Below are 230,686 nucleotides of genomic sequence, written 5' to 3'. Positions count from 1 at the left end.
CAGCAAAACCATTAATCCAATGGAACGATTGAACGGAACCACTATGTGAGCCAATAAACCCAGCTAAAGCTTTAAAAGCTGTATTAGTTAAATAGTTCCATTCTACGATTTCAAAGGTGCCAGCAGCTATCCGATAAATCACATAGCCTTCTGCTTTCCCTTCTGACGAATAATAAATCGCTTGATTATTTGGTTTACTTGCACGATTCAGCGTATAATCCAGCCACCAAGTTTCACGGATCACACCACCAGAGTGCGCTCTTTGATTTTCAAGGTATACGTCTTTAATGACCTCTTTACCGTCAGCCCAAGAAACTCGTTTAATGGTACCCGGAACTCGTTTAACACGTGGCCAATCTTCCGTTTTAATTGTATACTCCGCTTGTTCAAATGTTTGTTCATAGCCATATTGACGATAAAATGGATATGAAAACGGTGCTAAGTAAGAAAGGGCAACCTTTTGTTTCGCTAAATCAGCCAACATTTCTTTCATAATAGCAGAGATGCCGCCTTCACCACGATATTCTGGATAAGAAGCCACATAGCCAATTCCAGCCATGGGATAGCGGACACCATGGAAATTCACTTGAAAAGGTGTCGCCATCACTTGACTTGTTAATTGCTCATCAATTAGGAAGCCATAGCTTTGCGTATGTGACAACAATTTTTCAAAACGTTCTTGGCGTTCCGCCGTGGGTTCCTGATTAAAAGCATAGATGACAAGATTAAACATCTCTTTCATTTCTTCTTTGCCCATTTTTTTGACTCTTTTAGTTGTCATTTTCTTTCCTCCTCGCACATTGTATCAATTCATTTTATCACAGAAACGGTTCTCTTTCTAAAAGCCGTTATTTGCTGTCATTTCTTTGAACCAACGACCGCTTTTCTTAATGGTCCGTTTCGCATCATCATCTAAATCCACAGCGATGAAGCCATAACGATTTTTATAGGCATTAAGCCAAGACCAGTTATCCATACACGTCCACATATGATATCCTTGAACATTACTACCTTCTTGAATCGCTTGATGCACCCATTTCAAGTGATCCTGCACGAATTCAATCCGATAATCATCTTCAATGACTCCTTGTTCATTGACAAAGCGTTCTTCTCCTTCTACGCCCATGCCATTTTCTGAAATGTAGCAGCGAATGTTGCCATAATTTTCTTTTAAATTCATTAATGTATCATAAATACCTTTTTCGTAGATTTCCCAGCCACGGTAAGGATTCATTTTTTTGCCAGGCATATCGTAGACATCATAAAAATCTTCTGGAAGTAAGCCTTCTGGTCGTGTTTCAACAGGTGTTTCTTTTGCTTTGGCACGACGTGGTTGATAGTAGTTTACTCCTAATAAGTCCACAGTATTTTCAGCAATTATTGCTAAATCTTCTGGCGTTGTTTCTGGCAATAAGTCATTTGCTTTCGCCCAAGCAACCATATCTTCTGGAAAATGACCTTTAACAGCCGGGTCTAAAAACGAACGGTTAAAGAAACCATCGACAAATTTAGCCGCATTTACATCGGCTTCGTTGTGCTCATCACGAGGATAAGTCGGCGTTAAGTTTAAAATAATGCCAATTTCACCTGATAAGTTCATAGAATGATAGACGGCAATCGCTTTGGCACTAGCTAAAGCTTCATGATAGAGTACTTGAATCCCTTCTTTTAGATTCACTTTATCAGGATAATGCCAGCCATAGAGATAACCACCTTCAACTGGTACAATTGGTTCATTGTGCGTAAACCATTTTTTCACGCGATCGCCAAACAATTCAAAACAGGTTTTGGCAAAGTCAACATACAAATCAACCACTTCACGGCTTTCCCAACCGCCTTTTTCTTGAAGTACCATCGGCATATCAAAATGATACAAGTTCATAAAGGGCTCAATCCCGTGTTCTAATAAATCATCAATCACTTGATTATAAAAATCAACTGCTGTTTGATTGACTTTTCCTGTTGTAGGATCTGGAATTAAACGGCTCCATTGAATGGATGTTCGAAAAGAGTTATGTCCCGTTTCTTTCATTAACTGAATATCTTCTTGGTATTTTTTATAAAATTGTGAGGTCTTATCTGGACCGACTTGTTGAAAGAATTTTTCTGGCGCTTCTTGATACCAAAAATCCCAAATGTTTTGACCTTTACCATCACCTTCAAAAACGCCTTCTGTTTGAGGACCGCTGGCTGCAGAACCCCACCAAAAATTTTCTGGAAATTGATATTTCATGTTATTTGCTCCTTTACGATTTAATCATTAAAAAAAGGATTGAACCCTCCGTAAGAGTCCGGACGATTCAATCCTTCGATTTTTTACTCAGCTGCTTCTGCGGCTGCTTCTTGTTTCAAGTATTGATCTGTTGCTACTTTTACGAAAGGCATGTAGATCAAAATAGAAATCAATAAGTTAACAGCTGCTAAAACTCCGCCGGCGATACTCTTCGTTGCTAAAAATCCGCCAATAATTGGTGGTGTTACCCAAGGTGGCATAAAGGTTGCAGCTGGTACTAAACCAGTTGCTGTCGCCACATACGCAACAGTTACAAGAACCATTGGGACTAAAATGAATGGGATAAACATAATTGGGTTTAAAACAATTGGTAAACCGAACATAACTGGTTCATTAATATTAAATAGTCCTGGTGCTAAACTTAAGTTTGTAATGACTTTGTATGGTTTGTTACGACGACCAACGATAAAGATAGCAATTAACAGACCTAATGTTGCCCCTGTTCCACCTAAGTTTACAAATGAATCAAAGAAAGGTTTGTTTACAATATAAGGAATTGCTTTACCTGCTTCTAAAGCTTTAATGTTCGCATCAATCGCTGGTACGTTGATTGTTTGCATTAATGGGTCAACCATGTTGGCACCATGTAAACCAAAGAACCATAAGAATGGTGTAATGAAAGCTAACAATAATGCTGATGGGTAGCTGTTTGCAAGTCCCATAAATGGTTGTTGAACTGCTTCATAGAATGAAATAACGATATTGTCAATTCCTAAAGCAAATAGAATTGATGTGATTAAACTAAATAAACTGATTGTAATCATTGCTGGTAATAATGCCGCAAATGATTTTGCTACTGCTGGTGGTACACCATCAGGCATTTTGATAACTAATTTAGGATTGCCAGATAAACGTTGGAATAGTTCTCCTGAAATAAGTGCAATAATCAAAGCAATAAATAATCCAGTTGCGCCCATACCTTCTAAGCCGCCAACTGCGAAGAATGAAGCTACAGAAACTGTACCGGCTGCAATGCCGTCTTTTCCATAAGATTTAACTAAATTGTGTGCTACTAAAAAGGCTACTAAAACGGCAAAGATTGCGAATGTACCGTTCCAAATGTTACCACCAAAGCTTTTCCAAATTGGTGCATCGTTATACATCATTGGGAAAATTTTGTTTAAAAAGTCCTCATATCCTGGAATTGGAATATTATTAATTAATACCGCCAAAGCCCCTAAAATCATTAATGGCATCGTTACGACAAACGCGTCACGAATTGCTACCAAGTGCCGTTGCGCTGCGATTACTGACGCTTTCGGCATAAAGTGTTTCTCCATCCATTGAACAAATCCGTCCATTGTTATTCCTCCTAATTAACGCTTTCTCAAGCGCGTTTTTCTTATAAGACGCATTGACAACGAGATTACTCGTTATCAATACGGCGATAAAGATCAATAATTTCTTTTGCTAAATCTGTAAATGCAATCGCAGTCATTAAATGATCTTGACTGTGCACTGTTAACAATGTTACTTGCATGTTATTGCCTTTTGCTTCTTCTGTTAACATTCCTGTTTGCGAATGATGTGCATGTACAAGTGATTCTTCTGCATCTGCAATTTTTTTGTCTGCTAATTCAAAATCCCCCGATTTTGCTGCGGCAATCGCTTCCATTGCATCGCTTTTAGCATTTCCGCCATACATGATTAAACCCATGATTGCTTCTAAGTTCTGTTGTCCGTCCATTACCTCTACCCCATTTTCTGCTCTAGTTTGATGATCCCATTAATGAAATTGCTTGATCTAAAACTTTTTCGCCATTCATCATGCCATAGTCCGCCATGTTAATGACATCTAAAGGAATCCCTTTTGGTTGTAATTTTTGTTCAAATTGCCCTTTCATGAAACGAACTTGTGGACCTAAAAGTAAAACATTCACCTCTTTATTTTCCAAGTTTGTATCTGCTTCAGAAGCCGATACTGCAAAGATGTCTGCTTCCATGCCACGATCTTCTGCTGCTTTTTGCATTTTTGTTACTAATAAACTTGTGCTCATTCCTGCGGAACAAACTAACATAATTGTTTTTTTTGCCATTTTCCTTCATCTCCTAAATTCTCTTTGTTTTACTTTACACCTTTATATAAGCAAGAAGCGTGCCAAGTTTTAACACATTGAAAACATTGATATGACAACGTTTTTCAACATAGAAAGCGTGTACACACTAAAAATAAAACGATTACACACAGCTTTTTTGTGTGCGTTTCCAAAATAATAGGGCAACAAAAGAAAGTGAGCGATAAGCCGAAACGACTCATCGCTCACTTTCTAAAGCTGAAGAGAATCAACTGGACAAAAGCCGCTTTTTCCCTTTAAGCAGTTTCCATCATTTTAAGCATTTTATAAAACTGTTTCTTTTTAAAATAACTTAAAAAGATACCTAATACTGCGTCATTCAGTTTTTGTAACGTCCCATAAGAAACCATTGTTTCTGTATAACGCAGTTCACAGCTTTTTTCATCAATTGGCTGGAGCTCATACCGCACCGAGAAATCATTTTTAGTTGTGGATGTTCGAAATTGATAGGTCTTATTTTCTACAGCTTCTTCAATAACTATTTTCGCGCGACTATTTTTACTATATTCTTTGATATATTCAAACTTACGTAACTGCTTTCTTGTAAGAGTTTTGCCTGTTTGCTTACGGATATCAAAAATAACAGAATTCATTAATTGCGTGTAAAATTCATCTGCTGAAATAGTTAATGTTTTCGTAATTTCCATTACCGTTTCACCTCATCCTTTGTCGCCTCTTCTTCAGCAACTTTTTTTCCTTTAAAAAACAGGTAACCACCAAGTCCAATGAAAAAAATCCCCGTTGTCAGACTTAATAAATCATAGTTTAAGGAGCTGGGATTCAACGAATACAAAACAATCAAGAAGCCAATACTACATAAAAATAATCCATTTCTAATCATTTTCATCCATCCTATCTTTTTAGACTACCGTTGCTTGGAAGTATAAAACGCCACCCCAAGGTTGTTCCTTAATCAGCTGTTTTGCAACTTGTGCAGCAGTTTCAGGGTCTCCTTCAACTTCAAAAAATAACTTAATACCATTCTTTTCTTTAAAAGTAAATGTTTCATTTTCCCCTTGATATGCCTCTAGTAAAGTAATAATTTCCTCTTGCTTCATTGCACTTGCAATCGAAATCATGCCGCTCGCTCCTTTCTATACAAGTAATTACTGTTTTTATTGCCTATTGCTCACTTTCGCCTAATGCAGGATCCATTTTGTTAGCAGCGATAACAAACGGTGTCCAAATCAAGAAAGTGACTACCATACATACCAACGCTACGATTGGTGCGCGCCAGTCGGCACCTGTCGCTAAGAAAGATAATAGCAACGGCGGTGTCACCCATGCGACTTGTTGAGAAACTGGTGCGACTAGCCCAAGATACGTTGCAACCCAGCCAATTGTAGTAGCAACTAATGGCGCAATTACAAATGGAATAAACATAATTGGATTCAGAACAACTGGTAAACCAAACATAATCGGTTCATTGATATTAAAGATCCCAGGTCCTAATGATAATTTACCGACTGTTAAATAATCTGCTCGTTTGGAGAATAACAAGATTGCAATAATTAGGACGATTGTACCGCCTGAACCACCAAACCAAGCGAAAGCATCAAACGAACCACGGACCCACATGTAGGCTTTACCGTCGTCAATAGCGGCTAAAACCGCAGCTGTTCCTGTTTTTCCTTCATAACCTTTTTGGAAAATATCAATATTGATTAATTGTGCTTGTCCCCAAATGCCTTCAAGAACTGGTGCCAAAACGTTTGGCCCGTGAATACCAAAGAACCAGAAAATTTGAACAAAAACTGTTACGATTAACACAGCGCCTAGTCCTTGTGATAACCCAAGGAACGGTTCCGCGATATATTTTTGAATTAAGTCAATTAATAATTGACCGCCTGAAAGTTTTGACACCGTAAAGTTAATAATTGCTACGACATACAATGCGATTGTTGCTGGTAAAATTGCCGCAAACGCTTTTGAAACTGCTGGCGGAACAGAATCAGGCATTTTTATTGTTAAATCCGCTTGCATTAATTTACAAAAAATAATGGTTGATAAAGCGCCCATAATCATCACTGTAAAGAAAGCGTTACCATTTAGATGGTTGAGATTTAACCAACCCCATGGATTGACAGTCAATTGATTATTAGCAATTGACGCACCAATTTCTGCCCCATTAATTGCGTTGGCAATCTTTTCTGGCACTTTCACAGCTAATTCAGCTGTGTTATTTGGTGCAAAAGCAACACCTGAAATTAAGGTAGCTAAACTGACAATCCCACCAGCTAGCTCATTCACATTGTATGCTTTCGCTAAGTTATAGCCCCAAGAAAAAGCGAAAATCAAACCAGCGATAGCCAATGTACCATTCCAAACAAAACCATTAATCCCAATGATGACATTCAATACTGCAAAAATACCTTTGTCTGCTTCCAAACTTGCCGCATAAGTTGAGACAAACTCTTGGGGAAGATCTCGAATAATTGCGTTAATCATTACGGCGACTGATCCAGCCATTGTCGCAGGTAATGTACCAATAAAAGCATCCCTTAGTGCCACCAGATGTTTCTGTGCACCAATTTTTGCGGCAGTTGGTAAGATATATTTTTCCATCCATGCCATTAATCCGTTCATTTTTATTCCTCCTGTATCCATTTATATTTATTAAAAAGGCAGTAGCCTCATTAAACGAATGAATCGAGCGTACAAAATAAAACCTTTGGTAACATGCACTATCCTTATTTGCTATTCACTTTTCTTGAACGTTTTAATTCCTTATCCCATTAATGAGATTGCTTGATCTAAAACTTTTTCGCCATTCATCATGCCATAGTCTGCCATGTTAATTACATCTAAAGGAATCCCTTTTGGCTGTAATTTTTGTTCAAATTGCCCTTTCATGAAACGAACTTGTGGACCTAAAAGTAAAACATTCACCTCTTTATTTTCCAAGTTTGTATCTGCTTCAGAAGCCGATACTGCAAAGATGTCTGCTTCCATGCCACGATCTTCTGCTGCTTTTTGCATTTTTGTTACTAATAAACTTGTGCTCATTCCTGCGGAACAAACTAACATAATTGTTTTTTTTGCCATTTTTTCTTCATCTCCTTAAAAGTTATGACGTTATACACTTTATTTATAGCAATAATTGTGCCAAGTTTTTTCCTTATTAAAATGCTGATATAACAGCTTTCACCATCAAAAAAAGCGTGCACACACTAAAAGAAAACGCTTACACACATGAAATTGTGTGTAACTTACAAAAAGAAAACATCAAGAAAAAAGAGAGCGTTTTCTCATTTCTTGATGTTTTTTTATTTATTATTGTTTACTTTTAATTTCATTTTCTAAAAACATTTGGGTAACATGCGCAACTTCCGCTTCTGGAATCGTCACACGATACGCCCGTTCAATTAACATAAAATTCGTGCGTACGACATCGATTTCTAAACGATGTGTTTTAACATATTCCGCTAAGTTTGGAAAAGTTCTTGCTTCTTCTCCTTTAATTAAAGCATCTACCAGAAAAGCCAAATGAATCATGATTCCGGCATCCACCCCTGGTTCAACAATAATATGCATGTCTGTTTGTATTTGATGAACTGTTTTTTGTAACATGAGAATTAATTTTTGTAAGGAGTCCACAGAAGTAATGACGCCACTTAGTGAATGAACAATTGTATCAATCGCCACTTCATCACTAGCAATCCGTTTCAGTACATTTAATTTTTCATCATCAAAAATATCATAGACGGAAAAGAAAGGAATATTTTGATATTCAACATCCACAGTTCCCGCAATGGCCTTAATTTCATATTCTTCCATCAAGTTGTCGATATGCTTTTTAAATGTTTCTCGTTCAATAAATTGCATTTGAATCAGTTCCACTTTTGTTTCATCAATAACTGGTAAGATTCGTTGGTATAGTTTTGCGGCAACCCCTTCTCCTGTAAAGCACGTCACGATTACTGCTTTTTTTACGTTTTGACGTTTTTGCAGACTAGAGCGAAATTGTTCTCTCACAACGCTTTCAAAAGAAAGTTGAATATTTTGGTAAATGTCCTCTAAACTTCGTCCCACGCTTGCCATTCGAATAGCTTCTAAGACAATCATTGTGCTCGTCATTGTAATCGCCTTTGTTCGGATACCTGTTTCTTCAAACAACATATTTCCAAACGAATTTAATGAACCCATATCAGTCAGTAATAAAATCCCATTATTTAACGATTCTTTTTGCGTAATTACTTGGTTTCGTAATTGTTCATACATTGTTTGAACTTCCATCGTTAACGGCATATTCATCGCTGTTCCGATTGACGTTCCTAAAAGTTCTTGGGCGGTTTTCAACATACTTGAGGCAGTAGAATCCCCATGCATTAAGACGAACACACCAACATTATTTTCTGGAGTTCTTTCTTCTTTACCGACATTAATAGATAAAAACATACTAATAAAGCCAATTTCATCGAAAGGAATCTCTATGTTGTTCTCTTCTTCAATAATAGAAGATAAATCTAAGGCTACTTGAAATTCTTTTTTCATGTTTTTACGGACATTATTTAAATCAGGATGGACAATCACATGACCTTCTTTGACACGTTCAATCGTACTTTGTAAATGAAGCGCAAAGGCAAAGCGCGCAGTTTCGTTGTACGTGTGTTCCAAACGCTCTTCTGCGATATCATAAAGACGATTCGTTAAGTCCCAAATAGCTTCTGGTAATAACTCCTTATGTAAAGAATGTTGGGTTAATTCTTCGACATAATTTTTAAAATACGCATTCATATCTTTAGAAATCAATTCTTCTAAATCAACATTTTCTAAGTCAGCTTCAGACAAGTCAGCGACTTTTTCTTCGATTTCATTGTAAACTTGCATGTCTCTAGCTGGATCTTGCGACCAAACAATTTTGTTGGTACCTGGTTGGAAAGATAAATAATTACTTTTACTGTCGACAAATTGATCCAAGCGCTCAGGTACTTCTTTAATTTTTAATAATCCTTTTTGGACAGGTAACGACAAATCCCGTTTACGGATAACCAAATGTTCTAAATTGTGCGTCCGATAATAAAGGAATGACTTAGCACAAACTAATTTTAAGTCCCGCTTCACCTGACCAATATTTCCTTCTGCATCGTATAACATAAAAGCCAAAACTGCTTCGCGTTCGATATCAATTTGTTGGCCCAAACGTGTTGCCTCTTGCTGAATAAATAACGAAATGATGGCATAACGCTCATCTAGCGTCCGTGCATCTAAAGATGGTAATGTAATCGACATCGGAATCCGCCGATTAAAAGTGGTTAAAAAGTTTTCTGAGGATTCCGTTGTCGCACCAATAATTTGAACAGAGGCTTCATAGGTTTGACCACTTTCTCCTAATGGACGGTACACGCCTTTATCAATAAACGTAAAGAGCATTTCTTGACCTTCTGGCGGTAAGCGATGAATTTCATCTAAAAAGAGAATCCCGCCATCTGCTTTTGCCATTAAGCCTGGACTATCTTCATTCGCACCAGTATAGGCACCTTTTTTTACGCCAAAGATATGACCAAATAATAATTGTGGGTTTTGTGCATAATCAGCACAATTAAAAGAGACAAAAGGGGCATCTTCATCTAAGGTTTTTGAATCAATGGCAAAACGGTACATACATTCAGCAAAAAGAGATTTCCCTGTTCCTGTTTTCCCAAAAATAATCGTATGCAAACCTCTTGGTGGATATAAAATAGCCGCCTTGGCCTGCTGAATACTCACTTTTAAAGAATCATTGGCACCTACTAATGTGTCAAAACTAACAGAGGTGGACTCATCTACATGGACTTGTTCTCCTTCATTGATTGTTGGCACTGAATAGATAACAGGACGTCCAGTACTTCTAGTAATTTTCTTTTCTTTGAATAATTCATTTAAATAACGGCTGGCATTACTGCGATCAATCATTAACTGTTCTGCTACCGCTCCTGCCGTTAAGCCAGTTTCATTTTTTTGAAGTAACGCTAAGATTTCTTCCTTCCGAGATTTCATGGAATCCTCCTCGATACAACGTTCTGCTTGAAGCTCGTAAAGCGTTATTTCTTCGCTTTACGAGCTCCTTTGTTTTTCGTGTTTTTCTTTTTGTTTTTCTTCTTTTTGCGTGTTTCTTGTGGTTCTTTGACAACAGAATTTACTGTTTCTGGTTTTCTTTCTTTCGTACTCTTTTTTTCTGAATACGTATCTTTGGCTACATTCTTTTTTTCTAGTTCATCTTTGGCTTTTGGCTGCTCATGAAGTGCACCATCATATAAAAAGATTTCCTGATAAGGAATGGCCAATTGTTTCATCAAACGTTGATAATCTCTTTTGGTGCCGTCGTTGATAAACGTAATCACTGCCCCTTGTGCACCCATCCGGCCAACGCGACCAGAACGATGAATATAGCTCTCTTCGGTTAAAGGAACATCTACGTTTACGACGTAAGGGACCCCTGTGAAATCTAAGCCCCGTGCCGCAATATCCGTGGTTAATAACAACTTCACTCGTTCTGCTTTAAATTGATCGATCGCCAATTTACGCAACTGTTTACTTTGATCTGAAGCCAGACCAATAGCTGGCACATTCTCATAAACTAATTTTTCTTCTGCTGCACCTAAATCAGCAACTTGATTGAAAAAGACCATGCTTCTGAATGCTTCTGTATGGGCCAAACGACGTAAGTAATCAGCTTTTTTTCTTGGTGCTAACCGAATAAAGTAGTGGGCGACTTGACCTGCTGAAGTATCTTCTTCCGTCACATCAATCACCTGTAATTTTTGGCTTAAAGATTGCGCTTGATTCACGACACGATCAGCAGTCGCTGAATAAAAAACAAGTTGGTATTCGGTTGGTGTGTGTGTCAAAATTTGTTTGGTTAAACTTAGCTCTTCCTCTTGGAAAAGTTGATCAACTTCATCCATTACAATTGTTTTTACCAACTGAGCTTTGACTTTTTTATTCTTCATTAACTCTAAAATCCGACCTGGTGTTCCGATTAACACTTCAGGACGTTTTTTTAACTTGTCAATCTGGCGTGAAACATTTGCCCCACCGATTAACGTTTGAACCGTTAATTGAAGTGGCTTAGCCCAAGTCCGAGCAACTTCAGCAATTTGCATAGCTAATTCTTGAGACGGAGCAATAATCAACAATTGATTTCCCTGTCCTTTTTCAACAGTTAAGAGTAAAGGCAGCATGTAAGCAAGTGTTTTTCCAGTTCCTGTCGGCGAAATTCCTAAAACATTTTCTCCTTCGCGAAGGGGCGTAAAACTTTTTTCTTGAATTGTTGATGGTTCGTTAAAGCCAGAAGCTTGCCACTGTTCTTGCCAAGCCTCTGGAAGTTGTTCTAAAAATCTCATATTGTTCCTTTCCTATCGCTTAATTCTTATTTATCAGCATCAAAAATAATGCCGGCACTATGACGTAAATCAGTGACTACTTTATTGACATTTCGAGCAAGCTCAACCCATTCTTCATACTTGGTGCCCCAATACTTATCTGTTGGGTTATTTAAAACTGCTGCAAAATCACGGGCTTCTTCAATCATTGGATTATCGGCTACTTGAATATCTAAGACATCACGTTCTTCATGTGCGCGATCATGGTACTCAGCCGAAGAAATAGCATTGACACTATCTAAAATCAAGGTCCCGTTTTCAAAGTAAATTTCGGATGGCGCAAAAGAATCACTAATTTTCCCAGTGTTTAACGTCACGTCAAACTGATCATATCGTAAAATAATTGTTCCTAAGCCATCGACACCTGTCGCAATTTTACTAGCAAAATAATGGCTTTCGTTTGGTACGCCAAACCAGCCCAAGGCTGCATAAACTAAATAAACGCCTAAATCCGCTAAGGCTCCCCCAGAAAAATGAGGAGAAAAAATATTTGGCTCTTTGCCTTCTAATACTTGATCATAGCGAGAAGAATATTTCATATACGTAAAATTCGCACCTAAAATTTGGTTTTTTAATGGCAATAATTCAGCAATTTTTTGGAAACTTTGCTCATGAATATTACGGGCCGCTTCAAAGAAATACACACGATTTTTATTCGCTAATTCAATAATTTCTGCCATCTCATCAGGTGTTGAAAAAGCTGGTTTTTCAACAATTACATTTTTTTTCGCTAAAATTGCTTGTTTCGCTTGTTCAAAATGTAATGAATTTGGTGAGGCAATATAAACCGTATCCATATGTGCAATACCAAAAAACGTCTCTAAATCAATTGCATATTCCACATCCCCATAGCGAGAACCAAATTCTTGTGCCGTTGCTAGTTTCCGAGAATAAACAGCCGTTAAATCATACGCACCCGTTTCTAAAGCTGCTGCAACAAATTGATGACTAATCCAATTGGTACCAATTACGCCTAAATGTATCATAATCAAAAACCTCCATTTTTTGTTTATTTACTCTCTTTATAATAGTAATCTCTCGTACAAAAGTCACGTAATTACCCTGCCTTAAAGCGCTAGGAGTTCTTCAAGTTATTTATTAGGATCATCAAATGCCTGTAATAAATCAAAGGTTACCTGTGACTTAAGTTCAATCGTTGCTGGTGTTACGTGGCAATTGTAAGCAAGGACTTGCACACCTTGATCAATTGCAGCACCCAGATTTTCAGCAAAGGCAGGTTGCATCTCTTGGTGAATCGTTGCTTGCTTAATTTCTTCAAATTGGACCACAAACAAAACGTAACAGCGGTAACCAGCTTTAGTTGCAGCCATTAGTTCAGTGACATGCTTCAAGCCACGAAGTGTTGGCGCGTCAGGAAAAGCACCGATGCCTTTATTTTCTAAAGTCATGCCTTTCACTTCGACAAAAGCTTGTTCGTCCGCATCCGTTTCCACTAGAAAATCAAATTTTGAATGTGCGAATCGTTGCTCACGTTTAACAGTTTGGATCGTACCAACTAAACCAGGAAGCACAATTTGACCATTTTTTAACGCTTCATTGACTAATGTATTCGGTACTTGGCTATCAATATTAATCCAAAAAGAACCTTTTTTTACTGCAATCAAATCGTAATCTGTTTTTCTTTTAGGCGATGGTTGATAACTAAGCGCCACAACAGCACCTGGTAAAAAAACTTCTTTCCCTCTGCCAGTATTTTTGACATGTGTGACCACTTCTTCATTCGTTTCCATTAAACGACAGTGTGCAATAAACCGATTGGGTCGTTCGATAAAATAAGCAAGTTGGACATTCGGGTACTTCATACACAGACTTCCTTTCTTACACACTATACCATAAAAAAACAAGGAAAAGTATAGACCAAAACCAACAATTTTACTATCTTGTGTCAATCATTAAATATTTGTCAATTCTCAGCGATTTAGTCGAATATTTTAGACAAGTTCTATATAATAAAGGTAACGAAGACGAATAAATGAAAATGAAGGTTAGGAGGAATTTCTTTGAAAAAACATTGGACTTTCTTGGTTGGTGCATCTTTACTTACTGGATTAGCAGGCTCTATCCTCTGGAAAAAAAATAAACAGCTCCCTTCCCCACAGGAGCTTCAACACAACTATACTGGACATTGGTGGTTTGTAGACGTGAAGAAAGCCACGCAACACACCTTGGAAATCACCTCATCTTTCAATGTTTTCATTGATGGCAAACAAATGCATGCCTTGCTTGTTGAATTAACCCCTAAACGCTTAGTTATCTTAGACAAGTTAGGTTACCATTTAATCATTCAATGTGAAAATGGTGTCCCTGCGACGCTTTACGATGAAGCCGACGACGAAACCTACACACTAGAACGGGCTATTTACAATTAATAAATCACCCACGACACATAAAATGAAGTATGTGCGGTGGGTGATTTATTTTTTTACATCCCTTGCAAAAGCATTCAGAAAGTTTTCTTACAACTTGAATATTATTAAATAGTCAAATGCGCCTTTTTCTGATAAACTTAGGATGATGTTTTTTTGAAAGGATGAGCCCCTATGACACCAAATCGCGAAGACTATCTAAAATTAATTTTTGAATTAGGTGGCGACGAAGTTAAAGTGAATAATAAACAAATTGTTTCTGGACTCGATGTTTCGGCAGCTTCGGTTAGTGAGATGATTTCAAAGTTAGTAAAAGAAGATTTGGTTGAGCATTCTCCTTATCAAGGGGTACAATTAACTGAAAAAGGCTTAAAAAAAGCGAGTACGTTAATTCGCAAACACCGAATCTGGGAAGTCTTTTTAGTAGAGCACTTAAATTACACTTGGAATGATGTGCACGAAGAAGCAGAAGTTTTAGAACATGTTACTTCACAGACGCTTGTGAACCGTTTAGCGGATTATTTAAATCATCCAGAATTTTGTCCACACGGTGGTGTTATTCCCGAAGATAATCAACCCATTCATGAGGAGAAACGCCAAACGTTAACAGACTACCCTGTTGGCACAAAAATTCGGATTGCACGTGTCTTAGACGAAAAAGAATTACTGGATTATTTAGTTTCCATTGATTTAAATATTCAAGAAGAATATACGATTAAAGAAATTGCTGCATATGAAGGACCGATCACCATTTATAATGAAAACAAAGAATTATCCGTCAGCTTTAAAGCAGCAAACACAATTTTTGTTGAGCCGTTGATTAGAGAAAGTGAGGAAAACTAATGAATGAAAAAGTAGCATTATTTACTATTTTCGGGGGGACAGGTGATCTTGCCAAACGCAAATTGTATCCTTCCCTGTTCCGCTTATATAAAAAAGGATTATTAGCTGAGCGTTTTGCGGTGATTGGTACCGCACGTCGGGAATGGACAGACGAATACTATCGTGAAATCGTTCGTGAAACCATTCAAGACTTAAATCCTACGGCCGAAGAGGCAACTGAATTTTCTAGTCATTTCTATTACCAATCACATAATGTGAATGATACGGAACATTATAATACCTTAAAAGAATTATCTGATCGCCTAAATGAACAATACCACTTAGAAGGCAATCACGTTTACTATTTAGCTATGGCCCCTCAATTCTTTGGAACCATTGTTAATCACTTGAAATCACAACATATTATTTCGGAAGAAGGCTTTGATCGTCTAATTATCGAAAAGCCATTTGGTTCTGATTATGAATCTGCCTACGAATTAAATGAAGAAATTCGTGCTGCATTTCCTGAACAAGATATTTTCCGAATTGACCATTACTTAGGCAAAGAAATGATCCAAAATATTTCAGCCATTCGTTTTGCCAATAATATTTTTGAATCACAATGGAACAATCGTTACATTGATAATGTCCAAATCACCTTCGCTGAAAGCTTAGGTGTCGAGGATCGTGGCGGCTATTATGACCACAGTGGCGCACTAAAAGATATGGTTCAAAATCATATTTTACAAGTCGTTGCTTTGCTTTCTATGGAGCCTCCTGTTGCCTTTTCTGAAAAAGAAATTCGGACTGAAAAAGTAAAAGCTTTACGTGCCATCCGCCTTTATTCTGAAGAAGAAGCCCTTCAAAATTTCGTGCGTGGCCAATACGGCGAAGGTCAGCTAGCTGATCAAACATTTGCAGCCTATCGTGATGAACCAAATGTGGCAGAAACTTCATCCACTGAAACTTTTGTTGCTGGTAAATTTTTAATTGATAATTTCCGTTGGTCTGGCGTCCCTTTCTATGTTCGCACAGGTAAACGATTAACTGAAAAAGGCACACGTATTAACATCGTCTTTAAACAAGTACCTATTAATGTCTTCAAAGATGATACGTGTGAAGAATGCGATAAAACCGATTTACCACCGAATGTTTTAACTATCTATATCCAACCAACTGAAGGATTTTCATTAACCTTAAATGGAAAAGAAATCGGTCAAGGGTTCAATACAACTCCAGTGAAACTTGATTTCCGTCAAAGTGCTGAAATGACTGAAAATAGTCCAGAAGCATACGAAAAACTTCTATTAGACTGCCTAAATGGCGATAGTACAAACTTCTCTCATTGGGACGAAGTTGCCCAATCTTGGCGCATTGTTGACATTATTCGACATGCTTGGGATAAAACAGACGTTTCTTTCCCTAATTATGCCGCTGGCACAATGGGCCCGCAAGCTGCCTTCGACTTATTAGAAAAAGATGGCTTTACTTGGGAATGGCAACCAGATAACTGGTACCGTGACCGCGGTCAACTTGATCAATAAATAAGCCAAAAAAGATCCGCTAGTTAACGACTAGCGGATCTTTTTTCTTGTTTATTCGAATCCTTCAGCAACCGCTTCTGGATAATTTTCTTCAACAATGTGTGCACAACGGCCACAAAGTGTTGGTAATTTTTCATCTGAGCCGACATCTTGACGAACGGAACGACAACGGTCGCACGTTTCGCCTTCTGCTTTTTCAACTAAAATAGCCATGTCTTCAAATTGAACAGCTTCACTAGGTGCTACTTCTTTTGATACTTCAAAGTCGGAAACAATTAGTAATTGAGCAATATCTGCATCAACAGCTGTCATTAATTGACGAATTTGTTCATTTGGATAAACAGTTACTTTAGCTTCTAACGATTTACCGATTAATTTAGAATGACGAGCTTCTTCCAACGCTTTTAAGACATTGTCACGGAAATCCATAAAGGCTGCCCATGTATCCATCAATTCTTCTTCATTAGTAAACGTTTCGTAACCTGGGAATTCAGCTAATTGCACATACTCTTCTTCTTCTTGTAAGAAACTCCAAATTTCTTCCGCTGTATGTGGAATAATTGGTGTCAATAATTTTGTTAATGAAACCAATGTTTGATAGAAAACAGTCTGCATACAACGACGTTGATAATCATTTTCTGCTTCAATATAAACGACATCTTTCGCAAAGTCTAAATAGAAAGAAGATAGATCCACAGTTAAGAAGTTCATAACTGTCCGATAAATATGCATGAAATTATATTTTTCATAACCATTTTCACGGATTTCTTGAATGACTTGATTTAAACGAACCGTCATGTATTTATCTACAGAACGTAAATCAGCATAAGCTACAGTATGCTCAGCTGGATTAAAATCACTCGTATTCGCTAACAAGAAACGCATAGTATTACGGATTTTCCGGTACACTTCAGATACTTGGTTTAAGATATCCATTGAGACACGCACATCGGCTTCCGCGTCAACACTACTTACCCACAAGCGTAAGATATCTGCACCCATTTGATTGATAACTTTTTCAGGTAAGATAGTATTGCCTAACGATTTACTCATCTTACGGCCTTCGCCATCGAGAACCATCCCTTGAGAAATAATTGATTTATAAGGCGCTACTCCATTGATAGCGACACTTGTTGTAATACTTGAGTTAAACCAACCACGATATTGGTCAGAACCTTCTAAATACATATCTGCTGGGAAAGTTAACTCTTCTCTTTCTCGTAAAACTCCTTCATGTGAAGAACCTGAGTCAAACCAAACGTCCATGATATCTGTTTCTTTGGTAAACTCGCCATTTGGTGAACCTGGATGTGTAAAGCCTGCTGGTAGTAACTCTTTTGCTTCACGCATAAACCAGATATTTGATCCATGTTCTGCAAATAAATTCGCTACATGTTCAATTGTTTCTGGCGTAATGATGGCTTCCCCATTTTCAGCATAGAAGATCGGTAATGGTACACCCCACGCTCTTTGGCGAGAAATTACCCAATCACCACGGTCACGAATCATATTATACAAACGTGTTTTTCCCCAAGGAATTAGCCAGTCAACTTTCTCAACTTCATCTAAAATATCTTGACGGAATTTAGAGATTGAAGCAAACCATTGTGGCGTTGCACGGTAGATAACTGGTTTTTTGGTACGCCAGTCATGTGGATAACTATGCGTAAAGAAATCTAATTTTAATAACGCGCCTTTTTCTTCTAATAACTCAGTAATCATTGGATTCGCTTTGTCATAGAAAATTCCTTCAAAACCAGGTGCTTCATCTGTAAAGACCCCACGGCTGTCAACAGGAGAAATAACAGGTAAATCATATTTACGGCTAACGATATAGTCATCTTCACCATGCCCTGGTGCGGTATGAACTAAGCCAGTCCCAGCATCTAGCGTCACGTGGTCGCCTAGCATAACAAGTGATGTTCGATCATAGAATGGATGTTGAGCTGTCATACGATCTAATTTTTCACCAGAAAATTCTCGCAAGACTTCTACTTCTTCCCAACCAACCGCTTCTTTAACTGTTGCTAATAAATCTTTAGCAATTACAAATTTACGACCGTCTGCCTTCACTTCAACATACGTAAAATCAGGATTAACTGAAATACCTAAGTTGGCTGGTAATGTCCAAGGGGTTGTCGTCCAGATGACGAAGGCTGTCTCGTTATCTAAAAGACCTTTACCATCGGCCACATTAAAAGCTACGTAAATAGAAGGTGATTTTACATCTTTGTATTCAATTTCTGCTTCTGCTAAAGAAGATTCACTTGAAGGAGACCAATAAATTGGTTTTAAGCCTTTATAAATATAGCCTTTTTCTGCCATCTTACCAAAAACACGAATTTCTGCTGCTTCATACTCTGGATCTAACGTAATGTATGGATGTTCCCAATCGCCTGACACACCTAAACGTTTAAAATCGTTACGTTGTTTATCGACTTGTGATAAGGCATACTCTTTACATTTTTCGCGATACTCAGCGACAGTCATTTCTTTACGTTTAACCCCTTTATTGGTTAACACTTGCTCAATTGGTAAACCATGAGTATCCCAACCAGGCACATAAGGAGAACGGAAACCAGACATTGATTTTGAACGAATAATAATATCTTTACTGATTTTATTCAAAGAATGTCCTAAATGAATATTTCCGTTTGCATACGGAGGGCCATCATGTAAAACAAAGGTTGGTTTTCCTTCGTTTAATTTTTGACGTTGTTCATATAAGCCTTTTTCTTCCCAATCTTTTTGCCATTCTGCTTCACGGTTTGGCAAGTTCCCACGCATTGGAAAAGCTGTTTTTCCTAATTGCAATGTTTCTTTCATTTTCATATGCATTTGCCTCGCTTTCATTTTATCGATTTAATTGTGTTAGTTCATACTAAAGATGAACGATAGCTGATAAAAGTAGATAAAAAAAGAGTACTCCATCCCAAGGGACGAAGTACTCGTGTTACCACCCAAATTCAAAGTAGAGTTGCCCCTACTTTCTCTGAAATTGATAACGGTAATTATCCGGCAGTTCCTACTCAAGTGTTCAGAACTGCATCTAGGATAGAGGATCTGTTTAATGCCAGTGTCTGTCAAACTTTCACTATCATTGACTCGCTGCTAAGAATAAACATTAAACGTTCTGTTCTATCTATTTTGATTCTTCTTCAATTGTTTCTTCAGTGACTTCAATTACAGGCTTTTTTTCTACTACAGCATCTGTGTTCTCTTCAGAGTTTACAACAGTTTCATTTTCGTTGTCAAGGTCTTGTTCATCAAGAATTTCCTTAACTGCTGTATGTTTGTCTCCGACATAACTAGAAAAAGGCTTTAAAATCTCTTCCCACTCTTCACTCTTCACTTGCTCTAATTGAGTTTCAAGCATTAAGCTTAAGCGTTGATGGAAGACACGTGTTTTCTTCTTCAAGTCTTCTGTTTCCCCAGCTAATTGACGGGCACGTTCAATTGCTTCTGCTAAGATTTGTGTTGATTTCGCTTCAGCATCTGCAATCATTGCATTTGATTTACGTTCAGCTTCTACCAAGGTTTCTTTGGCTTGGTTATCTGCCGAAGTGATAATCATTTCTGATTCTTTATTGGCACTTGATTTCACTTTATCAGCGGTATCTTGTGCAACAATAATTGATTGATTCAATGCATCTTTCAATTCATTGAAGTATTGTAATTTTTCTTCTGCGTGTTTTAATGATTTCTCAAGTTCACGATTTTTTTGTAATGCATCTTCATAATCACGTGTGACTTGATCTAAAAAGTCATCTACATCGTCTTGGTTATAGCCTCTCATTTTTGTTGAGAAGTCTTTGTTTTGAATATCTAATGGAGTTAATGCCATATTCCTTCACCTCTTTGGATTATTTTTGTAAAACCCCTTATGAACACATTCTCATACTAATCCTGAAATAGCAAATATCTTACTTTTTTTATTATACACAACTTCGTCTGAATGAACAGCCAAAATGGTTTTCTTAAACAAAAGTTCGAGATTATTTTCTCAATACCCCTAAGAGGACACGAAATTTTTCTTTCTTTGTTTTTCCTTCTAATTCTTGAATCTGAAGGCGCCCAAATCCTCGTATCGAAACAATATCTAATAAGTCTAAGGCAAAATCTGGTCGTGTCGTTTCTGTCCAATTGACTTTTACTTTACCAGATTCGATCAATTGTTTTGATCGCTGCCTTGAAATATTAAATACGGCGGAAATCACACTATCCAGCCGCAAAGAGCTCATAGTCGTTCGCTCTTCTTGCCAACCATCCTTCGGTATCAAAATTTGTGTATAATCCCGTTCTTCTAAGCGAACAGTAATTTTACCAATTTTGTCGACTTGGTTAACAACGAAGCCAGCTACTTCTTGTGCTATAAAAACCTGCCACTTATCACCATCGGAAATAATATCTCCAAAGGCTTCCCTACGAACCCCAACATTCATCAAGGTGCCTAAAATTTTCCCATGAGATAATGTCGCAAATTTAGATGGATAAATAATTTCAAATAATACAACACCAAAATCTGTCTCTTCTGGTATGTAATACGCTGGATAAATCAAGCAGCGTTTTCGTTCTGCTTGCTCATAACCACCATAAAAAGTAAACGATAAATCACTGTTTTGTCGAATCAACGTTTCCAAAATATACGCCTGTCTAGGATCAAGAAAGTCTGTCAAATAAGGCGCGTATTGCATCTCCACTTGCTCTAGCCAATCCCCGACAGTGTCAATAAAAGGATGTTCATCTTTGCGGAAATGTTGATACACATTTGCGTTCATAGATAAATCATCCTTTCTAAAAGTTATTAATAAACAATAGCTCGTAAAATGACTGCTAAGCCACCCGCTGCTAGGTTAAGGACAATAATCCCTACCATTACGTTAAATCCAACCATTCCAATCCTTAAATTCAAACGGTCAAACAAACTTAAGTATGGTTCACAAATTCTAGAGAGCAAACGCCCGAAAGCAGAATCATATGCTCCTGGAAACCATGAAAGTAGCGCGTAAATCACTAGTAATCCTGAATAGATTTGAACGCCTTTGTATAATAGAGTAATCAGTGTTGCGATAATAACACCTCCCTAAGGCTTAGAAATCAAAGAATTGTTTGTTGGCTAAAGATTGTGCTGTCGCACTATCAATTTCCATATTCGCTGGTGTGCATAAGAAGATTTCATTGCCAACGCGCTGAATATCTCCGTCTAAAGCATACACAGTACCAGTTAAGAAATCAACGATGCGTCGTGCTTGGTCTTCTTCTACTAATGTAAAATTAACTAGCACAGCTTCTTCAGCAAATAAATGTTTCGCAATGCTCATTGCTTCTGAATACACACGTGGTTCAATAATAGTAATTTTATGTGTTTTTGCATTGGCGGTGCTTTCTTGTGCTCGTCTTGTATTCGTAGTCGCTGATTGATTAGAACTACGCATAGAAACCACTTTTTTCTCTGTGTAAGCAGCTTGTTGTGTGTCTCTTTCTTGATGCGCTTCAGCAGAACGATAGCGTGCAGAAGGTTTTTCAACTACAGGCTCACTTTGTTGTGTATAAGCTGGCTGACTGTAACTTTCCTGTTGTTGAACAGGGCGTTGTGGTTTAGGCCGAGCTGCACGACGCAGTGGTTCATTAACTGCTTTGCGCTCTTCATATTCTTCGTAGTTATCATAATAATCATCTTCTTCGCCAGATAAGCCAAAAAAGCTCGATAACGCATCCTTGTTAAAAATTGACATAAATTCCTCTCCTTTACGCATCTCTGAATAACGCTGTTCCGATTCGTATAAAAGTTGCACCTTCTTCAACTGCGATTGGGAAATCGTTACTCATTCCCATGCTAAGTTCTGTACAAGGAGCAAAAGATAAATGTTTCTCATTTACGGTCATTTGCAGCTCTTTTAATTCTCTAAATGTTGCATGTAATACTTCTTCGCTTGCCCCAAAAGGTGCCATAGTCATTAGACCGACGATTTGAATTTTGTCCAAATCAGCAAGTTCTTGAATGAAAGGTAAGACGTCTTCTTTACGAAAGCCGTGCTTGCTTTCTTCCCCAGTTATATTCACTTCAACAAAACAACGAATAACTTTCGTTGCTCTTTTTTGAATTTCTTTGGCTAGACTCAGACTATCTAATGCATGAAAATAATCTATCTCATTAATAATTAATTTTACCTTCCTACGTTGTAAATTACCAATTAAATGCCACTGAATATCATTAAATTTTTCCAATCCAGCTTTCTTTTCTAGTAACTTATCTACTCGGTTTTCAGCTAAATTCTGGACACCAAGCTGAACAAGCTCTGCTGCTTCCTCAATTCCTACTGATTTAGTGACGCCAATCATTGTCACATCAGCAACAGAGCGCTGTGAGCTTTTGCATGCTAGCTGAAGTTGATTATTAATATTTGTTAAGTTTTCAGCTATCATTTCTAATCGATGCTCCTTATCGTTTTCTGCGGAAAAATGGTGGCGTACTTAATTCGTCATCATTGTGATTTGGTTCTTCACGGTGGAATGTGTCAAATTCTTTTTTGTCTACTTGTTCTAATGAAGATTCATCAACTTTTGGACGTGTATTTTGTTCTCTGCGAATATCCCAATCGCCAAAAGCACTTGCTTCTTCTTGTGATTTTGGTTGATCCATTTCCACAGATTGAGTTGTTTGTTGCATTGGTTGAACCGCTTGTCTTGTTTGACGGTGCGGTTTTCTATCCTTTTTTGATTCATCAATACCTGTAGCGATTACTGTTACACGAATTTCGTCGCCTAAATCTTCATTGATTGATGTACCTAGGATGATGTTCACATCACCTGAAGCAGCATTTGTAACGATATCTGAAGCATCTTGTGCTTCAAACAATGTCATGTCTAAGCCACCAGTAATGTTTAATAAGACTTGTTCCGCACCATCAATTGATGTTTCTAACAATGGTGAAGAAATAGCTTTTTTCGTTGCTTCAATTACACGTTCTTCGCCGCTCGCTACACCAATTCCCATTAAAGCTGTTCCTTGGTTTTCCATCACTGTTTTCACGTCAGCAAAGTCCAAGTTTACGTAACCTGGTGCAGTGATTAAATCTGAAATCCCTTGAACACCTTGACGTAATACATTATCAGCTTCTCTAAATGCTTCAAGCATTGGCGTTTTCTTGTCAACGACTTCTAATAAGCGGTTGTTTGAGATAATTAATAGTGTATCAACGTTTTCTTTTAATAAGGCAATTCCTTCAGCGGCAAAACGACCACGTTTTGGACCTTCAAAACTAAATGGACGAGTTACTACACCAACTGTTAAAGCGCCTAATTCTTTAGCGATTTTTGCAACTACTGGGGCAGCACCTGTACCAGTTCCGCCACCCATACCAGCAGTAATGAAAATCATATCCGCGCCTTGTAATGATTCTGAAATCACTTGTTCACTTTCTTCTGCAGCTTTTTGGCCAACTTCAGGTTGTGAACCAGCACCTAAACCACGAGTGTATTTAGGGCCTAATTGAATCACTGTTTCTGCTTTTGAATGTTTTAATGCTTGAACGTCTGTATTGGCTGTGATAAATTCCACGCCTTTAACGTTTTCTTCGATCATACGGTTTACAGCGTTTCCGCCGCCGCCACCTACACCGATAACTTTAATGACTGCACCGTTGTTAATGTTATTGTCTAATGAAAATTCCATGATATCGTATCCTCCTGTTTGTGTGATTAGTCGAAAATGTTCGAGAAGAAGTCTTTGATTTTGCCTGTCACTTTTTCACCAGACTCACGTTCGTTGAATTCTTCATATTCTTCTTGAGGCTGTTCAGCATATGTGTCATAGCGAACTTCTTGTTGGACAGCGACTGATTGTGCTGGTTTCGATTTTTCACCAGGGATTGCATATTTGGCAATGTGATAAATATCGTTTAGTTGCGCTGAATATTCCACAATGCTAATGACATTAGCAAAGACTGGGTTACGTAAGCCCATGTGATTTGGTACGTATAGTTTTACGTTGGCTTCAAAAATCTCTTGCGCCAAATCGACAATACCTGGCATACTAGCGGCGCCACCAGTTAATACAACGCCTCCAGGTAATTCAAACGCATCAATTTCATCCAGAACTTCTTTTGATTTTCTCAAAATTTGTTCCACACGCGCTTCAATAATTTCTGAAAGGTAACGTTCGTCCACTCTTACAGGCTCTGACTTACCGATAACATCAACAGGAAACTCTTCGTTTGCTGAAGTTCTTTCTGGATAAGCATCTCCATAATTAATTTTTAAGGCTTCGGCGTTGTTAAAAGAAGTATTCAATACGATTGAGATATCTTTCGTGATGAACTCGCCGCCTTCTTGGTTAACATGAGTAAATTTCAATTGTTTGTCGTGGATAACAGATGTCGTTGTTTGACCGCCACCCATATCAATGACAATTGTTCCAAAGTCTTTTTCGCCATCTGTTAAAATTGTTTCTGTTAAAGCAAGCGGTGTAATCACTAATTCGTTAATTCCTAAGCCAGCTTTTTCAACACATTTACGGATGTTATGGATGATTGTTTTTGGTCCAGTATAGACAACGCCAAACATCTCCATGCGAACGCCAAGCATTCCACGTGGGTCTTTGATGCCTTCAAAGCCGTCGACGGTAAAGTCTTGCGGTAAGATTGCAACAATTTGACGTTCAGGAGGAGTTGAACGAACCAAAGCTGCAGATGCGACGTTGCGCACATCCTCATCTGTAATTTCTTTTGATTCACTGCTAACAGCTATCATTCCTTGACAGCTTTCTACTTCTAATAAATTCGCTGGTAATCCAACATTTACGCTTTTAATTTGAATGCCGGCTTTTTCTTCGGCTTGTCGAACGGCCCGTTGGATCGCTTGAACTGTTTGATCAATATCGACGACAATCCCTCGATTCAAACCGTCTGATTTTGCATTTCCAACGCCGATGATGTTCATTTGACCTTCAATATATTCAGCGACAACTACTTTGACAGAAGTTGTACCAATATCGAGGCCTACATACATTCCTGTTTTTGCCATGAACGGAATTCCTCCTCCTATTAATTCCAATATCTAAGCGGACAAAGGCGTCCGTTTAACTATCTCTTTTTTAGTATTATTCACTTCTTCCAATTTTACCATAAAAATGGGGGTTTTAGAAAGCAGATTATACGAATTTGTTCGTTAATTTTTGAAACATTTTTGTAAAAAACTTATTCTGCTTGTTGCACTTCTTGATTTTCTCCATTTGTCGGCGTACCGTTATTCGCTTCATCCGTTGCTACGCCTGCATTTGGGTCCGCAACTTCTTGATTTCCAACCGCTGAATCTTCGGAAACTTCACTACCCGTTTCTTCACTTTCTTTTTCATACGGATAAGAAAAAATGCCGACTTCCATATCAACGATTCCAGGTTTGTCCATTTGCTCGGCTACTTGTGAATAATAAGCCATTTTTTCACTTAAATCAGAAATATTAACAATCACTCGATTTCCATCATTCATATAGACATTAATCAAGTCTTTATTGGTTTTGGATGGTGCATATTTAATTTCTGAAATTCCTTGTTTAATTTCTTGAGGTAATTTGTTGTAAGAGGCCATTAATTCAGGGATTAATTTATCCTCTTTGAAATTCTCAAAAATTGGTTTGCCACTTTCAGCAGCTTTGGTGGTTTCCGCCAAAGTTTTACCATTCTCTAAAATCGGATGATAGCCGCCTTTAGTCGCAGCAAGAGCGACAATTTGATACTCTTGAATATCAATTTTAAATGAATTAATACCATTTAACTTAATGTTCGCCTTTTTTATAATTGGAAACTTTTTCTGAATATTTGCAGAAAAATAATTTCTATTTGAATACTGCTCCCATAAGCCACTGCCCGTTTCAAGTTTTGACTGCTGAATAATCGCTTGACTCTCCACACTTTTGTTACCTGAAACTGTTACTTCACTCAATCGACTAAGAGGCGAAACAAAATACAATGCCACTAAAATGGCTGTCCCTAAACAAGTTAAAATAAAGGCTAAACGCCTATATAAGCGCTTGTTCCGTGTTTTCTTAACGTTCGGTAAACGATCTGCAAAATGCTCCTCTTCTTCCACTGTTTCTTGTGGAAGATGTTGTTGAGGCTCTTCTTGATTTTGTTCTTGTAAAGTGATGGTGACTTCTGCTTGTTCGTTTTCACCTTTTGAAGCAGCTTCTTCCGCTTGCTTCTTCAAATATTCTTGGTTTTGTTTTTGCCAAGGTGTCAGTTCAGGTTGAGACTCTTCCGATTTTTTTGGAGGTAATGGTTTTCTTTTTTTGAATATATCGTTCTCGTTACTAATCTTCCACACCTCCTATCTCAGACTAACGTTTTCACAACTTGATACAAACGATCACTTGCATCTGGGATGCCTTCCCCTTTGGACGCCGTTGCCATCTGTTGTCTTTTTTCATTGTTTAATAAAATATCATCAATTGCCGCAACTAAACGAGCGCCGGTCAATTCTGCATCTGGAATCATTTCAACAGCACCAACTTTTACTAAGCTTTGCGCGTTTTTCGTTTGATGATCATTCGTGACGTAAGGACTCGGAATTAAAATTGCTGGTAATCCTAATGCGGTGAACTCCGCAATTGAGGTTGCTCCTGCACGTCCCACCATTAAATCGGTATTAGCCATCACTTCAACCATTTTATCAATATACGGTTGCACACTTATGTTTGTCAATTTCTTTTCAGAAAGCTTTAGACTTTCTTGAAGTTCCTGATAATATCTTTCTCCTGAAGCGTATAAAACTTGATACTCTCTCTCTTCAAACAAAGGAAAGGCCTGTTCAAACGCTTGATTGATTTTCAAGGCGCCACGACTTCCGCCAAATAAAACCACCGTTTTCTTTGCTGGATCCAAGCCAAACTCTGATAAAATAGCTGACTTTTCCACCGTTACGACTTCTTGTCCCCGCGGGTTCCCTGTTAAAATTGTTTTTTCTTTCGGGAAAAAACTAGCGACATCTGGAAAACAAATCGCAATTTTATCCACATAACGACTTAAAAATTTATTTGTCATTCCAGGGATACTATTTTGTTCATGAATAATTGTCGGTATTTTTAATTGGCGGGCCGCATAAACTACTGCACCAGAAACATAACCGCCTGTACCAATGACCACATCTGGTTGAAATTCACGAATAATTTTTTTTGCTTTATTAATGCTTGTTAAAAATAAATAAATTGTTTTAAAATTTTGAGGACTTAGCGAACGCTTAAATCCTTGAATTTTAATCGTTTTAAATGGAATTTTCGCCTTTGGCACAATTTGACTTTCTAGACCATTTTCTGTTCCCACATACAAGAATTCTGTTGCAAGTGCTTCTTTTTTGACGTGTTCGACGAAGGATAACGCAGGATAGATATGCCCACCTGTGCCACCACCAGTTACTAGTATCTTCATTTTCTCACATTTCACTTTCTTTTAATTGTTGAACAGCTTGCATAAAGGCTTCCCCGCGTACTTCAAAATTCGGGTATTGGTCCCAACTTGCGCAAGCAGGTGATAGTAAAATAGTATCATCTTTTTCCGAATAATCAAAGGCAATGGTAACCGCCGTTTGAACATTTTCAGCAAATAAAATTGTTTCAATGTTCGCTTTTTTAGCAGCTTCCGCCAATTTTTCTTTAGTTTCTCCAAATAAAACAATTGCTTTGAGTCCCAGCAGAGCAGGAACCAATTCATCAAATGAGTTACCGCGATCCAAGCCACCCGCAAGTAAAAGTAGCTTTTGGTTGTCAAACCCACTTAACGCCATCTCTGTAGCTAAAATATTGGTTGCTTTTGAATCGTTATAAAAACGTCTTTGCTGAACTTCGCCAACAAATTGCGTTCGATGGGGAACGCCCGAAAAGTTTTTCAAAGTTTGTCTAATCTGAACATTCGATACATTTTTTAATTTAGCTACACAAATCGCTGCGAGTGCATTTTCAATATTGTGACTGCCAGGAATACCTAACTCATCGGCGGGCATAATATATTCTTCATTAAAATATAATTTCCCATCTAAAAGATAAGCCCCTTCTACTGCTTCTTTCGTTGAAAAAGGCAATACGTTGGCCGCTGTGGTTTTGGCTAACGTTTGAAGCTCTACTTGATTCCAATTTAAAATCAAGGTGTCATCTGCGGTCATGTTTTTTTGAATGGCCCATTTTGCAGCAACATATTCTTTCCGCGAACCATGATAATCCAAGTGTGCTTCAAAAATATTTGTAATTACTGCAATTTGTGGGTGAAACGTCTCAATTCCCATTAACTGAAAACTAGAAAGTTCCATCACAAGATCATCCTTGGCCGTTGCTTCTTGAGCCACCGTACTCGCTGGAAAACCAATATTTCCCGCCAAACGTGCCTCACCAGCCGTTCTGTCAGCGTTTAGCAATAAACCAATCATCGTGGTCGTGGTTGTTTTGCCATTGGTGCCCGTAATGCCGACAATTGGACATTCGGCAATTTGACCTGCTAATTCCACCTCAGTTATGATAGGAATTTTCCGAGTTAGTGCTTCTGCCACAAGTGGATTTGTATAAGGAATACCAGGATTTTTAACGATTAGTTCAAATTCTTCATCCAACAATTCAATTGGATGCCCCCCTGTAACAACACGAATACCCAAGGTTAATAAATCTTGGGCGTCAGGGTTTTGATCAAATTGTTTTGCGTCATTAACGGTAACGAGCGCACCTAACTCATGTAAGAGTTTCGCTGCGCTGACACCACTTTTAGCTAGTCCTAAAACCAACACTTTTTTGTTTTGATAGGTTGTTATTTTTTTCATTGTCAATTTCCCCTTTGATAGATTAGAAAAGAATCCATAATGTGATTCCTGAACAGATTAAACCGACAGACCAAAAGACAAAATCAATTTTCCATTCAGACCAACCACACATTTCAAAATGGTGATGAATTGGTGACATTTTAAAAATCCGTCGACCAAATAATTTAAATGAAGCAACTTGTAAAATAACACTTGCTGTTTCACAAACGTAGACAAGTCCAATTAAAAGTAGCGTCCATTCTTGATGCAAAATAATTGAAATTGCTGCTAACAATCCACCTAATGCTAATGAACCAACATCACCCATGAAGATTTTTGCTGGTTTTCTATTATAAGGGAAAAAGCCAATCAGCCCACCAATCACACTTAGGCAGATAATCACAACATCAAATTGTTGTTGTTTCCAGGCAATAATTGCATAAGTACCAAATGAAATTGTTCCTAAACCAGCAACTAAGCCGTCAATCCCATCTGTCAAATTCACGGCATTAGAAAAACCGACTAACCAAAAAATAATAAACACGCCATAAAAAATACCTAACGGAACTTCTGCTAATCCAAACAAATCTAAGGTGTCTGAAAAGCCTTCACTTCGATAAACAAAGTAGAAAACCAACCCACCAAAAATTTGACCAATTAATTTTTGACGAGAATTCAAGCCCATGTTCCGTTTTTTAAAGACTTTAATGAAATCATCTAAATAACCTAGCAAACCGTATAATACTAAAATAAATAGAATAATTAGTAGAGACGGTGTAAATTGGTGGAAGAACAACCCCATTGCTAGCGAAGTAATCAAGCTGGCTACAAGGAAAACGACTCCCCCCATTGTAGGGGTACCTGTTTTCACGCTATGCCAAGTTGGGCCATCTTCACGAGTAACCTGCCCTTGTTTTTTCATTTGAAAATAGCCAATGAATAGTGGCATTACGCTCACTGTAATGGCAAAACTCACCACTATGGGAATAAAAATCTGTGTCCACTCCATGTTATCTCTCCTAATTATTCTACGTTATTATTCTGTGCCTTCTAAAGTCACGGTTAATTTTTTCTCCGTAATTTCAGTTTCAGCAGCGATACTTTGTTTCGTCACATAGCCTTCACCTTTAAACTCGACAGTCAAACCTAATAGATCGCCAAACTTGGTAACATCGCTCTTCGACCAGCCGGTTAAATCAGGCATATAGTTCGTTCCATTTGTGATCAAAATCAATTTCTGATTAGGCATTAATGTTTGACCAGACGGTGTTGATTGTTTCTTGATTTTTTCACCATCACCGATAATCACAGGATCCACCCCGTTCACTTTGGCATTGGCCAACGCTTCCGCTGGTGTCATGTTTTTATAATCAGCAACTGTGACTTTATCAGAAGCTACTTTCGTTGTTTCCGGATCTGTCTCTTTAATGTCTAACGCTAATTTCATTAATGGGTTTGCAATTGCCGCCATTGCTTCTGAAGGCGAACCTGATTTTGCTTGTCTAAGTGTAATATACAAAACATATTCAGGATTATCCGCTGGGACCATTTCCACTACAGAAGACAAGACTTGACTTGCTCCATCAACGTACCCTTTACCATCTGAAATCTGGGCAGTTCCTGTTTTGGCAGCAACATGATAGCCTGGTACTTTATAAATATCATACGCAATCCCGTAAGTCGGGTCTTCAACAGTATCAATCATGTACGTACGAATCTGTTGAGCTGTTTGCGCTTTGATTGGGGTTCCTACGATTTGTGGTTCCGTAATCGTTTCTTTTCCTGTATTTTTGTCAACAATTTTGCTGATGTAATGAGGTTGCAACATTGAACCGTCATTTGCAATAGCTGAGAAACCTTTCATCATTTGGAAATTAGTAACCGTAATCCCTTGACCAAAAGCTGAATTGGCCCGATCAACAATATTATTATCTGGAAGTTTCCCAGTGTGTTCTGAAGTTAAACCTGAATGTGTGCTTGAACCAAACCCAAATTTTTTCAAATATTCGACCCACTTGTCGCCACCCATTCGTTGTTCCAAGTTCACCATTCCGATATTACTAGACCAAGAAATAGCTTGACGATAAGTTAAAGACGTTTTGTCTTTTAAATTGCCGACATCATGGTCGTTAATCGTGGTGTCACCAACAGTGATACCACCTATACGGTTAAATGATTCATTTGGATTAAACAATCCTTGCTCAATGGCAGCCGCCGACGTAAATAATTTAAGCGTTGAACCAGGTTCATACGGACTTTCAACCAATAGGTTCTGCCACGTGCCATTATTGTCTAATCCTTGTTTCGTTTCAGGATTAAATGTTGGCCGTTGAGACATGGCAACAATTTCGCCTGTTTTTGCTTCCATTAACATGGCAGTCATGGAAACTGGTTCATATTTTTCATTAACTTGCGTCATCAAATCTTCTAAGGTATTTTGCAAGCGACTATCTAGCGTTGTGTAAATATCTTGACCATCCACTGCTTTTTTCTCTTCCGCCACAGTTCCTGGTAAGGCATTACCGTAAATATCTTTTTCAAAATACACACGGCCATCGGTTCCGCTTAAAATATCATTATAGGCCTGTTCTAGTCCCATCGCGCCTACTAAGCCTTCTTTATCATCATCTGGATTGGCTGCTTTTGTATAGCCAATAAAGTGAGAAGCAAACTGCCCATTGGGATATAATCTGGCTGGATGTTCATTGAAATAAACACCTGAGGTTTTTTTCTTTTTCAAATCTGCTTCAATTTTTTGGCGTGTTTCCAAGGTGATGTTTTGACCACCCGTACCAAATTCCACTTGATATTGTGTTGACCCATCTTCATGGATCCCATTATTCAAGTATTTCAATGCTGTTTTTTTGTCTAGTTTGGTATATTTCGCTAAAATTTCAGCAATATCATCGAAGTCTTTTTTCTCCGCATATAGCTTTTCATTATTTTGTCCCGTATATTTTTTTGATAATACGACATATAACGAATAGGAAGTAGCATCTTCTGCGATTGGATTACCATATCGATCTAAAATTGATCCTCGCTTAGCTTTTACCACTTGGCTTCCTTCATATAGAGAAGCTGTTTTTTCCTTTAGTGATACACCGGCTACTTTGCCTGTTGCCACAATGTATGTCGTTCTAAAGGCAAATAAAAAGAACAATCCAATACTCGTAGCGAATAAAATGATGCCTACTTTTTTACGATTGTTCATCGGATTTAAGTTTTTCTTTTTCATGAATTGTTTAAATTTATGTCTTTTACTCATTATTTAACAGTCCTAACATTGTCGCCGTTATTTTCTAGTCCTTGTTTTTTAGCGACATCTTTGATTCGATCTGATTTAGAAAGTTCGCTTCTTTCTTGTTCCAATTTCAAAGCGTTATCTTCCTTTTCTTTAATGACTGCTTGTGTTTCTGTAATATCGTTCATGGTTTGGACAATTGTCGTTCTTACTTGAATTGTCGCAATTGCAATACCAATCGTTGCACAAACTAATACAACACCGATTAATTTTTCTAGTAAAGAGACATTTTTTAGTTTCTTTTTGGGTAATAGAGTGGGGACAGGTAGTGTTTCCTCTTGCATTTTTCTGTCTTGCTCTGTTGCCACAGTTGGCTGATCCATTTCTGGTGCTTCATAATGGAAATCATTTACTTTCTTCAATTCAGCCATGTGTCTACCCCTCTCTCTATCTAGATTTTATTTTTTTCGGCAATGCGTAACTTCGCACTTCGTGAACGATTATTCTCAGATAACTCACTGTCACTTGGTAAAATTGGTTTTCTAGTAATTACTTTTAATTCTGGTTGAAATTCTTCTGGTACCACTGGAATGCCTGGTGGCAAATCTTGTACCGTACTGTATTCTTTAAACATTGTTTTAACTATACGATCTTCTAACGAATGGAACGTAATCACACTGATTCTGCCATTTTTCGCTAGCAAATCAATTGCTTGTTCTAGCGACTCTTCAACTGCCCCTAATTCATCATTAACGGCAATGCGAATTGCTTGGAAAATTCGTTTTGCAGGATGTCCACCTTTGCGTCTTGCTGGAGCTGGAATCGCCGTCTTAATAATCTCAACGAGTTCACCTGTTGTTTCAATTGGTTGCTTTTCGCGAACACGTTCAATTTCTCGAGCAATCTGTTTCGAAAATTTCTCTTCCCCATAACGAAAGAAAATTTTTACTAACTCACCATAGCTATACGTATTCACCACTTCGCGAGCCGTCAAGGATGCATCTTGATCCATGCGCATATCTAAGGGCGCGTCTTGATGATAGCTAAAACCACGTTCTGCTTCATCTAATTGTGGTGAAGAAACACCTAAATCGTATAGAATTCCATCAACATGGAACACCCCGTGTTCTGCCAATTCTTCTTTAATATTTCTAAAATTTGATTTGATGAAGGTCACTTGACCTTTGTCTACATATTTCTGCAAACGAGTCTTAGCATGTGCCAACGCTTTTTGATCTTGATCAAAGGCATATAAATGACCGTGCTCATTCAATTGTGTCAGTAAGTATTCACTATGTCCGGCACCACCGAGTGTGCAATCTACGTATACGCCATCCGGCTTCACTTGTAATCCATCCACTGTTTCTTTTAAAAGAACAGTGTAATGGCGAAATTCTTCAGTCATCATTTGCCTCATTCCTAAAATCCAAAATCAATCATTGTTTCTGCTAATTCATCAAAGTTTTCTTCAGCTTCATCAGAGAATGCATGCCAACGTTCGTCACTCCAAATTTCAATTCGGTTAGAGACGCCGATAACAACACAGCCTTTTTCTAAACTGGCATGTGTTCGTAAATTCGCTGGAATATTGATACGACCTTGCTTATCAATCTCACATTCTGTTGCAGCGGAATAAAAGAATCGTACAAAGGTACGTGCATCTTTCTTAGCTAAGGGCATTTCTTGAAGTTTTGCTTCAAGTTGTGACCATTCATTTAAAGGATAACCAAATAAACAGCCATCCATCCCTCTCGTTACCACAAATTTTTCACCAAGTTCCTCACGAAACTTTGATGGAACGATTAGGCGGCCTTTGGCATCGATATTATGTTGGTATTCACCCATAAGCATAGCCAATACACCCGCTTTTCCACTTGATAGAACAAGTCTACCACATCCCACCACTTTCTACCACTATAAATCTAAAAACTTCTATTTTTTAACTGTTATTTAAAATTTCTGTAATATTTACAGGGTTTTATGTAACAAGCATCACCCAACAAAAAATGTTATTATAACAAGGTTTTTACTATGTTTTTTATCAAATACCCCCAAAATAACAAAAAAACCCCACGAAGTGGGGAGTTGTGGGGGACATTTTCCCACAGCGTATTTCCCCTATTGTCTCCACGCTTTATTACAGTAGATAATGACTGATATTTAGCAAGATAAGCAACACATACAACACAAACGTTAGTAAAAACGTCAACCGCCAAAACATCTTGAAATATCGTCTATATAAAATCTCTCCATAATAATAAGCTTGAAACAGGGCAACAGCGACTCCTAATAACAAAATAGAAATCACAAAATACGGCATAATCGATTCATCATAACTATCTTTGGATAACTCATGGATCCCTATGAATAAAAACGGAATGGCCAAATCCGGTGCTTTTATTTTCCAACGTTCCGTTAGGGAAAAAGTGGACACGAGAAAATTGCACGCAAAGAGCACAATTACCGGAAAAATATACCAAAATAACATTATTGCCGAAAACGACACCATTCTCTCAACAAATCCTTTCATTCCACCTGCTATAACTATACTTCATCAACGTTACACAGATGTTTCATTTCGTTTAAATATATGTGCTAAAAGCCCTTTTTGCTTGCTTTTTCATATAAAAAACGGATTACTTATCAAACCATTTTCAAAACGAGGCCTCACCTATCGCGGCCACTTATTTTTGAATGTTTTTTATAAGCTTTTCTTCTCGTATTGTGTCATACTTCTATTATAATGGATTTAGAACAAAAAATGTTGATTCGGGGTGAATCTTTTGATTAATTATTTATTATTGAAAAATGACTATTTTGAACCTTGTTCACCAGACGATGAATCCCTAAGTTGGATTTCGGTAGAATCTCCTACAGAAGAAGAAATCGAGCGTCTCGTCAATCAATACCACTTACCAACAGATTATCTTACCGGCGTTTTAGATGATGAAGAAAATGCTCGAGTGGAAGGTTTCCGCCACGAAAAATTACAAACGCCTACGTTACTTTTATTTCGTTATCCCAAAGCGAGTATCAGTCCTAGTGGCTATCTGCAAGTAGAAACGGTGCCGATTGCTTTAATCGCAACCGTCGATAACAAACTAATTACTGTTAGCAATGGGCCTAACGACATCGTTCATGGGATTCAAAAAGAGGCGTTCACGCATCAAGATCTTTCTATTGAGAAGGCCTTAATTTTAGCCCTTTCATGGAAGATGGCCCTTTCCTTCAATAAAAACTTACAAGCACTTATCCAACAAACCAACAAACTTGAAGGAGAGCTCCAAGTAGCCACAGAAAATAGTCAATTGTATCAGATTATGGACATTCAAAAAAGTCTAGTTTATTTCGAAGCAGCTTTAACGGATAATTTAAAAGTATTAAAACGTTTATATAGCGCTGAAATTTTTAATCATCCAGAAAAACATTTGCCATTTTTAAGGGATATTCTGATTGAACTAGAACAAGGACTGAATACGACTAAAATACAACTAAAATTAGTTGATAACATTAGTAATACTTTTTCAGCAATCGTTTCAAATAACTTAAATAATGTCATGAAAATTTTAACATCCTTAACAATTGTCCTGACCATTCCAACCATCATCGGAGGAATTTACGGCATGAATGTGAAACTCCCTTTTGCAGAGCATGAATATTCTTTTTGGATTATTTTTGCTATCACTACCTTAATCTGCGTAATTAGTATTCGAATTTTAAAGAAAAAGAATCTCTTATAACTTTAGGTTGCTGTTTTCAGGAAAAGGTTGTACACTATTAGCAGAAATTAAAAAGGACGTGTCATTTATGAACGACAAAGAACAAAGTCGCTTTTCAAAAATCACGAAAGTCGTGGTTTGGCTAATGCTGATCGCAATTGTAGGTTCAACTGTTTTAACAGCGATTCTTAGTCTTTAAACTGGAGAACTTTTTCACACATTAAAAGTAAAAAAACAGCCCCTTCAATTGATAGAAGGGGCTGTTTTTTTACTTGCTCAAATAGAGCGGCTATTTTTTCGCCATCGCCAACAGCTCTTGTGCATGTTCAATGGTTAATTTCGTAATTTCACTTCCTGCGAGCATACGCGCAATTTCGTTTACTCGCTCTTTTTCAGATAAAATTCGGACGCTTGTTTCTGTCCGACCCGCCACAATTTCTTTTTCAATAAAATAATGTTCATCGGCAACGGCCGCCACTTGGGGCAAGTGCGTGATACACAACACCTGCGAATTTTCTGAAATTTGATAAATTTTATCGGCAATCGCCTGTGCTACTCGGCCACTGACTCCTGTATCCACTTCATCAAAAACAATACTAGTGATCCCTTGTGTTTGAGAAAAGATTGTTTTCATAGCCAGCATCACTCGCGAAAGTTCTCCGCCAGAAGCCACCCGAACTAACGGTTTTAATGGTTCCCCTGGGTTAGTAGTAATATAAAATTCTACTCCGTCTAAGCCATTTTCTTGTAAATGCTCAAGTTCTGTAAAGCGGACTTCAAATTCAGTTCGCTCCAAATATAGTTCTTTTAATTCGGTTAAAATTTGTTGTTCAAGCTCTTTGGCTAGGCGCTTTCGTTCTTTTCGTAAAGCTAACGCTTGTTGATGAGCCGCTTGTTGTTTCTCTGCAAGCAACGCTTCTAAGTCACCTGTACCACCTTCCAAAAAATCAGCCTCTGCTAACTCTTTGGTGATTTCTTCATAGTAAGATAAAATCGTTTCGATCGAATCACCATATTTACGTTTCATTTGACGGATTAATTCCAAACGATTTTCTACTTCATTCAAGCGGCCTTCATCTAGTTCTAAGCCATCAATCAACCTAGAAAGATCTCCACTAGCTTCTTGTAGTAAGTAGTAGGCATTTTGAACAGTATCTGACAATGATTTATATTCTGGATCAAGGGATTCAATCGAAGCGAGTTCATTCATACTTGTTCCGATTTTATCCAAACTACTATCGTCTTCACCATTTAGCGCGGCATAACTAATCGTCAGTGCATCAGCAATTTTTTGAAAATTGTTCAGTTTATTGCGTTCTTCTAGCAATTGTTCTTCTTCGCCAGCGACTAACTGTGCACTAGCAATTTCATCACTTTGAAAATGAAGCATGTCCATTCTTTGGGCAAACTCTTTTTCATTTTTTTGTCGCTTTCTGACTTTGGCTTCGAGTGCGCGATACTCTTGATATGCCCGTGTATATTTTTCTTTGACTGCTAAAAGTTTTTTCCCACCAAATTCATCTAACATATCAATATGGCGTTCACTTTGCATCAATTCTTGATGTTCATTTTGGCCATGAATATCTACTAAATATTCCCCAATTCTTTTTAAATTAGTAATGTTGACAATTCGTCCGTTGACACGGCAAACATTTTTACCAGAAGCGGAAATATCTCGTTGAATCACTAAAGAATCTTCTTCTGTTTCAATACCTAATTCTTCTAATAATTGCTTTAATTCTTGACTTTTCGGCATTGAAAAAAGTCCTTCCAAGGTGCATTTATTTGCTCCTTGACGAATATAGTCACTGGAGCCACGTCCGCCTGTGAGTAATCCCATTGCATCAATAATGATGGATTTCCCCGCACCCGTTTCTCCCGTTAAAACGGTCATACCCATTTGAAACTCTAATTGTAACGAAGAGATAATCGCAAAATTTTTCACGGAAAGTTCTTGTAACATCTTGTTCACCTCATTCTTTATAGATAGCTTAACAGCTCTTTATGAAGTTTTTCTGCCGCCTCCTCAGTTCGTGCAATCATGAGAACACTATCATCATCGTTGATGACGGCAAAAAGTTTCTCTTGGTAATTCTTTTCGATTAAACTACCACACGCCGCCGCATTGCCAGGAATGGTTCGTAATACGACATATTTTTCCATTTGTTCTGCAGCTACAAAGGCATCTTTTAAAAGCTTTGCAAGTTTAGCACTCGTATTAGCTTGTGTTTCTAATGGAAGACTATATCGATAACCCCCTTCTGCAGATGGAACTTTGATCAGTTTCATATCTTTAATGTCGCGAGAAATTGTTGCTTGTGTTACAGCTACGCCCTTTTCTTGTAAGTAGTTGACAAAATCTTCTTGCTTTTGAATATTTTTTTCAGTCAATAAACGTGTAATTAAACGGTGTCTATCTTGCTTTCTCATGGCGCCGCTCTCCTTTTCAGTTTACTCTTGCCCTCATCATAGCTTATTTTTATGCATTTTAAAAGATGAATTACTAGATTTATACAAAAAAGAAGCTTTCACCCGTAGGCGTCCACTTCTTTCTTCTAACTTTTCTCATCATTCCGCTAATTTTTGATGCGCATGCGCGACAACTTCTTCAATGGATTCTGTCGCTTGATAGGATCCTTCTCCCTCAACAGAAACTAAATGTGCCAAAAATTCAATGTTTCCTTCACCACCAGTTATTGGTGAAAAATCCAAGTTTTTCACATCATAACCATTATTCATGGCAAAGCGTGTAATTTCCCCCACAACCATTTGATGGGTTTCTGGATCACGAACGATTCCTTTTTTCCCAACAAACTCTTTGCCAGCTTCGAATTGTGGCTTAATTAACGCCACCACACTACCGCCTTTTTTCAAAATATCATGAAGAGGTGGCAAAATTAAGCGTAACGAAATAAAGGAAACATCAATCGTTGCAATATCCGGCACCCCTTCAGTGAAATCTTCAGGTTTACTATAGCGAAAATTGGTACGTTCCATTACCACCACGCGTTCATCTTGCCGAATTTTCCATGCTAGTTGGTTATAGCCAACATCTAAAGCGTAACTCAAACGAGCCCCATTTTGTAAAGCAACATCGGTAAAACCACCTGTGGAGGAACCAATATCTAGCATTGTTTTGCCTTGAACGTTGATTGCAAAAACATTTAGTGCCTTCTCTAGTTTTAAGCCCCCACGAGAAACATAAGGCATTACTTGGCCCTTAGTATGTAAGGGTGTCTCCACAGAAATTTTTTCCCCTGGTTTATCTAAACGTTCGTTTTTATCATTGTAAACCAAACCAGCCATCACACTACGTTTGGCTTTTTCTCGTGTTTCAAATAGTCCTTGATTAAACGCCAAGACATCGATGCGTTCTTTTTTCATAAGTACCTTCTTTCTATCTCAATTGTAACTGAGTTAACAAGTTTGCTAAATGTTCTTCTGAAAAGTTGGGAACATTTGCTTTGATTTTTTCTAAAACAGCGCTGCCTTCTGCTAATTGATGTGTTAGCGCATCTTTCGCACCGGCAATCCCTAAAAGAGCTGGATACGTACTTTTATTCAACGCTTCATCTCGGCCTACTTTTTTACCTAAATCTGCTTCTGTACTTGTGGCATCTAATAAGTCATCACGAATTTGAAAAGCCAAGCCATAGTGATGCGCAAACTGTGTCAGTAAACCAATGACTTCTTCTGTTTGATTGGCTAATACGCCCCCAGCAATTAAGGCGAATTCAATTAGCGCTCCGGTTTTCTTTTCATGAACAGCCGCTAACTCTTCTAAAGTCAAGCTAACCTTTTCTCCTTCAATATCACCCATTTGGCCGGCAACCATGCCTTGATTCCCCGCTGCCTTTGCCAGTTGTTGCATAAGTAAAACTTTTTCACTTAAGCCTAATTGACTCAAAGAAAGTAACTGAAATGCACCTGTTAATAAGCCGTCCCCTGCTAAAATGGCAGTCGCTTCACCAAACACTTTATGATTGGTTGGTTTGCCACGACGTAAATCATCATCATCCATTGCTGGTAAATCATCATGAATTAATGAATACGTATGAATCATCTCTAAAGAGGCAGCCACTTGATAGTCTTGCGTTTCCATCTCTTTTTGAAAAGCGGCCACTGTTGTTAACACTAATAGCGGGCGTAATCGTTTGCCACCTGCGTGTATTGAGTAGAGCATTGCTTCTTTCAAACGCTCATTTTCAGTATATTCTGCGATAAAATCGACCATGACTTTTTCAACCAACGGTAAATGCTGTTGACTAAAATTCGTCATTACACTTCCTCGCTCTCTTCAAAAACAATTTCTTCATTGTTTTCTGTCATCATTTTCGTTAAAGTTTTTTCCGCTTTTTCCAATGTATCTTGACATTGTTTACTTAATGCCATGCCCTCTTGAAAGGCAGCTAAGGCTTCTTCCAAAGGAACATCTCCTCGTTCTAAGCGCTGAACGATTTCTTCTAAGGCATTTAATGATTCTTCAAACGTTTTTTCTTTTGCTGGCATGTTAAAACTCCTCTTTTTTCGCTGTTATTGTTTCGACGTTTGCTTGAACTGTACCGTCAGCATAATGAATCGTTAATTGATCTGCTGGCTGTAACTCGGTAACAGTTTTAACGACACGGTCCTCTTTTGTAGTATAACTATATCCTCGACCCATAATTTTGAGTGGGCTGAGTAAGTCTAATTGTTGAACAGCAGACGTGAATTGCTTTTGTTTGTTTAGGAACAATTGTGTCATTTGTGTTTGCAAGTTTCGTTGTAAAAATGCCAATTGTTGCTGACTTTCTCTTAATTGTCCCTTTGGTGTCTGTTGTTGCAATTGAGCGATAATTCCTTGGGCTTGACGTTGTTTTTGGTGATGAATTGTTGTCATTGCTTGGAAAAGACGTTGCGTCATTCGATCTAATTTAATCGTTTGACCTTCATAAAGCCGCTCAGGTTGCTTAAACACATAAGAGTTTTGTAGTCGTTGGAAACGTTCTGTTCGTTGTTGTAAGAGATATAAAAAGCTTTGTTCTAAACGACTACGCCGTTCACTAATTCTTAATAGTTCTTCATTTAAAACTGGTACCGCTAGTTCCGCTGCTGCCGTTGGGGTTGCTGCACGAACATCTGCTACCATATCGGCAATTGTCACATCTGTTTCGTGACCAACCGATGAAATAATCGGTGTGGTGGCAGCATGAATGGCTCGAGCCACTTTTTCTTCATTAAATGGCCATAAATCCTCGATTGAACCACCGCCACGGCCGATGATCATCGTATCAAAATCGCCTTGCGCATCGGCTCGCTGAATGTTCCGCACAATGTCATCCGCCGCCTGCTCGCCTTGGACCAAGGTTGGAAAAAGGACCAGTTGTGCAATCGGATACCGTCTTTTGACTGTCGTAATGATATCCCGAATGACAGCACCACTAGGACTTGTAACCACAGCGATTCGTTTGGGATAACGAGGCAACTGTTGTTTAGGCCCTTCAAAAAGTCCTTCTTTTCCTAGTTTTTCTCTTAATTCTGCCAATGCTTGATAAAGTGCACCTACACCATCTGGTTCCATATGTTCAATATAAATTTGATAGGAGCCGCTGTTTTCATAAAGCGAAATCCGCCCCACCACCATGACTTTCATGCCTTCTTTTGGTTGAAACTTCAATTTTTGAAAGGCTGATTTAAACATAATTGCAGAAATCTTCGCATGGTCATCTTTTAAACTGAAGTACTGATGCGCGTTCGCTCGGAAACGAAAGTTCGAAATTTCACCTGTTAAATAGACACGTCCTAAGTAAGGGTCTGCATCAAATTTACGTTTTAAATACTTCGTTAAGGCTGTTACTGTTAAATACTGTTGCGTCATTTTTTCACCTTACTTTTGTTTTTTTGCTGCCTCGACTGTTTGATACATTAACATGGTAATCGTCATTGGGCCAACACCTTTGGGAACTGGTGTGATATAGCTTGCAATTTCAGAAACTTCATCGAATGCTACATCACCAATCAGTTTTCCTTCTTGATTGCGATTCATACCCACATCAATCACTACCGCACCTGGTTTCACGAACTCTTTGGTGACAAAATGCCCGCGTCCAATTGCTACAACTAAAATATCCGCTTCTTTTGCAACTTCTGCTAAATGTTCAGTTTTAGAATGGGCAATCGTCACGGTCGCATTTTTCATTAACAATAATTGTGCCATTGGCTTGCCAACAATATTACTTCGACCAATAACCACCGCACGTTTTCCTGTTAAATCAATATCATAGGCTTCAAACATCTTCATAATTCCATACGGCGTGCAAGGAATCATTTCAGGTTTACCTACAAACAAACGGCCTAAATTCATTGGATGGAACCCATCTACATCTTTTTTGGGATCAATCGCTAATAAAATCTTTTCTTCATCAATATGTTTTGGCAAAGGTAATTGTACAAGAATGCCATGAAAGCGTGAATCTTGATTATATTTGTCAATCTCAGCCAATAATTCTTCTTCTGAAATAGTTTCTGGTAGTTTTTCGACCTTTGACAGAATGCCAATTTTGGCTGCTGCACGTTCTTTATTTCTCACATACGTTTGGCTGGCAGGATTTTCCCCAACTAATAAAACAACTAATCCTGGTTGGATGCCTTGTTGTGTCATCTTTTCTACATCTTTTTGAATCTCTGCTTGCATTTGATCTGCTAATTCACGACCGTTAATTACTGTACTCATTCCTTCGCTCCCTCTATTGTTTCTTTACTTCCTTAATAGTATTTATTTTAGCATATAACCCAGTATCTTAACACCAGTTAGATAGTAAAAAAAGATTCAGAGCTTACGCCTCTGAATCAATTTCTTTCATTACATTTGATAACACACCATTAACAAATTTACGTGAACGGTCGTCGCTGTATTTTTTACTTAACTCAACGGCTTCATTTAATGCCACAATGTTTGGCACATCTGAAACGTATAGCATTTCAAAAATAGCTAAGCGTAAAATAACAATATCTATTTTTGCTAAGCGTTGCATAGACCAGTTATTACCTAAATGGTTCGTAATCACTTCATCTAATTCTGCTTTGCGGCTACACACACCACCGACAAGTAAATCTAAATACGTAGGGACTAGGTCTTCGCCATCTTCACTAACGATTTCCCGATTATCATAAGCCAATGCATAATCAATGGCATCTTGTTTGGTTAAATCAGCATTAAAATCTAAAGGAAAAAGGGCTTGGAGCGCTTTTTCACGAATCTCGTGACGGGTTAATTCTGTTTTACTCATTCTCTTCTCCATCTTCATCTTCTGGGAATAATTCATTTAAGTCTGGTTGAGGGATTTTTTCAGGTACTACCGCCACAACATGAATATTCACTTCAACTAAATCAATATCTGTCATAAATAAGACTTGTTGTTTCACACGGTCTTGCATTTCTAACGCAACTTTTGGCACAGAAACACCGTAGTTCAAGTAACAATAGATATCGACTTTTAAGCCTTCTTCTTCTGCTCGTAAATATACACCTTTGCCGTGTGCTGCACGGCCTAATAATTCATTCACATTATTGGCGAACGTGCCACGCATCCCATAAACGCCCTCTACTTTTGAAGCAGCGATTCCGATAATTACTTCAATGACTTCAGGAGCGATCACGATTTCTCCTAAAGAATCGTTTGCATTGATTACAAGATTTTTTTCTTCTGACATTTGGTTGTCCTCCTTATCTATTACGCACAAAATCGTTAAATAAACGATTTATTTGATGAATCACTAAGTCTCTTAAGGATTCTCTTTTAAGCAACGGATGATTCTTAAAAATTAAAACAACACTGGTTTCTTCAGTTAGTTGTGAAAGAACGTCCAAATTTTGCTTATCAATACTCGTTCTTAGTTTATCATTAATTAGCCTATTTCGCTACCAGAAAAGCTAAGTTCTGACTAAAAGAACAGATAATTTCTTGTCATAAATTTCTAATTCAAGGCTTTAGACGTAAAAATAAGAAAGACCAAGTAATTTTGGCTTTCTTATTTTTACGTCTTTATTCTTCAGGATAACGTTCCATTAGTTTCGTCCGATGCTTTTGCATAATCATTTCTAAAGAGATGTCATATTTATCGGCTAAAATAAATAAATTATCCAACACATCGCCTAACTCTTCCGTTAAATTTTCCAGATTCTCTTCATCCGCCAAAACTGTTTCATCCGGTCGATCACGGCCAATTTCAATTGTCCGAATGGCCCGACAAACTTCGCCGACTTCTTCTGTTAAAAAGTTGGAACGAATAAACGGATCATATTGATACCAGTTACGTTTTTTATAAAACGCACTAATAAACCGCTGATACTCTTGGATATCCATGTTCTCCCAACCTTTATAAAATGATTAATTCTTTTGGCGCATGTGTTAATACACGATTACCTTCAGCAGTAATCAATAAATCGTCCTCAATACGCACGCCACCAATTCCTGGCAAATAAATTCCAGGTTCGTCCGTAATCACATTCCCTGGTACAAACTGTTTATCTGCTCGGAATGAAACATTTGGTCCTTCATGAATTTCTAACCCAACGCCATGACCAGTGCTGTGACCAAACGCATCACCATAGCCATAGGAAGCAATATGATCCCGTGCAATCGCATCTAATTGAATGCCCGTCAACCCAGGTTTAGCTTCTGCTAACACTTTTAATTGTGCTTCTAAAACAATATCATAAATTTCTTTTAGTTTTGGCTGAATACTACCAATAGCGAATGTCCGTGTCATATCAGAAACATAGCCTTCATAATAACAACCGAAATCTAAAGTGATTAACTCACCTTTTTCGATGACTTTATGGCTAGCAACGCCATGTGGCATCGCTGAACGTAGACCGCTGGCCACAATTGTCTCAAAAGAAACACCACTGGCTCCTTTTGAACGCATGAAGAAATCTAATTGATTAGCCACTTCAATCTCTGTCATTCCAGGTTTAATCATCTCTAAGACAAAGGCAAATCCTTGATCCGCGATGGCACACGCTTTTTCAATAATCGCTACTTCTTCTTCATCTTTCACTTCTCTTAATTCTTCAATCAAACCCATTACAGGAACTAATTCACATGGTAAAATTTCTTCCAATAAGCTATAATCAGCGAAACTAACTTGCGTTTCTTCAAAAGCTAAATTATCTAATTGCAAACGTTCAGCTAAATCTGCTACTTCGTCAAAAATATGTCCTGTGTTTTTAACGATAGTAAAACCAGTTGCTTGTTCCGCAGCTTGTTCCGTATAACGAAAATCCGTTACAAAAAAAGCTTTATCTAATGTAATCATTGCCAAGCCTGTTGTCCCAGTAAAATTGGTTAAATAACGTAAATTATACGGACTTGTCACTAAAAATCCTTGTAAATTATTTTCTTTCATTAACTCCCGTAACTTTTCGACTCTTGCCATCATTGGTTCGACCTTCTTTCTTTTTTCTCATTTTTCATTATAGCAAATTTGCTTCAGAAAAGCATGAATCACCAAAAAACTTCATCGAGAAAGTTTACTGAAAATTTTACCTTTCCTTATTTTTTGCTTAACACTTTTGTAGTAAACTAATTTAGCGACTTCAAGGAGGAAATTATGAACGTTTATTTATTTCTGGCACTATTTTTCATTATTATCGGCATTTTAAGCTATAGTTTTTTTATTGAACCTAACTGCTTAGTCATACACAAAAATCAAATTAAAGTAACAGAATCAGGGAAAACCTTACGGATTGTTCAACTCTCTGATATTCATTTAAAAAAGAATTATTCTGTGAAGGCCTTAAAACAGATTGTTGAAAAAACAAATACATTACAACCAGACATAGTCGTTTTTACAGGAGACTTATTTGATGATTATGCCCGTTTCGGTATCGAAATTCAGGATGAAGTGAGTCAACTTTTCCGTAAAATTAATGCCCCTTATGGCAAATTCGCTATTTATGGCAACCACGAGTATAGCGGGTTAGATACCAATTTTTACGAAACAATCTTAGAAGCTGCCGACTTTACCGTACTAAAAAACACGGGCAAATTACTGCCTGTCTCACACCGCATCTCCTTGTACGTCGCTGGTTTAGAAGATTCGTTATATGGACAAACCGACTTAGCTGCAGCTTTAGTCAACCGCCCTACTGGAACGCCCACTCTGCTACTAACCCATGAGCCAGATGTCGCAGACTCAGCAGTCAACAAAAACATTGACCTCATTTTAGCAGGACATAGTCACGGCGGACAGATTCGCTTGCCTTTTTTCACTTACAAAAATCAGCTTGCTAAAAAATATACACATGGGCTTTATCATTTAGAAGATGAAACGCCGCTAATTGTTCACCCAGGAATCGGAACCACTAAAATCAGCGCACGCTTTGGTGTCTTACCAACGATTGAACTGATTGAGTTAACTATTTAACTATGCATTAAAAAGACCGCCCCACGTTAGAGAAAAATTCTCACGTTGGACGGTCTTTGATTATGTTCGATTAATGATGAAAATCTTGCTCGTGATCTTCTTCTATTTTCGCTTTTCCTAGCGTATAAAATTTGCTGCCATTTAACCCGAGAATAAATAGCACCACCACTAGTAAAAGAATTGATAAAGATAACAATAAAGTCTGCAAGCCATCGCCATGTGCAACCATTAATTGACGTAAAATTGCGGTTAAACAAATTAAAATCAAATAACGAATCGGAATATGGTGTCCTTCTTGAATATAGCGAAGAATCATCATAATAAACTCAAATAACATAAAGAATGAAATAATTTCTTGCATGATAACTGAAAAATTATCCGGCGTCATTGGCTTCATGAGATATGTAGCGAGGTCAACTAAATAACTAGCCATAAATACTAATAAGAAAACTCCTAAAATCCCTAATACAATATCCAAAATCAAATTCACGTACTTCTTTACTACACTAAAATTCTTCTGCATAATACCCTTCTTTCTTTTGACTCAATTATTTTATAACATGCTTGTTATTACATTAAATATATCATCAATTAACCTTGTCAGACAAGCAGTTAAACCCAATGTGAGATTTTTTTTATTTTGAGATGTTTCTTTATTTTCCGGCTAACCCTTTATGCAAGACAAAAAAAGCTGAATCCGCAGATTCAGCTTTTTAATCGTATTAGTTAGCTACTGGATAAACTGATACTTGTTTTTTGTCGCGGCCTTTACGTTCGAAACGTACCACACCGTCAACTTTTGCAAATAACGTATCGTCGCCACCGATTCCAACGTTCACACCTGGATAAATTTTAGTTCCGCGTTGACGGTATAAAATTGAACCACCTGTAACTGTTTGGCCATCAGCACTTTTAGCGCCTAATCGTTTAGATTCAGAGTCACGGCCGTTTGATGTAGAACCGCCACCTTTTTTATGGGCAAATAATTGTAAATTCATAGTCAATAACATAGTCTGCACCTCCTATTTCTCAGTGATTGTTTTTATTTGAATAAATTCAGTATTTTCGTTCTCTATTGATTGTAAACCTAATAAAAGATTTTCTAATAGAATTTGGGCAATATTTTTTTGTTCCTGATTGACAGTTGTTAACATCTCGACATAAAGGTAGCCACCTTCTACATCGTCAACTTCCACAATCGGTTCAAAACCTGCTAAGGCATCAATCCCATTGACTGTGCTAATTGCTAAGGCAGAAACTGCCGCGCAAACCACATCGCTGCCATAAGGACCTGCTTCAGCATGCCCGGTTAATTCGAATGAAACGATTCGGCCGGAGCCTGTTCGTTTAAAAGAACCTTTAATCATTGATAGGCCTTCTTTCCTGTCAACAAGAGAGATTAAGCGTTGATTGCTTCGATCATAACTTTTGTATACGGTTGACGGTGACCTTGTTTACGGTGAGAGTGTTTTTTAGGTTTGTATTGGAAAGTCACGACTTTCTTTTGTTTGCCGTGTTTTTCAACAGTTCCTTCAACAGTTGCGCCTGCAACAGTTGGCGCACCAACTTTTGTAGATTCGCCACCTACTAAGATAACTTCGTCAAAAACAACTTTCTCGCCAGCCTCAACGTTTAATTTTTCAACGTAGATTGCTTGACCTACTTCAACTTTCACTTGTTTACCACCAGTTTTGATAATTGCGTACATGCTATACAGCACCTCCTTCTTCTAGACTTAGACTCGCCATCCCAAGTGATGATTGCTCATGCTTAAAAACTTGTTCTGTGCGGTTGTAGCTGTGGAGACCACAATTACAACACTAACTATAATAACAGAACCAGAAAACCTCGTCAATATAAACTCTATATTTTCTTCACTTTCTCTCTCCAAAAAAACTTCTTCTGTTATTTAAATTTCCGATTGACTTTCTAACACTACTTCCATTATAATTAGCTTTGTTGTGTTACAACTATTGTCATAGTAGCTCAGCAGGATAGAGCATCCGCCTTCTAAGCGGACGGTCGGGGGTTCGAATCCCTCCTGTGACGTAACGATAACAAAAGCGCCTCTTAGAAACAAGGGTTTCTAAGAGGCGCTTTTGTTATTCCAAGTTCATCCTAACCTAGTTTAACTTTCTACCAACTTGAAGTACCTCCACCTCCACCAAAACTACCACCTCCGAAACTGTCACTGGAGCCATCATCAGAAGAACCCTCGTTGCTTGTAACCCACCAATCATGACGATTCGCATACATACTAGTCTTTTTTAGTTGCCTGTCAGAACGTGAACTTGCTAGAAATTTAGCAATAGACACATTTCCATAAGCAAAACGCATATCATAGTATTCAGGATGCGTAGTCTTAATAAATCTTATCGGGTAGAAGGATTTTGAAGCTTTTTTGTTGGTAATCTTTTTTTCTCTAATTTTTTTCCGCAATAATTTTTTTCAATTTTATATTGCTGGTTGTCTAAATCGTTTGCTAATTGTTTTAATGATTTTGATTTTTCTGAACTTACTTGCTGGATATCTTTTAAAAACCTACGGATTATAGAATCCAGGTGCAATCTATTTTGTAAGCCAACACCTATTGATTTTATATAACCAAATAAGAAAAAGACCGGAATCAAAAAATAGACCAGACTAACCATGGGTACTAAAGAGTCTTCGTCTTCTAAAAATGTCAGAATCTCTGTGATTAGTGTGAAAACTGTCGAAGGAAACGACTGCTCTGATAAACTAACTTGAACATAAATAATCAGAGTCACGGATACCAAAAAAGGATGTTTTAATAAAATCGAAAGAGGAAACAAAATAATTTTTAGGTAAGCAGATATTAAGTTATCATTAATTCCACTAATCCGACACGCAGGCAGTTTCGTTTCTGGAACTTTTTCCCAATATACTTCACCTATCCAAAAACACGGTAAGTAGATCCATGGTTGATTCACCTTCCAAAAACAAGCACACATAGAAGAGCTTCTTAAATCTTTCCACTGTGCAACATAATTATAAATAAATTTCTTTGGTGTCACCTCGCCAAATGCAAAATCCATATCATAGTATGCGGGAATTATTATCTCTTTTTTCGAATTTTCAGGATATAAAATATTTTTCTCCAAACGCGCCTTGGCAGCTTTAAATTCAACTGATTGTTCTCCTAAAACAATTGCCTTAGAGGAAATACCGCCATTATAAAACATAGCTACATCTTCCTTATAGCGATTTGCCATGTCAACTAGAGCCAAGCGGGCACTAAGTTCTTTCCCCGCATTACGTAATTCCCATAAAAAATACAACATAACAATAATAAAAACTATAATTAGCCAAGGCTTTAACGACCTTCCTATTCCTAATAAATATAACCAAATTTTCTGCAAAAAACTAATCTTAGGTAGCGAGGTCGTTTTAGACATAGTATCAGTAGTAAGTAGTTCCTTAATTCGAGTGGTGACAATATGTATTCCTGCATTAAAATCCTTTAATTTATAAAAATCTTTCACGGTACTATCTGTTATTTCGTCGGTTAAACTATCTGGGATTATCTCTTCAAGCCCATAGCCTACTTCAAGTCTTGCTTGCCTGTCTTTCACAGATACTAAGTAAATCACTCCATTATTATAAAGTTTATTTCCGATACCTAATTTATTACCTATTTGATTAGTAAAACTTTCAATCGTTTCATTTTCAGGAACTTGCTCAACTGTGATAACCATTAGTTGTGGTTTCGTTTCCGTCTTACTAAGTTCTTGATTAATTTTTTGTACATTATTAATGACTTCTTCGTTCAAAATTTGTGCATTATCTGAAACAAAAAGATGATTTTGATTAATTTTTACTACGACATCGTCTGTTGGAGCTGAATAAGTCCTTTCAAATCGTTTTAAGAAACTCATACCCAAATAGATCCCTATTAAAAGAACAGCTAGATAAACTAAATTCTTCATTACAATACTTTTTACTTTTATTTTTCGATACTCCCCCACGCTAATTTGTAATTCTATCCCTACTTTGTTTTTCCCATACACTGATTTTTTCTCCCTTCCACTCCTACCGAATGTTCTAGCTCTGATTTTCCACAGAGCTAAATAAATTTTTTTGTATTAAAAATTTATTTTCTTAATAGTTAGTATACCGAATATAGACGTTCAAATCTCTATCTTTTTAACTAATTTCTGTTAACACGCATAAAAAAGAACGTAACGCTTAGTTGACAAACGTTACGTTCTTTTCAGATAACTAGTTAAACAAATACAAGAATATTGATTTTTACAGCTCGTTTTCTAAAATCTCAATCCGCTCATCAAAACTCAACTCTTGATAGATTTGGTGGAGCATCCACATGTACCCATACGGATCAATAAACAATGAATTTTTGAGCGCTCCTTCCATCATTTCAGTAATAGGCTGTACTTCTTGACAACCGTTTTCCATTGCCAGTTGATGTGTCTCTTCAATATTTTCTACTGTTATATTAAACCAGATAGTATTGGGATGTTCTTGGGTTGGTGATTTTAAACCATATTCTTCATTGGCATCTAACATGTGAAACCTCGTGCCATAAAGTTGAAAAACCGCTTCATTCATTCCGACAGGGTACTCAGTTGCTTCTACTACCTCTATTTCAAACACCTTTTTATATAAGGCAAGCGCCTTAAGGCTATCACTAACAATAAAATCGATTTCTGTCCCTTTAATCATTTGTTTTTCCTCCTTCAAAGCTACTAACTGTTGATTAATTTTTTTAATCTTTTGCTCCTCCATTTGAATTAAATGTCGCGATTGATCTCGTTTTCTTAACAAAATAGTTTCCAAAAAAGAAGCATCCTTAAGTTTTCTCAAAGTTTCCGCCATCTCTTCAACTTTAAACCCTGAATCTCTTAACAGTAAAATTTGTTTCAATAAAGGAATTTGATGTGCGCTATAATAGCGATATCCTGTTTTTTTATCAATTTCATTTGGAACAAAAATTCCTGCTTTTTCATAATGACGCAGCATCCGTGGGGAAATATCCATTAACTTGGCAAATTGCCCAATTTGATACATAGAGTCTCCTTTTCATTCAATTGATATTCTTATCATAAACCTTGACACCATGTGAAAGTCAATGAAAAAGTTTCTATTCATACATTTCTATTTTATTTGGATATTCCCGTGATCTTTCTCTTGTTATTTTCTAAAAATCTCCTTTACATTTACCAAAACAGTTGATACGATTAGTATACCTTCTTAAAATTAGAGTTTTATAATCTTTAATTTACTAAAAGGCAATCGAAATGAAATCATCTAACCATTAACTTTATTCAGGTCATCAATCTCTTATTTTTAAAAAATAAAATACTCGACAGTTCATTCATTTTTTTTTCATATGCGTTGTTATGGAATCTAGTTCCTGTGTTAAACTCTGATGGTTATAAAGTTTTAATCACGTTATTCAGTGTAGATGAATTAGAAAATAAAAGAAAAAATCACTTGATTGTAAAGCTAATACAAGCAATTAGTTTGTTATTGGTCATTGAAACAGTCATTAGTTGGTTTGTGTGAGGTGACTAAGTTGTTAGAACTAAATGATTACACATTGAAAATAAATAATAAATTACTTTTAGAACATACAAAAGTTTCATTTAGAAAAGGGGTGATTAATCATATCTTAGGGAAAAACGGTGTAGGGAAATCACAATTTGCTAAGGATTTATTGTTAAACCGAAGTGGTTTAATCCCTTCTGAAATAAGTAAAAATGTTACGATTATTTCAAGCTTTTCTAATGTCCCTAACGATTTAAAAGTCTGCGAATTATTTATTCTTCTAGAGAAAAGATTTGGTTTAGATTCAGTCGCACACTTGGCTCATTCTTTGCACGCTACAAATATTTCTAAAACTTCCTTAATTGGACAATTAAGTGATGGACAAAAACAAAAACTAAAATTACTTTCTTTTTTTCTGGAAGATAAATCAATTATTGTATTAGATGAAATTACCAACGCCTTAGATAAACAGACAATTAATGAAATCTATCTATTTCTACTTGCATATATAAAAAATCATCCTAAAAAAATTATTCTAAACATCACACACAATTTATCAGATTTAAAAAATTTAAAAGGCAACTATTACTTAATTGAAGATTTCAAAATGATTCGTTTTACTAATCAAACTGAAGTTATTCAGAAGTATATTGAGGGGTGAAATTTTGGAATTAAAAAAAACGATTTCCAACAAAATAATGATTATTTTAATTGCAATTATCGTTGCAATCTTTGCAATGGGATGGATTCTACCTATTGGCATCGATAAAGTAACTAGGTTAAGTTACCGAGAATACTTATTTAGTACATATACTGTATTTACACAATTTGGCTTTCTAATGTTTTCGTTTCTAGTCTCTTTCTTTATTAATAAAGAGTACTCAGGAAAAACAATTTTATTTTATCGTATGATGAATACCAATAGCCTTACTTTTTATATAAAAAAAGTTTTGACACTTACGGTAGAGACCCTAGGCAGTATTCTAGTTCTGTTATTTATCGTTTCCTTTATTTTTATGGATTTTTCTGTAATTCTACAAATGTTTTTTTTATTATCGATGATTTCAATTCAGTATATTTTAATTGTTGCGTTGATCAGTTTTTTATCTGCTAACGTTCTTTTATCTATCGGTTTTAGCATACTCTATTGGATTACAACAGTACTTTTTGTTGCAGTTGGTGGATTTTTACGTTTTTTTGCAATATTTGATGCTTCAAACGAATTATATCTAAACGTCCAGAATTTTTTAGAAGGCTCAGAAAACTCAATTAGTTTTGACCACAATTTATTGATTATCTTGTATATTATAGTTCTAACAATCATCGCGCTGGCTATTGCAAGGGTAAATAATAAACGTTGGCTAAGACTAGGAATATAAACGACACCCACTTCGCAGATAGGATTCATCTACTTATTCGAGACAATAGATTAAATCAAATAAAATACAACTAGTTGAAACTAAAAAAGCATCAATTTTGATACGCCCCAAACTGATATTTTTCTAAACTTTGGGGCGTGTAATCAAAATACAAGCTTCTTAGTGTGGCACTGGATATTTCACCGCATTTTTCTTCAACTTTTCTTCGATAATTTCGTCCAAATCAAACCCTAAATTATCAGCCATCATGTAGGAGTAAATGAGAACATCAGCCAATTCTTCTTTGATTCGTTCTTCTTGTTTGATGCCTTCTTCTGCTGTTTTCCATTGAAAAAGTTCTAACAATTCTGCTGCTTCTAAACAAATTGAGAGCGCCAAATCTTTTTCATTATGGTGGGGGCGCCAATTTCTTTCATCACGAAATTGATTAATTTTTGCCATTGTATCCATTTGTTCCCCTGCTTTCTTATTCATTTGATGGCAACTGAAACCCATCGAACGTTTCACCATCATAGTATTTTAATAACTGTTCTGTAGACAATAATGAGGAGGTTATTTCTTCCTCTTCAACAACTGCTTGATTCTCTTCTCTATACAACAAATAAGCCTGTAAAAGCTGTTGGTAAAGTTTTTTTCGTGAAGAGGCTTCCGCTGAAAGAAACGTTAATTCTTTTAAGTGTCCGCGATAGACAGGCAAATCATCAACGAATTCGATTGGTAATTCTACTACAGTTAACTGAAATTCTTCAAAGACTTCTTCGTACATCTGCCATTCCTTCTTTCTGTCGATATTGTTTTGGGGTCATGCCCATTTCTTCTTTAAAACGTTTATAAAAAAAGGCTTTGTCTTGATAGCCGATTCGTTCAACAATCGTTTGAATCGATAAATCTGTTTGCTTCAAGTAGTTTTTCGCCAATTGGATTCTGTAGGCTAAGACAATTTCCGTAAACGTTTTGTTTGTTTTGTCTTTTAAAAAATTCGATAAGTAATTCGGATGAAAATGAAATTTAGCGGCGACTTCTGCTAAAGTGACATGCGCAATCTGTTGCTCAATATACGCTAAAATCACCTCAACACGTTGATGATTCGACAAATAATTATCTTGCATCTTTAAAGCTTCTCTAGGCAGTTGACCTAGTTCCACCACTAGCAAAACAAAGGCCGCTTTGGTCACTTTATTATTAAAATAGGCCATTTTCACAATTTGTTTCAGTAATAATAGCGAATAGACGTGGACATCCGAATTTGGCTGGCTGGCAAAAACGAAATATCGAGGAATGTTTTCAAATTCACTGCTAGCAATTTCTGTAAAAAAACGATACATGACTGGTTCTTCCGCCAGCTGATTTAAGAGCGTATCAAGAAAATAGTGCTTTTTAAAATAAAATATAATCATAGACATTCCTTGCCCCTGATAGCTAACCGAGGTGGCCTCATTGACAATCATGACTTGACCAGCCGAAAACGAACACCTTTGTTGATCCAAATAAGCATAGCCGTCTTGCTCTAAACAATAGAGCATCCGAATAAATCCTTTCGGAACGTCAATGGTTTCCGAAGATGCCAACATAAAGCCCGCAATTTCTCGATGCGGATTTTCCTTAAATTGCGCTACTTCATTCTCAAGAGCATTGGTAGTGGTTAAATAACAATCTAAGGTCTCTAAAAACTGATAAAATGCTGCATATTGCTCTTCTTTGCTTGCCAATTAATCACCTCATAATCCAACACTTTTTACTTTACTCCCTCTATTTTTTTCTTTGGCGTTTCCTTCTATACTAGATACATGGTAACACGAAAAAAGAGATTCAACAGTTTTTAGGAGGAATTTTTTATGAAAATTAGTTTTATCGGTGCTGGAAATATGGCATCCGCTATTGCCAAAGGTGCGCTAAAAAAGCAATTTATTGCCGCAGAAAACCTTTATTTTTATGATATTCAAGTCGAAAAAACCGCCGCTTTTGCACAAGAAATTGGTGCACACGCGGTTGCTTTGCCTCAAGAAGCTATTGCAGTAGCTGACTTAGTTATTTTAGCAGTGAAACCGCAATTCGTTCAAGCGGCTTTACTTGAAGCAAAAGAAGCAATTTTAGACAAGCAACCGTTAATTGTTTCCATTGCAGCAGGTACGACTATTGCAGAATTGTATCAACTGTTTGAGACTACCCAACCGCTTCGTCTTGTTCGTGTGATGCCCAATATGAATGCATTGATTGGCGCGGGTGCAGCAGCTGTCTGTGGTAACGCTTTTGCATCCCCTGAAGACATCCAGACTGTTTTATCGTTGTTTCGAGCAGTTGGCCAAGCCTGGGAATTAGAGGAACAGTATTTTTCGATTTTTACTGCTATTGCAGGTAGCACTCCTGCGTATGCTTTCTTATTTATTGATTCGATTGCCCGAGCAGCCGTTAAAAATGGTATGAACAAAGAGTTGGCCTTAGAAATTGCCACACAAGCTGTACTAGGCAGCGCTCAAACTTTGGCAAATAGCACAGAGAATCCTTGGACTTTAATCGACCAAGTCAGTTCTCCTGGTGGAACCACGGTTGCTGGGATTGTCGAATTAGAAAACAATGCGTTTATTTCAACAGTCATCAAAGGGATTGAGGCCACCATCCTTCGGGATCAAGAATTAGCCAAACAAGACTGATAAGAATAATTACATGAGCGAATAAATAAGAAAAAGCGCTGAAAATTCAGCGCTTTTTCTTATTTTAGTTGAATGAGTAAGCCAAAATGATCACTGACTATCGGTGTTTTCCTACCATCAAAAATTACTTCATATTTTCGTACGTGCCACTGTTTTGGAACAAATGCGTAGTCAATCCGCAAGGCTGCTTCATTTTCTTCCCAGCCATCTATTTTTTTCTCTACTGTCGCTTCACCGCTTGTCTCTTCCGCTACAACAAATGCATCTTGAATCGGCAAGTAACTATTTTCCACTAATTGATAGCCAGTTGTACCAGCTGGGTTGTTTAAATCGCCTAAAATGACTAACGGTTGTTGCCCCGTCGCTAAGTATTTCTCTAATTGTAGCCATTCATAGGCAAAACCTGTACAGGGTGTTTCCCACCAAGAAAAGTGGCCAGAGACAACAGTAAGCGTACCTTTTGAACTCTCTGTCTCCGCTACTAAGATTTTTCTTGTTCGATAATTCGTTGGTTCTTGGCTTTCTGAAATAAGGAGAGCTTCACTAGTCAACGGACATTTCGAAAGTAGTGCGTTCCCTTCTTCATAAATAGCATAACCAATGTGGCTCATTTCCCAACTCCAATAATAGTTTTGGCCTTTTTCAGCTAGATATTGAACGATTAGATATGCAAAATTATCTTCATGGATCGGCGTTTGGGTCGCTATGGGACAAAAAGTAGTTAACTGTTCTAACGGCACTTTCTTGGAAGCGACTTTCTGATTCACTTCTTGTAAGGCAATTATTTCACTTTCAGAAGATAAAATCACCTTGGCAATCTCCTCTAATTTTTTTAATGGTTCTTCTTCTAACCAGCTATGAGTATTGATTGTTAAAAGATTCATCTTTTCCCCTTCTCTTACATGTTATTAGGTCTGTGAGTGGGACAAAAATCACTTTGGATTTTTGCTTCACGCGCAAAACCTGATAAACGGCGGGAACAGAACCAACTCCTTCGGAAATAAGCCGAAATTATCCAAAAATTAAAAAGCAATTTCCGGAAATTCCTTCTTATTTCTCGGAGTTAAACGGTTCTGTCCCGACCTCATACCTAATCATTTAAATTTCAATCTGTCCGATCACAGTTCCCGCAGTGGTGGTTCCTAGTTGATGAATAACTACTTGTTCCACTTTGTCGCTGTTTGTAAAAGCGACAATAATCGTTGTTTCTTTGCCAGCTTGTTCAATCACATCCAAGTTCATTTTAGCTAGTTTCGTCCCAGCTTCCAATGATTGTCCTTCTTTAACAAAAGATTCAAAAGCAGGTGTTGCCATTTCAACTGTATCAATTCCCATATGGACAAGTACTTCAATACCTTCTTCTGTTTGTAGCCCAATCGCATGTTTGCTTGGGAAAACACTTAGAACTTTCCCCGAAATTGGTGCCACCACCTCTCCTTCTAGAGGCTTAACTGCAAATCCATCCCCCATCATTTTTTGTGAAAAGACAGGATCATTGACTTGCGCCATTGGAATAACTTCCCCTGTCGCCACAGCCACGAAATCTTTTTTCTTGCCTAAAAAATTCGTTGTTGGCGTTCCTGCTGTACTTTCTGCTATAACCGGTTCTGGAATGTCAACGCCGGAAGCTAGTAAATCTTCAATATCGGATTTTAAAACATCGGCTTTTGGTCCATAAACGGCTTGAACGCCATTATCTTTCACAATCAAGCCCATTGCACCTGCCCCTTTCCACGCCTCTTCCGAACCGACTTTTTCTCGATCCTTTACACTGACACGTAAGCGTGTCATACACGCATCAACTTCTTTGATATTTTGTTTACCACCAAGTAAGTAGACAATTTGCGCGATTTGCTGATCGACGACGCCTGAACCAGCCGCGCCAGATGCGATTTCTTCGCCGTTATCATTGTCATAGTTTCCATTTCTTCCAGGTGTTGCGTAATTAAATTTTTTAATTAAGAAATTCGCTAAGAAATAAGTGACAACACCAAAAATGATGACCATTAAAACAAAATTGATTAAATCGCCACCTAAACCAGCTTTTATTGCTAGCGGTGTTCTTGTTAACAATTCAATATTTCCAAACGAATGCACACGCAATGGTAAAATATCAGCCATTGCAAAAGCAGCACCTTGGATTACGGCATAAATCACATAAAGCGGCACTGCAGCAAACATAAACATGAATTCTAACGGCTCTGTCACACCAGTTAAGAAAACAGCTAAAGCAGCAGAAAAATACATTGATTTATATTTAGCTTTTTTATCTGCATCGACATTACGATACATCGCCAAAGCCATCCCCATTAAAATCCCTGAAGAACCAATCATTTGGCCTACTTTGAATCGAGCTGGTGTCCAATTTTCTAAGACAAACTGATACTTGCTCATATCACCAGCACCTTTAAGATTCACTAAGTCTGTTGCCCAAGCCAACCATAAAGGGTCTTGACCAAAGACTTGGGTTCCAGCTTGTGCGCCAGATAAAATTTCATACGTTCCACCTAATTGTGTATAGTTGATTGGAATCGTCAACATATGATGTAACCCAAAAGGTAATAACAAACGTTCCAACGTTCCATATAAGAATGGCGCTAAAATAGGTGCACTGTCTTGAGATTGCGCAATCCATAACCCAAAATTATTAATTCCCGCTTGAATATTTGGCCAAATAAGTGCTAATGCAATTGAGACAATTGTTGACCACAAAATAACGACAAATGGGACAAACCGTTTACCATTAAAAAATGATAGCGCATCTGGTAATTTCCGATAATTGTAATACTTGTTGTAAGCCATCGCACCGACAAAACCAGCAATAATCCCTACAAAAACACCCATATTTAATGCCGGAGCTTCTAAGACACTTGTAAAGAATCCCTTCACCATAATCTTGGTGCCAAATAAGGTATGCGTGAAAGCTTGTTCATCTGCCAACATTTCATTTGTTACACCAAAAATGGCTCCAGTAATACGGTTGATTAAAACAAAAGAAATCCCCGCTGCAAATGCGCCACCTGCACGATCTTTGGCCCAACTGCCACCTATTGCTAACGCAAATAGTAAATGTAAGTTGCCAATAATTGCCCAACCGATACTCTCTAGAACTCCGCCTGTTGTTACTAACAAGCCTAAATTAGGATCGATTAAAGGAAGCGATTTCCCAATACTAATCATTAAACCCGCTGCGGGCATTACTGCCACAACGACCATTAAAGCTTTCCCGAATTTTTGCCAAAACTCAAAACTAAACATTTTTTTCATTCTTGCCACTCCTTACGCAATCGGTTTCGTTATGTTGCCATTATATACTCCTGTTTCCTTTTTGTAAATGCTTTAATTTCAAAAATATTGTGGAAAACAACTCCCTACTACTTAATCCTTTTTTATTTTGTCTTTTAATAAAGCAAATAAAGCTCCTTCTATCCTACCTTTGTTTCAGCTTTTATTCATAAGATTACACTTTTTAAGCATTGACTATTGACTAATGCAATCGGTTGCGTTTATGATAGACCTATCAATAAAATCACTGAGGGGGATTCTCATGAAACAAATCAAACGTTTATTCCAAATTGATCCTTGGAAAATCCGTACTACACACTTAGATAAAGAAAATTTACGTTTACAAGAATCATTAACAAGCATTGGCAACGGCTATATGGGGATGCGGGGAAATTTTGAAGAACACTATTCTGGCGACCACCATCAAGGAACCTATTTAGCAGGTGTTTGGTATCCAGACAAAACACGTGTTGGTTGGTGGAAAAATGGTTATCCTGAATATTTTGGTAAAGTGATTAACGCAATTAATTTCATCGCAATGGACTTACAAATTGATGGACAAACAATTGATTTAGCCACTACACCTTACGAAGATTTTTCTTTAGAATTAGACATGCAAAACGGGGTCCTTTCTCGGCAATTCACCATCCAAACACCGAAGAACAAAGTGCGCTTCTCTTTTGAACGTTTTTTAAGCTTAGAAAAAAAAGAAGCAGCTTACATCCACTTAACAATTGAAATGCTGGAAGGTACAGGCACAATCACTCTTCACTCAAAATTGGATGGCGATGTTCAAAATGAAGACAGCAATTATGAAGAACATTTTTGGGAAGAAATAGCTATTGAAACACAAGAAACACTTGGCTTTGTCACGACTAAGACCATTCCTAACAACTTTGAAATAGAGCGTTTTACAGTGACTGCAGGCATGCGCCATTTCATCGATGGAGCCTCTGTTGTGCCTACATATACACAACAGCCCTTGGCTTTAACCGCAGAATTGACAGTGTCTTTAAACGAAGGCGAAACGACCGCCATCACAAAAGAAGTGCTTGTCGTTACCAGTCGTGATGTGCCAGAAACGCAACAAATCACACGAGTAAACGAATTATTTGCAGAAATGACTACCTTGTACCCTGAAGCAAAAGCTGGGCAAGCTGCCGCTTGGGCAAAACGTTGGCAATTAGCTGATGTTGTTATTGAAGGAGATGACGAAGCCCAACAAGGCATCCGTTTTAATCTTTTCCAACTTTTCTCAACATATTATGGTGAAGACGATCGTTTAAATATCGGACCAAAAGGCTTTACTGGCGAAAAATATGGTGGTGCCACATATTGGGATACTGAAGCATATGCTGTCCCACTTTACTTGGCGTTGGCTAAGCCCGAAGTTACTAAAAATCTACTGAAATATCGCCACAATCAATTGCCTCAAGCCATTCATAATGCCCAACAACAAGGGTTAAAGGGTGCGCTTTACCCAATGGTTACTTTTACTGGTGTCGAATGTCATAATGAGTGGGAAATCACTTTTGAAGAGATTCACAGAAATGGTGCGATTGCTTATGCGATTTATAATTATGTCAACTATACAGGAGACGAAGACTATCTCAAAGATGCTGGTCTAGAAGTGCTTGTGGCAATTGCTCGTTTTTGGGCAGATCGGGTCCACTTTTCCCAACGTCATAAACAATATATGATTCATGGCGTAACGGGGCCAAATGAATATGAAAATAATATCAACAATAACTGGTATACCAATACCATCGCTGCGTGGGTTCTACGTTACACCCGTGAGTCTTATTTAAAATTCCAAGAAGAAACAACGCTCAAAATTGCAGACGACGAATTAGCTAAATGGGCAGACATTGTAGAAAATATGTACTTCCCAGTGGATAATGAATTAGGCATTTTTGTACAACATGACACTTTCTTAGATAAAGATTTAATGCCTGTTTCTGATTTACCACTTAGTGAGCTGCCTTTAAATCAACATTGGTCATGGGATAAAATTTTGCGGTCTTGTTTCATTAAACAAGCCGATGTTCTTCAAGGAATTTATTTCTTCAATGACGCCTTTTCTTTAGAAGAAAAACGCCGGAACTTTAACTTTTACGAACCAATGACTGTCCATGAATCTTCTCTTTCACCAAGCATTCATGCTGTGTTAGCTGCTGAATTAGGCATGGAAGAAAAAGCAGTGGAAATGTATCAACGAACAGCGCGCCTTGACTTAGATAATTACAATAATGATACAGAAGATGGCTTACACATTACCTCAATGACTGGTAGTTGGCTAGCGATTGTTCAAGGTTTTGCCCAAATGAAAACGGACCATCAGCAACTAAAATTTGCCCCCTTTTTACCAGCGACATGGACAGCCTACTCATTCCACATTAATTATCGGAATCGTTTACTATTTGTTGAAGTTGCAGCAGACCAAGTGGCCTTCACTTTACTCGACGGACCTGCAATTCCATTAACTGTTTACAATCAAGAATACACATTAAAAGATCGATTAGTTTTACCGATCAGAAAGGAAGAAGTTCATGTTTAAAGGCGTTTTGTTTGATTTAGATGGCGTTATTACTGATACAGCAGAATTTCATTACCACGCTTGGAAAAAATTAGGGAACGAAATTGGAATTTCCATTGACCGTGTTTTCAACGAACAATTGAAAGGTGTAAGCCGTGAAGATTCTCTGCAGTTACTGTTAAAATACGGAAAAAAAGAAGGCACGTTTTCTTCTGAAGAATTTGCCCAGTTAGCGCAACGGAAAAACGATTATTACTTGGAAATGATCCAAGCAATTACGCCTGAAGATGTCTATCCAGGAATTCTTTCTTTATTAACGGAATTACGTGAAGCCAATATTAAAATCGCCTTGGCTTCTGCAAGTAAAAATGGGCCTTTCCTTTTAGAAAAAATGCAATTGACGCCCCTTTTTGATGCCATTGCTAATCCAGCAGACGTTCAGGCAGGCAAACCCGCTCCAGATATTTTCATTTTAGCTGCGAAAGAAATTGATTTGACACCAGCAGAATGTCTTGGCATTGAAGATGCCAAAGCTGGGATTCAAGCGATTCTTGCTAGTGGTGCGCAGCCTGTTGGCGTTGGCCGCAAAGAAGAGTTAGGCGAAGGGTTGCCCATCGTGCCAGAGACGAGCGCTTTAACGTTTGATTACTTAAAAAAAGTGTGGCTTGATCATGAAGGATAATCGTATCACCGTAACCGATATTCCAAACACAAACTTAAAAAAAATTACTTTGAAGAACGACTTTTTAGAAGTCGTTCTTCTCAATTATGGCGCGCGCCTCCATCAACTTTTGATGCCAAACAAAAATAATCATTGGGAAAATATCCTTTTATCGTATGATTCGTATCAAGATGTATTAAAGGATCAAAGCTTTTTTGGCGCCACTGTTGGACCAGTTGCTGGACGCATACGTAATGGCCATTGGCAAAATGGAATATTAGAACAAAATAGCGACGGTCACCATATCCATGGTGGCTCAAAGGGGTGGTCTTTTCAATATTGGACAGTCGAGCCCTTTGAAAAAAAAGATATCATTGGCGTTGCTTTTCATTTAACCGACACCATTTCTGGCTATCCTGGACCAATTGAGGCCACCATCACCTACCAGCTAGAGGATAATCATTTACGAATGATCAGTACTGGACGGAGTAAACAGGAAACACTTTTTAATCCTACGAACCACGCCTACTTTAATTTATCTGGCGATGGAAAGTTAGACATTCTGTCACATTTGCTATCTTTGAACTGTCAAGGTATGTTAGAATTAGACGATAATAAGCTGCCTACTGGACAGATTTTACCAGCTTCTGAACTATCCATACGTTTTAATGAACTGACACCTATCGAAACAATCCTCCAACGCTATCCAACTGGGTTAGATGATGTTTTCTCCTTAGTTGGCTCTGACTTAAGACAGCCACAATTATGCTTACAAGAACCTACTTCTGGAAGAAAAATGACGATAGCAACAACGAACCAAAGTATGGTATTATTTTCTACGACTGGTTTTGAGGCTCCATTTTCTATTAATGGACAAGCGATGCATTCAAACTATGGCTTAGCAATTGAACCACAAGAGTATCCAGACATTGTTCATCATCCTCAGTGGGGCTCTATTTTATTACCAGCTAATAAAAAGCAAACCTACCAAACGGTTTATCAATTTAACCTTCTATAATCACTAAGAAAGGCGTGGCAAAAATGGCAATTACAGTAAAAGATGTCGCTAAGAAAGCGGGGGTTGCAACCTCAACCGTTTCGCGTGTCATTAACGATCATCCAAGTATTTCTGAATCGACAAAAAAGAAAGTGCGAAAAGTCATGGATGACTTAGGCTATGTGCCAAATATGACGGCACGGAATTTGGGTAAACGAATTTCAAGTGCCATTGGCGTAATTTTACCTCCTTTAGATTCGAAAGAACGGTTAGGGAATCCATTTTATTTAGAAATTATGGAAGCCATCAACGAGGAAGCCCGTCTTTATGATATGACTACTGCTATTGCAACTGCCAAAAGTTTTGATGTACTATTGGAAAACGTTAAAAGAATGCATCTTCAAAAACAAGTGGACGGTTTTATTCTTGTGTATTCAGATAGTAAGGACCCCGTCATTGATTACTTATATGAAAACAACATTCCCTTTACTTTAATTGGTCAACCTTACCAACATGAAACGGAAATAGTTTACGTGGATAATGATAATCAATTATTAGGGAAACAAGCGACGGAATTTTTAATTGAAAACGGCCATAAAAATATTTTATTTGTGACCAATACAACGCATGAAAGTTTGTACTTTGAACGTTACTTTGGTTATCAAAAAGCAATGATGATGCAAGGATTAACTGTTTTACCAAGCGTTGCGTTAGAAAAACCTGAAGATTACATGGCTTTTGATGACATTCTTCATCAAAATAATGCCACGGCGTTGGTGGTGATTGATGATATCTTTGCTTTGCGGACGATGCAACTTGCGCAAATCTATGGTTATCAAGTTCCTGAAACGTTATCCATTATTAGTTTTAACAACTCAATCTTTTCAACATTGACACATCCTTATCTAACAAGTATTGACATCGACACGTCAGAATTAGGTCGAATGGCGATGAAAAAATTATATGAATTAATCCACGAAGAATTGACGAATGGTGTCCGTCTCGTTATTCCTCACAAATTAATTAAGCGTGAAACAGTTATTCCTATTCATTAAAAAAGAAGCATAAGCAGTTTGACACTGCTTATGCTTCTTTCTATGTGTACGCTCTTATTCGTATGTATTACTTTTATAAAATAACTTTTTGCGAAATTTTTTTCCAAAACGTTTCTTCTTTTGCATCAAATTGAGCTGGTTCCCCGTCAGACAATTTTTCATTTAATAATGATAATTTTTCTTGATGTTTTGCATACTCATCTTTTTTTATTAGCTCTAAACGATACGCACGATCCAAGATCGACTCTCGATAGTTAACATTCATCTTCGTTGCCTTCGCCATTTCTTACATTCCTTCCCAAAATAAATTTTCATTTTTTCGTTAAATTCTTCTATAATTATAACAAAAATATCAGAAAAATAAATATGAAACAAACGATAATTGCGAAAATTTTGTTTTTTCATGCAATTATCGTTCGATTATTTAAGAAATTAAAATTATTAACCAATAATTAATCAATCAGCAAACGCATTAAATGAACATCTAAAAATTCACCTTGGTCTGTTTTGGCGCCCCGAGGCATAATTGCCTCTGTTTCAAAACCTAATTTTTTATAGACATGAATCGCTCGTTGATTACGATCCTGTACCGTTAATTCCAAGCGACGAATAACATGACTTTCATGCGCCCAGCGAATAAGTTCTTCCATCAGGATACTGCCCAGTCCATAGCCCCAGTACTGTTTTAAAATACTAATGCCAATTTCACCAATATGCTCCATCCGCTTTTTAGAAGAAGCAGACACAGATGCGGTCCCAATGATCGCTTCTCCCACTAATGCCACCAATAAAACATTATTTGGCGATTCATAGAGTGTTGCTAGATTTTCAGCCAATTCTGCTGTCGACATAGCCATTCCTCGCTCATCCATTACCAAATAGGGCGTTTCACTCCCAATTTTTGACATCACAGATAGTAATTGATCCGCATCAGTAGGCACTGCTTCTCGAATAGAAAATGTTTGTTCAGTCATATTCGCGAGCCTCCCACGCTTGTAAAATCTCTGCTATTCTTTCTTCTGCCAATGGACCAGTTCCACGGAATTCAAGAACTCTCTTGTCAGCTTCTTGAGAATCTTTATTTAAAATAATTTCTAAATAATCTTCTGGCAATTCTTCTTCAATCAATCTACCCCATTCTACAACGGATAGCCCATCTCCTTCAAAATACTCATCTAACCCTAATTCATCCGCACCCTCTTCAACACGATAGACATCCATATGGTATAACGGAAGTCGTCCTTGTGGATATTCTCGGATAATCGTATAGGTGGGACTTTTAATCATTTGGGAAATGCCTAATCCTAAAGCAATCCCTTTCGTCATTGTCGTCTTACCGGCCCCTAAATCACCAGTCAGGACAATTACATCACCAGCTTGTGCCTTTTGTCCAATGATTTTAGCAATTGCTTCTGTTTCCAATGGATTGTTCAGGACAATGTTCATTTTTTTGCCTCCCATCTGCAAGAATCTATGTATGAAAGTATACCGAAAATTCAATAAGTTGACTAGTGGCAGCTTCAAAAAAATAAAGTTGAGGCCCAAGTGTCCTGGGAACCTCAACTTCTACTTTGCTTATTTATCATGCTTCGACATAGTTAATTAGTCGTTCATTAATGTTTGAGCAGCTGTAATGATTGATAATTTATAAACATCTTCTTCGTTTGCACCACGTGATAAATCAGAAACTGGTTTGTTCAATCCTTGTAAGATTGGGCCAATTGCTTCAAAGTTACCTAAACGTTGAGCAATTTTGTAGCCAATATTTCCTGATTGTAAATCTGGGAATACAAAGACTGTTGCTTCTCCAGCAACTTTTGAGTTAGGCGCTTTTAATTGTGCGACAGAAGATACATAAGAAGCATCAAATTGTAATTCACCATCAATCGCATATTCAGGTGCTAATTCTTGCGCAATTTTTGTAGCTTCAGCAACTTTTGTTACTTCTGGTGCTTTTGCAGAACCTTTTGTTGAAAAACTTAACAATGAAACTTTTGGTTCAATGTCAAATAATTCAGCTGTTTTGGCACTATCAACAGCAATTTCAGCTAATTCTTGTGCAGTTGGGTTCACGTTAATCGCGCAGTCTGAGAATAAATATCTTTCTTGGTCACGACCACGAATCATTAAGAAGGCACCACTTGTACGGCTTACGCCTGGTTTTGTTTTAATGATTTGTAACGCAGGACGAACTGTATCACCTGTTGAGTGGATAGCACCACTAACCATACCATCAGCAATACCCATGTAAGTTAACATAGTACCGAAATAGTTGACATCTTTTAAGATTTTTTCAGCATCTTCTTTAGTAGCTTTTCCATTACGGCGTTCAACAAATGCTTCGACCATTTCATCCCATTTTTCATAATCATTTGGGTTGATAATAATAAAGTTTGATGTGTTGATTCCACGAGCCATAGCAGCATTTGCGATATCTGTTGGATCACCAATTAAGATTGGTTCTACTAATTCATCAGATTTTAAGCGGGCAGCAGCACCTAAGATTCTAGGATCTGTTGCTTCAGGGAAAACAATTTTGATATTACGGCGTACAACTTTAAATTTTAAGCTATCGAATAATTCCACGATAAACCCTCCAGTTTTATATTTACAAAATCCATCATACACTATTCTCAAAGAAAATAACAGTTTTTTCTAGCTGTATTAGTCAAAAAAACCAATAATCCGATAAACTTTTCACAAACTAACTTTTCTACACTATAACAGCTTGCACTGTTACATTACACTGTTTCAGGAAGTTGCCAATCAATCGGCGTTTCCCCTAAACGTTCTAGAGCGGCATTCGCTTGAGAAAACGGACGTGAGCCAAAAAAACCACGATGTGCTGACAATGGACTTGGGTGTGGCGATTTGATAATCACATGCCGAGTCATATCAATCATTTTAATTTTTTCTTGAGCAGGACGTCCCCATAAAATGAAAACAACGGGTTTTTCACGCTCATTCAACTTTTCGATAATGACATCTGTCAGTTGCTCCCACCCTTTACCTCGATGGGAATAGGCTTGACCTGCCCGAACGGTCAACACAGTATTTAATAATAACACGCCTTGTTTGGCCCAGCTTTCTAAAAAGCCATGGTTGACGGGTTGGTACCCTAAATCAGCTTGTAATTCTTTGTAAATATTCGCAAGAGATGGCGGCACTTTCACACCTGGCTGGACAGAGAAACTTAGTCCGTGTGCTTGATTGGGTCCATGATATGGGTCTTGTCCCAAAATTACTACTTTTACTTCTTCAAAAGGGGTTAGTTCTAACGCTGAAAATAAATGATACATATCTGGATAAATCGTTTGTGTCTGATATTCTTTTTTCAAAAATTCCCGCAATTCTTGATAATACGGTTTTTCAAATTCAGCAGATAAAACGGTTTGCCAACTATTGTGAATAATTTCTTTCATAATGCTCACTCCTTCGCTCTCTAAGCATAACGAATTTCTCCAAACCTGACAAGAAATTTCTGGGTACTTTCTCTTGGAAAAACGTGGTAAACTATAGGTAAGCTTTAAATAGATAATGAGGTGTAGAGAATCGATGATTAAATTAATTGCTTCAGATATGGATGGAACACTTTTAGATGCAAAAATGAGCATCACAAATGATAACGCTTCAGCAATTCGCGAAGCGGAACGTTTAGGAATCGAATTTATGGTTGCTACTGGCCGCGCATATACCGAAGCGAAACCCGCGTTAGAAGAAGCTGGAATTGACTGCGCCATGATTACTTTAAACGGCGCCCAAGTGTTCGACAAAGATGGACACTCACTTTTCACGGCTGGGATCGAAAAAGAAACAGTAACCGAAGTACTAACTATTTTGAGTCAACACAATGTTTACTATGAAATCTCTACAAATAAAGGTATTTTTTCTGAACATCAAGAAAAAAGAATTGAAAACTTTGCCGCTCATATTGCAGAATCCATGCCCCATTTAACTTATAAAGTGGCGATCGCCATGGCTTCAGCACACCTATCTTTATTGCATATTACCTATGTTGATCGTTTAGACGACATTTTAAAAGATGATTCGATTGAAGTCCTTAAAATTATTGGCTTCAGTATGGATGGGCCGAAAGTATTAGGTCCTGCTGGGATGGAAGTAGAAGAACTAGATGATTTGGTTGTTACCTCTTCTGCGCTTAATAATATTGAAATTAACCACCGCCTAGCACAAAAAGGGATTGCGGTTGCGCGCGTCGCTAAAGAACGTGGGATTCCCGCTGAACAAGTCATGACTATTGGTGATAATTTAAATGACGTCAGCATGATTCAATGGGCTGGGGTAAGTTTTGCAATGGGCAATGCCGAACTGGAATTAAAAGAATACGCTAAATATGAAACAGCCACTAATTTAGAAAATGGTGTTGGCGAAGCCATCCTGCGTGCAATAAGAGAAGATTTGTAATAAGCACTACCAGTTACAGCACTCATTTATATATAGAAAGGAGATCGTGTCGTGTCTGAATTTTTTATTCAAGAACAACAGTTAGGAAAAGTTACGCGAACCATCGTGAAAGACCAAGCAGGCCGTTCACTTTTTCTATTGGTGGGGCGCTGGGGCACACGAGGAGATGCGCTTTCTTTATATGCAATGAACGGAGAAATTTTAGCCAGTATTAAACAAGTTTCTTGGACTTTTGGCACACGATTTGAGTTATATCAGCGTTTTGAAAAAGTGGGTACTCTACGAAAACTGTTCAATTTGAATGCTGATTTCTATTATGTTCAAGGCCTTCACTGGGCAGTTGTTGGGGATATCAAAGCGCACCAATATTCAATTTATCAAGTCCATAAAAAAATTATGTCAATGGATAAAACCATGCTTTGTACAGGCGACTATTTTGTTTTAACTGTTGCCAATGATGAGGACGCACCGTTGTGCATCTGTATAGCAGCTGTCCTTGACTACTGGTTATATAATAAGAAAAAACAAAAAACTTCCGATGATTTTGGATTAGATTTTGATCCTTTAACGGATTAATGAAAAATAACGAAGCTAAAGTGATTGACTTTAGCTTCGTTATTTTTACACTTCTTTTTGCATATGATTGTATAAGTGACCACTAATAGTCATTGTTGTGACATCTTTAAAGCCTTTGCTTGCGTATAACTTTCTCGCCCCAGGATTGTCAAAATCAACATTTAGACCCAAGGCTTGCTTCCCGCTAGCTTTGGCTATTTCAGGTAAAGCATCTAATAACTTAGAACCAATGCCCATTCCGCGGAAACGTTCATCCACAGAGATCGTGTCTAAATACCATTCATTAGGCAAGGTTTCTTCTTCAATAAATAGCCGAACATCTTCTGCTAAGCCATGTTTTTTAAAGACTTCTCTTAAAGGTTCATCAATAATCTTTTCATCTTCTGCAGGATAGCCGACAGCAATCCCTGCAACTTCACCTGCATGTTCATAAACTAAAATTCGTTGATAGCCATAGCGATAGGTTGGATACGCCGTTGCCTCTGCTAACAGGTCAATCATTTGTTCTTCTGAGACTTCTTCTAAAATTGGTAACTCCATATCTTTTAAAATAACTAAGACCAGCCGAGCAATCGCTTGACCGTCTTCTTTTGTTGCCGAGCGAATCATTGTAATTCTCCTTTACATTTAACTAAAAAAGAACTGGCTACTATCATTACTGACTTAGCCAATTCCTTTTATCTTGTCTTTAGTATAACAAATTTATTATTGAATTTCTACTGTAACCTGACGTCGTCCCCAAACATGACATTGGTCTACTGAATCAAAATGAACATCAATAATATTTCCTTGAATAGCGCCACCTGTATCTCCAGCAATAGCAAAGCCATAACCAGAGACTTTCACTAATGACCCCAGAGGAATTACGCTTGGATCAACTGCAACTACATTGCTTTGTTTACTTAAGTCAATACCAGTAGCACTTAGATTACTTGCACCTGGCTCACGCCAAGAATAAGCGGTTGATTCCATCTGAAGCACACGACCAGAGCCAGTTCCTGGTGTTGATGATTCGCCTGTCGATGATTCTGTCGTTGATGACGATTCGGATGAACTAGCTGAACTTGAAGATTCAGTGCTACTGCTTTCCGTACTTGTAGAAGAGCTTGATGCTTGACTGCTTGACTCTTCAGCAGCTTCGGCTTCTAGTTTAGCCGCCGCATCTGCTTGCGCTTGTTTGTCGGCAGCTGCTTGTTTCTTCGCTGCTTCTGCTTTGGCAGTTTCTGCCGCACGTTTTTTCTGTGCCTCAGCTGCTGCTTTTTCGCTGACTAAGCGTTGTTGCTCTTTCTGTTTGTCTGTCGAAATTTGAGCCAATAATTCTTCATTATCCGCCATTTTTTCTTTTAACTCAGAGACTTTATTATTCATTGAAGAAGCTTCAACTTGTAATTTCTCTTCATTTTGTTTTAAAGTTGTTTGTGTATTTTCAACTTTTTCTTGTAATGCAGCTAACTTTTCTTTTTCGCTAGTTAAGCTTTCAATCTTTTCCCGTTCAAAGTTTTGTAAAACGGTCATGGCGTAGGCCCGATTAAAGAAATCTGATAAATTTTCTGCATCTAATAAGGCTTGCCAAGTACGTTGGTCGCCATTTAATTGAATATCCTTCATACGATCGCCAACAGCTTCTTTACGACGAGAAATATTTTTTTCTGTTTTTTCTATTTCCTCTTTCGAAGTTTTCAACGTATCTTCCGCTTTTGAAATTTGCGTTTTTAAACGTTCGATTTCCGCATATTTAGCATTTACATCGTCTAAGGCTGAATTGATTTCTTTACTAATTAACTCCCCAGATTGTTTCGCTTGCGCTTCTTTTTCTTGCAACGAATCAAGTGATTCTGCTGCCGCAGCGACTGGAAGTCCAAAATTGATAAGCATCATTGTTGTTAAAAATGGTATCAACTTTTTAACCTTCACTAAATCCAACACCTTTCCTAACTTATCTAAAACACCTACTCATTATACTAGTCAGGAGGGCTTGTTTTATTTCAATCATGTTACAATTTGTTACAATTTAAATGCAACTCTTTTTTTATCCTGCGTTTATTCATTAGTCCATTTCTATCTCAATTCTTTAAGAATTTCTTAAGACGGCTTAAAAACTAGCTTTTGATGATTTTTCTTTTTTTCATCCCATTAGACCATTGATTGAAATATTTTGTAATATTTTTTGTTAATTATTGGCCCTTTTTCTTCAAATCTTCTAAGAGATGCCGAACTTCTTTGGAATTTTTAATGTTTTTTAAAGTTAGTTTTGGGTAATTGTTAATAAAACGACGTTGTTGGAAATTTAACCGATTTTGGAAATGCTCTTTTTTGGTTCGTTCTTTTAACTTCTGCCAATCAGCTGTAGCGATTTCCATTTTTGTGTTCAACCGTTGCTTAAATTCTTGTTGGTTCGTTTCCAACGTTTGGCCCATCTCGGTAATAAGTTTTTTGAAACCTTGCATGTTCAGCAACGTATAAATTAAGTCAAGCCCCATTACAATCACTATGCAAAGTGCTAAGTAGTTGCCAAAGGTTGCTTGTAAAAAGCTGACAACTTTGGCGATTTCTGGTTGAATAACTTTGACAATCAAGACACAACCCAATCCCCAAAAAAGAGAAACCGGTAAAGCCACACGACCGTTTAAATTAAAAGGTACATCATGATAATCCCACCAAGAGGCATGGAACAGTTTTTCCAAGCCATAACTAGTGACATATTCTAAAATCGTCACTAAAACAGCCGATCCGACATACAATACCAAGAGATTGTTCTCGAAGGGTTCCACAAAATAGAGAACGCTTAAGACCCCAAATCCATAAATAGGACAATAGGGCCCTACCAAAAATCCTCGATAAACAAATTTTTTGGCTTTTAATGAACAATACACTGTTTCCCATAACCAGCCGATAAAGGAATAAATAAAAAATAACAAAATAACCTGACTCATTTTTTCCACGTTTCTGTCACACTCCACTTCTTTGCGCTTTTCTTCTATTTTACCAGAAGTTGAGAAAATGTAGCGAACAACTTTCTTTCATTGAAAGATTAGGCTACAATGAGAGCAGCAAAGGGAGGAATCTTATGTTTGGTTTATTGAAATACGCAAAAAATTATCGAAAACAAATTATCCTCGGTCCAGTCTTCAAATTTTTAGAAGCTTGTTTCGAGTTAGTCTTGCCCTTATTCATGGCTCACTTAGTCGATGTCGGTATTCGTCAAAACGACCGACAGACTGTCATAGAAATGGCCCTCTGGATGCTTGTTATGTCGTTAGTTGGTTTATTTTTTGTCATGATTTGTCAATATTATGCTTCAGTCGCTTCGCAAGGTTTTGGGACGGAGCTAAGAAATCAATTAATGAAGAAAATTAATCAGCTTTCACACAAAGAATTGAATAGTTTTGGTACAGATACCCTCATCACCCGGATCACAAACGATATCAATCAGCTTCAATTGGCTTTAGCGATGTTTATTCGGTTGGTCATTCGGACACCTTTTTTAAGTATCGGTTCTGTGGTGATGGCTTTTTACATTGACGTGCAGATGGGCTTTCTTTTCCTATTACTTTTACCAATTTTTAGCCTTATTCTCTTTATTATCATTAAAGTGACTGTGCCTTTATATCAAAAAGTCCAAGAATATTTGGATCGGTTAAACCGTCAAATTAGTCAAAATTTAAGCGGTGTCCGTGTGATCCGTGCGTTTGCTAGAAAGGAAACAGAGCAACGACATGTTGATAAAGCTTCCGATGATTTAGGCGATATTTACATTCGCGTATCGAATGTCTCTGCTTTATTAACGCCTTTAACCACTTTGATTATGAATGTTGGAATTTTATTTTTACTTTATTTTAGTGGCTTAAAAGTTTCTTTTGGTTCTCTGCAACAAGGGGAAGTTTTAGCCTTGATCAATTATATGAATCAAATGATGCTCGCTTTAATTGTTGCTTCTAATCTCGTAGTAATTTTTACACGAGCCGCAGCTTCCGCAAACCGTGTCAATGAGGTTTTAACTGTAGAAAGCCAGTTAACAGATACACCAGAATCAGCAAAAACATCGCCACAATTTGGTGATATTACCTTTGACCATGTAGATTTTCGCTATGAACCAGAGGCCGGTTTGGCTTTGGAAAATATCAATTTTACGATTCCTAAAGGCTCAATTCTCGGCATCACAGGACCTACCGGCAGCGGAAAAAGTACCTTAACCCAACTCATTCCCAGATTTTATGATGTGAGTGCAGGAAACCTTTTTATTAATGGTATAAATGTGCGCGATTGGCCGCTCTTTACTTTACGCCAACAAGTGGCAAGTGTCCCACAAACTGCCGTCTTATTTACAGGGACTATTCGAGAAAACTTACAATGGGGCAAACCAAATGCAACTGATGAAGACTGTTGGGAAGCATTAGCTATCGCCCAATGTAAAGAATTTGTTGAACAATTAGACCAAGGGTTAGACACGCCTGTTAACGAAGGCGGAAAAAACTTTTCTGGTGGACAAAGACAACGGTTGACTATTGCCCGTGCCTTGATTAGGAAACCACATTTACTTATTTTAGATGATTCCTTGAGTGCCCTCGACTATCAAACAGATTTGAATCTGCGTCGTGCTTTACAAAAAGAACGAGCAGAGACAACCGTTATTTTAATTTCACAACGCGTGAGCTCGATTGCTACGGCGAATCAAATTTTAGTCCTAGATAGTGGAAAAGTCGCTGGCCTTGGCACCCACGAAGAATTACTTACTTCTTCTAAAGAGTATCAAGAAATCGTTGCGTCACAGGAGGAGGATACCCATGCAAACTAAAAAAATTCATTTTGGCGCCTTCTCACGTTTTAAGCCGTATTTACTACGCTATCCAAAAGAAATTATCGGCGCCTTAATCCTAGGAATTCTCAGTGGTTTTTCGACTGTCCTCATGACTTATTATATAGGTAAATCCGTTGATACAATGGTTGGTAAAGGACAAGTCAATGCTGCGCAACTCATCAAAATTTTAGGTTTATTAGCAGGGATTTTACTCGTAACCGTTCTAAGTCAATGGCTGATTCAACGTCTCGGTAATCGCGTGTCTTATTTATCGACCACACAGCTGAGAAAAGATGCCTTTGCCCATTTAAATCAATTACCGTTAAGTTATTATGACCAAACGTCACACGGAAATATCGTCAGTCGCTTTACCAACGATATTGACAATATTTCAATGGCTTGCTCGGCTGTCTTCAACCAATTATTTTCCGGCATGGCCACCGTCGTTGTTGCTTTGCTCTTTATGATTCGGCTAAGTCCCCTGCTCACATTAGTGGTTCTTATCAGTACGCCGATTATTTTTATTGTAAACTGGCTTGTTGCAAAAGCTTCACAAAAAAACTTTGCTGCACAACAAACGATTGTTGGTGAAATTTCCGGCTTCGTTTCAGAAATGGTTGGCAACCAAAAAATTGTTAAAGCCTTTCAACAAGAACAAGCTACGCAAGAAACATTTGAAGCATTGAATCAAACGTTGTATGAAAAAGGACAGAAGGCTCAGTTTTCTTCTTCCTTAACCAACCCACTTTCTCGATTTATCGACCATTTATCTTACTTATCGATTGGATTAGTCGGTGGCTTGTTAGTTTTAAGTGGCAATCCTTTAGTCACAGTTGGTGTTATTTCCAGTTTCACCATTTACTCTAGTCAATTTTCTAAACCTTTTATTGAACTCTCAGGAATTACCAACCAAATCCAAGCCGCCTTAGCTGGATTGGAACGTACCTTTGATATGATGGATCAACCAGTTGAACGTCCTGATGCCCCGAACGCAATTGTTTTGAAAGAAGCGCGAGGCCGTGTTGAATTTAAAGACGTTGATTTTTCTTACACGCCGACGCGACCTTTAATCGAAAACTTTAATTTAATTGCTGAACCAGGAGAAACAATTGCCATTGTTGGACGAACTGGTGCGGGTAAATCAACATTAGTGAATTTGTTAATGCGCTTTTACGAGGTCGACCGTGGCCAAATTACGGTTGATACTCACGACATTACTCAAATTACTCGGGACAGCTTGCGAAAAAGTTTTGGTATGGTTCTCCAAGATACTTGGCTATTCGATAGCTCCATTCGGGAAAATTTAACGTACGGAAATCCTGAAGCCTCTGACGAAGAAATTATAGAAGCCATGAAAAAAGCCCATATTTTTGATTTCGTCATGCGTTTACCTCAAGGACTAGATACCGAGATTGGTTCCCAAGGCGTTAAAATTTCTGAAGGACAACGACAATTAATGACCATTGCACGCACGATGATTAGTAATCCGCCGATGCTTATTTTAGATGAAGCGACCAGTTCAGTTGATACATTGACCGAACAAAAAATTCAGGATGCTTTTTTACAAATGATGACTGGCCGGACCAGTTTTGTTATTGCCCATCGCTTAGCAACAATCAAAAGTGCTGAAAAAATTCTAGTTATGGACAATGGTCAAGTAGTTGAAATTGGCACCCATGACGAATTATTGCAAAAAGAACAGGGTTATTATCGTGACCTTTACGAAGCACAGTTTAATCAAAAAGCACAATAAAAAAGAGTCACTTTTCTGGGATGATGAAAAGTGACTCTTTTAATTTTAAATTTATTGATCTAATTCAGATAATGGTTTCCCAAATAAACGTTTAAAGGGAATTTTATTGCCTAAATAATAAGTGGCAATTACTTGAATAGGAAAGAAAATAACTGTTTTAATTAAGCGTGGCACCCACCAAGCAAAATTTGCTAGATTGACGCCATACATTAAACTTAACCACAAAGGAGTTAAAATGATATTAATTAAAACGGTGACCAACAATGTCGCCAAAATCACTCGTTGCCATGTCATTTCTTTCTTATAATAGAAATAACCATAAATAGCACCAGCCAAAAAGGCATTTAAAGTAAACCCAGGAAAATAGCCTGCCTTTGGAAAAAGCAACATTCCTACCACATCAGCCACCGCCGTGCCGATTCCAGCCCAAAAAGGTCCGAAAATCATCCCAATCAATGATTCTGGGATAAACGTGAAACTGATTTTTAAAAACGTTGTTTCATACGCAAAAAAGCGTGAAAAGACAACGACCACCGCAATGAGTACGCCCATTAACGCAATGGATTTTGTGCCAAATTTTTTCTTTGTCATTTTTAGCATCTCCTCTAAGAGCTGCTACATGACGAACCATGCAGCGAATGCGAAAACAAAACCGCGAACATTAAAAAGCTGAACGTGTTGTTCTGATGATAAGCAAAGTAAGAACCTTTGCTTTCTAGCAACACACTGTTTATGTTCTTCGTCCAAAAGGCAACATCCCATCCTTTTAGCACTTAACGCTTTGTCTCCTACTCTGTTATTTTATTTGGACAAAAGTCCTCATAAAATATACCACAAAATAGTCAAAATAACCATTAAGGTTCTCTAAAAAGCTAACGGTCGACGATCCCCTTCATGGATAACCTCACGGAAGTCCGCAAACCCCGCCTCGACACCTCTCAAAAGAATTTCAGCACTGCCGATATTGGTCGCTAAAGGAATTTCATAGACATCACTTAGACGAATCAAAGCCGTCACATCTGGTTCATGCGGTTGCGCGGAAAGAGGATCTCTTAAAAAAATAACTAAATCAATGTTGTCTTCTGATATCATTGCGCCAATCTGTTGATCCCCACCTAATGGCCCCGATTTAAAGCAATGCACGGGTAAGCCAGTTGCTTCCATCACTTTCATGCCTGTCGTTCCCGTTGCATACAATTCATGTTTTTCTAAAATATGTTTATAAGCGGTTGCTAGTTTGATCATTAATGTTTTTTTACGATCATGAGCGATTAAAGCGATTTTCATGTTATCCAACTCCTGTCTTTGTTATATTATAACAAAAGTTTATCGATAAATCCGCTGAGAGTGTTTGCCCTTTGTCACCTTGACGAAAAAGTCTTCTTTTTCTTGTGCAACTCTCCCTTGCTGAAAGACAGCGTTTTCATTTAAACTATGAGTAACAAATCAAAAAGAAAAGAGTGACGTATCAAATGGTGGAAATGGCGCTTAGAAATGTGTATAAAAAATATGATAATGCAGAACATTATTCTGTTACAGATTTTAACTTAGAAATTACAGACCGTGAATTTATCGTCTTTGTCGGACCTTCTGGTTGCGGTAAATCAACAACATTGCGCATGATTGCTGGCTTAGAAGATATTACTGAAGGTGAATTATCAATTGGGGACAAAGTCATGAATGACGTTGCACCGAAAGATCGTGATATTGCCATGGTTTTCCAAAACTATGCGCTTTATCCGCATATGACTGTTTTTGATAACATGGCTTTTGGTTTAAAACTAAGAAAATATGATAAAGCTGAAATTAAAAAACGGGTGGAAAATGCTGCGGATATTTTGGGCTTAACAGAGTACCTACAGCGTAAACCTGCGGCGCTTTCTGGTGGACAACGCCAACGTGTTGCACTTGGCCGGGCAATTGTCCGTGATGCCAAAGTCTTTTTAATGGATGAACCTTTATCAAACTTGGATGCAAAATTACGTGTAGCCATGCGTGCTGAAATCGCTAAACTACACCAACGTTTAGAAACTACGACAATTTATGTGACACATGACCAAACCGAAGCGATGACCATGGCTGATCGAATCGTAATTATGAAAGATGGCTTTATTCAACAAATTGGTTCACCAAAAGAAGTTTACAATACACCAAAAAATATGTTCGTAGCTGGGTTCATCGGCTCACCTGCCATGAATTTCTTCAAAGTTACCTTAAACAATGGGGTTATTTCTAACCAACATGGTTTAAAACTAGCAATTCCTGAAGGAAGAAACAAAGAGCTTGTTGAACATGGTTATGAAGGCAAAGAATTAATTTTCGGTATTCGTCCAGAAGATATTCATAGCGAACAAGTGGCTTTAACGGCAATGAAAGATGCGGTGATTAAATCTGAAGTCGTTGTTTCTGAATTATTAGGGGCTGAATCCATGCTTTATACAAAAATTGGTGATACAGAGTTTATCTCAAAAGTAGATGCTCGTGACTTCCACCATCCTGGTGAAATGATTGACTTAGCTTTTGATATTAACAAAGGACATTTCTTCGACCCTCAAACAGAAGAAGTCATTAAATAAAAAAATCTCGAGGCATCCGTCGCAATGACGGATGCCTCGATTGTTTCTCTTTATGCTAATTTAACCTTCTTCTTTATCACTTTGGGTTGTTTCGCTTCTGTAAAAGTTGGAATATCTACATGTTTACTTAAGGTACTTGCTAAAAAGTAGGCAATACTGAAATCCACCAAACTATGAATTAATCCACCAACGCCCATCAAAAGAAAAATAGAATACATGAAGCCGGCTGTATAATAAGTTCCTGGCAAGTTGCCCATTGTGTAAAATACAGAAACAACCACTAGCTCGGCAGCGGAATGAATCACTCCAATTCCCACGTTAAACAACTGTAATTTCCCATTTAATAAAGTGAATTTCCCCTCTTTATTGATTAAAATTTCTGGATACTTTTGTAAAATCACTGCGCCAATGACTGCAAAAATCAAATGAGATAAGGCCCGCAAAGCAATAATCGGTGTTGCGGATAAGAAAAAACCAAAACCTGTTCCTAGACTAACCGCAATTGCCACCACTGGAGAAATAAACATGGCAATAAAAACTGGGACGTGACTTGCTAATGTAAAACTGGCTGGACCAATGGTAATTCTTGGCATAACCATTGGAATGATAATCCCCATTGCAATTAAAAGTGCTGAAATTGTTAAACGTTTTACTGAGTTTGTTTTCATTAAAACTGCCTCCTAAAGGTGTCATGACACCTTTTGTTTTTCTCAAGTGTAGCTGAACAGCCGCAATGTGTCAAGACACATAAAAGAACTTTCTGTTATTTCTCATAAATAACAGAAAGTTCTTTTTTATACTGGTTTATTTTTTTCTAAAGCATTACTTAAACGAGCGAATTCTTCTAAAGACAATGTTTCACCACGTCTAGAAGGATCAATTTCTGCTTCAGCTAGGCTCTCTTTTAGCCAAGCCACCGTTTGTTCATCTTTCCCATAAAAATGCGTTAAGTTATTCCACAATGTTTTACGTCTTAATTGGAAACTGGCTTTGGTTAATTTGAAAAATTCTTTTTCATTGGTCACTGTCACTGCTGGTGTAGCACGGCGCGTCAATTTAATAATCGCCGAGTCAACATTGGGCTGCGGCACAAAAACCGTTTTTGGCACAATAAAGGCGACACTTGCTTCCATAAAATATTGAACAGCAATTGATAATGAGCCATAAGCTTTCGTTCCTGGTTTAGCAGCAATTCGATCAGCGACCTCTTTTTGCATCATCACAACCATTTCGGCTACATCTAAAGAAGATTCTAAAAAATGCATCATAATTGGCGTAGTAATATAGTAAGGTAGGTTAGCCACCACTTTGATCGGATACTTCTCTTGAAAAACTTGGTTGGTTGTCTCGACCAAATCAGCTTTTAAAACATCCTGATGCACCACTGTTACATTATCATAGCGACTTAAGGTATCTGCTAAGACAGGAATCAAGCGATCATCAATCTCAAAAGCCACAACTTGTGCCGCGTTCATCGCTAATTGCTCTGTTAATGCACCAATTCCAGGCCCGACTTCGACAACATTTGTCTGCTGATTGATTCCCGCTGTTTCTACAATTTTTCTTAAAATATTAGGCTCTGTCAAAAAATTTTGACCTAAACTCTTTTTAAATGAAAATCCATGCTTTTTTAATATTTCTTTGGTTCTGGATGGTGTGGCAATTTCTTTATAGTCCGTCACGCTTGTTCCTCCATGTAGTTATTCTTCGTTTGCAAGTTCTTTTAAAATACGTGTCATGCTTTCTTTCAATTCTGCTTCTGTAATCCGAAACATGCTTAACCGTTTGACTAACTGTTTGCTATTTGTATAGCCAATTCTTAGGTCATCTCCTAATAATTCACGGTATTTTTTTGCATTTGCTCCCGCTATTAAACCATATTCAACTAGTGTTTGTCTAGGAATTTCTTGATAGTCTTCACCAGCTTGAACAGGTGTTACGACTTTTTTTAAGGCTTCAATAATTGCTTCATCACTAGCATGTTCAACCCCTAGGCTACCACCATTTTTTTTAGGCACTGCGACTTTTCTTGATAAAAAAGCATGCTTCGCATCAGGGACAACTTCCATTATTGTTTTACGAATTTTTTCGCCAGAATAGTCTGGATCTGTAAAAATAATCACGCCTCTCGTTTCTTGTGCGTGTTCAATTTGTGTCAAAATTTCATCATTGATAGCAGAGCCAATCGTTTCAATCGTATCCGCTGCAACTACTTCTTGAATGCGGCGTGTGTCGTCTTTTCCTTCAACGACAATGATTTCTGCAACTTTCATTTTTTCCTTCATTTATCTATCCGAAACAAGCGATGAGCGTTGACTCTCGTTTGTTCTGCCACTTCTTCAAAGGTTAGTTGACGCAATTCAGCAATTTTTTCCACTACGTATCGTGTATAGCCTGGTTCATTCCGTTTACCACGATAAGGAACCGGGGCTAAATAGGGTGCATCTGTTTCCACCAACATTCGTTCGAGTGGTACCGCCATCGCCGCTTCTTGAACATCCAACGCCTTTTTAAACGTCACGACGCCACTAAAAGAAATATGCAGACCTAAATCTAAAAATTTCTTCATCCACTCAGCATCGCCACTGAAACTATGCATGATTCCACCAATATCTGAAACTTTTTCATCTTTTAAAATTCGATAGGTATCTTCTAATGCCTCTCTCGTATGCACACTAAACGGTAAATTCATTTCCCGAGCAATCGCAATTTGACGGCGAAAGACTTTTTCTTGCACCTCTTTAGGATCCTCCATCCAGTAATAATCAAGACCGATTTCACCTAATGCGACAATTTTTGGTAACGTTAATTGTTCTTGTAATCGTCGTTCAACCTCTGGCGTATAGCTACCCGCTTCTGTTGGATGCCAACCAATGATACTATAAATATTGGCATATTCCTGACTAAGTAAAAGAGATTTTTCAATCGTTGGTTCATCAAAACCGACCACGGCCATCTCTGTAACACCCAATTCTTGGGCATGTGCAATCGTTTCTGGAATATCATCATTAAATTGTTCTGCATTCAAATGTGTGTGTGTATCAAAAATCATTATGATTGCCTCCTTTATCTCCTCTCTACTTTATCATATTTCTTGAAAAATCTGAATGACTAGGCGACAAGATTCGCCATTTCCTCATAAACAGCGCTTGCATTTATGCTAAAAGTAACGTATACTATTCAGTCATGTTATTAAAAGGAGGAATCTCCATGACCGATGAAAAAATTTATGAACAACAGTATTTAACAACGGTTTATCATGAGCTGCAAGCGGCTAAAAAAGTTTACGAAGAGCAATTGGCGAACACAATGAAAGATGGCAAACATATGCTAGAGGAATTTGGTCGCGATTCTAAGCTGAATTTTGATAGTTATGCCGATAATCTAGAAACGTTTGCCATGTTGGAAATGAAGAACCGTGAAATTGATCAATGGAACTTAAAAAATGAAGCAACGGCTAAAAATTTAGACAAAGTGAAACGCCTATTACAAGTTCCTTATTTTGGCAAAATTGGCGTGACTTTTGAAGACAGCCCTGAAGAGCCAGAAAACTTTTATATTGGCGTAAACGATTTTACTTCTTTAGAAGAAGAAACGCGCATTCACGATTGGCGCTCACCGATTGCTTCGTTATTTTATGACAATGTTTTAGGGAAAACAGCCTACACGGCACATCAACAAACCATTCCTGTACAACTTGATTTGAAAAGACAGTTAATTATTGAAAAAGATCAATTAATCAACTATTTTGACACAACCATTGCGATTCAAGATGATGTGTTATTGCATTCTTTAGAAGAAGATGCTTCTCCTTATATGAAGGACATTACGACAACCATTCAACAAGAACAAAATCAAATAATTCGTGACGAAACGCAGCCACTCCTACTAGTCAACGGGATTGCTGGTAGTGGGAAAACGTCTGCGATTATGCAACGGATTGCTTATTTACTTTATCAACATCGAGCAGAAATTACAGCGGATAATATTTTATTACTTTCACCAAATTCAACATTTATTGATTATATTTCTCAAGTTTTACCGAATTTAGGCGAACGAAATCCCTTGAATTTGACTCTTTTACAATTTTTGCGCTTCACTACCAAAGAATCATGGCCAATGGAAGAAGAAACGGACTATTTCGAACGCATTAATCGCTCTGAGGCAACGGAGCAAGAGCACGTTATTCGTTCAAAAGAATTTGCAACGTTTCTTTTAAGCAATCCTGAAAAAGCGGTTGTGCAGCCACATTTTTTCCGTCCTTTAACTTTTAAAAAGCAGACCTTATTTACTTCAGAAACAATTTTTAAACTTTATCAAGAAACACCAGCTGACTTGAGTATTCGCCAACGAATTTCAGCCACAAAAGAAAAATTAACCAGTCTTTGGACACGGTACTTATTAAAACAAGCCCATTCTAAAAAAATGTTGGATCAATTCCAAGATTTAACAGAAGCTGAACAAGTTCGTTATTTTGGCACAGTGATTACCGAAGATAATGAAAAATATCTGGCTGATTTTGCTTTAAAACGTTTGAAGAAAAAATATCGCTCTATCACTGCCGCTATCAAAAATGATGCTTGGCTAGATCAATGGGCCTTTTTTGAAACGTTTTATTCTTTATTCACTGAAAAATCGTATCAAAAAGAGACAGCTGTTTTCACAGCCGATGAAATTGTGGCCCTTATTTTGGTGAAACATGCATTTATTGAAAACCTCGCCAACCAGCAAATGGCTTTTATCCTAGTCGATGAAGTCCAAGATTATACAGAAGCCCAATTATTATTACTGCTGACACTTTTCCCTAAAGCTAGTTTTACTTTAGCTGGTGATGAAAATCAAGCCATTTTTAATACAGCCATTGAATTTTCTGAAGCCCATGATCTATTGGTTAACGAAACCAGCCGTTCTGTTGGAACCTATCAATTATTAAACAGTTACCGTTCAAGTAAAGAAATTACAAGACTCTTCCAAACATTAGGCACTCAACCAGAGCAATTAACCATTGTGCCTATCCGGCATGATGGAGAAAAGCCGACATTTATTCCTTGTGACTCTGCGTCTGACTATCTTAAAGCAATCGTCACTTCCATTGCAACTTTTGATCCGAAAGAAAGCACCGCCATTATTACTAAAACATTTGTAGAAAAAGAACAATTAACAAAAGAACTTAGTGCTTCTCTTTCATTGGAAGAGCATCCGTCACTGCAAGTTTTATCAATTGATATGGCAAAAGGTCTAGAATTTGATAATGTAATTCTTCATAACCCAAATGTTAATCGTTATTCCGACAATAAACGAGATAAAAAAATCCTGTATACTGCTATTTCTCGTGGAATGAAACGGGTCGTTTTACCTTATACCGGCAAACTTTCTGAATGGTTTACACCTTACTTGGCAGCCCAGTAACTGAGACTTAAGGCGGATTTTATTTTTAGAAAAACCACTTATAATAGACGAGTAGGCACTGCTTTTTAATTAGCAGACCTACTCGTTTGTTGTCTCTTAAATTGAGAGGAGCGTGAGAAGGTGAAACAATCACCTGATTTAGAAAATTTTTTAAAAACTTCTATCCAAAAAAATGTAACTATTGAGCGAAAACAACAAAACCAAACCATTTGGCACTGGCTACTGCTTATTTTATTTGGCTTGCTAACCTTTGGCTCACTGACACAGCAGTTACTCCTAATTGGCTTGTTTACACTTATTGCCGCTATTGTTAAAGGTCCCTTAATGCTCGTCTGGGGAACCATCTATTCGGCGTTAGTGGCTTTGTTTCCACCTTTTGCTTTAGTCCTATCTTTACTTTTTTTTATAATTAATTTAGGCACCGTTATGAAAAGTTGGCGTATTACTTTAACAAGTGCTTACTTTTATCTAATTCCTTTAGGTTTTAGTCTCTTGAAAACGACCGACTGGGTATCAACGCCTTATTTCCTGACAGGCTTGGCTTTGTTAAGTATTTTAGGGCTGCATTTTATATTAGAGTGGCTCTATAAAAATAATAGCTTAGGCCGTTTACTTACGTGGCAAATTATTAGTGTCCCTTTTTCACTCTTACTGATTATTTTACCAAGTCGCCTAACGAAAGGCCGTTTTGGTAAAAAACGAATACCTAAAAAAGTGAAACTCTAAAATAGAAAAGCCTAGGAAAAATCGCAAATGATTTTTTCTAGGCTTTTCTTCGATTCTTTTAATTTAAAAATTCGTTGATTTTCGATTTTAGGACGTCGATAAAACTGGAGAAAGAGAGTTCATTTGTTTGTGAATATGTCCAATGAGCCAATAACAGAAAAACTAAAATAACCAGTATCGCAACCACTAAAAAGGTTCTAATTCTTGCCCTTCTTTTTCTACGTTGAACTGTTAGCCGTGCTTGTTCCCTTACTCTCATAGCTTCTAAATAATACGGACGCCATTTAGGATCATTTTTTCGTTGCTCATAAAATTTAAATTTATGATAAGCCATCAAACTTCCCCCACATCAAATCACTTTTCTTCTAGTATACAAAAAAAGTAGTAAAGATAAAAGGTTACAATTCACCTTTTATCTTTACTACTTATGCTTTTATGCGATTCCTGCACCATTTGGCATTTCTTTTGGTGCTTCAACAATTTGAAGTTTCCCTTCTGGTGATTCAGCTGAAAGAATCATTCCTTGGCTAATTTGACCACGCATTTTTCTTGGTTTTAAGTTAGCCACAATGACTACTTTTTTACCAATTAGCGCAGCTGGATCTGGATAAAATTCAGCAATACCTGAAAGAATTTGACGATGGTTTTCATCCCCAGCATCTAAACGGAATTGCAATAATTTATCTGCTCCTTTGACTTTTTTACAGTCAATAACTTCGGCAACTTTTAATTCCACTTTATCGAAATCATCGTACTTAATTTGTTTTTCTTTCGTTGAAACCAACGTTGTTTCTTCTGGATTCCATTTAATATCCTCTTCTGTAGCACTTTCGCTTTGGGACATTTTCTTTTGAATATACGTTACTTCTGTTTCAATTTCTAAACGTGGGAAAATAGGTGTTCCTTTACTTGTTACTGTTACGTCTGTTGGGAACTCACCAAAATGAATATTTTCCATGTTCATTGTTTCTGGATCTAAGCCTAATTGTTCGAAAATTTTCCCTGGTGTTTCTGTCATGACTGGTTGCAATAAGATTGCCACAATTCGTAAGCTTTCCGCTAAATGGATCATGACACTTTCTAATTCGTTGCGTTTCTCTTCTTCTTTAGCCAATACCCAAGGCGCTGTTTCATCAATATATTTATTGGCACGAGAAACTAGCGTCCAGATTTCTGCAATGGCCGTATTAAATTCCATTTTTTCCATTGCTTCATGATATTTTCCAATAACATTCGCCGCAGTTGTCGATAGTTCACTATCAAATGGGGTAACTTTTGAAGCATAGGCTGGTACTTTGCCATCACAATATTTATTAATCATCGCAATTGTTCGATTCAACAAGTTTCCTAAGTCATTAGCTAAATCATAATTTAAGCGAGAAACGAAATCTTCTGGTGTAAAGACGCCATCACTACCAAATGGAATTGCTCGTAATAAATAATAACGTAACGCATCTAGACCGTAGCGTTCTACTAACATTTCAGGGTAAACAACATTTCCTTTAGATTTAGACATTTTTCCGTCTTTCATCAATAACCAACCATGTCCAAAGACTTTTTTCGGTAATGGTAAATCCAAGGCCATTAACATAATTGGCCAATAAATCGTATGGAAACGCACGATTTCTTTCCCAACCATTTGCACGTTCGCAGGCCAATATTTTTGGAATAATGAATCATCTTCTGAACCATAACCTAGTGCTGTAATATAGTTTGATAACGCATCAATCCATACGTAAACCACATGTTTTGGATCATTTTTTAATGGAATTCCCCAAGAGAAAGTCGTTCTTGAAACGGCTAAATCTTCTAATCCTGGTTTGATGAAGTTATTTAGCATCTCATTTTTACGAGATTCTGGTTGAATAAATTCTGGATGTTCTTCGTAATATTGTACCAAGCGATCCGCATATTTACTCATGCGGAAGAAATAGGATTCTTCTTTAACTAATTCGACTTCGTGACCACTTGGTGCTTTCCCACCAATGACATTGCCTTCGTCGTCACGATATACTTCAGCTAATTGTGTTTCAGTGAAAAATTCTTCATCAGAAACTGAATACCAACCTTCATATTCTCCAAGGTAGATATCTCCTTGTTCTACTAAACGATCAAAAATTTGTTGCACGGCTGCCATGTGATAATCATCCGTTGTCCGAATAAATTTATCATAGCTGATATCTAATGTTTTCCATAATTTTTGAACATCTGCTGCCATTTTATCAACGTACTCTTTTGGTGTCACATTTAACTCAGCAGCTTTTTTTTCAATTTTTTGGCCATGTTCATCCACACCTGTTAAATAAAATACATCAAAACCCATTAAACGCTTGTAACGGGCCATTGCATCGCAGGCGATTGTTGTATATGAATTCCCAATATGTAACTTCCCACTTGGGTAATAAATTGGGGTGGTAATATAAAATGTTTCTTTCTGTGACATACAGAAAAAACCTCCTTTAGTCATTTTCCTAAACCCTCAGGATTTACTCCTAAACAGTATACCATAATTAGACATTATTAAACTATATTTCTTGTCGGTTTTCTCTTGAAAATGAAGAAAATGCCAGAAAGAAAAGAGAGAAACACCTGTCTATTTGACAAGTATTCCTCTCTTTTTTCGTTCACTTTTATTCTTTTGTCTCGAAACGAACGATACTATGGTGTCGTCCATAAAAGAAATAAATAGCCAAACCAATCACTACGGCTACGCCAAATACTTGCCAAGTAGCTAAAGACAATTGGAACATCAAAGCCGCGCAAACCACGATTGAAATTAATGGTAGAACCGGCACAAGTGGTACTTTAAATTCACCTGCTTGCGGTTCTCCTTTCATTGTCCGTAATTTGATAATTCCTAAAGCGAGAAACATCAGATAAAAGAGTGTCACGATATTTGTAAGTTCAGCCAACATCTCCATTGGAACAACACCAGCAAAAACCATTGCTAAAAATCCAGCTACATAGGTTGCATTCTTAGGTGTGTGCCGCTTCTCATCGATTTTGCTCATAAACTGCGGCAATAATCCATCTTTACTAATCGCATAAATCACACGGGCTAAACTGTACATCATCGCAATCGTCACTGTTAATAAGGTTAAAATAGCGCCAACTGAAATGATTGTCGCAATTGCGCCATGATTAATGAAACGCATCGCAAAAGCCACCGGATCTTTGACCCCTAAATCCGTAAATGGAACAATCCCAGTTAAAACTAACGTAACAACAATATATAACAATGTTGAAATAATAATGGAACCAATAATCCCTTTTGGAATATCTTTTTTCGGATTCTTCACTTCCTCCGCGGCCATACTGACCGCATCAAACCCTAAAAAGGCAAAGAAAACTAAAGCAGCGCCACTGAAAACGCCTGAAAAACCATAAGGAATAAATGGTTGCCAGTTCGTTGGTTTTACATAAAAGATCCCAACGAGAACAAATAATAAAATAATCCCAAACTTCACGAAAACCATTAAGTTATTTAAACGTAACGCTGTTTTCGCTTCTAAGGATACCCAAAAAGTTACAGCTACAACGACCAACATGGCAATCAAATCAATATATGTACCATTTGTTGGATTATAAGCGCCACTTAACGCTTGCGGCAAAGAAAAACCTAAGCTATCCAAAAAGCCATGGACATAGCCTGACCAACCTGAAGCAACGGATGAAACCGCCAAGAAAAACTCACAAATAATCATCCAACCAGTCATCCAAGCCACAATTTCTCCAAAGACCACATACATGTAGGCATACGGCCCGCCAATGACCGGAATACGTGATGCAAATTCTGCATAGCATAAACCAGATAAAATAATTGCGGCTGCTGCTACCAGAAATGATAAGACGAGCCCTGGACCTGCATAGCGTTCCGCTGCGACACCTGTCACAACAAAAATCCCTGTTCCTACTACAGCCCCAATTCCTAGAAAAATTAAGTCCATCGTCTTAAGATTTTTTTTCATCCCACCACTGTCATTGACAGGCACAGTGATTTCTTTTTTTCTGAAAATAGACATGTGTTTACCCCCGTAAAAAAAATAAGCGTAAATAAACTATTTACGCTTTCATATACCCTAAAAGAATACCACCTAGAATAACAAAAATGCAACCAAAAATAACATAAAACATTTCTTTTTTTGATTTTCTTTCGCCTAAAAGGAAGATGCCCCCAAGAGTCGAAATAATAATCCCCATTTGTGATAAAGAGAAGCTAATAGCTAAGCCAATTTCACGCATGGTTAATAACATACAAATATTTCCTAAGCCCCAAAGCAGACCCGTCGTCATATTCATCCAAACAAAACGATCAACTTTGACTTTTTTGAAGGCAAAGAAACTAGCCCCCACTAACATGCCAATACTTTGTGGCAAAATAATTCCCCACGGATCTAAACCAGTGGCATTAATAATGATGGTATAGACACCATACCCAACTGTTGAGAAAATCAACGCCCGAATCCCTTTATTAAAATCTAACATACTGTTTGAGGTTTTCGGTTGACTATCATCATCTTGTCGAGCTGTTAAATACACCCCAAAAACTAAAAAGGCTAAAGCGATAAAGCCCACAACAAAATCTTTTGTTTTTGTCCATTCATGGAAAAAAACAGCCCCTGCAACGGTATTAACAACTAACTGCATCCCAGTTGAAATTGGTAAGCCAACTGAAACGCCCATATATTTCATGCTATGAAATTGTTGATTCTGTCCCAAACTCCAGAATAAACCAGATATAAATCCAACAATTAATGTGGCTGTCGTCAACGTAGGCTGGATGACAAAAAAGACAACAATTGAAAATAATAATGCGCCGATTGTCATACCTAACGTTTGTTGATTGGCGCTTCCACCAATTTTACCGCTGACTAAACCAATACTGCCCCACGCAATCATGGGCACTAAAGCGATAAGTAAACTCATAATATTCTCCTAACAAATTTATTTCATTTCATTCTAACAATAAAAACGTTTTCTAAACAACTAAGAAGAGTAAGAGAAGTTAGCAAGAAAGTTTTAATAAATAAAAAAAAGGCCTATCACCTCTTTAGTTTGCTGATAGACCTACTTTTTATTTCACTTCATTATAATAACTGAGGGAAGGGAAAAACAATGTCATCGTCGTACCTTGCCCTTCTGTCGATTCGACTGTTAAATCATGACCTAACTTTTTCGCTAAGCTATGGGCCAAATACAGGCCAAGACCAGTCGAATGCTGTTCACTTTTCCGCCCGTTTTCACCAGTAAATCCTTTATCAAAAATGCGTCGTTGATCTTGCATCGGAATGCCAATCCCAGAATCTTTTAAAGATAAATAAATACCTTGTTTATTTTTGGAAATTAGGACCGTAATCGTGCCGCCTTCTGGCGTATACTTGACTGCATTACTTAATAATTGGCGGAAAATAAAAATGACCCATTTTCGGTCGGTTAAAACCGCTTCATCTTCCCCTTCAATTGAGAATTGCAATCTTTTTTGGATAAAATAATTTGCTTGCGTACGAACAACAGATTGCACAATTTCTTTTAAAGAATATTCTTGGAGTAAATAATCTCGAGAAAAGCTGTCCAGTCTAGCATAATATAGGACTTGCTCGACATATTCATCAATTTTCCCTAACTCATTTTCCAATAGATAATATTTTTTCTCTGGAATATCATCTTCGACAGATTGTACCAGTAACGTGATAGCCGCTAGGGGGACTTTGATTTCATGAACCCAAGAGTCAATGTAATCTTTTTGGTCCTGTTGGTTGTTAATTGCTTGCTGCATGGTTTGTTGGTGCTCTTGCAATAAACCGTTAATATACGTTTGGACAAGTAGTTCTTCTTCTTTTTCTGCTGTATTCAAATATTCTTGTAAAGAAGGCGGCTCTTTTTCCGTTGCCAACGAAAGCCACCACTTACGTTTTAAATAATAATCAATTGTTAAAAATAGCGATAAAAAAACACTTTGCAGTAAAAAGATATAGCCAACCACTGTCCAATCTAAGCGGACATTAGGAGCCAACCATAAAATAAAACAAGTTAAGAACAGAAAAAATAACCAACCAATTAGTAATAACCAGCGATCTTTTAAATACTTTAGAATGGTCATTGTCTACTCCTATCTAGGGCACCATATAACCGACGCCCACTTTGGTTTCAATATAGCCAGCAATCCCCGCTTGCTCAATTTTTTTTCGTAAACGATTGATATTTACCGTCAACGTATTGTCATCCACAAAACGTTCATCGTCCCATAAAGCGCGCAATAGTTTTTCACGTGTTAAAATTTTTCCGTGCTTTTTCATTAAAAGATACAGTAATCGGTATTCATTTTTACTTAAATCGATCATTTCGCCTTTGATTTCCATTCGTCCATTGTCCACATTTAAAGTAATGCCATTATGTGAAAGCACTTCACTATCCGTATCGGAATAGTTATAAGAGCGGCGCAACAAAGCATTGATTTTAGCAATTAAAACATCTATCTGGAACGGTTTTGTAACAAAATCATCCGCGCCCATGTTCATCGCCATAATCATATCCATATTGGTACTACGACTCGAAATAAAAATAATTGGTACTTTAGAAACTTCACGAATTTTTTGACACCAATAGTACCCATCGTACACAGGTAAATTAATATCCATCAAGACTAATTGGGGATTCTCCTCTTGAAAATCATCCAATACATCATTAAAATCGGTTGTTCCAATCGTTTCAAATTGCCATTTTTGTAATTCCTCGCTAATTAATTCTCGAATGGTTGTTTCATCTTCGACAATCATGATTTTAGCCATGCAATCCCACCTCTTTTATTTCTAAATTTTCATCTTTCTTATCCTAACAAACTTCATTCTTTTTGGATATAGGACTTTATGATGATTTTTACACTATTTCAAAAATAGGCGCTAATAATTCCCATTCTGATAACATGATGAATTTGCCAACGAAAGCAAAAATACCATCTAATAATAACACAGACATATTAATTCCTAATACAATAGAAGCTTTTTCGACAATTGGCATGGACTTTTTATTTTTCAAAATAAGATATAAAACAAAGTTCGTTCCATAAGTAAAAACTGTTAATAACACAATTAACTCAATCATTTTACCACTTCCTATTTCGGACTTTTCATTTTTCCTTCAATAATTTACTACTCTTAATTATAGCATAATCTTATAAAAAAATCGGCAGAGTCCTAACCCTTAAGATAAACAACAGAATAGAAGCAGCCTCTTTGGAACTCGCAAGAATCGAGCCTTTTTTAAGAGTTGAAGGTCTTGATCCTTAAAAGACAAGCCCTTCAACTCTAGTATGTTCCATGTATTGGAATTGATACCAACGTAACGAAGTGTAGTCGATCAGACAACCTCAGTTTTTCTAATGATTATATTTGTCATACACTTCTTTTAACTGGTTTAAATCTATTTTTTTCATTTGGTACAATTTTTTGGTCACTTCATTTGCTCTAGCTGGATTTGAGTCAGATAAATAACGTTTCAGTTCAGGATTGCCTGTTTGCCAACTGACCCCAAATTGATCTTCCATCCAGCCACACGGCCATTCTTTCCCTTTAGCAGTCACTTGTTGCCATAGCCGATCTATTTCCTCCTGATTTTCACAATCAATATAAATGGAGAAGGCCATGGTAAAATCAAAGTCATGTTTATCTCGTGCATCCATTACTCGAAACGGTTGCTCCTGTAATGTGAAAAGTGCTTGCGCAACGTTCCCATCTTCATATTCAACTTTTTCAATTATTTCGCCTGGACCGAAAATCGCCAACCATTCTGATAGAGCTTTGGCTGCTTCGCCATATTTTTCATTAGCAAACATAAAGGTTGGTACAATTGTTTGTTCTTTTCCTGAAAAAGACACTTGCCAAGAGACACCAAATTTGTCCACTACCCAACCATATAAAGGACTAAAAGGATATTCCCCAAAAGGCATCAATATCTGTCCATCTGCTGTTAAATTTTTCCACAACGTTTCTGTTTGTGATAATGTTTTACATTCAACAAAAAATGAACTAGCTGGCGTAAAGGAAAATTCTGGTCCGCCATTTAAACCAATGATTGTTTGGTTCGCCAAGGTAAATTCAATGGTCATTAATGATGTTCCTTGAGGTTGATGCTCCTCATTAACGTAGTTCGTTTTACTTAGAATCGCACCTTTTTCAAAGATTGTTGTATAGAAGTTAGCAGCTTCTTCCGCTTGTGTGTCAAACCATAAACAAGGTGAAAATTTAGGCATTGTGGTTCCCTCCTTCGTTTTCTTTAGTGTAGTCAAAGATTGATAAATAAACAAAGAGAACGTTTTAGTATTTATTCATTTCCTTCTGATAGAATCGATAAATTGCTTGTTTTACTTCTTGAAGCAAGGAGGATTTTAAATGTCCCCGTGTCAAAAAATAAAAGGAACGCCAATACTTTTCACCTAACGTTTGGAAAGGAATTTTTTCAGTAATCGCTTTTCTTGAAAGCAACGATTGCCCCATACCCAATTCCAACATTTTAACAATCATTTCATTATTTTTAACCGTCATGAGTGTTGGGCTTTGATTACTTTCTTCTAAATACTGTTGGGTATAATGAAAGACCCCAGAATCCTTTTCACGTACCAACCAATTCTGATTGGCAGGGTCCCCAGCTAAAACCAATTGATCCTGAATAATTTCTTCACGAGAGGCGCCTTTCGTAATTAATGGTTTTTCGATAAAGCCAAAATCAACTTGATGTTTTTCAACTTTTTCCACTACTTCTTCTGAATTGTTCATTTCTAAAACAAAATTGATTGTTGCATACTGTGTCTGCAAATGCTGCATCAGTTGCGGCAAATAATAAACTGCAAAAGTATTAGACGCAGCAATTCGGCAAGTTTCTTTAGGTAATCTCGCCTGATGAAGAGCTGTTAATGTTTCTTGCCAATCATCAGCTAAATTTAGCAAACGATTATACAAGACTTCTGCTTGCCTAGTAGGGACTACATCTTGTCGACCATTTCTTAAAAACAATGAACAGCCTAATTCTTCTTCTAATTGTTTGATTTGATTAGAAACGGCTGGTTGTGAGATATATAGGCAGGTAGCTGCTTTGGAAAAGTTCATTTGCTCATACACAATTTGAAAAGTCTTTAATAATTTAAACATAGGTATCCTTTCGATAACTTTCTATTATAAATATTATTTTAACTATTTATTTCTCAAATGTAAAAAATTTCGTTATACTGGAAGTAATGAACAAGAAAGAGAGATTTTTTCAATGAAAAATTCAGAAAATGATTATATCCAATCTTTATTCCAAATTCTTCCCGGCTTGCTAACAGCTTTCCTTGTCGCCTGCCTTAGCAAGTTTCTTGCCATCTGGTTACCTAGCTTAGGCGCCGCAACGATAGCTATTTTACTAGGAATCTTTTTGGGAAATACCTTTGTTCGCGGTGCCAATTTAAATCGCGGAACCAAAGTAGCCGAAAGTAAATTACTAGAATTTTCTGTTGTTTTATTGGGAACCACCGTGACCTTTCAAACGATTGCCCAAATTGGCTTACAAGGTGTCGCATTTATTCTCATTCAAATGTCGCTGACCATTATTTTTGCCTATTTGATCGGTAAAAAACTGGCTTTTTCTGATAATATGTCTTTATTGATGGCTGGTGGTAATGCCGTTTGTGGATCCTCTGCCATTGCTTCGATTGCTCCAGCAATTCAAGCAGATGAGGAAGAAAAAGGCCAAATCATTACTTTAGTAAACTTATTAGGAACCGTTTTAATGTTGACCTTACCCATTTTAAGTGGGATTCTCTATGATACCAATTTGTTGGCTCGTAGCGCACTAATCGGAGGGACTTTACAATCAGTTGGTCAGGTTGTCGCCAGTGCCAATATGGTCAATGAGAACGCAGTTCAACTTGCGATGCTCTTTAAAATTATGCGGATTGTCCTACTCGTAGCAGTTGTCTATTTATTTGGACGTTTCAAGCAAAGTAAGACGGCAGAATCAGAAGCTGAGTTGGTAAAAGTCACCAAAAAAAGCAGCGCCCTACCTTGGTATGTAGTTGGCTTTTTCATTGCCTGTGTCTTTAATAGTTTGATTCATTTCCCCGTCGTGATCAGTGAGACTGCTCATTTCTTTAGTTCTTGGTTTGAAATTACTGCCTTGGCAGCAATCGGGTTACGACTCGATTTTAAAAAGTTTTTCCAAGAAGGCAAACGTTTCTTAATCTATGGTTTATCAGTAGGAACTGTTCAAGTCGTCCTAGCCATTTTGTTGTTGGCACTGCTACAGTTCTAATAAAAAAGTTTGACGTTAACACGTCAAACTTTTTTATTTCAGCTTATTCATGCTATTATGAATAAGGTTTTATTAACTTAAAGGAGTTTTTCGATGTTATTTAGTATTAAAAAAAGCGAATGGTTAGGCAATGAACGAAATGATCTATTTGCGGGTCTCGTTTCTTCTGTCGCCATTTTACCAGAAGTAATCGGGTTTGCGATTATTGCTGGTGTTCACCCGCTTTCTGCAGTGTTTGCTTCAGCAGTTACTTTACTTGTAATTACTTTTACGGGCGGCCGTCCGGCAATGGTTTCGGCGTCTGCTGGTTCAATGGCCTTAGTCCTTGCAGGCTTAATTCAAGCACATGGTTTGTCATACATGCTTGCTGCGACTATTTTAACAGGCTTTCTGCAATTTATTTTAGGTTATTTAGGTATCCATAAATTGATGCGCTTTATTCCCAAGACAGTGATGTACGGATTCGTCAATGCGTTAGCTATTTTAATTTTCATGGCGCAAGTACAACAATTGCCTCATCAAACACTGTGGTCCTACGGCATGATTATCTGTAGTATCTTACTTATTTATCTATTACCTAAGTTTATTACAATTGTGCCTCCTGCGTTAATTGTTATTTTATTCATGACTATCCTGTCCTATTTTTTAAAAGGTCATTTACAAACGGTAGGTGATCTTGGTGAAATGAGTCAGTTTCATCCAGCGATCCGTTGGCCTAATGTACCCGCCAACTTAGAAACGTTGTGGATTATTTTACCTAGCTCTGTTGCCTTAGCAATGGTCGGGTTAATTGAATCTTTATTGACGATCCCCATTGTGGACAAAATGACAGCGAGCCAAAGTGATAGCCAACGAGAAGTTAAGGCGCAAGGATTCGCTAATATAATTACCGGCTTTTTTGGTGGCCAAGCTGGCTGTGCGATGATCGGGCAAGCGGTCATTAATGTTAAATCTGGAGGACGAAAACGGCTTTCTACTTTGATTTCAGGTATTACCCTCCTTCTATTCATTTTTGTTTTTAAATCCGTGATGGTAGCCATTCCTACAGCTGCATTGATTGGGATCATGATGACAGTGGCAGTCGACACCTTTGATTGGGAAAGTTTGCAGCTTTTCCGAACTTTTGAAATTACTGAAATTGTTATTTTACTCGTGACAGTGGGTGTGATCGTCTATACGCATAATTTAGCGATTGGAATTATTCTAGGTGTTCTTTTAAGTGGTCTTCTTTATCATTTTTTCAAAAAAGAACCAAAAAAAAGTTGCTAGCTTTAGCAACTTTTTTTATTTTTCCCAATATTTCTTCAACGCTTCTTTTTCTATTTTCTTAATGAACGCATCTTTGCCATCCATATATTTATCAATGCTATCGGGGTGTGCTTGGGCCAATTGCTTTTTTAATGTACCATAGGTTGTAGCAATTGACGGATTTTCTCGTAAATAATTTCGAAAAGCAAGATGGCGCAAAATTTCTTGCGTATTGTCAAACTGATAAATATGCACATGATGTGTTCTTTTTATCGGGCCTTTTCGTAAATAACGACGTCCTGATAGCCCAAATTCCCCCATATATTCATAACCGATTCTTTCAAATTCCCCTTGTAACAGGTCTACTTTTTCAATTTCTTCAACAATGACCAAAAAATCAATAATTGGTTTGGCTGCTAAATTAGGCACAGAGGTGCTACCGATATGTTCAACTTTAAGACAATTTTCCTTTAGAATCTGTTTCAACGCTTGGGCTTCTTCTTCAAACTGTTCCACCCAGGCTGGTTGGTATTCAGTAACGATTACCCGCATGATTTCTTCCCTCTTTTCTATATCCGTTTCATATGTAAAATAGGAAACGGATTTCCTTGAGGATCTTCCTTTGATTCACCAATTACTTGAAACCCTTGAGATTGATAGAACTTCACAGCCCCTTCATTTTGTTTATTGGCATCAACAAAGACAATTGATTCTTGCTCTATTAACTTTTTGATAATTTCTCCACCATAGCCTTTACGAAAATAGACTGGGTCAATAAATAACATTTCCAACGTTTGTTGATTTGTTCCACTAAAGCCCACACATTTCTGTTCTTCATTTAACCACATACTTAATTGAACTTGTTGAAAATAATCAGGTAAAACTACTTCGATTTTATCAATATCTGCCTGACTCAAAAACAAATGGGTAGCTTCTACTGAAGAACGCCATAGAGAAATTAATTGAGGATAATCGTTTTTTTTTACTTCTTTTTGGTTCAGCATTTTTAATTCCTCCCTATCTAATAAACAAAGTATACCACATTTTGTCTCTCTCAATTCCATAAAAAATAGTCAAATCAACCGTGTTTTTTCTGTCGATTTGACTGTCTCTCTCTATTAACTCTGATGGCTAAACAAGTAAACTAATCAAAGCCACGATAGCTAAACCGCCTTGTGTTAAAATGATTTTTTTATCACTAGTTAAGCTACCGTACGCCGCCACTAAAATAATATAAATCAATAAAAATTTTGTCATTTCCATCGTTGCTTGCGCAAAATAGACACTATAAATAAGTCCTGCACCGATTAGTCCATTATAGATTCCTTGATTTTTAAACAATGTAGTGACTGATTTTCTTTGTAACTCTTGCTTATCCATTTTAAAAACACGGCTTGTTGTCTCAGATGTTGGTACAATCGTTTCTAAATACATAATGTAGAAAAATTCTACAGCCACCAAGGTTACTAAAATTGTTGAAATTAATGTCATCTGCTCCCTCCTCCCATTCCTTTGAACGAAGTAATTTTATGTAATTTTTGCTATGATGTAAATAGATATGCCTAGCCTTAACGAAAGGAAGAAACCTATGACTTTTCAAGAAACTATTAGCGCCTATATCCAAGAACGTTATCAGATAACGCCCGATTTTCCTTTTGAAAAACACCCAGACTATCTCGTCTTTCGTCATCCTAGAAATGCAAAATGGTTTGCTTTAATTATGCCACTGGATGCACAACTGCTCGGCGCTACCGAGAATAAGCAGCTCACTATTTTAACCGTTAAACTTGCGCCTGAATTGATTGCCTTATTAAAGAACCAACCTGGCTATTTTCCTGCCTATCATATGAATAAAGAGCATTGGTTAAGTCTTTCTGAAGAAATTCCGCTCTCACAAGTTTGTTCATTTATAGATGAAAGTTACCAACGGAGTTATTAAAAAAAACACCCTACTCAAGGAGTAGGGTGTGAAAGATTATTTAAGCTTATTTGCTTAAAGCGTCTTTTGCTTGTTCAGCTAACGCTGTAAATGCTGCTGCATCGTTAACGGCTAAGTCAGCTAACATTTTGCGGTTGATATCAATCTCTGCCAATTTCAAACCGTGCATTAATTTAGAATAGCTTAAGCCATTCATGCGAGCTGCCGCGTTGATACGTGCAATCCATAATTTACGGAAGTCACGTTTCTTTTGACGACGGTCTCTGAATGCATAGTAATAAGAGTTCATTACTTGTTCTTTTGCTGATTTAAATAAAGTATGTTTTGATCCGTAGTAGCCTTTCGCTAACTTAAGGACTTTTTTACGACGTTTACGGGTTACTGTTCCACCTTTAACACGTGCCATGTTGAATTCCTCCTAATATCTTGTTTCTCTTGACGGTAATCTAAAAGTCACCGAGTTGTTTTATTTCATTCTTGCTAATTGTTGGCGGATACGTTTGTAATCGCCTTTTGCAACCATGCTTGCTTTACGCAATTGACGGCGTTGTTTTTTAGTTTTACCGTGGAAACGGTGAGATGTAAAGGCACGGCCACGTTTTAAGCCGCCTCCACCAGTACGTTTTACACGTTTTGCTAATCCGCGGTGTGTTTTTTGTTTTGGCATGACTAATTTTCCTCCTCAAAATCTTTGCTTCAAGTGAAAGACTCTAACAGTCACAACTGTCGAATATCCTTCTTGTAGAAATTACCAAAAGTCCGAATGCTCGGTCTCTTCGTTTACTTGTCGTTTTTCGGTGCCAGCGTTAGAAACATGCTGCGTCCGTCCATTTTCGCTTTTTGTTCCACTGTGGCGATGTCCGCAGTTTCTTCAGCTAAGCGATCAAGAACTTTCTGACCAATCTCTTTATGGGTAATGGCACGGCCTTTGAAACGGATAGAAGCTTTCACTTTGTCTCCTTTTTCTAAGAACTTACGCGCATTACGAAGTTTTGTATTGAAGTCATTTACGTCAATTGTTGGACTTAAACGAACTTCTTTGACGTTGATCACTTTTTGTTTCTTGCGAGCTTCACGCTCTTTCTTTTGTTGTTCGAAACGGAATTTTCCATAATCCATAATTCGCGCAACTGGTGGTTTCGCTCCTGGCGCTACAAGTACTAAATCCAAGTTTGCAGATTCAGCGATTTGTAATGCTTCTGCTTTGGTTTTTACACCTAATTGTTCACCATCTTGTCCGATCAAACGTAACTCGCGTGCACGAATGCCGTCGTTAACCATCATATCCTTTGCTATGGTCATTCACCTCCAAAATTTTTAAGAGAAAATCCTAACGGAAGTCTGCTTTGTTTGCTAAATGCAATAAAAAAACAGGTTCCTATCCAGAACCCGCCAACAGTCTGCCTTACTTAAAAAATAAGGAATACTTTATCTAGCCCAGCGATATACTCAACTAAGGCGAGAAGCGGGTGCTTCTGCTTTCATTTCTCAACTTCACTAGTTTACCTTAGTTTATCCTAGTTGTCAATATATTTCCTCAAAAAAAACGAATCTAGCACTAGATTCGTTTGAATTCGTATTTTGATCATTAATAATTAGTGGACTGTCTCAATGTGACTTCCTAGAAACAAATGGTTCAACACATGGTGTACATTTTCTATCCCCTAGGCGATCCCTGTAGTCCCTACAGTTCTTCTATTTATAAGCTTTCTCGTTTAGACAAGCCACGTTCTAAGATTTTTTGGCTTTTAAGATACTCTGAATTTTCTGTACTTTCAGAAAAAGACAACTCTGTTTCTATCTCCTCTGACTCAATACAAATGAGTTCTTTGCCATACCATTGTGCTTTATACAACAGTTTAGCTAAAAATAAAGACCAAGCCAGTTCAGAACGATCATGTTTTGGCGGCCGCTCATTACTGTGATGGGCTTTTTCAATACAAATAACATCGTAACTTGAAACCAATTCCGTTGTAATTTTGTTTAAAATATCCGTTCGTTGGTTGGCTATTTTTTCGCGAATTTTTGCGACTTTTATTTTTTGTTTTTGATAATTTTTTGCTTGCGAAAGATCGACACCTTTTTCCAAAGCAATCATTTTACGCTTGTTTAATTTTCGTTCTTCTTGACGTAGTTTTTGCTTTAAATGCTTTGAACAATAGCTTTTTTCGAAGCTTTCACCATTCGAAAGCAGCGCAAATTTTTCCCTACTGCTACAAATTCCCACCATTTTTTGTTGCTTTGTTTTCGTTTCAATCGGCGCTTCACACAAAATGGAAACATAATAATTGTGACTCGCACTCATAGAAATAGTTACAGATTTTATCTCCCCCAGCGGTTGGCGGTGTACCTTCATTTTAATTAAAGATTTCAATTTAGGTACTTTCAAATAACGATTATCCAAAATTTTGACTGTGCCATGTTGATTGTTCGTAGTGTAGGAATGCACCGTTTCTTTCTTTTTCTTTTTTGGAAAGCCCATCCCTTTTTCCCGATAAAAATTTTTAAAGGCTCGATCCAAATAAACTTGTGCATTTGCCAAGGCTAAACTATCAACTTCTCTGAGGACAGGGTATTGTTTCTTATATTTAGCTGGCGTTGGCATTTTAAACGTTTGTTGAGGATTTTTTCGCATCTCTTTGTAGATATCAATCCGGTCTTGTAACATTAAATTATACACCAAGCGAACACAAGAAAATGTTTTTTGAATAAACTCTTCTTGTTTTGAGGTTGGATAAAGTCTGTATTTATAAGCTTTCAGAGCCTTCATCTCATAACCACCCTACCAAGATAGTTAGAAAAGAAGCTGGTTATAAACCAGCTTTTCTTTTCTTCTCTTCAATTTTTTCACGGTACATTGCAACTTCGTCTTCAGCACAATAAACATAGTGTCCATTGAGAATTTCACGGAGCTCACGATCTTTTCCATCTGCCGCTGCAGGCTGGTAAACGATCCGTTTACGTGTGCGTTCATAGTCTGGATCTGGTAATGGAATCGCAGAAAGCAAACTTTCTGTATAAGGATGAACGCCGAAATTATAGACATCATCACTTGTGCCCATTTCCAATAATTTCCCACTGTGCATTACGCCAATTCGGTCACTGATATGTTTTACCATCGATAAGTCATGTGCGATAAACAAGTAAGTTAAGCCTTGTTCTTTTTGTAAATCTTGTAATAAGTTTACTACTTGAGCTTGAATCGACACATCCAAAGCCGAAATCGGCTCATCACAGATAATGAAACGTGGATTAACCGCTAAAGCACGAGCAATCCCGATCCGTTGACGTTGCCCACCAGAAAACTCATGAGGATAACGCGTACTGTGACTTGGATTTAATCCCACCGTTTTTAAAAGTTCATTGACTTTTTCTTCCCGCTCTTTTGGTGTTTTAGCTAATCCATTGACATCAATTCCTTCAGCAATAATATCATTGACTTTCATTCTTGGATTCAATGAAGCATATGGATCTTGGAAGATCATTTGAACATCGCGGCGGAATGCTTGCATGTCCGCTTTTGATTTAATTTTGCTAATGTCTTTTCCATCGAAAAGAATTTCACCAGCAGTTGGATCATATAAACGAATGACACTGCGACCAGTTGTTGATTTTCCACTTCCTGATTCGCCAACTAATCCAAAGGTTTCGCCTTCATAAATATGAAAACTAATGTCATCAATGGCTTTTACTTCGTCTTTACGACCAACATTGAAATACTGTTTCAAACCAGTGACTTCTAATAGGACTTTTTTCTCTTCTGCCATTAATTACTACCTCCTGGATTTTTTTGACGCTCTGCATAAATTGCCCAACGACGAACAATCTCTGCTGGAGGCGTAACTTTTGGTGCTTGTGGTGCTAATAACCACGTTGCTGCTTTGTGTGTCGGTGATACTTCAAAATAAGGTGGTTCTTTTTCTGTATCAATTTTTAAAGCAAACTCATTCCGTGGATAGAAGGCATCTCCAGTTGGTGGATCTAATAAATCTGGAGGTGAACCTGGAATCGCATAAAGTTTGTCTTCTGTTCCTTCCATCGTTGGCATTGACCCTAAAAGTCCCCAAGTATATGGATGTTGTGGATTATAGAAAATTTCTTCTGCTGTTCCCACTTCAACCAGACGTCCACCGTACATGACAGCGACACGGTCAGCCACGTTCGCTACTACCCCTAAATCATGGGTAATGAAAATAATCGAAGTGCTAATTTTTTCTTGTAAGTCTTTTAATAACTCTAAAATTTGTGCTTGGATGGTTACATCCAACGCTGTAGTTGGTTCATCTGCAATTAGAACTTCTGGATAACAAATTAAAGCAATTGCAATGACAATCCGTTGACGTTGTCCACCAGAAAATTGGTGTGGATAGTTTTTCAAACGTTTTTCAGCATTAGGAATGCCGACTAATTTTAGTAATTCTAATGCTTGCGCTAAGCCTTCTTTTTTTGAGACTTTATTATGTTTGATTAATGATTCCGCCACTTGTTTGCCAATTGGCATCGTTGGGTCTAATGAAGTCATCGGATCTTGGAAAATCATTGCGATTTCTTTACCACGAATGGCTTGCATTTGTTTTTCTGTTTTATGAACAATATCTTGTCCTTTAAACAAAATTTCCCCGTTATCAATATTGGCATTACTGCTCAACAAACGCATAATACTGCGGGTTGTAACAGATTTACCACTCCCTGATTCACCTACGATGGCTAACGTTTCACCTTTATAAAGATCAAAACTCACACCACGAATGGCGTTGACTTTACCTGCAAATGTATCAAAGGAGATTCTTAAGTCTTTAACTTCTAATACTTTTTCCATAGTCATTCACCACTCTTACTCTTTCATCTTAGGATCAAATGCATCACGTAAACCATCAGCTAACAAGTTGAAACAAATCATGATAACTGAAAGTGTTGCCGCTGGAATCCACATTAAATATGGAAGGAAACGGAAAGTTTTGTATCCTTCGTTTAACAAGGTTCCTAAAGATGCGGTTGGTGGACGTAAGCCTAACCCAATAAAACTTAGGAACGCTTCAAAGAAAATTGCCGATGGGATACTGAACATCATTTGGACAATAATGACACTTGAGATATTCGGTAAAATATGTTTAATAGCAATTTTCCAACGAGATTCGCCCAATGTTTCTGCTGCCATGACAAACTCTTGGTCTTTTAGTTTCATGGTCTGGGCTCGCACAATCCTGGCCATTGATATCCAGTTTGTAATAACCATGGCTAAAACAATCGAAACAATCCCTGGATCAAAGACTGTTAGCATCAAGATCATAACAACTAAGTTAGGAATACCAGAAAGAACTTCTAAAATACGTTGCATCACTGTATCGACACGACCGCCGACTAGCCCGGAAATCAGTCCATACGTTACCCCAATCGTAATATCTAGAATCGCCGCGATAAACGCAATTAATAAGGAAATACGTGTTCCCATAAATAAACGACTTAGGACATCACGACCTAAACCATCTGTTCCTAGATAAAAGTTTACGTTATCCGGAACGTTTGCTTGTGCATATTTATCAACTAATTGACCAGCAACTGTTGTTTTACCATTTAAACCATTCACGCTTTCCAAGCCAGGAATTCGTGGTGGTAAGTTAATGTAAGAAACATTTTGTTTCGTTGGGTTATGTGGTGAAACCCAAATGGTAATAATAGAGATAAAGATAATAACTGCTAAGAAACTCATTGAGATAACTGCAGCTTTATTCTTTTTCAAACGACGCCATGAGTCTTGTAAGAAACTTAAAGACGGTGTGGCAATACGTTCTCTTTCTTTTAGAGTTGAAGTGTTTAGAGGCTGAAACTCATCTGCCGGAATATCTTTAATCGCTTGTGGTAGATTATTTTTATTGACTGTTTCCATTAGCCTTTTGCACCTCCTGATACGCGAATTCTTGGATCAATTAAACCATAAAGTAAGTCAACAATCAGAATTACAACAACTAACATTGTTGAATACAAAATAGTTACTGCCATAATTGTTGGATAGTCGTTTGTCATAATTGATTTTACAAACTGTTCCCCAATCCCAGGGATGGCAAAAATATTTTCTACTACTAAAGAACCTGTCATTAAACCAACGGCTAAAGGTCCTAATAAGGTAATCAATGGAATTAAACTGTTTCTTAACCCGTGGCGGAATGCAACTTGCCAACGACTCAAGCCTTTTGCTTTAGCTAATTCGACATAATCACTATGCAAGACCTCTACCATCTCGGTTCGAATAAACCTAGCCGAATCGGCCATTGGACTCATTGCCAAGGCAATAGTAGGTAAGATTGTGTAGGCAAAACCATTCCACATAGCAATTGGTAAGATTCTTAATTTCATTGCAAAAATGTATTGTAATAATACCGCGAAAACAAAGTTTGGAATAGAACGACCTAAAATGGCTAACAATGTTGCCAACGTATCTACCCAAGTATTTTGACGCATCGCTGCGATAATCCCCAATAAAATACCGACTAACGTACCAAAGATAATCGCTTGTCCTCCCAGTTGAAGGGATGGCCCAATTCGACCAGCTAATAACTTAGCAACAGGTTGGTTTTTAAATTGGAATGAAATACCAAAGTCTCCCGTTACCAGGTTCTTTAAGTAAATTCCGTATTGAACAATCACTGGTTTATCTAAGCCAGATTGTTTATTCAACATAGCGATTGTTTCTGGACTAAGTTTTTCTTGGTTGGTATAAGGCGTACCTGGTAATAATTGCATTAAGAAAAACGTAATCGTTGCGATTAACCACAAAGTGATAATCATGAAAAAGATCCGTTTAAGAAAATATTTTCCAAAACTATTCAATAATGACACCTCCGAGATTTTTTTGACTTCCTCAGTTATTTTCGTTAAAGTAATGACTAGATAGACCACAATAATAGATAGGGTGAACACATGAAAACTTTTAAATGGCCAATTATTACAGCCGTTATTTCCAGTATCGGCATTTTTCTTTACTTATTAATAAGTAAAGAACCTATCACTACCTCCTCATTATCAGATACCTTCTTTATCGTTTCGCTTTTCTTTTTAATTATCGGCATTGCTTTATGGATTATGTCCTCTGGCTTTTTCGATAACTTTCAGCGCTCAATGAAAAACGCATTTCGTTTTAAAAAGAAAAATGAACCGAAAGAGTTTATCCCGCTTTCAGTCATTGGCGATGCACATCGCTCTTTCTGGCTAAAAACTGGGGGCATCTTACTGATTCTGTCTTTAGGCTTTCTACTATTTTACTTGGTCTAAGACAAGATAGCAAGAGGACCGTTGCCTTTTATTCCATGGCAAAGGTCCTTTTTTGTTTGCTATCGATCTTTTGTCAGGTTATTCTGAAATGTATGCCCATTTGTAGTCATACGTTGCGCCAGCAGGATGAACTGCGACATCTTTGACTTTTTCAGCACGTAAATGCGCTTCTGATTTTTGGAATAATGGTACCACACCCATGTCTCCCATAATCGTTTTCTCTGCATTTAACATATCATCCCAACGTTTTTCAGGATTTGTCGCATCTGCGCTACTTGCTGCTTTCACTAACTTGTCAAACTCTGCATTGTTATAACGTCCACGGTTATATGAGTTATCTGAAGCAAATAAGTCTAAGAAACTACTTGGATCAGCATAGTCAGCACTCCAACCACCGATTACTGCATCAAAGTCGCCTTTGTTTGAACGATCTAAACGAACAGAGAATGGAACCGGACTAACCGTTACCTTCACACCATCTAAAGCATCTTGAATTGACCCTTGAACAAATTCAACTGTTTTCTTAGAAGAATCTGCATCTGAAGAAAGAATATCCATTGTTAAGGTTGAAATCCCCAATTCTTTTTTCGCTTTTTCCCAGTATTCTTTAGCTTTTTTCGTATCATATTCAATTTGACTACCTGCTTCTTTAGCAAAGTCTTTGCCGCCACTTGGGTCTTTTGCCATATCTGCTGGTACTAAACCGTTTGGCTCGATAGAACCATCCCCTAAGATTGATTCAACTAACGCTTTACGGTCGATTGAGTAAGAAATTGCTTTACGTAAGTTTGCATTTCTAAATGGTGATTTTTCATCACGTTGATTTAGTTCCATATATTGTGTTGATGCTTCTTTTTGACTAACAAAAGCTGGGTCATTGACCATTTGTTGGGCTAATTCACCAGAAAGAACGACATCGTCTGTTTGTCCATCTTGGAACAAGTTCAACGCGGTTGGTGATTCTTTCACGACATTCACATCTACTGAGTCCAGTTTCACTGTGTCTTTATCCCAATATTGATCGTTTTTCTTGAATGACCATTTTGTATCTGTACCAGGACCATCAAAGCCGTCTAAGACGAATGGACCATTGTAGACAGCACTTTCGCTGTTTGATGCATAATTTTTACCATATTTTTCCACAATATCTTGACGTTGTGGGAAGAACGATGGGAAAGCTAATAAGTAATCAAAGTATGGTGTTGCTTTTTCTAAAGTGATTTCTAATTCTGTATCACTGACTGCTTTAATTCCTAATTCTGATTTATCTTTTTCCCCTTTAGCAATGGCATCACCATTTTTTACAGAGGCATACAGATAAGCATATTCAGAAGCTGTCGCTGGATCAACTGTTCGTTGCCATCCGTAAACATAGTCATTCGCAGTCACTGGTTTACCGTCTGACCATTTTGCATCTTTATTTAATTTAATTTTGTATGTTAGTCCATCTTCAGAAACTTCTGCTTTTTCCGCTGCACCTGCAGGTTGGACTTTGTTATCTTTGTCTAAACGATAAATTCCTTCATATACATTATTTAATGCAATAAAACTAATTCTGTCTGTTGCTAGTGATAAATCAGCTGTTGGCATTTCTTGTTGTTCTGTGACACGTAAAACTTGTTCGCCACTTGCCTTACCGCCACCAGACGCGCTTGAGCTATCTGACGTTCCGCCGCCTCCACAAGCCGCTAAAGTTGTTACGCTAAATAATGTAATCACACCGAATGTTAATGACTTTTTCAATTTCATAGTGTTGCCTCCTAAAATAATACAATCTGTATTTTCTGAAAAATCAGAATTTAATAATTATTTATTGCTATGGAATATATCTTACATTTTTCATATTAAAATTGCAAGTCAAAATGTTAACTTTTTTTAATTTTTCTTCTCTTCCTATCAGAAACCACTCTTTTTCTTCCTGTCTTTTATTGCAATTCTTTTGTCAGTTTTCTAAACATTATGGTAAATTAGGAAGTAAAGGAGTGACAAAATATGAAAAATTCTACGTTTTTAAAGGATTTGTTTGCTATTGATAAAGCAAATGACGAATTATTTCGGTTAGTTGGTGTCGCAATTTGTATGGCAATTCCATTATTAATTGGTTATTTTTCCAATAATTTACTCATTGGGACCTTTGGCTCGATGGGCATTTATACGTTTATTTATTATCAGCCGCTTCCTTTGCCCCAATTATTGCGCAGACTGAATATTGTTGGCTTTTTTATTGTTCTGGGCAACAGCTTAGGAATGCTAAGTCACCATGTACCTTGGTTGATTCCCATTACAATTGCCATCGTCGCTTTTCTTGCACGCTTACTTTTTAGATTGTATGGCATTGAGAAGCCTGGTGCTTTGTTAGTTATCATGTCAACGGCAATGGGAACAAGCAACAATTTTCCTTTACATAAGATTCCCATCATGGCCAGTTTTGTTCTTTTAGGAGTAGTGACCGGCATTATCATGGGCATTGTGCTTCATTTCATCGACAAGCGCCCCTACGTTTTTCAAAAACGGATGTCTCTTCAAGAACGACTTTATATCGATCCCGCTTCTTTATTAGATGCTTTGCATTATGCGGCCATTTTATTTTTAGCGGCTTATTTAAGTCAATCGCTTCATTTAGTCAACGCTTATTGGATGACGTTTACTTGCGCAGCCATTTTACAAGGGGAAAATTTACATTCTGTGATGCAGCGAAATGTTCAACGGATTCTAGGTACGAGTCTTGGTTTGTTGCTTTCTGCAATTTTATTAATGATTCCCTTTACACCTTTACAAACAATCGGTATCATTAGTATTCTATATGCAGCTTTTGAAGGATTCATTAACAGAAACTATGCGATTGCCAGCTTTTTTATTACCCCGATGTCCTTATTATTATCAAATCTTGCACGACAGCAAGTCATTAGTAATCTTTTAAACTATCGATTAGTCGGGATTGTGTTAGGTAGTTTACTTGGTTTTGCCGGCGCTTATGTTTTCACAACTGCGCTACGTTTCTATAATCGGGCCTACTCAATTGATGAAACCTTTGAAAATCAACAAGAAGAAAGAGGCGTTTTATGAAAATAACTTATCCCTTGCCACCAAATTTGCCAGAACAACTTCCTCTATTAACGAACTGTCAATTAGAAGATGAGGCAATCTTAGAAAATCATTTGTATCAGCAGATTGATTTACCGAATCAAGAAGTTCGTAACTTAGTCTTTCGGGATGCTGTTTTCGATCATCTTTCATTAGCAAATGGCCAGTTTGCTTCTTTTGATTGTAGTAATGTGCGTTTTGAAGCTTGCGATTTTTCTAACGTCGAATGGCTGTCTGGCAGTTTTCATCGAGTGACTTTCCTTCGTTGCAATTTGACAGGAACGAATTTTGCAGATAGCTATTTAAAAGATTGTCTATTTGAGGATTGCAAAGCCGATTATGCTTCTTTTCGTTTTGCAAATTTTAATCTTGTTCACTTTAATCAGACTCGTTTAGTCGAAAGTGAATTTTTCGAGGTCACTTGGAAGAAACTCCTTCTAGAAGCTTGCGATTTAACCGAAAGTAATTGGTTAAATACTTCTTTAAAAGGATTGGATTTTTCCCAAAACACCTTTGAACGCTTGACTTTCTCACCAAACTATTTATCAGGTCTTAAAGTCACCCCTGAACAAGCCATTTATTTGGCAAGTGCCCTTGGTTTGGTGATTACCTAAGAAAATTTTAAAAAAATAGCCGAATAACTGGTTCTGTCGGTTCTTTCTTATTAAATTGTTATTAATTTTTTGGAAAAACCAACGGAACCATTTTACTTGTGCCTTATTTTTAGGTAAACTATCTTAGGTTAAGCAATCTCTTTTTTTGGAACAAGAGAAACTTTTGGAATCATTTCCTATAAATCATGAAGAGATTATGACAAACGTTCTTCTAATCCAAGAACGTCTTTTGTCCTATACTCGATTCTACTCAAAAGGAATGTCAGTGAATGAATATAAAAAAACAAGGCCTCGGTCAAGCGACGGGAAAAATCATTTTAATGGGGGAACACGCCGTTGTTTACGGCGAACCAGCAATCGCCTTTCCTTTTCAAGCGACAGAAATCACAGCCGTCTTTACCCCAGCAAAAACTATGCAGATTGATTGTGCATATTTTACAGGATTGCTTGAAGACGTGCCCCAAGAGCTAGCAAATATCAAGGAAGTTGTTCAGCAAACCTTACATTTTTTAAAGGAAGATACGTTTAAAGGCACTTTGACCTTAACAAGTACGATTCCCGCTGAACGAGGAATGGGCTCAAGCGCAGCAACCGCTGTGGCCATCGTTCGAAGCCTTTTTGATTATTTTGATTACGCTTATACATATCAAGAATTGTTTGAGCTTGTTTCCTTAAGTGAGAAAATTGCTCATGGCAATCCTAGTGGTATCGATGCCGCAGCAACAAGCGGCACTGATCCCTTATTTTTTACTAGAGGATTTCCGCCCACACATTTCTCGATGAATTTATCTAATGCCTACTTAGTAGTAGCTGATACGGGAATTAAAGGTCAAACACGTGAAGCAGTGAAAGACATTGCGCAGCTAGCTCAAAATAATCCCACAGCAATCGCTGAAACAATGAAACAATTAGGTTCTTTTACTAAAGAAGCAAAGCAGGCGATTTTACAAGATGATAAACAAAAATTAGGTCAGCTAATGACGTTAGCGCAAGAGCAACTCCAGCAATTAACCGTCAGCAACGATATGCTGGATCGACTAGTGGCTCTCTCTTTAGAACATGGCGCTCTAGGAGCAAAATTAACCGGCGGCGGTCGCGGTGGCTGTATGATTGCCTTAACAGATAATAAAAAGACCGCACAAACCATTGCACAGACTTTAGAAGAAAATGGAGCTGTTGCTACATGGATTCAATCATTAGAGGTGAAAAAGTAATGCTTTCAGGAAAAGCACGAGCGCATACAAATATTGCTCTGATTAAATATTGGGGAAAAGCCAATGAAGAATACATTTTACCAATGAATAGTAGTTTATCATTAACATTAGATGCCTTTTACACAGAAACAACTGTGACATTTGATGCCCATTATTCAGAAGATGTATTTATTTTAGATGGTATCTTGCAAAACGAAAAACAAATAAAAAAAGTCAAAGAATTTTTGAACCTTGTTCGTCAACAAGCCGATTGTACTTGGTTTGCAAAAGTGGAAAGTCAAAATTTTGTGCCTACTGCAGCTGGTTTGGCTTCTTCAGCGAGTGGTCTAGCTGCTTTAGCAGGGGCCTGTAACGTAGCCTTAGGATTAAATCTTTCAGCAAAAGACTTATCACGTTTAGCGCGACGTGGTTCAGGTTCTGCTTGTCGTAGTATTTTTGGTGGTTTTGCTCAATGGAACAAAGGCCACTCTGATGAAACGTCGTTTGCTGAAAATATTCCAGCCAATAATTGGGAAAACGAATTGGCCATGCTCTTTATCTTAATTAATGATGGCGAAAAAGATGTTTCCAGCCGTGATGGAATGAAACGAACAGTAGAAACTTCTAGCTTTTATCAAGGTTGGTTGGACAATGTGGAAAAAGATTTATCCCAAGTTCATGAAGCAATTAAAACAAAAGACTTCCCTCGTTTAGGAGAAATCATTGAAGCCAATGGGTTAAGGATGCATGGAACCACCTTAGGCGCTGTCCCTCCATTTACTTACTGGTCCCCAGGCAGCTTACAAGCGATGGCTTTAGTTCGCCAAGCACGGGCCAAAGGAATTCCTTGCTACTTTACAATGGATGCAGGTCCGAATGTCAAGGTCTTAGTCGAAAAGAAAAACTTAGAAGCATTAAAAACATTTTTAAGTGAACATTTTTCAAAAGAGCAGTTAGTCCCAGCTTTTGCTGGTCCCGGAATTGAATTGTTTGAAACGAAAGGAATGGATAAATAAGCATGATTGAAGTTACTACGCCAGGAAAGTTATTTATTGCAGGAGAATATGCCGTTGTTGAACCTGGCCACCCTGCCATTATCGTTGCTGTGGATCAATTCGTAACTGTGACTGTCGAAGAAACAACAGATGAAGGCAGTATTCAATCTGCACAATACAGCTCGTTACCTATTCGCTGGACACGCCGAAATGGTGAGCTTGTATTAGATATTCGCGAAAATCCTTTTCATTATGTTTTAGCGGCGATTCATCTAACTGAAAAATATGCGCAAGAGCAAAACAAAGAATTGTCATTTTATCATTTAAAAGTGACGAGTGAATTAGATAGTTCAAATGGACGAAAATATGGTCTTGGTTCAAGCGGTGCAGTAACCGTTGGAACTGTCAAAGCCTTGAATATTTTTTATGATTTAGGTTTGGAAAATGAGGAAATTTTCAAATTATCAGCATTAGCTCACTTAGCCGTTCAAGGAAATGGTTCTTGCGGAGATATCGCCGCCAGCTGTTACGGGGGCTGGATTGCCTTTTCAACCTTCGATCATGATTGGGTCAATCAAAAAGTAGCCACTGAAACATTAACTGATTTGTTAGCAATGGACTGGCCTGAATTAATGATTTTTCCGTTAAAAGTACCGAAACAACTACGTTTACTAATTGGTTGGACAGGTAGCCCTGCGTCCACTTCAGACTTAGTTGATCGAGTCCATCAATCAAAAGAAGAAAAACAAGCGGCTTATGAGCAGTTCTTAATGAAAAGTCGGCTTTGTGTCGAAACAATGATTAATGGCTTTAATACAGGAAAAATTTCTGTTATTCAAAAACAAATTACTAAAAATCGCCAATTGCTCGCCGAATTATCTTCACTGACTGGTGTGGTAATCGAAACAGAAGCCTTGAAAAATCTTTGTGATTTGGCTGAATCTTATACAGGAGCTGCGAAATCTTCTGGCGCTGGCGGGGGCGATTGTGGGATTGTAATTTTCCGCCAAAAATCTGGGATTTTACCATTAATGACAGCTTGGGAAAAAGACGGAATTACCCCACTGCCACTTCACGTCTATACCTATGGTCAAAAGGAGTGTAAGGAGAAGCATGAATCGAAAAGATGAACATCTATCATTAGCTAAAGCGTTCCACAAAGAAAAAAGTAATGACTTTGATCGTGTGCGTTTTGTTCACCAATCGTTTGCTGAATCCGCTGTTAACGAAGTGGATATTTCCACTTCGTTTCTTTCTTTTCAGCTTCCCCAACCTTTTTATGTCAATGCAATGACAGGTGGTAGTCAGCGTGCAAAAGAAATTAATCAGCAATTAGGCATTATTGCCAAAGAAACTGGCCTTTTAGTTGCGACAGGATCTGTCTCGGCAGCGTTAAAAGATGCTAGTTTAGCGGATACGTATCAAATTATGCGAAAAGAAAACCCAGATGGACTCATTTTTGCCAATATTGGTGCAGGCTTGGGTGTGGAAGAAGCAAAGCGAGCGCTTGATTTATTTCAAGCGAATGCCTTACAAATCCATGTAAATGTGCCCCAAGAATTGGTCATGCCTGAAGGAGATCGTGATTTCACTAATTGGCTAACCAAAATTGAAGCTATCGTACAGGCCGTAGAAGTGCCTGTCATTGTCAAAGAGGTTGGCTTTGGCATGAGCCAAGAAACCTTAGAAAAACTCACCTCTATCGGCGTTCAAGCAGCGGATGTGAGCGGCCAAGGCGGAACGAGTTTTACACAAATTGAAAATGCCCGGCGGAAAAAACGAGAACTTTCTTTCTTAGATGATTGGGGGCAATCAACGGTCATCTCTCTTCTGGAATCACAAAATTGGCAAAAGAAACTAACTATTCTCGGCTCTGGCGGTGTGCGTAACTCTCTTGATATTGTCAAAGGACTCGCTTTAGGTGCCAAAAGCATGGGAGTTGCTGGGACTATCTTAGCTTCCCTTATGAGTAAAAATGGTTTAGAAAATACCTTAGCCCTTGTACAGCAATGGCAAGAAGAAGTGAAAATGCTTTATACTCTTTTGGGAAAAAAGACGACAGAAGAATTGACGAGTACTGCACTTGTCCTCGATCCAGTTTTAGTTAATTGGTGTCATAACCGTGGCATCGACAGCACTGTTTTCGCAAAACGTTAAAGAGACCAGAACATTAATGTTCTGGTCTCTTTATTTGAGTTCTTTTATCCTACATAAGCATCTAAGATAATTTGTTTTAGTTCACTAATTAATGGTTCTTTCGGATTTGCAGTTGTACATTGGTCTTCATATGCAAGTTCTGCCATACGATCAACCGTTGTGTCTAATGTTTCTTGTGAGACACCTTGGGCTTTCAAGTTCATGTCAATTCCGACTGATTTACCTAAGTCTGCTACTGCTGTTGCTAAAGCTTCTACTAATTCTGCGGTAGTATTTCCTTTTAAGCCTAAGAATTTTGCAATGTCTGCATAATCAGTATCGGCGCGGAAGTAATCATATTTAGGGAACATTGCGTGTTTTGATGGATCTTTCGCATTGTAACGAATAATATGTGGTAATAAAATCGCATTTGTACGACCATGTGGAATGCCATATTCCCCACCAATTTTATGAGCAATAGAGTGACAAATACCTAAGAATGCATTGGCAAATGCCATACCTGCCATGGTTGATGCATTATGCATTTTTTCGCGAGATTCCATATCTGGACGTTTCACTGAATTTTCTAAATGATCGAAAACTAACTTGATTGCTTGTAAACTTAAACCACGTGTGTAATCTGAAGCCATCACGGAAACATAAGATTCAATAGCATGTGTTAAAACATCCATACCTGTGTCTGCAGTGACTGAAGCTGGCACAGACATTACGAACTGTGGATCAACAATCGCTACATCTGGTGTTAACGCATAGTCTGCTAACGGATATTTCACGTGTGTTTCACTATCAGTAATAACGGCAAATGGGGTAACTTCTGAACCAGTTCCTGAAGTAGTTGGAATACAAACAAATTGTGTTTTTTCTGGTTTGGCAATTTTATATGTCCGTTTGCGGATATCTAAGAATTTTTGTTTTGCACCAAAGAACTCTGTATCTGGGTGTTCATAGAACATCCACATGCCTTTCGCCGCGTCCATTGCAGAACCGCCACCCAAGGCAATCACTGTATCTGGTTGGAAATCAACCATCATTTTGGTACCTGCATAAACAGTATTTGTTGATGGGTTTGGTTCAACATCAGAAAATACTTCGATTTTCACATCATTTTTACGTTTTTGTAGCTCTTTACGTACGATATCTGCATAGCCAAATTGAACCATACCTGGGTCACAAACTAACATGACACGTTCAACATTTTCCATTTTTTGTAGATATTGTAAAGAATTTTTTTCAAAGAAAATTTTTGGAGGTAATTTAAACCATTGCATATTATTTCTCCGTTTCGCTACCGTTTTAATATTAATTAAGTTAATGGCTGATACGTTTTTAGAAACAGAGTTTTTCCCGTATGAACCACAACCAAGTGTTAAGGATGGAATCATTTCGTTATAAATGTTACCGATACCGCCTTCTGCTGATGGAGTATTCACTAAAATACGACAAGCTTTCATACGTAAACCAAAAGCAACTTGTAACTCTTCATCTTCTGTATGAATTACTGCTGTATGTCCTAAACCACCTAAGTTTAACATCGCTTCACATAGTTCAAAAGCATGCTCTGCATTGTTTGATTTCATCATTGCTAAAACTGGTGATAATTTTTCTCTTGATAATGGATATTCTGGACCTGCACCTTCTAATTCAGCGACTAAAATTTTTGTGCCTTTTGGTACGCTAATTCCTGCTAATTCAGCAATTTTTTCTGCAGAGTTACCGACAATCGCTGGATTTACTGCGTATTTGCCTTCATTCATCACTGCATCTTCTAGTTTTTGTAATTCATTCGGTTTCACGAAGTAAACGTTATGTGCTTCAAACTCAGCTTTGACAGAAGCATAAATTTCTTTATCCACAATGACCGCTTGCTCAGAAGCACAAATCATTCCATTATCAAATGATTTTGAAACAATTAAATCATTAACCGCACGTTTTACTTTAGCCGTTTTTTCAATATAAGCTGGTACGTTCCCAGGACCAACGCCTAGTGCTGGTTTACCTGTTGAGTATGCAGATTTTACCATGCCTGCGCCACCAGTTGCTAAAACAATGGCAATCCCTGGATGATTCATCAAAGCAGATGTTGCATCAATCGATGGTTGTTCAATCCATTGAATACAATTTTCTGGTGCACCTGCTGCAATCGCCGCATCCCGTACAATACGTGCCGCTTCTGCCGAACATTTTTGTGCGCTAGGATGGAAAGCAAAAACAATTGGATTTCTTGTTTTTAAGGCAATTAGTGATTTAAAAATAGTTGTTGACGTTGGGTTCGTTGTTGGTGTGACCCCACATACCACGCCAACTGGCTCAGCAATTTCCATTAAGCCGGTTTGTTCGTCTTTGTTAATTACACCCACTGTTTTATCATGTTTAATATTATTCCAAATGTATTCAGATGCATACATATTTTTGATTGCTTTATCTTCATAGATTCCACGGCCAGTTTCTTCGACAGCCATTTTTGCTAAAGGCATATGTTGGTCTAACGCCGCCATCGCCATTTGATGGACAATGTGATCTACTTGTTCTTGTGTAAAATCTTCCATTGCTTTTAAAGCGACATTCGCTTTTGTTGCTAATTCATCAATCATTGATGAAACATCAACTGTTTCTGTCTTTTCTTTTTTTACTGTTTTAACCATGTTCATCCTCCTAAGAGTTTCATTTTAAAAAAACTTTGTTAACTATTTCACATTCACATCATACAACATAAAATGAATCTTGTAAATAGTTTTTGTGATATTTTTCACAACTATTTATAATTTTTTTTATCTCAAAAAAAAAGACCTATTCTTTTTTCTAGAATAAGTCTTCAATATCATGCCAGTCCCTTAAAGGATTTTTTGATGTCTGTGCCAATAATTGTTGATAGTCAAAAAATTCATTCGGCTTAACCTTCTGAATGTCTTTGCGACAGTCTTTGACAGATAAACGGGCTTGCTTTTTCCAACGATAGGTGAGTAAATAAGTCAATAAATCTTCTTCGTTGATGGAAGAATAACCTAGTTCACGAAAATTTTGGCACTTCTTTTTAATACTTTTATTGAGCATTTTTTGTTGTAACCAACTTAATTTTTCCTTTGTCATGGGCTCTTCTCCTTCCAACCAAGCGAAAGATTGCTCACTTTCTAACTATCTTCCAACACTATAAAAAGGAACCTTTTTTGTAAACTTAATAGTTAAAAAGGACTTAGGACGTAAGTCCAAATGACCTACCTTCCTAGTCCTACATTTTAAGATAAACGACACGAGCGGAATAGGAATTATCTCTTCTTATTGGCTTTCTCGTGTGACTACTGGTCACAGTTTCGCCTTTGAAAAGCCTGTTCCGCTCTCTCTAACCATTAAATGAATTAGTTGATTCGTTTAGTCTTTCTTTTCTTTTGAAGGATCTGATGTTTCAGGAACTTCAGTTACTTCTTCTGTGACTGTCTCTTCAACTTCTGTGACTGGTACACTAGTTACTGCTGAATCATTTGTAACGGCAGTTCCAGGTGTTACAGTTCGAATTGCTGCACGGTCAAATTCTAAGACAATACCTTCGCAATCGATTAAAACTGTTTTTTCGTTGATTTCACTTAAAACACCATGTAAACCACCAATTGTGACAACACTATCGCCAGTTTTCATTGCGTTTAGTTGTTTTTGACGTTCTTGCTGTTGTTTCTTTTGAGAACGTGTCATGAAAAACATCATTCCTCCTAAAAGGACTAATGTAAAAATCATTGTAAATCCGCCACCCATTTGTTTCACCTCACTCTGCATTATTCACACTACTAACTGTATCAAAAAAATGCTTGAAGAACTAGTTTTTTCCTCTAATTTTTAGAAACTTTTTGCATTCGCTTTATTAAAGCCATATTCTTCAAAAAACGCTTGTCGGAATTCTAATAAATTGTCGTCCATAATTGCTTGACGGACATTTTTCATTAAGTCTAACAAGAAGTATAAATTATGATACGATGTTAAACGGATTCCGAATGTTTCATCACATTTAATCAAATGACGAATATAGGCCCGCGTATAATTACGACAAACATAACAATCACATTTTTCATCAAGCGGACGAAAATCTCTTGCATATTGGGCATTTTTAACAACCAAGCGACCTTGTGAAGTCATACAAGTACCATTGCGCGCAATACGTGTTGGTAGCACACAATCAAACATGTCAATCCCACGAATCACTCCATCAATTAATGAATCAGGGGCACCCACACCCATTAAGTAACGTGGTTTATTTTCAGGAATTAACGGTGTCGTAAAGTCTAAGACTCGGTTCATTTCTTCCTTAGACTCACCAACAGATAAGCCACCAATCGAATAGCCAGGAAAATCCATACTCACTAAATCTTTAGCACTTTGACGACGTAAATCTTCAAATCCCGCACCTTGAACAATACCGAATAATCCCTGTCTATCAGGATTCGCATGGGCTTTTAAGCCACGCTCAGCCCAACGAGAAGTCCGTTCAATCGAGCGTTTGACATACTCATAGCTTTCATCAAATGGTGGACATTCATCAAAGCTCATCATAATATCTGATCCTAATTTATTTTGAATATTGATCGCTTTTTCTGGAGAAAGGAACATTTTTGAACCATTTAAATGATTTCTAAAATGCACACCTTCTTCTTCGATTTTCCGCATATCACTTAATGAGAAGACTTGGAAGCCACCTGAATCAGTTAAAATAGGTTGATCCCAGTTCATAAATTTGTGTAAACCGCCTGCTTCTTCGACTAAATCTTCACCTGGGCGTAACCATAAATGGTAAGTATTACTTAAAATAACACCGGCACCCATTTCTTTTAATTCTTCTGGTGACATTGTTTTAACTGTCGCAAGTGTCCCTACCGGCATAAACATTGGTGTTGGAAATGTGCCGTGAGGAGTAATTAATTCACCTAAACGCGCACCTGTGTGTTTATCTTTTTTGATTAAACGATAACGAATGGCTGGTTCCGTCATTCATTTCCCTACTTTCTACTATAATTTGTCCTCCCATCATCATACTTTTTTTTTATTGAATTTGCAAGGATTTCTCAAGGTTTCTTTTTTCAAAAAAGGATCCTTAAAAAACAGCAACTAGTTCAAATAATTCAAATGAGCTAGTTGCTGTTTGGCACTTATTTTGTCGCTGTATATTTTTCTAAATCTTGCATCGCTGTTTTCACAATTTCAGGGGTAATTTTTTGTTTCATATAATGAATCGTTTCGCCTTCTATACAAGCACGTTCTGCTACTTCTTGATACTCGGCTTCAGTTAAGTCCATCTCCATTTCTTTTAAAGAAATAGGCAAACCTAGTTGGTGATAGAAAGGAATCAATTCAGCGATTTCTTGCCACTTCTCTTCAATGGCTAATTGAACAAACACACCATACGCCACTTTGTTTCCATGCAATTGTCGATGGCTAGCTGGCAGCAAAGTTAGTGCATCATGAATGGAATGGGCACCTGCTGTCCGACCATAATCATCGCCAAAGCCACCCACCATTCCACCAATAATTAAATTTGTTTCGATGACATCAATAAACGATTGATTTAATTGTTGCTCTTCCATCGCTTTTAAAGCATTGATACTTTCATTTAACAAAATATCGCGACATTTTTCCGCGGCAAAATGAGAAACTTGAATAGGTAACACTTGGACGTCTAACTGCGAAATAATCGCATCTGCTTCGTACCATTTAGCTAATGTATCCCCAATACCTGCCACCATTAAGGACCGAGGCGAATGCAATAACACTCTTGGTTCTACCAACACCAAAGCGTTTGCTTGCGGAAAAACGTCATATCGTTCCATTGCTCCATCTTCTCGATACATTACACTCAATGGCGTGCACGGTGCACAAGTAGCTGCTAAAGTGGGCAAAATAATTACCGGTAACGCCATTTTGTGTGCTAAGGCTTTGCCCAAGTCGGCCACTTTTCCTCCACCAACAGCGACGATGGCCTCTAAATGATTGTCCAGCACTTGCGCTTCTAACTCTTGCACACGTTGATCTGTACAAACACCTCCATAGTTTTCAAAAACAGCTGTTACTTTTTGAAACGTCGGAAAATACGGTTTTGCCGCTTGCCATGACTCAGTCCCGTGTAAAATGAATACACGATGAATATTTCTGCATAATAGTTGTCCTTCTAATAATTCCCACGAACCAATTTCGCAAAGATACTCTTGTGGTGTCCCTCTCACAATTAATGATTGTTCCATCTTGAAAATCCCCTTCATTTTTGACTTTTGAAAATTTTTTTGAAAAAGTTGTATTTTTTCAACTCTACTACTTTTCCTTTTACATATTCTATGATATGATAAACCACATCATAACACAATAAATTTTTATACATTTATTCGCTTTTTTTGAATATTTATAAAAATAATACAAAAAGGAGTTTACGCAAATGACCAAATGTAAAAAATGGCTACAGACGATTTTACCAATTTTATTCTTGTTGCTCTCATTATTACCTATTAAAGAAACTTTTGCAGCCGAAAACGATCCAGTCTATGACAAAATCATCCAAAAGGGAGAACTAGTTGTCGGCTTATCCGCAGACTATGCCCCTTATGAATTTCATGCAAAAGTAGATGGTGAAGATAAAATTGTCGGTTTTGATATTTCTATTGCTCAAAAAATTGCCGACGATTTAGGCGTTAAATTAAAAATCGAAGAACTAGGCTTTGATGCTCTGTTAGGGGCCTTAAAAACTGGCAAGATTGACATGGTCATCTCTGGCATGTCGCCAACGCCTGAACGATTAAAAGAAGTAGCTTTTTCTCAACCATATATGAACGTTCAACAAAGAGTCATTGTTCGGAAAGAAGACAAAGATAAATTTCATTCCACTAAAGATTTCGAAGGCGTTCGTGCAGGTGCCCAAAAGCAAACGACACAAGAAGAATTAATTAAAACCGAATTAACCGGTGCTGTCCCTACTTCTCTTCAAAAAATTCCAGATTTAATTATGAATCTAAAAAATAATAAATTAGATGCAGTCGTTATGGAAGAACCGGTTGGCGAAGCCTATGTTTCTCAAAATGAGGATTTAGCTTTTGCTGATGTTACCTTTGAAAAAGGCTCAAAAGATACTGCCGTTGCTTTTCCTAAAGATGCGCCCGTTTTGACGGAGAAAGTAAATGCCTCTATTAAACAAATTAATGATCAAAAATTAATGGACGGTTATAAAAAAGAAGCCAATCAATTAATGTTCCAAAAAGATCAAAGCTTTTTACAAAAGTATGGAAAGTTCTACCTTAACGGTGCAGGCTATACCATTTTCCTAGCTTTCATTGGTGTTTTGTTTGGTGCCATTTTAGGGGCATTACTTGCCTTAATGAAGTTAGCCAATTCCAAAATTTTACGTGGCATTGCCATTGCTTATATTGAATATGTTCGTGGCACTCCTTTGCTTGTTCAAATTTTTATTGTCTATTTCGGGACAGGCGTTCTTGGTTTAGACTTATCAAAAGTAGCAGCTGGTTGTATTGCCCTTTCTCTAAACAGTGGTGCATATGTAGCAGAAATTATTCGTGCTGGTATTCAGGCAGTTAATAAAGGACAATTGGAAGCTGCTCGTTCTTTGGGAATGAATCAAAACCAAGCAATGCGATACATCATTTTCCCACAAGCTATTAAAAATATTTTACCAGCGTTAGGCAATGAATTTGTTACAGTAATTAAAGAATCTTCCGTTGTTTCAGTCATTGGTGTTTCGGAACTAATTTTCCAAGCTGGCAACGTTCAAGGAGCAAGTTTTAAACCCTTCTTACCTTACTTAATTGTATCGTTAATTTATTTCGTCCTAACCTTTACTATCTCACGTCTATTAGGTGTTGCTGAAAGGAGAATGAGTACTAGTGATTAACATTAAAAACTTACAGAAAACATTTGGAAAAAATGAAGTACTTAAAGGAATTGACTTAGAAATTGAAGCTGGTGAAGTTGTCGTAATTATTGGCCCTTCTGGTAGTGGTAAAAGTACTTTTTTACGTTGCCTGAACTTATTAGAAACACCAACTGGTGGCAGCGTTGAATTTGAAGGAAAAAATTTATTAGATAAAAATACCAACATTGATCAACTTCGTCAAAAAATGGGCATGGTATTCCAAAATTTCAATCTTTTCCCGCATAAAAATGTCTTGGAAAACTTAACGATTAGTCCTGTTAAAGTAAAAAAAGAAGCCGCTGCTGAAGCCACAGAACATGCTCTTTCTTTACTGGAACAAGTCGGTTTATCAGATAAAAAAGAAAATTATCCCGCTCAACTTTCTGGTGGGCAACAACAACGGGTAGCGATTGCTCGTGCTTTAGCCATGCGCCCTGACGTGATGCTGTTCGATGAACCAACTTCTGCCTTAGACCCTGAAATGGTGGGCGAAGTGCTATCCGTTATGAAAAATTTAGCTATTGAAGGGATGACAATGGTAGTGGTTACCCATGAAATGGGCTTCGCAAAAGAAGTCGCGGACCGTGTCATTTTTATGGATGCAGGAATTATTCAAGAAGAAGGCACACCTGAAGAAATTTTTGATGCGCCACAAAACCCAAGAACACAAGATTTTCTAAGAAAAGTTTTATAAAAAGGAGCACCTGGTATGGATCGCAAGAATATCGCAACACGTTACCAACAACCTACTGAAAATTTACTCATGGATATTGCAACATTGGCGAAAAAGACCCCAAATTTAATCGATTTATCGATTGGTGACCCTGACTTAATTACCGATGAGCGGATTATCGAACAAGCAGCTAACGATGCCAAAAATGGGCATACAAAATATACCGCTTCTGATGGTAGCGAGGCATTCATTGAGGCGGTCATTCAGTTTTATCAGTCACATTATCAATTATCCTTTCAACCGAATCAAGTCCGGGCCACAGTTGGCGCTCTGCACGGAATGTACCTTGCCTTACAAGTGATTCTAAATCCTGGAGATGAAGTGATTATTCATGAACCTTACTTCTCTCCTTATAAAGACCAAGTCCTTTTAGCAAATGGTGTTCCTGTCTTTTTACCGACTTATGAAGAAGATGGTTTCCAAATTGATGTAGCTCTTTTGAAAGAAAAAATCACGCCTAAAACCAAAGCGATTATTCTAAATTCACCGAATAACCCGACAGGCGCTGTTTTCTCTGAAGAAACTTTCAGAGAAATCGCACAGGTAGCGATTGAACACAATTTATACATTCTTTCAGATGAAGTTTATGAAGCCTTTTGTTTCCAAGAAACGTTTACTCCCATGGCAATGTTTGCTCCAGAAAATACTATCACTTTTGGTAGCTTTTCAAAAGCCTTTGCAATGACTGGTTGGCGTATTGGTTATATGATTGCCCCAGACTATATTAACGAAGTAGCCAAATTAATTAATGAAGGCGTTACGTATTCTGCGCCTACGTTGTCACAGCAAGCAGGAATCTATGCGTTACAACATTTTGACGAATTTGTAGACCCAATCGTTGAAGTGTTCCAAACACGTTTAGAGTATGTGGCCCAACGAGTAGCAAAGATCCCTTTCCTTTCGCTTCATCCAGTCAAAGGAAGTATTTACGCCTTCATTAACATTCAAAAAACCGGACTAAGTTCCGTTCCTTTTGTGGAAAAGCTTTTAAAAGAGACACAGGTATTAGTGATTCCTGGAAAAGCATTTGGTGAAACAACGGGCGATGAGTACATTCGTTTAGCCGCAACACAAAATTTAGATTTATTAAAGGAAGCGTTCGATCGAATTGAAAGAATGGCCTTTTAAACTGACAATAAGCATGAAAGAGATCAATTATGATTACTTTCATGCTTATTTTTTAATCCCTTTCAAGAAAAATCATTTTAATTATATAAATTAAATATTAAAAAAAACCTATTTTAAACATATAAATAAAAAATACTACGTTTCAAATTAAAACAAACCCAATTGAATACTATCTATATTTCATGATTTATATTTAACAACATGAAAATCAATATAATTGAAATCAATTGAAATTATTTAACTGAAATAACATAAAAATAATTAGATTATTTTATTTTAAAATGCTATAATTATTATACTTGGAGTTCAAGTATATTATTTAAAGTTAGGAGTTTTGTAAATGAAAAAAACATTGTTAAGCACTTCATCGTTATTCTTTTCTTTGTTGGTTGTTGTTGGATTTACTGAACACGCAAATGCTGCTGATTTTATTCCCGGAAAAATTGTAGAATCAGAGGAATTTGACGATTCTGAACGGGTGGTTGTTTTACCTGACGGTGCCGCTATCTCTGGTGGAATTTTTGAAATTGATGATCCAAACTTGTTTCCAGAACCCGTTGTGATTGATACCGAGACCTCCCCTTTAGCAATTACTACTAATGAATATAAAAAAATGGTTGAAGCAAAACCTTTAATCAATCGTGCTGATTTAGTTCGCAGAGGCTCACCTGCTCCAACTACCGCGGCTGGAACTTACACTGTTCCAAATAACGGATTATATAGATCCAATTACTTTAGCGGAAGAGGTTGGCGCTTTGCAGGTTACAATTTCAGGCCTGCGAGTGGAACAGGTGCTTATCTACGTTGGCAAACCTATAATGATTCAGCTTTGGTAGGAACAACCCGCAATGCCAGGGATACATACAACACAGGAACTGGTTTTGGTACTATCATGACCCCTGGCTATTCGATGTATTTTACCGGGCCAGGTAATCTAACTACCTACTATTCTTTTAACCCTGCGCCTAATTCTTATTATATCGTCCGCAATTGGTAATCAGAAAGGAGAAACAAAATTATGAAAATAAAACACTCTTTTTTTAAAGCGACGACAGTACCTCTTCTATTAGGGACTTTGTTCATTAGTTCAAGCTTATTAACTAAAGCTGCTTTAGCAGAAGATACCACGACAACAGCTACTATCTCTGAAGCCACTGAGCCTATTGTAACTACTGAAACAGAAAGGACCTCCCCTTCTGTAAACGAGGAAAATCCGACCATTAAAGCTGCCCTTGAGGATGCTAAAAAATCTCCAGAATGTTGGTTACCCATATTTGAAGAGGAAAATTTCACAGAAGCAACCACTATTCTTGTCATGCCAGAAGGAGCCTTTATATCAGGCCAAATTGAACTAGGTACCGGCGAATCTTGGGATAGCGATACTGACCCAAATGCAACAACATTAGGTGAATTACTAACTGCTTTAGATGAGCACGACTTAAATCCTTATGGTGAAAAAGGAACCTCTCCTTTTAAGAATTCAATACATTCATGAAAATAAAAAAACGACAGCCATTGAGCCGACCCCCAAAAGTTAGACCTAGAAATCTAACTTTTGGAGGTTTTTTTGTATGGCAAAATACAGTTTTGAATTTAAACTTAAACTTGTTCATGACTACTTATCTGGTCAAGGAGGTCTAAGGTTTCTCGCAAAGAAGTATGGGTTTAAAGATAGTTCTCAAATAAGCAAATGGATAAATGCCTATAAAGAACTTGGTGAAGAAGGCCTACTTCGCAGTCGAAAAAATAAGAATTACTCTGTTCAATTTAAGCTAGATGCGATAGAGTTATATTTAACAACAGAGTTGTCCTATCAAGAAGTAGCTAATCTTCTAAAAATGAACAATCCATCATTGATTGCGAATTGGCTTAGAACGTATCAGAAGTTTGGTATAGAGGGACTCTCTAAACAGAAAGGACGTCCACCTACCATGTCTAAAAAGAAACGAAATGAACCCCAACCACTACCAAGTGAACGATCTCAAGTAGAGAAACTAGAAAAAGAAAATAGAATGTTAAAAATTGAGAATGCCTATTTAAAAGAATTGAGGAGACTGCGTTTAGAGGACGAACAAAAAATGAACGAATCGCACGAATCATTCACAGTCTCCGAAGACACTTTCGATTAAAAGATATTTTGGAAACCCTAAGGTTTCCAAAATCTACTTACATGTACTGGCAAAAACGCCTCGACAGAACAGCTTCAACACAAATCATCGAAGAAGAAATTCAAGCGATTCGTAAAAAACATCAACATTATGGCTATAGAAGGATGACCCAAGAATTGAAACGACGTGGATTTCAAGTGAATAAAAAGAAAGTCCAGCGATTAATACAAAAGTTAAAGTTACAAGTCAAAGCTTTTACTAAGAAATCAAGAAAATATAATTCCTATAAAGGAACCGTTGGTAAAATCGCTAAAAATTTGATTCGTCGCCGATTTAAAACCTCTGTTCCTCATCAAAAAATTACAACTGATACAACTGAATTTAAGTACTTTGAAGCAGATAACGCAGGCATCTTTCGTCAGAAAAAACTATACTTAGATCCATTTATGGATATGTATAATAGTGAAATTCTAAGCTATAGCCTTTCTACTCAACCAAATGGTAAAACAGTTATGGAAGGTCTGAAAGAAGCAATTTCTCAAACAAATGATTGTCCCTATCGGCGCACCTTTCACTCTGATCAAGGCTGGGCTTATCAAATGAATGTCTATATACAAACATTAAAGGACAACAATATCTTTCAAAGTATGTCTCGAAAAGGAACCTGTTTAGATAATTCTCCTATGGAGAATTTCTTCAGTATCCTAAAACAAGAAGTGTACTATGGAAAAATCTATCAAAGTCAAAATGAATTGAGAGAAGCAATTGAGAACTACATTTATTATTACAATCATCACCGAATCAAGGAAAAACTTAACTGGAAAAGCCCAGTAGAATTTCGACAATTCAATCAAAAAACTGCATAAAAATAGAGTGGAAAAATCCACTCTATAAAAAGTCTAACTTTTTGGGGTCACTACACATATTACAATGGTTGTCGTTTTTTTATTTTTAGATTTCTTCTATCAATTCAATCGCTTGCCCACCAACATGCGGTGGAATCGACATAGTCATCGGTGGCAAGCCCACGACTGTGAAACGGACTTTGGTCCCTTTTTTCAAGTGAGTCAGTGGGATGCTTTCCTCTAACTGTTCAACAAGTATGTTTAAAATTACCCCATGAGAAAATAAGGGCACAATAGATTCTGGATCACTTTCTGCTTGGATATTTTCTAAATGTAATCGCATTGACAATGGCTGCGTCTCATTTAACACACCAGCCTCTGCTAACTTCCCTGTAAAAACAGCAATTTTTTCAGTCATTTGTTTGCCTCCTTTTTAAACATCATATTGAAGAGAATTAATTCCATCCCCTAAAAATTCTGAAGCGTTGTTAAATTCGGCAGGATCATATTTGGTATAGGAAACTTGTAATGTCAAAGTAATATTCCTTAAGGTTTCAGAATGGGCAAATTTCTCTTGAGCTTGTTGTTTGAATTCTTTTCTAGTAGTGTATCCGTCATCCCCATCGCGGAAAATTAATAATGCCCAAGTCGGCGGTGTGCCGTCGATAAAGTATGGTAAGAAGCGATCATCTGTTGTCTCTTTAATCGCCGCTGTCACGATTTGTAGCAATTCATTTTTTTGTTCAGGACTTAATAAGTTACGAATACTTTCCCAATAGGCCACTCGGATCACGACTAAATATAACGGCGCTTCATAACGTGTAGAAATGTCAGAAAATAAATCGAATCCTTCCTCGTACATTTTTGCTGTTCTTAAATTAGTTACTGCATCTAACGCATTTAACCGTGAAGTTTCTTTACGTAAGCGAATATTTTCTTCTTCAATCGTACGAATTTGATAAGTCACTGCATAGATTGTTAAACAGTAGAGCGGCGGCATGATTAGCCAAAATAATGAGCCATAGCTAAACAAATCATGATAGACATACTGATATACAACATAAGTCAATTGTAGAAAAATAAATATAAGCGAAAATGTTAACCCCGCTGTAATTCCTACAAAATAGGTAACAATAATTAAGATAACTGAAATTAATAGACAACTTAAGTCCACAAAGAAATCATTCGTTCCTAAGGCCATAAAGATGGTTGTGCCGACAACCAAAACAATTCCTACCAACAAAGTTAAATCCAAAAGTAAGGTCACTCGTTTTTGATTCACTCTATTCCCCACCTTTCAAATTCTTCTTCACGATGAAGAACGCACTTAATCCAATAATGGTCATACCAATTAAGAAGACAAATAGATAAATCATTAATTTATGATTATTGACAATTCGTTTACCTAATGATTCGTTGCTAACGTTGCTTACACGTTTTTTGAAACGATAATCATAGCGACGATAGTTCGGATCGACCACAATGGCATCTCCTTTGTACATAGAAGTATTCTTCTCTGTATTCACTTGTGTAGAGGCTAAAAAGACACCTTGTGATTTAGCTCCTGTTAAGATTAACGCCGCGGCTTTCGCATTATATGGAGAAAACATTAACTGCGCCGTACCGATTTGTTTACCATAATCTTTTTCAATGCTCAGTTTCTCGTTTGAAACAAAACGTGTGAAGTCCTTATCATAATGGAAATATAATTGATCGTTTAACTTACGAATCATCGGATTATCCTTAGGCGTACCAAAAATAATCAAGTTATGATTTTCTAATGCCGCATTTTTAGGCGCTTTTTTATAATACGTAATCTCACCGACATTACTTTCGGCATAATTACCAATTAAGTTAAATAGATTGGTCAACACTTTAAAATAGTTATCGTCCATTTTTTCTGGTAATAAAATCGCTAAATCAGCAAAAGAACGGCTTCTGATAAAAATGTTCGGATAGTTATTAAATAATATGTCATTAAGTTCTTCTGTTTGAATAAACGCATTCGAATTATTTTCAATAAAGGCCCATGGAGTCTGACCATTTCGTAAAACTTCTGGTGATTTAACATTCAAATCAAAAGCGACTTTTAAAACAAAACTATCAGCAATTTCTAAGTTCTTTGGAAATTCGAGATTTAATTCATCACCGTTCGCACGAGTAGCGGTTAATTTCTTGCTGCCAATTGGTTTATCATTGGCATAGACCGTCACTAAAGAAGAATCAAAATCTAAGTTTTCAGCGTATTTAAAATGTAAATGCACGCGACTTCCATTGGCATTGTTTCGATCCACTGGTAAATTGACAAAGTACGTTTGTTCTTGGTGATAGGCCCCTTCTAGTTTGTCCCCCGTTGAGGTTAATGGATAATTTCCATCAAATTCTAAAGTTGAACTAAACGTATCGGTATTCTCATCAACTGTTGTCTCTTCTTTATGTGTTTGGGTCATTAATTCATAATTGGCTAAATAACGTCCCGCACGAACAAGTAAGTCCTCATCTTTAGAAGTAGCTACTAAAACATGCTTATCTGGTTGATTGAAAAATTTTAAGACAGCCTGGTCCTCCACGCGTTTGCTATCAATTTGACTTTTATACTGATCTGGTAATTTATCATAGCTGGCAATAATCAACTGATAGGGTGCTGACTGTTCTTTGTTCAAAGAAGCCATTGGCAACAATTCTTCTGAGGTAGTAATCAAACGAGCAGCACCAGCTAACGCATGGGTCGCTGCAGCTAATTCTTTTTCCGATGCATTTTCTGGTGTCAAAATAACACTGTGTTTATTCGCAATCGTGTCTGCTCCCACAAAATGATTATAAAAAGAATGAATCGTATTCTCTGGTAATTGTAAATCGTATTGGAAGTTTACGTTAGATCCTTCATACATCGTTAACCAATTTGCTGGAGTTTCAATTAAATTATACATGTCGTTTCCTGCCTGATTAATAATTTGGCCTTCAACAGTCAATGTATTTGTCTCTTTAATCAGTTCCAAAGGGATTTCAATCGTCTTTTGTTGAATACCAGTCGTATTTTCAGGACGCCAAGAATAAAACTTCACACCATTAACCGCCACAGTTAAATCTGAGGTCTGATTATTTTTTAATTGTGTGATTTGGTAGGTCATATTGAATGATGCTTTTTTAACGTTCCAATAATCAATTTTTGTAAAATACATGGTGCTACGGACAGAAGTACCTGTTAAAGAGATTGTTTTATTTTGAAAAGGTTGTGTAAAGGTATGGTTGTCTTGTTCTTTGTTTTCGGCGTATACGGTCGGACTTGCGACACCAATCAGAATTGCCAGAAAGAACAACCCTATTAAAGTGACTGTTTTTTGTTTCATTGCACGTTTCCTCCTTATTTAAATCGTTCAGTTTTGTACCATTTTGTTTGTGTTTGTTTATGAAAAACATTTTCTTTAATATACATCACCATGCCATAAGCGGCGACTACTAGCCACATCTGACTGTATGTAATATACATCAAGGCAATAATTAAGATATTCTCTAAAGTCATTTCGCCTTTTTCGGTTGTAATACTGACAAAAGTACTGAAAATAAATAACAAAATCGCTAACAACCATAAGGAATTGCTAAATCCTTGCAGGGTCGTTGTTAAGTAACCAGACATTGATAAAACTAACATGATGTCTGACAAAACGAGCGATGTCATTAAGAGAAAATAAATGGACAAGAAATATAAAATATCAAAACGGATCCGACTCGCTTTAGGATTAAACAATAATTTAGCATTTTTAACAATGACATAAATATTGCCTTTGACCCATCGCGTCCGTTGTCGGAACCAAACTGACAAAGTTTGTGGCTCTTGCTCCCACGTCACTGCTTTTGGTTGAAACTTAATTTTATAGCCCATCATATAGATGCGGAAACTGATTTCTGTATCTTCGGCTAACGCTTTGTCATCCCAGCCGCCAATGGCTTCAATAATACTACGACGAACAATGAAATTTGTGCCAGGAATCGTGCATAACTTAAATAATTGAAAACGACCGGCTTGTGCCATCCATTGAAAGGCCAGTGTCTCGATATTAATAAAGCGTGTCAACAAGCTTGCATTGCGATTTCTCGTTCTAAATTTACCAATAACCGCGCCGTATTCCTCACTAGCGATTAACTCTCCAACTAAATAACGGAGTGCATTCGGTTCAGGTGTATTGTCCGCATCATAAATGGCAATCACGTCCCCCTTGGCTTGCTTGAAACCAATGTTTAAGGCATTAGACTTACCTTTCCCACCTGTTATATTGTCTGTATTAATAATCTGCAAATTTCGATTAACCGCCTTTTTTTGGACATTCGCTAAAAGCTCAGCACTATTATCACTTGAGTTGTCATTAATCACAATAATTTCATAGCGATCTTGCGGATAATTAAAATTCAATAACGCTTCAACTGTCCGCACAATGACAATTCCTTCATTATGGGCCGGCACCATAATTGAAACAAACGGCGCGTCTTCGTCCTCTACAGGTGGTGGTGCGACAGGATCTGTTTTTAAATAATAAACATAGCCAAAAATAACTAAGAGAATATTTACAATTAGTAGACTCCAAATAATGATAGTTGCTGTTAACATTACAATGTCAGCAATGGTCATTTGTCTTCCTCCTTATTAATATATTTCGACCGATAATTCTTTCGTCCAATCATAAACAAAATAATCAGGATGATTAAAGTCAGTGTAACAACGCCAATTAAAATATTGTTTGTGATACTGAAAAAGAATGAAAATAAGCCTGTAAATCGTTGTTTTTCAACTGTTGAGGCCCCTGTATCAGCCAAACCATTGACAATTTGATTGTTTAAGAAGAACCGATTATTCCGAAATTCGATTTTCTGCGTTTGTGTTTGAACAGTGAAATGTTGATCCGCTTCTGAAACACTAAACACTATTGGCGCTTCCTTGACTTCTTGAATTAGATGATCCACTTCTTTTTTAGAATTTGGAAATGAAAAACTAATGGTGGTCGGCATTGGAAATCGATAGTCATTCGGATTATCTTTATCCGTCCATTCAATCCCCGATAAATAATCATACGGTAAATCAAACAAAGCATTCTTATAAGTGATTGATTCTCCCGTTTGGTTCCGATAAAAAACGCGTTCAATCGGCGGATTTTCTCTTAGAATCACTGTATCACTAATTGCTAGACCATCCTCTTGGTATTGAAGGTCTTGATTCCAGTATCCTGGAGCAGAAATGCCTACTGGATAGACATGTCTGTCGACCAATAAACTAATCTGCTGCTCCATCAATTGTTTCAAAGCACGTTGGTCATTTAAATCAACATTGTTAACGACCGGTGTTTCTAAGAAAATAACCCCCGTCGAAGCAAACGCACGTAACGCATTCGTAAATAGTTTATAAGGTAAAATCGTATTGTTTTGTGAAACGCTCGTACTGGATAAAATATAAGGATACGTGGTTTTAACTAATTCTTCTTGCAAATAGGTTGCCACAGACATATCTCTTAACGGGTTAAAATCAGAAATCGTCAAAAACGGCCGTGACATTTTTTCACTTTCCAGCCATTGACTAATTACGTCCAAGCTTTCTAAAAAAACAGCGCCTTTGCGTTCAAACATTGGGAGAAAAGCATGCCCATTCTCAATTACACCAAATGGATATTCTTCTGGTGCTAATTCTTGTGTTTTTAATCGGCCAACCGTCTGACCTTGCGTATTTTCCAACACAACTGATTGATCTTGAAAAGGCAATACTTGAGAAAAGCGGTTTTTTTCATCTTCTAACCGATATTGACGATGACTTAATTCTTTCCACGTACCGCTAAAATATTGTTTTTCATCGTCACGCATGTTTCGACCAATGTGTAATTGTTTGCCTTTAAAATGAACTCGATCTGCTAGAAAATCAGAGGCAATAACGCCGGCTTGTTCAGGCCAATTCACCATAGAAATCAAACTGTCATAGCCATCATTTAGCAATTCGCCAGGCACATAATCTGATACCGCCACACTCTGAACTTCTACTCCAAAACTCGTCAACACTCGTTGTAAAGCATCCACATCATTTTCTTTTTTCCCAGCAATATTCAAGCTGTCATAGACAAGTAAGACATGTTTACTTGGTGCAGCCAGCGCCGGTTTGGCAAAGCCACAAAAAACGAAAAAGAGTAAGAAACACACCCAGCCAATAAGATATTGTTTATTTTTCAATTCCCTCTACCTCCCCAATGACTTGTGGTGTTGTATCTTGCCACATTCGTTTACCAATAACATCAGAAACAATTTGTAACAAGAGAAAATCTAAAAATACTGAGACTAAAAACAAATGACGTACTAAGTCACTATCCCCATCAATAATAATTGTTGAAATGAAAACAACTAATAAATTTAGATAAATTCCTGTCATTAAAAAGAAGCGAAAAACTAATCTGGGTTCGTTTCTCTTGAGTCCTCTGTATAAACCAACGCCATATAAACCAAACAGAATCACGCCTAATAATAGATAGAAAGCAAAGTTTTTAGGAAAAAAACTGGCTTTAATACGGTTATACACCATAAAAAATTTAGATTGTTCCAGCGGTGCACGCCCCGTCGTTTTCTCAAAATTCCCCACATTATTAGGCTTTACTAAGTAAACATTTGGGACCGCTGAATTCAGTCCTTGCCATAATTCAGATGGATAATTTAAATAATTCAATAACACCCATCCAAAACTCGTTTTATCAAAAAAATCTTTTTTCATTTGTTCAGAAGTTGGTGACACGGGACTGTATTCTTCAAAGTAGGAACGTCCCTTTTGTAACCCATATTGCGGGTTGATTCTGCCCTCTGACATCCGTTTATCTGGAACCTTACTATCCTTCATTACACCGCGCGTCATACTGTGGTAGACATCACGTTCATAGATATCGTTAGGAACGATAAAAGCCGCTAACGTTGTAAAACCAATCAACGCAATTAAAAAGGCCGTCATTGACAATCGTTGGTAACGTTGTGACAAGTAGACAAAAAATCCTAATCCAGCAATAATTACGCCAATAATCAGCAAATATTCTTGGCGTGTTGTCCCTATTAAAAGTACTACTGCTTGTGCCAAGATAACCAAAACTATTCTTCTGAGCCAAGTTCGTGGTTTCGTCACCCGATAAAAATAGACTGAAAATGCTAAGACACTCACAGAAAGTAAAAAACTCGTCGCTTCTGTATAAAAGGAATTAAAATAAATCGTATAGGAGGTATCCCCCAAGATGAAAATAACCAACAAGGAGATAAGATAACTTTTTTTCAAAGATACGCCTTCGGTTAAGCCTCGTACCAGAATATAAATTGACACTAAAAAACAACTAAGATAAACGAAACCTAAGAAACGAATATCGAAAAGTGTTTGACTATAAAAAAGTTTATTAAGCCAAATGGCAATGGTGATGAAAAATTGTTGAGTGGAAACAAAGTGCGTCGTTGTTTCATTAAAATAACGCATAATTGAAAAGTCCTTAACAAAATAGGCCACATTGTCGTAGCTATCACCATTGACACGATAAAGACTATTTGAATTTAACACACGAAAATACTCGCCATTATCTCCCAAGCCATTAATCGGATAAACAAATAACAAAATGCTTGTCACTAACCCAATCCCTAAAACGGCCAAAAGACTTGGAGAAATATAACGACTCAACCATTCAAAAGCCGAGTTCATGTGTTTTTTGATCTTTTCCATGCTTTCACCTCATCTAGAAATCATAGGCCAAAAGAGCCATTAAGTTATTATAGGAATAGACTTGTTTCGTAACTTTATCACCAAATCCTCCATAAATCGGACTGCTTGAATCCATAATTTGAAAATTATTAAGTACTGTGATTGCCGCACGATACAACTCTTTGTCATTTTCGGCAACACCAATTAAAGCCGCTATCGCATAACTGGCTGCAGATTGATTTTTATCCACAGGTGATCCATTTAAATCATACGAGTTAAAAAGCGTTCCTTGCTGAACTTGTTTTCGTACAAAATCAATACTAGTCTGTTTCGCCATACCCACTTCACTTAAATGAACAATCGTTAATAAAGATTCAATAATATTAAGTGTTCCGTTGTTTTCGTATTTATTTGTTTGATGATTAAACTTCGTTTGATAAAGAGGTAAATCATCAGAAATATAGCCATCGTCTATTAATTGGTAATGATACTGCAAGTAGTCTGCTGAAATCCCAAATTCTTTGTATAGATAACCCAGCGTAATTAAGTCAATATAAAACAAAGAAGTTTCTGAAGACTGTTGTTTTGATTTACTATCGTAAAAATCAATTAGAATATTATCTTTCATAGAGGTTTTCATAAAACTCTTGCCTAATTTTTTAATTTCTTGATCGTACTGATCTGTTTTAAAATGCCCCCCTGCTTCAATTAATGAACGAATGATCCGTAAATCATCAATCGAGGCATTGACATTGTACTTATTGCCTTGCTCGTCAATTCGGTAACTAAATTGGACACCGTCGTAAAAGGTGTCTTTCGTCTGCTTGTAAAAATTATCAAAACGTCCCTGCGTATCAAAAGCTAAATTACGCAAATATAGACCCGAAGACTCACTTAGCAACTCATGTCCTGTGGCGACATCTTTGCGTTCAGCATCTGGTAAATAATTGGTTAAAAAGCCGCCGTCTGTTTTGAGCCGGGTTTCAATAAAAAACTTCAACAAATCTTTGCGTTCAGCGGTTTCTTTTGTGTGAAATTCATGTTTTGTTAAAAAATGTTGTTTGTCTGTCGACATTAAGCGTTGAATTTTTGGATTCACTTTTTCCACCTCTACTTTATAGGATTTTTCTCTAAACAAAAGAAAATATCCTCCCAGAAGCACCACGAATACCCCAATAAAAATCCAAAGTTTTCTCTTCATTGTTACGCCTCTTTTCCTCACTTCTTTATTGTCAGTGTACACAAAAGTACTTGTTTTTGCGAAACTTACGCTACATCTTCAAGCACAAGAAAAAAAGCAATCCATAAAAATAAAAGGATTGCTTTAACCGTTTCGTCGATCATTTCCTGTCATCGTAATCTCTTTTGACAGATAACGCACACGTTCCATAATTCGTCTGGCTTTTAGCGGCTCTTGTTCTCCTCGTTGCGTCACGGTTAAATGCTCTTCTAAAGCTTTTAAATCTAGATTGGAAGAGAAAAAAGTAACTAATTGTTCTTGCATTCGGTATTGCAAGATTACGCTTAAAACGTCGTCACGAATCCAACTAGTCATGGATTCCGCACCAATGTCATCAATCATTAATATAGGGGATTTTTTTACTGCATCGAGCTTTTCACCAACTTGATCGCGACCAATGGCTTGTTTCATTTCTACTGTAAATGTTGGAAAATGAACAATTGTCGTAGTAAATCCACGTTCTGCTAAAGCATTAGCCATCGCACCTAATAAGAAAGATTTTCCTACACCGAAGGGGCCTTGTAAATAGAGCCCTTTATGAAATTCTTTTGGTGTCGCAGGATATTCTCTTAAAAATTGCATTGCTTCTGCTAACGCTTTGGCTCGACCTTGAGAAGATGGATCGAAATCTCGTAAATTTGCTTCTCGGACATCTTTTGGCATGTCCATTGCCCTTACTCGATTGCGAATTTCTTCTTCCTTCTGACGGGCGATTAAATCAGCCGTTGGGACATATGTTACATCAATGTAATGAAAATTCAACATTAATCTTGGCTCATAGCCGGGGGCAATCATTGCCGGATCGTTTACTTGAAATTTCTTTTTTTCTTGAACAAATTCATACAGCTTAGCATAACTTTTACGAATATCTTCATCGGTTAAACGCTCTCGGTTTGCTTGTATAAAGGCTTGAACATCTTGATCTTTCAATACTTCGTTAACCAGCTCTTCATATCGTTCATTGATGTCACGCTTCTGGATAATTTTTGACATTTCTTTTCCTACGTCTTCCATCATTGGTCACCTCCTTGGTTTAAAAATTCTTGAATTTGTCGATCTAACTCGGCTTGTTCTTCTGGGGAAAGTTTTGTTTCATCGTTTGGCTGATCTGCCCATTCTGGCAATCGCTCTTGTCGAACAGTTTGGCGTTTCCCTGAATAATTTTTTTGTCGCTGTTTTTGTTTGGTTTGGCTTTGTTTTGCCAATTCTCTGACATGTTCAATTGCTTTTTCTGGTGAATGAATGCCACTTTGTCCCCATTCATTCGCAATTCGATTCACATACTCCGCTTTTAAAGTCGGTTGTTGTTGAATATTGTAAACATAGTTAATCAAAATATTAATCACACTAGTCGGTAAGCCTGATTTGGCAACCAAATATTTCACTAATGAACGTTCTTGTGGTGTCGTATAGCCGCCTCGACTATTTTTTAAAGCTTCTAAATATTGAATAGGCGGATTCTTTTCACTATCCATAATCATTTGAATATCCAGTTCAGAAAAACCATTCATTTTTAATGTGTTATATCGATACGTTTGTTGCTCTTCCACCGTCAATTGTGCTTGCTTGTTTGTCACTACGTTTGTTGGTTGTGGTTTTTTATCAGGATCAAACGCTTGATGAATCGTTCGCACTAATTCCTTAGGCAAAATTCGACTTGTATAATAGTCAAATGATTTCGAAGCAAAGTCTACCATATCTAACTCATTGATGCCATATAATTGATGAAAAACATAGACTTCTTCTTGAAAACTAGCCTCATCTTCAGGCAGTTGTAAGCCTAAACGGTGCAAACCTTCCACAAAATAGTGCCAATCAAAAGAATCCGTTAATACAGAAATTTTCTTCGATTTTTCTTTTTGAGAAAAAGTTTCTTGAATCGTTGTCAATCGGTTCGCTTCGGAAACAATTTGTTCTTCTTTAAAGGCATAAACCTCTTGAAAGCTAGCGGAAACATTTTGATAGCCCTCTGTTTTAGTAGGATGCGGTTGGAACTTTTGCACTAATTGATCAAATTTCCGTTGTCCAACCCGATTAAATAACACTAAAGCTAACACTTCATCTTTAAAAAAACGAGCGGCTGTTTCAGGTGCTTTTAAATAATATAAATAACAATCTCCTAATTCCCGATCTGTTTTTTTATACGTTTCTAGCAACCCAATGCCTTCTAATTTGTAGCAAGCTTCTTCTAATTGTTGGCAACTCAAGTCCAGCAAACTAATTAAATCTGCATGAAACAGCGAGCCATTCTCCTCTGAGTCTGTTGTTTCAGATAACAAAAGCCAATATAAACTAAACGCATTGGCGCCGACAATTGGTTGATATAAAAAGGTTAAAACCTCTTTCTCTTGATCAGAAAGCGGTGAATCAATAACCGCTTGAAAAATATTTTTTGGTTGGATTCTTTGCCGATTTCCTTTCAAAGAAAGACCTCCTTTTTAATTTTCTGAGTCAGGAGAAGAAGATTTTGCTTTGTCGACAATGTCCTGTAACTCTTTCAAAAACACGCTCATATCTTTGAATTGTCGATAAACACTCGCAAAGCGGATGTAGGCAATTTCATCTAGATTGACTAAATCTTCCATCACATATTCACCGATAAGCGTTGTAGAGACTTCATTTTCCCCTAAACTACGCACTCGATTTTCAACATTATCGACAATTTGAACCATTTGTTCCATAGCAACGGGTCTTTTTTCCGCAGAGCGAATGAGCCCACGCAAAATTTTATCACGATTAAATTCTTCACGATCCCCATTTTTCTTGATTACAAGTAATGGCGCCGCTTCAATTCTTTCAAATGTAGTGAACCGATAACTGCAATTTTCACATTCACGACGACGGCGAATTGCACGTCCATCATCTGCTTGACGGCTATCAATAACACGGGAATTATTATGATGACATCTTGGACAACGCATAACGTTCACCTCTTCTATTCTGTATAATTTTTGTTGCCTATATTATAACATGAAATTGCGCTATTACTAGGTCTTTAGAACTGGTTCTTAGTTGAATCTTTGCCATTCTTTAATAAAAACAAAGACTTTCACTGTTTTTTCTGAAATTTTCAAAACATTTTACGCCATAAAAAAAATATTCACTTCTTTCCAGTTTGTTTCTCTAGCCACTTCTTCACTTGCTGTTCCGTTTCTTCTCTAGTTCCTTGGTTATCAAACACGATATCTGCTCGTTCTTTTTTCATTTCAATCGGCCATTGGCTAGCAATTCGTTGTTGCGCTTCTTCTTCTGTTAATTGGTTTCGGGCCATCAGACGCTCTTTTTGAATCTTTTCTGGTACATATACCACAGCAACTTGATCCATAATCGCCTCATAATGAGCTTCATAAAGCAGAGGAATATCAACAATAACCAGGGCGGCTTTCTTTTTAGCTTCTTCAATTTGACGTAAAATTTCTTTTCTTAAAAAAGGTTTCAGCGTTTCATTTAACAGCTCTCTTTTTTGAGGACTAGCGAAAATTAATTGTCCTAATTTTTTCCGATCCAATTCACCAGTTGTTAATACTATTTCTGGTCCGAAAGTTTCAACGATTGCGGCTAAGGCTGGTTGCCCTTTTGCAACAATTTCTCGGGCGATAATGTCGCCGTCAACAATTGGATAACCTGCTTTTTTAAAAAGAGCAACAACCGTACTTTTACCTGTCGCAATCCCTCCTGTAATGCCTAAAACTTTTGTCATTTCAATCGACGACCTTTCAATTGTTGGCATTGTGGACAATAATGCGTACCACGTTGTGCCACTTTTGTTTTAACAATTGGCGTACCACAACGATTGCAAGGTAAGCCTGTTTGCCCATAGACATTCAACGCTACTTGAAAAGTCCCTGCTTCTCCTAACGCGTTTAGATAGGTGCGAATGGTGGTTCCACCTGCTTCAACAGCGCGTGCCAAGACGTCAATGATTGCTTGGTACAACGTAGCAACTTCCGCAGGTTTTAAGGAATCTGCTGGTTGTTCTGGATGGATTTGCGCTTGCCAAAGTGCTTCATCTACATAAATATTCCCCAAACCCGTCACTAGCTTTTGATCTAACAGCAATGGCTTAATTGCTTTATGATGCTTTTTCAAGCCTTGTTGAAAAGTAGCTAATTGGAAAACGTCTGGTGTTGGCTCTGGCCCCAAAGCTAAAATCCCTTTATATTGATGACCTTGATTCTTAGGAACCAATGTCATACGCCCAAATTTCCGTACATCTAAATAACGTAATTGCGTGCCATCTGTAAAAGTAAACATTACATGGGTATGTTTGGCAATTTCATCATCAGCCTGATGAAACTCATATTTTCCTTCCATCCGTAAGTGAGAAATCATATCATTATCAGACAATTTAAAAATCAGAAATTTTCCTCTTCGCTCAATCCCTTCAATCGTTTGACCAGCTAATTGACCTTGAAATACATCAACTTCTGGTGATTCAATAATTCTTGGCCAAAAAACAATGACTTCTTGAATGGTTTTTCCTACAACAAGTTTTTCAAGTCCTTTTCGCACTGTTTCTACTTCTGGTAATTCTGGCATTATTTTTGCTCCTTTATATAAAGAGGTCTGAACGCTTAGATATCAACGTCCAGATCCTACTTATCCTTATTTTATTCATCGTTCTTAATGGGTAAGCTATTATTTTGCTTCATACCATGTTTTTCCCCAACTGCTATCGGTGATAAGTGGCACATGTAAGGAAACTGCGTGCTCCATCACTTCTTTGACGAGTTGATTTAATTGTTCTAATTCTGATTCTGGTACTTCAAAAACTAATTCATCGTGCACTTGTAATAACATTGTCGCTTGTAATTTTTCTTCTTTTAAACGACGCGCCATTTCAATCATCGCAATTTTTAAAATATCTGCGGCACTTCCCTGAATCGGTGTATTAATCGCTGTACGTTCAGCGAACGAACGTAGATTAAAGTTTCTTGAATTAATATCACTTAAATAACGACGGCGATGATACAATGTTTCCACATAGCCTTTGTCTTTGGCATCGCGGACAATCTCTTCCATGTACTGTTTCACGCCTGGATATTTTTCAAAATAGGTGTCAATATATTGTTGCGCTTGCTTTCTAGTAATGCCTAAGTTTTGAGACAAGCCATAATCACTGATACCATAGACAATTCCAAAATTCACCGCTTTAGCTTGACGACGCATGTTAGGTGTGACATCTTCTGCTTTTTCAACACCGAAAACTCGCATTGCAGTGCTGGCATGGATATCTTGTCCTTCCACAAATGCTTCTTTTAAATGCTCGTCATTAGAAATATGCGCGAGCACACGTAACTCAATTTGAGAGTAGTCAGAAGAGAAAATCAACCAATTATCCTCTCTTGGTACGAAGGCTTCTCTAATTTTTCGGCCTTCTTCTAAACGGATAGGAATGTTTTGTAAATTGGGATCTACTGAGCTTAATCGTCCTGTTTGTGTCAGTGTTTGTACATACCGAGTATGAATTTTATTATCTGGCTGAATTACTTTTAAGAGTCCTTCAACATAGGTTGATTGAATTTTGGCAATTTGACGATAAGTTAAAATATCTGCCACAATTGGTGCTTGTTCTTTTAGTTGTTCTAAAACATCCACCGCTGTTGAATAACCAGTTTTCGTCTTTTTGATCACAGGTAAGCCCATTTTTTCAAATAAAATAACGCCTAATTGTTTAGGTGAGTTTAAATTAAATTCTTCGCCAGCTTCTGCATAGATTTTTTCTTCGATTTCTTTCAAGCGTTCTGAAAATTCTACTTGCATTTCTTTTAAGCGCGTGGCATCAACACGGATCCCAGTTATTTCCATATCACCTAAAATACGAGAAAGTGGTAATTCCATTTTATAGAATAAATCAGCTTGATTTTTTTCTGTTAATTCGCTATCTAATTTGCTTGTTAAAAATTGAATTGCTTTAATCTTACGTGCTAAATGACCAAAGAAAACTTCTTCGTCCTCTGGCAAGCCTTTTTTGGCCCCTTTTCCATAAATAGCTTCATCAGATTGAATCGCATCATATCCGTAATGTTGTGCTACACCTTCAATATCAGCGTTATTGTCATTGGTATCAAGTAAATAAGCAGCCAATAAAACATCAAAGGCAATCCCTGTCATTTTTCCTACATAGCGATTTAGTGCAACGTACGTCCGTTTTGCATCATAGACATTTTTTTTACGTGTCTCATCCATCAACCAGTCGATAAATGGCTGACTTTCAAAAACAGCTAAATTATTCGTGGTATAAATCTTCTTGTCGTTGCCCCAAGCAAGGCCGACAATCGGTGACGTATGATAGTTATCTTCCATCATCTCAACATAAAGAGCCATATCGTCTGTAAACATTTCATTGGTTAACTGATCTTCGACTACTTCAAATAAAATATCTTCCATTTCAACAGGTTCTTCTGTAATGTCCAACTTAGCTAAAAATTGTTTAAAGTCCATTTCTTTATAAAAAGGAACCAATTTTTCTAAGTTTTTCCCTTCATATGCCAAGTCTTCCACATTGACTTCGACTGGTGCATTGACTTCAATTGTCGCTAAACGTTTAGAAAGAAAGGCTTGCTCTTTATCATTAATCAAGTTTTCTTTCATTTTGCTTTTTTTCATTTCATCGATATTCTCATAAACCCCTTCAACTGAGCCATATTGTTTTAACAGCTTAATCGCGGTTTTCTCACCGATTTTCGTTACACCTGGAATGTTATCCGACGTGTCGCCAGCCAACCCTTTCATATCAATAATTTGCTTAGGCGTTAACCCATCATATTTTTCAGCAATATGCTCAGGCGTATATGATTCAATATCGCTAACGCCTTTAACAGTGATATCTACTTTGACAGTGTCCGTCGCTAATTGCGTCAAATCTCGGTCCCCTGATAACACAACAACATCAAATTCATCTTTATCAACTTTGTTGGCTAATGTACCAATAATATCATCTGCTTCATAGTTAGGTAGTTCATAATATTTTACGCCTAAACCTTCTAAAAGTTCACGAATATACGGCATTTGTTCTTTAAATTCCCCCGGTGTTTTTGAACGTCCGGCTTTATATTCTGAATAAAATTCTGTTCTGAATGTGGTTTTCCCTGCATCAAAAGCGACTAAAACATGAGTAGGCATTTCTTTTTGCATTACATTTTCAAACATATTGTTAAACGCATAAATAGCATTTGTATGCAAGCCGTTTTTATTTTTGAATCGTTCTAATGAGTTATGTAGCGCAAAAAATGCACGAAAGGCTACACTGTTTCCATCAACGAGTAATAATTTTTTTTTGGTCATTTTTTTCCCCTCATCTTTAGCAAACTAGTTTCCTTTCTATTTTAACAAAAAACTACAGAATTTGCAGTAGACGGAGATTGCCGAATGAAAGAAAAAGGTATTTGACATAGTTCCTTAGTGACAACTATATCAAATACCAAAATCAATCAGCAATACACACTGGATCTTCACAAGTATGAGAATCTTTTTACGGCAAAACATTTCCCGCTGCACGATAAATATCGTACCAATCTTCGCGACTAATCACAATGTCTGCTGCTTTAGCAATTTCTTCAATTCTACCAAGATTCATACTTCCTGCGATGACTTGCATATTAGCAGGGTGGCGCAGAATCCAGCTGCTGGCTAAGCCAGTTGGCGTTGTTTGATATTTTTCAGCCAATTCGCTTAATTTTTGATTTAACTCAGGGAATTTTTCATTTCCAATAAAGACACCTTCAAAATAACCATATTGGTACGGCGACCATGCTTGAATAGTCATTTGTTTCAACCGTGAATAATCTAAAATACCATGATCATAATCAATGCTTCCTGATATTTCCATATTTGTTTGTAAGCCTTGATCCACCATGCCAGTATGCTTGATGCCAAATTGTAATTGATTGGCTAATAACGGTTGTTTAACAGCTGTTTTTAAAAGTTCAATTTGTCCTGGCGTTTGGTTACTTACACCAAAATAGCGAACTTTCCCTTGTTTTTCTAATAAATGAAAAGCTTCAGCTACTTCTTCTGGTTCCACTAAAGTATCTGGACGATGCAACAATAATGCATCGACTGAATCTACACCTAAACGCTGTAAACTCCCTTCGACCGCTTCTAAAATATGTGCTTTTGAAAAGTCAAAAAAGCCCTGACGAATCCCACATTTCGTTTGTATAAAAATATCTTCACGACGAATGGTACTTTCTTTTAAGGCCTTACCAAAAATGGTTTCGCAGTCGCCGCCACCATAAATGTCGGCGTGATCAAAAAATGTAATGCCATGATCATAAGCAGTTTCAATTACCTGTTGAGGATTTTCAGCACCATTTAAGCGCATACATCCTAAGATAACCGAAGAAACTGTTTCGTCACTTGTACCAAATTGCAGTTGTTTCATTTTAATATCCTCCTCATCCATTCCTCTTACTTCTTCATTTTAACACTATTTAGACAAAATTGGACTTCTTACGGTAGATTCGCTTCGACTTTTTCAAAAAAAGCAGGAGATAATTCCTCTGGCAAATAAACCACTGTCTTAGAAGAAAGCGCTACGTTCATCTGAAACAAATGATTGACAATTAATAGGTGTGCTTGGTGAAGTTGATACGTTGGTTTTCCATGAATAATTGTAATATTCTTTTTTTCACTGAAATAGCTTTTTATAGATTGCCCCAACGCTCGTTCCTTTTCTGGAGGAAAGTCCGTCAATAGGCAAATAATATATTTTTTTTCATATAAAATCGGGTTAAATAAATCTAGGATGTGATAAAAATAGCAACTCGTCAATTCCCGTTCTTTTACTGAAGTAAAGACTGGATATAGGCGTTTTAAAAGCCTAATTAGTTTCTGTAATCTGTGCCAGGTTTGTTGATAACGAGCAGCGAGTGTTTGTTCCTGTTTATGAGCTGGCAACCATGCTTGTCCGTCTAATAAACTATTCATATGCGTACTTAAAAATCGACATAAATGAATTTCTTGATAATTAAAATGATGTTGTGTAAAATTTCTCCTAATTTCTTTCATAATAAAAATAGCTGTTTTTAAGCATAAACTTTCTATTTTCATTTGCTCATGAATAAAATACTTTCGCGCTCTCTTGCCAAAACAACCACCAAAATGTGCTTCAAGAATCACAAATAACGCTTTTTGTTCTTTAAGAGACATAAAAGAAGTGCTCAACACTTCCACACGAAATAAATAAAAAAAAGCACTTGTTTGTTGAAATAAATTAGCATTTGGCACTGAAATTTCATGCCCGCCTCTATATCGTTTCTCCCAAATATAAATTAGCCAACTAAGATGATTCTGTTGTGCTACATTTAAATCCAACTCAAAAAAGGTAATGATTTTCCGAGTCATTTCTCTGTTTTCTTCCAGACAGCTTTCTTGAAAAAACAAATAAAAACAAAGGATTAACTGTCGAATTTGCCATTCATTGCCAGTTAAATCGTAATGTTTTTGACGTACAATAATATCAAAATTAACTAGCCAACGTCGAATATTAGAAAGTTTCTTCCGAAGAGTTGATTCCTGTAATCCCAATACCTGGGTCAATTGCGCATAATTGATTCGCTCTTCAATTAGACAACGTAAAATATAAAATTCGGGAATAAAATAACAAAATTTTTGTCTAAACCGAGCCAAGCCACAAACGCATAATTCACGATATTTTACAATTCCTTTGGTCGTTGTATAAATCTTACAAAGCCCTTCTATCTTAAACGTTTCCTGCTTTTTTTCAAAACGTTGAATGTAACAATGGATGGTTTTGTCGCTCACCTTTAGTTTTTCTGCAGCCATCAAAACAGAAAATGTCTGCTCTTGTTGCAGTAAATCCAACAATTCCAACATATTTTTATGTTCAAAAGACAATAATTCCTTGAAATCCATATATCGTCCCCTTTCACTCCCTTGTTATAAGAATACGTCAAATAAGGCAAAAATTTTTTTAAGAAGAAAAAAATAGAGAACAAAAAGTATTGATTACTTTCCGCTCTCTACAATTATATCGAATTATTTTTTTGAAATATGCAGTGTCATAGCATTTGCTGCTACAATAATTGTACTTAATGACATCAAGACAGCACCTACAGCTGGATTTAAAACAATCCCAATTGGTGCAAGAACCCCAGCCGCTAAAGGAATGGCGACAATATTGTACCCAGCTCCCCACCAAAGATTTTGGATCATTTTACGTCGTGTTTGTTTGGCTAAATCTAAGAACCTTAAAATATCTTTAGGATCACTATCCGTCAGTACAACATCTGCCGAATCAATCGCTACATCTGTACCAGCGCCTATCGCAATGCCGATTGAAGCACGGGCTAAACTTGGTGCATCATTAATACCGTCTCCTACCATCATGACCTGATGTCCCTCAGTAAGATATTGTTGCACAATTTTTTCTTTATCTTCTGGTAAGAGCTCTGCGTAGTATTCCTTCATTCCTAAATAATTAGCAACTGCACTGGCGGCTGTTTGATTATCCCCTGTTAACATGACTGGCGTAATTCCTTGCGCTTGTAACTCTGCAATAAATGTTTTAGCTTCTGGTTTGACTTTATCTCCTAAAGCAAGCAGTGCGACTAATTGACCAGCGATGATTAAATAGCTCAAGGTATTTCCTTGCTCTTGATAGTTTGTTTTAATTGTTTCATCGAAGGTTAACTGTAACCGTGCAACTTCTTTTTCATTGACTATTTTGACTTCTTGGTTTTGAACAGTAGCAACCAGTCCTACGCCTGATAAAGCTTGCAGATTATGGGCTTCATAAGGTTGAACGGCTTGTTTATTTAAATAATTCATGATCCCAATTGCCAACGGATGGTTTGCATTTTTTTCTAATGCTCCAATATATTTAAGTGCTTCTTCTCTAGTGAATTGCTTACTCATTAATTCTAAGCCAGTAACTGTAAATTGTCCTTCTGTTAAAGTACCAGTTTTATCCAGCAACACATATTCAACCTTATTGGCTTGTTCTAATGCGTTCCGATTTTTTAAAAGTAAGCCATTTTTAGCAGCAATGGAGGTACTTCTAGCAATCACTAAAGGAATTGCTAAGCCTAACGCATGGGGACAGGCAATAATAAAAACTGTAACCATTCGTTCAAATGCTAGCGATAAATCTTTCGTCGCCATTAACCAACCGATAAATGCTAACACACCTACGAATAAGGCAATATAGAATAACCACTTGGCTACACGGTCTGAAATGGATTCTAGTTTTGATTTTTCCGATTGCGCTTGTTTAACCATCTCCATAACTTTTGACAGGTAACTATTTTCACCCGTGCCAGTTACCGAAATTTCAATCATTCCGTTGCCATTGACTGCTCCACCAATCACGGAGTCGCCAATGTTTTTTTCTACTGTTTTTGATTCCCCTGTAACCATCGATTCGTCGACTGTTGTGCTTCCTTTCAAAATTTTACCATCTGTCGGAATTTTATCTCCCGAACGAACAATCAAGCGATCGCCTTCTTGGACATCTTGCAAAGGAATTTCTTCTTCCCCATGTTCAGTCATTCGCTTGACTGTGTCAGGCAACAGTTCAGCCATTTTTTTCAAGGCATCACCAGCATTAGAAATAGCATTCATTTCAATCCAATGGCCTAAAAGCATAATAACAATCAGAGTGGCTAATTCCCAGAAAAAGTCCATCACGTGGGCCTGATTCGTAAAATGATTCATGTAAAACGCATATAAGCTGTAAAAATATGATACCGAAATCCCCATCGCAATTAACGTCATCATTGCTGGACTCTTTTGCTGTAATTCCATTTTAGCGCCACTTAAAAATGGTTGTCCACCATAAAAAAATAGCACAGTTGCTAAAATTAAGACCAACCAATCAGAACCTGGAAAAGTAAATTGAAAAGGTAATTGAAAACCCATCATTGGTGAAAGAACAATAATCGGAATAGCTAAAATCAATGACAGCCAGAATTTTTGTTTAAAATTCCCCATGTGCATTGAATGGTCCATTCCCTTCATTCCTTCATGTTGGTGTGACATAGCCATTTGTTCATGCGCCATGTCATGATTCATGTGATTCATTTTATCGTGGGACACTGTTGGCTGTTTTTCCTGATGTTGTTCATGATTATGTTTTGCTGACATATGATCCCTTCTCTTCTTAAGTATTTTCATCTTAAGCATAGCACAAGATGAAAATTGTTAGAAATAATTACTTTTTTTAGTTTAGAAAAAAAAGAGCCGAATTTTGCGTATGTATATTTTAAGAACACCTTATCCTCATATTTATTACAAAAGGAGTGTTTCAATGAAAATTACTACAAAGCAAGTCGGGGCACGCATGCGTGACGCTCGAAAAAAGAAGAAGTACACTTTACGTTATTTAGCCAATAAAATTGGTTTATCTAGTGGAAGTACAATTAGTAACTGGGAACTAGGTTTGAATTTACCCAATAAACGATACTTAAAAAAAATCGCTAAAGCCTGCGATACAACAGTAGATTGGCTACTTTATGGTGATTTCGATCGATTTGTGCGCCAGCTATTAAAAGAAAATTTTCAAAATAAACAACTGCTAAAACCACCTTTTTTTACTCAGTTGATGGGACGTTTATCTGAAGAACAGCTATCCTATCACGATTCCTTAAAAATTATGATTCAAGCGCAAAAGTTACAGCAGTCCTTTTATGCTTTTCCGTTAACAGTAGAAGCCCCCTCTCATTCCCAAGAGAGTATTTCTATTTATGAACCAACAACTGCAGAAGAACAGTCTGACCAATCTTATTATCAACCGTTTATTTTGTCAGAACTCCATGAATTATTTACACATTCTCAAAATCCAGAATTGGATTATTCTCTGATTATCGCTTTTCTTCCTTTGTTAAAAGTAGATCAATTAACTGAACCACAAAAAGAAGTCTTACTGGCCATCTTTAAGCGGATGAATTCCTTTAAAGACCAAACGCTTTTAAATGAATTCTTTGTGGAATTACAGTATTTACTCTGATTCTACAAAAAAGATTGAGCCATGTATCTCAAGGACTTAGGCTCAATCTTTTAGTTAAATTTCTTCTATTTATGAACGATTCTTTCGTTCGACTAAGTGCGTTTTCCGTTGTGGGCCAATGATTAAAGGAACGGATTCATATTTGACTTCACTGTATTCCAAGCCAAACCAACTTTCAGGAGAGGTAGTTAAGTTTTTGATAGCTAATTTTGCCTGCATAATTTGTCGATCCCATTTTTTCAGTTCAGAAACGTTAGATAATTCTTCTTGAATTAATACAAATTGGAAATCGCCAACTTCTCTCCCTGGCGTTAATGAATAACGTTGTGGCTGTTTTGGCAAGCGCCCTGTTTTCATCAAGTCATGAACAATTTGTCTTAAATATACATTCACTTCTTGAGAAATATGGAAGCCTAAATATAGCTGAACTTGCACAATAAAATCAGTTCCTAGCATGTCAACAGAATACTCTTGAGTAAAGGGTTCATCTGTTACCTGAACATTAACAAACCAATAAACATTCGCTCGTTTTGGTTGTTTGTCTAAAATCGAATAAATAATATTACGATTAATTTCGCCGTCCACTCGATCAGAGGTTAAAAAGACCACGTTGGTTTGATACATAGGTACAGATGTATCTTCTTTCAAAGCTTTAAGTTGTGGTACATATTTTTCCAACGACACTTGTTCCGCCGTTGCTTCTTTAATCTCGTTGCCGCGTTCCCAAATAATCATGATGCATAACAAGAAGACTGCCATTCCCACAGCAACATATCCACCATGGAAAAACTTCGCAGCACTTGAAAAGAAAAAGACAACTTCAATGGCAGCAAAGAACAAGGAAATTAGATACGCAGACCAAGCTGGAATTTTATCCAAAAGATAAAACAACAATAAAATGGTTGTCATTAACATCGTAATCGTAATCGATAGACCATACGCAGCTTCCATGTGTGTCGATGTTCTAAAAGCCAGCACGATTGCTGAACAAGCTAACCACAAAATTAAATTTACCGCTGGAATATACATTTGACCGATATTGCTCCCAGGATAAATAATTTTAAGTCTTGGTAATAACTTCAATTTAATCGCTTCAGAAACTAAAGTATACGAACCTGATATTAACGCTTGCGAAGCAATCACTGCGGCGATTGTTGCAAAAACAACGCCAAATACGAGAATACCTCGTGGAATCATTTGGAAAAATGGGTTAATTTCAGCTAATGCCTGCATTTCAGGGTTTTCTTTGACCGTTAACAACCACGCAGCTTGCCCTAAATAATTAAGAATCAAACAAATCTTAATATACGGCCAGCTAATGCGGATATTCATTTTTCCTACATGCCCTAAATCAGAATATAAAGCTTCAGCACCAGTTGTAGCCAAGAAAATATTCCCTAAAATAAATAGACCTAATTTATTTTCTGGACTGACTAGTAATTGCAAAGCATAATATGGATTTAATGCACGAATAACCGTCCAATCTTGGCTAAAATTCATTAAACCAATGATGCCTAAAAAAGTAAACCACAAGAACATAATCGGCCCAAAAGCTTTCCCGACCAATTCTGTTCCAAATCGTTGAACAGAAAAAAGAATTAAAATAATCGTCAACGTAATAACCACTATAATCGTTTGGTCATTGCCAAAACGTTCAAAAAATGCCGGAATTCCCCGTAAGCCTTCAATCGCTGTCGTCACTGTCACAGCTGGGGTCAAAACGCCATCAGCCAGTAAAGCGGCGCCGCCAATCATTGCGGGAATAATCAAATACTTACTTTTTTTACGAACCAATGTATAAAGAGAGAAAATCCCACCTTCTCCATGGTTATCAGCATTTAAAGCAATAACAACATATTTAATCGTGGTTAAGATAGTTAATGTCCAAAAAATTAATGAGACCGAACCTAAAATAAACGATTCAGAAACCCGTGCCAAGCCACCATTATCTCCTACAATGGCTTTCATTACATATAAAGGGCTCGTTCCAATATCTCCATAGACAACGCCCATGGCAACTAAGATCCCTGCCATCGTAAATTTCCGACGATCAAACCCCTCTGCTTTGTGTAACACAATACTTTCCTCCTACAAAAGAAATGACTTCGTTTAGTTTAACCAACAGCTCCATAAAAACTTTTAAAACTCTTTATTATATAACGTTTTATATATCTTTTTCATTAGTCAAAAAGCGCTTTTTGACTAACGATGCTACTCACTATAATACGTTTTAAATCGTTTAGCAAGTCTTTTTATTAGAGAATGTTCATCTTAGATAAGAAACCCACCTATTTTGAAAAAAGGAAAATCAAAAATAAGAGCGTGGGACAAAAATCACTTTGGATTTTTGCTCCACGCTCAAAAACTGATAAACGGCGGGAACAGAAGCAACACTACGCGTTGCTTCGTTCTCAACAACTTCTAAGGTGTTTTCTCGACATGCGTCTCGTCACAGTACAGCCTTCAAAAGAGCTACAGCTCTAAGAGTTGCAATGTTTCACTGTGAAGCATGAACAGATGAAATCATCGTACCTACTTGGTGAAGGTCCTTCGGAAATAAGCCGGAATTGTTGAGAATCACGAAGAACGTAGTGATTCGATGATGAACAATACCTACTTGGTCTCCAAAAATTAAAGAACAATTTTCGGAAATTCCTTCTTATTTCTCGGAGTTAAACGCTTCTGTCCCGACCTCTTGCTAACTATTAAGATAATTTTCTGAACAAAGGTAGCTCCTTTTATTCCTGTTAAATTTAAATCACTTCTTCTTCCTCTTCGACTTCAGAGAAATGGAACTTAATCATTTCATTGACGAAAATTGGCACAAAGGATAGGAAAATTGCTAACATCCAATGATTTAAACTAATATGCACTAATCCAAATAGTTCTTGTGTGAATGGTAATAAAGCAATGGTTGTGGTAATTAGTAATGCTAAAACGACCATTTCAAAGAGCGACTTGTTGCTTGATAATTTTACACGGAAAACAGAGTTCGCACTACGAACATTAAAGACATGTAAGATAGAGGAATAAGCTAAAATTAAAAATGCCACTGTTTGTCCAACTTCATAGCTGTTTGAAACATAGGCTGAAACACCTGGTACAAAGGCACCTAGGTAAAAACCAAACAAAGTAATGACTGTGAACACTGCTGCATTAATCCCAATCTTTTGCCATAAGCCTCGTGCAAAAATCCCTTCGTTTTTAGGGATTGGTGCCTCATCCATAATTCCTTTTTCCGCTGGTTCTTTTCCTAATGCAAAACCAGGTAACCCATCTGCGACCACGTTAACAAACAACAGTTGAACTGCAGTAAATGGCGCACCCCAACCAAGTAACATGGCAATTAAAACAATAAAAATCTCAGAAATATTACAGCTTAATAAGAAGTTAATGGCTTTACGAATATTTCGGTACACGGCACGTCCTTGCGCCACTGCATCAACAATAGTTGCAAAGTTATCGTCCGTCAAAATCATATCTGAAGCGCCTTGGGCCACATCTGTTCCAGTAATCCCCATTGCGCAACCGACATCACTAGCTTTCAAGGCTGGCGCATCATTCACGCCATCTCCGGTCATTGCTACAACAGCGCCAGAACGTTGCCATGATTGAACAATTCGAATTTTATCTTCAGGGGTTACACGTGCATAAACGGATAAATCTTTAACCCGTTTATCTAATTCTTCATCACTCATTTTTTTCAGTTCTGAACCAGATAAGGCTTCACTTTTATCTTTTAAAATTCCTAATTCTTTAGCAATTGCACTGGCTGTTACCACGTGATCACCAGTAATCATGACTGTTTTAATTCCAGCTTTTTTCGCACGAGCAATGGCGCCCTTACTTTCTGGACGTGGTGGATCAATCATGCCAATTAAGCCTAACAAGCGAAGATTTTTTTCTAAAGCCTCTGATGTAATTTCCTTGGGTGGTTCATCATATACGGCATAACCGACAGCAATAACTCGTAACGCTCGTTTTCCGAAACGATCATTAACAATAGCCGCTTGATCGACATCTCCGAAACCAAAACGTGGTAGTAACACATCAAAGGCTCCTTTAGTAATTGAGATGTACTTTTTCCCCCATTGATGGACCGTAGTCATCATTTTTCGTTCTGAATCAAAGGGAATTTCACCAATACGAGGATATTTTTCTTCAAGTTCTTCTTTCGTATGATAATTTTCTTCGACAGCACGAACAATTGCCGCTTCTGTCGGATTCCCTGTAACAGTTAGTTCATCGCCTTCTTTTTCCACAATGACATCTGTACATAAAGCAGCCATTTTCAATACTTCCATGGCTTCATCGGTCATGGCATCTTCCGTATCCGTTACTTCATCACCACGATGCCATACTCGGCGGACGCGCATTTTATTTTGTGTCAGTGTTCCTGTCTTATCAGAACAGATAACATTCGCAGTTCCTAGCGTTTCTACTGCTGGCAATCGACGAATAATCGCATGTTTCTTAGCCATTTTTTGAACACCATATGCTAAGGTTAACGTTACAATCACGGTTAGTGTTTCTGGTACAGCTGCCACCGCTAAGGAAACGGCTGTCATAAACATTTCAAGAAGCGGTTCTCCTTGCAGTTCACCAATAATGAAAACAATTGCTGCAGCCCCTAAAGCTAACAAACTAATACGTTTGCCTAATTGATTCAAGCGTTTTTGTAATGGTGTTTTTTGCTGATCGCTGTTATTCAGTAACCCAGCAATTTTACCCATTTCCGTATTCATTCCTGTTGCAGTTACTACTGCTCGTCCGCGGCCATTCACAACGGTACAGCCTTTGAAAATCATATTTATTTGATCTCCTAAGCCATCATCGTCATGCCCCACGTATGTAGGATCTTTTTCAACAGGTTCACTTTCACCTGTTAGTGCTGACTCTTCTACGCGCATTTGAGAAGCTTGAATAAGTCGTGCATCGGCTGTAATCATTGAACCAGCTTCAAGAACTAGAACATCTCCTACTACTAGTTCTTCAGCATCGACTTCGATTACCTTGCCATCTCGTAAGACTGCACTACTTTGCTTGTTCATGTCTTGTAAAGCCGCCAGAGATTTTTCAGCATTTCCTTCTTGAACAATGGCTAAAACAGCATTGATAATCACAATTGCAATAATTAAGATTCCTTCAAAATATTCGCCATGTTCTGTTACGATTGCTGTATAAAACGAAATTGCCGCAGCAACTAATAAAATAATCGTTGTAAAATCAGATAAACTGTGAATAAATTTCTTTAACACAGAATCCTTCTTAGCCTCTTCAAATTGATTGCGGCCATTTTCTTTCAGCCGTTGTTGGGCCTCTTGTTGTGTTAAACCAGTTTCAGTATTGACTGAAACTTCTTTTGTGACAGTATCGACAGATTGCTTGTAAGCTTCCATCCTATTCCCCCTCTAATTTTTTCTTCCTATATAATAGTGTCTCTATTAAATATAACATGATTTTTTTTGAACACGCAACTTTTTTCATCTTTGGCTTAGCGTTCTCTCATATGTATGAAAAAAACTGGTATTTTCGTTGTTGCTACAGCAATGTTTCTATTTAATTATGGGAATTTTATGAAAAAGGAAACGAATTCAGCCAAAAAGCAATGGACATTTTTTTCATTTTGTCTGATAAAAAAATAGTTTATTTCTATATATTCAACACAAAAACAACAAAAAATACAATGTTATTTAGTTCGCACAATTATTTATTTTACATGTTATAAAATAACCAGAAAAATATTATATTTAATCTTATTAATAAGTGTTATAATTTGCAAACGTTTCCAAAAAGTGCTATTCTTTAAGTGTAAGGAGGACATGCAAATCAATTGGTTGAAGATTTTCTCAGTAGATAAAAATCGGTAAACTCAAAGTTGTTAGAATTGCAAGATTCACCTGTAAACAATACGTGTAGAGTAATTGTTAGTGATAACTCGTATCGGAAAATAGGGAAAGGTTATAGAAGGATGGAGTTTCTATAAAGCATTTACCCTATCTGTTATCACCTAACGCAAGTTATCCACCATCCAAGCGTCGAAACTGTATGAAAACAAGGTTTTAGTTTCACCACATCACGTTCACCTTTTGCTTTACATGTATCGCGAAATGTAAACACTTATTCAACCAATTGATGTCTTCCCGTTAACAAGGCCGAGCTTAAATTTAAGCTCGGTTTTTTCTTTTAAGCAATAAAATATATTTGTATCAAATAATCATATGTGTTATATTCAAGGTGCACATTCTATTTTATCTTCTTTTAAAGGAGGGAATGCTATGCGAAAAAAGAAAAAATCTTCGTTTGAAAGTTCAATTCATGTTTATCGTGCTATGGCTCGTATGACCCAGCAAGATTTGGCCAATCGAGTCGGTGTCTCTCGACAAACAATTATTCAACTGGAACGAAACAAGTACAATCCTTCATTACTTCTTGCGCATGACATCGCGAACGTCTTTGGCGTAACCATTGATGATGTGTTCACCTTCAAAGAAACACTGAATGACGATGTAGAACAAGAAGCCTGAACAGTATAAGCTGTACTTAACAAGACAATTTTTCTGATTGTACTTGGAGTTGCCGAGGTACAACTTAGTACCGGCAATACGAAGAAAGCCCTTCTTCGTATTGTTGTTTCAATAATTAATCTTTGCTTACATAAAAAAGAACGGCGCAACCGTGGTTGCGCCGTTCTTTTTATTCTAAGATTGTCTACTAAGCACTTTTGTCCTAGTAGCGTTTTGGTTTCTAACTTTATTATTTACAGGGGAAGAAAAAATAAAGCACACCTTTACTGTGATTCCAAAAATCACGTGTTTATCATAATATATTTTTGTTTCAATCCCAAGTATTCTGCTCACAAAGTGTCGCTTATTTAATAAACATTGCATCGCCAAAACTAAAGAAACGATATTTTTCCTCAATAGCATGTTGGTAAGCAGCCAATGTTAAGTCTTTTCCTGCAAAAGCACTCACAAGCATCACTAACGTAGATTTTGGTAAATGGAAGTTCGTTGAAAAAGCCTCTACGACTTTAAATTGATACCCTGGTGTGATAAAAATATCGGTCCAGCCACTGTCAGCCTGAATTTCACCATTAAATTTTGTGCCAATTGTTTCCAACGTACGAATAGAAGTTGTTCCAACCGCAACAATCCGACCGCCTGCTTGGCGTACTTCATTTAATTGCTTAGCCGCTTCTTCAGTTAAACGATAGAATTCGCTATGCATATGATGTTCTTCTATATTATCAACGCTCACGGGACGGAATGTTCCTAAACCGACATGTAAAGTTAAATAAACGAGATGAACACCTTTTGCTTTGATCTCTTCTAATAGTTCTTTTGTAAAATGCAAACCCGCTGTTGGTGCTGCAGCTGAACCATTTTCTTCAGCATAAACCGTTTGATAACGATCTGGGTCATCTAGACGTTCTTTGATATATGGCGGCAATGGCATTTCTCCTAACGATTCTAAAATTTCTAAGAAAATACCATCATATTTAAATTCAATGATTCGACCACCATGTTCCAACTCTTCTTTAACCACCGCTTTTAGGCGACCATCGCCAAATTGAATTTCCGTGCCGACTTTTGCACGTTTCGCGGGTTTAATCAAGGTTTCCCATGTATCGCCTTCTGTATTTGTTAAAAGTAAAACTTCCAAATGACCGCCTGTTTCAGGTTTTTCTCCATATAAACGGGCCGGCAGTACCCGTGTATTATTCATGACTAATGCATCCCCAGGCTGTAATTCATCAAGAATATCATGGAAATGTTTATCCTCCATGTCCCCTGTTTCTTTATTTACAACTAATAATCGTGAACTAGCGCGATCTTTTAGTGGGGTTTGAGCAATTAATTCTTCTGGTAAATCAAAATCAAAATCTTCTGTACTTAGCATTTCCGTCACTCTTTCTACTAGTTTTTATCTTGGTTATTCTAACACTTTTTCTTGTTTCTGGCTATGTCAGCCTTCTGAATCAAACTAAATAGTTGTCAAAAAATGTCAGAAGCACTATACTTACTTTAAGTAAGTATACATAGTTATTTAGAGGAGGAACTCAAAATGCATGCTCAATTTCATCATGTTTCACTATTAGCGCGTCATGGTCAAGAAAACCAATCATTCTATACAAAATTGTTAGGCTTACGTTTTGTCAAAAATACCGTAAATCAAGACAACAATCGCATGCCTCATTATTTTTATGGCGATTATCAAGGCACGCCGGGAAGCTTAGTAACTTTTTTTATCGTGCCCTTATTAGGCAACCGCTATGAAGAAAAAAATTATTTAGCCACGATTGGCTTAAAAATTCCCCAAAACAGCCTTTCCTTTTGGGAACAACGTTTAACAGAAAACAAAATTCCATTTAACAAAAAAGAAAAGAGCCTACATTTCAGTGATCCAGATGATACGCATATTATCCTGACAGAAGTTCCTGAAAATCCATTAAAAGAAACACTCGTTGTTTCTAACGACATTCCAGCAGCGGTTCAAATTATCGGTTTGGCCTCTACTGAATTTCATGTGCCAGATTCTGAAAAAACCTTGGCCTTTTTTGAAACATTTCTTGGTTGGCAAGCAGTTGGCAATACGATTATTTTAAGTGAGACGGAAAGCTTTTCTGTTCATCAAACAACGTCGGATAAAACAAGCCGAATGGGGCGTGGCAGTATGGATCATATTGCTTTTTCTGTGGCTGATGATGAAGCATTACAAGAACTACACACGCGCGCTTTAGCACAAGGCTGGGAAATTGAAATGTATGTAAGTCGTGGATATTTTAAAAGTTTATACATTCGTGAACCAGGCGGGAATCGGGTTGAATTTGCTACTTTGACTCCTGGTTTTACATTGGATGAGCCTCTGGAACATTTAGGGGAAACGTTGGCTTTACCGCCTTTTTTAGAACCAAAACGGACTGCAATTGAAGCCAACCTCTACAAAGACATGTAACCAACGCTTTAGAAAACAACGGAAGACGGACGTAATAATCGGTGACAAAATTACGTCCGTCTCTCTTCCCCTATGTTTGAATGTTTGAACAAGAGAATAAAAAATGACCTTCAGATTTTTCTAAACGTCATTGCACATTCCATAAAAAGCATCCTTCGTTCTTCCACTTCTTACTTCTTAAAAAAACTGGTAATTTTTTCAAAAATTCAGTAAAATAAAAGTGATCAATGGTTTCCATTGATTGAACGGGCAACTTGATGGTCCACTTGCACAGGTGACTATTCAAGGCTTCGTGATTTAGTTGCCGCTAAATCATGAAGCGCCTTTTTTTATTTTATTCCCTTGTTCTCTTTCCATTCTAATGAAAAACTCAGCTCCCGTCAACTTGCTATAAAGGACACTTTTCTTTGTTATAGCGGCTTTTTCCCCTTCTCAGAATACTCTTTTTAACATCTTGTTTCGTTCAGACAACTTTTACTAAACAATAGTTGTCTTTTCTTTTTTTTAGAACGAATTAAAAAAATTTTACCGCCTTCTTTTTCCCATTAAAAATAGATTACATTTGTCGAAATCGCATTTTTATAGCATACTAGTAATAAGATACATTTTCAAAATATTTAGTTGAGGTGAGTAAGTTGATAGAATTTCAGCATGTATCAAAATTTTATAAAGGCGGAAAAGTCGCCGTTGATGACATTAATTTGTCTTTCGATAAAGGTGAATTTATCTGCTTCATCGGAACAAGTGGTAGTGGAAAAACAACATCAATGCGGATGCTTAACCGCATGACCGACCCTTCAAAAGGAAAAATTTTAATTGATGGCCAAGATATTCAAAAAATCAATCCTGTAGAGCTACGTCGCCAAATTGGCTATGTCATTCAAAATATCGGCTTGATGCCTCACATGACCATTCGTGAAAATATCGTTTTAGTGCCTAAATTATTAAAAGTACCTGTAGAAGAACGCAATAAGATAGCCGAAAAAATGATTGATTTGGTTGAGTTACCACGAGAAATGTTAGACCGCTATCCCAATGAACTTTCTGGGGGACAACAACAAAGAATCGGCGTTGTGCGGGCTTTAGCTGCCAATCAAGATATTATTCTAATGGATGAACCTTTTGGTGCTTTAGATCCTATCACCCGTGATTCATTACAAGATTTAGTGAAAGATTTGCAAGAACGTTTAGGAAAAACTATTATCTTTGTTACTCATGATATGGATGAAGCGTTGAAATTAGCAAATAAAATTGCCATTATGAGCGAAGGCAAAGTAATTCAATTTGACACACCAGATAATATCTTACGTCATCCAGCCAATGAATTTGTAGAAGAACTCATCGGAGAAGATCGCTTATTACAAGCCAAACCTGATTTCACCACTGTTGATGAAGTCATGTTAAATTCAGCTATTACTATCACGCCGGAAAAATCTTTACAAGAAGCGATTAAATTGATGCGTGAAAAACGGGTTGATACCTTATTAGTTGTTGATAATTCCCATGTGCTTAAAGGCTTTATCGATGTTGAAACATTAGATCAGCAACGGGGCAAAGCTTCTAGTGTTGGTGATATCTTGAATAAAGATGTCTTCTTTGTTCAAAAAACCGCTCTTTTACGTGATGCTTTACAAAGAATCTTAAAACGCGGCTTAAAATATGTGCCAGTCGTTGATGAACAAAAACGAGTGGTGGGCATCTTAACACGTGCTTCCCTTGTTGACATTGTTTATGATGTTATCTGGGGCGATGAAACAACGATTAGTGAAGCTGTAGAAGCAAAACAAAGCGAGTCCGAAACTGATAAAGAGGAGGCGTAAGCAATGAGTAGCTTCTTTCAAGAATATGGATCAGAAATGATTTCAAAAAGTATTGAACATATTTATATTTCATTCTTTGCACTTTTATTAGGGGTCGCTATCGCTGTGCCCGTTGGCGTTTGGTTAACACGTTTGCCCAAAGTAGCCAATATTGTCATTGGTTTAACAAGTGCCTTACAAACGGTTCCTTCGTTGGCTTTATTAGCTTTGATGATTCCAATTTTTGGTGTCGGCAAAACACCCGCTATTATCGCGCTATTCATCTATTCCCTTCTACCTATTTTAAGAAACACGTATATCGGAATGAAAAATGTCGATGAGAATTACCGAGATGTTGCTAAAGGCATGGGCATGACCAATTTACAGTCTATTTTTAGTGTTGAATTACCCATTGCCATGCCAACAATTATGGCCGGCATTCGTTTAGCTGCTGTCTATGTCATTGCTTGGGCTACACTGGCTTCTTATATTGGTGCAGGTGGTCTTGGTGACATGATTTTCAGTGGATTAAATAACTATCAGCCAGAATTAATCTTTGGCGGGACTATTCCAGTAACTATTTTAGCGCTTTTAGCAGATGTTCTTCTTGGATTATTAGAAAATCGTTTAACGCCAAAAGCTTTAAGGGAGGGCGAATAATGATGAAAAAGAAACTCAAGTTAAGCTTACTCTTCTTAAGCAGTTTACTTTTATTGGCAGGTTGTTCTTTACCTGGTCTCGCTTCAACTTCTGATGATAACACTGTTGCCATTACAGGTGGGATTACTTCAGAAGCGCAAATTTTAGGGAGCATTGTAGCGGATATGGTTGAGCACTACACAGATAAAAAAACAAATGTGATTAACAACTTAGCCACTACGACCATCAATCACCAAGCAATGTTAAACGGAGATGCTTCAATTTCTGCAGCTCGTTATACTGGTACTGACGTGACTACTACGCTTGGCTTACCAGCGGAAAAAGACCCTAAAAAAGCGTTCAATCTAGTTCAATCAGAATTTGAAAAACGTTATCAACAAACTTGGTTCCCTTCATATGGTTTTGAAAATACTTATGTATTCTTAGTTACAAAAGAAACGGCTGAGAAATACAATTTAAAAACAGTCAGTGATTTAGGGAAAGTCGCAGACAAATTAGTTGCTGGTGTCGATACTGCGTGGATCACACGTGAAGGCGACGGTTATGAAGGCTTTAAAAAGGAATACAACTTCCAATTTAAATCTATTTTACCAATGCAAATTGGCTTGGTGTACGATGCAGTCAACGCTGGAAAAATGGACGTTATCTTAGGTTACTCAACAGATGGCCGGATTGGTAGTTACGATTTAGTCATGTTAAAAGATGACAAGCGCTTCTTCCCGCCTTATGATGCCGCTCCTGTGGTTAGTGACAAATTATTAAAAGAAACGCCGGAAATTAAAGATGTATTAAATCGCTTAGATGGTAAAATTTCTACCAAAAAAATGCAAGAATTGAACTATCAAGCAGATAATGATTTAATTGAACCTGCGGTCGTAGCCGAACGTTTCTTAAAAGAAAATAACTATTTTGAGGGGGAGTAACAGATGAATAATATGAATTTATTCCAACAATTTATCTACTATTTCCAACAAAATGGCGGCTACGTCTTTCAACAATTTTTACGTCACTTTTTAATTTCGATTTATGGCGTAATCTTTGCTGCAATTGTCGGGATTCCTATCGGGATTATGATTTCACGTAAACGTAGCTTAGCCAACTGGATTATCCGTTTAGCGAACATTATCCAAACAGTACCAGCTTTGGCAATGCTTTCGATTTTAATGTTGGGGATGGGCTTAGGTGTCAACACGGTGGTTGTAACAGTCTTCCTTTATTCTCTCCTACCAATTATCAAGAATACGTACACTGGCATGATTCAAGTGGATCGCAATATTTTAGATGTTGGTAAAGGAATGGGTATGACAAAAGTACAACTTCTTTATATGGTCGAGTTACCTTTATCTGTTTCAGTAATCATGGCAGGTATTCGAAATGCGTTAGTCGTCGCAATCGGGATTACTGCAATTGGTGCTTTCGTTGGTGCTGGTGGTTTAGGGGATATTATTATTCGTGGAACCAATGCCACAGATGGTGCTTCTATCATTTTAGTCGGTGCCTTACCAACGGCCTTTATGGCGATTATCACAGATTGGGTTCTAGGGATTATTGAACGGCGTTTAGACCCAGCTAGCAAACATTCCAATTAATAAAAAATGCAGAGCAGATCCAACATTGTTTCTTTTCAATGGGATCTGTTCTTTTATCTAGGAGATTAATAATGTCTAACTATACTATTATCGATTTAAACCAACAACCACACTTAATTCCGTCAGCTGCTCAATGGTTTAGCCAAAAGTGGCAAATCCCCGCTGAAGCGTATCAAGCAAGTATGCAGGAAATGCTAACTAGCGAAAACCACGTACCTCATTGGTGGGTCTGCTTGAATAAACAGCAGGACATCGTTGCAGGCGTGGGCGTAATTGATAATGACTTCCACAATCGTGCAGACCTTACGCCAAACCTTTGTGCATTGTATGTCGAACCAACATTTCGTCACCAAGGCTTAGCAGGAATTCTTTTAACAACAGTTGGTGATTTTCTTGCTAATTCTGGATTTAAAAAGCTTTATCTGCTTACAGACCATACTACTTTTTATGAAAGATATGACTGGGAATTTTTGACAATGGTAACCACCGAAGAGCAGTCTTGCGCTAGAATTTATCAAAAACAATTACGTCAATAAAAAAATCTGCCATCAAAAGATGGCAGACTTTTTTTTATTTTTTCAAGTGATAACTATAGGTAGCCACAATAATATTTTCCCGCCACGCTAAACGAATCCGCAAGCGTAAACTTGTTTGGTTATGCAAAATATTTTGCCAACGTTTATTCGGTACAAATTGTGGTACTAAAACCGTTGTACTGTAGTTATGCTTCGTGGCATTTTTACTAACCAAATCAACATAACGTAAGATAGGGTTTTGCAGTGAACGATACGAAGAATGGACAATTGATAGACGAACGTCCGGGAAGTGTTTTTTAAACTCTTCCTGAATTTCTTTTTCCTTCTCAACGTTTTCATCCATTGAGACATGCATGGCAACAACATAATCACCAATGGAACGCGCATAGTTCAAGGCGCCGACATTTGCTTTGGTTACGTTCCCTACTAAAACAATAACTGTATTCCCGTCAAACTCATGCAACTGTGCCCCATCTTCTAAACGTAGCTGTTCCGCCACATTTTTATAGTGAGTATTGACCCGATAAAATGCATAAATCAACACTGGCATAATAATAAAGAACGGCCAGATGTCCCCTAATCGATAAATAAACAAAATGGCGATAATCGCGAAAGAGATAAAGGCGCCGACAATGTTAGCAATTGATTTTGGCAACCAATTTTTAGTTTCTTTTCGCCATTTTACAACCATGCCCGATTGAGACAAAGCAAACGGAATAAATACACCAATTGAATACAATGGGATTAAACGTTCTGTGGAACCTTGGAAAATCAATAATAAAACAATCGAACCAGCAGCTAAAGTTAAAATACCATTTGAATAGCCTAAACGGTCGCCACGATCCATATACATATGCGGCATAAACTTATCTTTGGCTAAGTTATAAGCCAACACTGGAAAGGCTGAGAATCCTGTGTTAGCGGCAACCGCTAAAATTAAGGCTGTCGCAAACTGTAATAAATAATATAAAATATTTTGACCAAAGACCGCTTTCCCAATTTGTGAAAGAACTGTCACTTCTTCTTTTGGTACAATCCCATACCAATAGTTAATAAATGTAATCCCCACGAAGAAGAACCCTAAAATCGTTGCCATTAACGCTAACGTCCCAGCAGCATTTTTTGCTCGTGGTTTCTTAAAGAATGGCACTGCATTACTGATTGCTTCGACCCCTGTTAAGGAAGAAGAACCAGATGAAAACGCCCGTAAAACTAAGGCAATAGAAATTCCTGGAACCACGGCTCCTGGTAAAGCTGTCGCATTCAATGGCTGTGCGCCAGTCACAATTTTAAATAGCCCAACAACAATCAGTAAGGTAATAATTGCGATAAAACTATACACTGGCAACATTAAGAACGAGGCAGATTCTCGCAGGCCTCTCAAGTTCATTAAGGTAATCAATATCACAATCCCAATAGAAATTGCTACTTGATGACCATATAACGCTGGAATCGCCGATATAATCGCCTCTGCGCCCGCTGAAACTGAAACGGCTACTGTTAGCATATAATCGACTAACAACGAACCACCAGCCAATAAACCGGCATTTCTGCCGAGGTTTTCACTACTAACAACGTATGCGCCGCCGCCATGCGGATACGCATGAATAATTTGTCGGTACGACAATGTTAAAGAAATAAGTAAAATAATAACAAATGCAGCAATTGGCAATGAATACCAAATCGCAGCCGCCGACAAAGTAACCAGAACCACCACTATTTGTTCTGTACCATACGCAATGGATGAAAGTGCATCAGAAGATAACAACGCAAGCGCTGCAAATCTGCTTAATTTATGTTCATCATTTTCGGCTGATTTCAATGGTTTCCCAATGAACAGTCGTTTTAAATCCGCCATTTTTTTCTACTCCTTTTCTCTAGAGTGACCCGCTCACTTTTTTCATTATTTTTTATCAAACAAATCCATATGCTACGCTTCTCACAATGAAAAGTCAATTGATTTTTGTTACTGAAAAAGATAAAAAAATCACCATCTTTTTTTAATCAGACACTCATTTACAGCCCCACCGCTTCCTTTATCTTATCAAGAGAATCCAGATAACAAAAGGATTTGCATTCTCTAAACAAAAAAGCGAGAGCTAAAAGTCTATTTGACCTTTTGGCTCTCGCTTAAAAACTTAGTTAATTATTCCCTTTTATTGTAACAAGTACGTATGATCGAAGGTAATTTCCACTTTATAACGACCAATTTTTTCATAAACTTGCCGTTGAATTTCCACACCCAGTTCAAATTCAGATAATTTTGATTCTGTAGGCAAAACCAAGTCGAACAAAATCTTCGGCTCTTCGCCATGGGTAACTAAGCGGATATCATGGACTTTTAAAGACGCGTCAAAAGAACGAATAATCTTTTTGATTGTTTGATGAACAAATTGTTGTGTTGGGTCATATAAATTCACTGGATCAATATGACAAACAAGATTAACATCCAACTCTTCTTTAAACTTCGCTTCAATCGCATCGATTGTCTGATGGGCCTTATTCAAATCCCAGCGATCATCAATTTCAATGTGAACAGACGCAAATGTTTGGCTGGGACCATAATTATGAATCAGTAAATCGTGATATCCTACGATTGTTTCCATTTTTGATAAGACATCTTTCATTTCATCAATTTCTGTTTGGCTCGGACGCATGCCCATCAACTCATTAATAAATTCGCGAATTAACTGCAAGCCACTATAAATAATATATGCAGCAATTAAAAAACCAATATATCCATCAATTCGCAAACCAGTGACGCCTTCAATAAATGCAGAAACCAAAACAGCTAATGTAGTATAAACATCATTGAAGCTGTCCTTAGCAGAAGCAACTAATGCTTGAGAATCAATTTTTGCTGATACTTTTTTGTAAAACAGCCCTTGCCAAATTTTAATCCCAATTGATAAAGCTAAAACAGCAAATAAAATGGGTGTCACCTTGATTGATTCTGGATGCAGGATGCGATCCACGGAGGTCGTTAGAAACTCAAACCCAATAAACGTAATCACTAATGATACAAGCATTCCACTAATATATTCAAAACGTTCATGGCCATAGGGATGTTCTTTATCCGCTGGCTTACCAGCAATATAAAAACCGACTAATGTTAAAACTGAAGAAATAGTATCGGACAAGCTATTAATGGCATCTGCCATGATTGAAACACTACCTGAAAGCAAGCCAATCATAAATTTACTAACGAATAAAAATAAATTAGAAACAAGCCCAATCCGCCCGGCAAAAGCACCGAATGCTGTTCGTTTTTCCAATTTACGACGTTCAATTTTTTTCTCGTATCGTTGAAGCAATGCTTGAATCATTTTACAACCCCTACCCACTTTTTATTTCTTAAAAAAATACTATAAAACCTTTTTATGTATTTGTACACAAAAAACCTCACTTTCTGAGGGAGATTTTATTATTTAGCATTGCCAAAAAGTCAAAAGCAAGAGCCCCCAAAACTTCTTTGTTAGGGTTGCCTTGAAAATAAAGAAAAATAAAAAGCCGAAAACGCTAGAGACGTTTTCAGCTTTTTGTTTTTTAATGGAATAAATGGCTCTTTTGCGCTAAAGCCGCAAATTTTTTCGATCTGTGTTCCAGATGTGGATAAAGAATTGCACCGCCAATACTAAAGACGACTGAAATCCCCACCATAATCCAAATGGCAAACCAAGCATTTGGCCAGTAAATGCCTCCTGCTGATTCCCTTAGCAAGTTCACGGCATGCGTAAACGGCAAGAACGGATTAATCATTTGGAAGAATTTACCTGAGACTTGAATTGGGTAGTTCCCACCCCCACCAGAGATGGATAGTACCAAGATTATTATCGCAATTCCTTTCCCTACATTGCCAAAGAGAGCAACAAGCACATAAACCATTATCATAAACGTAATGGCAATCAATACCGCAAACCAGACACTATACGCTGGATTACGAACATCTACGCCTAACGCAAAGTAATTACCTAAGGTTACAATCAGTGCTTGACCAATCCCCATGACAATGAAGGTAAACATCCGTGCTGAAAATTGTTCCCGTTTAGAAAAGCGTTTTTTATCTTTTCCTTCAAGATAAACATCTGTTGTCGCAACACTTGAGAATAACACAGCGCCAACCCACAAACACAAAGCTGTATAGAATGGGGTACTTGCCGAACCATTATTAGCAATCGGATAAACAGCATGTTCTTTGACTTCAACTGGTTGTGTAAAGAAGTCACTTTCTTTATTGGCATCTAATTTTAGTAATTTAAGAATTTCGCCTAAGTCAACTTCTTTTTCACCTTTACGGATTGCATTCGCTGCTTTGTGTAATCCTGTTTTGATATTTGGCCAATCATTAATAATCAGCTCGTTGGCTTTGTCTAAGGCCGCTTCAACATCTGGCATTTTCTCATTGACTGTTTTCAAGGTATTCGTTAAATCTTTTCGGATACCTGGATAGTCATTTTGCATAAAGGCTGCCGCTTTGCTGACTTTGTCTTGAATGACTGGTAAATCGTTTTTATACAAATCAGCACCACGATTAATGCCATTGACAATGGTTTCCATATTGCCATTCAACATCGTATTCGCATCATGAATTTCTTGTTTAATTGCCGGCATTTCGGCTTGATATTTTTCTAATAAAGAAATCGCATTAGTGACCGTTTGACTTGTTGAGCTCAATAACCCTTCAAAGTCAATTTGTTGCGCTTTGTTTAGTTGACCTTGAGCGTTTTGGATGGTAGCAATTAATTTACTTGTGACTGTATTAACAGTGTTACTAATTTCATCTGCTTTAATTGCTCCAGCTATCCCAGCAATTTTTTGCGCTGCTGCATCAATTTCGTCTAGCAATTTCTTTGCACTTTGTAAATCATTATTCTGTACATAGTTATTTAGTTCATTTAATCGATTACTAAAATCTCCTAATAAAGTACTTAAATTAGTAAGTTGACGAATAGTCTCATCTAAGTCATGATTACCGGCATTTTCTTGAATCTTTTGCATAAATTCTATAAGATTACTAATTGCTTGCTGTTGCCGTTGGATATTAGTTGTGAAATCTTGTACTACTTCATTAATATGTTGTTTTTTTTCTGGCGTTAACTGTCCATCATCTAACGCTTGACGAATAGTAGCGACTACGGAAGTTGTTGTTGTAGCAACTTGCTGGATAGATTTCAAAGTCACTTCAACGCTATTCGTAATGCTTGGTAACGCCTCTTGCAATTTATTAGCGCCATCTAATGTGACATTCCCTAAATCATTGGCTTGATCACCTAGTTTACGAATATCTGGTAACGCCGTTTGAACTTGTTGAATAATTTCTAATCCTTGTTTTGCTTCTTGGATTCCTTCGCTCATTGTTTGTTCCACAGAGGCAAAGTCTTCATCAATCATAGCAATTTGTCGGCCAGCGTTTTGAATTTCTGGAATTTTTTCTTGTAACGTCAAAATAACACTAGCTTGTTCTTTGATGCTTGGCATTTTGCCATTTAGCTCAACAATCTTCTCTCCTAAAGCATCAACTTCAGGTAAATATTTCATCGCATCGTTGGCTTTCGCTAATTTTTCTTTTAGCTCAGGCATCTTACCATGTAAGTCTGTGACTTGTTTTGCGTACGTATCAATGGTTCCAATGTTGGCATCTGTATCTAAAATCATGCTCTTAACTTTTTGAATGCTAACCATGTTTTTATCAATATCATAGCCAATATCATTGAATGTTTTGATTAACGTACTACTTGCCGTTTTAATGAATTCTTCCGAAATTTGTGACTGAATGGAAGAAGCGCCTTTTGACGTAATTTTCGGCGCAATTGCATTAATTTTTTCGTTAATTGAGTATTCAATTTTAGGTTTATTGATATCACCAGAAGTAAAACTTAGCAAATCCTTGGAAAAATCTTTAGGTAAATAAATCCCGGCAAAATATTTTCCTGATTGGACTCCTTTGTCTAATTCCTTTTTCGAATCAACAAAACGCCAACCTAATTGCTTGTTTTTCTTCAAGTTTTTCAAGACTTCATCACCAATATTGACCGATTTATCTTGAAAAGTTGCTGTTTGGTCATCACTATAGACCGCTATTGGTAACTCTCCTGTATTTGAATACGGATCCCATAGTGCTTTAATGTTAAACCATGCATATAATGATGGAATAATCATTAAGGCAACAATCAAAAATGTTGCTACTGGGTTTTTAAAAATTCTTTTCCAATCTAAAATAAATAGTTCCCATGTATTTTTTATATGTTTCATAAAATCACCTGCTTTTTTTTGTGCCTGAATAACTTTAGCATAAAATACAAGAGAATAACAAACAAAAGCTTGAATGTTACGACACATTTTTAAAATGTCGTAAGTTCAAGCTAAGTTTGTTTATTTCATATTTTTAGAAAATTCCGAAACGACTTGTTTAACTTCATCAATGGCTTCTGGTTTTAAATAAGCCAAAAGTTTTGGTGCTTTTGTCATCAAGTACATTTTATCTAATTTGCCTGTTTGTTGGCGTTCAAACATTTCTGCAAGTAGCGCTTGCATTTTTTCTTTTTTATCTTCTTTTGTTCGATCTAGTATGAACGTTAAGAATTGTTCTTGTCCTTCTTTCATTCCCTATCCCTCCTTACAAACAGATTCTTTTCTATTATAAAACTTCTTTTTTAGAAAGGATAGTCCTTTTTTTAGGATCTATGATTTTGTGTACAGACTTAGCATGTCTTTTTTGGCGGATAAAGGTAAGCCGAGTCCCTCTTTTAAATACCCCTCTACCGAACCAAATTCTTTTTCAATCGCCTGTAAAGCGGTCGCTAAGTACTCTTTTTTCACATAAAGCAGCGTTTCTAATTGTTGAATTTCTGCTGGAGGCGTTCCATTTGCTTGATATTGCGCAATAATCTGCTCGTTAGCGGCTTTTCTTTGCTCATTCGTCTTTAAATAATCTTCTAAAATATAAGAATGTTCCACACCTAAAGCACTTAATATCAAGGCTGCACCGATTCCTGTTCGATCTTTTCCTGCGAAACAATGAAATAAAATAGCTTCCTGTGGATAACTTAAAAAGTTTTCAAAAAATGTTTGGTAACCTTTGCGGCCCGAATTGGAAAGAACCATCTCTTTATAAGCCATGTCCATTGCTGCATCGGGTGAACCAACCGTTTTAAGCATTCCTTCTAATGAAGCAGTCTGCGCCTGAATATCGGCCAAAATATCTATATGTAAATAGTTGGTTCCTTGAATTGAATCATCTGGTCGTTCTTGCGTTTCTGCTGCACTTCTAAAATCATAGATTCGTTTAATTTGATAGTCCTCTACCAGTTTCTGTTGATCCTCTTGTGCAACATTAACGAGTTCCCCACTCCGAAAAAAATGCCCTGTCTTGACGGATGTGCCTTGTTTCGTTGGAAATCCTCCAATATCTCTAAAGTTCACTACGCTGTTCATGTTCTGTCGCTCCTTCATTTTAATTATTTTGTTGTCATTTAAATACTTTGTTTTTTCTTATTATTTCTTTTTCTTAATGATAATAAAAAACACCTCAAAAAACAATCTTTTTATCAGTTGTTTATTGCCATTTTATCATAGATACAGTATTCTTAAAAGAGAGGTGAGTAACGATGCTAAAACGAGATTTTTTAGAAAAGCCTTATGATTATATGAATGATATTTTATTGTTCCTATATAATAATAAAGGCCGAGCGACACGAAATGAATTAGTAGATTTTTTCAATATTAGTTTACCAACATTGAATGAATATCTTTCTTTTTTAGAGCAATTTTTGAAAGAAGAGCAACTTCAAGAAAACCTCACCTTAACTGTATTAGGTGACACTCTATATCTAAATAAAGCGCCTACCTTTTCCATGAAAGCAATGATCATGTTGTTCTTAGATAAATCTATTAAGTTTCACATGGTCCAGCAACTCTTCCATAAAAATGAAATAAATGGCGGGTATTTCCAACAGAATTATGCCATTAGCTCTGCTACCTATTATCGAAAAATTGTTGAATTAAATGACTTACTCAATGAGTTTAATTTACGTATCAAACGAGGAAAACTTGTCGGCGAAGAAAAACAAATTCGCTTTTTCTTTTTTAATTTTTTCTGGTTTATCTTTGAAGAAAAAACAGATTTAGAAAAAGAACTGGCCAATCAATACCTAGGATTAATCGAGATATTACAAGAAATCCCCAGAATTACCTTTGACCATACAGAAATTCTCCAAATTAAACTTTGGATGAAAATTTCTTTTCGTCGCATTGTTTTAGAACCCCTGCCAACGATTAGTCCACATGATGTCCAACTCGATCGACCTTTATTTGAAGAAATTAATTTATCTATACATACATATATGAAAAGAATCGACCGTCCATATACAATCAACGAAGCCTATATGTTTTATGACTTTTTTTGTTCCATGCATAACTATTCTGCGAATGCTGCTTTCGCCTTTCGTTTAGCAAAACAACAACGAATTGAAAAAACGTATCTTAACGAAATGAACCGGGTCATTTTAACGTACCTTAAAGCACGTGGTTATTTATCCCATTACGTGCTGCCTATTCGGCTACTTTATATTGAAAATTTACTTTTCCAATTACATGCGCAACTCTATTATTTTTCAGGATTTATTTTACCCTTTGATTATTGGACAATTCAGTCACTTTTGAAAGTCTTACGTCATCCTTTTAGCGAAAGTGAAGTTTACGAATTAGTGGAGATCGCTACAACGAACTTTGCCACAAAAGCCACTGCTTCTAAGTACCAAAATCAATTTACTGAAATTAATTATACACTTATTTTGAATCACATTGCTGAATTAAATGAAAAAAAAATAACGATTGGTGTTTATCACTCACTGAGCAGTGCCTATAGCGAGTTGGTAGCACAAAAAATACAACAGAGTATCGCTGGAAAATATCCGCTGAAAATTGAGCCTTACAACGCAGAAAACCATTATGATTTGCTTTTAATGAATACCAATAATGAACAGCTCGTTGCCCAGTATGACCATTACTATATTTTTTCAGATATTAGTAATCGTTACGACCTACAATCAATTGAAAAAATCATTCAATTGTTATTGGGCAAATAATCTCTAAAAAGAAAAGCTTAAGTGCCCTACTCTTAGATGGCAGACTTAAGCTTTTTATTTTACTTTCCCTATTTCCTTAAACGGCGCCATTTTAAACACCACGATTCCTTCAATCGCTTGTATCTCGACAAAGCCGAACGTACGACTATCACTTGAATGCGTACGATTGTCCCCTAAGACAAAGTAATGACCGGCTGGAATCTTCTGAAACAGGCGAAGTTGGGCTGCCGCTTCTTCTGATAAGTCAAAACGACTGGCATTCTCAGGCAGTGCCTCATTATCGCTTGCTATAGGTTCTTCTGAAAGATAAAGTTTTCCCTCGTTTACCCAAATTCGATCACCAGGAACCCCGATAATTCGCTTGACGTACGTACCTTTGCTAGCTAGCGGTGCTTTAAATGCAATCACATCGTACCTTGTTACTTGCTTCGTCCGTTGTACTAAGACTCGTTCTCCTGCGTTAAGTGTCGGCTTCATGGATTGCCCAGCAATTGGGTAGCTAGATGTCTTTAACACAAAAAAGAACACAAAAATGGCGAAAAGAATAGCTGGCATAAAAAATTTAACGACTTGGATGCGTTGTTTCTTTTGGTAGGCTTGCCGCTTTTTTTTAATCTCTTCAGCAGTCATTTTTCTTTGTGGTCCTCTTATTGATTGATGGTTATCTGTTTGCTCAAGCAAATATTCCGTTGCTTTGTTAGTCTTTTGCTTTTTTAGCTGATATGTCGCAGGCAACTTTTGCATCAAGAAGGCGCGCTTAATGTGGCGAATTGTTCGCATAACTGACTTTATCCATTCTTCCATCGTTTTCTTAAAAGGAAAAGCTCCTTAAATAAACTTTTCCTTTCTTTACTCCTTTTTTCTATTTGACTAATTGCGTTCCTTTTTTAATATAGCTACTACGTAACTGGTTTTCCTTCATAAACTGATTCAGTGGTTTCTGAGCATCTTGTGCCAGCTCCCAGATACTTTGATTTGCTTGTACAAGATATTCGCTCTTCTCTGTTACTATGTTTTTTCTGACAAGCGGTTGACTTAGCGACTGCTCTTCCTTTGAGACAGCAGCAGCCTGTAATCGTTCTGCAGAGCCACTTAGTGTAACAGCTAAAAAAGGGACCCCAAGACAATGTAGTTTCCTTGCTCCCATTAACTTTTTACTGACCATTTTATTAATAGTTATCTTGTTCAAGACGTGTCAGTTTAGTTAAGCGTTCCTCTAATTCGCGATAAATCTCAAGTACTTCTACTTTTGATGCTTCGACTTCATTCGAAATACTTTTCGCTCGGTTGCCAATATTTAACATTTCTAATTCTGCGGAATTGATTAGGTGTTTTGCTTCTACTTTTGCTTCATTAACAATCCGATTGGCTTCTTTTTTGGCAGAAACCATCACTTCGCCAATTTCTTGTTGCGATTTTAAAGCCTCTTCTTGTAATTGCTGATTTTTCATTAATAAATCGTTGATTTGCTGTTTTGCGCGTAGCAGTTCTGTTAACTGCTCACTACTCGGTTCAATATTTTTTGAAACGGCTTGTAGTGTCTTCAATTCTTTTTGAACTTGTTCTAAACTGTCTTCTTTGGCCTCTACTTCTTTTCTTAGAGCAGCTAATTCTCCTTCGTAAACTTGCTTTTCAGCAAGATGTTTGTCATTGACACCTTGTAGTCGACCTAGTTTTACTTCTGCTTCATTTTTTTGCTGTAAACTATTTTGAAGCTCATTCTTTAACTCCGCCATGCGTTGTTTCACAATCACTTCTTGTTGGGCAGCCTCTTGTAAGGTTTGTTTTTCAGCTTCTACTTTTTGTAATTGTACAGTTAGTTTTTCAATTTGTTCCTGCAATGCTTTTTGAGTCATTGTGCTTTCTTCTAATTCTGTCGTTAACGTTTCTACTTGCTTTTCCATTCCTTTAATATCTCCTTTTTTCTCCAACTTTCCTTTTTCTTCTGCTAACTGGTTGCGTAATGTTTGGATATGTTGTTGTTGTTCAGCCGATTCTTTTTCTAATTCTGCCACTTGCTGCGTTAATTCACTTTCTAAACGTTCCATTTGATTATGTACAGTGGTTAATTGTTTTTCTGCGTTTTGCAGATTTGTTTGAAGAGTAGTAGCCTCTGTCGTGGTTTCACTGTTCGTTTCCAGTTGCTCTTCCAATTCAAAAATTTCATGTTCCTTTTGATTTAGTGTTTCAAGTAATGCCTGATTTTTTTCTTCTAATGCTTGTTTTTCCGTTTCTTGTTGGTTCTTTAATTGCTCATTTTCTTCTTGAAGTTTTTTAAAGGCTGTTTCTTTTTTCTGATAGTAGGTGAGCCTTTCTCTTAACGTCGCCATTTCTTTTTCCTGTTGTTCCGGTTTGATTCCGCTAATTATTTTTTCTGGTTCGAATCCTGGCTGAAAAAAGACTTCTTTTTCAAGCGTATCATCCGAAATATCTTTAATTTTTTTAATTAAACGTCTTTTTGTCATATATATGTCCTTTCTCTCATCCTTTTAACTAATCACGACAGGCTCCAAATTTGTTTCCAACGTCTCACGAGCATACGTATCAATGGATTTGACAAGGGTTTGCTCTTGATCTCGATAAGTAAAATTAAAATCAATCATGGTGATTTCTTTGACTGAATTCAACGCTGCAATAAGTGCTACAATATTGTCTTGGCCTGTTTGAAATTCAGGGTAACTTAAGCCAACTGAAAAAACAGACAGTGTCAAGGTTTGTGTTTTTTCACTTCTAATTATTGTGATACTCGTCTCTCCGAGATAAGGACGCCATTCACGCGCTAATTGTAATTCATAATTCGTCAAGACAGCGGCCGATTCTGTCGAAACAGCTTGCTTCCAGGGAAACTGGTTTAAGGCTGTTTTTTTAATTGCTTGTTTTTTTATTTTGTCACCTTGAGTAGCTTGGCCCTGTGCCAAACGCTCGATCCGTTGTTCAATGCGGATATTTCGTTGATTTAATTGATAATATGTATAAACAATTCCTAACAATAATACGCTAAGTAGACAAACACTAAACAATAAATAAATCATTAAACGACTATTTTTCTGATACTTATAGAAATTTATTTTCCTCTTTAATGTCCGGTCCTCTGAATCCAGTTTTTCGACAAGTAATCGCAAATACAATTGATAGCTTACAAATAAAAATAAGCAACTACTCATTAAAAGTACAACAATCATCATACAAATATAATCTCCTTTATGTCATCGCTCGACAATCAAAACTTGTAAAATCACCTGTTACGCTCTTTAAAAACTCTATATAGTATTGATTGTAACATTCCATTTGAGCCTTGCCAACAACTTTATTTAAAATATGATGATAAAATTCTATATTTTATATTTATATTTTAATTTTTAAAATATAAAACAAAAAAAGAGAGATGCCACTTGGCCATCTCTCTCGCTTTTACTCAAACTATGTTTAGCGAACCGAACTAGATCAGTCACTTTTAAAAAAATCCAATTAGTCTTTGTTGATTTCATAGTAGCTATCGTTCTTTATGTAGCTGAATTTGCTTTTGCTGGGGCTGAATCGCTACTAAGTCCAACACTGATGCCTAAGGCACGATCAACTTCTTCCATAATATCAAGTCTCAAATGACAAACTTTTTCTTTCAAGCGGCCCTTATCGATTGTTCGAATCTGCTCTAAAAGAATCACTGAATCTTTTTCAATGCCTGTTTCATCAGAATTAATCCCGATATGTGTTGGCAATTTTGGCTTTGCCATTTTGGCTGTGATCGCCGCAACGATAATCGTTGGGCTAAAATGATTACCTAAGTTATTTTGGACAACAAGGACTGGTCTGACGCCACCTTGTTCCGAGCCCACTACTGGGGAAAGGTCTGCAAAATAAATATCTCCGCGTTTGACCATAGTGGAACCTCCTATCTAGTTATATTCTCTGGGGATTCTTTGTGAGAAAGTACATGCAACTTCATAATGAATGGTTTCTAATTTTTCGGCTACCATTTGTAACGTATTTTCTTCATTGCCATCTTTTCCAACTAATGTAACGACTGAGCCGACAGGAACTTCTTCTGCTAAACGAATCATACATTGATCCATACACACTCGTCCGACGATTTCGCAACGCTTACCATTCACGAGCACTGTAAATCCTTGGAGATGACGCAACCAGCCATCTGCATAGCCGATTGGTACTGTCCCAATCCATTCTTCAGCTTCAGTCACGTAGGTTTCGCCATAGCCAATCCCTTCGCCAGCCGCTAAGCGTTTTACATGGATAAGTTCACTGGTCAACCGTAAGGCCGGCTTTAACGCATAGCTTGGGGCCAGCTTATTACCTGAAGGGTTCAATCCATACATGGCTACTCCATAGCGAATCATGTTTCCTGGCACATCAGGATGCCATAACGCTGTCGCACTATTGCTAACATGGACATACCGAGGTAACTCTTCTAAAACTGCTAGAACAGCCTTAAAACGCCCTGATTGTTTTTCAAAATAGCTTGTATCGATTTCATCAGCTGTTGAAAAATGAGTAAAAATCCCTTCCCATAAAAATTCTTTGTGGGATTGAACAAACCGCACTGCTTGCTTAGTCTCTTCCGGGGTTAAAAAGCCAATCCGTCCCATGCCAGTATCGACTTTTAAGTGAACACGTAATGGCGTGTTACTCTCAGACGTTAGTTGTTGAAGAGCAGCTTCTAACCATTCTTGTGTAGCTACCGTTACAGACAAATCATATTGAATCAATAAAGGCACATAAGCTAAGTCTACCACACTCAAAATTAAAATGGGGTCCTGAACACCTGCTTCTCTCAATTCAATTGCTTCATCCAATAAGGCGACACAAAAACCTGTCGCGCCACCTTTTTTCGCCGCTTTGGCGGATTCTACGGCGCCATGCCCATAGCCGTTCGCTTTTACAACCGCAAATAAAGCGGTTCCTTCTGGCAAACGTTGACATTCCTTTTGGACATTTTCAGTAATTGCTTGCGTATCGATATGTAACCGTGTAGGACGATGCCATCCAACGACCATTGTACATCCTTCTTTCTTCGTTGCTTCTATTATTCGCTTTCTAAAACAATTTGTGCAATCGCCATAGTATCTGTGTGCGTAATCGAGACAAACACTTTACCATTATGGGGCGAGTTTGCTACGTATGGTGCACCTGTTTTTTCAGTCAGCACCTCAATATCTTGTAAACCAACTTTACCAATCCCTGTGCCCCATGCTTTAGAGAACGCTTCTTTACAAGCAAAACGACCAGCTAAAAATTCTATTTGACGTTTTGTAGATAACTTTTCAAAAAGGGTCAATTCGTTAGGTGTTAAAACCCGTTGAATAAATGATCCTTGTTTTTCAACAATCGGTTTTATCCGACTTAATTCTACTGCGTCAATACCAATTCCCTTTATCATTTTCCGCCTTACTTCCTATTTAATATAGTTACTCCGAATTACCTTTCATTTTAACAAAATTTCAAAATTTTTCCACTGATTCGCTAAAAAAATAAATAATGTTTTACAAGATCTCACACAAATTGAAGTACCATACGTTTTCTTCCTATTTACATTTTTATAAAATTTTTCTGAATTTTTATAAAAGTAAGACAACAACTAAGAAGTATCGGAAAAAATCAGGAAACTAAGCGGATGTTCTAATATTTTATAGCAAATTTTGGCTACTTATGGGAGAATAAACAGAAAAAGGAGAAAAATGTATGACTTTAACTTCTCGGCAAAAAAAGTTACTTCGTTGCGCCCTGTTTACTTTTACTTTGTTGCTCTACATATTTCCAATCTTCTTTAAAAATCCCAGCCTATTTTTTCTCTTGCAACTGGCTTGGATTCTAACCATTCATTTGCTACAACAAAAACTGAAACTCTTCAATCTAACTTCCCCGTTGAAAACTTGGATAATTTTGGCGTTTTTCTTTTTCTATATCATTTTGATGCCTTTTTTACTTTTTTTGAGTTTTTCTATTTAACGATTATCTACCAAAAAAGAGCGAGTGTTCCGTTCATAGACGGAACACTCGCTCTTTTGATTATTTAGCGTTTTCGCGAATGACGAAACCACGTTTTTTATCGTTATGACGTTTGCCGCCACGTTGATCTTTATTTTTGCGGTCGCTATTTTTGTAATTACGGTCGCCATCTTTATGGTTTTTGTTGCCACGATAGCTGCCACCTTTACCATTGCCACCACGGTTGCGATTACGGTTGTTACCACCGCCACCACCACGGCCATTTTTGTTAAAGCCTTTTTTATTTGAAGGCAATGGTCGTTCTGGGGTAATTTTTACAGGAACCGCATCTGCTGGATCTTTCGCTACTGTTTTTAATAATAACGCAGCTAAGTCTGTCGCTGAGTATTTTTCTAATAACGCTTCAGCAGATTCTAGATATTTGTCTAAACCATTTTCTTCTAGATCACTTTCGATGGTTTCAACAGCTGCACTTAATTGTCCTTTAAATGCTTCCTTTTCGGTTGGTGGACGTAATGGTGTCATCCGTTTTTTCGTTAGGTTTTCGATGACATGTAAGTAACCCATTTCGTTAGGTGTTACAAACGTCACAGACATACCGCCTTTACCAGCACGACCTGTCCGACCAATACGGTGAACATAACTTTCTGGATCTTGTGGAATATCGTAGTTATAGACATGGGTGACACCTGAAATATCTAACCCACGTGCTGCTACATCTGTTGCCACTAAGATATCTAAGTTACCATTTTTGAATGAACGTAAAACGCTCATCCGTTTTTGTTGTGATAGGTCGCCATGGATGCCTTCTGCTTTGTAACCACGCGCTTCTAACCCGCGTGCAAGTTCATCAACACGGCGTTTTGTCCGACCAAAGACAATGGTCAATTCTGGGGTTTGCACGTCTAGTAAACGTGTCATAATGTCAAATTTTTCAAAGTCTTTTGAACGTACATAATATTGATCAATTAAATCAGCCGTCATTTCTTTAGCTTTAATCTTCACATGTTCTGGTTGTTTCATGAATTTCACGCCAATATTCTTGATTGCTGGCGGCATAGTTGCTGAAAATAGAAGTGTTTGACGTTGTTCTGGCACTTGTGAGATGATTTTTTCAATGTCTTCCAAGAAGCCCATATTTAACATTTCATCTGCTTCGTCTAAAACTAATGTTTCAACAGTTTCTAATTTCAAGGTACGACGGTTAATATGGTCTAGTAAACGTCCTGGTGTACCTACAACGATATGTGGACGATCTTTTAGTCCACGAATTTGGCGACCGATATCAGCCCCACCGTAAACGGCTTGGACGCGAATCTTTTTATCGCGGCCTAAACGGAATAACTCTTCTTGTGTTTGGATAGCCAACTCACGGGTTGGTGCAATGACTAATCCTTGAATAACGCGGTTGTCTGCGTCAATTTTGTTAAGCATTGGTAAGCCAAAAGCAGCGGTTTTCCCTGTTCCTGTTTGTGCTTGTCCGATTACGTCTTTTCCTGCTAACGCTAACGGAATTGTTTCTGATTGAATAGGGGTTGCTTCCTCGAAGCCTGCGCGTTCTACCGCTGATAATAATTCTGGCGCTAAACCAAGTTCTTTAAATTTCAAATGATATCCTCCTAGATTTTGTTTCGGAAAGAACGATTTCTTCCTAGTTTCAGGTGTCTTCACTTTCAGTTGTTAAAAAGAAATCCATTATAGTGTGCCAACTATTTCTTCTTTCCTGATTTCACCGAAAAATTCACCTTATGGCATTAGAAAAGCCAAACGTGGTCGTTCAGCTTCACATTTATTATTAAACATAGAAATAGATCTATTTTATTTACTACGATTCAATTTTTCTCGTCATCTTCCGGCAATAGGTCATTCTATCATAGAATCCTATTTTCAGCAAGTTTTATGAAACTTATTTACTTTTCCAAAAGTGCATCGATGACTTCACGAAGTCCCATCCCGTTACTTCCCTTTAAAACCACCATGTCTTCTGGCTGTAAGACTTTTTTGACAGCTTCAATCAACTCATTTTTTTCTTCTTTTTTAAAAGAATGAATGTTAGCTGGTGCATAGGTTTCTTGCAATTTATCAGCTAAATAAGCCATTTCAGAACCATATAAAAAGACTTCTTCAATCGCATCTGGGGCTAAATGCTGCGCCATTGCTTGATGCATGCTAGCAGAATCAGGACCTAATTCCAGCATGTCTCCTAAAACAGCAATTCGTTTTCCTACTTTGGACATTTTGCTAAAACTGTCCAGAACAAGACCCATAGCTGTCGGATTGGCATTGTACACGTCACTTAAAATTTCGGCACCATTCGCTGCTTTCAGCCATTCTGTCCGATTTTTTGTTAGTTTCGCTGTAGCCAACCCTTTTTGAATCTCACTATCCGTTAATTGGAAATACCGACCAATGCCAATTGCGATTAATGCATTGGTGACATTATAGGTTCCTGGCATTGGAATCGTAAACGTCATTTGTGTATCACTGATTTTGAATGAGGTTTGCTCTTTGGCTTCATTTGTGACGATTCCTTGAAGTTGACTTTCCTGGCTAAAACCAAAAGTAATCACTTGTTGCGTGACTTTTTCCACCAATGGTTCTAGCAAAGGTTCATCGCTTGGCACAAATAAACTACCGTCTTTGGCTAAACCATCTACGATTTCCATTTTTGCTTGTGCAATGCCTGCTCGTGAGCCTAAATTTTCCACATGGGCTTCGCCAATCATTGTGATGGCGGCAACTTCTGGCTGAGCCAGATTGGAAAGGAAAGAAATTTCCTGAGCATGATCCATGCCCATTTCTAAAATCAGTTTTTCTGTTTCATCAGGCATGTGTAAAATAGTATAGGGTAAGCCAATTTGATTATTGTAATTGCCTTGCGTTTTGTAAGTCACAAACTTTTCAGATAACACAGCAGCAATCAAATCTTTAGTGGTGGTTTTTCCATTACTGCCAGTCACAGCGATGACATTCGGTTGCATTTTATTTAAATAATAGGTAGCTAATTTTTGCATAGCAACCAGTGGATCAGTAACATGCAAAACAGGCAATTGTTGCGGCGCATCGACTAAATCCTGTCCCCAAAAAGCGGCCTGACAGCCATTAGCCATGGCACTCTCAATAAAACGATGACCATCATTTTCACCTTGTAAAGGAACAAAGAGATTTCCTTTCACAATTTTACGACTATCAAATTCAATGCCTGTTAAAGGAAAATCAGGCCATTGTTGCCAATCATTACTGGCTTCAACCGCTTGCGCTACTTCCCAGAAGGTTAATTTCATTATGTTTTGCTCCTCTGACACAGGGACTGGGACATGCCAAAGTCTTGTCATGTCCCAGTCTTGTGTGATTTTTTCTTCTTAGTTATTATAAAATTCTTGGCGTTGTTTAAAACGATTCAAAGCTAACTGAATCAGTTCCTCAATTAAATCACTGTATTTCAAGCCCATATTTTCCCATAGTAAAGGATACATACTAAAGTCAGTAAAACCAGGCATGGTGTTCAATTCATTCAGGAATAATTCGTTTTTGCTTGTTAAGAAGAAATCACAGCGACTTAAGCCACTTCCATCTAACATAATATACGCTTTTTTAGCGTATTCTTGCGCTTGATGGGCTACTTCTTCTGGAACATGCGCTGGGATTTGCATTTCAATCGTGTTATTGATGTATTTTGCATCATAATCATAGAAAGCGACATCTTTCACCACTTCACCAGGTAAAGTCGTACGGACATCTTCATTTCCTAAAATGGCTACTTCAATTTCACGTGCTTCAATCCCTTGTTCAACAATTGCTCGGGCATCATAACGGAAAGCTTCTTCCAATGCTTCTTGCAATTCTTCACGATTTTCCGCTTTGCTAATTCCGACACTAGAACCCATATTGGCAGGTTTAACAAAGACCGGATAAATTAAAGAACCTTCACATTTCTCAAAGACTTCTTTTGGATTTCCTTTCCAATCACTTCTTAAAACTGGCACGAATGGTACTTGTGGAATGCCAACAGTTTGTAAAAGATATTTCGTCATGATTTTGTCCATTGCGTTAGCACTAGCTAAGACACCTGCGCCTACATAAGGCATATTAATGGTTTCCATGAATCCTTGAATTGTTCCATCTTCACCATTTGGCCCATGTAAAACAGGGAAAACAATCGCTTCTTCTTCATAAATTTCCGAAGGACTGATTCGTTTTCCTGAAAATTCGCCTGTTTCTTCAGGTGTTTGTGCCCAAGTTAAATGTAAAACTTCTTTATTTTGTGGTCGTTCAGATAAGAGAGGGCCTTTTACCCATTGACCGTCTTTACTAATAAAGACTAACTGTACTTGATAATATTTATAATAGATTGCATTTAAAACGGAATATGCAGACAAAACAGACACATCGTGCTCTTCACTTCTGCCGCCATACAACAAAATAATCTTCAAATGCTTGTCCTCCTAGTTTCTTTCCTGTCTTTTAGAAAAAATTATTTTTCAAATTATCCTTACTTATTTTAGCATAAAACCCAGTTTCATAATAGAAGCAAATTTAGTGAAGGAAAAATTCTTTGCTTGCCTTTTCCTTACTAAAGACTCCGTTCCACCAGCTCAATAAGGGCTTGTTTAAACGTTGTTCTATCTTTGTCTGTAAAAGGTTTAGGTCCTTTCGTTCGGCCACCTTTTCGCCGAATTTGGCCACTAAAATAGCGTTGTTCTAACAAGCCATCAATATTTTCTTTCGTATATTGATAACCCAGTTGATGTAAAACCGACACTCCCTTTGGCAAAACCAAGGAAGCTAAGCCATAATCTTGTGTAATTAAAAGATCCCCTTTTTTTATTAACTGCACAATTTTAAAATCAGCAGCATCCGCTCCTTTATCAACATACACAAAAGAGACATTTTCTGGATAATCTTTTAAGGAATAATGATCTACACTAGTAACAATCACCACATCCAAAGCTTTCTCTACAGCGACTTCAATAACCGTCTCTTTCACAGGTGAACCATCGCCATCGACAAAAATTTTCATTCATTTCCCTCGCTTCTTCCTTGCTCTAACCATTTGGGATGACGTTGAAAGTAGTGTTGTAATTCGTCAAAAACGACTTCTTTAACCACTTCATATAACTCTGTATTTCTTAAAATGGTTTTCGTTGCATCCGTGTAGCGGGGCTTTGGTATCGTAATGGCTAAAACAAAATCAAATTCTGCTAAAAAACTATCTGCTGTCACAGATAATGAATAATGTTGCTCCTCTAAAAATTGATTGAAGGCGGCCACTACGCCATCAAGAAAACCCTCATAGTGGGTTCCACCAAGACTGGGATAATGCCCATTAACAAATGTTTTTTGCACTTGCGGCGCATGATTTTTACTCAAAATAAATTGAACAAGGGCCAATTCTGTTTGCTTGGCTTGAATAATCGGTGCGGCTTTTCTAGTTAATGGGTTATCTTTTTCAAATAAATAATTACTTAAACCTTTAGGGTAATAACAAAGATTTTTTTGTTCCTCTTCTTGTGTTAAGAGAATCTTTAAGCCTGGATTCAACATGGCAATCTGTTGACATTGTTGTAAAACACGCATATAAGAAAGTGATTCTGTACCAAAAATTTGCGTATCTGGCCAAAACAAGACTTCAATTCGTTCCTGGGTTTCTTCAATAGGTAATAATAATCGTTTTTTCAATTGCCCTTGATGGTAAATAAAAATAGTCCGCTGTTTTTCTTGATCGATACTGATTCCTACTTGTTTTGAGAAGGCTTGTAAAACAGATAAATACAGAAAAGGTGGTTCTAAATCGACTTGCTTTTGTTCAAAAACAAGCGGTCGTGTGGAAGATACCTGAAAAGAGATTTGTTGACGCGATAACTGTATTGCAATTTTCCCTTGATTCTTTTCAATGAAAAACTCTAATAAACCGTTAATTGTCTGAACAAGTAAATTCTCTAAGCCGACTAAGCCAGTCGTTCCAATGAACGCTTCTGGTCGTTTTTGAATCCGTTCAATAAATTCATCATTTTCTAAAACTGTTAAAAGATGTGCAACACTCATCCTGCTGCCTCCTTTGCAATCTGTTTCTTTTAATTATAATGAAAAAAAGACCAGAAGAAAAGCCACACACGACTTTTCTTCTGGTTTTCTTCTTTAACGAATTAAATCAATATTCGGATGCTCGAGAACATGATTCACTTGTTTGACCGTTGTCAAAGGAATATCTCCTTGAATCGTATGTGCAAGGACCCCATTGACTGTGGCAAAGGTAACTGCCTTTTCTAACGACCAATTTTGGCTATAGCCATATAAAATCCCCGCCGCATAAGCATCACCAGCACCAATTCGATCAAGATTAAGAAGCGGTCTTTTTTCACTCCGTTGGTACTCATTTTGGGTATATAAATACCCACTTAAGTAGTTTTGATTTTGGGAATGACTTCTCGTTGTCCCAGCAAACCATTCCAAATTGTATTGAGACATGAAGCGCTGAATCAGTTCAGTTTCTTGTGCCTCACCTTCTAAATCTTCTCGCGGAATGAAACCTAATAGCTCGACCAAATCACGACGACTGCCAAAAACAATATCACAATAAGGTAAAATGCGTTCGTACTGTTGACGCATAAAGAGTGCGCTATTTGCTGTATTCAAACTAGGTCGATAATTAAAGTCAAAACAAACTTTCTTTTGACAGGCATGCGCCTTTTGAGCAAGTATCAAAGCAGCATCACGAGTTTTTTCAGTTAAACTTAACGAAATACCACAAATATGCACCATATCTACTTCCGCTAAAAAGGCCTCAAAATCGTAGTCCTTCGCCTCGCTGCTGCCAAAAGCACTCTGATGGCGATTTTGATAAGTTACTTGTGTGGGTCGGATTCCATAACCCATTTCTGCAAAAAAACTACCAATATGATCGCCCTTTTCTCCTACCCATTGATCTGAAATTCCTAACTTCCTTAGCGCTGCTTTGCCAGCTTCACCAAGACGATTGGCGGGTAATTTCGTAATCAATGCTGTTTCTAGTTGAAAATGAGCCAAATTTGCTAAGAGATTTACGCCAGTCCCTACAAAGTTCATTCTTAACTGCTCTGTTTGTTCTAACATTAGATACTCTGGCGGAGTGAAACGAAGCATGACTTCACCAAACGCAGCAATTTTCATCTTTGCCACCTACTTATTCAATGTGTTTTTCATCATGGTTAGTAACGTTTTCACGTCTTCTGTTCTAGTGTCCCCTGTTTCTTGATCGATAATTGAGCTGTAAACATGAGGAATGATTTTTTTAACGCCGGCATCCACCGCAATTTGAACAATTTCTTCAAAGTTTTCTAAATCAATGCCCCCTGTTGGCTCTAAATAAAAGTCATACTTGGCACAAGCTGCTGCTACTGCTTGGTATTCTTCTTTGTGAGCCAAGCCTTTCATCGGGAAATATTTAATGGAACTGCCCCCCATGTCTTTCAACAATTTGATGGCGGTTTCGATAGGCACTTCCGCTGCTGGCGCACCAGAGCTTAACGGACCTGTCGCAATGTTAACATAGCCAACTTTGCCTGTGGGTGAAACCAAGCCATTAATCACTGTTTCGTCTTGACCAAGTAAGGCCCGCGAAGCGCCGACACCTGTGAAGACTTGGTTCACGTGTTGCGGTTGTAGAACTTCTGATAAGCGAGCCACCATTTGACTTTGATTAGGATCGCCAGCCCCTAAGCCGACAGATAAAGCGTTGTTGGTTGCTGCTTGGTATTTTTTCATATCGTCAATGGCTGCTTCATCGGTTTCATAGTTTTTTGAAAGGACGCCTAACACAACATGCCCTTCTGCTGCTTCATAACAGGCTTGGGCATTTTCTACTGAATTGGCTAAGACGTTTAAACAAATGCGTTCTTCTAAATAATTAGGTTTTAATGACATGGCTTATTTCTCCTTTGTGTCCATAATTTCTTGTAATCGTTGCACGATTTTGTTCATTTCTTCTTGATTGACAGAACGAATGTCAAATTCAATGATGCCATTGTTGGCTTGATATTCTCGCGTATAAATGGCTGGACTTTCTGCTTTTAACGCTTGGATGACTTCCTTAGCGGTTTTTCTGCCGTCCACTTTGACACTGGCGCGATAAATGTCTCGGCCAGCGCCATCTTGGACGATTTTAGCGGTTAAATCTGACAAACTGTTGATGGCTTCAACAAACGGTTTTAAGCGTTCTTGCATCGAAGCCCCTGATTCACTGCCATGCGTCAAGTATTCTTCCACTGCTTGCGTAAAGCCCAAGATATTGTCTTTGCCAATTTTCATTGCTCGACCAATGCCTTTGCCTTGTAGGCGCACCCAATCAATGTATTCTTTTTTCCCGACCACTAAACCGGCACTTGGCCCTTCGATGGCTTTGGCGCCGCTGTAAATCACCAAATCAGCGCCTGCTTCAGTGTATTTGAAAAGATCTTCTTCTGCTGCCGCGTCAACAATTAGCGGCACCTTGTGGCGTTGCGCCACTTTGGCCGCTTCGGCCACCGTCAGCATACTTTTTTGCACGGTATGATGGCTTTTGATGTATAGAATGGCCGCTGTTTTTTCGGAAATCATCATTTCCACGTGTTCTGGACTGCACATGTTGGCGTAGCCAGCTTCCACTACTTGGCCGCCGCCTTGCGCTACCATGACCTCTACAGGCGTGCCGTAGTCCACGTTGTGCCCTTTAGGTAAAACAATCTCCCGTTGTTCGATTTTTTCTGTATAGGGATGATACGCGTGGTACAAGCTGCCTTTTCCAATCAAGGCAGCCACCGCTTGGGCAATCCCCGCCGAAGCCGAGGAAACGATTTGGGCATCTTCTACCTTCAACAAGTTGGCTAAAAAGGCCCCTGTTTGCAGACTAAGTTCACTCATTTCAAAGAAATGTTCACCACCGAATCGTTGCGCCGCTAGGACTGCCTCCGAAACTTTGGAGACACCTAGAATGGTCATTTTGCCAGAAGCATTAATGACTTCTTTTAAGTGGAATTTTTCGTAACTAATTGTCATAGATTTGTCCTCCAATAATTGTTTTGATTGGGCGAATTTGCTCTTTGGCTACTCGTGTCAATCCATTAGAATCAGTCAATGTTTTTTCTTCTGCTTGAATCGTGAAAATCGTTAAATCAGCATCTTTACCTATTTCCAACGTGCCTTTTTGCGTTAAATGGAAATTCTCAGCAGGAGCCTTGGTTACCTTTTCAATAATTTCTGGCCAATCATAGCCGACCACACGGAGTTTTTCCATCGTTGTGGCTAAATCATAAACAGGACCATTTTCTCGGTTACGGATGTAGATATCTGTGCTAATTGATGCAGCTTTCATTCCCTCGCGCAACGCTGTTTCAGCTACGTGAAAATTGAAACTATCCGTACCATGCCCGATATCAAATACGACTCCTTTGTTGAACGCTTGCCAAGCGAAATCTTTTATTTTATCCGTTGCTTGGTCTAAGATGCCATTTTCTTTCCCATTAAAACAATGGGTTAGGACATCCCCTTTTTCCATCAAGGCTAAAATTTCATCTAAATGAGGCGGTGCTGATCCAATGTGAACCATTAAGGGAATTTCTTGGTTCTCTTGCTGAATCTGTTTGGCCAATTCTAAAGGCGTAATGCCGTTATCGCCAATAACGGTCCTACTCATACGGGCTTTAATCCCTACAACAAAATCTGGTAATTCTTGAATCGCTTTTTTGACTAAACTCGCTTGTACTTTACTTAAATCTGCGAGTTCGTCCTGAGCAACGATGCCCCATTTAGAAATATTGACTAATCCAAAAACATTTGTTTTTGCTTGTTGCGCTAAGTCATAAAATTCATGAATGTTTTCAGCACCTGTTGTCCCAGCATCAATCACTGTCGTAACACCCTTTTTGACCCCAATTTCATCTGGATAATCATAATAAAGAGCCATTTTTTCAAAACAATGAACGTGATCATCTATCCAGCCTGCGGATACATAAGTACTTGGTTCTAAGTGGATAGTTTCTTTTGCAGAACCTGAAATAGTTGCTGCAACAGCAGCTATTTTTTCCTCTTTAATTGCAATTTCAACAGGCATACCATCTACTGTCTGTCCATTTTTTATAAGTAAATCGTAGTCCATATTCTTCCCTACTTTTCTATAAATCTAAATTTTGTCCAAGGCTTAATGAATTCTAATAATACAAGTTCTTCTTCTATAATACGCCCTACTCGATTTTTGCGTGAGTCTTGATGTGGTTCTAAAACGACTTGTAATTCATTTTTGTATTTTCCAAATGCATCATTTCCCACAACAACATCTCCAGGTTGTAGCATTGCTTGATTATCATGTGGGGGATTAGCTTCATTTTTATATTTTTTACGCACTTCTGTGGAACGAATCATCTGCTGAGTGATATCTCCACGGCGAAAATGTTGATTTTTTGTTACGATTTCTTTTTCAATTTCAGAAGTCGCTTCTTCAAAAACAATGGTCAATTCTGTTTGATAACGATTCAACTGACCCAATGCTTCTAATTCTTCGTTGGAAGCATAAGCATTTCCAATAACAACATCATCAATTAAATTTGTTGCAAATAAATGTTTAGCTTGAACAGTGACTGGCAACTGTCTATGCATTTCTAAAGTAGGTAGCCCATCATTCACATCCCAAGGACCAATTTCACCTACCTGAGATGAAATAAAAGCAGCTGTCCGAATCCCTTCCTTTTTAAAACGGATGCTACATTTTTCAAAGAAATCATACGGCAATGCAGTTCCCGCTTGTGGATAAAAGTTATGACAACCATATAAGAAAGGTCGATTCGCTTCATACGTCAAAATGTTATCAAGATAAGCAACATCATTACTCATATTCAGCTCAATAGCCACGCCAAATGGATTAAACGTCAACATGGCTTCTTTATTTCCATCAAAACCTGTATCCAACCGAATCCCATCAGCTCCTAATTCGCTGAAAAAAGTCAAATCATCATATGAAATTTCCAATTCATCAAAGATACTTGGAACGACATCTAAAATTGTTTCAAATCCTAAATTTTTCGCATAACTAATTAATTCTTTAAATTTTTTCTGAACCGCTTCTTTGCCATCGGTCACTTCTAACATACTCATAAAAATTCGAGTAAACCCACATTCGCTGGCTTTTTTTAAATACGCTTTATCTTGATTGATATCACTATGATCTGGATAAACTGATACACCTAATGCTCTTTTCATCTTCGTTCTCACACTCCGCTATTTTCAAATTTATTTCGAAATTTCCAAGCAATCACCGAGCTACACAGGATTGTTGTAGAGCCAACGAGCAATACTGATTGATTTAGAAATCCGCCAATTATCATGGAAAGAGTAATACAAACTGCCGTAAAAACCAACGTCTTTACCAAACCAAATTGATAAACAACAGTAGGCAACTGCCCTTTTTCTATAATAATTTGACTAACGATAAAAAAGAAAATGAACCAAATAATCATCTTATACGCTCCTGACTTTCTTCTCTGACTTAGAAGGGGCAGGATATTCATATCAGAACACCCGCCCTAACATTTTTTAATTTTTTGCTGCTTGTTCAGCTGCTAATTCTTCTGCTTCTTTATCCAATTGTTGTTTTTCATAAACTTTGAAAAATGGATAGTAGATAGCCATTGTAATTAAGAAGTTAACAATCACTAATACTGCGGCCGAGAAACTCCAATTGGTACTCATCCAAGCAGCAATTGGTGCTGGAATTGCAAACGCTAAGCGTGCAGCCATCATCGGAATTATATTAGCGACTGTTAAGAAATAAGATAACGTTGTGGTAATTAACGGTGCCACGATAAACGGAATACCTAAAATAGGATTCATTACGATCGGCGTTCCGAAAATAACTGGTTCATTAATATTAAACAAGCCTGGTAAGAACGATAAACGGCCAAGACTTTTCAGATACGTTGATTTAGAAAACATCATTAAAACAACTAAAGAAAGCGTAGTTCCAGCGCCACCAATCCAGATAAACCATTGTAAAAACTGTTCTGTAAAAATATTAGGTAACTGATGAACGTTTGCACCATTGGTAAAAGCTTCAAGGTTTTCTGCAATCGACATATCCCAGAAAGGACGAATAACTGGGCCCATAATCGCTGGACCATGAATCCCTAAAACCCAGAAGAAACAGATTAAGAAGACTGTTAGTAAGCCGCCAAATAAACTGTTACCAGCAAGGATACCTTTAAGTGGCATTAATAACGTACTCAAGAAACCATTCAAATCAAAACCAATTACGTGGCGAATAACCCAGAATAATAAAAGAATAACTGCTCCTGGAATTAACGCAATAAATGAATTTGACACTTCTGGCGGTACGCCATCTGGCATCTTAATCATAATATCTTTTTCAATAAAGAAGCGATAAATTTCAACAGATAACAGCGCTGTTACAATCGCACCAAATAAAGAAGCTGAACCTAAATTTGCTAAATTAATATAGCGCCCTGCTGTAATGACGTTGTCAACATCTTCAAAGACACGTGTTGGTGGTGCCGCTGTTACTAAAAAGGCCATTAATGCTAAAATTCCGCACGTCAAAGAGTCAAGCTTATAACTTTTGGCCAATGATGAAGCAATCCCAAATGTTGCATAAAGTGCAAGTAACCCCATCGTATAGCGGGAAGGAATATCTAAAATTGCTTGATAAGGTTCAATCAATTTTGTGTATGCCTCAATTGGAATATTTTGAAAAATTGTAAAGAATGAGCCCACAATTGTTAAAGGCATAGTTGCAATTAATCCTTTTCTAATCGCTGTCATATGGCGTTGCGAACCAAATTTATTCGCAATCGGCATTAACTTAACTTCCATCCACTGTACAAAACCATTCATTTGTTAATTCCTCCGTTCAACTAATAAAAATAATAATTATTTCGCATTTATAATAACATAGTAACATTATAATGTAAACGCTTATTCTTATTCATGACAGAGAAAGTGCAAAACAAAAGGCTTTTTCTGATTATAAAGAAACCGGGAATATTGCACCAAAAATCATTGCGCCTAAAATTGCGCCCCCAGCGATTGGTTTTTTCCAAATGTAAAAACCTAAAGCTCCTAATGTAGCACCAATCCCAATAGGAATCGAAGCACCCGCCGCACTCAAAATAATTAACGGGCCTAAGAAACGTCCTGAGGCATTACCAGCCCCCATCATCACATCCGCACCAAAAGTGGAATTTCCTTGATTGATAGTAAATTTCCGAATCAACACAATTACGCCACCAACTGCTAACCCTAGTAGCGCACCTGTTAAAAGTGCTAAGCCAAAGTTTTCTACAGGTGCTTTAATACCCATGCTGAGGAAAATTGCAGGTACGCCAATCCCAATCCCCGTTAAAATTGAGCCACCTAAATCTAAAATCCCGACTAAAGAACCTTCTAAAATTCGTGCAAACAGGAAACTTGCACCAAATGCTGCGGCAGCGCCATAAGAACCACCATCTAAACCAGCTTTTAGCATCGCAACAATTGAAACTTCATTAAAGGCGCCCACACCATAAACTACATACATATGTGTTCCTGCAAAAATTGCCGCTGACATAATCCCGACTAAAATCGGAAAGCCCCAATCAGCATACCAAAAACTTTTGCCTTTTAAACCTTCTTGAATTTCTTGTTCTTGTTGTGCCCATTCATTTTTTTCTTGCTGTTCCATCTATGAGACCTCCTTTTTTCTATTTAACGGTGAAGACATTGTGTAAATTATTTAACCATTGAGGAATAGACAAGCGGAAACTTTCGATCATTTCTAAGTCGAACCCTCGGAAGAAGCCACTTAAAATAAATAATAAGATAATGGCACCAAGCATGCCGCGTGTCATTCGGGTCCACCCTAAATCATCGACACCTTTACCGATTAAGATCCCTAATACAACTCCTGGGACAGCATTGCCCATGACTAATTGAGATAATCCGCCAAATAATGTTCCCCAGAAACCTGTCCGTTTTCCTGCATCTAAAGCCGCTAGCCAGAATAAAACAGGCATCACAGTATTGATTAAAATCGTTGCTGCAGGTACCAACACCGCAACTGCTGTTACTTGTAGCGATTCTGGAATTGCTGCAGCTGTACTATTTAAGAAAGCCACAGTCGCCATTCCTACAAAGGCCCCGACAATCCCCATTTTTTTGGGATTATGCATCGTTTTAGTGACATCTTTATCCTTTACCAATAAAATTGCTGCAGCCCAGTTAGGCACAATCCGGTGGGTCACATCTTGTGTAAAGGCCCCTGCTCCGACGGCCGAAGCCCAAGCATTAAAGAAAAAACCTAAACCAAAAGAAAAGTGTGATGCTGGATCTCCTTGTGCCGCGTTCATTTCTCCTAATGTTCTAAATGCCCCTAACCCTTGCGTTTGTGGTGCATGAAACATCCGAGCAGCGCCTGCGCCAGCTGCAAAACCTAGTAAACCACCAATAAGCAATGACTTCAGCAATATGATTACAAATTCCATTCCTTCTTCCTCCCTTTATACGCCTCTTTTTGAAAGAAACGGAACTACTACTGCGTTCGGTTCTTTAATTGTTTCCGTTAAAAAATCAACTTCTTCGACTGCAATGGCTTGGATTTCCACTTCTACAGCTAGTTCGACATGATAAATCACTCTCTTTCTAGGAAAGAAGAAGAACAGAAATTTTTCTGTATAAACTTGTTCTTTTGCCTGACGAATAGTTACTTCTTTCGGTTCAATCCGGATGAGGACCTCTGTTGTTTCTTTTAATACTTTTTTTGAAACATCATTCAATGCACTTGCAAAAGCTTCATTCTTCTTATTACCTTTTCCAGAAACAATCACGGTTTGTGTTGACCGTTTTGTGGCATCCATAATTACCGCTCCTTTCTAAGTTACTACTTTCTATGCTCCGTGTTTCTTAATAAATGCTTCAGTTACTCGTTTACCAAGTTCTTCCTGATCCATAAAACCAAATCCAAGAACAGTTTTCCCATCGTTAATTGCTGTTACCCCTTCTTCGATTGATCGCATGCCATGTCTTTCGGGATACCCGTATTTAGTAGCAGCCGTTAACGCCCCTGCACCACCACTGCCACAGAAAGAAATGCCTAAATCTGCCTTTTCTTGTTGCATCACATCTCCTAAATGCATATCAGCGCCCATTCCTGGAACAACAACCGCGCGACCACCGGCTTGCTCCACTCCTTTTGCAACATTTTGTCCTTTTCCTAAACGATCTGCGATAACTACTGTAATCATAACTTTTCCTCCTATTAATTGTTTTGTTTAGCAACTTCAAAATGAACAGCTAAAACATACCACTCATCTTCTGATAACTGACCAATTGCTTCTGTTGTTTCTTGTGCAATTTTCAACGTTTCTGGTGTTAGTTCCGTAAATAACGTCCGATCAACACCAGCTAATGTCGTTCCTTCTCTTGAACGATTCAGCATCTCATTGAGATGGTTGATCAAAATCGTCCACTGTAATTCCGTTGGTTCAATTTGTGCTTCTGCTAATCGCGCACTGGTTTGTTTGATAATCGATTGTAGCTTTTCTGGTTCAGCACTTTGTCGAATGATCTCCTGTGCTTCCATTGCTAGTTCCATCCTCTTCCTCCTTTGGTTGTTCTAAATAATTAAGTAATGCTGAAATTTCAGCATGATTGACAGGTAACTCATTTTTAGCAAATAAACATTCAATTTGCCGAATTTCTTCTTGCCTTTCGTGAGATACTTCTCTATTACAAGGAATCTCTTCGTATTGTTTATTAAACGTAATCCGATGTGTCATTAATAAAACGTGAAGTAAAAAGGCTTCTTGATATTCGCTCAGTAACTTTGTTTGAAACATTCGTTTTAACTCTTCATAAATAATATACGCTTTTACTAATAAATCTTGGCTTTGTATCCGTTCATTTTTTTCAATTACATCAGATTTCGTGGAGCGAGCGGTACCTTTTCCTTGACGTTTCCCTAATAAAATTTTATCGACCTCTTCCCGAATCAAACTTAAGTCTGTGTCCGTCAACAATGGACTAACTTTAATAAATGGGTATGTCATTTCTTCAATTGGGAAAATACTCAATACCAAATCGGGCTTTTCTGCTTGAATCACTTCAGTTGCATTTAAAACAGAAGCAAATCCTGCGAGTTCAACGTTTGGTACTTCCTCTAAAATTTTTTGTTCAATTAAACTGGTCACACCTAAGCCCGTCGAGCAAACATACACAATCCTAACAACTTAGCTTCCTGCTGTTGTCGTTCCTGAGCTGCCAAAAAATGCAACGCAATATATGCGCAGAAAGAATCGTTGACTAACAAAACAGAACGTTGAATTAATTGTTTACAGGCACTTTGAATAGCTAAAAATAACGCTGGGTGTTTTCCTTTGATTTCTTCAGAAAACGGATTGTATTCATTAATAAATAAATGTTTCTTTGTAAAACGTAAGGACAGGTGTGCAAACAAGTTCGTAAATAATTGGCGATCATTTACAAAAGGATAATTCAGCTCTTTTGAAACGCTTTCAATCACTTGCTTTGTTAATTGAACCATATCTTGCCGTTGATGGGTTCCGAATAAATCACTATAAATATAAAAATATTCATCCGCTAATAAAGGCAAGTCATACCGTTCAAACACCTCTTGTAAAAGTAAAAGTGGTACTTCGTTCCGTTGTTCAAAGCGTGTTTTTTGCGATAATACTCGGTAAGTCCCAATTGTATGTGCCATCTGCATACGTGCTGCGGCAATTGCCACTCTCAACGTAATAGATAATATTTCGGCATAATCAAATTGATTTTGATCGAGTGGATTAATTAAATTTCGCATTTTTTTCAATGCACTACGATAACAACCTTGAAACAATGTCCCTGACCCAAATTTAATTTTAGGGATTTTTTCAGCCCCTTTTGTCTTTGTCACATAGTTCATAATTTGGTAAATATCGTATTCTGTAAGTTCTTTTTGAGTGATAAATTCCATCAGTAAGCGTACATTGCTTTCTTCACCACTGATTGTAAACCCTTGGCGTGCTTGGCGAATTAAGGTTAAATCATATGCTTGCAGCAACCGTTCGACCTGTTCCAAATCACTGACAATTGTGTTTCGACTCACTAATAATTCATCTGCTAGCTGCTGTGCCGTTAAGTACCCTTTGACTGACAATAACTGAAAAATCAATACATTGACTCGTCTTTTTTGATCAGGATAGGTTTCAAATCGATCGACATCGATAATTTCATTTTTTAACAGTAAGCGTTTAGAGTCAGGTAAATCTAGCCAGATTCCCTTATTTCGTTTTGAATAAAGTGTCTCATCGTGCTGTTCAAACCAAGCACGAATATCTTCTAAATCATACTTAATTGTTCGAACGCTGACAGTAAAGTTCTCAGCTAATTCTTGCGTGGTAATACTCCCTTCCAAATCCAAAAGCATCAATAAAATATTTATCGCTCTTTTGGACAACAACACGGTCATGCCTTGTCACCTCTTTTCTTTTCCCTTTACACTTAAAACTATAGCGTTATTTTATCTGTTCCACAACACAAAAAAGTTGCACTTATAAAAGTGCAACACTTCTCTTTTCATACAAAAAAAATCCCTTAACAGTAGTAACTGTTAAGGGATACCACACTATTTATTTGCATAAATAGACAGAAACCTTCTCCACAAAAGTATTCTGTCCGACACGTTACAAATCCGGTAACTGATAGCCGTACTATCTGGTGTCGTTGTGTTTGACAATCACTAGCCGTCAAAACGGAATAGCCGAAGCTATCTGATTGAGTCAACTCGTCGCATAAAACACACTTTAACACAGAATAGTTTGGATAGCAAGTGGTGGTAATTATTCGTTATCAAACCATTCTTGATAAAAACCTTCAACAATTTTAACGGTTGCTATCGTTAATTCCTTCGTCATTACGGGGCTAGTTAACTTTTTGTCTTGTAAACATTGATTCACATGATTGATTTCATAGGTAAATTCACTAGTGAATTGTTCAGACCATTTGACAGTGTTGCCTTGAGCATCTGTATAATAAGCACAATCTGTTTTCCAGAAATTAGGAATAACGATTTGCCCTTTTGTACCACAAATGGTCATTTCACTAGGTATCTTTAAACCAACATTAATAAAAATATTGCCCAGCGTCCCTTCAGCAAATTTCAAAGCTAAATTACATTGACTATCCGTCGCCCCTTGCTGATACGTTGCGGTTCCCGTAACAGTTTGAATCTCTTTCCCTAATACGTATTGTAAGTATTGTAATGGATAACTTCCTGAGCCATGAAGCGCTCCACCACCCGCTTCTCTCGAGTAAAACCAGGGAATATGATCCACATTGGGATAGGCAGTAACTGACTGAACCCATAAAATCTCTCCCAATCTTCCTTCTTGAATCGTCGCCTTTACTTTTTGGGTAATTGGTAAAAAGACAGACTTCTGAGCTTCCATTAGAAAAACCCCTTGCTCCTGTGCGATTGCAAAGAGTTCTTCTGCTTCAGCAGCATTTAATGTAAATGGTTTTTCCAGTAGGACGGGTTTTCCTTGTGATAACGCAAGCTTAGCTGCTGAGTAATGTCCTTGATTGTAGGTGGGAATATAAATAATATCAATTGTTTCATCCTTACATAACTCTCCATAACTGCCATAAGCCACCGGAATCGCTAATTCTTTAGCCATTTTTTGAGCATTCTCTAAACGCCTTGATGCAATCCCGCGCACTTCAGCTTGCGCACTTTCTCGAAGCCCTGCTACAAATCTTGGGACAATTTGGGCAGTACTCATAATTCCATAACGAATTTTATCCATGTGATCGCCTCCTCTTTCACTATACGAGAAAAACGAATATTTGGAAACTATTTCAAAAAAAGAAACCGTTTCCCCAAAACGATTTCTTTATATGTAAATTAACGGATACCAACGCTAACTTTTAAAGCTTGATTGACCTGCTCCATCTCTTCACGAGAAAGTTGACAAACCTTGTGTAGCATTCGTTCTTTATCCAATGTTCGAATTTGTTCTAACAAAATAAGTGATGGCGTCCTGCACTCGTTATGGGGAATTTCGATGAGGACTTGCGTTGGTTGCAGCCGCTTGCTTACGTTACGGGTAATCGGTGCAACAATCAACGTTGGACTAAATAAGTTACCTTTGTTATTTTGAATAATCAGGACAGGTCGAATCCCACCTTGTTCAGAACCAACAACTGGTGAGAGATTCGCATAAAAAACCTCACCTCTTTTTATCATTCAGATTCCCTTCCCTCCTTTTCCTTTAAAAAATTATAGCATATTGTTTCTTGCAATATTTTCAACTTTTTAGCTATCCCTTAAAATATTTGATAAAACCACCCTTTAAAAGTCAAAAAAAAAAAAGCTTAAACAGTCGACTCTGATATAGAGACGGCTATTTAAGCTGACTATTACATTTTTGTTAAAATACTATCCACTTTTGTATTAATTAAATCAATAGCTACGTGGTTTTCGCCACCTTCTGGCACAATGATATCTGCATAACGTTTTGTAGGTTCAATAAATTGGTGATACATGGGCTTGACGACTGTCAAATATTGTTCAATCACAGAATCCAAAGTACGGCCACGTTCTTCCATATCACGCTTGATTCGACGAATAATACGGATGTCATCATCTGTATCCACATACACTTTAATATCCATTAAATCCCTTAAGCGGCGATCTTCTAAAATTAAAATCCCTTCAAGAATAATTACTTCTTTCGGTTCTTGTATCACCGTTTCTGTACTTCTTGTATGCGCAACGTAGTCATAAACTGGCTTTTCAATGGCTTGATAGTTTAACAGTTGTTCAACATGTTGAATCAATAAATCTGTATCAAACGCAAAAGGATGATCATAATTGGTATTTAAACGTTCTTCAAAACTCAAATGGCTCTGATCTTTATAATAAGAATCCTGTTCTAACATCATAATTGAATGATCGGGAAAATTATTAAAAATCGCACGGCTAACACTGGTTTTTCCGCTTCCTGATCCGCCAGTAACACCAATGATAATTGGCTGACTATCTTTCATGTATAAACCTCTTTCTTTTCAAAAACTTCATTGTCTTTTACTATTATAATGAAAACTCTGAAGAATGCCAGACCTTTTCCAAGACTTTTCATGTGATTTTTATCTTCTTATGAAAAATCTGCCCACACTTCTTTCAATTACAGTATACTTATCAATAAAAGGAGAATCCTACCTATGATTAAAAAAGTCAAAAAAGAAGCACTTACAACGGCGCATTACGCTCTTCTTTATGAGGCAGATCCATCAAAAAAAATGGTGGCAGATTACATTACCCGCGGTATTTGCTTTGACTATCAGACTGAAGAACTTCAAGGAATTTTAGTCCTGTTGCCGACTCACCCACGGACATTGGAAATCGTAAACATCGCTGTCTCAGAAGAAAGCCGCGGGCGGGGCATCGGGCAAGAATTATTACATTTTGCCATTGATTTTGCCAAAAAAGAAAAGTATGATTACTTGGAGATTGGGACTGGGAGCACAGGCTTTCAACAGCTATATCTCTACCAAAAAGTCGGTTTTCGAATGACACATATTGAACCAGATTTTTTTATCCATCATTATGATGAGCCCATTATAGAAAACGGCTTGCCTTTAAAGGATATGGTTCGCTTACGGTTACATTTAAGTTAAAAAAACAACATTTCCTGTACAGGAAATGTTGTTTTTTAATGCCCAAGAATTGATAACAACTCATCTAGCTGTTGAATCGTATAATTGGGTTGAATGGTTGGTGTTGCTGGAGCGGAGGTCGGATTGAGCCAAACAGTTTGAATTTTCGCTTGTTGGCCTCCTTGAATATCTGAATACAAAGAATCGCCAATAATCATTGTTTTTTCTCGACTAAAATTAGGGATCCGTTCAAAAACAAAATCAAAATACTCTTTCATCGGTTTTTGATAACCCACTTCTTCTGAAACAAAAATATCTTTAAAATAAGGCATTAATTTCGAATCTTCCAATCGACGATACTGTGTTTTTGCCACTCCGTTTGTCACAATATATAAATCATAATGGGGTGCTAATTTTTCCAAGATACGTTGACTATTGCCAAGCAAGTCATGTCCTTGACTTAAATATTCTCGGTAGTTTTCTCCCATTTTAACGCTATCAACTTCTCGATTAAACGCGTCAAACAATAAACCAAACCGTGTATCAAGGAGAACATCTTTTGTTATTTTTCCTTCTTCAAATGAACGCCATAATCCTTGATTAATTCGGTGGTACGTTGACTCGACTTCAGATGTAAATGGTACATTTTCTTCTTCAAATAAGGCATGGAGCGCCTTCTTTTCAGCCAATTTAAAATCTAACAATGTATCATCAACATCAAAAAGCAATGTTTTCATTTCCGTTCCTCTTCTCTTTTCAAATTACTCGGTAACGCTTTGCTTGTTTGTTGTTTTTCAATAAAAAAATAAGGCAATAGCAATTGTAACTCTTCTCTTGTTAATGAACGATAAGCACCTAAAGGTAATTGCGGATCTAGCCTCAACGGCCCTATAGTTTGGCGTTTTAAAGCAGTCACTTTTTTCCCCACGGATAAAAACATTTTTTTCACTTGGTGAAATTTTCCTTCTTGAATAGTCAGGAAAACATGACTCTCCGTTTCAGTCGCTGCAAGAACAGTTATTTTTGCTGGCTTACATTGAATGCCTCCTTGCAAAACAATCCCATCTTTAAATTTAGCACAATCTTCTGCAGAGACCAAACCATTGACTTTCACTTCATAACATTTCGCTACTTCTTTATTTGGCCGAATTAATTGATACCCTAATTGTCCATTATCTGTTAATAGAAGTAACCCTTCCGTATCGCCATCGAGTCTGCCCACTGGATAAAGACCAGGGCGTCTGTCTTGCGGCGCAATCAAATCAATGACTGTTTTTTTAGATGCATCTGAGACAGCGCTAACCACACCTTTTGGCTTATTCAACATATAGTACACATGTGTCTTATGCGAAATTAATTGTCCTTTTACTTTAATCATTTGTAATTGCGCATCGACGTTTTGGCTTTCATTTAAAGTCACGATGCCATCCACAGTGACCTGCTTGCCTTTGATTAATCGTTTCACCGTTTTGCGTGATCCAAACTGAAGTTCTTCTAGTAATTTATCTAATCGCATTGTTCCGCTCCATTCTGGTATTAGTATAGTGGAATCCGTTAAAGATGAAAAGTGGAAAAAGGTAATTCCTTGACGTATAAAAATATAAGTGTTACGGTTAATAAGTAAAGTAAATAAAGGTTTCTCAAAAACAGCGTAATGACCTGGGAGAGAACAACGATAACAATGAACCATTCCCATGAGTGTTGCCTGGCAATATTTGTGGGGATTTTTTGATTATTGTTAGCATTTTTCTAGACAAGAACAACTGAAAAAAGAGTTTCTTTTTTCCATTATGTTTTGTTTCTGAGTTTAACCAAATCACTCATTATTTCAAGGAGGAATTAGGTTATGTCAGTACAATTAGAAGTTAAAGAAAGAGCTATCCGTCCACGTTCACTAAGAAATCAGCTACGTCACGAAGGAAAAGTACCTGCCATTGTTTACGGTTACCAAATTGAAAGTACACCAATCTATTTTGAAGAAAAAGACTTATCAAAAATTTTACGCGAACATGGTGCTAACACCGTTATTAAAATGACAGTTGATGGCAAAAACATCAACACATTAATGTCTAAAGCACAATTAGATACCTTTACTGGTCAAATGCTTCATGTTGAATTCTTATCTGTAAATATGAAAGAAACAACAGAAGTCGAAGCAGAAGTTCAATTAATTGGTGAATCTGCAGGTGTGAAAGCTGGGGGTACCTTAGCACAAAACTTGTACACTGTTTTAGTGGCAGCCACACCAGATAAATTGCCAGAATCAATTGAAGTAGATATTACAAACTTAGAAATTGGTGATGCTCTTACAATCGCTGATTTACCTGAACACAAAGACTATGAAATTTTAACTGATCCAGAAGAACAACTAGTTGCTATTGTTGAAGCACAAACTGCTCCTGAAGAAGAAGAAGGAACAGCTGCTGAAACGACTGAACCAGAATTAGCCGAATAAAGAGTACACTTTTGTTCAGCTGATTCTCTTAAGTTTTAGAAATGGGATGTACGTTGAAACAACGTACGTCCCATTTTCTTTTTACTGCATGTCTTGATTTCTTCACATAAATGATGACACCTGCAAAGCTAGGAAGCTACAGAGGAATATTAAATTTTTGCTAATCTACGCAATATTTTCAAACGAAACAATTTCTTTTTTTAAAATTTGCAGTATACTAAAAGTAAGTAAACAAAAAGGAGGTCATCCATATGTTTGAACGTTTTGATAGTGACCGTAGCCGCTATGCTTCATTAGGTGTTGTTTCTAGCTTACCTAGTGGCTTAATTGATAGTATTTGGTTGATTATTGACTTAAATCTAAAAGGGGTTATCCCTTTAAACGACTTACTTCACTTTGATTTGTTGAACAATAATGGCAAAGTGACTGTCCATTTTTCTCAGGAAAATAGTTCAGTAGAAATGGCCATCGACTTACCATTTAGTTATTCTACGGCATATCCGTCGCGAATTTTTGCTTTTGATGATGGCCATCGTGAAACGATTTTATTACCTGCAGAAATGTTAGAATCTTAAATAATTTCAACAAAGTAGCCTCAAATTCCGATTAAAACTGGAATTTGAGGCTACTTTAATTTCTTTTAGTTATTCTACAATAATTTGTTTACTACTTCCTGCAGCATTTTCAAAATTAATAGTAAAGGTTTCTGTTGCATCATCATAAGTGATTCCGTCACTTTGACTAATTACTGTGCTGTAATCTTTTGGTATTTTTAAAGTCAGTGTCTTAGTTGTTTGTGTGGGATCAGAGAAAGTATACGTTTTTTGGTGTTGTTGTGTCTTTCTCATTAAAGAAATAGCTTTATTTGAGGTAATCCCTGCTATTGTACCGCCAGTTTCTGACCAAATGTTAACCCCAAGATAGCCTTCTTCTTCTTGCTTAACTGCTTGAATTTCTTCTGTATTTGAGAGAACTTCTACTGTTTTTTTGGCAGCATATGTTTTTAAATCAGTTTCATCGATTCCTGGTAAAACTACATAAGCATAATGCTCGTTCGTTGGGTGTTGACCATGTTGAATCGTAAATGTTCGATAATCACCTACATATTCTTTATCACTTGCAAATGCTTCATTAATTGCTTTATAGGTTCCTTTTCTAGTTTCACTTTTAACATTTACCGTTGTTTCTTCTGGAAAATAATAACCCATATTAGCATTGGAATGATCCGACTTTAGTAATAACCATTGTTTTTTACTCGTTTCATTTTTCTCATGAATCTCCCCAATATTTGATAGCACTTGATACTGATACGCATCATTTAACAAACGATTATCAACAACTGTCTCAATCGAAGCTTCTGTATCCCCTTTAATTCCTGCGCCTAATGCGATAATTTGCCCATTTAATACAAACCAAGATTTTTTAGCTTGTAGGTTCATAGGTAAAAGTTTCCCATTATTTTTGGTCCCGTCTTTATTAAGAGCCATCCCTACTACTGCCTGATTTTCTGACGTTACTCCACCAACCCATTGCTCTTTCGATGTGATTGTTGTAAATGCTGAAACTTCATCTGCCAAAGATATGGTATCTACAGTTGTTCCTGGTAGTCGATAGGGATCTACAGTTGGCCAATAGCTGGAATTAAATTGAACCTCGTCATCATTATATACGTACATCATTCCGTCACCAGTGTGCCAGCCACGTTTATTTTCTTTATTCCCTGCTTCAAAAGATGCAGTGCGCTTTGAATACAAGCCTAGCCCAAACATATAACTAGGTGTTCGTTGGACAAATCGATCCATCGAAGCATAAAGTTTCGTGCCTGTAAAAGGAAGTTGCCCTCCCGTAATTTCTGGATTAGTTAAAAGTTGCATAGTCATCTGTAAATCATTAAAATCACGAGCATTTGTCAAATAATAATCTGGGTTCTCCTTCATCCAATATTTAACGGCTTCTTGAAATTTCTTTTGATAATTATTAGGGGCAAATTTAGCCACAATTAATAAATTATACATGGTAGTTGAGCCATAGCCTGTTTTTCCAACTGCTGGGGCTCTTGAGATGGAACGGCCATTCACAGTTGGTAGCATTTCACCTTTATAAATCAAAGGAAGAAAGGCACGATCAACATTTTCAACAAATTCTGTCACAAGAGTTGCATCCATTTGAAAAGATGAATCTGCTGTAATGGCCAAAATTTGTCCAACCCCTTTCACCAAAACATTGCCATACGAACCTGTATAAGGAATGTTATTGTGCTGGATAAAAGAACCATCTTGGTAAAAACCATCACCTTTTGTGACTAATTTAAATACATCGACGATACTACTGGATGCTTGGTTAATTTTCCCGCTATCCTTTTGTAAAATTCCTAACCCCAAAACAGTTAAAGCTAAGTCCGTTCGGTTCGCTCCTGATGTCACAAAATTTGGGATAAAAGCTAAATCCACAAACGTTCCTTGTGGTTTTGTATACAACTGTTTAAACGGATCTGGGACATAACTGCTCAGCGCATTTGTATAGATTTGTTGCTTTTCCGGAGAAACTTTATCCTCTAAAATCATTAGAATATTAAGAAACTTCTGTGGCACACCAATTTGCCAGTCCCACCAATTTCCGTGGTACTTTTTCCCATCATACCCTTTTTGCGTTACCATAAAATCTAAGCCATCAATAATGGTTGCTGCCAATTTGTCATCTTGGTAAAGCGTACTCCCCTTCGTTCCATAGGCTAACGCTAATTTTTGCAATTTGGTAAATTGAGTCGTTAAATCAGCCGATGGCGTATTGCCAGGCTCTAGTGGCCATAAATAGCTGCGGTTCGGCTCTTTATTCATCGTTTGATCGAGTTCTGTTGCTTCATTGGAGATTTTTTGGACGTAGTCTACAAGCGCTTGGTTAGTTGAATCATATTCTTTTGAAACAAGCTGATTTCGCCATTTTTCTTTTAATTCTCGGTATTCTGCAGATGAATCGATAACAGGAATGCTACCAACGGGGCCACTTTTCATAGAAATGATATTCAGCTTTGATAGATTACCAAATAGTCTAATTCCTACAGCACCCATCCAGTCATCATTAATGGACGTACCATCAGGATAATGAACCTCTTCATTTTCATAAAATAATTGATCATTCAGGAATGTCTGAATTTTTTTCCCATCATAGCGAACCAGCAGTTTATATTGTTGGCCACTTAGTAATGTTGGTCCCGGAATATTAGTTAGCCATTTACCGCCTGGTTGTCCTAACTGCCAGCGGCCGTCACGATTATAAGCAAAAGATTGCCATTGACTCGTCTTTTGTTTATCTCCGCGAAAAACCAATCCGAAGTTACTTTGCCCTTCATATAAAAAGGTTAGTTCAAGATCTCCTGAAGATTGTTCGCGTGCATCAAGATTGATAGAGACAGATTCGAGGTTTGTCCCTTGCTTCGTGTTTGCGATCCATAAACCAGCAGAATCATTCTTTTTTTCTGCTGTTCCCACCAAATCTTGCCAATGCCCAACTTGATTGGGGAAATCTGAAATGTAAGAGGGTTGCTCAATCGTTTGGCTCGCTTCGTTTTCTTCTGCAAAGGTAAGGGTGGTTCCCATAAATCCACTCGTCAAAGCAGTAAACAGTCCGATCAGCATTACCCATATTTTCCTGTTTTTCATTCTTTCTCCTCCTAAAAAATTATCGTAAAACGCTTACATACAAATCAGAGAAAAAGAGTGAAGAAAAATACTTTCTACACTCTCCGACTCTCTGAAAATCACTTAATATACTTTTTACGCCAAAATACCAAAGGCACTCAAAACAATCGATAAAATTAAAATAATCCAAATCACTCGTGTGGAATTTAGTTTCTTTTGACCTAACATCCAATAAGTCAAAAGAACAAGTAAGATTGGAACTAAGGAAGGCAAAATCGCATCTAACGTATCTTGAATAACTAATTCGACCCCGTTCTTTTTATAAACAAAAGGAACTGTCGCCTTGATAACTGAAGGAATTAAGGCACCAATCACAGTCACACCAAGAACAGTTGCTGCATTCGTAAAGGCAGATAACTTGTCTTTTAAGGTCGTCACTAGTTTGACCCCTTGCTTATAACCAAGTGGTAAGAGCGCGGCCCGACCAAACAATAGTGCAATATTTGCAATAATCCAAATAACACAGCCAACCACCGAACCATTTTGAGCCAGTGTCCCTGCAACAGAGCCAAAAATCGTCCCCCAAATAACATGGAATAAAGAGTCACCCACGCCTGCCAAAGAACCCATCAGAGCTGTTTTTAGCGCAATAATTGTTTCTTTCGCTTTATAGCCATCTTGCTCTTCAATCGCAACATCAATCCCCATAATTAAATTCCCAAAAATAGCATTGGTGTTAAAAAATTGATTGTGTGTGCGCATCATATCTTGAAATTGTGCTTCATCATGACCATAGAATTTTTTTAAAACAGGTAAGATGCCGTATAAATATCCTGAACTCATCATACGTTCATAGTTCCAGTTTAATTGGCTTCCTAAAATATAACGCCAGCTAATTGCATTTAATTCTTTTTTTGTCAGTTTATGCTTACTCATCGCCGTCATATCCTCCTTCAAAATCACCATTTCCTGTTGTTGCTTGTGTCGTGCTTTTTGCCCCATCACGTTTAAATACAAGCATCGCTGCTACCATCCCAACTATCGAAACACCTAACATTGGAACTTTTAAATAAGCCGCTAAGAAAAAGCCTAATAGTAAATAGGGGATATATTGCTTCGTTGGCAAGTAACGTAATAAAATTCCTACACCGACAACAGGTAATACCCCTCCAGCTGTTTTTAAGCCCGTCATTAGCCATTCTGGCATGTTATCGGTAATCGTTGTTACTACAGCATCCCCCGCTAATAACATTAATAAAATCGGAATGGCACGAGACAGTCCCCATAGAACAGAACCAGATAAAACTAAGCGCGGAATCCGTTTTACTTGCATCTTATCAATCGCTTTATCGACACTATGAAGTAAAAAGACATTACAAAAACGGGCCACTACATCTAGTTGCAACATCAACAGAGAAACAGGAACAGCTAAACCAATGCCATACTCCGCTCCTTTTCCAGAGATTACAGCGAAAGCGGTTCCTAAAACAGCCCCTGTGAAATAATCAGGTACCGATGCTCCACCAAAAGCAGCAATTCCTAAACGCATTAATTGAAGAGTGCCGCCAACCATTAAACCAGTTTTTAAATCTCCCATAATCATTCCAGAAATCATTCCAGCAATAGCTGGTTGCGTCAACGTATTTGAAATAAGTGAGTCATTAATAGCAATAAACGCATAAATAGTAATTAAAATAATTTGATACGCTGCTAAATGCATTGAAATTTCCTCCTAAATTTAAAAATATTCTTTCTTAGTCTGACAGTTTTAGCCGCGTAATTTTTTCATAAAATCAACGACTGGATCGTTTGGAACTAATTGGGCTGTCACCGTGACGCCTTTTGAAGCGATTGTTTCAAAAATTTGTTCTTCTTCTGGTAAAACTTGAATACTTTTTGTCACTTCGCGTGCTCCTTCTTTGTAACTCATATTCCCAACATTTACAGTTTTGATAGGTCCTTGCGCTTCGATAAAGCGGAGTACATCTTTCGGATTTTTAAATAATAAAAATAAACGCTGTTTACCATATTTTCCTGATTGAATATTTTTAGCGGCAGCCTCTACTCCAAGAACAGATAAACGCATCGAAGAAGGCGCTGCCATTCTCAAAGATGATTTTTGTAAAGGATCTGTAGCAGCCTCATCATTGGCTACAATTATTCGCTGTGTACTAAGACTTGTCGACCAAATTCCCGCTACTTGTCCATGAATTAACCGTTCATCAATCCGTGTGTTTACAATATTTTCTTTTCCAGCATATTGACTATAGTTACTTAATTCTTTTTCTTTTCTGGCTTCTGAAATCTCTTGTTCTGCTTGATTCATTCCAGCCTTTACATCAACAATATTTTCTTGTGCTAAACAAACTAATTCTTTAATCGAAGCCTGTTGATTAACCACTGCTTCAATCACAACAGATAGCGTCATCCCTGCAATAATTTCCACTCCGTCAACGTTCAAATAATTCTTAGTTGCCACGTTACATGGCGTTCCTCCTAGTAAATCAGCAATAATCAGTGTCGTACCGTTAAGGGCTTTCATTTTTTCATTTAGCTCTTTCTCAAATTGAAGATTATCGCTATCTGGTCGTAATGAGACTGTATGCACGTGTTCTTGCCGACCAACGATCATTTCTAAACTAACTTTGACGCCTTCAGCCATGCTACCATGACTAATTAGTACAATGTTTTCCACGAATTTCCCTCCCTAGATGTAGGCGACCCTACTTAACATGTTATGTTCTCTACGAACTTACTATAACACATACTAAGTTATCCGTAAACCTAATATCTTAATATATTGAATTTATTTTTTTGAATTCTTTAAATAAAAATTGTCTTTCCTCTTTTTCAAAGTGTTTGCTAAAGGCTAGTTAACATGTTATGCTTAATTCATTCGATTACTAGAATGGAGGCAATCGCATGTTACCTAAATATGAACAAATTAAACAAGACCTTTTACGTGAAATAAAAAATCATACCTTTATTCCTGGTGATAAATTTTATTCTGAAGCCGATATTAAACGAAAATATGCTGTTAGTTCTATCACAGCTGTCAAAGCACTGAATGAGTTGACCAGTGCAGGTTACTTGTATCGTATCCAAGGAAAAGGGACCTTTGTTTCGAAATCAAAAGTTTCTCAAAATGTAAAATTTTCTGATATCGAGTTGCATTCTTTAGACTCTGAAAAAGTTAAAGTCCTTTCAATTGAAGAAGAAAATCAAGCCGAAATTTTAAAGGAATTAGGCTTACCAGCTAACGCTTCTTATTATAGAATCAAGCGTGTACGCTATTCTGAAGATACACCCTTTCTCGTACATATCACACATCTTCCCAAAAAGCTTGTTAAAGAGCCGCTCTCAAAGGACCTCACAGCTTATGCAAGTGTGTATGAACGAGTCCGTAAAGATTTTTCAGTAGACCTCTTCTCGTTGGCTTCTGTAGAAACAAATGAAATTGTCTTTCCCGAAGATGCTGAGTTATTGAATTTACTTCAATTAAGTTTTCGTGAACCCGCTGTTAAACAAGTTAAACATTCCTATCTCGCAGATGGTAGTGTTGCTGAATATATTATTAGTTATAAACATTGGAAATATTTCAAAACCAAAATAGAAGTAGAAGCCGAATAAATTTCAGCTTCTACTTCTATTTTTTTAGTCTATGATTACTTGATTCGTAAATTTCAAGTACTCAATGTCAATTCCCTCTGTTTCAAAAATTACTACTTCATTTTGTCCTTGCTGTAAAAATTCTTTGGGACAATACAGCGAATGAATGGGTCCTATTTCCCAATAACGACCTAGATGATGGCCATTGACCACAACGAATCCTTTGCCGTAGCCTCGACAGTCAATATACGTGTCTGCTAGCTGTTCTAATTCAAATGTTACTTGATAAAACGAAGGCTGCAATGGATTTTTTCCAGCTGTGTAATCAATCTTGGCTAATTGCTCTTGTGAAAAAGTTAAGGGATAGTGTTGATAGCCTTGATGAAAATGAATGTCTTGCATCACTCCACCTCGAATTCCTTTACTTTGTGTCGGATTATTTAATTTAAAGCCATAATTAACGCGACCTAAATTTTCCACTAAGATATCTAACGCAAGTGTGTCTTTTTCAGTTTGCCCTGAAATCAGTAGCTCTTCTCCCACTGTCTCTTGATATTGGGTAGCAGCTAAATCTCCATCTACATAAATGTGTAAACGATCACTGGCCTCGACCACTTTTAGTTTATTTTCATGATGATAATTTTTTAAATCAAACGAATAAAGTAAGTAGCCATAGCCTGAGCCAGCTTCTTCCATACTTAATGGATACGCGGTGGTCTTCGGTGTCATCATTTGATCTTTTACTGCGAATAAAGATACGCTAGCAGTTACTGGAAAGCTTCCAAAATTTCCCAGTTTTTTCGTGCGTGGTTGTGCTTGCCAAACTTCTGGACATACTTCTTTAATTGCTTTTTGAACGGCATAATATTTTTCTGTTGGTTCTCCTGCTTCTGTTAATAAAGCATCATAATCATAGCTAGTGACTTGAGGTAAATCTTTTGCACCTCGCGCCGAACACCCGTTATAAAAGCCGAAATTTGTTCCTCCATGAAACATATAGAGATTTAAAGAACCCACTGCCAGCATATCTTTTACTTCTTTCGCCAAGTCGGTACCTTCCCGCTGAATCACTGGTTCGCCCCAACGATTGAACCACCCATCCCAGTATTCCATGCACATCAACGGCCATTTTTTACCATGACGAGTCATAAATTTTTTCAAAACGGCAGCATTTTCTTTCGAATGACTACCAAAATTTCCTGTCACAAAAACATCCTCTTCAATTAACGTCCCCGCATCCAAAACCTCTTCCCAAGCGCCATCAGATGTAAAAAGAGGAACCTCAATCCCCAGTTCTTCCATTATCTGCTTGGTTTGTCGCAAGTACGCTTTCTCCATGCCATAGGACCCATATTCATTTTCAACCTGCATCATGATCACTGGTCCACCTTGTGTTATCTGCAGCGGTGCTAGTTTAGGCAATAATACTTGAAAATAGTTACGAACTTTAGTCATAAAAATAGGATCTGTCGAACGTAATCGCACACCTTTTTCTTTCAAAAGCCATGCTGGTAAGCCACCAAACTCCCATTCTGCACAAATATAAGCCGAAGGACGCAGAATAACTAGTAAATTCAGTTTTTCTGCCAAGCGGACAAATGCTTCAATGTTTTTCATTCCTTCAAAATCGTATACGCCTTCTTCTGGTTCATGAATATTCCAAGGAATGTAGGTTTCTACTGTATTAGCTCCTAAAGCTTTCAGATTATAGAGGCTATCTTCCCATTGTCTAGGTGTCATTCGAAAGTAATGAATCGCCCCGCTAATAATTTTTATTGGTTGTCCATTTAATAAAAAGTCTTCTTTAATCTCAAACGTTTGCATCATTTTTCCCCTTTACCAGTATCTTTGCCATGATGGTTTTGCTAAACGCATTAAGGCTTCCATGTAAAAATAATCGCCCCATAAGTTGGGTTCATCAATCCCTTTTCCTTCTGCATGTGCGTAAACACCATGGAGTAGCAGTCCTTCATTTTCGGAATCATTTTTCGTACGATAATATTCTCCTAATTGATAAATCATTCCTTTGGCAAGCTCTTTTGCTTGAGGAAAAGCCTGTAGTTTGTCTGCTTCCAATAAACCACATGCCGCAATTGCCAGTGCCGAGCTATCTTTGTCAGATGGCATTTGGTCATTAAAATCAAAATCCCAATAGGGAATTAAATCTGCTGGCAAATGAGCTAGAAAAACCTCCACTATTTGTGGATAAATTTCTGGAAATGGTTGGGAATGGAGAAATGTTTCGTTTAGGGGAATCCCTAAAATTGCCCAACTTTGGCCTCGTGCCCAAATGGAAGTATCACTATGTCCTTGATGCGTAGCTCCATGTTTTGGTTTGCCTGTTTCTGGATCAAAATAATAGGTATGATAAGTTGTCGCATCGGATTTAATCACCGTTTTCATTAACGTATGATAGTGACGTGAGGCAATTTCCTCATAAACCCTATTTCCAGATAATTTAGTTGCTTCAAATAAAAGCGGCAAATTCATTAATGAGTCGATAATTAATCGATATTCTTTGGGATCACCATAGTGGCCCCACGCTTGAATGAAGGAGCCATTATGGTGGAATCGTGCTGACAATACTTCAGCGGCAGCTATCACTTCTTGTTTACAGCGCTCATCACCGGTAATTTTATACCCAGCACCCGCCGATAGACTATATAAAAAACCAATGTCATGGTGGTCCAAAATAAAATGCTCCTCTAATCGTTGTTGAAAGCTGTCAATATTTTCCATTGCCAGTAAACGAAATTTTTCTTGGTGAGACCACTCATATGCCAGCCAAAGCATGCCTGTCCAAAAGCCATTGGTCCAATCATCGTTAGCTTTGAGACGATATCGACCATTCGTAGCACAAGCTGAAGGAAACTGTGTTCCGAAACGCTGCATATTTTTAGCAATTTTTGAAACGCATTCATTTAATTGCGTTTGAATCCATTCATCTGTGACATTTTCTCCTAGAGAGATCAGTCTTTGTTTATTTTCTTGACTACACATCTCCACCACTCCTTAACTTGTTAACATATTAACTTATTGTATTATAACGTAAAAGAAAATAAAAAGCGACCTTTCTTGATTATTTCTCTTAAAAACAAGAGCGTGGGACAAAAATCACTTTGGATTTTTGCTCCACGCTCAAAAACTGATAAACGGCGGGAACAGAACCAACACTACGCGTTGCTCCGATCTCAACAACTTCTAAGAGCTAAAGCTCTAAGAGTTGAAGGTCCTTCGGAAATAAGCCGAAATTGTTGAGAATCACGAAGAACGTAGTGATTCGATGATGAACAATACCTACTTGGTCTCCAAAAATCAAAGATCAATTTTCGGAAATTTCTTCTTATTTCTCGGAGCTAAACGGTTCTGTCCCGACCTCTTGTTATTTATTCCGACCGAATACTTCAATTTGGGTCAACGCTGGAAATGGAGAAGAGTCCAGCGCTTTTCGTAAGCATTTTAATGTCAAAGTTTGTGTTGTTTTCATTGGGAACTTTATTTCTTGAAAACAGGCGGTATTCGTTGTGGCAACTACTCGTTCCTCTCCATCTGAAAAGGCTAAAGTGACTTCCTCCCAATAGCTATCATGTGGGTAATCCGCCCGAAATAACAAGCGGATCCAGTCCGTTTCTACAGGCCTGCCAAAGTCAATCGTTAACTGTGCCTCCTTTTGTTGGTTAATTCCCCAAGAAGCAAATGGATACGAGCCATGAGAAAGGTTACCAAACTTAGAATCAATCGCATTTTTCGCAAAGAAAACAGCATCGTCTCTCGTTTCAACGTTTGCATACGCATGAGGATAGGCTCCTGAATATTCTTTTTGGTCATGTGTATTCATAGAAAGATTTTGATAATTGTCTTTTTCAAACGTGTGCGCTTGTCGAACCATTATTTGGTGCCTTGCTGAATGAAAGGCCGTATCAACAAAAGCTTTTCGAGCAGATTCTTCTAATGGAATTTGATATTCCCAAACTTTTTCTTTTAGATAAATCAATGAAGGAGCCAAAGTTTCATCTAATTGAACCATCAAATAAGGGGTAGCCCCTGTATAAGTCACTACAATTTTATCGCCAACTTGATAAAGGTACTGTTTAATTGCTAATACCGCTAACGTGTCTCCCTCCGCCACGAATGGCGCTTCTGGCTTCTCGTGATCGATTCGGCCAGTAATAATCTGATTGTCTTTATTTTTCAATTCGATTTTTATCATTTTTTATTCCTCCCTTGTCACACCACCTACCAAACAAATCAGGCGATGCGTTCCTATTGGTAGCTCTTTTTGCAAATAAGGTAAACTTGTTCTTGGGAAAAACAACGATGTATTGGGTTCAGGTTGAAGAATACCTGCGTGGTCATACCCTTCAATTGCAACTATTTGCGAATACAATTCTCCTGAATCGACTCTAGCCCACTCTTTACCAAGTTCTTTTTCTGAAAATTTTCCAAGTAACGGTAGACTGAATCCTCCTTCGCGCACTTTTAATGGAACCGATGTCACTATTTCATGTACTCTAACATGCCATTCTCCAAAAGGATAAATGGTTGTTTCAATTTCTACTTCTTGAAAAGGTAGCCATTTATAATAAACTTGCTCCTCTGTTAAATAAAAATCATGAACTTTCCCTTTAACACGAAAATATTCACCATCACGAGAAACAGCCAATACGTTATCAAAAGCTCCCTCCTCATAACACGCGCCAGCTTTGGGAACGCTAAAACCAAAGCGGCTAGAATAGACAAATTTACTATATTTAGCCGCGGCATGTGCTTGATTTTCAAGCCATAGTCCTGCAGGATAGCCGAGGACATGCGTTTTCATTTTAGGATGGATTAATAACATGTTTCCCTTTTCTATCAAACGCTTTTCTTCTCGTTTTATCGCCAGCGGTTCAGCACGCCAAAACGGATGGTCTTGATCCACTGCGAGCAACAAAAATGTTTTAAAAGCCCAATACGGAGAGCCTGGTGCGTTATAACCTTCTGCCATTACTAAATTTTCGTAATGATAGCCAATGGACAACCGACCATCATAAGTGAAAATAGTCTGTTGCATCCAACAGTGTAAATGTTTTGCTAACAGCGTTTTTATTTGTCCCCAAGGTAACGCCTCTACTTCTGCAAATATCAAAGCTGCGAAAAACGCTCCTTGAGCAAACCGATACGTTTGACTACGTCCGTAAGGTAACGCTTCGCCCTCCTCATCAAAATAGTACAGATAGTCTTGCGCGAACATAACGGCTCGTTCTGTAAAACGTTTCGCACGAACAGGATCTCTTTCTCGCATAAATTTGACATAAATCAAACTATAATAATGAAAAGCAAACGAAATATAATAATCTCTTTGCGTAGTTTTACCATCCATATACCAACCATCACCTAAATACATGCGTTCAATCAACGCCAATTCTTCCTCTAGTTCCGCTTGGTTAATCACTTGTCCACATTCCTCGAGTGCCAAACGAATGAGCACTTTGAAAAACGTCCAATTATTTTTAGGAATTTTACAACCAAGTGCTTTATTTAGCCAAACCATGATATTTTCTTGCTGTTTCTCAGAAAAACAGGCCCAAAAATATGTCTTATGAAGCAATAAAGTTAAAGATAATGCTGCTGCTTCCACAATATATTGATCATAATCAACAATATCGCCCCAATAGTCTGGGGATGACGGATCGGTACCTGCGATTAATTTTTCCACATAAGCATCTCTTAAAACATCATCTTTACAAGCAACCCAATACGGTCCAATTCCCCATAATGGTCGAATGAGCGCTTCCATTTCAGCATGTTGCTGATCATAGACAGCACCACTGGACCCAAAATTCACGCCAGGTTTTTCTGATGTTAAAATAGCCGTTTTTAAAGGTGTCATGATTGTTTCAAAAGCTTCCAAATATGCTTCTCTGGTCAAAAAAAGATTACTTTTTAACGATTCCATGCTTTTCGCCCCCATTAGTTTAATTCAAAGAATAACAAGGGCACTTATTTTTTTCAACTATCGTTTAATGAATAAAACGACGTATTATGAGAGCAGAATTTCACTTCCCTTGAACTTAACATATTAATTTTTTCTTTATTTTTGTTGAGCCTTGAGCTATTCACTTTATCCAACAAAACTTCCTTTATCAAAAATGAATAATAAATGAAAAATAAGCAGTCTAACGCAGGAAATTCTCATAATAAATATTTTTAAAAAAAAGAGTCTATGACAAAAATCCAAAGAGATTTTTGTCATAGACTTAAAATATGAGAGAAAAGACATCAAAAGTAATGGTCTGATTAACCTTCACAAGTTTTATGATGCTTTTCAAGATATCATTTTGATACAATTTTACGCCTTGCGGTTTACAATAAAAGAGTAAATAGCGATACAGATAATCGCTCCTAGCAACGCTGAGATAATTGGAAACCCGCCGATGACTGGTCCTAAAGAAGGCAACAAGAGTGATGCTACCCAACTTCCTAAAAAGCCCACGATAATATTTCCAATAATGCCACCTGGCACGTCTTTTCCTAAAATTGCGCCAGCAATTGCGCCAATAATTCCTCCGACAATTAATGCCCATAGAAAGCTAAACATTTGAAAAACCTACCTTTCATAGTTGATTTTTTTAGTTAATTTTCCTTCTTTAAGGATAAAACAGAAAGCAGACTTTTTCAAAAGATAGGACTTTTCAGAAGTCAATTTATTCTTCTACATAAGCTAAACGATAGGATACTGTGCGACCAAAAGAAAATACTTGCAAGCCTTGTAAGCGATCTGATTTCAAGTAACCAATGGCTCCTTGGAATAAGGGTAAAACACCGGCATCTTTTTCAATTAATGTTTTTTCTAAACTTAGTAATTCATTCCAGCGTTTTTCAGGTTCATTGGCGTAATCTTTTCTAACTTTTTGGAGACCCGCATCATACGCTGAATCGTTATAACCAGAAGTATTTAAGCCACTTTTTGAGTCATAAAATTCTAAAAAATTAATGGGATCAGCATAGTCAGGTGTCCATGTTCCAAAGGCTAAATCGTAATTACCTGCTGTTTGTAAATCCAAACGATTTTGCAAAGGCAGTGATTTTAATTTGATTGTTAAACCTGGTAAATTTTGTTGCAATTGCCCTTGAACAAATTCAATGGTTTTCTTAGCAATCGCTGAGTCTGCTGAGATTAGTTCCAATTCAATTTTATCTTTGCCCAACTCTTCTTTCGCTTTGGTCCAGTTAGCTTGGGCTTCTTTAATATTATATGGCAATAAATCACCATTTTCTTTGCGGAAATCTTCACCTGTATCTGGATTTTTTGCAAAATTAGCTGGTACAAAACCATTTAAAGCTGTCGAGCCATCTCCTAAAATTTCTTTTGCAAAAGTTTCTTTGTCAATCGCTTGTAAAAAAGCTTTTCGAACATGTTCGTTGCCGGTAATTTCACGGCGATGATTTGGGCTTAAATAACCTACCATGGCTTTAGGCACAAAATGCGCTTGTTTTGACTCTTTATACTGAAGTGCATAAGTATCTGCTAAAACAGTGTAATCTAAATCGCCATTATCAAAAAGATTGGCTCCTGTGCCAATTTCTTTCACTACTTGAACATCAATTTCATTCAATTTTACGTGTTCTTTATCCCAATAATGATCATTCTTCTTCAATTTCCAGGTTTCGGAATTGCCATCCCAGCCTGAAATTACAAACGGCCCATTGCCAACAAAATTATCTGCAGAAGTCCCATAGGCAGTACCTTTTTCTTTGGCAAAGGCTTCATTTTTAGGCATAAAAGGTGTCCCAACCAAGACTTGGGCTAAATAAGGAATTGGATTTTCCAATGTTAGTTCTAGTGTCTGGTCATCGATTGCTTTGACACCAAATTCTTCCATCGTGGCTTGTCCTTCCCGCACCGCACGCCCATTTTTAAAAATATCCATTTGATTACTGCTACTTGAACCGTATGCTGGATCGACCACGTTTCTAAACGCAACTACAAAATCCCCTGCTTTAACTGGATCCCCGTTTGTCCATTTTGCTTCTCGTAACTTGAATGTATAGACTAACCCGTCTTCACTAACTTGTGGCTCTGCTTTCGCCATAGCTAGCTCAGGATCTCCGTTTTTATCTTGTCGATACAAGCCTTCAACTACTTGACCAATCATATCGGAACTATAGACATCTGTATAATGAGCGCTGTCTAATGTCGAGAGTTCACCACCAGATGCGACGTTAATTTTCTGTGTAGCTGGTTCGTTTGAGGTCGTTTTCGAACCGCCACTTCCACATGCTGCTAAAACCAAGCCCAGTGCAACAAGTCCGATTAACCACTTTTTCTGTTTCATACCAAAACTCCTCCTTCTGTTCAAACAACTTACTTACATTTTACATGATTTTCCATACATTTGTCCTTTTTCAGCACTTACTTTTTGAAAGAAAAATATTTTTTTAAGAATAAGAGTTGACAGATATTTTTTCTGGTGGTACAGTATTGAAAAACAGAGAACAGAAGAGTAACTGTTTCCTTTAGTGAAGAGAGTCTTTGGTTGGTGGAAAAAGACGTAAAGAAACAGCGAACCACATCTGGGAGTTGACTTTTTGAACCCTTAGTAGGAAAGTCCGGGACCACTCGTTAACAGGCGAAGTTATGAACTTCATAAGGTTCGTGTTGCGAAACACGAATAAACTAAGGTGGAACCACGATAATTGATTATTCGTCCTTTGGCTAGTCAGCCAAAGGACTTTTTTGTTTTTTTAGATGCATTTTTCAATCTGAGAGAGTGCCTCAACTGCTCAAGTCTGTTGTCCTCTTTTCCATATGCTTAATGGGATAATCTAGAAAAGCAACAGGTTTTCTGTTCCGTTCGAACAATTTCATACTTACAAATCAAGGCTTAGGACATAGTAATTTAGCTCTTCCTTTACAGAGACTTTTTCATTGGCTGAAAGAAAAAGATGGATTCTTCTTTACTCACACCTAAAAGATGTTTTTCTGAATCCTTTAGTAAGAAAAACCGGTGACTCTATCGTTAACAGAGAGTAGTTGTCAACGCAACTACATAAGGCTTATCTTGTGAAAGATAAGTAAATTGAGGTGGCACCACGAATGCGATTCGTCCTCTTGGCTCACAGCCAAGAGGCTTTTTTGTTTTTTAATAAAAATTGTTGGAGGAAAAAATGATGGATTATATTTTAGAAATTTTACCTGCTTTAGTTAGCGGAGCTGGCATGACACTGAAAGTCTTTTTCTTTACGCTCCTTGGCTCGATTCCACTGGGGATCATCATTGCCTTTATTTTACAAAGTTCGTTTAAACCTTTACGTTACTTAATTAACCTCTACATTTGGTTAATGCGCGGCACTCCGCTATTGTTACAATTAATTTTTGTTTTTTACGGCTTACCATTAATTGGTATTGTCTTTGAACGTTATGATGCGGCCTTATTCGCATTTATTTTAAATTATGCTGCGTACTTTGCTGAAATTTTCCGCGGGGGGATTCAAGCAATTCCCCAAGGTCAATATGAAGCTGCTAAGGTTTTACGTTTAACACGTTTTCAAACAGTCACCCGGATTATTTTGCCACAAGTTGTTAAAATCGTGCTGCCTTCCGTAGGAAATGAAATTATCAATTTGGTCAAGGATACTTCTCTTATTTATGTTCTTGGCTTAGGCGATCTTTTACGTGCTGGTAAAATTGCGATGAGCCGCGATGTTACATTAGTGCCATTAGCTTTAGTGGGAGTGATTTATTTACTCTTTACGGCAATTTTGACTGTTGCTTCTAAGAAAATTGAAAAATTCTATCAATATTATAAATAGGAGGACTCTACCATGTTAACTATTAAAAATTTAACCAAACATTTTGACAACCGGACCATTATTGATCACTTAAATTTAGAAATTCCAGAGGGTAAAATTTTAACGATTGTTGGTCCTTCAGGCGGCGGAAAAACCACTTTACTTCGTTGTTTGGCTGGTTTAGAAACCATTGATTCTGGTGAGCTTTTGTTGGATGGTGTTCCTTTCAATCCTGTTGAAATGGACAATGCCGATCAAGTGGTTGGGGTCGTTTTCCAGGATTTCCAACTTTTCCCTCACTTATCAGTTTTAGAAAACATTACCTTAGCACCTACATTAGTACTAAAAGAAGAAAAAGCAAAAAGTCAGCAAGAAGCTTTAGAATTACTGGAAAAATTGGGCTTGGCTGGTAAAGAAAAACTCTATCCGTACCAACTTTCCGGTGGACAAAAACAACGAGTTGCACTTGCTCGTGCCTTAGCAATGAAGCCAAAAGTTCTTGGGTACGATGAACCAACGAGCGCGCTAGATCCAGCTTTACGCCAACAAGTGGAAGAAGTTATTTTAGATTTACGGAAACAAGGCATGACACAGATTGTCGTGACCCACGATATGGCTTTCGCTGAAAAAATTGCAGACAACCTTTTGACGGTTGCCCCCGTCCAATAGAAAGGAGTTTATGATGAAAAAGAAATATTCTTTAGCCTTGCTGGTTATCTGTTGTAGTTTACTCCTATTTGCAGGTTGTGGTAAAAGAAAAAGCAACGAAGATCAATGGACACGGATTAACGAAGAAAAACGGATTATTATTGGCTTAGATGACTCCTTTGTGCCCATGGGTTTTCAAGATAAATCAGGCAAAATTGTCGGCTTTGATGTCGACTTAGCCAAAGCGGTTTTTAAACTTTATGGCATTTCCGTTGACTTCCAACCGATTGATTGGTCTATGAAAGAAACAGAATTACAAAATCAAACCATTGATCTTATTTGGAACGGCTACACTAAAACGAGCGAGCGGGCCGAAAAAGTTCAATTCACACAACCTTACATGACGAACGACCAAGTACTTGTTTCTTTAAAAGAAAAAAACATTGCAACAGCGAGCGACATGCAAGGCAAAATTTTAGGGGTTCAAAATGGCTCTTCTGGCTATGATGGCTTCGAAAGTCAGCCTGACGTTTTGAAAAAATTTGTTAAAGACCAAACGCCTATTTTATATGACGGCTTTAATGAAGCTTTCTTAGATTTAAAATCTGGCCGAATTGATGGGCTCCTAATTGATCGCGTCTACGCCAACTACTATCTTTCCCACGAAGATAATTTAAAAAACTATACTATTTCTCATGTCGGCTATGACAATGAAGATTTTGCTGTGGGCGTCCGCAAATCAGACAATCAATTAGTCCAAAAAATCAATACTGCCTTTGAAACGTTACGAAAAGATGGCACCCTTAGTAAAATTTCTCAAAAATGGTTTGGAGAGGATGTTACAAATAACACAAAAATAAACTAAATAACGAATAAAAAGGTGTACTGCTGACTTAGTACACCTTTTTATTTGAATCAAATTCTTAGCAAATTCTAACTTATGAAGAACTTTTATTTTTGCTACACTAGTAAAAGTCGAGAGAATTTGTCCTTTTTCTGCCTAGAACAATCATTACTCTCAATAAATGAAAGGAGAAAAAAATGCCTACTAATAAAAAAGAAGGAATGCTTTTTACTACGTTAATGTGCTTTCTGATGGTTTTCGGAATGAGCACCTATAATTTATTATTGCATGGAGAATTTTCATTGTACGCCTTATCAAAAGGTTTGCTTCCTGGATTTATCGTTGCTTTTATTTTAGACGTTTTCATCGTTGGTGTCTTAGCTAAGAAAATCGCTTTTTCTTTACCCTTTAATAAAGAAAAACGGCTATTACTTATTCTGACCATTTCGAGTCTCATGATTATCGGCATGGTGACTTGTATGTCTTTATTTGGCTTATTAATGGAAGGCCAGACGTTGTCACTAAGTGCGTATTTCCAAGCTTGGGGCCTGAACTTTATTGTTGCCCTTCCTTATCAATTGCTGATTGTCGGTCCCTTTTCACGTATGATCTTAACCAATTACCAACAACGACAAACTTAGAAAATAGATTTCTTATCTAAGTTTTAACAGTTGCCTAAAAAAAAGTTAACCTTTTTGATTTATCTTAGTGATAGTTCATTAAAGGAGGAACTGAAGTTGAAAAAATATCGTGTTAGCTTATTTCTTGGCTTGATTAGTCTTTTATTATTTATGATCTCTATTTTAGTTGGATCAACATTATCTAGCGATGGACTTTTAAAAGAACCCGCCTTTTTCTGTACGCCGCTCGGTTACTTTTTTCTCTTCATCGCCTTGCTTTCAGTTATAACAATCACATGTAAAGAACATATGAATCAAAAAGGTAAAACAAAACAACCTTAAAAAGAGCCAGACGTTTTGACACGTCCGGCTCTTTTTTTAATAAAAACATGTAAACTTAATTTGCAACAATATTTACTAATTTATCTGGAACAGCAATCACTTTGCGCACTGTTTTTCCTTCAATAAATTCTTTAACAGCTTCATGGTTCATTGCAATTTGTTCTAATTCTTCTTTGCTTAACCCACGAGCGACATTTTGTTTGCCACGTAATTTTCCGTTCACTTGGAAAACTACTTCCACTTCATCTTCTACTAAGGCTGCTTCATCATAGGTTGGCCAAGGGACATAAGTTAAACTTTCCTCGTTACCTAAAATTTGCCATAGTTCTTCACCAATATGTGGCGCGATTGGCGCAAGTAATTGGACAAATCCTTCCACATATTCATAAGGTAAGGCATCCACTTTATTGGCTTCATTCACAAAAACCATTAATTGAGAAATCGCTGTATTAAAGTGCAAGTTTGCCATATCTTCTGTCACTTTTTTAACCGTTTGATGATAAACTTTCGTTAAACGGCCATCATTAATTGTGGTAATTCGGTCACGCATTTTGCCTTCTTCATCAACAATCAGACGCCAAACGCGATCTAAGAATTTACGACTTCCTTCTAAGCCATTTTCATTCCAAGCAATGGAAGCATCTAATGGGCCCATGAACATTTCATAAAGACGTAACGTATCCGCACCATATTTAGCCACCACATCATCGGGATTTACAACATTGCCACGTGATTTAGACATTTTTTCGTTGTTTTCTCCTAAAATCATACCTTGGTTGTATAATTTTTGGAAAGGTTCTTTGGTAGGAACCACACCAATATCATATAAGAATTTATGCCAAAAACGAGCATAAAGTAAATGCAACACCGCATGTTCGGCACCACCAATATAGATATCAACTGGTAACCAACGTTTTAATTTTTCAAAATCAGCAATTTCATTTTTATTATGAGGATCAATGAATCGTAAGTAATACCAAGAGCTTCCAGCCCATTGTGGCATAGTATTCGTTTCACGTTTTCCCTTCATGCCAGTTTCAGGGTCGACGACATTGACCCATTCATCAATGTTTGCTAATGGCGATTCCCCAGTTCCACTTGGGCGAATATCCGATGTTACTGGTAAACGTAGAGGTAACTCAGATTCAGGAACCGTTGTGGTTGTTCCATCTTCCCAATGGATCACAGGAATTGGTTCACCCCAGTAGCGTTGACGAGAGAATAACCAGTCACGTAAACGATAAGATACTTCTTTTTTCCCTACGTGATTTTCTTCTAGCCACTCATTCATTTTAGCGATGGCTTCTGCTTTGTTTAATCCATTTAAGAAATCAGAATTGATATGCGGTCCATCCCCTGTATAGGCTTCTGTTGTAATGTCGCCACCTGCGATTACTGGTAGGATATCAATGCCAAATGTTTTCGCAAATTCGTAATCCCGTTCATCATGCGCTGGGACCGCCATGATTGCGCCTGTGCCATAGCTTGCTAAAACATAATCGCCAATCCAAATTGGAATTTCTTGGCCATTGACTGGATTTATAGCATACGCACCTGTGAAAACACCTGTTTTTTCTTTTGCTAAATCCGTTCTATTTAAATCAGATTTTTTTGAGGTTTCTTCAATATATGCTTCTACAGCTGCTGTTTGTTCAGGTGTCGTAATTTTTTTAACTAGTTCTAGTTCAGGAGCTAGAACAGTATAGGTTGCACCAAACAAGGTATCAGGACGGGTTGTAAACACCGTGAAACTTTCTTCTGTGCCAGCGACTTTAAAGGTCACATTGGCTCCTTCAGAACGTCCAATCCAATTTCGTTGCATATCTTTAATACTCTCTGGCCAATCAACAAGCTCTAAATCTTCTAATAAGCGATCTGCATAAGCAGTAATTTTCAGCATCCATTGACGCATTGGTCGGCGAACCACATCATAACCACCACGTTCACTTTTTCCATCAATGACTTCTTCATTTGAAATAACAGTTCCTAATTCAGGGACCCAGTTAACCGCAACTTCTGCTTCATAAGCTAACCCTTTTTCATATAATTTTGTAAATATCCATTGTGTCCATTTGTAATATTCAGGATCAGTGGTATTAATTTCACGATTCCAATCATAGCTGAATCCTAGTGAATTAATTTGGCGACGGAATGTTTCGATATTTTTCTTAGTAAATTCAGCTGGGTCATTTCCTGTATCTAACGCATATTGCTCTGCTGGCAAACCAAACGCATCCCAGCCCATTGGATGCAACACATTATAGCCTTGCGCACGTTTCATACGTGAAAGAATATCGGTTGCTGTATAGCCTTCCGGGTGACCTACGTGTAAGCCTTGTCCAGATGGATAGGGAAACATATCTAGTGCATAAAATTTTTCTTTATTTGGGTCGTCCAATGTATTGAAACAATTGTTCTTAGCCCAATATTTTTGCCATTTTTTCTCAATCTCTTTGTGATTGTAGCTCATGTTATTCCTCCTAGTAATATAAAATTTTTCATTCTTAAAATTTGCCACCTGCAGCCATTGTCACTATTCTGACTTAAACTAGCCACTTAGTGATAAAAAAAAAGTCCTATAGGAAAAATTCCTATAGGACGTGAACATACAAATGCAACGTGGTACCACCTAAATTCGTCAAAGAAACGGTCAGTCACCGTCACCTTAACCTCAAACGTCTTAACGATCGTCACCGACTTTTCCTACTTGGTTTGTTCAAAAAAGTAACTTAAAGGCGAGTTCAAAAGCTTCTGTACGTATTTCCACCAGCCATACGCTCTCTATCACATGGTTCTTTCTACTATTCCTTCTCATTGTTTTTTTCTATTATAAGACTCATGTTACCAAAGATAGCTATTTTTTTCAATCTTAAATTAACCAACTTTTAAAGTTTGACCAATATAAATTGTATCCCCGCTTAAGCCATTTAATTGTTTGATTTTTTGGATGCTGATTCCGTATTGCATTGATAAGCCCCAAAGTGAATCACCGCTTTTAACTGTATGGCGTTTGCCTGATGCACTATTTGTTGAAGAAGCATTGCCACCTGCAGAAGCGCCTTTTTTCACGATGATTGTTTGACCAGCAAAAATTAAATCGCCTTTGATTCCGTTCCATGAACGTAGATTAGCAACACTCACGCCAAACTGTGCAGAAATTTTATTCAACGTATCGCCTGATTTAATCGTGTAGGATGTTGTCGCACCGCCACCATTATTCGTAGGCTTGTTCGTATTCGTTGAACCTGAGTTGGCGCCTTTTTTCACGATAATCTTTTGACCAGCAAAAATCAAACTACCGCTGATGTTATTCCAGGCTTGTAAGTTAGCCACACTAACACCGAATTGTGCAGAAATTTTGTTCAAGGTATCCCCTGATTTAATTGTGTAGTACGTATTCGTTCCTGATTGATTATTGTTAGAGCCACCGTTGCCTGAGCCACCGGTGTTACCTGAAGTACCTTTTTTCACAATAATTTTTTGACCAGCGAAGATTAAATCGCCAGAAATGCCATTCCATGAGCGTAAATTAGCAACACTCACGCCATATTGCGCGGCAATTTTGTTCAAGGTATCGCCTGATTTAATTGTGTAGTACGTATTCGTTCCTGATTGATTATTGTTAGAGCCACCGTTGCCTGAGCCACCGGTGTTACCTGAAGTACCTTTTTTCACAATAATTTTTTGACCAGCGAAGATTAAATCACCAGAAATGCCATTCCATGAGCGTAAATTAGCAACACTCACGCCATATTGCGCGGCAATTTTGTTCAAGGTATCGCCTGATTTAATTGTGTAGTACGTATTCGTTCCTGATTGATTATTGTTAGAACCACCGTTGCCTGAGCCACCAGTGTTACCTGAAGCACCTTTTTTCACGATGAGCTTTTGACCAACGAAAATTAAATCGCCAGAGATGCCGTTCCATGAGCGTAAATTAGCAACGCTCACACCATATTGCGCGGCAATTTTATTCAAGGTATCTCCTGATTTTACAGTATAGTACGTGTTCGTTCCTGATTGATTGTTCGAGCCGCCTGTTCCTGGATTAACTGTTCCGCCCCCAGTATTTCCACCAGAAGATGGTGTATCATATTGAGTTAAGTTATATGCGGTAATGACATTATTTAATTTAGCATTGTAGCTAGGATCTGTCGCATAACGACCTGTTAACCAAGCAGTTGCATCGCGGTACGAGCTTGTATTGCTTTTCCAAGCCCCAGCATAATAGTAAACGCCCGCTTGGAAAGAAGTTGTTTTTAGCACGTGCGCATTATCTTGGAATGATTCCATGTAAGAAGGATATTTACGGAAAGGTTCTTTTTTAACTAACCATTTGCCGTTTAAATATTCCCATGTATCCATATAGACAGATTGTCCATTGTAGCTGCCTTTAATCCCAAATAAGTTATAGTTTGGTGCCTTAGATAACGTACTTGCCCCCCAACCACTTTCAACGATTGCTTGAGCCATCATCACTGATGCATATAAATCATTGGCTTGCGCAATAGGTTGTGCACAACGAGCTAACTCGGCAATAAATTCTGAAGGACTTTGCGTCGGTGATAACGCTGAAAAAGTTTGCGCAGAAGCTACTCTAGCTTCTGGTACTTTTATTTCATCATCGGGTGTAACCGCAGGCGCTGCTTCAGACTCGGTTGTTGAAGGAGCTACTGGCGTGATTTCTGCTACTGAAGAATCAGTCGTTCCTGATTCCACAGGTGTAGTTGAATCAACTGTTGGTTGCTCGGTACTTGGTGTTGTTGGTGTTTCTTTTGATGATTCAGTTGTCGATTCAGTCGTTGTTGACGAATCCGTTGTCGGTTGTTCCGTAGTTCCTGGCGTAGTTTCTGTTGTTGGTGTCTCTACTAAGCCAGTTTCCGTAGTAGGTGCTTGGGCAACTTCCGCATTTGTTGGCTGCTCTTCTGTTGCCTCAGCAGTCACTGGTAGTAACGCAACGGGCGTTCCTACAGATGAAACAATTAACGCCGAGCTGAATAAAGTAGTGCTCTTCTTCCATTGTACTGGCGTTTTCTTTCTTTGTTGTGCTTTCCTTCTTTCGATACGTGACATTGATTCTTTCTTCATTGATACGTCCCCAACTTTCCTTTTTTAACTTATATGTAAATGTAATTTTTTAGTTTTGTTATTATAACAAGTATACCTTTTTTTCTGGCGAATTAAAAACACTTCAACAAAATTTCATATTACTGTAACTAGATTGTAAAGAAGTAATGTTTTTTAACACGGATATACTCTCTTGTTACTACTCGGAAAAAACTGCGACTTTAGTTGTAGACGCTTCTTTACCTTAGTCTGATTTTTTTAATTTCTCTTGTTATTCGCCCAAAAAGAAATTATAGTTTAAGATGAGAAATGAATCGTGTAGAAAGAGGGAGCGGAATGAATAAAGAACATTTTATTATTGAGCTGAAAATTTATTTAAAAGCATTAAATCCAAAAGATCAAGCTATTATTCTTGCGAAATACAAGGCGTTATTTGATGCTCGTGTTGCGGAAGGCGAAACAGAAGAACAAGTGGCAAAATCATTGGGGAAACCACGGGTTATCGCAGAAGAAATTTTAAAAGAACAAGGCATTGAATTGACGGAACGAAAAATTGAAAATAATGGCTGGCAAGAAATTCCAGCGGCTACACCTGCTTATGATCATCCCTATGAAGAAGAATCTGAATTTTACTATGATAATGATTCTCCATACTATCAACGACCACAGCATCGGCCGCTAACCCGATTTTTCCAAGTGCTTGGTATTTTCTGTTTAAATTTTTTCTTCATGTTTTGGGTTATTTTAGGGATTGCCTTAATGTACGTCGGTTGTGGCATTGCCGGAGCTGCAACTTTATTTTCACCAATTTATGGTATTTATAGTGTTATTACCCAAGCAAATGCCGCTTCCTTTTTCCAATTATCTATGAGTCTCTTTTTATTTGGTGCATCAATCATTGGTTGGTTACTGTTTCTACCAATTTTAAAATTTTCAGCACATGTCTTTAAGCGTTATTTCCAATGGAACATTGCTGTTTTACGAGGTGATATCTAATGAAAAAAACAACAGGGATTCTCTTATCCATTGCTGTCTTAGCGATGCTAATTGGTGGATCTGGCGCCGTCTATTATTACAAGCAAGCGGAAAAATCAGTCACACCGCTAAAAGAAAGTTATACACTAAAAAATAAACAAGCAGGCGAAGAACTTCACTTATCCTTAAAAGGCAAAGGCCCGTATACCATTTATAAAACTGATAGTAACAAAATGGGGTTACGATCACCGAATAATGCCTTTTATTCAAAAGCTGAAGGCACCTTAGATGTCAAAGAAGAAAAAAATAAAATAACAGCAACCATCAATACCACTCGTACACAAAACCAACCCGAGTTGTCATTTTTTAATATTGGCATTTTTAATGACCTCACACCGAACGTGAGTGTCCAGATTCCTAATAATGTGAAAAAGTTAGTGATTGATGGCTCAACCCATTCACAAGTTTCATTGAATGCTTTTAACGTAGACGAATTAACAACTAATCTACCAAATTCTTATGTTAGTCTATCGGGTGTTAAAGCCAAAAAAATGACGCTTAACTCTTCAGATGGTATCTACCTTTCAGCGGATACTTCCGCTAAAACAGCAACAGTTGAAACCACTGACGGCGATATAACGTTGGATTCAGCCTATTTCGATGAAATCAAAAATACGACTACTTCTGGTGATATTCGAGTGCAAAATGCTCGTGGAAACATCCAAGCAACAACGACAGATGGCGATATTAGCGTCTATGATTTCAAAGGAGAAGCTAACTTTTCAAGTGAAAATGGTGATTTTTCTTTAGACATGCCTGCTGTGCCTAAAAAATTAACTGTCGCTCTTGTCCATGGAGATATTTATGTAAATTCTGGAGAAATTTTGCGTAACATTTCAATCAAAGGTGAATCAAAATTAGGCGATGTTCAACTTTTAAACAAAGAGCGAACATCTTATAAGAATGGTCGTGCGAATACAGAGTTTAACCTTTCTAGCGAATTCGGCGATATTACCGTTGATACTCCTGATGATGATAATCAATAAACATGTGCCAGTTAAAACATCTGTTCTGGTACCACAATGAGAGATTGTGGTGCCAGAACTTTTTTAATATCTGTATCCCCTCCAAATCAGGCAATGAAATTATCTTTTAATTTTTTACCCTTTTGATGGTATAATACGGATTGTTGCGATTAATTTTTGAAAGGATTTTTTATGAAAAACAAACTTTATTATCAATTTGCAGGTAGTTGTTTTCTTTTAGTATTTATGTTTTTAGGCTATGTTGTTCGTTTTTATCCAACCTGGCTCAAAGGCTTTGATCAAACGATTACTTCCTTTGTTCGTCGTCCTTTTCCACAGCTAAATAACTTTTTTATTTGGTACACCAAATTTGCCAATTCATTGACGATTATCATCTTAGCGATCGTTGTCATTGCTCTATTTATTGTTTGGAAATATTATGCTGAAGCATTATGGCTCTTTATTAATACTGCCTTAATTGCTGGCGTAGGTAATTCTTTATTAAAATTATTCTTTATGCGCCAACGTCCTACTTTGGAGCATTTAGTAACTGAACATACGTATAGTTTTCCTAGCGGACATGCTGTAGGAAGCACCTTGTTCTACGGCACTATTTTATTGATTCTGCCAATTTTCATTAAAAATAAAACGGTCCGCCTTTGTGTGCAAATTTTACTAGGTATTGGGATTTTCATGATTGGGGTTAGTCGAATCTATTTAGGTGTCCATTTCCCTAGCGATATCTTAGGTGGTTTTTGTCTTGGTTTAGCTTGGTTGTTATTAAGTTACCCTATTTATTTAGAAAAACGCTTTGTTTGGCGATTTCAAAGCAAACAACGCTAGAAAGAAGTCTTGATTATGCAAATTTTTCCTTATTCAGATGATCCAAATAAACGCTATCACACTTGGAACTATGCACTTCGTCAACAGTTTGGTGAAAAAATTTTTAAAGTGCCAATTGATGGTGGCTTTGATTGCCCCAATCGTGATGGGACCGTTGCCAAAGGTGGTTGTACGTTCTGTAGTGTTTCTGGCTCAGGCGACATGATTGTTGCACCTAGCGATCCCCTGCCGCTTCAATTTCAAAAAGAAATCCAATTGATGCATCAAAAATGGCCAACTGTCGATCAATACATTGTTTACTTCCAAAATTTCACCAATACACATGCGCCAGTTGACGTTATTCGTCATCGGTTTGAACAAGTAGTCAATGAAAAAGGCGTCGTTGGTTTATCCATTGGTACCCGTCCTGATTGTTTGCCTGATGAGGTAGTGAACTATTTAGCCGAATTAAATGAACGCTTTTATTTATGGGTAGAGTTGGGTTTGCAAACCACGTTTGAGGAAACTAGCGCTGCCATTAATCGCGCCCATGATTATCAAACATATCTAGATGGTGTGGCTAAATTACGGAAACACGGGATTCGGGTCTGTACACATTTAATTAACGGGCTACCTGGTGAAACCCCCGCTATGATGCGCGAAAATGTGCGGCGAACTATTCAGGATTCAGATATCCAAGGGATTAAACTGCACTTACTTCATTTAATGACAAATACCAAAATGATGCGGGATTATAATGAAGGACGCTTACAATTGATGAGCAAAGAAGCCTATGTTTCAGTGATTTGTGATCAGTTAGAAATGATTCCACCCGAAATTATTATTCATCGCTTGACAGGCGATGCTCCCTTTGAAACAATTATCGGACCGATGTGGAGCTTGAAAAAATGGGAAGTTCTCAATGCGATTGATACGGAAATGAAACGCCGCAACAGTTATCAAGGAAAATATACTGTCATTTCAGGAAAGGAAGTTTTCAATTAATGCTACAAACAGCCCTACATTTTAGTCACCAACTTTTAAAAGAAGTGGTGGAACCTGGCGACTTCGTCATTGATGCAACAATGGGAAATGGTCATGATACAGCATTCTTAGCAGAGCTGGTTGGCCCTTCTGGTGAAGTTTTCGCCTTTGATATCCAAAAAGAAGCGTTGATCAATACAGAACAAAAGTTAACAGAACTTAATTTACTCTCACAAACTACGTTATTTCCATTAGGACATGAACATCTTCATGCTGTCCTAGATGAAGAAACAGAAATCACTGCCGCTATTTTTAACTTAGGCTATTTACCTAAAAGTAATAAGGAAATTATTACAAAACCCGCTACGACTAAACAGGCGTTAGATGGGTTACTGCCTCATTTGGTAAAAGGAAGTCGCATTATTTTAGTCGTTTATTATGGCCACGAAGGTGGTTCAGAGGAACTTGATTTGGTCACGAATTACACGCAAGCCTTACCACAAGATGTTTACAGTGTCTTACGTTATGAGTTTATCAATCAAAAAAATCAGCCACCTGTTCTTTTCTGTATTGAAAAGAAATAAGAGAACATGGTCGGATTGTCTCCAGCAATCCGATCATGTTCTCTTTTATTTGTTTTGTTACTCTGTCAATTCACCATCACGAATACGAACCACTCGATCACAGTATTTCAACAAACGCTCATCATGTGTCACCATGATAATCCCTTTATCTTTCTCTTTGGCCTCTTTCGCTAGTAATTGGACAACATCAAATGCCTTTTCTGTATCTAAACTAGCCGTTGGTTCATCTGCCAAAATTACGTCTGGCTCATGATACAATGCACACGCAATGGCTACCCGTTGTCTTTCCCCACCAGAGAGATCACGAGGATAACTATTTCGTAATTCTTTTAAACCCAACGTCTCTAACAATTGCTCTTTTAATTCACTATTTTTACGTGACTTATCAACTTTTTCAATTAAGTGAAATTGATCTTCCACTGTTAAAAATGGCACCAAATTAGAGCTTTGTAAAATAAAGCCGATTTTTTGAAAACGTTGCGCCAAACGTTGCTTTTTCGTTAACTTATTTAGTGATTGCCCGCCAACAATGACTTCACCACTTGTCGGTGCCTGTAAACCAGCTGCAATCGTTAAAAAGGTACTTTTACCAGAACCAGAAGGACCAATTACTGCGACAAATTCACCTGGCTGAACCGCAAAAGATAATTCTTTTAACGCGATCACTTCTGTATGTTTTTCACCATATTTTTTATAAATATTTTTCATTTCTAAAACATTTGCCATGTCTTTAACCTCCAATCGCGATTAACGGATCAATTTTAGCAATCGTTCGAATTGAAAATGCCCCGCCAATTAATGCAGATAAAATCAATAGTATACTAAACAAAATCATGCGTGGTCCATTAGTTGCATAAGGCATCGCTTCTGGTAAAAAGAGCACGGTAATTCCCGTTAAAGCAAGACCAATCGCCACTCCTAGAACAGCCAATAAAGCGGTTTGTAGCATGACTGCCTTTGCTAAGAAACTAGTCGGCACCCCTTGAACTTTTAAGACACCGAACATTGCTGTTTTCTGTAAAGTCATCACAAAGATAAAAATACCGATAATGAACGCTGCAATCACAATCAAGAAATAAATCATGCCATCCAAGGTCAAGTTTTGAGCGCTGTATCCTGGCAGTTTTTCAATAAAATCTGAAATTGAAAGAACTTGGCTGTCTTTATTAGTCGTTTTAACTTCCGCGTTGTCCTTGCTGCGAACAATGAAACCATTAACCATTTTGGCCATTGCTGGATTGTCACCATATTTAATTGACCGCCATGTATCCAGAGAAGTGTAAATAACTGGCACAATGTTATAGCTACTTTTAGAAATAAAGCCGACAATTTCTAATTGCTCATCATATTTCCCTGCAGTTAATTTGTCGCCAATTTTAAATCCTTGATTTTTCAATGTTTCTGAAGCAATCACTTGATTTTTATCAGTAAATGCGTTTCCTTCAATCACTTTTGGCATTAAAAAACTTTCTTTTTCAATCCCAAATAAGCTAACATTCGTTAATTCAGCCTTTTTGTCATCTGCTGGGCGGATGGCTAAAGATTGTTGACCAATCGGTGCAATTTTGCCTCCTGAAATCGTTTCTTTCACGTTTTCATCTAACACTGATACATTTAAATTACTATTGGCCTCTTTTGATAAAACCACTTGATTCGCTTGCCATTGATCTACGGCTAAAC

General features: G+C 37.4%; 219 protein-coding genes, 1 tRNA gene, 3 pseudogenes, 1 riboswitch and 5 other annotated features (2 of these 229 running past the window's edge). Of the genes and pseudogenes, 61 read left to right on the top strand and 162 right to left on the bottom strand.

Annotation, left to right across the window (positions count from 1 at the left end; translation table 11 throughout):
- The 14 genes from IGK54_RS03850 to sfsA form a co-directional block, all read right to left on the bottom strand.
- Window positions 1-781, bottom strand: the 5' portion of a protein-coding gene (locus IGK54_RS03850; protein ID WP_142957273.1) for a GNAT family N-acetyltransferase. It extends 413 nt beyond the left edge of the window; 781 of the gene's 1,194 nt are visible here — the first part of the coding sequence; its start codon is at window positions 779-781; its stop codon lies off the left edge, out of view.
- 57 nt (window positions 782-838) lie between these two features.
- Window positions 839-2,233, bottom strand: coding sequence for a glycoside hydrolase family 1 protein (locus tag IGK54_RS03845; RefSeq protein ID WP_002355921.1), 1,395 nt, complete (start codon window positions 2,231-2,233; stop codon window positions 839-841).
- Window positions 2,234-2,316: 83 nt separating this feature from the next.
- Window positions 2,317-3,594: a PTS sugar transporter subunit IIC gene (locus IGK54_RS03840; RefSeq protein WP_002355920.1), complete on the bottom strand. Its 1,278-nt coding sequence runs from the start codon at window positions 3,592-3,594 to the stop codon at window positions 2,317-2,319.
- Between the two features lie 65 nt (window positions 3,595-3,659).
- On the bottom strand, window positions 3,660-3,980 hold the full coding sequence (locus IGK54_RS03835) for a PTS lactose/cellobiose transporter subunit IIA (protein WP_002355919.1): 321 nt from the start codon (window positions 3,978-3,980) through the stop codon (window positions 3,660-3,662).
- Window positions 3,981-4,002: 22 nt separating this feature from the next.
- The gene (locus tag IGK54_RS03830) at window positions 4,003-4,329 is read right to left on the bottom strand and encodes a PTS sugar transporter subunit IIB (RefSeq protein ID WP_002355918.1); all 327 of its coding nucleotides are present in this window, start codon (window positions 4,327-4,329) and stop codon (window positions 4,003-4,005) included.
- A gap of 275 nt (window positions 4,330-4,604) precedes the next feature.
- Entirely contained in the window at window positions 4,605-5,015 is a 411-nt protein-coding gene (locus tag IGK54_RS03825) for a DUF3284 domain-containing protein (protein WP_016622502.1), read from the bottom strand.
- A complete protein-coding gene (locus tag IGK54_RS03820; RefSeq protein WP_002355916.1) occupies window positions 5,015-5,215 on the bottom strand; it encodes a DUF3188 domain-containing protein in 201 nt (66 codons plus the stop codon). The genes IGK54_RS03825 and IGK54_RS03820 overlap by 1 nt, the downstream gene beginning before the upstream one ends.
- A gap of 13 nt (window positions 5,216-5,228) precedes the next feature.
- Window positions 5,229-5,447, bottom strand: a complete 219-nt coding sequence (locus IGK54_RS03815; protein ID WP_002355915.1) for a hypothetical protein — start codon at window positions 5,445-5,447, stop codon at window positions 5,229-5,231.
- Between the two features lie 43 nt (window positions 5,448-5,490).
- On the bottom strand, window positions 5,491-6,954 hold the full coding sequence (locus IGK54_RS03810; protein WP_002364646.1) for a PTS sugar transporter subunit IIC: 1,464 nt from the start codon (window positions 6,952-6,954) through the stop codon (window positions 5,491-5,493).
- A 141-nt stretch (window positions 6,955-7,095) separates the two neighbouring features.
- A complete protein-coding gene (locus IGK54_RS03805) occupies window positions 7,096-7,413 on the bottom strand; it encodes a PTS sugar transporter subunit IIB (RefSeq protein WP_002355913.1) in 318 nt (105 codons plus the stop codon).
- A 228-nt stretch (window positions 7,414-7,641) separates the two neighbouring features.
- Complete coding sequence (locus IGK54_RS03800; protein ID WP_002355912.1) at window positions 7,642-10,347, bottom strand: sigma 54-interacting transcriptional regulator; 2,706 nt, start codon at window positions 10,345-10,347, stop codon at window positions 7,642-7,644.
- A 44-nt stretch (window positions 10,348-10,391) separates the two neighbouring features.
- Window positions 10,392-11,693: a DEAD/DEAH box helicase gene (locus IGK54_RS03795; RefSeq protein ID WP_002413956.1), complete on the bottom strand. Its 1,302-nt coding sequence runs from the start codon at window positions 11,691-11,693 to the stop codon at window positions 10,392-10,394.
- Between the two features lie 26 nt (window positions 11,694-11,719).
- Window positions 11,720-12,718, bottom strand: a complete 999-nt coding sequence (locus tag IGK54_RS03790) for a Gfo/Idh/MocA family protein (protein ID WP_002355910.1) — start codon at window positions 12,716-12,718, stop codon at window positions 11,720-11,722.
- Between the two features lie 105 nt (window positions 12,719-12,823).
- Window positions 12,824-13,555, bottom strand: coding sequence for a DNA/RNA nuclease SfsA (gene sfsA, locus IGK54_RS03785; protein ID WP_142957270.1), 732 nt, complete (start codon window positions 13,553-13,555; stop codon window positions 12,824-12,826).
- A gap of 198 nt (window positions 13,556-13,753) precedes the next feature.
- Here sfsA and IGK54_RS03780 point away from each other — a divergent pair, with 198 nt between their 5' ends.
- The 3 genes from IGK54_RS03780 to zwf all read left to right on the top strand — a co-directional run bounded on the left by IGK54_RS03780 (window position 13,754) and on the right by zwf (window position 16,485).
- Window positions 13,754-14,122, top strand: a complete 369-nt coding sequence (locus tag IGK54_RS03780; protein ID WP_002397919.1) for a DUF4828 domain-containing protein — start codon at window positions 13,754-13,756, stop codon at window positions 14,120-14,122.
- Between the two features lie 171 nt (window positions 14,123-14,293).
- Window positions 14,294-14,962: a metal-dependent transcriptional regulator gene (locus IGK54_RS03775; RefSeq protein ID WP_002358896.1), complete on the top strand. Its 669-nt coding sequence runs from the start codon at window positions 14,294-14,296 to the stop codon at window positions 14,960-14,962.
- Entirely contained in the window at window positions 14,962-16,485 is a 1,524-nt protein-coding gene (gene zwf, locus IGK54_RS03770) for a glucose-6-phosphate dehydrogenase (RefSeq protein WP_002355906.1), read from the top strand. The genes IGK54_RS03775 and zwf overlap by 1 nt, the downstream gene beginning before the upstream one ends.
- 51 nt (window positions 16,486-16,536) lie before the next feature.
- Here the strand turns inward: zwf and ileS are convergent, their stop codons facing one another.
- The 17 genes from ileS to IGK54_RS03685 all read right to left on the bottom strand — a co-directional run bounded on the left by ileS (window position 16,537) and on the right by IGK54_RS03685 (window position 35,032).
- The gene (ileS, locus tag IGK54_RS03765) at window positions 16,537-19,317 is read right to left on the bottom strand and encodes an isoleucine--tRNA ligase (protein ID WP_002387984.1); all 2,781 of its coding nucleotides are present in this window, start codon (window positions 19,315-19,317) and stop codon (window positions 16,537-16,539) included.
- A gap of 310 nt (window positions 19,318-19,627) precedes the next feature.
- The gene (gene divIVA / locus IGK54_RS03760; protein WP_002355904.1) at window positions 19,628-20,329 is read right to left on the bottom strand and encodes a cell division protein DivIVA; all 702 of its coding nucleotides are present in this window, start codon (window positions 20,327-20,329) and stop codon (window positions 19,628-19,630) included.
- Between the two features lie 151 nt (window positions 20,330-20,480).
- Entirely contained in the window at window positions 20,481-21,263 is a 783-nt protein-coding gene (locus tag IGK54_RS03755; RefSeq protein WP_002355903.1) for an RNA-binding protein, read from the bottom strand.
- Window positions 21,264-21,289: 26 nt separating this feature from the next.
- The gene (locus tag IGK54_RS03750; RefSeq protein ID WP_002355902.1) at window positions 21,290-21,547 is read right to left on the bottom strand and encodes a YggT family protein; all 258 of its coding nucleotides are present in this window, start codon (window positions 21,545-21,547) and stop codon (window positions 21,290-21,292) included.
- Between the two features lie 28 nt (window positions 21,548-21,575).
- Window positions 21,576-22,220, bottom strand: a complete 645-nt coding sequence (locus IGK54_RS03745; RefSeq protein WP_142957267.1) for a cell division protein SepF — start codon at window positions 22,218-22,220, stop codon at window positions 21,576-21,578.
- 13 nt (window positions 22,221-22,233) lie between these two features.
- Entirely contained in the window at window positions 22,234-22,911 is a 678-nt protein-coding gene (locus IGK54_RS03740) for a YggS family pyridoxal phosphate-dependent enzyme (RefSeq protein WP_002358890.1), read from the bottom strand.
- A gap of 16 nt (window positions 22,912-22,927) precedes the next feature.
- On the bottom strand, window positions 22,928-24,160 hold the full coding sequence (gene ftsZ, locus IGK54_RS03735) for a cell division protein FtsZ (RefSeq protein ID WP_002355899.1): 1,233 nt from the start codon (window positions 24,158-24,160) through the stop codon (window positions 22,928-22,930).
- 26 nt (window positions 24,161-24,186) lie between these two features.
- On the bottom strand, window positions 24,187-25,509 hold the full coding sequence (gene ftsA / locus IGK54_RS03730; protein WP_002355898.1) for a cell division protein FtsA: 1,323 nt from the start codon (window positions 25,507-25,509) through the stop codon (window positions 24,187-24,189).
- A 173-nt stretch (window positions 25,510-25,682) separates the two neighbouring features.
- Window positions 25,683-26,807 (bottom strand): cell division protein FtsQ/DivIB, encoded by a 1,125-nt coding sequence (locus tag IGK54_RS03725; RefSeq protein WP_142957266.1) that lies wholly within the window; start codon window positions 26,805-26,807, stop codon window positions 25,683-25,685.
- An 8-nt stretch (window positions 26,808-26,815) separates the two neighbouring features.
- Complete coding sequence (murG, locus tag IGK54_RS03720) at window positions 26,816-27,907, bottom strand: undecaprenyldiphospho-muramoylpentapeptide beta-N-acetylglucosaminyltransferase (protein WP_142957265.1); 1,092 nt, start codon at window positions 27,905-27,907, stop codon at window positions 26,816-26,818.
- Window positions 27,908-27,911: 4 nt separating this feature from the next.
- The gene (gene murD, locus IGK54_RS03715) at window positions 27,912-29,282 is read right to left on the bottom strand and encodes a UDP-N-acetylmuramoyl-L-alanine--D-glutamate ligase (RefSeq protein WP_002413954.1); all 1,371 of its coding nucleotides are present in this window, start codon (window positions 29,280-29,282) and stop codon (window positions 27,912-27,914) included.
- A gap of 22 nt (window positions 29,283-29,304) precedes the next feature.
- Window positions 29,305-30,270, bottom strand: coding sequence for a phospho-N-acetylmuramoyl-pentapeptide-transferase (gene mraY / locus IGK54_RS03710; RefSeq protein ID WP_002368238.1), 966 nt, complete (start codon window positions 30,268-30,270; stop codon window positions 29,305-29,307).
- A 27-nt stretch (window positions 30,271-30,297) separates the two neighbouring features.
- Window positions 30,298-32,526, bottom strand: a complete 2,229-nt coding sequence (locus IGK54_RS03705; RefSeq protein ID WP_430603210.1) for a penicillin-binding protein — start codon at window positions 32,524-32,526, stop codon at window positions 30,298-30,300.
- Window positions 32,526-32,933 (bottom strand): cell division protein FtsL, encoded by a 408-nt coding sequence (gene ftsL, locus IGK54_RS03700; protein WP_002358883.1) that lies wholly within the window; start codon window positions 32,931-32,933, stop codon window positions 32,526-32,528. Before ftsL ends, IGK54_RS03705 begins: the two co-directional genes overlap by 1 nt.
- Before the next feature lie 20 nt (window positions 32,934-32,953).
- Complete coding sequence (gene rsmH / locus IGK54_RS03695; protein WP_430603349.1) at window positions 32,954-33,907, bottom strand: 16S rRNA (cytosine(1402)-N(4))-methyltransferase RsmH; 954 nt, start codon at window positions 33,905-33,907, stop codon at window positions 32,954-32,956.
- Window positions 33,908-33,921: 14 nt separating this feature from the next.
- A complete protein-coding gene (mraZ, locus tag IGK54_RS03690) occupies window positions 33,922-34,407 on the bottom strand; it encodes a division/cell wall cluster transcriptional repressor MraZ (protein WP_002383402.1) in 486 nt (161 codons plus the stop codon).
- A gap of 232 nt (window positions 34,408-34,639) precedes the next feature.
- A complete protein-coding gene (locus IGK54_RS03685; RefSeq protein ID WP_002383401.1) occupies window positions 34,640-35,032 on the bottom strand; it encodes a DUF3397 domain-containing protein in 393 nt (130 codons plus the stop codon).
- A 244-nt stretch (window positions 35,033-35,276) separates the two neighbouring features.
- Here IGK54_RS03685 and IGK54_RS03680 point away from each other — a divergent pair, with 244 nt between their 5' ends.
- Entirely contained in the window at window positions 35,277-36,242 is a 966-nt protein-coding gene (locus IGK54_RS03680) for a magnesium transporter CorA family protein (protein WP_002390178.1), read from the top strand.
- Between the two features lie 67 nt (window positions 36,243-36,309).
- The gene (locus tag IGK54_RS03675) at window positions 36,310-36,420 is read left to right on the top strand and encodes a DUF4044 domain-containing protein (RefSeq protein ID WP_002383399.1); all 111 of its coding nucleotides are present in this window, start codon (window positions 36,310-36,312) and stop codon (window positions 36,418-36,420) included.
- A 90-nt stretch (window positions 36,421-36,510) separates the two neighbouring features.
- On the opposite strand, the gene recN is transcribed toward IGK54_RS03675, so the two are convergent.
- The 11 genes from recN to IGK54_RS03620 all read right to left on the bottom strand — a co-directional run bounded on the left by recN (window position 36,511) and on the right by IGK54_RS03620 (window position 45,644).
- On the bottom strand, window positions 36,511-38,184 hold the full coding sequence (gene recN / locus IGK54_RS03670) for a DNA repair protein RecN (protein ID WP_010825092.1): 1,674 nt from the start codon (window positions 38,182-38,184) through the stop codon (window positions 36,511-36,513).
- Window positions 38,185-38,201: 17 nt separating this feature from the next.
- Window positions 38,202-38,651 (bottom strand): arginine repressor, encoded by a 450-nt coding sequence (locus IGK54_RS03665; RefSeq protein ID WP_002358881.1) that lies wholly within the window; start codon window positions 38,649-38,651, stop codon window positions 38,202-38,204.
- A 138-nt stretch (window positions 38,652-38,789) separates the two neighbouring features.
- Complete coding sequence (locus tag IGK54_RS03660) at window positions 38,790-39,605, bottom strand: TlyA family RNA methyltransferase (RefSeq protein ID WP_141417206.1); 816 nt, start codon at window positions 39,603-39,605, stop codon at window positions 38,790-38,792.
- A 13-nt stretch (window positions 39,606-39,618) separates the two neighbouring features.
- The gene (locus IGK54_RS03655; protein WP_002355879.1) at window positions 39,619-40,500 is read right to left on the bottom strand and encodes a polyprenyl synthetase family protein; all 882 of its coding nucleotides are present in this window, start codon (window positions 40,498-40,500) and stop codon (window positions 39,619-39,621) included.
- Window positions 40,500-40,730 (bottom strand): exodeoxyribonuclease VII small subunit, encoded by a 231-nt coding sequence (locus tag IGK54_RS03650; protein WP_002395761.1) that lies wholly within the window; start codon window positions 40,728-40,730, stop codon window positions 40,500-40,502. Before IGK54_RS03650 ends, IGK54_RS03655 begins: the two co-directional genes overlap by 1 nt.
- Before the next feature lies 1 nt (window position 40,731).
- Window positions 40,732-42,078: an exodeoxyribonuclease VII large subunit gene (gene xseA / locus IGK54_RS03645; RefSeq protein ID WP_002355877.1), complete on the bottom strand. Its 1,347-nt coding sequence runs from the start codon at window positions 42,076-42,078 to the stop codon at window positions 40,732-40,734.
- Window positions 42,079-42,087: 9 nt separating this feature from the next.
- Window positions 42,088-42,933 carry a bifunctional methylenetetrahydrofolate dehydrogenase/methenyltetrahydrofolate cyclohydrolase gene (locus IGK54_RS03640; RefSeq protein ID WP_002355876.1) on the bottom strand — a complete coding sequence of 282 codons (846 nt, stop codon included), beginning with the start codon at window positions 42,931-42,933 and terminating at the stop codon, window positions 42,088-42,090.
- A gap of 103 nt (window positions 42,934-43,036) precedes the next feature.
- The gene (gene nusB, locus IGK54_RS03635; protein WP_002355875.1) at window positions 43,037-43,489 is read right to left on the bottom strand and encodes a transcription antitermination factor NusB; all 453 of its coding nucleotides are present in this window, start codon (window positions 43,487-43,489) and stop codon (window positions 43,037-43,039) included.
- A complete protein-coding gene (locus IGK54_RS03630) occupies window positions 43,482-43,913 on the bottom strand; it encodes an Asp23/Gls24 family envelope stress response protein (protein ID WP_116495216.1) in 432 nt (143 codons plus the stop codon). Before IGK54_RS03630 ends, nusB begins: the two co-directional genes overlap by 8 nt.
- A 332-nt stretch (window positions 43,914-44,245) precedes the next feature.
- Window positions 44,246-44,566 carry a MazG nucleotide pyrophosphohydrolase domain-containing protein gene (locus tag IGK54_RS03625; protein ID WP_002355872.1) on the bottom strand — a complete coding sequence of 107 codons (321 nt, stop codon included), beginning with the start codon at window positions 44,564-44,566 and terminating at the stop codon, window positions 44,246-44,248.
- A gap of 13 nt (window positions 44,567-44,579) precedes the next feature.
- Window positions 44,580-45,644, bottom strand: a complete 1,065-nt coding sequence (locus IGK54_RS03620; protein ID WP_142957263.1) for a M24 family metallopeptidase — start codon at window positions 45,642-45,644, stop codon at window positions 44,580-44,582.
- A 171-nt stretch (window positions 45,645-45,815) separates the two neighbouring features.
- On the opposite strand from IGK54_RS03620, the gene IGK54_RS03615 reads away from it, so the two are divergent.
- A complete protein-coding gene (locus tag IGK54_RS03615; protein ID WP_002355870.1) occupies window positions 45,816-46,631 on the top strand; it encodes a metallophosphoesterase in 816 nt (271 codons plus the stop codon).
- Between the two features lie 70 nt (window positions 46,632-46,701).
- Here IGK54_RS03615 and psiE read toward each other — a convergent pair whose 3' ends face one another.
- From psiE to rplU, 4 genes are all read right to left on the bottom strand, one after another.
- Window positions 46,702-47,154 (bottom strand): phosphate-starvation-inducible protein PsiE, encoded by a 453-nt coding sequence (psiE, locus tag IGK54_RS03610; protein WP_002395766.1) that lies wholly within the window; start codon window positions 47,152-47,154, stop codon window positions 46,702-46,704.
- Between the two features lie 199 nt (window positions 47,155-47,353).
- On the bottom strand, window positions 47,354-47,641 hold the full coding sequence (gene rpmA, locus IGK54_RS03605; protein ID WP_002355868.1) for a 50S ribosomal protein L27: 288 nt from the start codon (window positions 47,639-47,641) through the stop codon (window positions 47,354-47,356).
- A gap of 12 nt (window positions 47,642-47,653) precedes the next feature.
- Entirely contained in the window at window positions 47,654-47,998 is a 345-nt protein-coding gene (locus tag IGK54_RS03600; RefSeq protein ID WP_002355867.1) for a ribosomal-processing cysteine protease Prp, read from the bottom strand.
- A gap of 32 nt (window positions 47,999-48,030) precedes the next feature.
- Complete coding sequence (gene rplU / locus IGK54_RS03595; protein ID WP_002355866.1) at window positions 48,031-48,339, bottom strand: 50S ribosomal protein L21; 309 nt, start codon at window positions 48,337-48,339, stop codon at window positions 48,031-48,033.
- Between the two features lie 19 nt (window positions 48,340-48,358).
- Window positions 48,359-48,434: a sequence feature (ribosomal protein L21 leader region), on the bottom strand.
- Between the two features lie 172 nt (window positions 48,435-48,606).
- Here rplU and IGK54_RS03590 point away from each other — a divergent pair.
- Window positions 48,607-48,680: transfer RNA gene (locus tag IGK54_RS03590), tRNA-Arg, on the top strand.
- Window positions 48,681-49,003: 323 nt separating this feature from the next.
- Here the strand turns inward: IGK54_RS03590 and IGK54_RS03585 are convergent.
- The 3 genes and pseudogenes from IGK54_RS03585 to IGK54_RS03575 all read right to left on the bottom strand — a co-directional run.
- Window positions 49,004-50,659, bottom strand: coding sequence for a TPM domain-containing protein (locus tag IGK54_RS03585; protein ID WP_430603206.1), 1,656 nt, complete (start codon window positions 50,657-50,659; stop codon window positions 49,004-49,006).
- Between the two features lie 241 nt (window positions 50,660-50,900).
- Window positions 50,901-51,332 carry a VOC family protein gene (locus tag IGK54_RS03580; protein WP_002368197.1) on the bottom strand — a complete coding sequence of 144 codons (432 nt, stop codon included), beginning with the start codon at window positions 51,330-51,332 and terminating at the stop codon, window positions 50,901-50,903.
- 144 nt (window positions 51,333-51,476) lie between these two features.
- Window positions 51,477-51,677: pseudogene (locus IGK54_RS03575) on the bottom strand (MerR family transcriptional regulator); the annotation flags it as partial.
- Between the two features lie 348 nt (window positions 51,678-52,025).
- Between IGK54_RS03575 and IGK54_RS03570 the strand changes: the two are divergent.
- Genes IGK54_RS03570 through IGK54_RS03560 form a run of 3 tightly spaced genes read left to right on the top strand, consistent with a single transcriptional unit; the run spans window position 52,026 to window position 53,536 of the window.
- Window positions 52,026-52,175: a hypothetical protein gene (locus IGK54_RS03570; protein ID WP_002383384.1), complete on the top strand. Its 150-nt coding sequence runs from the start codon at window positions 52,026-52,028 to the stop codon at window positions 52,173-52,175.
- Window position 52,176: 1 nt separating this feature from the next.
- On the top strand, window positions 52,177-52,818 hold the full coding sequence (locus IGK54_RS03565; protein WP_002385078.1) for an ATP-binding cassette domain-containing protein: 642 nt from the start codon (window positions 52,177-52,179) through the stop codon (window positions 52,816-52,818).
- A gap of 37 nt (window positions 52,819-52,855) precedes the next feature.
- Window positions 52,856-53,536, top strand: a complete 681-nt coding sequence (locus IGK54_RS03560; RefSeq protein ID WP_002390384.1) for a peptide ABC transporter permease — start codon at window positions 52,856-52,858, stop codon at window positions 53,534-53,536.
- Window positions 53,537-53,695: 159 nt separating this feature from the next.
- Here IGK54_RS03560 and IGK54_RS03555 read toward each other — a convergent pair whose 3' ends face one another.
- From IGK54_RS03555 to IGK54_RS03545, 3 genes are read right to left on the bottom strand one after another with little or no spacing between them, the layout of a single operon-like run.
- Window positions 53,696-54,010, bottom strand: a complete 315-nt coding sequence (locus tag IGK54_RS03555; RefSeq protein ID WP_002363321.1) for a nucleotide pyrophosphohydrolase — start codon at window positions 54,008-54,010, stop codon at window positions 53,696-53,698.
- The gene (locus IGK54_RS03550; protein ID WP_002358867.1) at window positions 54,003-54,302 is read right to left on the bottom strand and encodes a hypothetical protein; all 300 of its coding nucleotides are present in this window, start codon (window positions 54,300-54,302) and stop codon (window positions 54,003-54,005) included. Before IGK54_RS03550 ends, IGK54_RS03555 begins: the two co-directional genes overlap by 8 nt.
- Window positions 54,283-55,245, bottom strand: coding sequence for a helix-turn-helix domain-containing protein (locus IGK54_RS03545; protein WP_010777464.1), 963 nt, complete (start codon window positions 55,243-55,245; stop codon window positions 54,283-54,285). Before IGK54_RS03545 ends, IGK54_RS03550 begins: the two co-directional genes overlap by 20 nt.
- Window positions 55,246-55,371: 126 nt before the next feature.
- Between IGK54_RS03545 and proC the strand changes: the two genes are divergently transcribed.
- Complete coding sequence (gene proC / locus IGK54_RS03540; RefSeq protein WP_425135954.1) at window positions 55,372-56,187, top strand: pyrroline-5-carboxylate reductase; 816 nt, start codon at window positions 55,372-55,374, stop codon at window positions 56,185-56,187.
- A 59-nt stretch (window positions 56,188-56,246) separates the two neighbouring features.
- Here the strand turns inward: proC and mapP are convergent, their stop codons facing one another.
- Both mapP and IGK54_RS03530 read right to left on the bottom strand, forming a co-directional pair.
- Window positions 56,247-57,071 carry a maltose 6'-phosphate phosphatase gene (mapP, locus tag IGK54_RS03535; protein ID WP_002390386.1) on the bottom strand — a complete coding sequence of 275 codons (825 nt, stop codon included), beginning with the start codon at window positions 57,069-57,071 and terminating at the stop codon, window positions 56,247-56,249.
- Between the two features lie 214 nt (window positions 57,072-57,285).
- On the bottom strand, window positions 57,286-59,454 hold the full coding sequence (locus tag IGK54_RS03530; RefSeq protein ID WP_425135953.1) for a PTS transporter subunit IIBC: 2,169 nt from the start codon (window positions 59,452-59,454) through the stop codon (window positions 57,286-57,288).
- A 280-nt stretch (window positions 59,455-59,734) separates the two neighbouring features.
- On the opposite strand from IGK54_RS03530, the gene IGK54_RS03525 reads away from it, so the two are divergent.
- Genes IGK54_RS03525 through bopD form a run of 4 tightly spaced genes read left to right on the top strand, consistent with a single transcriptional unit; the run spans window position 59,735 to window position 64,721 of the window.
- Window positions 59,735-62,029: a glycoside hydrolase family 65 protein gene (locus tag IGK54_RS03525; protein ID WP_142957260.1), complete on the top strand. Its 2,295-nt coding sequence runs from the start codon at window positions 59,735-59,737 to the stop codon at window positions 62,027-62,029.
- Window positions 62,022-62,690 (top strand): beta-phosphoglucomutase, encoded by a 669-nt coding sequence (gene pgmB, locus IGK54_RS03520; protein WP_002355844.1) that lies wholly within the window; start codon window positions 62,022-62,024, stop codon window positions 62,688-62,690. Before IGK54_RS03525 ends, pgmB begins: the two co-directional genes overlap by 8 nt.
- Complete coding sequence (locus IGK54_RS03515) at window positions 62,680-63,687, top strand: aldose epimerase family protein (protein ID WP_142957259.1); 1,008 nt, start codon at window positions 62,680-62,682, stop codon at window positions 63,685-63,687. The genes pgmB and IGK54_RS03515 overlap by 11 nt, the downstream gene beginning before the upstream one ends.
- 23 nt (window positions 63,688-63,710) lie before the next feature.
- On the top strand, window positions 63,711-64,721 hold the full coding sequence (gene bopD / locus IGK54_RS03510) for a LacI family transcriptional regulator BopD (protein ID WP_002358859.1): 1,011 nt from the start codon (window positions 63,711-63,713) through the stop codon (window positions 64,719-64,721).
- A gap of 73 nt (window positions 64,722-64,794) precedes the next feature.
- On the opposite strand, the gene IGK54_RS03505 is transcribed toward bopD, so the two are convergent.
- The 5 genes from IGK54_RS03505 to IGK54_RS03485 form a co-directional block, all read right to left on the bottom strand.
- On the bottom strand, window positions 64,795-65,004 hold the full coding sequence (locus tag IGK54_RS03505; RefSeq protein WP_002355840.1) for a hypothetical protein: 210 nt from the start codon (window positions 65,002-65,004) through the stop codon (window positions 64,795-64,797).
- Between the two features lie 169 nt (window positions 65,005-65,173).
- The gene (locus IGK54_RS03500; protein WP_430603202.1) at window positions 65,174-65,695 is read right to left on the bottom strand and encodes an N-acetyltransferase family protein; all 522 of its coding nucleotides are present in this window, start codon (window positions 65,693-65,695) and stop codon (window positions 65,174-65,176) included.
- A complete protein-coding gene (gene tsaE, locus IGK54_RS03495) occupies window positions 65,688-66,182 on the bottom strand; it encodes a tRNA (adenosine(37)-N6)-threonylcarbamoyltransferase complex ATPase subunit type 1 TsaE (RefSeq protein WP_016615276.1) in 495 nt (164 codons plus the stop codon). Before tsaE ends, IGK54_RS03500 begins: the two co-directional genes overlap by 8 nt.
- 141 nt (window positions 66,183-66,323) lie before the next feature.
- Entirely contained in the window at window positions 66,324-67,307 is a 984-nt protein-coding gene (gene pta / locus IGK54_RS03490; protein WP_002355836.1) for a phosphate acetyltransferase, read from the bottom strand.
- Between the two features lie 155 nt (window positions 67,308-67,462).
- Entirely contained in the window at window positions 67,463-68,143 is a 681-nt protein-coding gene (locus IGK54_RS03485) for a uracil-DNA glycosylase (protein WP_142957258.1), read from the bottom strand.
- 133 nt (window positions 68,144-68,276) lie between these two features.
- Between IGK54_RS03485 and IGK54_RS03480 the strand changes: the two genes are divergently transcribed.
- Both IGK54_RS03480 and IGK54_RS03475 read left to right on the top strand, forming a co-directional pair.
- Window positions 68,277-69,146, top strand: coding sequence for a Cof-type HAD-IIB family hydrolase (locus IGK54_RS03480; protein WP_002383369.1), 870 nt, complete (start codon window positions 68,277-68,279; stop codon window positions 69,144-69,146).
- 51 nt (window positions 69,147-69,197) lie between these two features.
- Window positions 69,198-69,722 carry an LURP-one-related/scramblase family protein gene (locus tag IGK54_RS03475; protein WP_002355833.1) on the top strand — a complete coding sequence of 175 codons (525 nt, stop codon included), beginning with the start codon at window positions 69,198-69,200 and terminating at the stop codon, window positions 69,720-69,722.
- Between the two features lie 45 nt (window positions 69,723-69,767).
- Here the strand turns inward: IGK54_RS03475 and IGK54_RS03470 are convergent, their stop codons facing one another.
- The 3 genes from IGK54_RS03470 to IGK54_RS03460 all read right to left on the bottom strand — a co-directional run bounded on the left by IGK54_RS03470 (window position 69,768) and on the right by IGK54_RS03460 (window position 72,664).
- The gene (locus IGK54_RS03470) at window positions 69,768-70,331 is read right to left on the bottom strand and encodes a GNAT family N-acetyltransferase (RefSeq protein WP_010825082.1); all 564 of its coding nucleotides are present in this window, start codon (window positions 70,329-70,331) and stop codon (window positions 69,768-69,770) included.
- A 96-nt stretch (window positions 70,332-70,427) separates the two neighbouring features.
- Complete coding sequence (locus tag IGK54_RS03465; protein WP_016615275.1) at window positions 70,428-71,648, bottom strand: 3D domain-containing protein; 1,221 nt, start codon at window positions 71,646-71,648, stop codon at window positions 70,428-70,430.
- Window positions 71,649-71,896: 248 nt separating this feature from the next.
- Window positions 71,897-72,664: a putative ABC transporter permease gene (locus IGK54_RS03460; RefSeq protein ID WP_002387023.1), complete on the bottom strand. Its 768-nt coding sequence runs from the start codon at window positions 72,662-72,664 to the stop codon at window positions 71,897-71,899.
- 125 nt (window positions 72,665-72,789) lie between these two features.
- Between IGK54_RS03460 and IGK54_RS03455 the strand changes: the two genes are divergently transcribed.
- Window positions 72,790-74,517, top strand: coding sequence for an ABC transporter ATP-binding protein (locus IGK54_RS03455; protein WP_002363303.1), 1,728 nt, complete (start codon window positions 72,790-72,792; stop codon window positions 74,515-74,517).
- Window positions 74,507-76,273 carry an ABC transporter ATP-binding protein gene (locus IGK54_RS03450; protein WP_002355825.1) on the top strand — a complete coding sequence of 589 codons (1,767 nt, stop codon included), beginning with the start codon at window positions 74,507-74,509 and terminating at the stop codon, window positions 76,271-76,273. The genes IGK54_RS03455 and IGK54_RS03450 overlap by 11 nt, the downstream gene beginning before the upstream one ends.
- Window positions 76,274-76,324: 51 nt before the next feature.
- On the opposite strand, the gene IGK54_RS03445 is transcribed toward IGK54_RS03450, so the two are convergent.
- On the bottom strand, window positions 76,325-76,873 hold the full coding sequence (locus IGK54_RS03445; protein ID WP_002385065.1) for a folate family ECF transporter S component: 549 nt from the start codon (window positions 76,871-76,873) through the stop codon (window positions 76,325-76,327).
- Between the two features lie 30 nt (window positions 76,874-76,903).
- A riboswitch (THF riboswitch) is annotated at window positions 76,904-77,071 on the bottom strand.
- Window positions 77,072-77,137: 66 nt separating this feature from the next.
- Window positions 77,138-77,560, bottom strand: a complete 423-nt coding sequence (gene mgsA, locus IGK54_RS03440; protein WP_002355823.1) for a methylglyoxal synthase — start codon at window positions 77,558-77,560, stop codon at window positions 77,138-77,140.
- Between the two features lie 185 nt (window positions 77,561-77,745).
- On the opposite strand from mgsA, the gene IGK54_RS03435 reads away from it, so the two are divergent.
- Window positions 77,746-78,849, top strand: coding sequence for an ABC transporter ATP-binding protein (locus tag IGK54_RS03435; RefSeq protein ID WP_002355822.1), 1,104 nt, complete (start codon window positions 77,746-77,748; stop codon window positions 78,847-78,849).
- Between the two features lie 50 nt (window positions 78,850-78,899).
- Here IGK54_RS03435 and IGK54_RS03430 read toward each other — a convergent pair whose 3' ends face one another.
- From IGK54_RS03430 to IGK54_RS03415, 4 genes are all read right to left on the bottom strand, one after another.
- The gene (locus IGK54_RS03430; protein WP_113848719.1) at window positions 78,900-79,517 is read right to left on the bottom strand and encodes a hypothetical protein; all 618 of its coding nucleotides are present in this window, start codon (window positions 79,515-79,517) and stop codon (window positions 78,900-78,902) included.
- A 126-nt stretch (window positions 79,518-79,643) separates the two neighbouring features.
- Window positions 79,644-80,531 (bottom strand): 16S rRNA (adenine(1518)-N(6)/adenine(1519)-N(6))-dimethyltransferase RsmA, encoded by an 888-nt coding sequence (gene rsmA / locus IGK54_RS03425; protein WP_002358849.1) that lies wholly within the window; start codon window positions 80,529-80,531, stop codon window positions 79,644-79,646.
- Window positions 80,532-80,549: 18 nt separating this feature from the next.
- Entirely contained in the window at window positions 80,550-81,134 is a 585-nt protein-coding gene (gene rnmV / locus IGK54_RS03420; protein WP_002368172.1) for a ribonuclease M5, read from the bottom strand.
- Window positions 81,131-81,901 (bottom strand): TatD family hydrolase, encoded by a 771-nt coding sequence (locus IGK54_RS03415; RefSeq protein ID WP_010712094.1) that lies wholly within the window; start codon window positions 81,899-81,901, stop codon window positions 81,131-81,133. The genes rnmV and IGK54_RS03415 overlap by 4 nt, the downstream gene beginning before the upstream one ends.
- A gap of 134 nt (window positions 81,902-82,035) precedes the next feature.
- Between IGK54_RS03415 and IGK54_RS03410 the strand changes: the two genes are divergently transcribed.
- Together IGK54_RS03410 and IGK54_RS03405 are read left to right on the top strand one after the other, a co-directional pair.
- A complete protein-coding gene (locus IGK54_RS03410; RefSeq protein ID WP_430603199.1) occupies window positions 82,036-84,258 on the top strand; it encodes a HelD family protein in 2,223 nt (740 codons plus the stop codon).
- A gap of 120 nt (window positions 84,259-84,378) precedes the next feature.
- On the top strand, window positions 84,379-84,984 hold the full coding sequence (locus tag IGK54_RS03405) for a hypothetical protein (protein WP_002383359.1): 606 nt from the start codon (window positions 84,379-84,381) through the stop codon (window positions 84,982-84,984).
- 58 nt (window positions 84,985-85,042) lie between these two features.
- Here IGK54_RS03405 and IGK54_RS03400 read toward each other — a convergent pair whose 3' ends face one another.
- The 9 genes from IGK54_RS03400 to IGK54_RS03360 form a co-directional block, all read right to left on the bottom strand.
- Entirely contained in the window at window positions 85,043-85,318 is a 276-nt protein-coding gene (locus IGK54_RS03400; protein WP_002361374.1) for a hypothetical protein, read from the bottom strand.
- Window positions 85,319-85,417: 99 nt separating this feature from the next.
- Complete coding sequence (metG, locus tag IGK54_RS03395; RefSeq protein WP_002355813.1) at window positions 85,418-87,427, bottom strand: methionine--tRNA ligase; 2,010 nt, start codon at window positions 87,425-87,427, stop codon at window positions 85,418-85,420.
- Between the two features lie 187 nt (window positions 87,428-87,614).
- Complete coding sequence (locus tag IGK54_RS03390; RefSeq protein WP_002361373.1) at window positions 87,615-89,006, bottom strand: amino acid permease; 1,392 nt, start codon at window positions 89,004-89,006, stop codon at window positions 87,615-87,617.
- A 40-nt stretch (window positions 89,007-89,046) separates the two neighbouring features.
- Window positions 89,047-89,910, bottom strand: coding sequence for a GRP family sugar transporter (locus IGK54_RS03385; protein WP_002355811.1), 864 nt, complete (start codon window positions 89,908-89,910; stop codon window positions 89,047-89,049).
- Between the two features lie 148 nt (window positions 89,911-90,058).
- Window positions 90,059-91,084: a two-component system sensor histidine kinase SapS gene (sapS, locus tag IGK54_RS03380; protein ID WP_002358842.1), complete on the bottom strand. Its 1,026-nt coding sequence runs from the start codon at window positions 91,082-91,084 to the stop codon at window positions 90,059-90,061.
- Window positions 91,085-91,097: 13 nt separating this feature from the next.
- The gene (gene sapR, locus IGK54_RS03375) at window positions 91,098-91,772 is read right to left on the bottom strand and encodes a two-component system response regulator SapR (protein ID WP_002355809.1); all 675 of its coding nucleotides are present in this window, start codon (window positions 91,770-91,772) and stop codon (window positions 91,098-91,100) included.
- Between the two features lie 88 nt (window positions 91,773-91,860).
- On the bottom strand, window positions 91,861-92,085 hold the full coding sequence (locus IGK54_RS03370) for a hypothetical protein (RefSeq protein ID WP_002355808.1): 225 nt from the start codon (window positions 92,083-92,085) through the stop codon (window positions 91,861-91,863).
- 274 nt (window positions 92,086-92,359) lie between these two features.
- A complete protein-coding gene (locus IGK54_RS03365; RefSeq protein WP_002366300.1) occupies window positions 92,360-93,232 on the bottom strand; it encodes a VOC family protein in 873 nt (290 codons plus the stop codon).
- A gap of 64 nt (window positions 93,233-93,296) precedes the next feature.
- Window positions 93,297-94,127 (bottom strand): LysR family transcriptional regulator, encoded by an 831-nt coding sequence (locus IGK54_RS03360; protein WP_010817110.1) that lies wholly within the window; start codon window positions 94,125-94,127, stop codon window positions 93,297-93,299.
- Between the two features lie 112 nt (window positions 94,128-94,239).
- Between IGK54_RS03360 and IGK54_RS03355 the strand changes: the two genes are divergently transcribed.
- Together IGK54_RS03355 and IGK54_RS03350 are read left to right on the top strand one after the other, a co-directional pair.
- Window positions 94,240-95,268: a YeiH family protein gene (locus tag IGK54_RS03355; protein WP_375804807.1), complete on the top strand. Its 1,029-nt coding sequence runs from the start codon at window positions 94,240-94,242 to the stop codon at window positions 95,266-95,268.
- Window positions 95,269-95,361: 93 nt separating this feature from the next.
- Complete coding sequence (locus IGK54_RS03350) at window positions 95,362-96,537, top strand: SulP family inorganic anion transporter (RefSeq protein WP_113848717.1); 1,176 nt, start codon at window positions 95,362-95,364, stop codon at window positions 96,535-96,537.
- A 15-nt stretch (window positions 96,538-96,552) separates the two neighbouring features.
- On the opposite strand, the gene IGK54_RS03345 is transcribed toward IGK54_RS03350, so the two are convergent.
- The 3 genes from IGK54_RS03345 to IGK54_RS03335 all read right to left on the bottom strand — a co-directional run bounded on the left by IGK54_RS03345 (window position 96,553) and on the right by IGK54_RS03335 (window position 98,007).
- Window positions 96,553-97,068, bottom strand: coding sequence for a GrpB family protein (locus tag IGK54_RS03345; protein WP_002394916.1), 516 nt, complete (start codon window positions 97,066-97,068; stop codon window positions 96,553-96,555).
- A 17-nt stretch (window positions 97,069-97,085) separates the two neighbouring features.
- Window positions 97,086-97,580 (bottom strand): GNAT family N-acetyltransferase, encoded by a 495-nt coding sequence (locus IGK54_RS03340; protein WP_002383352.1) that lies wholly within the window; start codon window positions 97,578-97,580, stop codon window positions 97,086-97,088.
- 67 nt (window positions 97,581-97,647) lie between these two features.
- Window positions 97,648-98,007 (bottom strand): DUF1304 domain-containing protein, encoded by a 360-nt coding sequence (locus IGK54_RS03335; protein WP_002358829.1) that lies wholly within the window; start codon window positions 98,005-98,007, stop codon window positions 97,648-97,650.
- A 67-nt stretch (window positions 98,008-98,074) separates the two neighbouring features.
- Here IGK54_RS03335 and IGK54_RS03330 point away from each other — a divergent pair, with 67 nt between their 5' ends.
- The gene (locus IGK54_RS03330; protein WP_016615270.1) at window positions 98,075-98,455 is read left to right on the top strand and encodes an MmcQ/YjbR family DNA-binding protein; all 381 of its coding nucleotides are present in this window, start codon (window positions 98,075-98,077) and stop codon (window positions 98,453-98,455) included.
- Between the two features lie 46 nt (window positions 98,456-98,501).
- On the opposite strand, the gene rplT is transcribed toward IGK54_RS03330, so the two are convergent.
- The 8 genes from rplT to opp1B form a co-directional block, all read right to left on the bottom strand.
- On the bottom strand, window positions 98,502-98,861 hold the full coding sequence (rplT, locus tag IGK54_RS03325; RefSeq protein WP_002355799.1) for a 50S ribosomal protein L20: 360 nt from the start codon (window positions 98,859-98,861) through the stop codon (window positions 98,502-98,504).
- A gap of 60 nt (window positions 98,862-98,921) precedes the next feature.
- Window positions 98,922-99,122 (bottom strand): 50S ribosomal protein L35, encoded by a 201-nt coding sequence (gene rpmI / locus IGK54_RS03320; protein WP_002355798.1) that lies wholly within the window; start codon window positions 99,120-99,122, stop codon window positions 98,922-98,924.
- A 113-nt stretch (window positions 99,123-99,235) separates the two neighbouring features.
- Complete coding sequence (infC, locus tag IGK54_RS03315; protein WP_002355797.1) at window positions 99,236-99,757, bottom strand: translation initiation factor IF-3; 522 nt, start codon at window positions 99,755-99,757, stop codon at window positions 99,236-99,238.
- A gap of 54 nt (window positions 99,758-99,811) precedes the next feature.
- Window positions 99,812-99,942, bottom strand: a sequence feature (ribosomal protein L20 leader region).
- Window positions 99,943-100,154: 212 nt separating this feature from the next.
- Complete coding sequence (locus tag IGK54_RS03310) at window positions 100,155-101,225, bottom strand: RNA-guided endonuclease TnpB family protein (protein WP_010777453.1); 1,071 nt, start codon at window positions 101,223-101,225, stop codon at window positions 100,155-100,157.
- A gap of 40 nt (window positions 101,226-101,265) precedes the next feature.
- On the bottom strand, window positions 101,266-102,222 hold the full coding sequence (gene opp1F, locus IGK54_RS03305; protein ID WP_002355795.1) for an oligopeptide ABC transporter ATP-binding protein Opp1F: 957 nt from the start codon (window positions 102,220-102,222) through the stop codon (window positions 101,266-101,268).
- Window positions 102,222-103,280, bottom strand: coding sequence for an oligopeptide ABC transporter ATP-binding protein Opp1D (gene opp1D / locus IGK54_RS03300; protein WP_002355794.1), 1,059 nt, complete (start codon window positions 103,278-103,280; stop codon window positions 102,222-102,224). The genes opp1F and opp1D overlap by 1 nt, the downstream gene beginning before the upstream one ends.
- 9 nt (window positions 103,281-103,289) lie before the next feature.
- Window positions 103,290-104,342, bottom strand: coding sequence for an oligopeptide ABC transporter permease Opp1C (opp1C, locus tag IGK54_RS03295; protein ID WP_002355787.1), 1,053 nt, complete (start codon window positions 104,340-104,342; stop codon window positions 103,290-103,292).
- Window positions 104,342-105,283 (bottom strand): oligopeptide ABC transporter permease Opp1B, encoded by a 942-nt coding sequence (opp1B, locus tag IGK54_RS03290; protein WP_002381304.1) that lies wholly within the window; start codon window positions 105,281-105,283, stop codon window positions 104,342-104,344. Before opp1B ends, opp1C begins: the two co-directional genes overlap by 1 nt.
- A 90-nt stretch (window positions 105,284-105,373) precedes the next feature.
- On the opposite strand from opp1B, the gene IGK54_RS03285 reads away from it, so the two are divergent.
- Complete coding sequence (locus tag IGK54_RS03285) at window positions 105,374-105,724, top strand: DUF3899 domain-containing protein (protein ID WP_002355784.1); 351 nt, start codon at window positions 105,374-105,376, stop codon at window positions 105,722-105,724.
- Window positions 105,725-105,802: 78 nt separating this feature from the next.
- Here the strand turns inward: IGK54_RS03285 and opp1A are convergent, their stop codons facing one another.
- A complete protein-coding gene (gene opp1A / locus IGK54_RS03280) occupies window positions 105,803-107,473 on the bottom strand; it encodes an oligopeptide ABC transporter substrate-binding protein Opp1A (protein WP_010825074.1) in 1,671 nt (556 codons plus the stop codon).
- 243 nt (window positions 107,474-107,716) lie between these two features.
- Here opp1A and IGK54_RS03275 point away from each other — a divergent pair, with 243 nt between their 5' ends.
- From IGK54_RS03275 to fni, 6 genes are all read left to right on the top strand, one after another.
- Window positions 107,717-108,790 (top strand): FUSC family protein, encoded by a 1,074-nt coding sequence (locus IGK54_RS03275; RefSeq protein WP_002355782.1) that lies wholly within the window; start codon window positions 107,717-107,719, stop codon window positions 108,788-108,790.
- The gene (locus IGK54_RS03270; protein WP_002355781.1) at window positions 108,787-109,422 is read left to right on the top strand and encodes a pentapeptide repeat-containing protein; all 636 of its coding nucleotides are present in this window, start codon (window positions 108,787-108,789) and stop codon (window positions 109,420-109,422) included. Before IGK54_RS03275 ends, IGK54_RS03270 begins: the two co-directional genes overlap by 4 nt.
- A gap of 269 nt (window positions 109,423-109,691) precedes the next feature.
- Complete coding sequence (gene mvk / locus IGK54_RS03265; RefSeq protein WP_109537658.1) at window positions 109,692-110,636, top strand: mevalonate kinase; 945 nt, start codon at window positions 109,692-109,694, stop codon at window positions 110,634-110,636.
- Window positions 110,636-111,631, top strand: coding sequence for a diphosphomevalonate decarboxylase (gene mvaD / locus IGK54_RS03260; protein ID WP_430603347.1), 996 nt, complete (start codon window positions 110,636-110,638; stop codon window positions 111,629-111,631). Before mvk ends, mvaD begins: the two co-directional genes overlap by 1 nt.
- A 2-nt stretch (window positions 111,632-111,633) precedes the next feature.
- Window positions 111,634-112,740 carry a phosphomevalonate kinase gene (locus IGK54_RS03255; protein WP_002355777.1) on the top strand — a complete coding sequence of 369 codons (1,107 nt, stop codon included), beginning with the start codon at window positions 111,634-111,636 and terminating at the stop codon, window positions 112,738-112,740.
- Complete coding sequence (fni, locus tag IGK54_RS03250) at window positions 112,724-113,767, top strand: type 2 isopentenyl-diphosphate Delta-isomerase (protein ID WP_002399734.1); 1,044 nt, start codon at window positions 112,724-112,726, stop codon at window positions 113,765-113,767. Before IGK54_RS03255 ends, fni begins: the two co-directional genes overlap by 17 nt.
- Window positions 113,768-113,811: 44 nt before the next feature.
- Here fni and adhE read toward each other — a convergent pair whose 3' ends face one another.
- From adhE to IGK54_RS03225, 5 genes are all read right to left on the bottom strand, one after another.
- Complete coding sequence (gene adhE / locus IGK54_RS03245; RefSeq protein ID WP_002388933.1) at window positions 113,812-116,409, bottom strand: bifunctional acetaldehyde-CoA/alcohol dehydrogenase; 2,598 nt, start codon at window positions 116,407-116,409, stop codon at window positions 113,812-113,814.
- Window positions 116,410-116,566: 157 nt separating this feature from the next.
- Complete coding sequence (locus tag IGK54_RS03240; protein WP_002364719.1) at window positions 116,567-116,872, bottom strand: post-transcriptional regulator; 306 nt, start codon at window positions 116,870-116,872, stop codon at window positions 116,567-116,569.
- A 261-nt stretch (window positions 116,873-117,133) separates the two neighbouring features.
- Entirely contained in the window at window positions 117,134-117,532 is a 399-nt protein-coding gene (gene yajC, locus IGK54_RS03235) for a preprotein translocase subunit YajC (protein ID WP_002383336.1), read from the bottom strand.
- 60 nt (window positions 117,533-117,592) lie between these two features.
- Window positions 117,593-118,738, bottom strand: a complete 1,146-nt coding sequence (gene tgt, locus IGK54_RS03230; protein ID WP_002355772.1) for a tRNA guanosine(34) transglycosylase Tgt — start codon at window positions 118,736-118,738, stop codon at window positions 117,593-117,595.
- Window positions 118,739-118,896: 158 nt separating this feature from the next.
- Entirely contained in the window at window positions 118,897-120,003 is a 1,107-nt protein-coding gene (locus IGK54_RS03225) for an iron-containing alcohol dehydrogenase family protein (protein WP_002358821.1), read from the bottom strand.
- A 170-nt stretch (window positions 120,004-120,173) separates the two neighbouring features.
- Here IGK54_RS03225 and IGK54_RS03220 point away from each other — a divergent pair, with 170 nt between their 5' ends.
- The 6 genes and pseudogenes from IGK54_RS03220 (at window position 120,174) to IGK54_RS03195 (ending at window position 126,493) form a co-directional block, all read left to right on the top strand.
- A complete protein-coding gene (locus IGK54_RS03220) occupies window positions 120,174-121,637 on the top strand; it encodes an ABC transporter permease subunit (protein WP_002355770.1) in 1,464 nt (487 codons plus the stop codon).
- Entirely contained in the window at window positions 121,630-122,352 is a 723-nt protein-coding gene (locus IGK54_RS03215; RefSeq protein ID WP_002355769.1) for an amino acid ABC transporter ATP-binding protein, read from the top strand. Before IGK54_RS03220 ends, IGK54_RS03215 begins: the two co-directional genes overlap by 8 nt.
- Window positions 122,353-122,367: 15 nt before the next feature.
- A complete protein-coding gene (locus IGK54_RS03210) occupies window positions 122,368-123,519 on the top strand; it encodes a pyridoxal phosphate-dependent aminotransferase (protein WP_010825072.1) in 1,152 nt (383 codons plus the stop codon).
- Between the two features lie 340 nt (window positions 123,520-123,859).
- Window positions 123,860-124,516, top strand: coding sequence for a hypothetical protein (locus IGK54_RS03205; protein WP_010825071.1), 657 nt, complete (start codon window positions 123,860-123,862; stop codon window positions 124,514-124,516).
- 21 nt (window positions 124,517-124,537) lie between these two features.
- A complete protein-coding gene (locus IGK54_RS03200) occupies window positions 124,538-125,014 on the top strand; it encodes a hypothetical protein (protein ID WP_002383333.1) in 477 nt (158 codons plus the stop codon).
- A 76-nt stretch (window positions 125,015-125,090) separates the two neighbouring features.
- A pseudogene (locus tag IGK54_RS03195) lies at window positions 125,091-126,493 on the top strand (IS3 family transposase).
- Between the two features lie 85 nt (window positions 126,494-126,578).
- Here IGK54_RS03195 and IGK54_RS03190 read toward each other — a convergent pair.
- The 16 genes from IGK54_RS03190 to IGK54_RS03115 form a co-directional block, all read right to left on the bottom strand.
- Complete coding sequence (locus IGK54_RS03190) at window positions 126,579-126,890, bottom strand: hypothetical protein (protein ID WP_002368147.1); 312 nt, start codon at window positions 126,888-126,890, stop codon at window positions 126,579-126,581.
- Between the two features lie 15 nt (window positions 126,891-126,905).
- Window positions 126,906-127,766 carry a hypothetical protein gene (locus IGK54_RS03185; RefSeq protein ID WP_002385041.1) on the bottom strand — a complete coding sequence of 287 codons (861 nt, stop codon included), beginning with the start codon at window positions 127,764-127,766 and terminating at the stop codon, window positions 126,906-126,908.
- Window positions 127,756-129,822: a cellulose biosynthesis cyclic di-GMP-binding regulatory protein BcsB gene (locus IGK54_RS03180; RefSeq protein WP_430603193.1), complete on the bottom strand. Its 2,067-nt coding sequence runs from the start codon at window positions 129,820-129,822 to the stop codon at window positions 127,756-127,758. The genes IGK54_RS03185 and IGK54_RS03180 overlap by 11 nt, the downstream gene beginning before the upstream one ends.
- A gap of 14 nt (window positions 129,823-129,836) precedes the next feature.
- Window positions 129,837-131,099, bottom strand: a complete 1,263-nt coding sequence (locus tag IGK54_RS03175; protein WP_002355764.1) for a glycosyltransferase — start codon at window positions 131,097-131,099, stop codon at window positions 129,837-129,839.
- Window positions 131,096-132,679: a hypothetical protein gene (locus tag IGK54_RS03170; protein WP_002355763.1), complete on the bottom strand. Its 1,584-nt coding sequence runs from the start codon at window positions 132,677-132,679 to the stop codon at window positions 131,096-131,098. The genes IGK54_RS03175 and IGK54_RS03170 overlap by 4 nt, the downstream gene beginning before the upstream one ends.
- Window positions 132,669-134,189 (bottom strand): hypothetical protein, encoded by a 1,521-nt coding sequence (locus IGK54_RS03165; protein WP_430603191.1) that lies wholly within the window; start codon window positions 134,187-134,189, stop codon window positions 132,669-132,671. The genes IGK54_RS03170 and IGK54_RS03165 overlap by 11 nt, the downstream gene beginning before the upstream one ends.
- Before the next feature lie 13 nt (window positions 134,190-134,202).
- The gene (locus IGK54_RS03160) at window positions 134,203-135,411 is read right to left on the bottom strand and encodes a hypothetical protein (RefSeq protein WP_002385036.1); all 1,209 of its coding nucleotides are present in this window, start codon (window positions 135,409-135,411) and stop codon (window positions 134,203-134,205) included.
- An 81-nt stretch (window positions 135,412-135,492) separates the two neighbouring features.
- Entirely contained in the window at window positions 135,493-136,422 is a 930-nt protein-coding gene (dnaI, locus tag IGK54_RS03155; protein WP_002370731.1) for a primosomal protein DnaI, read from the bottom strand.
- Window positions 136,422-137,831: a replication initiation and membrane attachment family protein gene (locus IGK54_RS03150; protein WP_010825069.1), complete on the bottom strand. Its 1,410-nt coding sequence runs from the start codon at window positions 137,829-137,831 to the stop codon at window positions 136,422-136,424. The genes dnaI and IGK54_RS03150 overlap by 1 nt, the downstream gene beginning before the upstream one ends.
- A 15-nt stretch (window positions 137,832-137,846) precedes the next feature.
- A complete protein-coding gene (nrdR, locus tag IGK54_RS03145; RefSeq protein ID WP_002381296.1) occupies window positions 137,847-138,329 on the bottom strand; it encodes a transcriptional regulator NrdR in 483 nt (160 codons plus the stop codon).
- A 179-nt stretch (window positions 138,330-138,508) separates the two neighbouring features.
- A complete protein-coding gene (gene coaE, locus IGK54_RS03140; protein ID WP_010713834.1) occupies window positions 138,509-139,108 on the bottom strand; it encodes a dephospho-CoA kinase in 600 nt (199 codons plus the stop codon).
- On the bottom strand, window positions 139,105-139,947 hold the full coding sequence (mutM, locus tag IGK54_RS03135; RefSeq protein ID WP_002355756.1) for a DNA-formamidopyrimidine glycosylase: 843 nt from the start codon (window positions 139,945-139,947) through the stop codon (window positions 139,105-139,107). The genes coaE and mutM overlap by 4 nt, the downstream gene beginning before the upstream one ends.
- Before the next feature lie 99 nt (window positions 139,948-140,046).
- Entirely contained in the window at window positions 140,047-142,695 is a 2,649-nt protein-coding gene (polA, locus tag IGK54_RS03130) for a DNA polymerase I (RefSeq protein ID WP_002361339.1), read from the bottom strand.
- Between the two features lie 187 nt (window positions 142,696-142,882).
- A complete protein-coding gene (locus IGK54_RS03125; protein ID WP_002355754.1) occupies window positions 142,883-143,794 on the bottom strand; it encodes an aldo/keto reductase in 912 nt (303 codons plus the stop codon).
- Window positions 143,795-143,862: 68 nt separating this feature from the next.
- Window positions 143,863-145,287, bottom strand: coding sequence for a helix-turn-helix domain-containing protein (locus IGK54_RS03120; RefSeq protein ID WP_010825068.1), 1,425 nt, complete (start codon window positions 145,285-145,287; stop codon window positions 143,863-143,865).
- Between the two features lie 123 nt (window positions 145,288-145,410).
- Window positions 145,411-147,555, bottom strand: coding sequence for a heavy metal translocating P-type ATPase (locus IGK54_RS03115; protein ID WP_185938162.1), 2,145 nt, complete (start codon window positions 147,553-147,555; stop codon window positions 145,411-145,413).
- 124 nt (window positions 147,556-147,679) lie between these two features.
- On the opposite strand from IGK54_RS03115, the gene IGK54_RS03110 reads away from it, so the two are divergent.
- Window positions 147,680-148,378 (top strand): helix-turn-helix domain-containing protein, encoded by a 699-nt coding sequence (locus IGK54_RS03110; RefSeq protein ID WP_131639275.1) that lies wholly within the window; start codon window positions 147,680-147,682, stop codon window positions 148,376-148,378.
- Window positions 148,379-148,447: 69 nt separating this feature from the next.
- On the opposite strand, the gene IGK54_RS03105 is transcribed toward IGK54_RS03110, so the two are convergent.
- Both IGK54_RS03105 and IGK54_RS03100 read right to left on the bottom strand, forming a co-directional pair.
- Window positions 148,448-150,454 (bottom strand): KUP/HAK/KT family potassium transporter, encoded by a 2,007-nt coding sequence (locus IGK54_RS03105; protein ID WP_002381294.1) that lies wholly within the window; start codon window positions 150,452-150,454, stop codon window positions 148,448-148,450.
- Window positions 150,455-151,131: 677 nt separating this feature from the next.
- Complete coding sequence (locus IGK54_RS03100) at window positions 151,132-153,777, bottom strand: calcium-translocating P-type ATPase, PMCA-type (RefSeq protein ID WP_002355749.1); 2,646 nt, start codon at window positions 153,775-153,777, stop codon at window positions 151,132-151,134.
- Window positions 153,778-154,599: 822 nt separating this feature from the next.
- Between IGK54_RS03100 and IGK54_RS03095 the strand changes: the two genes are divergently transcribed.
- Entirely contained in the window at window positions 154,600-154,905 is a 306-nt protein-coding gene (locus IGK54_RS03095) for a helix-turn-helix transcriptional regulator (protein WP_002355748.1), read from the top strand.
- A gap of 343 nt (window positions 154,906-155,248) precedes the next feature.
- Here the strand turns inward: IGK54_RS03095 and queA are convergent, their stop codons facing one another.
- Complete coding sequence (gene queA, locus IGK54_RS03090) at window positions 155,249-156,280, bottom strand: tRNA preQ1(34) S-adenosylmethionine ribosyltransferase-isomerase QueA (protein WP_002355747.1); 1,032 nt, start codon at window positions 156,278-156,280, stop codon at window positions 155,249-155,251.
- A 165-nt stretch (window positions 156,281-156,445) separates the two neighbouring features.
- On the opposite strand from queA, the gene IGK54_RS03085 reads away from it, so the two are divergent.
- From IGK54_RS03085 to IGK54_RS03060, 6 genes are all read left to right on the top strand, one after another.
- Window positions 156,446-157,336, top strand: coding sequence for a ring-cleaving dioxygenase (locus tag IGK54_RS03085; RefSeq protein ID WP_002355746.1), 891 nt, complete (start codon window positions 156,446-156,448; stop codon window positions 157,334-157,336).
- Between the two features lie 626 nt (window positions 157,337-157,962).
- A complete protein-coding gene (locus IGK54_RS03080; protein WP_113848715.1) occupies window positions 157,963-159,156 on the top strand; it encodes a betaine/proline/choline family ABC transporter ATP-binding protein in 1,194 nt (397 codons plus the stop codon).
- Window positions 159,157-159,159: 3 nt separating this feature from the next.
- Window positions 159,160-159,795, top strand: coding sequence for an ABC transporter permease (locus IGK54_RS03075; RefSeq protein WP_002355744.1), 636 nt, complete (start codon window positions 159,160-159,162; stop codon window positions 159,793-159,795).
- A 2-nt stretch (window positions 159,796-159,797) separates the two neighbouring features.
- Complete coding sequence (locus IGK54_RS03070; RefSeq protein WP_002355743.1) at window positions 159,798-160,718, top strand: osmoprotectant ABC transporter substrate-binding protein; 921 nt, start codon at window positions 159,798-159,800, stop codon at window positions 160,716-160,718.
- A gap of 3 nt (window positions 160,719-160,721) precedes the next feature.
- On the top strand, window positions 160,722-161,384 hold the full coding sequence (locus tag IGK54_RS03065; RefSeq protein ID WP_002363261.1) for an ABC transporter permease: 663 nt from the start codon (window positions 160,722-160,724) through the stop codon (window positions 161,382-161,384).
- Between the two features lie 71 nt (window positions 161,385-161,455).
- Entirely contained in the window at window positions 161,456-161,920 is a 465-nt protein-coding gene (locus IGK54_RS03060; protein WP_002361333.1) for a GNAT family N-acetyltransferase, read from the top strand.
- A 34-nt stretch (window positions 161,921-161,954) separates the two neighbouring features.
- Here the strand turns inward: IGK54_RS03060 and IGK54_RS03055 are convergent, their stop codons facing one another.
- The 5 genes from IGK54_RS03055 to IGK54_RS03035 form a co-directional block, all read right to left on the bottom strand.
- The gene (locus tag IGK54_RS03055) at window positions 161,955-163,778 is read right to left on the bottom strand and encodes an APC family permease (protein WP_002379167.1); all 1,824 of its coding nucleotides are present in this window, start codon (window positions 163,776-163,778) and stop codon (window positions 161,955-161,957) included.
- Between the two features lie 298 nt (window positions 163,779-164,076).
- Window positions 164,077-165,246, bottom strand: a complete 1,170-nt coding sequence (locus tag IGK54_RS03050) for a cation diffusion facilitator family transporter (RefSeq protein WP_002390406.1) — start codon at window positions 165,244-165,246, stop codon at window positions 164,077-164,079.
- Between the two features lie 220 nt (window positions 165,247-165,466).
- A complete protein-coding gene (locus IGK54_RS03045) occupies window positions 165,467-168,172 on the bottom strand; it encodes a YhgE/Pip domain-containing protein (protein WP_010709019.1) in 2,706 nt (901 codons plus the stop codon).
- A 120-nt stretch (window positions 168,173-168,292) separates the two neighbouring features.
- On the bottom strand, window positions 168,293-168,523 hold the full coding sequence (locus tag IGK54_RS03040; RefSeq protein ID WP_002355737.1) for a hypothetical protein: 231 nt from the start codon (window positions 168,521-168,523) through the stop codon (window positions 168,293-168,295).
- A 78-nt stretch (window positions 168,524-168,601) separates the two neighbouring features.
- Window positions 168,602-169,354 (bottom strand): tyrosine-protein phosphatase, encoded by a 753-nt coding sequence (locus IGK54_RS03035; protein WP_025193856.1) that lies wholly within the window; start codon window positions 169,352-169,354, stop codon window positions 168,602-168,604.
- 173 nt (window positions 169,355-169,527) lie between these two features.
- Between IGK54_RS03035 and IGK54_RS03030 the strand changes: the two genes are divergently transcribed.
- On the top strand, window positions 169,528-171,006 hold the full coding sequence (locus tag IGK54_RS03030) for a helix-turn-helix domain-containing protein (protein WP_010821481.1): 1,479 nt from the start codon (window positions 169,528-169,530) through the stop codon (window positions 171,004-171,006).
- A 54-nt stretch (window positions 171,007-171,060) separates the two neighbouring features.
- On the opposite strand, the gene lepB is transcribed toward IGK54_RS03030, so the two are convergent.
- The 28 genes and pseudogenes from lepB to udk form a co-directional block, all read right to left on the bottom strand.
- A complete protein-coding gene (gene lepB, locus IGK54_RS03025; RefSeq protein WP_016633098.1) occupies window positions 171,061-171,810 on the bottom strand; it encodes a signal peptidase I in 750 nt (249 codons plus the stop codon).
- A 58-nt stretch (window positions 171,811-171,868) separates the two neighbouring features.
- The gene (locus tag IGK54_RS03020) at window positions 171,869-172,195 is read right to left on the bottom strand and encodes a hypothetical protein (RefSeq protein WP_016633097.1); all 327 of its coding nucleotides are present in this window, start codon (window positions 172,193-172,195) and stop codon (window positions 171,869-171,871) included.
- The gene (locus IGK54_RS03015; RefSeq protein WP_016633096.1) at window positions 172,176-173,471 is read right to left on the bottom strand and encodes a hypothetical protein; all 1,296 of its coding nucleotides are present in this window, start codon (window positions 173,469-173,471) and stop codon (window positions 172,176-172,178) included. The genes IGK54_RS03020 and IGK54_RS03015 overlap by 20 nt, the downstream gene beginning before the upstream one ends.
- 24 nt (window positions 173,472-173,495) lie before the next feature.
- A complete protein-coding gene (locus tag IGK54_RS03010) occupies window positions 173,496-174,191 on the bottom strand; it encodes a hypothetical protein (RefSeq protein WP_016633095.1) in 696 nt (231 codons plus the stop codon).
- A gap of 318 nt (window positions 174,192-174,509) precedes the next feature.
- Window positions 174,510-174,887, bottom strand: coding sequence for a type II toxin-antitoxin system PemK/MazF family toxin (locus tag IGK54_RS03005; RefSeq protein ID WP_002355729.1), 378 nt, complete (start codon window positions 174,885-174,887; stop codon window positions 174,510-174,512).
- Between the two features lie 15 nt (window positions 174,888-174,902).
- On the bottom strand, window positions 174,903-176,018 hold the full coding sequence (gene alr, locus IGK54_RS03000) for an alanine racemase (RefSeq protein WP_016633094.1): 1,116 nt from the start codon (window positions 176,016-176,018) through the stop codon (window positions 174,903-174,905).
- Window positions 176,019-176,047: 29 nt separating this feature from the next.
- Entirely contained in the window at window positions 176,048-176,401 is a 354-nt protein-coding gene (gene acpS / locus IGK54_RS02995; RefSeq protein ID WP_002355727.1) for a holo-ACP synthase, read from the bottom strand.
- A 629-nt stretch (window positions 176,402-177,030) separates the two neighbouring features.
- Window positions 177,031-178,578 carry a degradosome RNA helicase CshA gene (gene cshA / locus IGK54_RS02990; protein ID WP_002355724.1) on the bottom strand — a complete coding sequence of 516 codons (1,548 nt, stop codon included), beginning with the start codon at window positions 178,576-178,578 and terminating at the stop codon, window positions 177,031-177,033.
- Between the two features lie 302 nt (window positions 178,579-178,880).
- The gene (locus IGK54_RS02985) at window positions 178,881-180,254 is read right to left on the bottom strand and encodes a UDP-N-acetylmuramoyl-tripeptide--D-alanyl-D-alanine ligase (protein WP_033660060.1); all 1,374 of its coding nucleotides are present in this window, start codon (window positions 180,252-180,254) and stop codon (window positions 178,881-178,883) included.
- Between the two features lie 78 nt (window positions 180,255-180,332).
- Window positions 180,333-181,403 carry a D-alanine--D-alanine ligase gene (locus IGK54_RS02980; RefSeq protein ID WP_002355721.1) on the bottom strand — a complete coding sequence of 357 codons (1,071 nt, stop codon included), beginning with the start codon at window positions 181,401-181,403 and terminating at the stop codon, window positions 180,333-180,335.
- A gap of 140 nt (window positions 181,404-181,543) precedes the next feature.
- Window positions 181,544-181,990 carry a YaiI/YqxD family protein gene (locus tag IGK54_RS02975; RefSeq protein ID WP_010775653.1) on the bottom strand — a complete coding sequence of 149 codons (447 nt, stop codon included), beginning with the start codon at window positions 181,988-181,990 and terminating at the stop codon, window positions 181,544-181,546.
- Window positions 181,987-183,015 carry a hypothetical protein gene (locus IGK54_RS02970; RefSeq protein ID WP_002355719.1) on the bottom strand — a complete coding sequence of 343 codons (1,029 nt, stop codon included), beginning with the start codon at window positions 183,013-183,015 and terminating at the stop codon, window positions 181,987-181,989. The genes IGK54_RS02975 and IGK54_RS02970 overlap by 4 nt, the downstream gene beginning before the upstream one ends.
- Before the next feature lie 93 nt (window positions 183,016-183,108).
- Entirely contained in the window at window positions 183,109-184,119 is a 1,011-nt protein-coding gene (locus IGK54_RS02965) for a sugar kinase (protein ID WP_010819791.1), read from the bottom strand.
- Window positions 184,120-184,128: 9 nt separating this feature from the next.
- A complete protein-coding gene (gene dagF / locus IGK54_RS02960; RefSeq protein WP_104859283.1) occupies window positions 184,129-184,872 on the bottom strand; it encodes a 2-dehydro-3-deoxy-phosphogluconate aldolase in 744 nt (247 codons plus the stop codon).
- A 3-nt stretch (window positions 184,873-184,875) separates the two neighbouring features.
- Window positions 184,876-185,982 carry a DgaE family pyridoxal phosphate-dependent ammonia lyase gene (locus IGK54_RS02955; RefSeq protein ID WP_430603184.1) on the bottom strand — a complete coding sequence of 369 codons (1,107 nt, stop codon included), beginning with the start codon at window positions 185,980-185,982 and terminating at the stop codon, window positions 184,876-184,878.
- Window positions 185,972-187,081, bottom strand: a complete 1,110-nt coding sequence (locus tag IGK54_RS02950) for an amidohydrolase/deacetylase family metallohydrolase (RefSeq protein ID WP_010825059.1) — start codon at window positions 187,079-187,081, stop codon at window positions 185,972-185,974. The genes IGK54_RS02955 and IGK54_RS02950 overlap by 11 nt, the downstream gene beginning before the upstream one ends.
- Window positions 187,082-187,089: 8 nt before the next feature.
- Window positions 187,090-188,178 carry a DUF871 domain-containing protein gene (locus tag IGK54_RS02945; RefSeq protein WP_002355714.1) on the bottom strand — a complete coding sequence of 363 codons (1,089 nt, stop codon included), beginning with the start codon at window positions 188,176-188,178 and terminating at the stop codon, window positions 187,090-187,092.
- A gap of 8 nt (window positions 188,179-188,186) precedes the next feature.
- Window positions 188,187-188,486, bottom strand: a complete 300-nt coding sequence (locus IGK54_RS02940) for a hypothetical protein (protein ID WP_016633063.1) — start codon at window positions 188,484-188,486, stop codon at window positions 188,187-188,189.
- Window positions 188,487-188,511: 25 nt separating this feature from the next.
- The gene (locus IGK54_RS02935; protein WP_002358780.1) at window positions 188,512-189,825 is read right to left on the bottom strand and encodes a PTS sugar transporter subunit IIC; all 1,314 of its coding nucleotides are present in this window, start codon (window positions 189,823-189,825) and stop codon (window positions 188,512-188,514) included.
- Between the two features lie 130 nt (window positions 189,826-189,955).
- Window positions 189,956-190,651, bottom strand: a complete 696-nt coding sequence (locus IGK54_RS02930; RefSeq protein ID WP_002361314.1) for a DUF4310 family protein — start codon at window positions 190,649-190,651, stop codon at window positions 189,956-189,958.
- A 19-nt stretch (window positions 190,652-190,670) separates the two neighbouring features.
- Window positions 190,671-191,450: a DUF4311 domain-containing protein gene (locus IGK54_RS02925; protein WP_002355709.1), complete on the bottom strand. Its 780-nt coding sequence runs from the start codon at window positions 191,448-191,450 to the stop codon at window positions 190,671-190,673.
- A gap of 15 nt (window positions 191,451-191,465) precedes the next feature.
- Window positions 191,466-191,822 (bottom strand): DUF4312 family protein, encoded by a 357-nt coding sequence (locus tag IGK54_RS02920; RefSeq protein ID WP_002355708.1) that lies wholly within the window; start codon window positions 191,820-191,822, stop codon window positions 191,466-191,468.
- 30 nt (window positions 191,823-191,852) lie between these two features.
- Entirely contained in the window at window positions 191,853-192,209 is a 357-nt protein-coding gene (locus IGK54_RS02915; RefSeq protein WP_010825058.1) for a glycine-rich SFCGS family protein, read from the bottom strand.
- 14 nt (window positions 192,210-192,223) lie between these two features.
- Complete coding sequence (locus IGK54_RS02910) at window positions 192,224-192,547, bottom strand: PRD domain-containing protein (RefSeq protein ID WP_002386165.1); 324 nt, start codon at window positions 192,545-192,547, stop codon at window positions 192,224-192,226.
- A pseudogene (locus IGK54_RS02905) lies at window positions 192,513-194,389 on the bottom strand (BglG family transcription antiterminator). Before IGK54_RS02905 ends, IGK54_RS02910 begins: the two are co-directional and overlap by 35 nt.
- A 412-nt stretch (window positions 194,390-194,801) precedes the next feature.
- A complete protein-coding gene (locus IGK54_RS02900; RefSeq protein ID WP_430603182.1) occupies window positions 194,802-195,767 on the bottom strand; it encodes a Gfo/Idh/MocA family protein in 966 nt (321 codons plus the stop codon).
- Window positions 195,768-195,865: 98 nt separating this feature from the next.
- Window positions 195,866-196,207, bottom strand: coding sequence for a type II toxin-antitoxin system PemK/MazF family toxin (locus IGK54_RS02895; RefSeq protein ID WP_002355703.1), 342 nt, complete (start codon window positions 196,205-196,207; stop codon window positions 195,866-195,868).
- Between the two features lie 173 nt (window positions 196,208-196,380).
- On the bottom strand, window positions 196,381-197,010 hold the full coding sequence (udk, locus tag IGK54_RS02890; protein WP_002355702.1) for a uridine kinase: 630 nt from the start codon (window positions 197,008-197,010) through the stop codon (window positions 196,381-196,383).
- Window positions 197,011-197,184: 174 nt separating this feature from the next.
- Here udk and IGK54_RS02885 point away from each other — a divergent pair, with 174 nt between their 5' ends.
- Window positions 197,185-197,640 (top strand): GNAT family N-acetyltransferase, encoded by a 456-nt coding sequence (locus IGK54_RS02885; RefSeq protein WP_002366240.1) that lies wholly within the window; start codon window positions 197,185-197,187, stop codon window positions 197,638-197,640.
- A 35-nt stretch (window positions 197,641-197,675) separates the two neighbouring features.
- Here the strand turns inward: IGK54_RS02885 and IGK54_RS02880 are convergent, their stop codons facing one another.
- Both IGK54_RS02880 and IGK54_RS02875 read right to left on the bottom strand, forming a co-directional pair.
- Complete coding sequence (locus IGK54_RS02880; RefSeq protein WP_104859277.1) at window positions 197,676-198,356, bottom strand: YjjG family noncanonical pyrimidine nucleotidase; 681 nt, start codon at window positions 198,354-198,356, stop codon at window positions 197,676-197,678.
- Complete coding sequence (locus tag IGK54_RS02875; protein WP_025193852.1) at window positions 198,353-199,135, bottom strand: pseudouridine synthase; 783 nt, start codon at window positions 199,133-199,135, stop codon at window positions 198,353-198,355. The genes IGK54_RS02880 and IGK54_RS02875 overlap by 4 nt, the downstream gene beginning before the upstream one ends.
- Window positions 199,136-199,465: 330 nt before the next feature.
- Here IGK54_RS02875 and IGK54_RS02870 point away from each other — a divergent pair, with 330 nt between their 5' ends.
- Together IGK54_RS02870 and IGK54_RS02865 are read left to right on the top strand one after the other, a co-directional pair.
- Window positions 199,466-200,074 carry a 50S ribosomal protein L25/general stress protein Ctc gene (locus tag IGK54_RS02870; RefSeq protein WP_002358773.1) on the top strand — a complete coding sequence of 203 codons (609 nt, stop codon included), beginning with the start codon at window positions 199,466-199,468 and terminating at the stop codon, window positions 200,072-200,074.
- A 251-nt stretch (window positions 200,075-200,325) separates the two neighbouring features.
- On the top strand, window positions 200,326-200,649 hold the full coding sequence (locus IGK54_RS02865) for a DUF960 domain-containing protein (RefSeq protein ID WP_002355697.1): 324 nt from the start codon (window positions 200,326-200,328) through the stop codon (window positions 200,647-200,649).
- 69 nt (window positions 200,650-200,718) lie between these two features.
- On the opposite strand, the gene IGK54_RS02860 is transcribed toward IGK54_RS02865, so the two are convergent.
- From IGK54_RS02860 to IGK54_RS02845, 4 genes are all read right to left on the bottom strand, one after another.
- On the bottom strand, window positions 200,719-203,733 hold the full coding sequence (locus IGK54_RS02860) for a polysaccharide lyase 8 family protein (protein ID WP_430603179.1): 3,015 nt from the start codon (window positions 203,731-203,733) through the stop codon (window positions 200,719-200,721).
- 114 nt (window positions 203,734-203,847) lie between these two features.
- Entirely contained in the window at window positions 203,848-204,648 is an 801-nt protein-coding gene (locus IGK54_RS02855; RefSeq protein ID WP_002383066.1) for a PTS system mannose/fructose/sorbose family transporter subunit IID, read from the bottom strand.
- On the bottom strand, window positions 204,641-205,432 hold the full coding sequence (locus IGK54_RS02850; RefSeq protein WP_002358771.1) for a PTS mannose/fructose/sorbose/N-acetylgalactosamine transporter subunit IIC: 792 nt from the start codon (window positions 205,430-205,432) through the stop codon (window positions 204,641-204,643). The genes IGK54_RS02855 and IGK54_RS02850 overlap by 8 nt, the downstream gene beginning before the upstream one ends.
- Window positions 205,433-205,480: 48 nt before the next feature.
- Window positions 205,481-206,374, bottom strand: a complete 894-nt coding sequence (locus tag IGK54_RS02845) for a PTS mannose/fructose/sorbose transporter subunit IIAB (RefSeq protein ID WP_239642621.1) — start codon at window positions 206,372-206,374, stop codon at window positions 205,481-205,483.
- A gap of 260 nt (window positions 206,375-206,634) precedes the next feature.
- Here IGK54_RS02845 and IGK54_RS02840 point away from each other — a divergent pair, with 260 nt between their 5' ends.
- Window positions 206,635-207,342 (top strand): GntR family transcriptional regulator, encoded by a 708-nt coding sequence (locus IGK54_RS02840; RefSeq protein ID WP_002366233.1) that lies wholly within the window; start codon window positions 206,635-206,637, stop codon window positions 207,340-207,342.
- Between the two features lie 24 nt (window positions 207,343-207,366).
- On the opposite strand, the gene IGK54_RS02835 is transcribed toward IGK54_RS02840, so the two are convergent.
- The 6 genes from IGK54_RS02835 to IGK54_RS02810 form a co-directional block, all read right to left on the bottom strand.
- The gene (locus IGK54_RS02835; RefSeq protein ID WP_142957654.1) at window positions 207,367-209,145 is read right to left on the bottom strand and encodes a glycoside hydrolase family 35 protein; all 1,779 of its coding nucleotides are present in this window, start codon (window positions 209,143-209,145) and stop codon (window positions 207,367-207,369) included.
- Window positions 209,146-209,157: 12 nt separating this feature from the next.
- The gene (locus tag IGK54_RS02830) at window positions 209,158-210,321 is read right to left on the bottom strand and encodes a glycoside hydrolase family 88 protein (protein WP_142957650.1); all 1,164 of its coding nucleotides are present in this window, start codon (window positions 210,319-210,321) and stop codon (window positions 209,158-209,160) included.
- A gap of 382 nt (window positions 210,322-210,703) precedes the next feature.
- The gene (locus IGK54_RS02825; RefSeq protein ID WP_010819256.1) at window positions 210,704-211,531 is read right to left on the bottom strand and encodes a hypothetical protein; all 828 of its coding nucleotides are present in this window, start codon (window positions 211,529-211,531) and stop codon (window positions 210,704-210,706) included.
- Window positions 211,532-211,534: 3 nt separating this feature from the next.
- Window positions 211,535-213,274, bottom strand: a complete 1,740-nt coding sequence (locus IGK54_RS02820; RefSeq protein ID WP_185938172.1) for a DUF2264 domain-containing protein — start codon at window positions 213,272-213,274, stop codon at window positions 211,535-211,537.
- A gap of 378 nt (window positions 213,275-213,652) precedes the next feature.
- Window positions 213,653-213,901 (bottom strand): GlsB/YeaQ/YmgE family stress response membrane protein, encoded by a 249-nt coding sequence (locus IGK54_RS02815; protein WP_002355684.1) that lies wholly within the window; start codon window positions 213,899-213,901, stop codon window positions 213,653-213,655.
- A gap of 106 nt (window positions 213,902-214,007) precedes the next feature.
- Entirely contained in the window at window positions 214,008-215,639 is a 1,632-nt protein-coding gene (locus tag IGK54_RS02810) for a peptide ABC transporter substrate-binding protein (RefSeq protein WP_002383058.1), read from the bottom strand.
- A gap of 147 nt (window positions 215,640-215,786) precedes the next feature.
- Window positions 215,787-216,019: a binding site (T-box leader), on the top strand.
- A 156-nt stretch (window positions 216,020-216,175) separates the two neighbouring features.
- Window positions 216,176-216,418 (top strand) — a binding site (T-box leader).
- Between the two features lie 53 nt (window positions 216,419-216,471).
- Here IGK54_RS02810 and IGK54_RS02805 point away from each other — a divergent pair.
- The 5 genes from IGK54_RS02805 to IGK54_RS02785 all read left to right on the top strand — a co-directional run bounded on the left by IGK54_RS02805 (window position 216,472) and on the right by IGK54_RS02785 (window position 219,549).
- Complete coding sequence (locus tag IGK54_RS02805) at window positions 216,472-217,116, top strand: amino acid ABC transporter permease (RefSeq protein ID WP_002383057.1); 645 nt, start codon at window positions 216,472-216,474, stop codon at window positions 217,114-217,116.
- A 12-nt stretch (window positions 217,117-217,128) separates the two neighbouring features.
- Window positions 217,129-217,764, top strand: a complete 636-nt coding sequence (locus tag IGK54_RS02800) for an amino acid ABC transporter ATP-binding protein (protein ID WP_142430507.1) — start codon at window positions 217,129-217,131, stop codon at window positions 217,762-217,764.
- Between the two features lie 10 nt (window positions 217,765-217,774).
- On the top strand, window positions 217,775-218,608 hold the full coding sequence (locus IGK54_RS02795; protein ID WP_002355679.1) for an amino acid ABC transporter substrate-binding protein: 834 nt from the start codon (window positions 217,775-217,777) through the stop codon (window positions 218,606-218,608).
- 176 nt (window positions 218,609-218,784) lie between these two features.
- Complete coding sequence (locus IGK54_RS02790) at window positions 218,785-219,228, top strand: hypothetical protein (RefSeq protein WP_002355676.1); 444 nt, start codon at window positions 218,785-218,787, stop codon at window positions 219,226-219,228.
- 96 nt (window positions 219,229-219,324) lie between these two features.
- Window positions 219,325-219,549, top strand: coding sequence for a DUF3955 domain-containing protein (locus IGK54_RS02785; RefSeq protein WP_025193898.1), 225 nt, complete (start codon window positions 219,325-219,327; stop codon window positions 219,547-219,549).
- Between the two features lie 55 nt (window positions 219,550-219,604).
- Here the strand turns inward: IGK54_RS02785 and leuS are convergent, their stop codons facing one another.
- The gene (leuS, locus tag IGK54_RS02780; RefSeq protein WP_002364766.1) at window positions 219,605-222,019 is read right to left on the bottom strand and encodes a leucine--tRNA ligase; all 2,415 of its coding nucleotides are present in this window, start codon (window positions 222,017-222,019) and stop codon (window positions 219,605-219,607) included.
- Between the two features lie 121 nt (window positions 222,020-222,140).
- Window positions 222,141-222,373: a binding site (T-box leader), on the bottom strand.
- 50 nt (window positions 222,374-222,423) lie between these two features.
- A complete protein-coding gene (locus IGK54_RS02775; protein WP_241408296.1) occupies window positions 222,424-224,637 on the bottom strand; it encodes an autolysin in 2,214 nt (737 codons plus the stop codon).
- Between the two features lie 315 nt (window positions 224,638-224,952).
- On the opposite strand from IGK54_RS02775, the gene IGK54_RS02770 reads away from it, so the two are divergent.
- The 5 genes from IGK54_RS02770 (at window position 224,953) to IGK54_RS02750 (ending at window position 229,006) form a co-directional block, all read left to right on the top strand.
- Window positions 224,953-225,612: a DUF1700 domain-containing protein gene (locus tag IGK54_RS02770; protein WP_002381265.1), complete on the top strand. Its 660-nt coding sequence runs from the start codon at window positions 224,953-224,955 to the stop codon at window positions 225,610-225,612.
- Window positions 225,612-226,637, top strand: a complete 1,026-nt coding sequence (locus IGK54_RS02765) for a DUF4097 family beta strand repeat-containing protein (protein ID WP_430603175.1) — start codon at window positions 225,612-225,614, stop codon at window positions 226,635-226,637. The genes IGK54_RS02770 and IGK54_RS02765 overlap by 1 nt, the downstream gene beginning before the upstream one ends.
- Window positions 226,638-226,808: 171 nt before the next feature.
- A complete protein-coding gene (locus IGK54_RS02760) occupies window positions 226,809-227,459 on the top strand; it encodes a phosphatase PAP2 family protein (protein ID WP_002355669.1) in 651 nt (216 codons plus the stop codon).
- Window positions 227,460-227,474: 15 nt separating this feature from the next.
- Complete coding sequence (locus IGK54_RS02755; protein WP_002381264.1) at window positions 227,475-228,443, top strand: TIGR01212 family radical SAM protein; 969 nt, start codon at window positions 227,475-227,477, stop codon at window positions 228,441-228,443.
- Window positions 228,443-229,006, top strand: a complete 564-nt coding sequence (locus IGK54_RS02750) for a class I SAM-dependent methyltransferase (RefSeq protein ID WP_002379137.1) — start codon at window positions 228,443-228,445, stop codon at window positions 229,004-229,006. Before IGK54_RS02755 ends, IGK54_RS02750 begins: the two co-directional genes overlap by 1 nt.
- Window positions 229,007-229,063: 57 nt before the next feature.
- Here IGK54_RS02750 and IGK54_RS02745 read toward each other — a convergent pair whose 3' ends face one another.
- Both IGK54_RS02745 and IGK54_RS02740 read right to left on the bottom strand, forming a co-directional pair.
- Entirely contained in the window at window positions 229,064-229,732 is a 669-nt protein-coding gene (locus IGK54_RS02745) for an ABC transporter ATP-binding protein (protein ID WP_002363221.1), read from the bottom strand.
- A gap of 4 nt (window positions 229,733-229,736) precedes the next feature.
- On the bottom strand, window positions 229,737-230,686 hold the 3' portion of the coding sequence (locus IGK54_RS02740; protein ID WP_430603173.1) for an ABC transporter permease. The gene runs 130 nt beyond the window's last position; only the last 950 of its 1,080 coding nucleotides appear in the window; its start codon lies off the right edge, out of view; it ends in the stop codon at window positions 229,737-229,739.

It is taken from the genome of Enterococcus sp. DIV2384, assembly GCF_050534975.1.
Taxonomy (GTDB): Bacteria; Bacillota; Bacilli; order Lactobacillales; family Enterococcaceae; genus Enterococcus; species Enterococcus faecalis.
This window is presented reverse-complemented; position numbering and strand designations above follow the sequence as displayed.

Bases quoted from the DNA above. Each gene is read 5' to 3' on its own strand.
- IGK54_RS03830 (WP_002355918.1), bottom strand. From the start codon at position 4,329: ATGGCAAAAAAAACAATTATGTTAGTTTGTTCCGCAGGAATGAGCACA.
- IGK54_RS02945 (WP_002355714.1), bottom strand. From the start codon at position 188,178: ATGAAAAGAGCATTAGGTGTATCAGTTTATCCAGATCATAGTGATATC.
- IGK54_RS02770 (WP_002381265.1), top strand. From the start codon at position 224,953: ATGAATAAAGAACATTTTATTATTGAGCTGAAAATTTATTTAAAAGCA.
- IGK54_RS02775 (WP_241408296.1), bottom strand. From the start codon at position 224,637: ATGAAGAAAGAATCAATGTCACGTATCGAAAGAAGGAAAGCACAACAA.
- dagF (WP_104859283.1), bottom strand. From the start codon at position 184,872: ATGTCATTAAAACCTAATTATTTAGAAGAACGCATTTGTTTAAACGTC.
- IGK54_RS03390 (WP_002361373.1), bottom strand. From the start codon at position 89,006: ATGTCTATTTTCAGAAAAAAAGAAATCACTGTGCCTGTCAATGACAGT.
- IGK54_RS03365 (WP_002366300.1), bottom strand. From the start codon at position 93,232: ATGCCTAAATTTTCACCTTGTTTATGGTTTGACACACAAGCGGAAGAA.
- tsaE (WP_016615276.1), bottom strand. From the start codon at position 66,182: ATGGGAGGCAAAAAAATGAACATTGTCCTGAACAATCCATTGGAAACA.
- fni (WP_002399734.1), top strand. From the start codon at position 112,724: ATGAATCGAAAAGATGAACATCTATCATTAGCTAAAGCGTTCCACAAA.
- IGK54_RS03110 (WP_131639275.1), top strand. From the start codon at position 147,680: ATGAAAATTACTACAAAGCAAGTCGGGGCACGCATGCGTGACGCTCGA.
- IGK54_RS02975 (WP_010775653.1), bottom strand. From the start codon at position 181,990: ATGAAAATTTTTGTCGATGGCGATGGTTCACCTGTGAAAGAGACGGTT.
- rpmA (WP_002355868.1), bottom strand. From the start codon at position 47,641: ATGTTATTGACTATGAATTTACAATTATTTGCCCATAAAAAAGGTGGC.
- opp1A (WP_010825074.1), bottom strand. From the start codon at position 107,473: ATGAAATTGAAAAAGTCATTAACATTCGGTGTGATTACATTATTTAGC.
- mvk (WP_109537658.1), top strand. From the start codon at position 109,692: ATGAATATAAAAAAACAAGGCCTCGGTCAAGCGACGGGAAAAATCATT.
- leuS (WP_002364766.1), bottom strand. From the start codon at position 222,019: ATGAGCTACAATCACAAAGAGATTGAGAAAAAATGGCAAAAATATTGG.
- IGK54_RS03515 (WP_142957259.1), top strand. From the start codon at position 62,680: ATGAAGGATAATCGTATCACCGTAACCGATATTCCAAACACAAACTTA.
- IGK54_RS03555 (WP_002363321.1), bottom strand. From the start codon at position 54,010: ATGAATAAGAAAGCAGGGGAACAAATGGATACAATGGCAAAAATTAAT.
- sapS (WP_002358842.1), bottom strand. From the start codon at position 91,084: ATGACCATTCTAAAGTATTTAAAAGATCGCTGGTTATTACTAATTGGT.
- IGK54_RS03560 (WP_002390384.1), top strand. From the start codon at position 52,856: ATGATTATTTTAATTGCAATTATCGTTGCAATCTTTGCAATGGGATGG.
- coaE (WP_010713834.1), bottom strand. From the start codon at position 139,108: ATGACAAAAGTTTTAGGCATTACAGGAGGGATTGCGACAGGTAAAAGT.
- IGK54_RS03100 (WP_002355749.1), bottom strand. From the start codon at position 153,777: ATGGAAGCTTACAAGCAATCTGTCGATACTGTCACAAAAGAAGTTTCA.
- IGK54_RS02935 (WP_002358780.1), bottom strand. From the start codon at position 189,825: ATGAATGGTTTTGTACAGTGGATGGAAGTTAAGTTAATGCCGATTGCG.
- ftsA (WP_002355898.1), bottom strand. From the start codon at position 25,509: ATGGCAAAAACAGGAATGTATGTAGGCCTCGATATTGGTACAACTTCT.
- IGK54_RS03340 (WP_002383352.1), bottom strand. From the start codon at position 97,580: ATGGAATTGAGAGAGACAAAATGTGGTATACTTTGTTTATTAGATAGG.
- IGK54_RS03550 (WP_002358867.1), bottom strand. From the start codon at position 54,302: ATGTACGAAGAAGTCTTTGAAGAATTTCAGTTAACTGTAGTAGAATTA.
- xseA (WP_002355877.1), bottom strand. From the start codon at position 42,078: ATGACGCAACAGTATTTAACAGTAACAGCCTTAACGAAGTATTTAAAA.
- IGK54_RS03445 (WP_002385065.1), bottom strand. From the start codon at position 76,873: ATGCTAAAAATGACAAAGAAAAAATTTGGCACAAAATCCATTGCGTTA.
- IGK54_RS03685 (WP_002383401.1), bottom strand. From the start codon at position 35,032: ATGAAAGGATTTGTTGAGAGAATGGTGTCGTTTTCGGCAATAATGTTA.
- IGK54_RS02900 (WP_430603182.1), bottom strand. From the start codon at position 195,767: ATGGATAAAATTCGTTATGGAATTATGAGTACTGCCCAAATTGTCCCA.
- IGK54_RS02875 (WP_025193852.1), bottom strand. From the start codon at position 199,135: ATGCGATTAGATAAATTACTAGAAGAACTTCAGTTTGGATCACGCAAA.
- IGK54_RS03455 (WP_002363303.1), top strand. From the start codon at position 72,790: ATGTTTGGTTTATTGAAATACGCAAAAAATTATCGAAAACAAATTATC.
- IGK54_RS03480 (WP_002383369.1), top strand. From the start codon at position 68,277: ATGATTAAATTAATTGCTTCAGATATGGATGGAACACTTTTAGATGCA.
- IGK54_RS02800 (WP_142430507.1), top strand. From the start codon at position 217,129: ATGTTAACTATTAAAAATTTAACCAAACATTTTGACAACCGGACCATT.
- IGK54_RS02750 (WP_002379137.1), top strand. From the start codon at position 228,443: ATGCTACAAACAGCCCTACATTTTAGTCACCAACTTTTAAAAGAAGTG.
- IGK54_RS03050 (WP_002390406.1), bottom strand. From the start codon at position 165,246: ATGATTCAAGCATTGCTTCAACGATACGAGAAAAAAATTGAACGTCGT.
- IGK54_RS03115 (WP_185938162.1), bottom strand. From the start codon at position 147,555: ATGCTTAAGATGAAAATACTTAAGAAGAGAAGGGATCATATGTCAGCA.
- IGK54_RS02835 (WP_142957654.1), bottom strand. From the start codon at position 209,145: ATGCAAACGTTTGAGATTAAAGAAGACTTTTTATTAAATGGACAACCA.
- IGK54_RS02830 (WP_142957650.1), bottom strand. From the start codon at position 210,321: ATGTGTAGTCAAGAAAATAAACAAAGACTGATCTCTCTAGGAGAAAAT.
- IGK54_RS03845 (WP_002355921.1), bottom strand. From the start codon at position 2,233: ATGAAATATCAATTTCCAGAAAATTTTTGGTGGGGTTCTGCAGCCAGC.
- ftsL (WP_002358883.1), bottom strand. From the start codon at position 32,933: ATGGCTGAATTGAAGAAAGTAAATGATTTCCATTATGAAGCACCAGAA.
- alr (WP_016633094.1), bottom strand. From the start codon at position 176,018: ATGGTCGTTGGATGGCATCGTCCTACACGGTTACATATCGATACGCAA.
- IGK54_RS03015 (WP_016633096.1), bottom strand. From the start codon at position 173,471: ATGACAAAAAGACGTTTAATTAAAAAAATTAAAGATATTTCGGATGAT.
- mapP (WP_002390386.1), bottom strand. From the start codon at position 57,071: ATGAATCTTTTAACAATCAATACTCATAGCTGGTTAGAAGAAGAACCA.
- IGK54_RS03370 (WP_002355808.1), bottom strand. From the start codon at position 92,085: ATGATTGAGTTAATTGTGTTATTAACAGTTTTTACTTATGGAACGAAC.
- IGK54_RS02755 (WP_002381264.1), top strand. From the start codon at position 227,475: ATGCAAATTTTTCCTTATTCAGATGATCCAAATAAACGCTATCACACT.
- IGK54_RS03660 (WP_141417206.1), bottom strand. From the start codon at position 39,605: ATGAAAAAAGAACGCATCGATGTCTTGGCGTTTAATCAAGGACTATTT.
- adhE (WP_002388933.1), bottom strand. From the start codon at position 116,409: ATGGTTAAAACAGTAAAAAAAGAAAAGACAGAAACAGTTGATGTTTCA.
- recN (WP_010825092.1), bottom strand. From the start codon at position 38,184: ATGTTACAAGAACTTTCCGTGAAAAATTTTGCGATTATCTCTTCGTTA.
- IGK54_RS02840 (WP_002366233.1), top strand. From the start codon at position 206,635: ATGTTACCTAAATATGAACAAATTAAACAAGACCTTTTACGTGAAATA.
- mraY (WP_002368238.1), bottom strand. From the start codon at position 30,270: ATGGAGTGGACACAGATTTTTATTCCCATAGTGGTGAGTTTTGCCATT.
- bopD (WP_002358859.1), top strand. From the start codon at position 63,711: ATGGCAATTACAGTAAAAGATGTCGCTAAGAAAGCGGGGGTTGCAACC.
- IGK54_RS03335 (WP_002358829.1), bottom strand. From the start codon at position 98,007: ATGACATTAATTTCAACAATTTTAGTAACCTTGGTGGCTGTAGAATTT.
- IGK54_RS02925 (WP_002355709.1), bottom strand. From the start codon at position 191,450: ATGGAATTTGTAATCATATTGCTGAAGTCATTGCTTATTGGTGGTTTA.
- IGK54_RS03070 (WP_002355743.1), top strand. From the start codon at position 159,798: ATGAAAAAGAAACTCAAGTTAAGCTTACTCTTCTTAAGCAGTTTACTT.
- IGK54_RS03820 (WP_002355916.1), bottom strand. From the start codon at position 5,215: ATGAAAATGATTAGAAATGGATTATTTTTATGTAGTATTGGCTTCTTG.
- IGK54_RS03095 (WP_002355748.1), top strand. From the start codon at position 154,600: ATGTGTTATATTCAAGGTGCACATTCTATTTTATCTTCTTTTAAAGGA.
- udk (WP_002355702.1), bottom strand. From the start codon at position 197,010: ATGAAAGATAGTCAGCCAATTATCATTGGTGTTACTGGCGGATCAGGA.
- rplT (WP_002355799.1), bottom strand. From the start codon at position 98,861: ATGGCACGTGTTAAAGGTGGAACAGTAACCCGTAAACGTCGTAAAAAA.
- IGK54_RS02820 (WP_185938172.1), bottom strand. From the start codon at position 213,274: ATGGGGGCGAAAAGCATGGAATCGTTAAAAAGTAATCTTTTTTTGACC.
- IGK54_RS03060 (WP_002361333.1), top strand. From the start codon at position 161,456: ATGTCTAACTATACTATTATCGATTTAAACCAACAACCACACTTAATT.
- IGK54_RS02965 (WP_010819791.1), bottom strand. From the start codon at position 184,119: ATGAAAATTGCTGCGTTTGGTGAAGTCATGCTTCGTTTCACTCCGCCA.
- IGK54_RS03665 (WP_002358881.1), bottom strand. From the start codon at position 38,651: ATGAGAAAGCAAGATAGACACCGTTTAATTACACGTTTATTGACTGAA.
- queA (WP_002355747.1), bottom strand. From the start codon at position 156,280: ATGCTAAGTACAGAAGATTTTGATTTTGATTTACCAGAAGAATTAATT.
- IGK54_RS02985 (WP_033660060.1), bottom strand. From the start codon at position 180,254: ATGAAATTAACCTTCTGGGAAGTAGCGCAAGCGGTTGAAGCCAGTAAT.
- sfsA (WP_142957270.1), bottom strand. From the start codon at position 13,555: ATGAAGTACCCGAATGTCCAACTTGCTTATTTTATCGAACGACCCAAT.
- IGK54_RS03205 (WP_010825071.1), top strand. From the start codon at position 123,860: ATGAAAAAAACATTGTTAAGCACTTCATCGTTATTCTTTTCTTTGTTG.
- nusB (WP_002355875.1), bottom strand. From the start codon at position 43,489: ATGAGTAAAACAGAATTAACCCGTCACGAGATTCGTGAAAAAGCGCTC.
- pgmB (WP_002355844.1), top strand. From the start codon at position 62,022: ATGTTTAAAGGCGTTTTGTTTGATTTAGATGGCGTTATTACTGATACA.
- IGK54_RS03165 (WP_430603191.1), bottom strand. From the start codon at position 134,189: ATGGAAAAGATCAAAAAACACATGAACTCGGCTTTTGAATGGTTGAGT.
- IGK54_RS03385 (WP_002355811.1), bottom strand. From the start codon at position 89,910: ATGAGTTTACTTATCGCTTTAGTGCCCATGATTGCGTGGGGCAGTATT.
- IGK54_RS03285 (WP_002355784.1), top strand. From the start codon at position 105,374: ATGAAAACTTTTAAATGGCCAATTATTACAGCCGTTATTTCCAGTATC.
- IGK54_RS03310 (WP_010777453.1), bottom strand. From the start codon at position 101,225: ATGAAGGCTCTGAAAGCTTATAAATACAGACTTTATCCAACCTCAAAA.
- IGK54_RS03430 (WP_113848719.1), bottom strand. From the start codon at position 79,517: ATGAAAACAAACTCAGTAAAACGTTTAACAATTTCAGCACTTTTAATT.
- IGK54_RS03225 (WP_002358821.1), bottom strand. From the start codon at position 120,003: ATGAAGGGGATTTTCAAGATGGAACAATCATTAATTGTGAGAGGGACA.
- IGK54_RS03065 (WP_002363261.1), top strand. From the start codon at position 160,722: ATGAATAATATGAATTTATTCCAACAATTTATCTACTATTTCCAACAA.
- IGK54_RS03330 (WP_016615270.1), top strand. From the start codon at position 98,075: ATGCCTAGCCTTAACGAAAGGAAGAAACCTATGACTTTTCAAGAAACT.
- rsmH (WP_430603349.1), bottom strand. From the start codon at position 33,907: ATGACTGAAGAATTTCGCCATTACACTGTTCTTTTAAAAGAAACAGTG.
- IGK54_RS03530 (WP_425135953.1), bottom strand. From the start codon at position 59,454: ATGAAAAAAATGTTTAGTTTTGAGTTTTGGCAAAAATTCGGGAAAGCT.
- IGK54_RS03275 (WP_002355782.1), top strand. From the start codon at position 107,717: ATGAAAAATTCTACGTTTTTAAAGGATTTGTTTGCTATTGATAAAGCA.
- IGK54_RS03450 (WP_002355825.1), top strand. From the start codon at position 74,507: ATGCAAACTAAAAAAATTCATTTTGGCGCCTTCTCACGTTTTAAGCCG.
- IGK54_RS03740 (WP_002358890.1), bottom strand. From the start codon at position 22,911: ATGATAGCTGAAAACTTAACAAATATTAATAATCAACTTCAGCTAGCA.
- IGK54_RS03620 (WP_142957263.1), bottom strand. From the start codon at position 45,644: ATGATGGCAAGAGTCGAAAAGTTACGGGAGTTAATGAAAGAAAATAAT.
- IGK54_RS02815 (WP_002355684.1), bottom strand. From the start codon at position 213,901: ATGTTTAGCTTTCTATGGGCATTAATTGTCGGAGGAATTATTGGCGCA.
- IGK54_RS02910 (WP_002386165.1), bottom strand. From the start codon at position 192,547: ATGGAAGCACAGGAGATCATTCGACAAAGTGCTGAACCAGAAAAGCTA.
- ftsZ (WP_002355899.1), bottom strand. From the start codon at position 24,160: ATGGAATTTTCATTAGACAATAACATTAACAACGGTGCAGTCATTAAA.
- IGK54_RS02865 (WP_002355697.1), top strand. From the start codon at position 200,326: ATGTTTGAACGTTTTGATAGTGACCGTAGCCGCTATGCTTCATTAGGT.
- IGK54_RS03795 (WP_002413956.1), bottom strand. From the start codon at position 11,693: ATGAGATTTTTAGAACAACTTCCAGAGGCTTGGCAAGAACAGTGGCAA.
- IGK54_RS03120 (WP_010825068.1), bottom strand. From the start codon at position 145,287: ATGGATTTCAAGGAATTATTGTCTTTTGAACATAAAAATATGTTGGAA.
- IGK54_RS02745 (WP_002363221.1), bottom strand. From the start codon at position 229,732: ATGGCAAATGTTTTAGAAATGAAAAATATTTATAAAAAATATGGTGAA.
- IGK54_RS03005 (WP_002355729.1), bottom strand. From the start codon at position 174,887: ATGGTCAAACGCGGAGATATTTATTTTGCAGACCTTTCCCCAGTAGTG.
- zwf (WP_002355906.1), top strand. From the start codon at position 14,962: ATGAATGAAAAAGTAGCATTATTTACTATTTTCGGGGGGACAGGTGAT.
- proC (WP_425135954.1), top strand. From the start codon at position 55,372: ATGAAAATTAGTTTTATCGGTGCTGGAAATATGGCATCCGCTATTGCC.
- IGK54_RS02970 (WP_002355719.1), bottom strand. From the start codon at position 183,015: ATGAGTGTTGCACATCTTTTAACAGTTTTAGAAAATGATGAATTTATT.
- metG (WP_002355813.1), bottom strand. From the start codon at position 87,427: ATGTCACAGAAAGAAACATTTTATATTACCACCCCAATTTATTACCCA.
- IGK54_RS03010 (WP_016633095.1), bottom strand. From the start codon at position 174,191: ATGATGATTGTTGTACTTTTAATGAGTAGTTGCTTATTTTTATTTGTA.
- IGK54_RS03360 (WP_010817110.1), bottom strand. From the start codon at position 94,127: ATGTTTAAATTATTAAAGACTTTTCAAATTGTGTATGAGCAAATGAAC.
- IGK54_RS03825 (WP_016622502.1), bottom strand. From the start codon at position 5,015: ATGGAAATTACGAAAACATTAACTATTTCAGCAGATGAATTTTACACG.
- IGK54_RS03705 (WP_430603210.1), bottom strand. From the start codon at position 32,526: ATGAGTAAAAGACATAAATTTAAACAATTCATGAAAAAGAAAAACTTA.
- IGK54_RS03040 (WP_002355737.1), bottom strand. From the start codon at position 168,523: ATGAAAGAAGGACAAGAACAATTCTTAACGTTCATACTAGATCGAACA.
- IGK54_RS03755 (WP_002355903.1), bottom strand. From the start codon at position 21,263: ATGAACGCAAATGTGTATCAACATTTCCGCAAAGATGAACATCCTTTT.
- rnmV (WP_002368172.1), bottom strand. From the start codon at position 81,134: ATGAAGGAAAAAATGAAAGTTGCAGAAATCATTGTCGTTGAAGGAAAA.
- dnaI (WP_002370731.1), bottom strand. From the start codon at position 136,422: ATGGAAGACGTAGGAAAAGAAATGTCAAAAATTATCCAGAAGCGTGAC.
- IGK54_RS02930 (WP_002361314.1), bottom strand. From the start codon at position 190,651: ATGGAACAGCAAGAAAAAAATGAATGGGCACAACAAGAACAAGAAATT.
- IGK54_RS03435 (WP_002355822.1), top strand. From the start codon at position 77,746: ATGGTGGAAATGGCGCTTAGAAATGTGTATAAAAAATATGATAATGCA.
- polA (WP_002361339.1), bottom strand. From the start codon at position 142,695: ATGACCAAAAAAAAATTATTACTCGTTGATGGAAACAGTGTAGCCTTT.
- IGK54_RS03045 (WP_010709019.1), bottom strand. From the start codon at position 168,172: ATGAAACATATAAAAAATACATGGGAACTATTTATTTTAGATTGGAAA.
- IGK54_RS03200 (WP_002383333.1), top strand. From the start codon at position 124,538: ATGAAAATAAAACACTCTTTTTTTAAAGCGACGACAGTACCTCTTCTA.
- IGK54_RS02765 (WP_430603175.1), top strand. From the start codon at position 225,612: ATGAAAAAAACAACAGGGATTCTCTTATCCATTGCTGTCTTAGCGATG.
- IGK54_RS03085 (WP_002355746.1), top strand. From the start codon at position 156,446: ATGCATGCTCAATTTCATCATGTTTCACTATTAGCGCGTCATGGTCAA.
- tgt (WP_002355772.1), bottom strand. From the start codon at position 118,738: ATGACGGAACCAGCCATTCGTTATCGTTTAATCAAAAAAGATAAACAC.
- IGK54_RS03470 (WP_010825082.1), bottom strand. From the start codon at position 70,331: ATGATTCGCTCGGCAACAAAAGAAGACGGTCAAGCGATTGCTCGGCTG.
- IGK54_RS03650 (WP_002395761.1), bottom strand. From the start codon at position 40,730: ATGCCAGCAAAAGAAAAAACGTTTGAAGAATCATTAAATGCCTTAGAA.
- IGK54_RS03655 (WP_002355879.1), bottom strand. From the start codon at position 40,500: ATGACGAATTTTAGTCAACAGCATTTACCGTTGGTTGAAAAAGTCATG.
- IGK54_RS03400 (WP_002361374.1), bottom strand. From the start codon at position 85,318: ATGGCTTATCATAAATTTAAATTTTATGAGCAACGAAAAAATGATCCT.
- IGK54_RS03220 (WP_002355770.1), top strand. From the start codon at position 120,174: ATGACCAAATGTAAAAAATGGCTACAGACGATTTTACCAATTTTATTC.
- lepB (WP_016633098.1), bottom strand. From the start codon at position 171,810: ATGGAAGAATGGATAAAGTCAGTTATGCGAACAATTCGCCACATTAAG.
- IGK54_RS02850 (WP_002358771.1), bottom strand. From the start codon at position 205,432: ATGCATTTAGCAGCGTATCAAATTATTTTAATTACTATTTATGCGTTT.
- nrdR (WP_002381296.1), bottom strand. From the start codon at position 138,329: ATGCGTTGTCCAAGATGTCATCATAATAATTCCCGTGTTATTGATAGC.
- divIVA (WP_002355904.1), bottom strand. From the start codon at position 20,329: ATGGCATTAACTCCATTAGATATTCAAAACAAAGACTTCTCAACAAAA.
- IGK54_RS03525 (WP_142957260.1), top strand. From the start codon at position 59,735: ATGAAACAAATCAAACGTTTATTCCAAATTGATCCTTGGAAAATCCGT.
- mutM (WP_002355756.1), bottom strand. From the start codon at position 139,947: ATGCCAGAATTACCAGAAGTAGAAACAGTGCGAAAAGGACTTGAAAAA.
- IGK54_RS03580 (WP_002368197.1), bottom strand. From the start codon at position 51,332: ATGATTAAAGGGACAGAAATCGATTTTATTGTTAGTGATAGCCTTAAG.
- IGK54_RS02880 (WP_104859277.1), bottom strand. From the start codon at position 198,356: ATGAAAACATTGCTTTTTGATGTTGATGATACATTGTTAGATTTTAAA.
- IGK54_RS02790 (WP_002355676.1), top strand. From the start codon at position 218,785: ATGCCTACTAATAAAAAAGAAGGAATGCTTTTTACTACGTTAATGTGC.
- mgsA (WP_002355823.1), bottom strand. From the start codon at position 77,560: ATGAAAATCGCTTTAATCGCTCATGATCGTAAAAAAACATTAATGATC.
- IGK54_RS03345 (WP_002394916.1), bottom strand. From the start codon at position 97,068: ATGCGGGTAATCGTTACTGAATACCAACCAGCCTGGGTGGAACAGTTT.
- ileS (WP_002387984.1), bottom strand. From the start codon at position 19,317: ATGAAAATGAAAGAAACATTGCAATTAGGAAAAACAGCTTTTCCAATG.
- IGK54_RS03500 (WP_430603202.1), bottom strand. From the start codon at position 65,695: ATGACTGAACAAACATTTTCTATTCGAGAAGCAGTGCCTACTGATGCG.
- IGK54_RS03125 (WP_002355754.1), bottom strand. From the start codon at position 143,794: ATGAAACAACTGCAATTTGGTACAAGTGACGAAACAGTTTCTTCGGTT.
- IGK54_RS03255 (WP_002355777.1), top strand. From the start codon at position 111,634: ATGATTGAAGTTACTACGCCAGGAAAGTTATTTATTGCAGGAGAATAT.
- IGK54_RS03805 (WP_002355913.1), bottom strand. From the start codon at position 7,413: ATGGCAAAAAAAACAATTATGTTAGTTTGTTCCGCAGGAATGAGCACA.
- infC (WP_002355797.1), bottom strand. From the start codon at position 99,757: ATGACCATAGCAAAGGATATGATGGTTAACGACGGCATTCGTGCACGC.
- IGK54_RS03600 (WP_002355867.1), bottom strand. From the start codon at position 47,998: ATGATTAAAGGTTCTTTTAAACGAACAGGCTCCGGCCGAATCGTTTCA.
- IGK54_RS03630 (WP_116495216.1), bottom strand. From the start codon at position 43,913: ATGTCAGAAGAAAAAAATCTTGTAATCAATGCAAACGATTCTTTAGGA.
- opp1D (WP_002355794.1), bottom strand. From the start codon at position 103,280: ATGACTATGGAAAAAGTATTAGAAGTTAAAGACTTAAGAATCTCCTTT.
- IGK54_RS03190 (WP_002368147.1), bottom strand. From the start codon at position 126,890: ATGACTGAAAAAATTGCTGTTTTTACAGGGAAGTTAGCAGAGGCTGGT.
- murG (WP_142957265.1), bottom strand. From the start codon at position 27,907: ATGAAGATACTAGTAACTGGTGGTGGCACAGGTGGGCATATCTATCCT.
- IGK54_RS02760 (WP_002355669.1), top strand. From the start codon at position 226,809: ATGAAAAACAAACTTTATTATCAATTTGCAGGTAGTTGTTTTCTTTTA.
- rplU (WP_002355866.1), bottom strand. From the start codon at position 48,339: ATGTACGCAATTATCAAAACTGGTGGTAAACAAGTGAAAGTTGAAGTA.
- IGK54_RS02795 (WP_002355679.1), top strand. From the start codon at position 217,775: ATGATGAAAAAGAAATATTCTTTAGCCTTGCTGGTTATCTGTTGTAGT.
- opp1F (WP_002355795.1), bottom strand. From the start codon at position 102,222: ATGGCAGAAGAGAAAAAAGTCCTATTAGAAGTCACTGGTTTGAAACAG.
- psiE (WP_002395766.1), bottom strand. From the start codon at position 47,154: ATGCAGAAGAATTTTAGTGTAGTAAAGAAGTACGTGAATTTGATTTTG.
- murD (WP_002413954.1), bottom strand. From the start codon at position 29,282: ATGAAAAAAATAACAACCTATCAAAACAAAAAAGTGTTGGTTTTAGGA.
- IGK54_RS03810 (WP_002364646.1), bottom strand. From the start codon at position 6,954: ATGAACGGATTAATGGCATGGATGGAAAAATATATCTTACCAACTGCC.
- IGK54_RS03505 (WP_002355840.1), bottom strand. From the start codon at position 65,004: ATGGCGAAGGCAACGAAGATGAATGTTAACTATCGAGAGTCGATCTTG.
- IGK54_RS03035 (WP_025193856.1), bottom strand. From the start codon at position 169,354: ATGAACAGCGTAGTGAACTTTAGAGATATTGGAGGATTTCCAACGAAA.
- opp1C (WP_002355787.1), bottom strand. From the start codon at position 104,342: ATGGAAACAGTCAATAAAAATAATCTACCACAAGCGATTAAAGATATT.
- IGK54_RS03350 (WP_113848717.1), top strand. From the start codon at position 95,362: ATGTTATTTAGTATTAAAAAAAGCGAATGGTTAGGCAATGAACGAAAT.
- IGK54_RS03180 (WP_430603193.1), bottom strand. From the start codon at position 129,822: ATGAAACAAAAAACAGTCACTTTAATAGGGTTGTTCTTTCTGGCAATT.
- IGK54_RS03270 (WP_002355781.1), top strand. From the start codon at position 108,787: ATGAAAATAACTTATCCCTTGCCACCAAATTTGCCAGAACAACTTCCT.
- IGK54_RS03485 (WP_142957258.1), bottom strand. From the start codon at position 68,143: ATGAAAGAAATTATTCACAATAGTTGGCAAACCGTTTTATCTGCTGAA.
- acpS (WP_002355727.1), bottom strand. From the start codon at position 176,401: ATGATAAAGGGAATTGGTATTGACGCAGTAGAATTAAGTCGGATAAAA.
- IGK54_RS03210 (WP_010825072.1), top strand. From the start codon at position 122,368: ATGGATCGCAAGAATATCGCAACACGTTACCAACAACCTACTGAAAAT.
- IGK54_RS02885 (WP_002366240.1), top strand. From the start codon at position 197,185: ATGATTAAAAAAGTCAAAAAAGAAGCACTTACAACGGCGCATTACGCT.
- IGK54_RS03800 (WP_002355912.1), bottom strand. From the start codon at position 10,347: ATGAAATCTCGGAAGGAAGAAATCTTAGCGTTACTTCAAAAAAATGAA.
- IGK54_RS03615 (WP_002355870.1), top strand. From the start codon at position 45,816: ATGAACGTTTATTTATTTCTGGCACTATTTTTCATTATTATCGGCATT.
- IGK54_RS03055 (WP_002379167.1), bottom strand. From the start codon at position 163,778: ATGGCGGATTTAAAACGACTGTTCATTGGGAAACCATTGAAATCAGCC.
- IGK54_RS02825 (WP_010819256.1), bottom strand. From the start codon at position 211,531: ATGATAAAAATCGAATTGAAAAATAAAGACAATCAGATTATTACTGGC.
- IGK54_RS02855 (WP_002383066.1), bottom strand. From the start codon at position 204,648: ATGAGTAAGCATAAACTGACAAAAAAAGAATTAAATGCAATTAGCTGG.
- mvaD (WP_430603347.1), top strand. From the start codon at position 110,636: ATGCTTTCAGGAAAAGCACGAGCGCATACAAATATTGCTCTGATTAAA.
- IGK54_RS02950 (WP_010825059.1), bottom strand. From the start codon at position 187,081: ATGGACTACGATTTACTTATAAAAAATGGACAGACAGTAGATGGTATG.
- IGK54_RS02915 (WP_010825058.1), bottom strand. From the start codon at position 192,209: ATGATTACAGTAGTTATCGCAGATCGTTTAGGAAAAGGACAAAATGTT.
- IGK54_RS03835 (WP_002355919.1), bottom strand. From the start codon at position 3,980: ATGGACGGACAACAGAACTTAGAAGCAATCATGGGTTTAATCATGTAT.
- IGK54_RS02920 (WP_002355708.1), bottom strand. From the start codon at position 191,822: ATGGATGCCACAAAACGGTCAACACAAACCGTGATTGTTTCTGGAAAA.
- IGK54_RS02870 (WP_002358773.1), top strand. From the start codon at position 199,466: ATGTCAGTACAATTAGAAGTTAAAGAAAGAGCTATCCGTCCACGTTCA.
- IGK54_RS02940 (WP_016633063.1), bottom strand. From the start codon at position 188,486: ATGAATATCCTGCCCCTTCTAAGTCAGAGAAGAAAGTCAGGAGCGTAT.
- IGK54_RS02955 (WP_430603184.1), bottom strand. From the start codon at position 185,982: ATGACAATTAGTTACGAAAAATTCCACTTAAAAGAAGTCATTAATGCT.
- IGK54_RS02860 (WP_430603179.1), bottom strand. From the start codon at position 203,733: ATGAAAAACAGGAAAATATGGGTAATGCTGATCGGACTGTTTACTGCT.
- IGK54_RS03790 (WP_002355910.1), bottom strand. From the start codon at position 12,718: ATGATACATTTAGGCGTAATTGGTACCAATTGGATTAGTCATCAATTT.
- IGK54_RS03030 (WP_010821481.1), top strand. From the start codon at position 169,528: ATGCTAAAACGAGATTTTTTAGAAAAGCCTTATGATTATATGAATGAT.
- yajC (WP_002383336.1), bottom strand. From the start codon at position 117,532: ATGCAGAGTGAGGTGAAACAAATGGGTGGCGGATTTACAATGATTTTT.
- IGK54_RS02805 (WP_002383057.1), top strand. From the start codon at position 216,472: ATGATGGATTATATTTTAGAAATTTTACCTGCTTTAGTTAGCGGAGCT.
- rpmI (WP_002355798.1), bottom strand. From the start codon at position 99,122: ATGCCAAAACAAAAAACACACCGCGGATTAGCAAAACGTGTAAAACGT.
- IGK54_RS03415 (WP_010712094.1), bottom strand. From the start codon at position 81,901: ATGATTTTTGATACACACACACATTTGAATGCAGAACAATTTAATGAT.
- IGK54_RS03640 (WP_002355876.1), bottom strand. From the start codon at position 42,933: ATGAGTACAGTAATTAACGGTCGTGAATTAGCAGATCAAATGCAAGCA.
- IGK54_RS03840 (WP_002355920.1), bottom strand. From the start codon at position 3,594: ATGGACGGATTTGTTCAATGGATGGAGAAACACTTTATGCCGAAAGCG.
- IGK54_RS03775 (WP_002358896.1), top strand. From the start codon at position 14,294: ATGACACCAAATCGCGAAGACTATCTAAAATTAATTTTTGAATTAGGT.
- IGK54_RS03175 (WP_002355764.1), bottom strand. From the start codon at position 131,099: ATGACCATTGCTGACATTGTAATGTTAACAGCAACTATCATTATTTGG.
- IGK54_RS02845 (WP_239642621.1), bottom strand. From the start codon at position 206,374: ATGGCTGAAGGCGTCAAAGTTAGTTTAGAAATGATCGTTGGTCGGCAA.
- sapR (WP_002355809.1), bottom strand. From the start codon at position 91,772: ATGGCTAAAATCATGATTGTCGAAGATGAAACAACCATTCGAGAATTA.
- IGK54_RS03075 (WP_002355744.1), top strand. From the start codon at position 159,160: ATGAGTAGCTTCTTTCAAGAATATGGATCAGAAATGATTTCAAAAAGT.
- IGK54_RS03815 (WP_002355915.1), bottom strand. From the start codon at position 5,447: ATGATTTCGATTGCAAGTGCAATGAAGCAAGAGGAAATTATTACTTTA.
- IGK54_RS03410 (WP_430603199.1), top strand. From the start codon at position 82,036: ATGTTATTAAAAGGAGGAATCTCCATGACCGATGAAAAAATTTATGAA.
- IGK54_RS02895 (WP_002355703.1), bottom strand. From the start codon at position 196,207: ATGATAAAAAGAGGTGAGGTTTTTTATGCGAATCTCTCACCAGTTGTT.
- IGK54_RS02810 (WP_002383058.1), bottom strand. From the start codon at position 215,639: ATGAAACAGAAAAAGTGGTTAATCGGACTTGTTGCACTGGGCTTGGTT.
- IGK54_RS03745 (WP_142957267.1), bottom strand. From the start codon at position 22,220: ATGTCAATTTTTAACAAGGATGCGTTATCGAGCTTTTTTGGCTTATCT.
- IGK54_RS03675 (WP_002383399.1), top strand. From the start codon at position 36,310: ATGAACGACAAAGAACAAAGTCGCTTTTCAAAAATCACGAAAGTCGTG.
- IGK54_RS03625 (WP_002355872.1), bottom strand. From the start codon at position 44,566: ATGGATATCCAAGAGTATCAGCGGTTTATTAGTGCGTTTTATAAAAAA.
- IGK54_RS03355 (WP_375804807.1), top strand. From the start codon at position 94,240: ATGAAAAATTCAGAAAATGATTATATCCAATCTTTATTCCAAATTCTT.